Source organism: Clostridium senegalense, from assembly GCF_018916625.1.
Lineage (GTDB): Bacteria > Bacillota > Clostridia > Clostridiales > Clostridiaceae > Clostridium_J > Clostridium_J senegalense.
Genome location: NZ_JAHLNC010000008.1, coordinates 1 through 190119, shown reverse-complemented (window position 1 = coordinate 190119; position 190119 = coordinate 1). Strand labels below are relative to the sequence as shown.

170 protein-coding genes, 1 tRNA gene, 2 rRNA genes, 1 pseudogene and 4 riboswitches are annotated in these 190119 nt (G+C 26.4%); of the genes and pseudogenes, 125 read left to right on the top strand and 49 right to left on the bottom strand.

The features are described 5' to 3' along the window. From KQI36_RS13945 to KQI36_RS13920, 6 genes are all read left to right on the top strand, one after another. A 23S ribosomal RNA gene (locus tag KQI36_RS13945) occupies positions 1-88 on the top strand; the annotation flags it as partial. Positions 89-193: 105 nt separating this feature from the next. Further along, positions 194-311 (top strand): 5S ribosomal RNA (rrf, locus tag KQI36_RS13940). 5 nt (positions 312-316) lie between these two features. Beyond that, positions 317-392, top strand: a tRNA-Lys gene (locus tag KQI36_RS13935). A 128-nt stretch (positions 393-520) separates the two neighbouring features. Continuing rightward, positions 521-952, top strand: a complete 432-nt coding sequence (locus KQI36_RS13930) for a hypothetical protein (protein WP_216451385.1) — start codon at positions 521-523, stop codon at positions 950-952. Between the two features lie 22 nt (positions 953-974). Continuing rightward, entirely contained in the window at positions 975-1322 is a 348-nt protein-coding gene (locus KQI36_RS13925) for a PH domain-containing protein (protein WP_216451384.1), read from the top strand. 828 nt (positions 1323-2150) lie between these two features. Then, the gene (locus tag KQI36_RS13920; RefSeq protein WP_216451382.1) at positions 2151-4163 is read left to right on the top strand and encodes a methyl-accepting chemotaxis protein; all 2013 of its coding nucleotides are present in this window, start codon (positions 2151-2153) and stop codon (positions 4161-4163) included. Positions 4164-4838: 675 nt separating this feature from the next. Here the strand turns inward: KQI36_RS13920 and KQI36_RS13915 are convergent. Continuing rightward, a complete protein-coding gene (locus KQI36_RS13915; protein WP_216451381.1) occupies positions 4839-5006 on the bottom strand; it encodes a hypothetical protein in 168 nt (55 codons plus the stop codon). A gap of 291 nt (positions 5007-5297) precedes the next feature. Here KQI36_RS13915 and KQI36_RS13910 point away from each other — a divergent pair, with 291 nt between their 5' ends. The 6 genes and pseudogenes from KQI36_RS13910 (at position 5298) to pepF (ending at position 16297) form a co-directional block, all read left to right on the top strand. Then, positions 5298-7499: a cell wall-binding repeat-containing protein gene (locus tag KQI36_RS13910; RefSeq protein WP_216451380.1), complete on the top strand. Its 2202-nt coding sequence runs from the start codon at positions 5298-5300 to the stop codon at positions 7497-7499. 197 nt (positions 7500-7696) lie between these two features. Continuing rightward, positions 7697-9901, top strand: coding sequence for a cell wall-binding repeat-containing protein (locus tag KQI36_RS13905; RefSeq protein ID WP_216451378.1), 2205 nt, complete (start codon positions 7697-7699; stop codon positions 9899-9901). Between the two features lie 457 nt (positions 9902-10358). Next, positions 10359-11732, top strand: coding sequence for a PdaC/SigV domain-containing protein (locus tag KQI36_RS13900; RefSeq protein ID WP_216451377.1), 1374 nt, complete (start codon positions 10359-10361; stop codon positions 11730-11732). 157 nt (positions 11733-11889) lie between these two features. Beyond that, positions 11890-12318: a hypothetical protein gene (locus tag KQI36_RS13895; protein WP_216451375.1), complete on the top strand. Its 429-nt coding sequence runs from the start codon at positions 11890-11892 to the stop codon at positions 12316-12318. Positions 12319-12446: 128 nt separating this feature from the next. Then, a pseudogene (locus KQI36_RS17770) lies at positions 12447-13382 on the top strand (glycoside hydrolase family 25 protein); the annotation flags it as partial. A 1115-nt stretch (positions 13383-14497) separates the two neighbouring features. After that, a complete protein-coding gene (pepF, locus tag KQI36_RS13885) occupies positions 14498-16297 on the top strand; it encodes an oligoendopeptidase F (protein ID WP_216451373.1) in 1800 nt (599 codons plus the stop codon). Positions 16298-16348: 51 nt separating this feature from the next. Here pepF and KQI36_RS13880 read toward each other — a convergent pair whose 3' ends face one another. Then, positions 16349-17257 (bottom strand): DMT family transporter, encoded by a 909-nt coding sequence (locus KQI36_RS13880; protein ID WP_216451372.1) that lies wholly within the window; start codon positions 17255-17257, stop codon positions 16349-16351. A gap of 682 nt (positions 17258-17939) precedes the next feature. Between KQI36_RS13880 and KQI36_RS13875 the strand changes: the two genes are divergently transcribed. The 3 genes from KQI36_RS13875 to KQI36_RS13865 all read left to right on the top strand — a co-directional run bounded on the left by KQI36_RS13875 (position 17940) and on the right by KQI36_RS13865 (position 21250). Then, positions 17940-18386 (top strand): restriction endonuclease subunit S domain-containing protein, encoded by a 447-nt coding sequence (locus KQI36_RS13875; protein WP_010296511.1) that lies wholly within the window; start codon positions 17940-17942, stop codon positions 18384-18386. Positions 18387-18716: 330 nt separating this feature from the next. Then, the gene (locus KQI36_RS13870) at positions 18717-19073 is read left to right on the top strand and encodes an ArsR/SmtB family transcription factor (protein ID WP_010296506.1); all 357 of its coding nucleotides are present in this window, start codon (positions 18717-18719) and stop codon (positions 19071-19073) included. A gap of 149 nt (positions 19074-19222) precedes the next feature. Next, complete coding sequence (locus tag KQI36_RS13865; protein ID WP_216451371.1) at positions 19223-21250, top strand: methyl-accepting chemotaxis protein; 2028 nt, start codon at positions 19223-19225, stop codon at positions 21248-21250. Between the two features lie 106 nt (positions 21251-21356). Here the strand turns inward: KQI36_RS13865 and KQI36_RS13860 are convergent, their stop codons facing one another. Next, positions 21357-22067: a FadR/GntR family transcriptional regulator gene (locus tag KQI36_RS13860; protein WP_216451370.1), complete on the bottom strand. Its 711-nt coding sequence runs from the start codon at positions 22065-22067 to the stop codon at positions 21357-21359. A 377-nt stretch (positions 22068-22444) separates the two neighbouring features. Here KQI36_RS13860 and KQI36_RS13855 point away from each other — a divergent pair, with 377 nt between their 5' ends. Then, entirely contained in the window at positions 22445-23401 is a 957-nt protein-coding gene (locus KQI36_RS13855; RefSeq protein ID WP_216451369.1) for an L-lactate dehydrogenase, read from the top strand. Positions 23402-23630: 229 nt separating this feature from the next. Here the strand turns inward: KQI36_RS13855 and KQI36_RS13850 are convergent, their stop codons facing one another. The 7 genes from KQI36_RS13850 to hemA all read right to left on the bottom strand — a co-directional run bounded on the left by KQI36_RS13850 (position 23631) and on the right by hemA (position 29628). Beyond that, positions 23631-24092, bottom strand: a complete 462-nt coding sequence (locus KQI36_RS13850) for a CBS domain-containing protein (protein ID WP_010296496.1) — start codon at positions 24090-24092, stop codon at positions 23631-23633. 344 nt (positions 24093-24436) lie between these two features. Next, entirely contained in the window at positions 24437-24895 is a 459-nt protein-coding gene (locus KQI36_RS13845; protein WP_216451368.1) for a DUF2383 domain-containing protein, read from the bottom strand. Positions 24896-25118: 223 nt separating this feature from the next. Then, positions 25119-25814, bottom strand: a complete 696-nt coding sequence (locus KQI36_RS13840; protein ID WP_216451367.1) for a CbiQ family ECF transporter T component — start codon at positions 25812-25814, stop codon at positions 25119-25121. Further along, positions 25796-26077 carry an energy-coupling factor ABC transporter substrate-binding protein gene (locus KQI36_RS13835; protein ID WP_010296487.1) on the bottom strand — a complete coding sequence of 94 codons (282 nt, stop codon included), beginning with the start codon at positions 26075-26077 and terminating at the stop codon, positions 25796-25798. The genes KQI36_RS13840 and KQI36_RS13835 overlap by 19 nt, the downstream gene beginning before the upstream one ends. Before the next feature lies 1 nt (position 26078). Continuing rightward, complete coding sequence (locus tag KQI36_RS13830; protein WP_010296485.1) at positions 26079-26798, bottom strand: energy-coupling factor ABC transporter permease; 720 nt, start codon at positions 26796-26798, stop codon at positions 26079-26081. A 288-nt stretch (positions 26799-27086) separates the two neighbouring features. Further along, positions 27087-28370, bottom strand: a complete 1284-nt coding sequence (gene hemL, locus KQI36_RS13825; RefSeq protein WP_010296484.1) for a glutamate-1-semialdehyde 2,1-aminomutase — start codon at positions 28368-28370, stop codon at positions 27087-27089. A 34-nt stretch (positions 28371-28404) separates the two neighbouring features. After that, complete coding sequence (gene hemA / locus KQI36_RS13820) at positions 28405-29628, bottom strand: glutamyl-tRNA reductase (protein ID WP_216451366.1); 1224 nt, start codon at positions 29626-29628, stop codon at positions 28405-28407. 260 nt (positions 29629-29888) lie between these two features. Further along, positions 29889-30064, bottom strand: a riboswitch (cobalamin riboswitch). Positions 30065-30306: 242 nt separating this feature from the next. Between hemA and KQI36_RS13815 the strand changes: the two genes are divergently transcribed. The 22 genes from KQI36_RS13815 to KQI36_RS13710 all read left to right on the top strand — a co-directional run bounded on the left by KQI36_RS13815 (position 30307) and on the right by KQI36_RS13710 (position 51263). Further along, complete coding sequence (locus KQI36_RS13815) at positions 30307-31308, top strand: hypothetical protein (RefSeq protein ID WP_216451365.1); 1002 nt, start codon at positions 30307-30309, stop codon at positions 31306-31308. Positions 31309-31574: 266 nt separating this feature from the next. Then, a complete protein-coding gene (locus tag KQI36_RS13810) occupies positions 31575-32087 on the top strand; it encodes a GNAT family N-acetyltransferase (protein ID WP_010296479.1) in 513 nt (170 codons plus the stop codon). Positions 32088-32192: 105 nt separating this feature from the next. After that, a complete protein-coding gene (gene yfcE / locus KQI36_RS13805) occupies positions 32193-32738 on the top strand; it encodes a phosphodiesterase (RefSeq protein WP_216451364.1) in 546 nt (181 codons plus the stop codon). Positions 32739-33142: 404 nt separating this feature from the next. Then, positions 33143-33327: riboswitch (cobalamin riboswitch) on the top strand. 213 nt (positions 33328-33540) lie between these two features. Further along, positions 33541-35043 carry a cobyric acid synthase gene (locus KQI36_RS13800; RefSeq protein ID WP_216451363.1) on the top strand — a complete coding sequence of 501 codons (1503 nt, stop codon included), beginning with the start codon at positions 33541-33543 and terminating at the stop codon, positions 35041-35043. A gap of 248 nt (positions 35044-35291) precedes the next feature. After that, positions 35292-36263, top strand: coding sequence for an adenosylcobinamide-phosphate synthase CbiB (gene cbiB, locus KQI36_RS13795; protein WP_216451362.1), 972 nt, complete (start codon positions 35292-35294; stop codon positions 36261-36263). 43 nt (positions 36264-36306) lie between these two features. Beyond that, positions 36307-37392: a pyridoxal phosphate-dependent aminotransferase gene (locus KQI36_RS13790; protein WP_216451361.1), complete on the top strand. Its 1086-nt coding sequence runs from the start codon at positions 36307-36309 to the stop codon at positions 37390-37392. A 24-nt stretch (positions 37393-37416) separates the two neighbouring features. Then, positions 37417-38058, top strand: a complete 642-nt coding sequence (locus KQI36_RS13785; protein WP_216451360.1) for an NAD(P)-dependent oxidoreductase — start codon at positions 37417-37419, stop codon at positions 38056-38058. Further along, entirely contained in the window at positions 38027-38902 is an 876-nt protein-coding gene (hemC, locus tag KQI36_RS13780; RefSeq protein WP_425321730.1) for a hydroxymethylbilane synthase, read from the top strand. Before KQI36_RS13785 ends, hemC begins: the two co-directional genes overlap by 32 nt. A 32-nt stretch (positions 38903-38934) precedes the next feature. Then, complete coding sequence (cobA, locus tag KQI36_RS13775; protein WP_216451358.1) at positions 38935-40401, top strand: uroporphyrinogen-III C-methyltransferase; 1467 nt, start codon at positions 38935-38937, stop codon at positions 40399-40401. Between the two features lie 67 nt (positions 40402-40468). Continuing rightward, positions 40469-41437 carry a porphobilinogen synthase gene (gene hemB / locus KQI36_RS13770; RefSeq protein ID WP_216451357.1) on the top strand — a complete coding sequence of 323 codons (969 nt, stop codon included), beginning with the start codon at positions 40469-40471 and terminating at the stop codon, positions 41435-41437. A 14-nt stretch (positions 41438-41451) separates the two neighbouring features. Next, positions 41452-42777, top strand: a complete 1326-nt coding sequence (locus KQI36_RS13765; protein WP_216451356.1) for a cobyrinic acid a,c-diamide synthase CobB — start codon at positions 41452-41454, stop codon at positions 42775-42777. A gap of 64 nt (positions 42778-42841) precedes the next feature. Continuing rightward, entirely contained in the window at positions 42842-43468 is a 627-nt protein-coding gene (locus KQI36_RS13760) for a precorrin-8X methylmutase (protein ID WP_010296461.1), read from the top strand. 10 nt (positions 43469-43478) lie between these two features. Continuing rightward, the gene (gene cbiD, locus KQI36_RS13755) at positions 43479-44576 is read left to right on the top strand and encodes a cobalt-precorrin-5B (C(1))-methyltransferase CbiD (RefSeq protein ID WP_216451355.1); all 1098 of its coding nucleotides are present in this window, start codon (positions 43479-43481) and stop codon (positions 44574-44576) included. A gap of 3 nt (positions 44577-44579) precedes the next feature. Continuing rightward, positions 44580-45182 carry a precorrin-6y C5,15-methyltransferase (decarboxylating) subunit CbiE gene (cbiE, locus tag KQI36_RS13750; RefSeq protein WP_216451354.1) on the top strand — a complete coding sequence of 201 codons (603 nt, stop codon included), beginning with the start codon at positions 44580-44582 and terminating at the stop codon, positions 45180-45182. A gap of 33 nt (positions 45183-45215) precedes the next feature. Beyond that, positions 45216-45779, top strand: a complete 564-nt coding sequence (cbiT, locus tag KQI36_RS13745) for a precorrin-6Y C5,15-methyltransferase (decarboxylating) subunit CbiT (protein ID WP_216451353.1) — start codon at positions 45216-45218, stop codon at positions 45777-45779. 97 nt (positions 45780-45876) lie between these two features. Continuing rightward, positions 45877-46560, top strand: coding sequence for a cobalt-factor II C(20)-methyltransferase (locus tag KQI36_RS13740; RefSeq protein WP_216451352.1), 684 nt, complete (start codon positions 45877-45879; stop codon positions 46558-46560). Positions 46561-46600: 40 nt separating this feature from the next. Then, positions 46601-47377, top strand: coding sequence for a precorrin-4 C(11)-methyltransferase (cobM, locus tag KQI36_RS13735; RefSeq protein WP_216451351.1), 777 nt, complete (start codon positions 46601-46603; stop codon positions 47375-47377). Then, positions 47358-48359, top strand: a complete 1002-nt coding sequence (gene cbiG, locus KQI36_RS13730) for a cobalt-precorrin 5A hydrolase (RefSeq protein WP_244991595.1) — start codon at positions 47358-47360, stop codon at positions 48357-48359. Before cobM ends, cbiG begins: the two co-directional genes overlap by 20 nt. Then, positions 48359-49075, top strand: a complete 717-nt coding sequence (cobJ, locus tag KQI36_RS13725) for a precorrin-3B C(17)-methyltransferase (RefSeq protein ID WP_216451349.1) — start codon at positions 48359-48361, stop codon at positions 49073-49075. Before cbiG ends, cobJ begins: the two co-directional genes overlap by 1 nt. A 133-nt stretch (positions 49076-49208) precedes the next feature. Next, positions 49209-49991, top strand: a complete 783-nt coding sequence (locus tag KQI36_RS13720; protein ID WP_216451348.1) for a cobalt-precorrin-6A reductase — start codon at positions 49209-49211, stop codon at positions 49989-49991. After that, entirely contained in the window at positions 49981-50469 is a 489-nt protein-coding gene (locus KQI36_RS13715; RefSeq protein WP_010296448.1) for an ECF transporter S component, read from the top strand. The genes KQI36_RS13720 and KQI36_RS13715 overlap by 11 nt, the downstream gene beginning before the upstream one ends. A gap of 23 nt (positions 50470-50492) precedes the next feature. Then, the gene (locus KQI36_RS13710) at positions 50493-51263 is read left to right on the top strand and encodes a sirohydrochlorin cobaltochelatase (protein ID WP_216451347.1); all 771 of its coding nucleotides are present in this window, start codon (positions 50493-50495) and stop codon (positions 51261-51263) included. A gap of 91 nt (positions 51264-51354) precedes the next feature. On the opposite strand, the gene brnQ (KQI36_RS13705) is transcribed toward KQI36_RS13710, so the two are convergent. From brnQ (KQI36_RS13705) to KQI36_RS13690, 4 genes are all read right to left on the bottom strand, one after another. Then, on the bottom strand, positions 51355-52659 hold the full coding sequence (gene brnQ, locus KQI36_RS13705; RefSeq protein ID WP_216451346.1) for a branched-chain amino acid transport system II carrier protein: 1305 nt from the start codon (positions 52657-52659) through the stop codon (positions 51355-51357). Between the two features lie 447 nt (positions 52660-53106). After that, entirely contained in the window at positions 53107-54426 is a 1320-nt protein-coding gene (gene brnQ, locus KQI36_RS13700; RefSeq protein WP_216451345.1) for a branched-chain amino acid transport system II carrier protein, read from the bottom strand. A 554-nt stretch (positions 54427-54980) separates the two neighbouring features. Further along, on the bottom strand, positions 54981-55271 hold the full coding sequence (locus tag KQI36_RS13695) for a hypothetical protein (protein WP_216451344.1): 291 nt from the start codon (positions 55269-55271) through the stop codon (positions 54981-54983). A 37-nt stretch (positions 55272-55308) separates the two neighbouring features. Continuing rightward, entirely contained in the window at positions 55309-55641 is a 333-nt protein-coding gene (locus tag KQI36_RS13690) for a hypothetical protein (RefSeq protein ID WP_216451343.1), read from the bottom strand. Between the two features lie 343 nt (positions 55642-55984). On the opposite strand from KQI36_RS13690, the gene KQI36_RS17765 reads away from it, so the two are divergent. The 11 genes from KQI36_RS17765 to ptsP all read left to right on the top strand — a co-directional run bounded on the left by KQI36_RS17765 (position 55985) and on the right by ptsP (position 67505). Next, positions 55985-57223: a sigma 54-interacting transcriptional regulator gene (locus KQI36_RS17765; RefSeq protein WP_244991594.1), complete on the top strand. Its 1239-nt coding sequence runs from the start codon at positions 55985-55987 to the stop codon at positions 57221-57223. Continuing rightward, positions 57220-58620, top strand: a complete 1401-nt coding sequence (locus KQI36_RS17755; RefSeq protein WP_342357392.1) for a PRD domain-containing protein — start codon at positions 57220-57222, stop codon at positions 58618-58620. Before KQI36_RS17765 ends, KQI36_RS17755 begins: the two co-directional genes overlap by 4 nt. A gap of 276 nt (positions 58621-58896) precedes the next feature. After that, a complete protein-coding gene (locus KQI36_RS13680) occupies positions 58897-59148 on the top strand; it encodes an HPr family phosphocarrier protein (protein WP_216451342.1) in 252 nt (83 codons plus the stop codon). 121 nt (positions 59149-59269) lie between these two features. Next, the gene (locus KQI36_RS13675; protein WP_216451341.1) at positions 59270-60178 is read left to right on the top strand and encodes an N-acetylglucosamine kinase; all 909 of its coding nucleotides are present in this window, start codon (positions 59270-59272) and stop codon (positions 60176-60178) included. 17 nt (positions 60179-60195) lie between these two features. Then, positions 60196-60507, top strand: a complete 312-nt coding sequence (locus KQI36_RS13670; protein WP_010296423.1) for a PTS sugar transporter subunit IIB — start codon at positions 60196-60198, stop codon at positions 60505-60507. A gap of 20 nt (positions 60508-60527) precedes the next feature. Beyond that, on the top strand, positions 60528-61859 hold the full coding sequence (locus KQI36_RS13665; protein WP_010296422.1) for a PTS sugar transporter subunit IIC: 1332 nt from the start codon (positions 60528-60530) through the stop codon (positions 61857-61859). Positions 61860-62237: 378 nt separating this feature from the next. Next, positions 62238-63548: a 6-phospho-beta-glucosidase gene (locus KQI36_RS13660; protein WP_216451340.1), complete on the top strand. Its 1311-nt coding sequence runs from the start codon at positions 62238-62240 to the stop codon at positions 63546-63548. Positions 63549-63572: 24 nt separating this feature from the next. Continuing rightward, positions 63573-63878 carry a PTS lactose/cellobiose transporter subunit IIA gene (locus tag KQI36_RS13655; RefSeq protein WP_216451339.1) on the top strand — a complete coding sequence of 102 codons (306 nt, stop codon included), beginning with the start codon at positions 63573-63575 and terminating at the stop codon, positions 63876-63878. A 16-nt stretch (positions 63879-63894) separates the two neighbouring features. Next, positions 63895-64971 carry a DUF871 domain-containing protein gene (locus KQI36_RS13650; RefSeq protein ID WP_216451338.1) on the top strand — a complete coding sequence of 359 codons (1077 nt, stop codon included), beginning with the start codon at positions 63895-63897 and terminating at the stop codon, positions 64969-64971. 78 nt (positions 64972-65049) lie between these two features. After that, positions 65050-65775: a glucosamine-6-phosphate deaminase gene (gene nagB / locus KQI36_RS13645; RefSeq protein WP_216451337.1), complete on the top strand. Its 726-nt coding sequence runs from the start codon at positions 65050-65052 to the stop codon at positions 65773-65775. Positions 65776-65804: 29 nt separating this feature from the next. Further along, a complete protein-coding gene (ptsP, locus tag KQI36_RS13640; protein WP_216451336.1) occupies positions 65805-67505 on the top strand; it encodes a phosphoenolpyruvate--protein phosphotransferase in 1701 nt (566 codons plus the stop codon). A 77-nt stretch (positions 67506-67582) separates the two neighbouring features. Here ptsP and KQI36_RS13635 read toward each other — a convergent pair whose 3' ends face one another. Beyond that, positions 67583-69472 (bottom strand): type I glutamate--ammonia ligase, encoded by a 1890-nt coding sequence (locus KQI36_RS13635; RefSeq protein WP_010296405.1) that lies wholly within the window; start codon positions 69470-69472, stop codon positions 67583-67585. Between the two features lie 718 nt (positions 69473-70190). Between KQI36_RS13635 and KQI36_RS13630 the strand changes: the two genes are divergently transcribed. The 3 genes from KQI36_RS13630 to KQI36_RS13620 all read left to right on the top strand — a co-directional run bounded on the left by KQI36_RS13630 (position 70191) and on the right by KQI36_RS13620 (position 74747). Continuing rightward, positions 70191-71642 (top strand): alanine/glycine:cation symporter family protein, encoded by a 1452-nt coding sequence (locus tag KQI36_RS13630; RefSeq protein WP_216451335.1) that lies wholly within the window; start codon positions 70191-70193, stop codon positions 71640-71642. Positions 71643-71814: 172 nt separating this feature from the next. Next, positions 71815-73092 carry a 2-hydroxyacyl-CoA dehydratase subunit D gene (locus KQI36_RS13625; RefSeq protein WP_216451334.1) on the top strand — a complete coding sequence of 426 codons (1278 nt, stop codon included), beginning with the start codon at positions 71815-71817 and terminating at the stop codon, positions 73090-73092. Next, positions 73089-74747: an acyl-CoA dehydratase activase gene (locus KQI36_RS13620; protein WP_216451333.1), complete on the top strand. Its 1659-nt coding sequence runs from the start codon at positions 73089-73091 to the stop codon at positions 74745-74747. Before KQI36_RS13625 ends, KQI36_RS13620 begins: the two co-directional genes overlap by 4 nt. A 22-nt stretch (positions 74748-74769) precedes the next feature. On the opposite strand, the gene KQI36_RS13615 is transcribed toward KQI36_RS13620, so the two are convergent. After that, positions 74770-74937, bottom strand: coding sequence for a hypothetical protein (locus KQI36_RS13615; protein ID WP_216451332.1), 168 nt, complete (start codon positions 74935-74937; stop codon positions 74770-74772). A gap of 265 nt (positions 74938-75202) precedes the next feature. Here KQI36_RS13615 and KQI36_RS13610 point away from each other — a divergent pair, with 265 nt between their 5' ends. Then, positions 75203-75571: a hypothetical protein gene (locus KQI36_RS13610; protein ID WP_216451331.1), complete on the top strand. Its 369-nt coding sequence runs from the start codon at positions 75203-75205 to the stop codon at positions 75569-75571. A gap of 107 nt (positions 75572-75678) precedes the next feature. On the opposite strand, the gene KQI36_RS13605 is transcribed toward KQI36_RS13610, so the two are convergent. After that, complete coding sequence (locus KQI36_RS13605) at positions 75679-76227, bottom strand: pyruvate kinase alpha/beta domain-containing protein (RefSeq protein ID WP_216451330.1); 549 nt, start codon at positions 76225-76227, stop codon at positions 75679-75681. Positions 76228-76461: 234 nt separating this feature from the next. On the opposite strand from KQI36_RS13605, the gene KQI36_RS13600 reads away from it, so the two are divergent. From KQI36_RS13600 to KQI36_RS13590, 3 genes are all read left to right on the top strand, one after another. Further along, a complete protein-coding gene (locus KQI36_RS13600; protein ID WP_216451329.1) occupies positions 76462-78156 on the top strand; it encodes a M3 family oligoendopeptidase in 1695 nt (564 codons plus the stop codon). 126 nt (positions 78157-78282) lie between these two features. Continuing rightward, a complete protein-coding gene (locus tag KQI36_RS13595) occupies positions 78283-78867 on the top strand; it encodes a HutD family protein (protein WP_216451328.1) in 585 nt (194 codons plus the stop codon). 197 nt (positions 78868-79064) lie between these two features. Next, positions 79065-79421: a NifB/NifX family molybdenum-iron cluster-binding protein gene (locus tag KQI36_RS13590; protein ID WP_216451327.1), complete on the top strand. Its 357-nt coding sequence runs from the start codon at positions 79065-79067 to the stop codon at positions 79419-79421. Positions 79422-79466: 45 nt separating this feature from the next. Here the strand turns inward: KQI36_RS13590 and KQI36_RS13585 are convergent, their stop codons facing one another. After that, positions 79467-80333 (bottom strand): DMT family transporter, encoded by an 867-nt coding sequence (locus tag KQI36_RS13585; RefSeq protein ID WP_216451326.1) that lies wholly within the window; start codon positions 80331-80333, stop codon positions 79467-79469. 231 nt (positions 80334-80564) lie between these two features. Then, the gene (locus KQI36_RS17865) at positions 80565-80687 is read right to left on the bottom strand and encodes a hypothetical protein (protein WP_280527038.1); all 123 of its coding nucleotides are present in this window, start codon (positions 80685-80687) and stop codon (positions 80565-80567) included. An 889-nt stretch (positions 80688-81576) separates the two neighbouring features. On the opposite strand from KQI36_RS17865, the gene KQI36_RS13580 reads away from it, so the two are divergent. Then, the gene (locus tag KQI36_RS13580; protein ID WP_216451325.1) at positions 81577-82908 is read left to right on the top strand and encodes an APC family permease; all 1332 of its coding nucleotides are present in this window, start codon (positions 81577-81579) and stop codon (positions 82906-82908) included. Positions 82909-83386: 478 nt separating this feature from the next. Here the strand turns inward: KQI36_RS13580 and KQI36_RS13575 are convergent, their stop codons facing one another. From KQI36_RS13575 to KQI36_RS13565, 3 genes are all read right to left on the bottom strand, one after another. Then, positions 83387-85732: a transglycosylase domain-containing protein gene (locus KQI36_RS13575; protein ID WP_216451324.1), complete on the bottom strand. Its 2346-nt coding sequence runs from the start codon at positions 85730-85732 to the stop codon at positions 83387-83389. An 857-nt stretch (positions 85733-86589) separates the two neighbouring features. Continuing rightward, a complete protein-coding gene (locus KQI36_RS13570) occupies positions 86590-87753 on the bottom strand; it encodes an amidohydrolase (RefSeq protein WP_216451323.1) in 1164 nt (387 codons plus the stop codon). A 27-nt stretch (positions 87754-87780) separates the two neighbouring features. Then, positions 87781-88395 (bottom strand): 3'-5' exonuclease, encoded by a 615-nt coding sequence (locus tag KQI36_RS13565; protein WP_216451322.1) that lies wholly within the window; start codon positions 88393-88395, stop codon positions 87781-87783. Positions 88396-88739: 344 nt separating this feature from the next. Between KQI36_RS13565 and KQI36_RS13560 the strand changes: the two genes are divergently transcribed. The 3 genes from KQI36_RS13560 (at position 88740) to KQI36_RS13550 (ending at position 91272) form a co-directional block, all read left to right on the top strand. Beyond that, positions 88740-89165, top strand: a complete 426-nt coding sequence (locus KQI36_RS13560) for an NfeD family protein (protein WP_216451321.1) — start codon at positions 88740-88742, stop codon at positions 89163-89165. Between the two features lie 3 nt (positions 89166-89168). Further along, complete coding sequence (locus tag KQI36_RS13555) at positions 89169-90122, top strand: SPFH domain-containing protein (protein WP_244991593.1); 954 nt, start codon at positions 89169-89171, stop codon at positions 90120-90122. A 169-nt stretch (positions 90123-90291) separates the two neighbouring features. Next, on the top strand, positions 90292-91272 hold the full coding sequence (locus KQI36_RS13550) for a P1 family peptidase (protein WP_216451320.1): 981 nt from the start codon (positions 90292-90294) through the stop codon (positions 91270-91272). Between the two features lie 48 nt (positions 91273-91320). On the opposite strand, the gene KQI36_RS13545 is transcribed toward KQI36_RS13550, so the two are convergent. Together KQI36_RS13545 and asnB are read right to left on the bottom strand one after the other, a co-directional pair. Continuing rightward, positions 91321-91929 carry an ECF transporter S component gene (locus tag KQI36_RS13545; RefSeq protein WP_026022359.1) on the bottom strand — a complete coding sequence of 203 codons (609 nt, stop codon included), beginning with the start codon at positions 91927-91929 and terminating at the stop codon, positions 91321-91323. A 351-nt stretch (positions 91930-92280) separates the two neighbouring features. Then, on the bottom strand, positions 92281-94179 hold the full coding sequence (gene asnB, locus KQI36_RS13540) for an asparagine synthase (glutamine-hydrolyzing) (RefSeq protein WP_216451319.1): 1899 nt from the start codon (positions 94177-94179) through the stop codon (positions 92281-92283). 758 nt (positions 94180-94937) lie between these two features. On the opposite strand from asnB, the gene KQI36_RS13535 reads away from it, so the two are divergent. The 13 genes from KQI36_RS13535 (at position 94938) to KQI36_RS13480 (ending at position 109494) form a co-directional block, all read left to right on the top strand. After that, positions 94938-95495 carry a hypothetical protein gene (locus KQI36_RS13535; protein ID WP_216451318.1) on the top strand — a complete coding sequence of 186 codons (558 nt, stop codon included), beginning with the start codon at positions 94938-94940 and terminating at the stop codon, positions 95493-95495. Between the two features lie 377 nt (positions 95496-95872). Continuing rightward, positions 95873-95983: an iron-sulfur cluster assembly accessory protein gene (locus tag KQI36_RS17995; RefSeq protein ID WP_460280396.1), complete on the top strand. Its 111-nt coding sequence runs from the start codon at positions 95873-95875 to the stop codon at positions 95981-95983. 60 nt (positions 95984-96043) lie between these two features. After that, positions 96044-96202: an iron-sulfur cluster assembly accessory protein gene (locus KQI36_RS17750; protein WP_010296335.1), complete on the top strand. Its 159-nt coding sequence runs from the start codon at positions 96044-96046 to the stop codon at positions 96200-96202. 260 nt (positions 96203-96462) lie between these two features. Then, the gene (locus tag KQI36_RS13525; protein WP_216451316.1) at positions 96463-97158 is read left to right on the top strand and encodes an MgtC/SapB family protein; all 696 of its coding nucleotides are present in this window, start codon (positions 96463-96465) and stop codon (positions 97156-97158) included. 64 nt (positions 97159-97222) lie between these two features. Continuing rightward, on the top strand, positions 97223-97540 hold the full coding sequence (locus KQI36_RS13520) for a hypothetical protein (RefSeq protein WP_010296330.1): 318 nt from the start codon (positions 97223-97225) through the stop codon (positions 97538-97540). Between the two features lie 264 nt (positions 97541-97804). Then, positions 97805-99082 (top strand): uracil-xanthine permease family protein, encoded by a 1278-nt coding sequence (locus KQI36_RS13515; protein WP_010296327.1) that lies wholly within the window; start codon positions 97805-97807, stop codon positions 99080-99082. A 415-nt stretch (positions 99083-99497) separates the two neighbouring features. Continuing rightward, positions 99498-101012 carry a YfcC family protein gene (locus KQI36_RS13510; RefSeq protein ID WP_216451315.1) on the top strand — a complete coding sequence of 505 codons (1515 nt, stop codon included), beginning with the start codon at positions 99498-99500 and terminating at the stop codon, positions 101010-101012. A gap of 338 nt (positions 101013-101350) precedes the next feature. Further along, complete coding sequence (locus KQI36_RS13505) at positions 101351-102871, top strand: YfcC family protein (RefSeq protein ID WP_216451314.1); 1521 nt, start codon at positions 101351-101353, stop codon at positions 102869-102871. A 1154-nt stretch (positions 102872-104025) separates the two neighbouring features. After that, complete coding sequence (locus tag KQI36_RS13500; RefSeq protein WP_216451313.1) at positions 104026-105756, top strand: ABC transporter ATP-binding protein; 1731 nt, start codon at positions 104026-104028, stop codon at positions 105754-105756. Between the two features lies 1 nt (position 105757). Beyond that, a complete protein-coding gene (locus tag KQI36_RS13495) occupies positions 105758-107518 on the top strand; it encodes an ABC transporter ATP-binding protein (protein WP_216451312.1) in 1761 nt (586 codons plus the stop codon). Positions 107519-108024: 506 nt separating this feature from the next. Further along, positions 108025-108414 carry a hypothetical protein gene (locus KQI36_RS13490; protein ID WP_216451311.1) on the top strand — a complete coding sequence of 130 codons (390 nt, stop codon included), beginning with the start codon at positions 108025-108027 and terminating at the stop codon, positions 108412-108414. Positions 108415-108428: 14 nt separating this feature from the next. Beyond that, positions 108429-108665 (top strand): TIGR04540 family protein, encoded by a 237-nt coding sequence (locus tag KQI36_RS13485; protein ID WP_216451310.1) that lies wholly within the window; start codon positions 108429-108431, stop codon positions 108663-108665. 148 nt (positions 108666-108813) lie between these two features. Beyond that, positions 108814-109494, top strand: a complete 681-nt coding sequence (locus tag KQI36_RS13480; RefSeq protein WP_010296310.1) for a pseudouridine synthase — start codon at positions 108814-108816, stop codon at positions 109492-109494. Positions 109495-109570: 76 nt separating this feature from the next. On the opposite strand, the gene KQI36_RS13475 is transcribed toward KQI36_RS13480, so the two are convergent. Beyond that, positions 109571-110362 (bottom strand): SDR family NAD(P)-dependent oxidoreductase, encoded by a 792-nt coding sequence (locus KQI36_RS13475; RefSeq protein ID WP_010296309.1) that lies wholly within the window; start codon positions 110360-110362, stop codon positions 109571-109573. 168 nt (positions 110363-110530) lie between these two features. On the opposite strand from KQI36_RS13475, the gene KQI36_RS13470 reads away from it, so the two are divergent. From KQI36_RS13470 to msrB, 8 genes are all read left to right on the top strand, one after another. Then, positions 110531-111874 carry an FAD-dependent oxidoreductase gene (locus KQI36_RS13470; RefSeq protein ID WP_216451309.1) on the top strand — a complete coding sequence of 448 codons (1344 nt, stop codon included), beginning with the start codon at positions 110531-110533 and terminating at the stop codon, positions 111872-111874. 110 nt (positions 111875-111984) lie between these two features. Further along, positions 111985-112161: a (2Fe-2S)-binding protein gene (locus KQI36_RS13465; RefSeq protein ID WP_061996636.1), complete on the top strand. Its 177-nt coding sequence runs from the start codon at positions 111985-111987 to the stop codon at positions 112159-112161. A gap of 233 nt (positions 112162-112394) precedes the next feature. Continuing rightward, positions 112395-113393 carry a DUF4003 family protein gene (locus KQI36_RS13460; protein ID WP_216451308.1) on the top strand — a complete coding sequence of 333 codons (999 nt, stop codon included), beginning with the start codon at positions 112395-112397 and terminating at the stop codon, positions 113391-113393. Between the two features lie 154 nt (positions 113394-113547). After that, positions 113548-114759 (top strand): ABC transporter substrate-binding protein, encoded by a 1212-nt coding sequence (locus tag KQI36_RS13455; protein ID WP_216451307.1) that lies wholly within the window; start codon positions 113548-113550, stop codon positions 114757-114759. After that, the gene (locus tag KQI36_RS13450) at positions 114749-115609 is read left to right on the top strand and encodes an ABC transporter permease (RefSeq protein WP_216451306.1); all 861 of its coding nucleotides are present in this window, start codon (positions 114749-114751) and stop codon (positions 115607-115609) included. Before KQI36_RS13455 ends, KQI36_RS13450 begins: the two co-directional genes overlap by 11 nt. A 14-nt stretch (positions 115610-115623) precedes the next feature. Beyond that, on the top strand, positions 115624-116409 hold the full coding sequence (locus KQI36_RS13445; protein WP_216451305.1) for an ABC transporter permease: 786 nt from the start codon (positions 115624-115626) through the stop codon (positions 116407-116409). A gap of 37 nt (positions 116410-116446) precedes the next feature. Further along, positions 116447-117469, top strand: coding sequence for an ABC transporter ATP-binding protein (locus KQI36_RS13440; protein WP_216451304.1), 1023 nt, complete (start codon positions 116447-116449; stop codon positions 117467-117469). Between the two features lie 328 nt (positions 117470-117797). Continuing rightward, positions 117798-118754: a peptide-methionine (R)-S-oxide reductase MsrB gene (msrB, locus tag KQI36_RS13435; RefSeq protein ID WP_216451303.1), complete on the top strand. Its 957-nt coding sequence runs from the start codon at positions 117798-117800 to the stop codon at positions 118752-118754. 28 nt (positions 118755-118782) lie between these two features. Here the strand turns inward: msrB and KQI36_RS13430 are convergent, their stop codons facing one another. From KQI36_RS13430 to KQI36_RS13420, 3 genes are all read right to left on the bottom strand, one after another. Then, positions 118783-119316: a permease gene (locus tag KQI36_RS13430; protein WP_216451302.1), complete on the bottom strand. Its 534-nt coding sequence runs from the start codon at positions 119314-119316 to the stop codon at positions 118783-118785. Continuing rightward, the gene (locus KQI36_RS13425) at positions 119313-119798 is read right to left on the bottom strand and encodes a permease (protein ID WP_216451301.1); all 486 of its coding nucleotides are present in this window, start codon (positions 119796-119798) and stop codon (positions 119313-119315) included. Before KQI36_RS13425 ends, KQI36_RS13430 begins: the two co-directional genes overlap by 4 nt. An 83-nt stretch (positions 119799-119881) precedes the next feature. Then, complete coding sequence (locus KQI36_RS13420) at positions 119882-120229, bottom strand: winged helix-turn-helix transcriptional regulator (protein WP_216451300.1); 348 nt, start codon at positions 120227-120229, stop codon at positions 119882-119884. A gap of 332 nt (positions 120230-120561) precedes the next feature. Between KQI36_RS13420 and KQI36_RS13415 the strand changes: the two genes are divergently transcribed. Next, on the top strand, positions 120562-121281 hold the full coding sequence (locus KQI36_RS13415; RefSeq protein WP_216451299.1) for an SDR family oxidoreductase: 720 nt from the start codon (positions 120562-120564) through the stop codon (positions 121279-121281). Between the two features lie 89 nt (positions 121282-121370). Here the strand turns inward: KQI36_RS13415 and KQI36_RS13410 are convergent, their stop codons facing one another. Continuing rightward, complete coding sequence (locus KQI36_RS13410) at positions 121371-121808, bottom strand: GNAT family N-acetyltransferase (protein ID WP_061996178.1); 438 nt, start codon at positions 121806-121808, stop codon at positions 121371-121373. A 335-nt stretch (positions 121809-122143) separates the two neighbouring features. On the opposite strand from KQI36_RS13410, the gene KQI36_RS13405 reads away from it, so the two are divergent. The 14 genes from KQI36_RS13405 to KQI36_RS13345 all read left to right on the top strand — a co-directional run bounded on the left by KQI36_RS13405 (position 122144) and on the right by KQI36_RS13345 (position 135166). Then, positions 122144-122716 (top strand): hypothetical protein, encoded by a 573-nt coding sequence (locus KQI36_RS13405; protein WP_216451298.1) that lies wholly within the window; start codon positions 122144-122146, stop codon positions 122714-122716. Positions 122717-123067: 351 nt separating this feature from the next. Beyond that, positions 123068-123814: a hypothetical protein gene (locus KQI36_RS13400; protein ID WP_216451297.1), complete on the top strand. Its 747-nt coding sequence runs from the start codon at positions 123068-123070 to the stop codon at positions 123812-123814. Between the two features lie 49 nt (positions 123815-123863). After that, on the top strand, positions 123864-124490 hold the full coding sequence (locus tag KQI36_RS13395) for a histidine phosphatase family protein (RefSeq protein WP_216451296.1): 627 nt from the start codon (positions 123864-123866) through the stop codon (positions 124488-124490). A 525-nt stretch (positions 124491-125015) separates the two neighbouring features. Beyond that, the gene (locus KQI36_RS13390) at positions 125016-125306 is read left to right on the top strand and encodes a hypothetical protein (RefSeq protein ID WP_216451295.1); all 291 of its coding nucleotides are present in this window, start codon (positions 125016-125018) and stop codon (positions 125304-125306) included. Between the two features lie 114 nt (positions 125307-125420). Then, a complete protein-coding gene (locus tag KQI36_RS13385) occupies positions 125421-126326 on the top strand; it encodes an alpha/beta fold hydrolase (RefSeq protein WP_216451294.1) in 906 nt (301 codons plus the stop codon). 112 nt (positions 126327-126438) lie between these two features. Continuing rightward, complete coding sequence (locus KQI36_RS13380) at positions 126439-126669, top strand: hypothetical protein (protein ID WP_216451293.1); 231 nt, start codon at positions 126439-126441, stop codon at positions 126667-126669. Between the two features lie 58 nt (positions 126670-126727). Then, on the top strand, positions 126728-129865 hold the full coding sequence (locus KQI36_RS13375) for a GNAT family N-acetyltransferase (RefSeq protein ID WP_216451292.1): 3138 nt from the start codon (positions 126728-126730) through the stop codon (positions 129863-129865). Positions 129866-130011: 146 nt separating this feature from the next. Next, on the top strand, positions 130012-130143 hold the full coding sequence (locus KQI36_RS17860; RefSeq protein WP_280527036.1) for a hypothetical protein: 132 nt from the start codon (positions 130012-130014) through the stop codon (positions 130141-130143). A gap of 362 nt (positions 130144-130505) precedes the next feature. After that, a complete protein-coding gene (locus tag KQI36_RS13370) occupies positions 130506-130961 on the top strand; it encodes a GNAT family N-acetyltransferase (protein ID WP_216451291.1) in 456 nt (151 codons plus the stop codon). A gap of 24 nt (positions 130962-130985) precedes the next feature. Beyond that, positions 130986-131450, top strand: coding sequence for an NUDIX domain-containing protein (locus tag KQI36_RS13365; protein WP_216451290.1), 465 nt, complete (start codon positions 130986-130988; stop codon positions 131448-131450). 129 nt (positions 131451-131579) lie between these two features. Further along, positions 131580-132353 carry a class I SAM-dependent methyltransferase gene (locus KQI36_RS13360; RefSeq protein ID WP_216451289.1) on the top strand — a complete coding sequence of 258 codons (774 nt, stop codon included), beginning with the start codon at positions 131580-131582 and terminating at the stop codon, positions 132351-132353. Positions 132354-132985: 632 nt separating this feature from the next. Beyond that, positions 132986-133579 (top strand): YdcF family protein, encoded by a 594-nt coding sequence (locus KQI36_RS13355; RefSeq protein WP_216451288.1) that lies wholly within the window; start codon positions 132986-132988, stop codon positions 133577-133579. Between the two features lie 81 nt (positions 133580-133660). Next, positions 133661-134329, top strand: coding sequence for a Type 1 glutamine amidotransferase-like domain-containing protein (locus KQI36_RS13350; protein ID WP_216451287.1), 669 nt, complete (start codon positions 133661-133663; stop codon positions 134327-134329). 276 nt (positions 134330-134605) lie between these two features. Further along, positions 134606-135166 carry a histidine phosphatase family protein gene (locus tag KQI36_RS13345; protein WP_216451286.1) on the top strand — a complete coding sequence of 187 codons (561 nt, stop codon included), beginning with the start codon at positions 134606-134608 and terminating at the stop codon, positions 135164-135166. A gap of 50 nt (positions 135167-135216) precedes the next feature. On the opposite strand, the gene KQI36_RS13340 is transcribed toward KQI36_RS13345, so the two are convergent. After that, complete coding sequence (locus KQI36_RS13340) at positions 135217-135906, bottom strand: cyclic nucleotide-binding domain-containing protein (RefSeq protein ID WP_216451285.1); 690 nt, start codon at positions 135904-135906, stop codon at positions 135217-135219. Between the two features lie 565 nt (positions 135907-136471). On the opposite strand from KQI36_RS13340, the gene KQI36_RS13335 reads away from it, so the two are divergent. After that, entirely contained in the window at positions 136472-136894 is a 423-nt protein-coding gene (locus KQI36_RS13335) for a DMT family transporter (protein WP_216451284.1), read from the top strand. 11 nt (positions 136895-136905) lie between these two features. Continuing rightward, positions 136906-137346 (top strand): DMT family transporter, encoded by a 441-nt coding sequence (locus tag KQI36_RS13330; RefSeq protein WP_216451283.1) that lies wholly within the window; start codon positions 136906-136908, stop codon positions 137344-137346. A gap of 27 nt (positions 137347-137373) precedes the next feature. Here the strand turns inward: KQI36_RS13330 and KQI36_RS13325 are convergent, their stop codons facing one another. Next, a complete protein-coding gene (locus tag KQI36_RS13325) occupies positions 137374-138195 on the bottom strand; it encodes a phosphotransferase (protein WP_216451282.1) in 822 nt (273 codons plus the stop codon). A gap of 196 nt (positions 138196-138391) precedes the next feature. Continuing rightward, positions 138392-138565: riboswitch (cobalamin riboswitch) on the top strand. A 154-nt stretch (positions 138566-138719) separates the two neighbouring features. Here KQI36_RS13325 and KQI36_RS13320 point away from each other — a divergent pair. Genes KQI36_RS13320 through KQI36_RS13305 form a run of 4 tightly spaced genes read left to right on the top strand, consistent with a single transcriptional unit; the run spans position 138720 to position 142064 of the window. After that, positions 138720-139634, top strand: coding sequence for an ABC transporter substrate-binding protein (locus KQI36_RS13320; protein ID WP_216451281.1), 915 nt, complete (start codon positions 138720-138722; stop codon positions 139632-139634). Continuing rightward, positions 139624-140646: a FecCD family ABC transporter permease gene (locus KQI36_RS13315; RefSeq protein WP_216451280.1), complete on the top strand. Its 1023-nt coding sequence runs from the start codon at positions 139624-139626 to the stop codon at positions 140644-140646. The genes KQI36_RS13320 and KQI36_RS13315 overlap by 11 nt, the downstream gene beginning before the upstream one ends. Positions 140647-140650: 4 nt before the next feature. After that, a complete protein-coding gene (locus KQI36_RS13310; RefSeq protein ID WP_061996189.1) occupies positions 140651-141406 on the top strand; it encodes an ABC transporter ATP-binding protein in 756 nt (251 codons plus the stop codon). 10 nt (positions 141407-141416) lie between these two features. Beyond that, entirely contained in the window at positions 141417-142064 is a 648-nt protein-coding gene (locus KQI36_RS13305; protein ID WP_216451279.1) for a Dph6-related ATP pyrophosphatase, read from the top strand. 128 nt (positions 142065-142192) lie between these two features. Here the strand turns inward: KQI36_RS13305 and KQI36_RS13300 are convergent, their stop codons facing one another. Continuing rightward, positions 142193-142648: a MarR family winged helix-turn-helix transcriptional regulator gene (locus tag KQI36_RS13300; RefSeq protein WP_216451278.1), complete on the bottom strand. Its 456-nt coding sequence runs from the start codon at positions 142646-142648 to the stop codon at positions 142193-142195. A gap of 361 nt (positions 142649-143009) precedes the next feature. Between KQI36_RS13300 and KQI36_RS13295 the strand changes: the two genes are divergently transcribed. From KQI36_RS13295 to carB, 13 genes are all read left to right on the top strand, one after another. Beyond that, positions 143010-145226, top strand: coding sequence for an ABC transporter ATP-binding protein (locus KQI36_RS13295; protein ID WP_216451277.1), 2217 nt, complete (start codon positions 143010-143012; stop codon positions 145224-145226). After that, the gene (locus KQI36_RS13290; RefSeq protein WP_010296206.1) at positions 145219-147081 is read left to right on the top strand and encodes an ABC transporter transmembrane domain-containing protein; all 1863 of its coding nucleotides are present in this window, start codon (positions 145219-145221) and stop codon (positions 147079-147081) included. Before KQI36_RS13295 ends, KQI36_RS13290 begins: the two co-directional genes overlap by 8 nt. Before the next feature lie 267 nt (positions 147082-147348). Then, the gene (locus KQI36_RS13285; protein ID WP_216451276.1) at positions 147349-148335 is read left to right on the top strand and encodes a sodium:calcium antiporter; all 987 of its coding nucleotides are present in this window, start codon (positions 147349-147351) and stop codon (positions 148333-148335) included. 566 nt (positions 148336-148901) lie between these two features. Then, positions 148902-150404, top strand: coding sequence for a S41 family peptidase (locus KQI36_RS13280; RefSeq protein ID WP_216451275.1), 1503 nt, complete (start codon positions 148902-148904; stop codon positions 150402-150404). Between the two features lie 621 nt (positions 150405-151025). Continuing rightward, positions 151026-152984 carry a GTP-binding protein gene (locus KQI36_RS13275; RefSeq protein WP_216451274.1) on the top strand — a complete coding sequence of 653 codons (1959 nt, stop codon included), beginning with the start codon at positions 151026-151028 and terminating at the stop codon, positions 152982-152984. Positions 152985-153329: 345 nt separating this feature from the next. Next, positions 153330-153860, top strand: coding sequence for a GNAT family N-acetyltransferase (locus KQI36_RS13270; protein ID WP_216451273.1), 531 nt, complete (start codon positions 153330-153332; stop codon positions 153858-153860). Between the two features lie 499 nt (positions 153861-154359). Next, positions 154360-155694, top strand: coding sequence for a phenylacetate--CoA ligase family protein (locus KQI36_RS13265; RefSeq protein WP_216451272.1), 1335 nt, complete (start codon positions 154360-154362; stop codon positions 155692-155694). 152 nt (positions 155695-155846) lie between these two features. Continuing rightward, entirely contained in the window at positions 155847-156305 is a 459-nt protein-coding gene (locus KQI36_RS13260; protein ID WP_216451271.1) for a DUF2975 domain-containing protein, read from the top strand. 25 nt (positions 156306-156330) lie between these two features. Beyond that, positions 156331-156795, top strand: coding sequence for a DUF2975 domain-containing protein (locus KQI36_RS13255; protein ID WP_216451270.1), 465 nt, complete (start codon positions 156331-156333; stop codon positions 156793-156795). A gap of 24 nt (positions 156796-156819) precedes the next feature. Continuing rightward, positions 156820-157272: a DUF2975 domain-containing protein gene (locus KQI36_RS13250; protein WP_216451269.1), complete on the top strand. Its 453-nt coding sequence runs from the start codon at positions 156820-156822 to the stop codon at positions 157270-157272. Positions 157273-157282: 10 nt separating this feature from the next. After that, on the top strand, positions 157283-157504 hold the full coding sequence (locus tag KQI36_RS13245; RefSeq protein WP_010296182.1) for a helix-turn-helix domain-containing protein: 222 nt from the start codon (positions 157283-157285) through the stop codon (positions 157502-157504). A gap of 459 nt (positions 157505-157963) precedes the next feature. Further along, positions 157964-159010 carry a carbamoyl phosphate synthase small subunit gene (locus tag KQI36_RS13240; RefSeq protein ID WP_216451268.1) on the top strand — a complete coding sequence of 349 codons (1047 nt, stop codon included), beginning with the start codon at positions 157964-157966 and terminating at the stop codon, positions 159008-159010. Between the two features lie 50 nt (positions 159011-159060). Next, on the top strand, positions 159061-162273 hold the full coding sequence (carB, locus tag KQI36_RS13235; RefSeq protein ID WP_216451267.1) for a carbamoyl-phosphate synthase large subunit: 3213 nt from the start codon (positions 159061-159063) through the stop codon (positions 162271-162273). A gap of 212 nt (positions 162274-162485) precedes the next feature. On the opposite strand, the gene KQI36_RS13230 is transcribed toward carB, so the two are convergent. The 3 genes from KQI36_RS13230 to KQI36_RS13220 all read right to left on the bottom strand — a co-directional run bounded on the left by KQI36_RS13230 (position 162486) and on the right by KQI36_RS13220 (position 165760). Next, positions 162486-162680 (bottom strand): hypothetical protein, encoded by a 195-nt coding sequence (locus KQI36_RS13230; RefSeq protein WP_216451266.1) that lies wholly within the window; start codon positions 162678-162680, stop codon positions 162486-162488. Positions 162681-162915: 235 nt separating this feature from the next. Further along, positions 162916-163113, bottom strand: a complete 198-nt coding sequence (locus KQI36_RS13225) for a hypothetical protein (RefSeq protein WP_216451265.1) — start codon at positions 163111-163113, stop codon at positions 162916-162918. 295 nt (positions 163114-163408) lie between these two features. Further along, positions 163409-165760: a helicase C-terminal domain-containing protein gene (locus KQI36_RS13220; RefSeq protein ID WP_216451264.1), complete on the bottom strand. Its 2352-nt coding sequence runs from the start codon at positions 165758-165760 to the stop codon at positions 163409-163411. 127 nt (positions 165761-165887) lie between these two features. Further along, a riboswitch (TPP riboswitch) is annotated at positions 165888-165997 on the top strand. A gap of 55 nt (positions 165998-166052) precedes the next feature. Between KQI36_RS13220 and thiD the strand changes: the two genes are divergently transcribed. From thiD to thiE, 3 genes are read left to right on the top strand one after another with little or no spacing between them, the layout of a single operon-like run. After that, positions 166053-166838 (top strand): bifunctional hydroxymethylpyrimidine kinase/phosphomethylpyrimidine kinase, encoded by a 786-nt coding sequence (gene thiD, locus KQI36_RS13215; RefSeq protein WP_216451263.1) that lies wholly within the window; start codon positions 166053-166055, stop codon positions 166836-166838. Between the two features lie 10 nt (positions 166839-166848). Further along, the gene (thiM, locus tag KQI36_RS13210) at positions 166849-167649 is read left to right on the top strand and encodes a hydroxyethylthiazole kinase (protein ID WP_216451262.1); all 801 of its coding nucleotides are present in this window, start codon (positions 166849-166851) and stop codon (positions 167647-167649) included. Further along, positions 167642-168277: a thiamine phosphate synthase gene (gene thiE, locus KQI36_RS13205; RefSeq protein ID WP_216451261.1), complete on the top strand. Its 636-nt coding sequence runs from the start codon at positions 167642-167644 to the stop codon at positions 168275-168277. Before thiM ends, thiE begins: the two co-directional genes overlap by 8 nt. 48 nt (positions 168278-168325) lie before the next feature. Here the strand turns inward: thiE and KQI36_RS13200 are convergent, their stop codons facing one another. The 3 genes from KQI36_RS13200 to KQI36_RS13190 all read right to left on the bottom strand — a co-directional run bounded on the left by KQI36_RS13200 (position 168326) and on the right by KQI36_RS13190 (position 169956). Then, the gene (locus KQI36_RS13200) at positions 168326-168472 is read right to left on the bottom strand and encodes a hypothetical protein (protein ID WP_155844767.1); all 147 of its coding nucleotides are present in this window, start codon (positions 168470-168472) and stop codon (positions 168326-168328) included. A gap of 190 nt (positions 168473-168662) precedes the next feature. After that, entirely contained in the window at positions 168663-168905 is a 243-nt protein-coding gene (locus KQI36_RS13195) for an AbrB/MazE/SpoVT family DNA-binding domain-containing protein (protein ID WP_010296157.1), read from the bottom strand. 559 nt (positions 168906-169464) lie between these two features. Then, positions 169465-169956, bottom strand: a complete 492-nt coding sequence (locus tag KQI36_RS13190) for a YajQ family cyclic di-GMP-binding protein (protein ID WP_216451260.1) — start codon at positions 169954-169956, stop codon at positions 169465-169467. A 237-nt stretch (positions 169957-170193) separates the two neighbouring features. Here KQI36_RS13190 and KQI36_RS13185 point away from each other — a divergent pair, with 237 nt between their 5' ends. From KQI36_RS13185 to KQI36_RS13155, 7 genes are all read left to right on the top strand, one after another. Beyond that, the gene (locus KQI36_RS13185; protein WP_216451259.1) at positions 170194-172698 is read left to right on the top strand and encodes an ABC transporter permease; all 2505 of its coding nucleotides are present in this window, start codon (positions 170194-170196) and stop codon (positions 172696-172698) included. 14 nt (positions 172699-172712) lie between these two features. After that, a complete protein-coding gene (locus tag KQI36_RS13180; protein ID WP_216451258.1) occupies positions 172713-173408 on the top strand; it encodes an ABC transporter ATP-binding protein in 696 nt (231 codons plus the stop codon). Between the two features lie 149 nt (positions 173409-173557). Beyond that, a complete protein-coding gene (locus KQI36_RS13175; RefSeq protein ID WP_216451257.1) occupies positions 173558-174493 on the top strand; it encodes a dipeptidase in 936 nt (311 codons plus the stop codon). Between the two features lie 139 nt (positions 174494-174632). Beyond that, a complete protein-coding gene (locus tag KQI36_RS13170) occupies positions 174633-175088 on the top strand; it encodes a DUF1499 domain-containing protein (RefSeq protein ID WP_216451256.1) in 456 nt (151 codons plus the stop codon). 153 nt (positions 175089-175241) lie between these two features. Continuing rightward, a complete protein-coding gene (locus KQI36_RS13165; protein ID WP_216451255.1) occupies positions 175242-176123 on the top strand; it encodes a polysaccharide deacetylase family protein in 882 nt (293 codons plus the stop codon). A 51-nt stretch (positions 176124-176174) separates the two neighbouring features. Next, positions 176175-177518, top strand: a complete 1344-nt coding sequence (locus tag KQI36_RS13160; RefSeq protein ID WP_216451254.1) for a CCA tRNA nucleotidyltransferase — start codon at positions 176175-176177, stop codon at positions 177516-177518. Between the two features lie 195 nt (positions 177519-177713). Further along, entirely contained in the window at positions 177714-177974 is a 261-nt protein-coding gene (locus tag KQI36_RS13155; protein ID WP_010296135.1) for a DUF1292 domain-containing protein, read from the top strand. Between the two features lie 49 nt (positions 177975-178023). Here the strand turns inward: KQI36_RS13155 and pdaA are convergent, their stop codons facing one another. From pdaA to rsxC, 11 genes are all read right to left on the bottom strand, one after another. Further along, positions 178024-178803: a delta-lactam-biosynthetic de-N-acetylase gene (gene pdaA, locus KQI36_RS13150; RefSeq protein WP_425321729.1), complete on the bottom strand. Its 780-nt coding sequence runs from the start codon at positions 178801-178803 to the stop codon at positions 178024-178026. Positions 178804-179102: 299 nt separating this feature from the next. After that, the gene (locus KQI36_RS13145; RefSeq protein WP_216451252.1) at positions 179103-180590 is read right to left on the bottom strand and encodes a Na+/H+ antiporter NhaC family protein; all 1488 of its coding nucleotides are present in this window, start codon (positions 180588-180590) and stop codon (positions 179103-179105) included. Positions 180591-180957: 367 nt separating this feature from the next. After that, a complete protein-coding gene (locus tag KQI36_RS13140; RefSeq protein WP_216451251.1) occupies positions 180958-182460 on the bottom strand; it encodes a Na+/H+ antiporter NhaC family protein in 1503 nt (500 codons plus the stop codon). Positions 182461-183166: 706 nt separating this feature from the next. Further along, on the bottom strand, positions 183167-183835 hold the full coding sequence (gene deoC, locus KQI36_RS13135; RefSeq protein WP_216451250.1) for a deoxyribose-phosphate aldolase: 669 nt from the start codon (positions 183833-183835) through the stop codon (positions 183167-183169). A 173-nt stretch (positions 183836-184008) separates the two neighbouring features. After that, positions 184009-184428 (bottom strand): SoxR reducing system RseC family protein, encoded by a 420-nt coding sequence (locus tag KQI36_RS13130; RefSeq protein WP_216451249.1) that lies wholly within the window; start codon positions 184426-184428, stop codon positions 184009-184011. Positions 184429-184635: 207 nt separating this feature from the next. Next, entirely contained in the window at positions 184636-185484 is an 849-nt protein-coding gene (locus KQI36_RS13125) for an RnfABCDGE type electron transport complex subunit B (protein WP_026022348.1), read from the bottom strand. A gap of 24 nt (positions 185485-185508) precedes the next feature. Further along, positions 185509-186084 (bottom strand): electron transport complex subunit RsxA, encoded by a 576-nt coding sequence (rsxA, locus tag KQI36_RS13120; protein ID WP_010296117.1) that lies wholly within the window; start codon positions 186082-186084, stop codon positions 185509-185511. A 19-nt stretch (positions 186085-186103) separates the two neighbouring features. Then, positions 186104-186721 (bottom strand): electron transport complex subunit RsxE, encoded by a 618-nt coding sequence (gene rsxE / locus KQI36_RS13115; protein WP_010296115.1) that lies wholly within the window; start codon positions 186719-186721, stop codon positions 186104-186106. Positions 186722-186723: 2 nt separating this feature from the next. Next, a complete protein-coding gene (locus tag KQI36_RS13110; RefSeq protein WP_010296114.1) occupies positions 186724-187284 on the bottom strand; it encodes an RnfABCDGE type electron transport complex subunit G in 561 nt (186 codons plus the stop codon). Continuing rightward, positions 187285-188226, bottom strand: a complete 942-nt coding sequence (locus KQI36_RS13105; protein WP_216451248.1) for an RnfABCDGE type electron transport complex subunit D — start codon at positions 188224-188226, stop codon at positions 187285-187287. 15 nt (positions 188227-188241) lie between these two features. Next, positions 188242-189558 carry an electron transport complex subunit RsxC gene (gene rsxC, locus KQI36_RS13100; RefSeq protein WP_216451247.1) on the bottom strand — a complete coding sequence of 439 codons (1317 nt, stop codon included), beginning with the start codon at positions 189556-189558 and terminating at the stop codon, positions 188242-188244. Positions 189559-190119: the final 561 nt, after the last annotated feature.

Genomic DNA, 190119 nt, shown 5'->3' with positions numbered 1-190119 from the left:
CTGAAAGAACATCAGGTTGATAGGTGAGGGGTGTAAGCATGGTAACATGTTCAGCTGACTCATACTAATAAGTCGAGGGCTTGACCTAATATAATCACTGTGCAATTTTCAGAGAACAATATTAAATTTTAAATTAAATAATATCCGTTAATGTCAACAGTGGATTTTTAATATTGTTTGATGTATATATTTATCTGGTAATTATAGTTGTAAGGGTAACACTCCTTTCCATTCCGAACAGGTCGGTTAAGCCTTATAACGCTGAGAGTACTGCATGGGAGACTGTGTGGGAGGGTAAGTTGTTGCCAGGTAACATGGTTCACTAGCTCAGTTGGTAGAGCACATGACTTTTAATCATGGTGTCCGGGGTTCGATTCCCCGGTGAGCCACCAAGTCGTAGTAATTATACTACGACTTTTTTTATATTAAAAAATAAAAATTTCATAAATTTTAATATGTAGAGAATAATTATATTTATTTAGTTAAAAATACAATATAAAAATAACTTAAGGGTGATAAAATGAGTTATGATAAATTTTTAAGAACAAATGACAGTATAAAGGGGTATAAGTATATAAAAAGAAAAATAGATAATATTAATGAGGATTTCATAATTAATGGATTTCAATATTGGTGTGTATTTAGAGAAATAGATGCAATTGCTTGTGCAGTTTACATTTTAGAAGTTTTGGATAATGTAGAAAATTTAAAGGAGATTCCATACTTAGAGAAATCATACAACTATTTATATCATATAGTTGATAGAGAGGAAATATTTAATGCAGAAGAAGAAGGGATTTATAACAAAATTTTAGATATAGCTTCTATATTAAAATATGCTAATGTATATGGGAAAAGTGGTTGTGATTTAAATAAAAAAAGCTTACAATATACATTAAAAGGAATAATAGATGAAATAAAATATTTCATAACTAGTTTTAAAAAGAAATAAGATTTATTATAGGGGTGGGAATATGGCATCAAAAGATATTTTAATAAACTTAGCAAAAGATGATTTTGAAAAAGATGAAGAAATAATTTCTATAGTAAGTGGAGCTTTTGAAAAACACATTAATGGGAAAAATACTGTTAGAGCAGGCTTAGTAATTGCAACAAATAAAAAAATTAGATTTATAAGTAAAAGATTTTTGAAAATATATAAGGATATTATTGAATATAATATTATAGATGATGTAGAAGTGTCAGAAGAAAAGCTAGGTTATAGAATATTTTTAAAGGGTAAAATACAATCCTTTGTAATTGAATTTGGGGAGTGTGAAGATATTAATAAATTTATTTCATATATAAATAATAAAAAATAATTGTAATAAAATAGTCAGTGAAAACATATATTATAATCATAATAAAACATCGATGTTATATTATTTTTAGAATAGGTGTTAAAAAGTTTAACTAAATTCCTATAATTTAATAGGGTTGCATATTTTGCATTTAATTATTATATAAATATCTAATTTTGTATAATGTATCAAGCTGAAGTTTAAAGTTATTTATTCAAAAGCTTGATTAAATTATATTACTGCAATCTGCAGTTAAAAATATATAGATTTATATTAAAAATAAGCTAAAAATTTAGTGAAAGTTAGATATTTATTAAAGAATGAAATTAATAAATTATAAAACAATTCATATTTAACATTAAGTTAGATTATTATAATTAAAATCTTAAGGTTTATGATGATGTAGAAGACAAATTTTAATATTTTTAATTTTAAGCGAATTGGTTAATATGGATTTATTAATTTATAGTAGTTAACTATTAATCCTATGTAAAGGAGATAGATCTATTTGAAAAAAATGGGCAATAGGGGAGTTTCAGAAATACATAGTGCTCCCTTATTTCAATTTTTTTCATATATTAAAAATTAATATGTAATAATTTAATATTTTGCACATAAATTATAATACATGTAACTTATATAAATGAAAAAGTTAAAAAAGCATCAAAAGGTGCTTTTTATTTTTTTAAAATTAAAATTAATTTAAATTAAAAAAAGAATTATTTAACATAAAAATATTATATTTTTATGTATAATGTGTAAAGTATATATCAAATTTACACGAAATGTAGTATATGCAAGTTATTTCTGTAAAAATTAAATTGTATATATTAAGGAGAAGAAGTTTATATGAGATTAAAGAAAATTAGTTTAAAAAGTATAAGAACTAAATTATTAATTATAACTTTAGTTATGGTAGTAGCAATAGGAATATCTTTAGGGTGTTTTTCCTTTTTATCATCAAAAAATACGCTAATATCTAGTACAACTAACCTTATGAAAGAAATGAGCAGAATAGCATCAAGTGATGTAGGTAATCAAGCTTTATCTTTAAGTTCATCACTAGATAGTACTGCTAATAGTAATGCATTAAGCAGTAGCTTAAAAATAGATGAAAGATTAAAATTTTTAGATTATATAGCTAAAAAAGAAAATTTTTTGAGAATAGGAATTGCGGATAAATCCGGTAATATTATTTATAATGATGGTAAAAAAGAAAATATTAGTAATGAAGAGTTTTTTAAAAGGAGTATGGCAGGAGAAAAAGTTTTATCTAAGCCTTATAAAAGTGAAGTAAATGGTGGATTAATAGCTTCTATAGCATCACCAAGAAAAGAAAATAATAAAATAGAGGAAATTGTAGTTGGCATAAAATCAGCTACTTATTTAAGTGATATAATAAATGAAATAACATTTTTAAATACCGGTGAGAGTTTTATAATTCATAAAGATGGTACAATAATAGCATCAAAATTTCAAGAAATAGTTGATAGGCAAGAAAATTTAATTGTAGATGGAAGTGATGATCCAAATACAAAAGAATTAATAGAATTGGAAAAAAAAATGATTCAAAATGAAACTGGTATAGGAGAATATACATATGAAGGTAATAGAAAATATATGGCTTATTGTCCTATAGAAGGAACAGAATGGTCCTTAGGTGTAGCTATACATAAAGATGATTTATTAGATGGTTTAAACAGCCTTAAAAATAATATAATAGGAATAGTTTTAATAATAATAATTTTATTCTCAATATTTGTAGTAATATTTAGTAATAGAATAACAGAAGGACTCATAAAAATAAAAAATCACATGTTAGGGCTTTCAAAAGGTGATTTTACTAGAGAAATTGAAAAAAAATATCTAAATAATAATGATGAAGTTGGAGATATATGTAAAACTATGATATATACTCAAAATTCAATATCATCAATGGTAAAGGAAATAAAAAATTCAGGGGAAGAAATAGACTCTAGTGCATCAAATTTAGCATCTATATCTGAAGAGGTTGCGGCACTAACTACTAACATATCGGAAGCTATAATAGAAGTTACAAGAGGAACAACTAAACAATCTAATGATTTAACAGGTATAGTTAATAAGTTAGAGGATTTTAGTTTAGATATAAATGAAATAACTAAACATATTAATAGTATAAATGATATGGCATTAAACATAAAAGAAAGTTCTGGAAAAAGTACAAAGGATATGAATTTTGTTGTTTCATCTATGAAAAAATTTAATGAAGAATTTAAAAATTTTAGTATAAATATATCATCAATGGATAGCGATATAAAAACAGTTAATGAAATTATTGATTTAATAAATAGTATAGCAGAACAAACAAATTTATTAGCCTTAAATGCAGCAATTGAAGCAGCTAGAGCCGGTGAATCAGGAAAAGGATTTGCGGTTGTAGCAGATGAAATAAGAAAACTTGCTGAAAAAAGCAAAGAATCTTCTACGAATATATATAGAATAATAAATAAATTGCTATTAAATACTAAAGAAATAGTTAATAAGACTGTATTAATAAATAATGATTTGGAAAAACAACAAGATAATGTTGAGGTATCAATGGAATCATTTAAGGAAATTTCAACATTGGTTGAATACATAGTTCCAAAGATAAATGATATAAATACTTCTTTTGATGGGATAAATGAAAACAAAAACAATATAATTAATACAATTGAGGAAATATCCGCTATATCACAAGAGGTATCAGCTTCTTCAGAGGAGATTTCTGCTTCTGTAGAAGAACTAAATAATTCAAGTACAGAAGTGGCAGGAAGTGCCCAAATGTTAACGACTAAATCATTAGATATGATGGGAGAAGTAAATAAGTTTAAATTCTAATTATTGTATATAGGAAAGCAAGCTTAGATTTTAAGCTAGACACCAAATTTTTTTATCAGTTAAGAAAAAATAACTATGAACTATTAACTATTAGTATAATGTTAATCTTAAATTTTCTCACTTGATAAATGCATAAGTTTAGAATATTATAGAGGGTTCCAAGTTGATAGCTAAAATTATGTAAGGAATTTATTGTTAGAAAAAATGGTAAATATAACTTTAAACCGTCATTCAGTTAGTTATTTTGAGAAACTCTAATAATCTTTTTTAAAATTTTTAGGACTAAACGGCTGAATCGACGTCCTGTCTAGGCAGTCACGAAACTCGTCCTTGGGTTTCGGTCCTAAAAATGTAAAAAAATTTTATAAGAATTTCTAAGTCACAACTAAAAATCATAACTAACTTAAAGTTAAATGTACCATAAAAAATATCTTAGGTAAGCGACTAAATGAAAAATTCAGTTTGGAACTTTATATAGGGAAACAAGCTCCAATTTAAATTTATTCAATAACTTTAAAATATTTTCATACAAGATGAAGTGTTAAATTCTAAGTTATTTTGCGCATGTCTCACTATTTTAGATATCCAGGTTTTAAAATGGATACTTTTAAAAGTCAACTTGTAACCCCATATCAGTCTCAAAATAAAAGTATGATTTTATTTTGAGACTGTTTTTTAATTTATAAAGAAAAGTAGAAATAGATATATTAAAAGTATAACTGAAGCAGATATTATAGTAGTTTTTATTGGTAAAGAATTAAATTTTTTATCTAATTTATTTTCATTATGCTTATTTTTTTCCTCCTGATATCTTGTATAATTATTTGGGTCAAGATTTGGCATGAAATCACCTCTATATAGTATTATATATACATAATATGAATTTATATATATATAATAAACCAATTAATGTAAAATTTAAATAATTGGTTGAATTTAAAATAATTATTTAATATATCATATTTAATCAGTAATAGAAAAAATATGTAAAATAATTTGGATTTTTTACGATATATGTTATATAATTAATTTAATTTGAAAATACTTATGAAAATTATTTTGTTTTTAAAATGATAATGAGTTTAATTTTCAATTTTTTTATTTAACTATTAAAATTAAAAGGAGGAGATATTTGTGGAGAATAAAAAACTTTTAAAATATTTAAAAGTAAAAAGATTTTCATCATTAATACTTGTATTAACATTTATTGTTGCAGCTATTATTCCATCTATGGCTTTAGCAATAGATGATAATTCCTATGATTTTGAAAAAGAAATTAGCAAGTATAGTGAAAATTATAAGGTTAGTACAGAACCATTAGGCTTAGAGGTTGGAGAAAGTACAAGCCTTATGAAATATGTTGTGTCATTAGGTGGAGATGAAAATGATCAATTTATTTGGTTAAGTTCAGATAGTGATATGGCAGTTGTAGATGCCGTTGGAAATGTTACAGCAAAACAAAACGGTACAGTAAAAATTTATGGAATATCAAATGGGGTTAATTTTGTTTTTACTATAATAATAAAAGATTATAGCAAAGGCAATATAATTACTAATTTTCCTAAATTAAATGATAATCCAAAGTTGAGAGCTGCAAGTGGTAAGTTAAAAGTTTTTGTAGATCCAGGACATGGGGGAGTAGACCCTGGTGCAACAGGTCCAACTGGATATCAAGAAAAACAAATGGCTTTAGATGTTGGATTAAGATTAAAGTCAAAATTAGAAGCTGAAGGTATAATTGTAGAAATGAGTAGAACTACTGATGTTGCTTTAGGTGCAAATGAAACAGAGGATTTAATGGCAAGAGCTAATATGGGAAATTCATTTGGCGCAGACATATTTGTTTCAATACATAATAACTCAGCAACTCCTGCAGCATTAGGAACAGAGACTTTTATACATGATAGTTTTGGACCTGGAATTGATGAAGCAAGAGATTTAGCGACAAAAGTTCAAAAGAATTTAATAAGTAAACTTAATTCTGTAGATAGAGGAGTTAAAACTGCAGATTTTGCTGTTTTAAGAGAAACATCTATGCCTGCTATTTTAGCAGAATTAGATTTTATAAGTAATCCTACAATTGAAGCTAAAATGAAAACTCCTGAATATAGAGAAATGTGTGCACAAGCTTTATATGATGGTATGATTAATTACTTTAACTTAACTCCTGGAAATCCAATACCAGTTCAAGGTATAACTTTAAGTGATAAGGATATATATTTAACTGAAGGTTATAATAAACTAGTAACTGCTAATGTTCAGCCTGCTAATGCAAGTAATAAGAACGTTACATGGACAAGCAGTAATAATAATATAGCAACTGTTGATAGTAATGGAAATATTAAAGCTATATCAGAAGGCGAAGCAGTAATAACAGCTACAACAGAAAACGGTGGATTTAAAGCTTCTACAAATGTAAGAGTAGTTAAAGAAATAAATGGACAAAGATTATTTGGTAGTGATAGATATGAAACATCTTTTGAAATTTCTAAACAAGGATGGAAAGATGGACAAGGAGCTAATGTTGTTTTAGCAAGTGGAGAAGATTACCCAGATGCACTTTGTGCAGTACCTCTTGCAAGGAAATATTCAGCACCTATATTGTTAACAAGAAAAAATAGTTTGGAAAAAGGACTTAAAGATGAAATTACAAGATTAGATACTAAAAAAGTATTTATAATTGGAGGAGAAACTGTAATATCTAAAAGTGTTGAGCAGAGCATAAAAGATATAGGTATAGATGTAGAAAGATTAGGTGGAGCTACTAGATATGAAACATCTGTTTTAGTAGGTAATAAAATAGATAGTAATGGAGAGGTAACAGTAGCTAATGGTCTAAATTACCCAGATGCATTGTCAATAGCAGCAATAGCAGCAAATAAAAATATGCCTATATTATTAACAGATAAGTCTTCACTAAATGATAGTGTGAAATCTTTTATAGAAAGTAAAGGATTTACCAAATCATATGTAGTTGGAGGAACTACTGTTATTTCAGATGAACTTGTAAAGCAATTACCAAATGCAACAAGAATTAGTGGAAATGATAGATATGAAACTAATAAAAATGTAATTTCAACATTTTCAAATAGTATAGATTTCTCAAAAGTGTATATTGCAGTTGGAAATAATTATCCAGATGCATTATCAGTAGCGCCGTTAGCTGCTAAAGAAGGAAATATAGTTATATTAAGTGATACAAGTAATACAACAAATAACACAATTATAAACGCTTTGGGAAGTAATTATAATAAAGTAAATAATGCTTATATATTAGGTTCTTCATCTATGATTTCTGATGGTTATTTAAATAATAATGGAATAGCTGTTAAATAATTTAAAGTTATTTTCATATAAAAAGGTATATCCTATAATTTTAAAGGGTATGCCTTTTTTATTTATTCTAATTAGGGTAAAATACTATATTTTGTAATAAAATGGTTTTAAATAAAGGATTTTATATGAATATGACGAATACAAATATTATTAACTATCTTAAAATTTAAGGGTATTTAGTTAAAGGGGGATATAAATTGAAGATTAGAGAAAAATTAAACTATAAAAGGTTTAAAAAAGCTTCAGTATTATCAGTAGTTTTAACTTTAATTATTGGTTCTATATTTTCAACAGTAGCAATTGCAAAAGAGAATCATTGTTATGAATTTGAAACTGAAATCAGCAAATATAATGATAATTATGAGGTAACAACAGAGCCGTTAGGATTGGAAATTGGGGAAACTATAAGACTTAGAGATCATGTTATATCATTAGGTGGAGACGAAAAAGATGAATTTATTTGGTTAAGTTCAGATAGTAATATGGTAGTTGTAGATGCTGTTGGAAATGTTACAGCAAAACAAAATGGTACGGCAAAGATTTACTGCATAGTAGGAGATGCTAAGGTTGTTTTTACAATAATAATAAAGGATTATAATAAAAATAATTTAATTACTAATTTTCCTAGGTTAAATGATAATCCAAAACTGAGAGCTGCAAGTGGTAAGTTAAAAGTTTTTGTAGATCCAGGACATGGTGGAACAGATTCAGGAGCAATAGGACCAACTGGATATAAGGAAAAAGAAATGACTTTAGATGTCGGATTAAGGCTAAAATCAAAATTAGAAGCTAAAGGCATAATTGTAGAAATGAGTAGAACAACTGATGTTGAGTTAGGACCAACTGAAAGAGAAGATTTAATGGCAAGAGCTAATATGGGAAATAAGTTTGGTGGGGATATATTTGTTTCAATACACAATAATTCTGCAATAACTTCAAATGTAAAGGGAAGTGAGACTTATATACATGATAGTTTTGGACCGGGAATTGATGATGCAAGAGATTTAGCAACAAAAATTCAAAATAGTTTAGTAAATAACCTTGGTTCTGTAGATAGAGGAGTTAAATCTTTTGATTATTGTGTACTAAGGGAAACTTATATGCCTGCAATTTTAGCAGAAATAGATTTCATAAATAATCCTATAATTGAAGCTAAAATGAAAACTCCTGAATATAGAGAAATGTGTTCACAGGCTTTATACGATGGTATAATTAATTACTTTAACTTAACTCCTGGAAATCCAATACCAGTTCAAGGTATAACTTTAAGTGATAAGGATATATATTTAACTGAAGGTTATAATAAACTAGTAACTGCTAATGTTCAGCCTGCTAATGCAAGTAATAAGAACGTTACATGGACAAGCAGTAATAATAATATAGCAACTGTTGATAATGATGGAAATATTAAAGCTATATCAGAAGGCGAAGCAGTAATAACAGCTACAACAGAAAACGGTGAATTTAAAGCTTATTCAAATGTAAAAGTAGTTAAAGGAATAAATGGGTATAGGTTATTTGGTAGTGATAGATATGAAACATCTTTTGAAATTTCTAAACAAGGATGGAAAAATGGACAAGGAGCTAATGTTGTTTTAGCAAGTGGAGAAGATTACCCAGATGCACTTTGTGCAGTACCTCTTGCAAGAAAATATTCAGCACCTATATTATTAACAAGAAAAAATAGTTTGGAAAAAGGACTTAAAGATGAAATTACAAGATTAGATACTAAAAAAGTATTTATAATTGGAGGAGAAACTGTAATATCTAAAAGTGTTGAGCAGAGCATAAAAGATATAGGTATAGATGTAGAAAGATTAGGTGGAGCTACTAGATATGAAACATCTGTTTTAGTAGGTAATAAAATAGATAGTAATGGAGAGGTAACAGTAGCTAATGGTCTAAATTACCCAGATGCATTGTCAATAGCGGCAATAGCAGCAAATAAAAATATGCCTATATTATTAACAGATAAGTCTTCATTAAATGATAGTGTGAAATCTTTTATAAAAAATAAGGGATTTACCAAATCATATGTAGTTGGAGGAACTACTGTTATTTCAGATGAACTTGTAAAGCAATTGCCAAATGCAATAAGAATTAGTGGAAATAATAGATATGAAACTAATAAAAATGTAATTTCAACATTTTCAAATAGTATAGATTTCTCAAAAGTATATGTTGCAGTCGGAAATAATTATCCAGATGCATTATCAGCAGCACCGTTAGCAGCTAAAGAAGGAAATATAATTATATTAGGTGATACAAGTAATACAACAAATTATACAATTATAGATGCTATAGGAAATAATTATAAAAGAGTAAATGATACTTATATATTAGGATCTTCAAAAATAATTTCTGATGGCTATTTAAATAATAATGGAATAGTTGTAAAATAGTTAAATTATTTTATATAAAAAGCATATTTTATAATCCTTTGGGATTAGAGAATATGCTTTTTATGTTTTAAAATATACGGTTCTGAATTGACTTTTAAAATTATCTATTTAAAAGTAGTGAAACATGCTCTGAATCATCTACAATTTAATACTATACTTTGTATAAAAATAATTTAAAGTTATTGAATAAGTTTAAATTAGAGTTTGTTTCCTTAGAGTAATTTAAAAAATATAGTTTTAATTTAACTAATTATTTATAAAATACTATAAATTTCATTTAATTAATTGTGAAGCTTTAGAGTATTGAAAGTATTATTGGAAATAATAAAATTAAGGATTTATAAAAAAATTAAAAATTAATTGCAAAAATTTAATTTTAAGATTGATTAAAAATTATAAAGGCATAAGTATAAACAAATTAAAGTTAATTTACACTAAAATATTAAGGGGTGATTCTATGAAAAGCATAACAATAGGAATTATAATATGTATTTTATTAAATTTTAATGCAACAGCTTTGGCTACAAATAAACCTTCAAATGTTGAAGTTAATCCTCCTAGATTAGTAAATGCCAATAAATATAATAGTATAGTAGAAAGTGAAAATATAAAATATAGTAATGAATTTATTGATGTAAATATAAAGTTGCCAAAAATAACAACTAATAATAAAATTACTGATAAGATTATGAATAATATGATTTCTAAGGATATACTTGAATTAAAAGATGAAATAGAAAAAGATGCTGCAAAAACTTACAAGGAATTCCCTGAAAATGGAGATTTTAGGAAGTATTCTTTTGATTCAGAATTTGAAGTAACTTATGATAAAAATAATATATTAAGTATTGTAAATACAATATATTATTATACTGGTGGAGCACATGGAATGACAATAAAAAAACCATATGTATTTGATACAAATACAGGTAAAATAGCTTATTTAAAAAATTTTTTTGATAAAAATGAAGATTATAGGAATATAATACTCGGTGAAATAAAAAAAGAAATAAGCACTCATCCAGAAATGTATTATGATAATATAATATCATCTTTAAATGGTATACCAATTGATCAAAATTTTTATTTAACAAATGAAGGAGTAGTTGTATTTTATGATTTATATGATATAGCTCCATATGTAGCAGGGATAAGAGAATTTAAAGTACCATATAATATATTTAAATATGGATTTAACCCAAATCTTAGTGTAAAGGCAGATAATATAATGATAAAAAAAGATAAAATTGTAAAAGAAAATGGAAACTATAGTGAATATATATATTATCCAGAAGTAATAAATTTGCCTAATCCTATAGTAGAAAAAAAGATTAATACTATAATAGAAAGAGATATAGATGATTTTAAAAATGAATCTATAAAATTAGGGGGGAAAGATAAAAAGATAGGTCTAGCTGTATCTAGTATAGATTATTTTTTAAATGACAATATTATAAGTTTAGATATAACTTATTCAGCAAATGATGGAACAACACTTAATAGTATACTTTATGATAAGGGATACAATTTTAATTTGAATTCTGGAGAGAATTATAAATTAGAAAGTGTTTTTAAAAAAAATTTTAATTATGTAGAACAAATAAATTCAATCATAGATTCGCAAATTAAAAATATGAAATCTACATCAGATTACAAATATGATTATAAATTTACAACTATAAATAAAAATCAACAATATTTTATTTATAGAGGAAATTTAGTGATAATGTTTAATGCTGGCGATATATTAGATAAAGATTTTGGAAATGTAAAATTTTATATTCCTTTGAACAAATTTGGAGATAATATTAATGGAATTTTTAAAGATTAAATAAAAAGTGAATTCTTTTGAATTCACTTTTTATATTTGCAAAAAATATAATTTTAATAAATAAATATATATCTTATTACCAAAAAAAGTAATTTATGATATAATAATGAAAAAGTTTAATCTATTCAAAATAAATTAAAATTGAGGGGATGAACAAATGTACAAGTTTTATAATTCTATACTTATAAATAAAAGTGTTGATGAGGTTTTTAACATTTTTTCAAATTTAAAGTTTTTAAGTGTAATTTGGGATTATATTTTAGATGAAAAAAAAGATTATACAAATCTTAAAGAAGGATTAAGAGTTAAATTTGCATTATTAAATAATAAAAATAAAATAGATTTAGAATTAATGGTGATGGATATTGAGAAAAATCAATATTTCTCAATAATAAATAAAAAAAATGGAGCAAAAGTAAGTTATAGATATAATTTCATAAAAAAAGAAAATGCTACTGAAATAAAATACGTTGAAAATGTTCATTTAGAAAATTTTCATGAAGAATTAGCAGAGCAAATATTTGAAATTATAAAAGATGAAGATTATAATCATTTAGTAAAAGTAAAAGCATACTTAGAGGCATAAATTTATACAAAGATTTAGATTTAAATTTCATTTTGCAAATTAATTAGGCTTTTATTTTAACTCATATGTAACAAAATATACCATATAATAATAATATATAAGAGAATTACTATTTTATGGAGGAATCTATGCAAAATAAAAGTCCAGAAAATATAATAGGTCCAGATATAAATGAATATAGAGGAAATATTGATTATAAACTTTTAGCAACACAAACACCATATGTATATGCTAGGGCTTCTGGTTCTGGTACAGGTAGATTTAGAGTTGACAAAAAGTTTATAGAGTATGTTAATGGTCTCAAATCAGTTGGGATTTTAAGTGGAGGATATCATTATGCTGTACCATCCTATGATTTAACTACTGCAGATTCTCAATGTGATGATTTCATTAAATTGTTACAACAAGCTTATGGTGAGGGAAAGTACGGAGATTTATTTCCTGTAATTGATATTGAAACACCAATAGATAAATCTATATCTACAGATGCTCTGTTAGATTGGGTAGATAGATTTAGAAAGCGTTTTGAAAAAAAGACTCGAAGGGTGCTTATGTTATATACAGGAGCTTTCTTTATAGATCTTTATAATAATTTTAACCATTCTAAGAAAGGTTATATATTAGCAGATATGCCTCTTTGGATAGCTATGTATCCAGAAATACCTGGTAATCCACCATATCCTAAAGATCAAGGCGGATGGACTAGATGGACGATATGGCAGTTTACGGAAAATGGAAATATGAAAGGTATAAATCCACCAGTGGATTTAAATTATGGACCTAAACATTTAGACTATTTAACTCAACCGAGGGTTGTAAAAAACTTAAAAGCGTATGCAGGGAAAAATAATATATATGTTACATGGAGTAGAAATACAGATAAAGATTTAAATGGTTATAATTTATTTTTAAATTCTGAATATGTGGCTACAGTTGGAAGAGATGCTATAGAATATAATATAAAATTAGATAAGCCATTTAATCCAAATGCTAAATATGAGGTTGCTATAGAGGCATTTGATTTAGCTGGAGACTTTTCGCCAAGTAGAGCTAAAGTTATAGTATCAAATACAAGAGAAGATTTAGATGATTTAAATAGCTTCAATCATAACATATTACAAAATAAAGATTATAGTATAGGAAAATATAGTAGTAGTCAAAAACCAGGATACTTTAGTCCTAGAATAAAGGAAAATACTATGGTGTATTATGATGAAGATGATGATTTGTATTATTATCCAGTAAAAATAAGTCATCCATATGAGTATGAAAGTACAATGAGTCGCGGTGACGAAGATGAAGTGCTTTTTAAGTATAATTTGGATGAAAATAACATGTTAGATGATTTGAATATAGAAAAAGGTAATATGAATGATTTAAGTGAGTATGAGAGTTATGATAATTCAACATCAGATTATAGTCAAATTCAACGAAATTTAGATAATGAATATAGCTATAAAAATCATATTTATAATGAGGATATTGAAAATAAGCATAATCTTAGTGAATATTGTCCTGAAAGAGACCTTAACAATTTAACTACAGATTATAATAAATTACAATGGGAACTAGATGAAGAATATGCAAATAAATATGATTACAACGATGATAAAGAGTTTTATAGTAATTATAAAGAAAATTATAAATCAGATTATAATAATGTTCATCAGGAATTAGATGAGGAGTATGCAAAAGAATGCAGTTATAAAATTAAAAATGAATTTGATGATCTGCCAAGAAGAAAAAATGTCTATGAAGAATATGATGATTTATATGATTATAAATGGTTAAGTAACAAAGAGAAAAATAGAACTATGAAGAAAAATATTAATGAAATTGAGGATTCACAATATAAATATTGGTATGAAGATACTAGTAGTGATAAGAATAGAGTAAAAACTAAAAATAAGAATAAGAGTAAAGGCAAACATAATAAAAAGAAGCATAAACACCACAGATAAATATAGAAAATTAATATATTAAATATTATAATAAAAAAGTAGCTCTAATAAATTATTATTAGGACTACTTTTTTTAGCAGTTAAAAAGCTTTTATTATAAAGGATTCTAAATATTTATATAGAATAAAGATTTATGGAAGACATATAAATATTAAAAAAATTACACAATATATGTGTAGCTGTATTAAAATATAAAAGCATAAAAATGGAGGAGAAGTATGGATAATATAAACAAAGTGAAAACAAGAGAAGAAATACCTGAAAAATATAAGTGGAATGTATCAAAAATGTATTCAAATGATGAATTGTGGGAAATGGATTTTAAAAAAGCAAAGGAAATTTGTCCTAAACTTTTAAAGTATAAAGGGAAATTAAAAAATAGTAAAGATTTACTAAATTATTTAAAAAGCTATATAGATGCATCAATGCTTATGGAAGATTTATATGTATATGCTCATTTAAGAAATGATGAAAATCAAGCAAATCCTAAATATCAAGTTATCTTAGATAAAATAAAAACGTATTATTCTGAGTTTGCTAGTATGAATTCTTTTTTTATACCAGAAATATTAAGTTTTTCAGAAGATGAAATAGATGAAATTATATCAAATGAAAGTGGATTAAAATTATATGAAAAATATCTAAAGGACATATTACAAGAAAAGCCACATATTTTAAGTGAAGAGGAAGAAAAAATATTAGCTTCTGTAAGCAATTGTTTAGATGCACCATATAATACATTTAGTATGTTAAGTAATGCAGATATGACTTTCCCTAAGATAATAGATGAAGATGGTAAAGAGGTAGAACTTACAGAAGGTAATTATTCAGTATTTATAAGAAGTAAGAACAGAAAAGTTAGAGAGAATGCATTTAAAACATTATTTCAAACTTATGAAAATTTTAAAAATACATTTGCATCTACTTATACAGCATCACACAAAAATTTCATATTTAATTCAAAGATAAGAAAATATAATTCAGCATTAGAAAGTTCTTTAAAGCCAAACAAAATTCCATTAGAGGTATATCATAATGTAGTTAATACTGTAAATGAAAATTTATCAGCACTGCATAGATATGTCAATATAAAGAAAAAATTATTGAAATTAGAAGATATCCATATGTACGATTTATATGTTCCTAATATAGAAGCACCTAAATTTGATATACCATATGAAAGTGCAGTAGATTTATGTTTAAAAGCATTAAAACCATTAGGAAATGAATATTTGGAAATTTTTAAAAGTGGTATAAATGATGGATGGGTAGATGTTTATGAGAATAAAGGAAAAAGAGGAGGAGCTTACTCAAGTGGAAGTTATACAAGTATGCCATATGTACTTTTAAATTACACCAATCAAGTAAACGATGCATCAACACTTGCACATGAAATGGGGCACTCAATTCATTCTTACTATTCAAGGAAAAATCAACCATATATATATGCCGATTATGTTTTGTTTTGTGCAGAGGTAGCATCCATAACTAATGAATGCTTATTTATGGATTATTTAATTAAAAATGAAACTGATAAAAATAAACGTTTATATTTAATAAATGAACAATTAGAGAGTATAAGAACTACTGTGTTTAGACAAACAATGTTTGCAGAATTTGAACTTACAACTCATGAAAAAATGGAAAAAGGTGAAAGTTTATCTACAGAAGATTTATGTGGAATTTACCATAATTTAAATAAAAAGTATTTTGGAGAAGATATGATTATTGATAAAGAAATAGACATGGAATGGGCTAGAATTCCTCATTTCTATAGTGATTTCTATGTATATCAATATGTTACAGGCTTTGCAGCAGCTAACTCATTTTATAATATAATATTAAGTGGAGAAGATAGTGATATAGAAAAATATAAGAATTTCTTAAAGTCAGGTTGCAGTGATTATCCTATAAATATATTGAAAAAAGCAGGTGTTGATATGACAACACCAAAACCATTACAAGATACTATAGATAGATTTAATGAATTATTAGATATGTTAGAAAAAGAGATTTAGCAAAAGTTAATCCATTAGGAAAATACCTAATGGATTAACTTTTTTATAATACTAGTCTTCTGATAAACTACATTTATTAGTGCTACTTTTTTTAATAAAACTTAATTTGGTTTCAGTAGTTAATATTGACATAAATATAAATATGCATCCTAAAAACATAGTAATAGTGAAATTATCTTTAAATATTATTATAGATAATAATGAGCCAAATACACTTTCCAAAGACAAAATTATTGCTGCATGGGTTGAGCTTGTATATTTTTGAGCAATATTTTGAATAATAAAACATAACATAGTACTAAAAAATACTAAATATAATATAGATGGTAATAAAGCTTTGTTTAAAATATTAGGAGGTGTTTCTAAAAAAAATGCAGCTAGAAAAGATAATATTGCTGCAGTAGCAAATTGTATTATAGTAAGAATAATAGGATCGCTCTTTTTAGTATAAACACCTGTAGTTATTATTTGGCCCGCAAAACCTATACCACAAAGTAAGGTTAGTAAATCACCCATATTAATAGAAGTAGAACTTTGAAGAGTTAAAAGTGCAATTCCTATTAAACATAAAATAGCTCCAATTATAGAATATTTATCAGGTTTATCTTTAAATATAAACCAATTAAAAAATGGGACTAATACAACATAGGTTGCAGTTAAAAATGCACTTTTACTAGCGGTTGTATAAACAATACCTACAGTTTGAAATGCAAAACCTACAAACAAAAAGAACCCAATTATAAATCCCATTTTGATGTCTGATTTTTTTATATTTTTAATATATTTAAAAAATATTATTGCCATCAATATTGTTGATAAAGAAAATCTTATAGCCATTTGATAAAAAGGTGGAATTAAGGTTACTGAATCTTTAACGGCTATGAAGCCACCACCCCAAATTATTGCAACTAGAAAAAGTGATAAATCAGAAATTAAGCTTTTGTTTTTAATATTTTTCATTTGGTCACATCCTTTTAAAATAGTAATTAGTGTAATGTCTTAAGTTATATAAAATTTAATTAATAATTATATATAGGGATACAAGTATATATTTAAGTTTATTCATTAAATTTTTATTATAAGTTAGCAGAATTAGTTTTTAAAAGTAAAAAATACGTTTATTATATAGAAATATAATGACTAATAATCAGTACAATTTTTAACTAAAATTAGTTGTTAACTATAGCAATCCAAGTTGACTTTTAAAATTATCCATTCCAAAACTTTAATACATAAAATAGTGTAATGTGATACGAATCACTTAAAATTCAACACTGCATCTTGTATGAAAATATTTTAAAGTTACTGAATAAATTTAATTTGGAGCCTGTTTTCCTATAGCAATACAATATTAATCTTAAATGTTTTTACTAGGTAAATGAATAAACTTAAAATTTAACTTAGAATCCTATAGAATTAATATGTAAAACATATATAATATAATTATTATATGAAAGTTCAAATTATCCTTTAAAAATTCATTATCTTAAAAAAATATTTACAAATGTAATTGAAAAGTAATTAAATGTAAAAAAATAACTATTAAAAATTTATAAGGAATTTTGAAAAACATATTAAATATTTAAGAATACTCTTATATAATATATAGTATAATACAAAATTTTACCTTAGGGGGATTGTAATGGAGATTAATAGTGAAACATGTTATCTTTATCAAATAGCAGAAGTAAGTCCATATAAAAAAAGCTTAATAAACAAAAATATTAAAAAGTATAAACTTGTTAATCCAGATTGTGTGGATTGTAAAATGCAAAAGATAGTTAATAATGGAGAAGTTACTAGTGAAGACATTGATGATTTAATTATTGCAAATAAAGGCGATATAATAATTTCATTAAAACAAAATTTTAAAGAAAACGAACTTTGTGTTGCATTAGTAGAAGAAGAAAATATGTTAGTATCACAGGATTTTTTTATAATTACTCCAAAAGAAAAAGAAAATAGTGAAAAAATATTAACATTATTTAGAGATGAATATGTAGTATCTCAAATAAAGCCACTATATACAGGCGATGAATATTTTCATATAAATATTCAAGAAATCAAGAACATACAATTACCTAGATAAGTTATAATTTAATAAATTATATATCAATATATAAGTTTTATGCTTTGTATATATTTGTTTTATTAAGCAAATATAATACAAAGCTTTTTTTGTTTGATAATGAAGGATATTGGAAATAATATTAAATGAATTTTGAAATGTAATCTTTATGGTATAATAGATAAAAGGTTAGTTTATATAATAAATTTATTTTAAAAGTTCATTTTGTGATTTAATAGAATAAATACTATAATAAATGAAGATGATTCATGAAAGAATATAGGATTAATATAAATTCATCAAGTATATTATGTGTCTAGAGTAAAGTATAGGCAAATAGGGAGTGACGATATGGAGAAAAATTTGGAGTTTTGTAAGTGTACGCAAGTACATGAAGATATAGTTAAAGATGTAAAAGAAAATATACCATCAGAAGAAATATTAAACAGTTTATCTGAACTTTTTAAAGCTTTTGGGGATATTACACGTATAAAAATAATTTATGTACTATTCCAAAAGGAAATGTGCGTATGTGATATTGCAGAAACACTGCAAATGTCACAATCGGCAATATCACACCAACTAAGGGTTCTTAAATCTGCTAGACTTGTAAAATTTAGAAAAGATGGAAAAGTAGTTTATTATTCCTTAGATGATGATCATGTCAAATATATATTTGATAAAGCATTACTACATGTTAATGAATAGAAATATTAATTAGATATAAATAAGGTATTTTCAAATGAATTTAATTCATTTGAAGATACCTTATTTTAATATATATGTAATAAAAAGTATTAAAGAAACCTTTGTTAATCTCGATAACTAATAGAAAGGGTTATTAAGGGGTTGATTTTATGAGAATATCTAAAAAACAAAAGAATAGTATAAATAAATCTAAAAAAACAAGGCGACTAAGTTTAAAAACAGGACTAATTACAATGGTTGTATTAACATCTATAATTCCTATTATAATTTTAGGATGTAATAGCATAATAAACACTTATAAAGATACAAAAAGTATTTATATGGAGAGTGCAGATAATACAACTATGCAAATATCTAAGGAAATAGAAAATTTGAATTTAAAAAATATTGAACTTATAAATATTTTTTCTGGAGATAGAAACTTAATTGAAACTATAGAGAATAATGAGTTAAATAAAATAAATGATTGTTTTAAAAATATATTGGGAAATAATGAGGATATGTTAACAGTATTTTTTGGTGGTGAAGATGGAAAATATGTAGCCTATCCAAAACCACCAAGTGGAAATTTCAATCATAAAGAAAGACCATGGTATATGGAAGCTGCAAAAGCTACATCAGTTATAGTTTCTAAGCCATATGATGATGCGGCTACTAAGAGTAAGATAATAACTTTATCTAAAAAGGTTATAGATGAAAAAGGAAAATTTTTAGGGGTTTTAGCTTGTGATATAGAATTGAAAACTCTGTCTGAATTAGTATCTAAATCTAAGATTGGTAATGAGGGATTTACCTTAGTAGTTCATGATAGCAATGATGTTATAGCAAGTAGCAAAGAAGAATTTTTAGGAAAGTCTTTAAATGAAGAGCAATGGGCAAAAAAATTAAATGCTGGGGAAAAGGATTTACAACTTTTAGTTAATAACAAGAAATATATGTTAAAAACTCATATAATGCCTGAACTTGGTTATTCAACTTATGGATTTGTATCTATTGATGAAATAAATAATAATTTAATTAAGGCAAGTATAGCTTCCATATTAATTATTATAATAAACTTTATAGTAGCAATAGTAATAATTACTTTATTTGCTAGGTCATTTGAAAAAACTATAAAAAAGGTAAAATCAGTAGTTTTAAAATGTAAAGAAGGTGACTTTAGTAAACGTATAGAGGTGGAAACTATAAAGACAGAAGAATTTTTCCAAATTGGAGATTCTGTGAATCTAATGATAGAAGATATTACAGCTATATTAAAAAAGACTTCAGACATAACAACATATTTATCTAGTACTGCCTTAAAACTTAATGAGGTTGTGGATACAGCGGATATATCTAACGATGATATTACTACGGCAATTAGACAGGTATCAGAAGGTGCTATTAATCAATCATCTATGCTAGAAGAAGGAGTTAATATATCTTTAGAACTAGGGGAATCTGTAGATTATATATCTAAATGCACAAATGATATATTTTTACAATGTGATGATGCTGAACGTTCTACTAGTGATGGTAAGAATGCAGTACAAGAACTTAAGGATATGTATGAAGAAAATAATAGATCAATAATGAATGTAGTTAAAACTTCAAAAACTTTAGAAGCGAATTCGAAGAAGATAACTATGATTTTAGATACTATAAAAGCAATAACTAGTCAAACTAATTTATTAGCATTAAATGCTAGCATAGAGGCAGCTAGAGCTGGTGAAGCGGGTAAAGGATTTGCAGTAGTTGCAGATGAAGTAAGAAAACTTGCAGAACAGTCAAGTTTATCTGCTGATGAAATAGAAGAAGTTATAAAATCTAATATAAATGATATAAATTTAGTAAGTGAAGAAATTAGTTTTTCAAAGGAAATTATATTAAAGACATCTGAAAAGGTTGAAAACACATTTGAAAACTTTGAAAAAATTAATAAATCTATAGATATGTTAAAGGATAAAATTGAAACAAGTAGTAATACAATGGTAAAAGTGAATGATGCAAAGGATTCATTTATTGATAAACTTCAAGATATATCTGCTGTTTCACAAGAATCAGCAGCATCTACAGAAGAGGTAAATGCATCTAGTGAAGAACAAAAAAATAGATTAAAAGATGTATTAAAAGCGTCTAATAAACTAAAAGAGATATCATGTGAATTGGAAGAAATATTAAATAGATTTAAAATATAATATTTAAAATATATAAATAAAACAAAGAAATAGCCGCAATTGAGGCTATTTCTTTGTTTTAAATTTTACAGTTTAAAATATAAAAAGTACTATAATACATAGTACTTTAAGGAATAATTTCTATTTCTTTTTTCATTTGAGTGTTAACATATTGTAAATGATCTAACATGGCTTTTTCAGCAGCTACTGGATCATGACTTTTTAATGCTGATAAAATATCTCTATGTTGTTGAATAAGCATATTAATATTTTCTTCTTTTGTTATTACATTTCTTCGTATGTCTTTGATAAAAGCTTCAATTAAAAATGATATAGCATTTAATATACTTAGTATAAGAAAGTTTTTAGAAGCTTGAGCTATCTTATAATGAAAGTCTATATCCACATCTACCAATGTATCTTTCAAATCAGATTTTAGAGATTCATCAAAAAGAAGTTCCATTTCTGCCAATTCTTCATCAGTTATTCTTTCAGCAGCTAATACAACAGAGCCTCTTTCAATAATGTTCCTAAGCTCTAATATTTCATCAGAATTACTTTCTTTTAATAAAAATATAGTAGATAAAGGTTTTAATAAAGTATTTTCAAAACTACTTTTTATAAAATTTCCTTCTCCTTGTCTTGACTCTATAAGTCCCATAATTTCTAACTCTCTAAGAGCTTCTCTTATAGAAGTTCTACTAACTTGTAGACTTTCTGCCATTTCTCTTTCAGAAGGAAGTTTATCTCCTTTTTTAAAAGTACCTGTAATAATCATTTCTTTAATTTGTTCTATAACTTTTTCATAAACTCTTGTGTTTTTTATAGGACTAAACATAATTATTCATCCCTTCAAATATAAAAGAAAAACTTACAGATAAGTTTTTCTTTTTTAATCAAAATTATTATTTTGACAAAAATACAAAATATTTATACTATTGTAAAAATAATAATTACTTTCACTAAAATTATACACTAAGCTCTAAAATTATGTCAAGTATAGGGAATATACAAGAAATATGTAGTTAAATAAAAATTAGATGTTTTTAAAAACTGTTAATTAATTAACTATTATTGAGATTAATGAAATTATATGGTAATATAATTATAAACTTACTGGTAATACCAATAAACCAATAAACCATTAAGCCGCATTTTGATTGTTTACTAGAATTAATTTATATTAATTTAAAATCTTTAGGAGGTAGTTTGAAAATGATAAAAAAAAGAAATTCTACTAAAATATCAATTATAGGGTCAGGTGCAGTGGGTGCAACTACTGCATATTCATTAATGTTATTAGGAGTTGCTACAGAATTAGTATTAGTAGATGTCAACAAAGCAAAAACAGAAGGCGAAGCTATGGATTTATCACATGGAGCAGATTTTGTAAAACCTGTAAATATAATAAGCGGAGAGTATAAAGATACAAAAGACTCCGATATTGTTGTAATTACAGCTGGAGCAGCACAAAAGCCAGGTGAAACAAGACTACAATTGGTAAATAAAAATATTAATATATTTAAATCAATAATTCCAGAGGTTGTAAAATATAATAAGGATGCTATCCTATTAGTAGTTTCAAATCCAGTAGATATATTAAGTTATTTAACTTATAAGTTATCTGGATTTCCTAAAGAAAGAGTTATAGGATCAGGTACAGTTTTAGATACATCAAGACTTAAGTATGAAATAGGTAAAAGGTATAATATAGATCCAAGAAATGTGAACACTTATATCATAGGCGAACATGGTGACTCAGAAATAGCTACTTGGAATATAACTAATATTCAAAATATCAAAATTGATGAATATGCTGATAAAGAAAATTTTGAATATAATGATAAATTTAAAGAAGAAGTCTATGAGAATGTTAAAAATGCAGCTTATGAAGTTATTAATAGAAAAGGTGCTACTTTCTATGCTGTGGCTTTAGCAGTAACACGTATTGTAAATGCTATATTAGGAGATGAAAAAACTATACTACCAGTTTCAACTTTGGTAGAAAATTACTATGGAATTAGAGATGTTTATTTGGGATTACCATGTGTAGTAGGTGGGACAGGTGTTGAAAAAGTGTTAAATATGGATTTAAGTGAATTAGAAGCAGATAATCTAGTTAAGTCTGCAGAAACTTTAAAAGAAACTTTAAATAATGCTTCAGGATTATAGAAATAGATATTAATTGAGAATTTTGTTAAAAGGTCTAATTATAATTAAAGATTTGATTAATTATAAAGTTTTCTATTATTATTTTTAATTTAGATTTTATTAAATTAAATTATTAATTTATAACAATAATTAGAGGTAGTCAAATTTTAGATTACCTCTTAACTTATATGGTTCCAAGTTTAAAATTACTGAAAAATAGAGAAAATAGCTAGGCTAAAGCCATAGCTATTTAATTATTTGCTACATTTTCTAAAATTTGATAATGTGGTGAAGTTTTATATTTATTTTCGTTAAAAATACGTTCATAACAATAAGATATTATATCACTTCTTTTTATTATACCTATAAAAATGTTTGAATCATCAACTACAGGCACAAAGTTCTGAGACTTTGCTGTTAAAATTAAATTTTCTATATTAGAGTTTATTGAAACAGCTTTATTTTGAACATGTCTAGGAATTTCTTTTATTAAAACCTTTTCGCTATTTTTCAAATTAATATCAGTATCATTTTTTAATTTCCAAAGAATATCCCCTTCAGTCAAGGTGCCAACATATCTGCCTTTTTCATCAACTAAAGGAATTGCAGTATATCTATGATATTCCATTCGCTCCATGGCTCTTCTCATCGAAGCAGTAACTTTTTCATGTACTACTTGACTTTTCGGAGTAAGGAAAAAAGCAATATTCATGTAATCATCCTCCAATTAAGGCATTAAAAATAAATTTATAGTTTTATTTATGCCTAATTTAAATAATTATTTATAAATAAAGATTTGTACTATATTTATAAATAATCATTTAAGTATTAAACTTGTCCTTAAAATAAGTTATGTATTAAAAAATACAATTTTAAAATCTTCCCTATATAATATATTATACCAATTTAAATGGCATTTTTGTTACAAAATAGTTAATTTAAATGGTTAACATGAAATATAGGAACATATGAATAACATATGAAGGAATATTGTATGATTTTTATACAATATTCCTTCATATGTTTTGATTGTATTTATGTAGATGTATAATTAAATTAATAGTTTCCAGTAGATAATGATTTTATAATGTCAAGATGGTTTTTATAGTCTATTAACATGGAATTAATTTTATTTATAGTATCTTTATCAAGAGAATTACATTCATTAAAATGTTTTTCAGTCATTGTATATCCAAGATTACAAGCATTATATACTTCTTCTAACAGATCTTGTGTTGAATGAATTGTAATTTCATTTTTAAATTCATTAAATAGTTCAGAAGCTTTACCGATAATACCAACAGAGTATGAGGGTGTTCCACCAATACTTTGTATTTTATTACTAAACCATTGGGCTTGGGTTTTATAATCATCTTGTATGTTTAAAAAAGCATGTTTTACATCTAAATTTTCTGCCTTTTTAATATAACTATCAAAGGAATCTATGCCCATATATAATCCTTTTAAAAAATCATTTAATTCATTGACAAAATCATTATTATTTCTAGTGTTCATGAAATCACTCCTTAGTATAACATATGTAATAAAATTTTTATTATATATGTATATCATTTGCAAAAAATAAAAATCTATGACAATGATAGATAAAAAATTATAATTAGATTCAAAGTGATAGCTAGAAAATTTAATGTTATTATGAAAGAACATAAGTAAAAAAGCAAAACTTAAGTAAAGTGAAAATAATTTATTTAAGTTTTACTTTTTTATTTATATTAAATTAGATAAAACATAAAGCCAATAATATGATATTATACATAAACATCATAAGCATAAACTTATAAGATAATTTAGATGTACATTGAGCATAATAATGACGTCCTGCATAACAACGATTGTATAATCCATCCTGAATTTCTGGCCAGCGTTTAAGTGTATTTAAAAATAAAAGCCCTGCTAGTTTAGACATATTTTTAATTTTACTTTTAAAGCTATGAAATCCATGTCTACAACTCATTGCATTATAGATACTTGAAGCTTCATCGTTAATTAATAATATGTAAAGCTCCATTGATTTAGCTATATCGCAAATATCTTGTAATGGAGTTATTTTGGATACTAAAGAAAGTATATGATCAAGTGGTGTTGTAAGTGTTAAATAAGATATGCACATACCACCTGAAACACCTTTTAAAATAATTACAAGTATGTAATTAAAATTATAAACAAATAACAATGTTATTGAAGATAATAGTGAAAAGGATAATATACCTATATTGAATTTTAATACTATGTCTTTAGGATTATTAGCTTTTATGTGAAGAATTAAAAAAATAAATATGTTTAATATAAGTGGAAGAGGTTTATGTACAAATCCTAGAATAATCATAGGAAAAATGCATAGGCATAACTTTTCCAAGGGATGCCTATGACTTTCTTTGCTTATTTTTGAATAAGCTATGATTGTTTTGAGCATTGAGTCTTTCTACCTACATAATAGCCAATAAAACCTGCTCCTATAGCTGCTTGTAAACAGAATAATAGCGTTTCTATTTCTCCAGATGGTGGTTCCCAGATATGGCTAAACCAAGGTTCATAATCACCATCAATTTCAGCTATAACTTCTTCCATTTGATCATCTCCACCTACAAATTCACTTGTAGAACCATAATAAGCTAGTGGTGCAATTATAAGAAATGCACTTAAAATTATTAAGATAATAATATTTTTCTTTTTCATCTTATATCATTTCCTCCAATGTATGTAATTCCTCTTTTGAGTGTTTTTCAATAAACTCAAATATTATAACAGTAAATATTCCTTCAACAATAGCAAGTGGAACTTGAGTCACTGCAAATATTGCAAAGAATTTTCCAAATGCAGCTATTACACTTCCGCTGCCAGAATGAGCAAGAGCCATTTGTATAGATGTTATTAAATAAGTTGATAAATCACCTAAAAATGCGGCTAAAAATATAGCAACTTTTTTATTTGAATTCTTAAAAATCTTGTATATAAAGAATGAAACAAATGGTCCTACTATACCCATTGAAAAAACATTAGCTCCTAGAGTTGTTAGTCCACCATGAGCAAGTAAAAGTGCTTGAAATAAAAGAACTAGAGATCCAACAACACTCATAGCAAATGGTCCAAAAATAAGTGCACCTAAAGCTGTTCCTGTAGCATGTGAACTACTACCTGAAACAGATGGTAATTTTAATGCTGATATAACAAAGCAAAAAGCCGCAACTAAAGCTAAAAGCATTTTTAAATCTTTGTTAGTGCTTGTCTTAGTTTTAATTTGTTTTATACCTATAATAATAAAAGGTATACAAAGTACAAAATAAGTAATGCACCAACCAGGACTTAAAAATCCTTCAGCTATATGCATTGCAGAAGCTGTATATGGTATAAATAAGCATAAAAATAGTGCTAAAAGTAAAGTATGTTTTTTTCTCATAAAAAATCCCTCCATATTTTAATAATAAATTTTATAATATTTTTAATAATAAACCTTTATAATTGATTTTGTTGATTGGAAAAATTAAAAAAATTAATTATAGTTTAAATTTTCATCAATAAAGAACAAATTTTACTTTAAGATATGATAATTAAAATCATTCTCAAATTATTTCGAGTACAAATATATGTATATAAAAAAAGTAGGGGAACTACGAGGGAATGGACTTTAAGTTAAAAATAACCTAATAGTTCCCTACTAAAAATAAACATTAGTTAAATATTACTTTTAAAATTCAAAATTTTTAAATACATCTAAGAATTTATCAATATGCTCATCCGTATGTTTTACAGATAAGAATAAAGCTTCAAATTGAGATGGAGCAATGTATATTCCGTTTTTTAATAAGTAAAGATAAAATTTTGAAAATAATTTAGTATCACAAGTTTTGGCATCATCATAATTAGTTACCTGAGCTATATCAGTAAAGAATATAGTCATCATTGCACCACATCTATTTATTGTCATAGGTATACCTTTTTCTTTTGCAATTTTAAGCATACCATTTTCTAATTTTGAGCCTAGTCTTTCAAGATGTGTATAGTATTCAGGGTGATTATAAAGTTTTGTTACTGCTGAAAGACCTGCTGCCATAACTACTGGATTTCCAGACATAGTTCCAGCTTGATAAACAGGACCTACTGGTGATAGTTTTTCCATTATCTCTCTTTTTCCACCATAAGCACCACATGGAAGTCCACCACCCATTATTTTTGCATAGCAAACTATATCAGGAGTTACATCAAATAATGTTTGCGCACCTTTATATGCAACTCTGAATCCACACATAACTTCATCAAAAATTAAAAGTGCTCCATATTCTTTACAAAGACTTTCAAGTTTTTTCATAAACTCATTAGATGCTTTTATAACACCCATATTTCCAGCAACAGGTTCTATAATAACCCCAGCTATATCGTGTCCATACTTTTTGAAAATTTCTGTTATACTTTCAATACTGTTGTAATTAGCTATTAATGTATTTTTTATACTTTCTTGAGGAACTCCTGCACTTCCAGGTATACCTTCAGTCATAACGCCAGAACCTGCACTTACAAGGAATCCATCAAAATGACCATGATAACATCCAGCAAATTTTATGATTTTATTTTTTCCAGTATAGCCACGTGCTAATTTAACAGCGCTCATAGTGGCTTCTGTTCCGGAATTAACCATTCTTATTAAATCTATATTGTCTAGTGTTTCACATAGATGTTTTGCAAGCTTTAATTCTAAGTTAGTTGGTGCACCAAAAGCTATAGATTCACTACAACATGTTTTTATAGAATTAACTATATCTTCATCGTTATGACCAAGAATCATAGGTCCCCAAGCACCAATAAAATCAATATATGTATTTCCATCTTCATCAGTTATTGTTGCGCCATTACCACTTTTAATTACTGGAGGGGTAATTCCCATATCTTTTAATGCTCTAACAGGACTATTTACACCGCCAGGTATGTACTTTTCTGATTCTTTAAAAATTTGATTACTTTTTTCTAAATTCATAAATAAAACCTCCTTAAGTTATATGCAATGTTTATTAAATATCGCAAAAAATCTTTTCAATAATTGATAATGCTTCTTTGCCTTTACCATTTAAAGTTTCTTCTTTTAAAACTTCAATAGCCCTATTAACGTATGCATTGCTAGTACTTTTGATAAGTGTTTCCACTAACTTATCATTATCCTTTGTAAATTTTTTTTGAGTGTATGTTTTAAATCTGGTGCTATATATTATGTTGCTTTTTTTTATCATTTTCATAATATGAGGAGATAGGGATCTAAGCTTAACCCATTCTAAATACTCATACATGTATTTTTTTACTATGTAATAATGTTCTTCCATTAAAGTTTTTCTTAATTTTTTATTTTCAGCATCTATAGTATGAATTTTATCTATGTCATAAACAGTTATATTAAGTAAATTATCTATAGAACTACAAACATCTCTAGGTACAGCTAAATCAAAAATTAAAAGATTTTCTATGTCCTCAACATCATTTTTTTCAATTATAAAATTCTTTGACGAAGTACAACTTATAAGTACGTCAATTTTATGTAAGTATTTATTTTTATCGTTTACATGAATTATCTCAACTTTATCATTAGAATTTTTAATTAAGTCATCATTTTTAACTTTTTCTATATCCCTACAAGCTATATATAACTTATCAAAATTATTATCATTGACAAGTAAGTTTTTAAAACATAATTTACCTACATCGCCAAAACCTATAATCATAAAAATACGTTTTTGCTTATTTATAGCTTCTTTTATTGCAATGGAAGAAGAAGAAACAGGAATTTTGTAAAGCATAGTTTCTGTTTTGAATTCTTTTCCACATCCAATGGCATTAATAAATAATCTTTCAAGTGGACCTTTTATAACATTAAGCTCTAAAGACTTAAAGTATCCATCTTTAACTTGACCTAATATTTGATCTTCCCCTAATATCTTAGAATGAAATCCACAACATAATTCCATGATATGCCTTACAGCATTTTCTCCTGTAGAAATAAAAGTATATTTCATATCATTAATATCCCAATTTAAAGTTAAAAAAATTTTTTTAACTAATAAATCATTATTATTTTCTTGAGAAGAAAAATATACTTCTGTTCTATTACAAGTAGAGATTATAATAACTTCATCAAGAAAACTTTTAAGTTTTAATAAGTTACTCTCTAAATCTGAAGAATTAATACTAAATCTACTACGAACATCTAAAGTTACATCTTTATTTAACCCTATTAACCTAACCATGTATAAACCATCTCCTAATTACAAGAACAAAATATTTAAGTTTTAAAATAACAATACTTTAGTATTATATACTTATAAATAAAGTAAATGTGTAAATATATTAATTATTATTTAATATTACTATATTAAATTTTATTATATTGTACTAAAGTTTTATATTTACCTAAATATAGGCAATAAAAAAACTCACAAAAGTGAGTTTATAATCAAAAAAATACATAAATATCTTATATAAACAACACTTTCCTTCCGCCCGAAGGTTTGTGATTAGATTTACGGCAGGTCTCCTGACTTACGGGTCAATCTCCTTTTACCTTCCCAAAGCACAAAGCTTCAGTGGTTAAAATTCGTCTCCGTTACAGTAGCGGGGGCTGTAGTGGGCTTACACCACTTTCCCTATTAAACTATTAAAAGTACCATAAAAAGTATTAAATTTAAAATTGTACAAGCAAATTATAACACAATAAAAACAATTTTGAAAGATTATAATTAAAAAAAATACAAAATTACGACAAATCAAGAAAAAAACATGTATAATTAAAAAATAAAGACTATTAAGATGAATTGTAAAATTAGCTAATTTTACAATTGAATAATATATCATTATAATAATATAGGATTAATTTGATAGTAAAAGAATATAAAATGTTAATATATGTATTAATTAGGAGGATATATATGGATTTTTTTAAGGAAAAGCTAAAGAAGCAATCAAAAACGTCTATTGCTTTAACAATATTATTAATTATTGCAATTATATTTATAGGACAAATCTACTATAATGAGAAGGAATTTATAAAGAACTTTAACGATTTCAAAAAATATTTTACAGAAAGAAATGAAGAAAGTGCACATGGTATTTATATTGATATAAAAAAACAATCTCATAAGGAGAAAGTTGATGTATACATATTAGACCAATTAGATGCATTCAAATATAATTTAGAAAACGATTCTATTGAAAATAGTCATATTGATGATGCTAGTAAAGAGTTAAGCTATTTTGAATTTTATTCTGAAAAGTCAGAAAAAGTCAAAGAAGAGTATACTAAAATGCAATCTTATGTGGAGGATTATAATCATTATAAAAATGGATTAGAAGCTTATGATAAGAAAGACTTTGTAAAAGCAAAAGAGGAGTTTGAAAAAGTAACTTCAAATTATAAACAGTATAATGAAGCTCAAACTATGGCTGAAAAAATGAGTGCTAAATCTAAAGAATGGTCATTAAAGAAATGTAATGAATTATTATCTTTAGGTGATATAGAAAATGCTTTAGTTGAACTAGAAAAAGGTTTTTTACTAAATAAAGATGATTCTGATTTATTAAAGGAAAAAGAAAATATTGAAAAAAATAAAATTGAGTATTTAAAAAATAGAAAAGAGATTAGTGGATCTTTAGAAAAAATAAATAAATTAAATTGGATTAAAGATGAAAAAAATATAGTCATAGAAGAAATTAAGTATAAGGAAAAAGATTTTTATAAAGTTACAGAAAAAGATGAAAAAAATCCTAATATATGGGAATATGAATTATATATAGAAAAATTACCAATTGATAATGAGAACACAGAAGAAGAGAAAGACAAAGTGATGAAGGAAACTATTGCTTTGCTTATAAAAGATAAAGAAGAAAAAAGTTTAGATGATTTTATAAAAGAAAATGAAACGAAACAGTAATTTTTTTAAAGGGCGAAAGCCCTTTAAATTTTTTTGTTTTATGTTTAAAATTAAAAATATTTAAAATATTAGCGTTAAAATGAAAAGTTTGATAATATATAAATAAGTTATAATATATAAAAGAATGATATTAGTTAATATCATAGGTTTTGGGTGATATATAGAAAATGCATTCATTTATAAGAAAAGCTATTTATATATAGTTCTTAAAATTATATATAGTATTAATATATCATCTTAAAAAAATAAATAAGGGGGACATTCTTATGGATAAATTTATAAAAAGAGGTAATTTAGTTTATATAAGAAAGCCTGACTTTGAAGAAATTGATTATATAAAAAAACTTTGGAGTGATGAAGATACAATGAGAGATGTAGGAGGCGCAATTCATTATAGTGAATATAAATGGGAAAATTGGTACAAAAGAATGGTTGACCCTGGAAATGGCAAGAATTTTTATTGTTTAATATATAATATGGAAAACACACCAGTTGGGGAAGTGAGTTTTCACGGATATGACAGAAACACTAAAACCGCTGATTTAAATGTTAAAGTTGAAAATAAATATAGAGGCAATAATTATGGGAATGAAGCAGTTATGCTATTATTAGAATATTATTTTAATAGCTATGGTGGTGAGGTTATTTTTGACACTGTTGCTAATGAAAATGGAATAGAAGCTCTTAAAACTTGGAAATTTGAAGTTCTTGAAGAAAAAGGTAAAGAAGTATTATTTAGAATGACAAAAGAAAATTTTAATAAAATGGTAGAGCAATAAAGTAATAACTATTATAATAAAGAAGTAATAAACTAAAGAAAGTGAGGTGTTTTGTTTAGTTGATATAGTTTTATAATTATAACTAGGGTGCTAAACAAAATATTTATGAAGTTATTTTTTATATCTGATATTCATGGATCTCTTAAATATTGTAAATTAGCAATTGATGCTTTTATAAAAGAAAATGCTGATTATATAATAATATTAGGAGATGTTTTATACCACGGACCAAGAAATCCATTGCCAGAGGAATACAATCCTAAAGAAGTTGCAAAGCTACTTAATAATTATAGCAACAGAATAATAGGTGTAAGAGGAAATTGTGATGCAGATGTGGATCAAATGTTGCTTGAATATCCATGCATGATGGATTATAGCACCATTTTATATGGTGATAAAAGGTTTTTTCTAACCCATGGACATATTTATGATGAAGAAAAACATCCTAATATATGTGATGGTGATGTGATGGTATATGGACATACCCATGTACCCGTAGCAAAAAAAGAAAATGGTATATATATATTGAATCCAGGTTCAATAACATATCCTAAAAAAGATAGTCCTAATAGTTATGGAATTTTAGATAAAGGTATTTTTTATATAAAAAAATTAGATGGAAATATAATAAAAGAACTAAAAATTATATAAATAATTATAATGATAAAGTTGTTTTTAAATGGATTACTTTCTTTTTAAAAACAACTTTTTAAATTAAATTATTTAATTAAATTATAACTTATTTGTAAACTATATAAAGATTTACTCCATAATATATTCTTAAATTAAAGTCAAATTTTAATATTATATAACTTTTTTTATATTTAAATTTTAAATGCATAAATTAAGAAGTTAATTTTATAGATTATATTTAAAATCGTTAATAATTTTATTGGTGATATATTGAATGTTGATATATTTCTAAAATTAATGAAATATACCAAAGTTCATTAATTTTTGATAAAACTTGACATAGAGTTTGTTTAATTTTATAATCATAATTGAAATAAGTCGAAAATAACTGATGAAAAATTTACAGGTAATTTAATTTAAAAAGAATATAGAACAAGTTAGGTGCTTAGAATAAGTGAAAAGGGAATGTGGTTAAATTCCACAGCAGCCCCCGCTACTGTAATTGATGACAACTCTTTAAAATTGCCACTTTTTTAAAAATAAGAGGGGAAGGCAAAGAGAAGGATGATTCATGAGCCAGGAGACCTGCCTAATTTTAAAAAGCTTTCGGAGGGAAAGGACTATTTATTTTGTTTAAATTTCAAATAGTTTATTTATAACAAATAGATGCACCCTTTCAGGTGCATCTATTTTTATTTTGTGATTTTTAAGAAAATTCAATATGAAATTTAAATTATAAATTATAGTTTTTTCAATTAATTGGAACTATATATTATATTTTGATTTTAGAAATAATTGTAGTTGGAAAGGGTGTTTTAAGATGGCAAAAATAATGGTACAAGGAACTGCGTCTTCTGTTGGAAAAAGTATTTTAGTTACAGCACTTTGTAGGATATTTACTCAAGATGGGTATAAGGTATGTCCTTACAAGGCACAGAATATGTCTTTAAACTCGTACATAACATTAGATGGAAAAGAAATGGGGAGAGCGCAAGTACTTCAAGCGTATGCATCAGGATTAGAACCAGAAGCATATATGAATCCTATTTTGTTAAAACCAACTAGTGATCAAAAATGTCAAATAATTGTTAATGGTGAAGTTTATGGAAATAGCTCTGCTATGGAATATCATAATCTTAAATTGAAATTTAGAGATATGTTAAAAGATAAATTTGATGAATTAGAAAAAAAGTTTGACATAATTGTTATGGAAGGTGCAGGAAGTCCAGCAGAGATTAACTTAAGAGACAGAGATATAGTTAATATGGGCATGGCAGAGCTTGTAGATGCTCCTGTAATCTTAGTTGGAGATATTGATAAAGGTGGAGTGTTTGCATCTTTAGTAGGAACATTAATGCTTTTAGAAGATAATGAAAAAGAAAGAGTTAAAGGAACTGTAATTAATAAATTTAGAGGTGACGTAGATATATTGAAACCAGGAATAGATATGCTTGAAGATATATCTAAAAAACAATGTTTGGGGGTTGTCCCACATTTTACATTAGCTTTAGAAGATGAAGATGGTGCAGTAGAATTAAATAAAAATATTACAGATAAAATAGATATAGCAGTTATAAAACTTCCAAGAGTATCTAATTTTACTGATTTAGATGCACTTAAAATTGAAGAAGATGTTTCCGTTAGATATATAACATCTTTAGAAGAATTTAAAAATCCTGATTTGTTAATTATACCAGGTACAAAAAATACCATAGAGGATTTAAATGTGCTAAAAGCAAGCGGATTATTTGACAAAATAAAAGAATATAGTAAAGAAGGAAATGTTATCGGTATATGTGGTGGATACCAAATGCTAGGCAAAAAAATAAAAGATCCATATAGAGTTGAAAGTAATAATTTAGAAACAGAAGGATTAGGTCTTTTAGATATTGAAACAGTTTTTGAAAATAAGAAAGTAACTACTAGGGTAGAAGGAACTGTAATCAATAAAGATTTATTTAATACAACAAAAGAAGATATAAATGTTTATGGATATGAAATTCATATGGGAGTATCAGAATTAGGTGAAAATGCAGATCCATTATTTAGAATAACAAAAGAAAATGGTAACAAGTGTGATCATATTGATGGGGTTATTAATAAAGAAAGAACTGTAATAGGAACTTATCTTCATGGAGTATTTGATAATATAGATTTTAGAGAAGTTATAATTAATGAATTAAGAAGTAAAAAAGGTATAGAATACAAGAAAGCACAACCATATGAAAATCTTAGAGAAAAAGAGCTTGACAGACTAGCTGATTTAGTAAGAAGTTCTTTAGATATGGATAAAGTATACGAAATAGTTGGTTTAAAAAAGTAGCAACTGATTACTCATTTTAAACTGCTTTTAAAGAATATGCTATTTAAACGTATTCTTAAATTAAAATAACCAGTACTTAGGAATTAAGAATTAAGAAATTATTACTTGTATGTTATGAATTTTAAATATATTAATGGATATTAAACAAAACATTTAGAATCATCAAAAAATGAGTTGTAAGGGTTAATCTTAATTCTTAATTAACCTAAGAGAATTACATTAAATTATTTTTATAGGGAGGTGAAAATATGTTTAATTTTGATTTGAAACAAAATATTATATATATATTTATAGCTATGATTATAGATTTTATATTAGGAGATCCAAATTGGATTCCACACCCAATAATTTATATAGGAAAACTTATAAGCATTATTGAAAAGAAACTTAGAAATAAATTTGAAAATAATTATAAATTAAAAAGAGCAGGAGCGTTAATGGTAGTTATAGTTTGTATGTTGACTTACTGTATACCATACATATTATTAAGATTTGCACTTATAAATAAAGTTATTTTTCACATATTGAATGTAATAATAATCTGGACAACTATTGCAGCTAAAAGCTTAGATAATGCAGCAATGGAAGTATATAATTCATTAAAAAAAGAGGATATAGAAGATGCCAGGTTAAAACTTTCTTACATAGTTGGTAGAGATACAAAGGAACTATCTTCCCATGAGATAATAAGAGCAGATGTAGAAACTGTTGCTGAAAATGCATCTGATGGAATAATAGCACCTATATTTTATGCACTTATTGGAGGGGCGCCGCTTGCAATGATGTATAAAGGCGTAAATACAATGGATTCTATGGTAGGATATTTAAATGAAAAATATAAAAATATAGGTTTTTTCCCTGCTAATGTAGATGATATATTTAATTATATTCCGGCTAGAATAACAGGCATACTTATGTGTTTATCTGCTTTTGTAGTAAATGGAAGTATAACAGAAAGTTTCAAAATAATGATAAGAGATAGAAAAAATCATAAAAGTCCCAATTGTGCATATCCAGAAGCTGCTACAGCAGGGGCCTTAAAAATTCAATTAGGTGGAACAAATGTGTATTTTGGGCAAGTCACTTATAAACCGACTATCGGTGATGATATAACAAAATTAGATTATAAACATATAAAAAAATCAGTTAAACTTATGTATACAAGTGAGATTTTATTTGTTTTAATAATGATTTTAGCTTTAATAATTATGGAATTTTAATTTAACAAACTAATGATAAATTGGCAAAGGTGAGGTGTTACTTTTGAAACATGGAGGAGACATATATAGTGATGGAATATTAAAGGGAAAAAAATTAATAGATTTTAGTTCTAATATAAATCCTTTAGGGGTTCCAAATTCAATTGTAAACAATATTAATGAAGCAGTAGATATGCTTAATGTATATCCAGATATAAAATATAGAATTTTAAAAGACAACCTAATAGATTATGTGAATGAATCATATGAGTATTTTGGTATGGAAAAAAGAGAAATTAAAGTTACACATGATAATGTATTATTAGGAAATGGAGCATCAGAAATTTTAGATTTAGCTATAGGAGCTTTAAAATCTATAACAATAGTAGTTCCATCATTTGTTGAATATGAAGATAATGCAATAAAACACGGTTTAGATATAAAGTATTCATATTTAAAAGAAGATTTCACATATGATTATGATGATATATTAAATAAGGTAAAAGGTAGTGAGGGATTAATAATAGGTAATCCGAATAATCCTAATGGATGCATAATTGATAAAGAAAAATTTAAGACTATTTTAAATTACTGTGAATTAAATAATAAAATAATTTTAATAGATGAGGCATTTATTGAATTTACATTAAATTTAAATTTAAGTTTTGTAGATTTAATTAATAAGTATAAATGTTTAGTAATTATACGTGCTATAACAAAATTTTATGGTCTACCAGGAGTGAGATTTGGTTTTGCATTGACTACAAATGAAAGAATCATAGATTACTTTAACCTTATGCAAAATCCATGGAATATAAACTGTTTTGCTGAAGTAGCAGTTAAATATGGTTTAAAAGATGAAAAATATATATTAGAATCTATAAATTGGATAAAAGTAGAAAGACAGTTAATGTTAGAAGAACTAGATAAAGCAAAATTTGTAAATACGGTGTATAATACTTATGGAAACTACATATTGCTTAAATTAAAAGATATAAATTGTCATAAATTTTATGAAAAATTAAAGAAAAAAGGAATAATAATTAGAAAATGTGATAATTATAAAGGCTTAAATGAAGAATTTGTGAGAGTTGCAATAAAAGATAGAGAATTAAATTTAAGGCTATTGGAAGCTATGAATAGTTTATAAATTACAAAAAATAAGGTGATGTTGTTGAAAGGTAATGTAGCATATTTGTCACTTAAAACAAATAACTTAAAGGTATTAATAATAGGTGGAGGTAAGGCAGGTTTTATAAAACTGAAATCTTTTACAGAGAAAGGTGCTAGTGTAAAAGTAGTATCTAGAGAGTTTTGTCAAGATATTATAAATTACAATAGCAAAGAAAGATTTGAACTAAGTTATGAAGAATATAATGATGAGTTAATAAATAAGGCTCATATAGTAGTTATAGCTACTGGCGATAAAAAGTTAAATGACAAAATAAGAAATGATTGTGAAAATAACTTTAAGTTTTATATAGATACTACAGAAGTTAGTAAAAGTCTTTGTACGATGCCAGTTATAGGTGAAACAGAAAACATGACTTTTGCCCTTCAAACTAAAGGAAAAAGTCCTAAAACAACTTTATTTATGAAAAATGTATTAAAAGAAAATTTGACGGAGTATGACAATTATATAGAATTTACTGTAAAAGTGAGAAATTCTATAAAAAATATAGACAAGAAAAAGGAAGTTATGAATTTTATAGCTTCAAAGGACTTTTTATATTTTTTCAATAAAGGATATGGAGAAGAAATTTTAAATTTATTTTATGGAGGTAATAACCTTGAAATTAGCAACAAGAAAAAGTAAATTGGCACAGGTGCAAACAGAGTATGTAATGGAGCTTTTAGAAAAAAAACATGGGATAAAAAGTGAAAAAGTGCTAACTGATACTTTAGGTGACAGAAGATTAGATGTAACTTTAGATAAAATAGGGGGAAAGGGTTTATTTATAAAAGAATTAGAAGTTTTAATGATTGAAAGACTTGCAGATGCAGCAGTACATAGCATGAAGGACATGCCTTATGAATTACCAGAAGGGTTTGAAATAGCAGCTACACCATGTCGTGAAGATGTTAGAGATGCTTTTGTGTCTTTAAAAGGTGTTAAATTTAAAGATTTAAAAACAGGAGCTAGAGTTGGAACTAGTAGCAAAAGAAGGGCAACTCAATTAAAGATATTAAGACCAGATATTGATATAGTTCCTATAAGGGGAAATGTTCAAACAAGAATAGAAAAAATAGAAAAAGAGAATTTGGACGGTATTATATTAGCAGCTGCAGGACTTAAAAGATTAGGAATGGAAAGTATAATAACGGATTATTTTGATCCAAATGATATGGTACCAGCTGTAGCACAAGGAGCTTTAGCCATAGAGATAGCTAAGAATTTAGATAATAAAGAAGTATTTACTTCTTTAAATGATGAGAACGTAAGAATTTGTGTTGATGCAGAAAGAAGCTTTATGAAAGCACTAAAAGGAGATTGTCATTCAACAATAGGTGCATATGCAAAAATTTATGATCGTAAATTAAAAGTCATAGGTGTATATGAGGTTAATGAAAAATTAGTAAAAAAAGAAGTAGAAGGCAATATAGAAGATAATATAAAACTTGGTGAAGAACTAGCAAAATTAATTTTAGAAGACAGATAGAAAGTCCTATCTTAATAATAGGAGGAGAAACAATGAGTAAAGTATATTTAATTGGTGCAGGGCCTGGACATGAAGAACTTATAACATTAAGAGCTGTAAATGTTTTAAAAAATTGTAGTGCAATAATGTATGATAGACTTTGTGGGGAAAGCTTTTTGAAGTATGTAAATAGTGATGCAGAAATTTATTATTGTGGAAAAGAGCCTGGATGTCACTATAAAACACAAGAAGAGATAAATGATATGATAGTATCACTGGCTAAACAAGGTCATACAGTAGGAAGAGTAAAAGGTGGAGATCCATATATATTTGGCCGTGGTGGAGAAGAAGCACTTAGACTTTTAGAAGAAGATATAGAATTTGAGGTAGTTCCTGGTGTAACATCACCAATATCTGTTTTAAACTATGGTGGGATTCCTGTTACTCATAGGGGGGTTGCAAGAGGATTTCATATATTTACTGCAAAAAGTAAAGATAATATGGATTTAGATTTCCCTGTTATATCTAGGTTAAAAGGTACATTGATATTTATGATGGGATTTGAAAAATTAAGTTTAATTACTAATAACCTAATTGAAAATGGAATGGATAAAAACACTCCATGTGCTGTAGTTATGAGGGGGACAACATCAAAACAAAAGAAGGCAGTAGGAACATTAGAAAACATAAAAGAGAGGGCTTTAGAAAATGGTCTTGCAAATCCAAGTATAATTGTTGTTGGTGATGTTGTTAAATTTCATGATCAGCTTAATTGGTTTGAAAAAAAACCATTGTTTGGAAAGAATATTTGTATAACAAGAACTAAAGAGCAAAGTAGAGAAATAAGAGAGAGACTTGTTGATTTAGGTGGAGAAGTAACAGAAATAAATTCAATAAAAATTAAACCAACTAGTGAAAAATTAACTCCATACATAGAAAAATTAAGTCACTATGATTACATAGTAATAACAAGTGCAAATGCAGCGAATATTTTCTTTGAATATTTAATAGAAAAAGAATTAGATATAAGAAATATAAAAGCAAAATTTATAACTATTGGACCAGCTAGTGATAAAGCTATAAGAAAATTTGGAGTAGTTCCAATTTTGTGTGCTAAAGAATATGTTGCAGAAAATCTTTTTGAACATATGAAGGAGTTTATAAAAGAAAATGACAAAATACTTCTTCCAAGATCTAAAAAAGCAAGAACATTTTTAGTAGAAGCATTAGAAAGTAAAGGATGTATAGTAGATGAGTGTCATATATATGAACCAGAACTTGGAGATGCTGTTGGACTAAATAGATTTAAAGACTGTGATGTTGTAGTATTTACAAGTCCTAGTACCGTAATTAATATGATAGAACTTGTAAGTATTGAGGAAATAAAAAATAAGACTGTATTATCTATAGGACCTATAACTTCAATAGAACTTAATAAAAACAATATAGAACATATTGTTTGTGACAAGAGTAGTAATGATGGAATGATAGATAAACTTATAGAAATATATAAGAAATAAGATTTTAAAATATTATAAGTTTAACAAGAAGAAAGTATATTATATAAAAGCATAAGGAGTGGTTTAAATGTTAACAGGGTTAAGAAGATTAAGAGAAAATGATGCAATAAGATCAATGGTTAGAGAAACTATCTTAAATACAAATGATTTTATATTCCCTATATTTGCAGTTGAAGGTGAAAATATAAAAGAAGAGATTTCATCATTAAAAGGAAATTATCATTGGTCTTTAGATAGATTACCAGAAATAATTGAAGAAGTAAAAAAAGCTAAAATAAGAGGTGTTATAGTTTTTGGAATTCCAAATCATAAAGATGAGGTTGGAACTTCTGCTTTTGAGGAGAATGGAATTGTTCAAAGAGCAGTTAGAAAAATAAAAGAACTAGATAAAAATTTATTTGTAATTACTGATGTATGTATGTGCCAATATACAAGCCATGGACATTGTGGAATTGTAGAAGGTGAAAGAGTAGTTAATGACAAATCAGTAGAAATTATTTCTAAAATAGCTTTATCTCATGCAAAAGCAGGAGCAGATATGGTAGCGCCTTCTGATATGATGGATGGAAGAATTGGTTCTATAAGAGATATTTTAGATGCTAATGGATTTGATTACGTTTCAATAATGGCATATAGTGCTAAATATTGTTCAGCAATGTATGGACCATTTAGAGCAGCAGCTAATTCATCACCTCAATTTGGTGATAGAAAAACTTATCAAATGGATCCAGCAAATGGTCGTGAAGCGTTAAGAGAAATAGAAGCAGATATAATAGAAGGTGCTGATATTATAATGGTTAAACCAGCGATGATTTATTTAGATGTAGTAAAGGCAGCATACGATACTTTTAATATTCCAATAGCTGCATACAATGTAAGTGGTGAATATGCAATGATAAAATGTGCAAGTGAAAATGGACTATTAGATGAAAGAGCAGCAGCCCTTGAAATGTTAACTTCTATAAAGAGAGCAGGTGCAAAACTGATAATAACATATTATGCAATTCAAGCTTCTCAATGGCTAAATGAAAATTAGTGAGTGTGAGTCTTATGAAAGGTATAGTAGTAGCTTCTAATTGTAGTGGTGGTGGAAAAACTACCACTACACTTGGAATAATGAAAGCACTAATGAAAAAAGGTTATGATGTTCAAGGATATAAAGTAGGACCAGATTATATTGATTCGGCTTTTCACAAGCACATAACGAAAAAACCAAGTAGAAATTTGGATTTGTTTTTAATGGGTGAAGAAGGTGTAAAAGCTTCTTTTTCTAGAGGTACTGGAGATGTTGCTATAGTTGAAGGCGTTATGGGGCTTTATGATGGTAAAGGAATAAATAGTGAATTTTCCACAGCGCATGTAGCTAAAGTTTTAGACTTACCGATAATTTTAATTTTAAGTCCAAAAGCTCAAAGTGCTACCTTAGCAGCAGAAATACAAGGTATTTTAAATTATAAAGATGAGTTTATTAAAAACACTAACATAAAAGGTGTAATTTTAAATAATATAGCGCCAGGGTATTATAATCTTTTAAAAACAATAATAGAAAATCATTGTAAAATAAAAGTTTATGGATATATTCCAAAAGATAAAGAGTTAACTTTAGAATCTAGACATTTAGGTTTAGTACAATGTAGCGAAACTGATGATATAGATTATAAAATTGATAAATGTAGTAACCATATATTAGAAAATGTAAATATAAATAGCCTTATAGCTGATTTAAAGCAGTGTAATATATATGATGATAAATATCATGTAAAAAATAGGAACTTTAACATAGCAGTAGCAAAAGATGAAGCCTTTAGTTTTTATTATAGAGAAAATTTGGAGCTATTACAGGAGTGTGGAAACATAATATATTTTAGTCCATTGAAGGATAAGAGGTTACCACAAAATATAGATTTTTTATATATAGGTGGAGGGTATCCTGAAGTTTTTGGAAAAGAACTTTGTGACAATATCACTATGAGAAATTCTATAAAAGATGCATTAGAAAAAGGTTTAAAATGTTATGCAGAATGTGGCGGACTTATGTATCTTACTGAAGGAATAGAAGATTTAAATGGGAATTACTATGAAATGGTTGGTTTCTTTAAAGGAAAAACTGAAATGACAACAAGACTTCAAAATTTTGGATATTGCACTAATGAAATAGATGGCTTGAAAAAATCTATAAACGGACATGAGTTTCATAAATCAAAAGTTAGTTTAAATGAAAAAACAGTTTATAATGTTACCAAAAGTGGATTTGATGGAAAAATAAAAAAATGGACTTGTGGATATTTAAAAAAGAATACTTTAGCAGGTTACTGTCATACACATTTCTTTTCTAATATGGATTTTTTGAATTTTTTAATGGAAAATGATAATTAACAAATAAATTATATTAAAAATATAAAGTTTATTAAAAAATTAGGTGAAGTGAGGAATATAGATTATGAGAGATTACGTGAAAAGTCCTATGGGAATAGAAGAAAAAAGTTTTGAGATAATTGGAGAGGAAATGGCTCCACATAATTTTACAGAAGAACAATTAAAAGTAGTAAAAAGAGTTATACATACGACAGCAGATTTTGATTATCAAAATATAATACATTTTAGTGAGGATGCTATAAATAAAGCTAAATCAATATTAAAAGAAGGAAAGATGATTTATACAGATACTAATATGGCATTATCAGGAATAAGTAAGCCTGCATTAAAAAAATTGAATTGTAACGTAGAATGTTTTGTAGCTAGAGAAGATGTTAAATTAGAGGCAAAAGAAAAAGGAATAACACGTTCAATGGCAGGTGTAGAGAAAGCTGTAGAAGAAGGTGTAGAATTCTTTGTATTTGGAAATGCACCAACAGCTATATTTAAACTTTTAGAACTTGTTGATGCAGGAAAAGTAAAACCAAAGTTTGTTGTAGGTGCACCAGTTGGATTTGTAGGAGCTAAAGAAAGTAAGGAACTTTTAGAAAAATATGATATACCTTATATAACTATTAGAGGAAGAAAAGGTGGAAGTGCAGTAGCCGCTTCAATTATGAATGCAATAATGTATATGATGGTTGAAAGATAGAAGGAATATTATGTTAGATTTATACGTAGAAGCAAATGGTAAAAAGTTAAGGTGTGGATATACTACCGGATCTTGTGCTACAGCGGCAGCTAAAGCAGCAACTAAGATGCTTTATGATATAGAAAGACAAATTGTTAATAATATAGAGATAATAACTCCAAAGGGAATTAAGCTTTCATTAGATATTCATGATGTAAAATTTGGAAACGATTTTGTTGAGTGTTCTGTAATCAAAGATGGTGGAGATGATATAGATGTTACCAATGGAATTAAAATTTTTGCAAGAGCAACTAAAAAAGAACATGGATATAAACTAAAAGGTGGAAAAGGTGTAGGAAAGGTAATGGGAGAAGGGCTTTATATAAAAAAAGGAGAACCGGCAATAAATCCTGTACCAAGAACTATGATAGAAAAAGAAGTAAAAGCGGTACTTCCAGAAAATGTTGGAGTTGAGATAACCATATTTATACCTAAAGGAGAAGAAATAGCAAAGAAAACTTTTAATCCAAGATTGAATATAGTTGGGGGAATATCTGTTCTAGGGACTACAGGAATAGTAATGCCTATGTCGGAAGATGCCCTTATTGAATCAGTAAAGTTAGAGATAAATCAAAAGGTTGAAAGTGGAAGCAGTGAACTTATATTATTATTTGGTAATATGGGGGAAGATTTTGCTAAAAAGTTTAATTTAAGTACTAAGGATATGGTTATTATGTCTAACTATGTTGGAAAGGCTTTAGAAACTGTTGTAGCTAAAAAAATTAAGAAAGTAACAATAGTAGGTCATATAGGCAAATTATGCAAAATTGCTAGTGGTGCATTTAATACACATAGTAGAGTATGTGATGTAAGGCTAGAGACTTTAGCTTTAGAGCTAGCTCTTATGGGATATGATAAAGAATTAGTAACTAATGTATATAATGAAAAAACCACAGAAGGTGCTGTTGAATTTTTAGGTGATGGTTTTGAAAGTTTATATGAAAATATAGTGAATAAAGTTATAAAACGAATGGAAATGTATACATATGGTGATGTTAAAGTAGATGCAATAATGTATTCTATGAAAAGAGGAGTATTATTTAGTTCCTTAAAAGAAAGTAGGGAGTAGAGTATGGTTTATATAGTTGGTCTTGGACCAGGAAATAAAAATTATATATTGCCAATAGCAACCCAAACTATGGAAAAATGTGATGTTATATTAGGGTTTAGTAGAGCTATTGAAAGTATTAATCATATAAAAAAAGAAAAAATGCCATTAAATAGTTTAAATTCCATACTAGAATATATTGATAAAAATAAAGAAAAAGAAATATCAATAATTGCATCAGGAGATCCTTGCTTTTATGGAATAACAAACTATATAAAGAAAAATTTTAATGGAGAAATACGAGTAATACCAGGAATAAGTTCATTTCAGTATTTTATGTCCAAACTTTGTAAATGTTGGAATGGGGTTCATTTAGGAAGCCTACATGGCAGAGAAGAAGAATTTTTAGCAACTATAGAAGAAAAAGGATCAGGAATATTTCTTACAGATAAAAATAATTCACCTAAAAAGTTATGTAGATTACTATATGAAAATAATTTTAAAAGTAAAGTATATATAGGGAAAAATTTATCATATGAAGATGAACAAATTTTTCAAGGTGAACCAAAAGAATTCATAAATGTAGAATTTAATGGAATTTCCATAATATATGTAGAGAAAATTTAAAATTATTATAGAGATATATGGTGGTGAATAATAATGAAATTTATAAAAGATGAAGAGTTCATTCGTGGAAATTGTCCAATGACAAAAGAGGAAGTAAGGGTTTTAAGTGTGACTAAACTGGAACTCGAAGAAAATTATAGAGTTTTAGATATAGGAGCAGGTACAGGCTCAGTTTCTATACAAATGAGTAAAATTTGCAATAAAGGACAAGTTATTTCCGTGGAAATGAATAAAGATGCCATAGAAACAACTAAAGAGAATATTAGGAAATTTAATGTTGAAAATATGATGTTAATAGAGAAAGAAGCATTAGAGGCTTTAGATTATATAGAGGGAACTTTCGATGGTATTTTTATAGGTGGAAGTGGTGGAAATATAGATAAAATTATAGAACTTTATGGCAATATGCTTAAACCAAATAAGAAAATAGTATTAAATTTTATAACAGTAGCTAATTTATATAAGGCTGTTGAAACTTTAAAAAATTTAAATTATAAAGTTGATGTATCTCAAATAACTGTAGCAAAAGCTAAAGGAAAATCTATGATGCTTATGGCAAACAACCCAATATTTATAGTTGTAGGGGAAAAACAGTAAAAAATAAATGAAGCATATGAAATAAATAAGTGATTTGATGTATTACTTACTGAATGAAATTAAATTATTAAAAAATGTAATTAAAGGAGAATGGGAAATGAGTAAATTAGGAACTTTATATGGGATAGGTGTTGGACCAGGTGGAGAAGAACTTTTAACATTAAAAGCAATAAGAACTATAGAAAAATGTGATGTGATAATAGCTCCAAGTGCTATGAATGGTGGGGTAAGCATAGCATATGAGACTTGTAAAAATTTTATAAAAGAAAATCAAGAAGTTGTTATAAGTCATTTCCCAATGGGAAAACCAGATAAGGAAAAAAAGGTTTTTGATGCATTTAAAACTATAGAAAAATATTTACAAGATGGAAAAGATGTTGCGTTTTTGACTATAGGGGATGCTTTTGTATATAGTACGTACATATATTTATTAAAATACATAAAAGAGCAAAATTATAAAACAGAAACAATACCTGGAATAACATCATTTTGTGCTAGTGCAACAGTTGCAGATAAAATACTTGTAATAGGTGATGAACCACTATTAATAGTTCCAGGATGCAGAATAGAGTGCATAAAAGATGAAAAATATGTTGTTATAATGAAATTCTATAATCAAGAAGAAAATGTATTGAATTATTTAGATGAAAAAGGCTTTAATTATGTTTGTGTTCAAAGAGCATATAGAGAAGGAGAAAAGATTTTAAATACAAGAGAAGAAATCTTAAATAATAAAGATTATATGTCACTTATAATAGCACATAGAGATAGTGAATTTTAGAAATAGGAAAAGGATTAATAGTAATTTTGGAGGTAAGAAAATGGAAAATAAACTTTACTTTATAGGAGCAGGTCCTGGGGATGCAGATTTAATAACAGTTAAAGGTAGAAAGATAATAGAAGAGGCAGATGTAATAATATTTGCTGGTTCGTTAGTTAGTAAAGATCATTTTAAATATTGTAAAGAAACTGTTGAAATACATAATTCCGCATCTATGACATTAGAAGAGGTTATAGATGTAGTGAAAAAGTCACATAGTGAAGGTAAAAAAGTTGTAAGACTTCATACTGGAGATCCTGCAATATATGGAGCGATAAAAGAGCAAATGGATGAACTTGATAAATTAAATATAAAATATGAAGTAGTTCCAGGGGTAAGTTCATTTACAGCAGCAGCTGCTGCAATAAAAAAAGAATTTACACTTCCAAGTGTTTCACAAACAGTAATACTTACAAGAATGGAAGGAAGAACACCTGTTCCAGAAAAAGAAGATTTAGAAAGGCTTGCTGGAATTGGAGCATCAATGGCATTATTTTTATCTGTAGGAATGATTGAAAAAGTTGTTGAAAAATTAAGAAAAGGTTATGGAAGAAATGTACCAGTAGCTGTTATTCAAAGAGCAACTTGGGGTGATGAAAAGTATGTTACAGGAACATTAGATGATATAGCGGAGAAGGTAAAAGAAGCTCAAATAACAAAAACAGCACAAATTTTAGTTGGAGATTTCATAGATTGTGACTATGATAAGAGTCTTCTTTATGATAAAACTTTTTCACATGAATATAGAGTTGCAAAAGATGAAAACACTAATAATTAGTGTAACTAAAAATGGAGATGCAACATCAACATTATTAAAAGAAAAGCTAGAAATTTTAAATTATAAAGTAGACATATGTTTAAAAGAAAAATTAAAGAAAAGTGGACTTCAAAACACATGTAAAGAAGCTATGGGGAAATATAATAATATAATATTTATAAGTTCTACTGGAATTGCAGTAAGAGGAATAGCTCCATTTATAAAGTCAAAGGATATAGATCCAGCGGTAGTTGTAGTTGATAATTCTTGTAAATATGCAATAAGTCTTTTAAGTGGACATTTAGGTGGTGCTAATAATCTTACAGAAAAAGTTGCTAATATATTAAAATGTGAAGCAGTAATAACAACAGCAACAGATAATTTAAATATAATAGCACCAGATGTATTTGCGATGGAAAATAATTTAGTAATAGATAGTTTGAAAAAATGTAAAGATATAGCCGCATCTTTAGTTGAGGGAAAAAAAGTTGGATTTTATGATGATAAGAATTTTTTACATGCTCCAAAAGGGTATTATGATAATTTAAACGAAGTTTCAGCTATGGTATATGTAACGAATAAAATGAGAATAAATGAAAATATAAAAACTTTAAAACTTATAAGAAAGGATATAGTTTTAGGAATTGGCTGTAGAAAAGATTATGATGTAAAAAACATGGAAGAGAATGTTTTGAAAGAATTAGAAAAGCTTAATATTGATATAAGAAGTATAAAAGAAATAAGTACGGTAGAAATTAAAGCAAATGAAAAGGCTATACTTTCTTTGAAAGAAAGGTTAAGTTGTAAGTTAAATATATTCTCAATAGAAGATGTGAAAAAAATAGAAAATAAATATGAAACAAGTGAATTTGTGAGGAAAACTATAGGAGTAGGTGCGGTATCTGCACCTGTTGTAGAATTAAGTAATGCAAGAGTTTTAATAGAAAAATTAAAATTAGAAGGAATGACACTTTCTATAGGAGAAAAATTGGAGGAAAAGTAATGGGAAAATTATATGTAGTAGGAATTGGGCCAGGTGGTCTTGAATATATGACTTTAAAAGCAAAACAAGTAATTGAAGATGTAGATATAGTTGTAGGGTATACTAAATACTTAGAAATGATAAAGCCACTTTTGAAAGATAAAGAAGTTTTTACAACTGGAATGCGTGGAGAAGAGGATAGATGCAAAAAAGCATTAGAGCTTGCAAAAAATAAAACTGTTGCAGTTATAAGTACTGGAGATTCAGGAATATATGGAATGGCAGGACTTATACTACAACTTCAAGAAAATCAAGAAGTTGAGGTAATCCCAGGAGTTACAGCATCAAGTTCAGCAGCATCTATAATTGGAGCTCCACTTATGCACGATAATTGTAATATAAGTTTAAGTGATTTACTAACACCATATGATTTAATTAAAAAAAGAATAAAACTTGCAGCAGAAGGAGACTTTATAATATCTCTTTATAATCCTAAAAGTAACGGAAGACCACATTATTTAAAAGAAGCTATAGAAATAATAAAAGAATTTAGAGGAGAAAATACTCCAATAGCTGTTGTAAAACATGCACTAAGAGAAGGACAAGAGGTTAATCTATATACATTAGGTAACTTTACCGATGAAAAGGTTGATATGATGTCAATTGTAATAATAGGAAACACAAAAAGTTTCTATAAAGGAGATAAATTTATAACTCCTAGAGGATATAACGTTTAATAGGATTCTAAAATGACATTTCAATTTATGCATTGAATCTTTGCTAAAAGATATATTTAATACTACTATTAAAAGAATCGGTAGTAAGTATGACAATTATGAATTTAATAATTTAGAAAGAGTGGTGTTGTAAATGATAGGTCTTATTTTAGGTACTAGTGAAGGAAAAGTTATAGTAGAAAAACTTAATAAATATACTGATGATTTATTTATATCAGTTGCAAGCAGCTATGGTGCAACCATACTTTCAAGTGGAAAATTTAAGATTTTAAATGATAAACCATTAAAAAAGGAAGAATTAAAAGAAATATTATTAAAAAACAATGTAACAAAGCTTGTAGATGCATCTCATCCTTATGCTTTAGAGATAACAAAAAACGCAATGGAAGTTTGTGATGAGTTGAAAATTAATTATATACGATTTGAAAGAAAGTCAATTATAAAAAGCTATGGAGATGTAGAAAATATAATTGAAGTTGAAAGTTACGAGGAATTATATAGTATTTTAAAGGATATAAAAGGTACAATATTAAATACAACAGGTAGTAGAAATATTGAGAAAATATTAAATTTACATTTAGAAAATAGAATAATTCATAGGGTACTTCCTACTTTAAAAGTTCTTCAAGAATGTGAAGGTTTAAAAGTTAAAGTAGAGGATATAATAGCTATGAAAGGACCTTTTTCTAAAGAATTAAATTTAAGCTTTATAGATGAATTTAATATAAAGGTTATGCTTTTAAAGGACAGTGGTATAAAAGGTGGAACAATGGAAAAGCTAGAGGCTATTAAAGAAAGAGGTATACTTGGAGTAGTTATTGGTCGAAAAAATATAAAGTATGATGTAGTATTTGACAATGAGGAGAAACTTGTTCAATACTTAACAAAAGAAAGAGGAAATTATAATGAACAATAAAACAAGAAAATTAGTTACAATGGCATTATTTATAGCCTTAAGTTTTATAGGGGCTAATATAAAATTGCCAGGAACAACAATAGCTTTTGATTCTATGCCAGCTTTTTTAGCATCTATGATATTAGGACCTATATATGGTGCAGTGATAGGTTTTATAGGACATTTAATAACTGCAGCTACTAGTGGATTTCCACTAACAATTATAGTGCATTTAATTGTTGCTATAAATATGGCAATAACAATGATAGGTGTTGGTTATACTTACAAATGGTTTTCAAAAGGAAATTTAAAGCTTAGAGATATTGTGGTTATTCTAGTTGGAGTTGTATTAAATGCACCAATATCAACAGTTATGTTAATTCCTGTAGCGGGAAAAGGAATTTTAGGAATGATACCACCTTTAGCAGTAGCGGCATTAGGAAATATATTATTAGCTTTAATATTAGAAAAAGTACTACCTAAAAAATATTTTATATAAATAAAAAAGAGAGGTTAAGCTTTATGAATAAAAAGGCAATTTTAGTAGTAAGTTTTGGTACAAGCTTTCAATGTCAATTAAAAAGTTGTATAGAAGAAACAGAGAATAAAATAAAAGATACTTTTAAAGAATTTGAAGTAAGACGAGCATTCACTTCAAATATGATAATAAAAAAATTAAAAGATAGAGATAATATTGAAATAGATACAGTAAAGGAAGCATTAGACAAATTAAAAGAAGATAATTTTAAAGAAGTCTATGTACAACCATTACATATAATATATGGTGAAGAGTATGATAAAATAAAAAGTGGTATGAATAATTATAAAGAATGCTTTGAAAAGTTAGAATTGGGAACACCACTTTTATATAATAATGAAGATTACTTTGAAGCAGTAAAAGCACTAAAAGCTCAAATTCCAGAGAATCAATTAGTATTATTAATGGCTCATGGAACTGCACATAAAGCAAATTCTGCATACTTTCAATTTGAATATGTAGCAAAAAAAATGGGGCTTGATAGACTTTTATTTGCTACAGTAGAAGGATATCCATTAATAGAAGATGTGCTTGATGATTTAAAAGCAAAAGAATTGAAAGAAGTTACATTAATGCCATTAATGCTTGTAGCAGGAGATCATGCAAAAAATGACATGGCATCTGATGATGAAGACTCATGGAAATCAGTATTAGAAAAGGAAGGATTTAAAGTAAATACCTATTTAAAGGGATTAGGGGAAAATAAAAATTTTCAAAAAATATATATAAAAAAAATAAAAGATTTAATAAAATAAAAATAAGGCTATTTAAATATAAATTGTAAATATTTAAATAGCCTTTTCTTATGAATAAAAATAATTTTCAGTGTAGAGTTATTTTTATGGATTATATATTAATTTTATTTGATAAATCTTTTTTAAATAAAAACATACTTATAACAAAAGCAATTAGCGATGGAACTATCCAAGAAAAACCTATATTAGAAAGTGGTATTATTTTTATAAAGTTATTTATAAAAATAATGTTATGGTTTGTTAATTTATTTACAGTGTCTAATATGCTCATTATTAAGCAAGTATACACAGTAATTTTAACAGTTTTATTATTTGTAACATATTTTCCAGCTAAAGTTATTAATATAAGTATTATAACTATTGGATAGAGTATTTGAAGTATAGGTACGGCAAAATTAACTATTTTTTCCACACCGCCACTTCCAAGAAAAACACTGGTAATACTTATTAGAATTGAAAATGTATTATAGGAAATTTTATCCTTAGATAGTTTATTAAAATATTGTGCTGCAGTAGATGTAAGTCCAATTGATGTAGTAAGGCAAGCAAGGGCAACAGCTAATGCAAGAAATATAGATCCTAAAGAACCTAAATCTTTATTAACTATTTCAATAATTAATGCAGAACGACCTAAATCTTTAGAAATTATTGTAGAGGATTGACTTCCTAAAATCATAAGACCGCCATAGACTAAGCCTAAACCTATTATTGCAATTAAGGCGGATTTTATTGTAACTTTCATTATATCTTCTTTTTTAGTGTATCCTTTTAATCTTACTCCAGTTAGAACAATAGAGGCCATTATTACTGAACCCATTCCATCCATTGTTTGATAACCTTCAAGTAAAGAATAAGAAAATGTATTTTCAAAATTAGTATTAACAATTGGGCCTATTGGAAATATTAAACCTTTAATAATTATTGTAGCTAAAATAAGCAAAAGTAAAGGTGTTAAAAATTTACCTATATTATCTACTATTTTAGAAGGTTTCAATACAAAGGCTAGAGAAATAGCAAAATAAACTATAAGAACTACATATGGATTTATAGATGGAAATATAGGTTTAATTGCTAACTCATAAGTAGTAGCTCCCGTTCTTGGAATTGCAAGCATTGGGCCTATAGATAGAACTAATGCAGTAGTAGATATTATGGAAAATATTTTACCACATCTACTTGAAATATCACTAAAGGAACCATTAATTTTAGCGCAAGCTATAATACCACTTAAAGGAAGTCCTACCCCTGTAATTAAAAATCCAATAATAGCTAAAGGAACTTTATTACCGACTAAGTTTCCAATATAAGGGGGGAATATTAAATTTCCTGCGCCAAAAAACATTGCGAAAAGAGCAAAGCCAATAACTATAAAGTCTTGTTTAAATATTTTTTTCATGAAAACTCACCTCTAAAGAATACTACATATAATAAGTTATTGTAGAAATTTAAAAGTACTTTTTAACCTATAACTAGAATATCCTGATTCATAAAAGAGTAAGTATATGCTCAAGAGTAGAGTAAAATTTATTAAAAATTTGAGCCTGTTTCACTATAATTATTTACAATTTTGTATATACAGGTATTTTATAAACTTAAAATATGCCTTTAACATAGTATATATAAACGAAATAATAAAGTGTGGCATTTAATAAAAAATTTACAACAATTGTAAAAATGTTTATAATGGAAAGATTAATTCATAATTTCCTTTTATATTAAAGAAAAGAGATACAGTAAAAATTAAAATAAGTATGTTTTTATATGGTAAATTTTTTTGCAAAAAGAGATATCCACCATTAAATTTTATAAGTTAATGGTGGATATCTCTTTTTATTTTAAACTGTTAATTAATTTCTAAAGTTTCAGATTGGTTGTTTAAAGATTTATTTTTAAATAGTATAATACCTATTATAAAAGCTATAAATGTTGGGATTACCCAAGCAAATCCTAAGCTAGCAAGTGGTATAGCTGATACTAATTTATCCAATAAGGCTATACTTCCATTTGTTAATCCGTTTACTGTATCTAATATACTTATTAGAAGTGTAGTATAAATAGTAATTTTTACAGTATTATTATTTGAAACAAATTTTCCAGCTAAAGTAATTATTATTAATACTATTACTATTGGGTATAATATTTGTAATACGGGACCAGCAAATTGTACTATTTTTTCAACTCCACCAGTTCCAAGTAAAGCACTAACTGTACTTATTATAATAGCAAAAATATTATAAGATATTTTACCATTAGTTAAACCACTGAAGTATTCTGCCCCAGTAGATATAAGACCTATTGCAGTAGTCAGACATGCTAGTCCAACTGAAAGACCTAATACAACAGTACCTAAAGAACCTAGATGTCTTCCTACTATTTCAACAACTAAAGCTGATCTTCCAATATCCTCAGTTATTATTGTAGATACTTGACTACCTAAAATCATAAGGCCACCATAAACAAAAGTTAAACCAACAACTGCTACAAGACCAGATTTAATGGTAGCGTTTATTATATCTTTTTTATCTGTATAGCCTTTTGCTTTTACAGAAGTTAAAACTATAGAAGCAAATATTACTGAAGCCATAGCATCCATTGTTTGATATCCTTCTAGTAATGAATTTGAAAAAGCACCTTGATAGTTAGTTTCAACTACTGGTCCTAGTGGTACAAGTACACCTTTTACTATTATTATTCCTAACATCACCAAAAGTATTGGAGTTAAAATTTTACCAATATTATCAATTATTCCTGATGGTCTTAGTACAAAAGCTAAACAAATGCCAAAGTAAACTATAACGCCTATAACAGGACTTACAGATGGGAAAATAGGATGTATCGCTAATTCATAAGTAGTAGCTGCAGTTCTTGGTATAGCAAGCATTGGGCCTATAGCTAAAACTAATGCTGTTGTAGCTATAATAGAAAATATTTTTCCAACTCTTCTAGACATATCTGTAAAAGATCCATTTATTTTAGCACAAGCTATAATACCACTTAAAGGAAGTCCTACTCCTGTAATTAAAAAACCAATAATTGCAAGTGGGGTTTGGTCTCCTGCTAATTTACCTATGTATGGTGGAAATATTAAATTTCCTGCACCAAAGAACATTGCAAAGAGTGCAAAACCTATAACTATGAAATCTTTTGGGGATATTTTTTTCATATTAACTCTCACCTCATAAAATTTATATTACAGTATAGCAAGGCTATCCGTATTTGTTTTTGCTTATTATATCATGAATTTTAACAATTAAAAATTGTCATACAACTGTAATATGAAGATGAAAAAAAAAGAAAACGTTGTATTAATACAATATTCATAAGTCAAAAAAATAACTACAAATTTGTAAGATAGATTAAAAATTTAACATAAAGTAACAAAAAATAAATTTTATATAAAAAATTTGTAATACAATAATTATTTATATAATTCTACATAAAGCTGTAGAACTAAGAATAACATAAGAACTTGAAAGAAAAATTGAATTTGTTTTCTAATACAGTTAAAAACAAAATTTCACAATTAAAAAAATAACAATATAAATAATCTTAAAAATAAATAGAATAAATAAACAATTTATTGGTATTAAAAGGCTATTTGTTAAAAAAATTGTTAACTTTTAAATCCTATACTTAAAAAACTATGATTATTTAAGTGGTATATGTAAAGATTATGAAATTAAATTAAAAACAAATAGGGTATAATCCCTATTTGTTTTACAATTTAGATATATACTTTTTTAAAGAAATTATAAAAAATAGTATAGACATACCAATTAATGTTAATTCATAAATAAAAAAGTATGGATTTCTGTAAAAATAAAAAAACAATCCAACTAATCCTAAAAATAAGGATAGATAGATTAGATGTTTTCCACAATATCTTTGAATTTCTTCATAAACATGATTTTTATTAGACTTTATATAGTTAGGTTCTTTTTTAGGGCTTTGTATAATAAAAGTTATGCCAAGAAAAAAACAGATAATAGAAAGAACTATGGAAAGCATAAAAACCTCCTAACATAGTATTAAAAATTGAATACTATTATTTTTGATTATTGTTATTTAAATTTTTTATAAGCATTTTTAAATATTTATCCCAAAATAAAATAGCTGATATTATTCCAAGTATGAAAATCACAAATTCTATATATATGACAAATTTATTATCTATAAAATAGAATAAAAAACCTCCCAAAATTATAAGAAGTAATCCTAAATATATTAAAAACTTACCATAGGTTTTTTCTTTTACATATGGAAAGCTATTTTCAGTAAATTTAGAAATATTTAATTTAGAAATCTCTTCTTTTGAAGGATACAGGCAAAATACAATTCCTATAAAAATAAAAAGTAAACCACCCAAAATACAAAGCATACCCTTAACCTCCATAATAAACTATTCTCATAATTAGTTTATTATTAAATACCATATTTGGTTAATAAAACTTTTATAACTAGTATTTCAAAATAAAAAATTAATTATAAAATATATTAGATAATTAATTTTATGGTAAATATTTGAAAAAAACTGCTGAAAAATGTTAAACTAGAATTAGACTATATAGAATAATTAATTAAATAGTATTTTTATATTTGATATTAAAGTAGATAGGGGGAGTTATTTTGGGGTAAAGGAGCTTGTACTAAACGCAGTAGTTAATAATCATAAGAAAAATAATGTAGGAGTATCGGCAATAGATATAAGTAATAGTTTAAAAATGAATAGGGCTAATGTTAGTAGATACTTGAATGAATTAGTAGAAGAAGATAAGCTTGAAAAAATTCATGGAAGACCTGTTTTGTTTAAGTTTAAAGATGAATTAAACAAAACTTATAATTATAATGTGGAAAATAAAAATTCTTCTATTGATGAAATAATAGGAGCAACTGGCAGTTTGAATTTATCGTTGCAACAGGCTAAAGCAGCAATTATATATCCACCTAATGGACTGCATACTTTAATATTAGGAGAAACTGGTGTAGGAAAATCTTATTTTGCAGAACTTATGTATACTTATGGGATTGAAAGTAAGAGATTTAATAATAAGTCACCATTTATAACATTTAATTGTGCTGATTACGCAGATAATCCTCAGTTACTTATAAGTAACGTTTTTGGAGTAAAAAAAGGAGCATATACTGGAGCTAATAATGATAGAGAAGGATTACTTAAAAAAGCTGATGGAGGAATAATTTTCTTAGATGAAGTTCATAGATTACCACCACAAGGTCAAGAATTACTTTTTACATTTATGGATAAAGGTTATTTTAGACCTTTAGGAGAAACAGAAAAAGTTATTAAAGCATCAGTTCAAATTATAGCAGCTACCACAGAAGACCCAAGCTCTAATCTACTTAAAACGTTTGTGCGAAGAATACCTATGACTATTACTTTACCAACATTAAAAAATAGAGGTGTCAATGAGAGATATAGGCTTATAGAGTTATTTATAAAAGAGGAATCAAAACGGATTAGTAAAAATATTTATATAACTCATAAAGCTTTAGCTGCATTTTTAAGTTATCAGTGTTTAAGTAACATAGGCCAATTAAAAAGCGATATACAATTAGCATGTGCAAAAGGTTTTTTAAATTATAAACTAAATAAAAAAAAATATGTATTAATAACTCAAGAAGATATTTCAAGTGAAGTAAAAAAAGAATTATTAGACACTAATAATTATATAAAAAAAGTATATGATGTTTTGAAAATTAAAGGGGATGTAATTAGTTTTTATTATAAAGAAAATGATGAAGAAACTATTGAAAATTATATAAAAATAGAAGATGATATAGATTTTTATGACGGAATAGAAAGAAAGTTTATTGAATTAAAAAATAAAGGGCTTGATGAAGATGAAATAAATGAAATAATAAATATAGGTATAGAAAGTCACTTTAAAAGTTATGTTGGACAAGTTCCTAAAGAGGCAGAGAAAAGCAGCGTAAAAAAATAGTAGGCGAAGAAATATTAAATTTAGTAGATTACATCTTAAATTTTGCAGAAAAAAAGTTAAAAAGAAATTATGGTGAAAATATATATGTTGCCTTTGCATTGCATATTAATGAAACAATAAAAAGAATAAATAAAGGCAAAAAAATCTATAATCCTAAATTAGATTTTATAAGGGCTAATTATAATAATGAATTTTTAGTTGCTATGGAAATTACTAAAGAAATAGAACGTAATTTTAAAATTCAATTACCATTAGATGAAATAGGATATATTACATTATTTTTAGTTAAAAATTATTTATATTTAGAGCAAGCTGCAGATGAAAAGGTAAATATAGTTTTAGTATTACATGGAGAAAGTACTGCTACAAGTATGGCAAATGTTGTAAATGAATTAATAGGAGTGAATCACATAATACCTATAGATATGCCATTAAATATGGAAGGTGAGAGAATATATAGTATTGTAAAGGGAATTGTGGAAAAAGTAGCAAATGACAAAGGGACATTATTGTTAGTTGATATGGGGCCTTTAGTAAATTTTGCAGATATGATATATGAGGAAACAGGCATAATTGTAAAATCTATAGACAATGTTACTACATCAACAGTTATAGAAGCATGCAGAAAAGCTATATTTTGTGAATCTTTAGATAGCATTTATAAATCCATTGTAAATAAAACAATTTATGATAATACCATGGATACTAAAATAAATTTAAATAAAGAAAATATTATAATAACAGCATGTTTTACTGGGGATGGTGCAGCAGAAAGACTAAAAAGAATTATTAAAGATAAGATTCATATAGATAAGAATGTAGATATAATTTCAATGAATATAATAAATAGAATAGAGTTTTTAACTGCTATAGATTATTATAAAGAAAATTACAATATAATTGCTATTGTAGGAACAATACCTATTTATATTAAGGATGTAATGTTTATATCTGCTATTGAAATATTGCAAAAAGAGGGTATTAAAAAGCTAGAGAATCGCTTAAAAGAAGAAAATATTTATAACAATATTAGTGAAACATTAAAAGAACATTTAGGAGTTAAAGATTGTTATCAACTTTTAAATATTGTAAAAAATGTTATTGATAAAATAAAATATAATTTATCAATAGAAATCATGAAAGAAGTAGAGTTAGGTATAGTTCTTCATATATGTTTTTTAGTTGATAAATTGATAAAAGGTTATGATGAAACTAAATTTGAATTAATTGATGAGTTTAAAAAACAATATAGTAGAGAATTAGTACTTATAGAAGAAACTATAAAACCATTAGAAAAAATTTATAAAATAAAAATTGGAACAAATGAATTAGCATATATTTGTAAAATGTTTTTGTGCAATAGCAAAGAAAGGTCAATTTCATTATTAACAACTTAATTAATATATTAAAATTGTAGAATACAGAATAATTAATATGATAAATTTAGTGAAGAAAATTAACTTTAAGTGTAATGTTTTTTGAAAATATTACACAATAAAAACTGTGTAATATAGTGTGCAGGTAAAAATACACACTAATTACACAGTTTTTATTTAGTTATTAGCACCATGAAAGGGGTGTGGATAATATTTCTAATTTAAAAGTTGGCATGCATATTGCTTTATATATAAGTGTAAATAAAAGTTTGTTTTGATAAATGAAAGGAGAAAATAATGAAAAAATTAGATATTGTTGTAAAAGATAAAGTTGGGCTTCATGCTAGACCGGCAACTAATTTAGTAAAAGTGGCTCAAAACTTTAAATCTAATATAGATATAGAAAAAGATGGAGTGAGAGCTAATTGTAAAAGTATAATTGGAATATTAAGTATAGGTGCATCTATGGGAGAAACCATTTCATTTATTATAGAAGGTGAAGATGAATTAGAAGCATATGATTCTTTAAAAGAACTATTTTATAATTAAAAAGTTTTATTTTAAATTGGGTAAACTAGGCTTTGAATATTTTGAAAATTTAAAATATTTTAAAATAATTCAAAGTTTATTTGCTATAAAATATTAAAATTTAAAATAAAGGGAGGGTGGTATGAGTTATTATCTAGGAATCGATGGTGGAGGAACAAAAACTGTTGCAATACTTAGTAAAGATGATGGAACAATTATTGATACAGCGAGGATAGGACCTACTAATTATAAGGGAGTAGGAATTGAAAAAACAAAGGATGAGTTTTGGAGTATGTTTAAATACTTTTTTTCAAGGGATAAAGTGTCACTAAAAGATATTAAATCACTATGTCTAGGTGGTGCAGGAGTAGACTTTGAAGAAGATAAAGAAATTTTAAAAAACATGTTCTATTCCTTAGGATATAAAAATAAAATTTTAATTTATAATGATTCAGTTACAACTTTAGTTGGTGCAAATGGTGAAAAAAAGGGTGCAATTTTAATTAGCGGAACAGGGTCAGTAGCTTATGGAATAGATTTAGATAACAATCCTATTAGAGTAGGCGGATGGGGGCATTTTATAGACGATTTAGGAAGTGGATTTGCAATTGGAAAAGATGCATTATCTAAAATAATGGAGAGTTATGATGGAAGGTGTAAACAAACTATACTTTGGGAAAAGGTCAGTACAAAATTACAGATAAAGTCCCATGATGAACTTATTTCTTTTATATATAATCCTAAAACTAATAAAAATAACATAGCAGAAATTGCAGTTATTGTAATTGATTCTTACCTAGAAGATGATGTGGCAAAAGAAATAATAGATAAAGCTGTAGAAGATTTATTTATTATGGTTAAAACTCTTTCTGAAAAAATGAATTGTAATGACTTTCCTTTAAGTTTTAGTGGTAGTGTGTTAGTAAAATCACCTTTAATAAGAAAATTATTAGAAAAAAGAATAAAAAAAGAGTTGCCTCAAATAGTAATTCATGATTCTTATAATGATGGGGCATATGGAGCTTTAATATTAGCACTTGAAAATAGTTAAAATTTGGGGGGAGAAATATGAAAAAAATCATGCTAGTATGTTGTGCTGGAATGTCTACTAGTCTATTAGTAGAAAAAATGGAAAAGGCTGCGGCGAAAGACAATATTAATGTTAAGATAATTGCTGTAGGGGAAATAGACCTTAAAAATCATATGGATGTAGATGTTGTTTTATTAGGACCACAGGTAAGATATCTTTTAAATAAAATTAGAAAAACTATGGAGCCAAAAGGAATACCAGTAGATGTAATCGATAGTATGATGTATGGCACCATGAATGGTGAAAAAGTATTAAAAAAAGCTATGGAATTAATAAATAATAGTAAATAGGTTGAAATAGGAGGTTCACTATGAACAATTTTTTAAATAAAATGGAAAAATATTTTGTACCTATTGCAGGTAAGTTAGGCTCGCAAAGACACTTAGTAGCAATAAGGGATGGATTTGTATCTATAATGCCGTTAGTAATTGCTGGAGCTTTTGCAGTTCTGATAAATGGATTACCTATACCAGTATATCAAAAATTTATGGCTAGTATATTTGGTGAAACATGGACTGTATTTGGAGGAAATATATGGACTGCATCTTTTGCAATAATGTCTTTATTAGTAGTAATAACAATAAGTTATCATTTAGCTAAATCTTATGATGCAGATGGAGTAATTGCTGCAGTAATGGCATTAGGTTCTTTAATAATGTTAACTAATCCAACAGAAGATGGTTCCGGTATACCATTTAAATGGGCTGGTGGAACTGGTTTATTTGTAGCAATTATAGTAGCTTTAGTAGTTACAGAAATATTTGTTAAATTTTCTAAATCTGAAAAATTAATAATAAAAATGCCGGAGGGTGTACCACCAGCAGTTTCTAAATCATTTGCGGCTTTATTTCCAGTTATGATTACAGTTGCAGTTATATCAATGATAAAAGTATTACTAGGTTTAGTTGGTGTTACTGATATTCAAGCATTAATTTATGATGTGCTTCAAAAACCTCTTGCAGGAGTAGCAAATACTTTAGGGTCAGCAATAGCTATTGTATTATTTAATCATATTGCATGGTTCTTTGGACTTCATGGTTCCAATATATTAGAGCCAGTTATGCAAGCTGTATACCTTCCAGCACTTGATGCAAATATAAAAGCTTTCCAAGCAGGTGCAGCTATACCTAATATAGTTACAAAACCTTTCTTTGATTGTTTTGTATACATGGGTGGATCAGGTGTAACTATTTGCTTAATAGGTGCAATTTTCATAGCTTCTTATAGAAGAAAAAGTAAAAATAAAGCTTACCAAAGTATGGCTAATATATCAGCAGCGCCCGGTATATTTAATATAAATGAACCTATAATTTATGGATTACCTATAGTTTTAAATCCTATATTTTTAGTACCATTTATATTAGCACCGTTAGTTTTAACTATTATTAGTTATTTAGCTATAGCAAGTGGAATAGTACCACCAACAGTGGCCATGGTTCCTTGGATAACACCACCAATTATTAGTGGATGGCTTGTTACTGGTGGGTCTTTAATGGGTGTATTACTTCAAATAATTAATTTAACAATCGGTTTGTTAATATATTATCCGTTTATAATAATGGCAGAAAGAATAGATGCAAAAAAATCTTTAACAAATACTACAAAAATTGAAAATTCTAAAGATAAGAAATTAGAAATTTAAATATTATTAATTTGGAGTATAAGGTTATTATTTCTTTATACTCCAAATTTAAAAAATAAATTTTAGTATTATATGAGATAATATAGTTTTTTGTTTTCATGAAAATTTTCTCTTGATAAGGATAAAAAAATAAGTACAACTATAGTTAATTAAAAGTTAAGGATTATGAGTTGAGAATAATTTGTAAAACTGAAAATCAGTTTACTAAAATAAAAAATACCAGTAGTATTAGGAACATAGTGATTAATAGTAACAATAACCTTTAATTAGTCATTTGAAAAATGAATAACCTTAGAACTCTATATAGTAAGATGTAGAAATATTGAAAAAGGGATTAAATATTTGTTAATACAATAAGAATTAGATGGAAGTGAGAAAATGAAGGGCATAAAAATGTCAATAATAGGGGCAGGTAGTAGTTATACACCAGAACTTATAGAAGGAATTATTAATAATATAGATGAATTACCAATAACAGAAATAGTTTTAATTGACATAGAAACAGGTAGAAAAAAATTAGATATAATATTTAACCTTACAAAAAGAATGTTAAAAAAGAGCAATATAAATATAAAAGTTTGGACAACCTGTAATAGGAAGGAAGGAATAAAAAATTCAGATTTTATAATTAGTCAAATAAGAGTTGGAGGACTAAAGGCTAGAGAAAAAGATGAATTGATATCATTAAAAAATAATTTAATAGGTCAAGAAACAACAGGTGCAGGTGGATTTGCCAATGCACTGAGAACGATACCAGTTATGCTAGATATATGTAAGGATATTGAACAGGTAGCTCCAAATAGTTGGTTGATTAACTTTACAAATCCTGCTGGAATTATAACTGAAGCAATTATGCAATATACAAAGGTAAAAGTTATTGGACTTTGTAATGTTCCATATAATATGAAAATGAACATTAGCAAAATACTTGAAGTTAAAAATGAAAGATTAAGTATAGATTTTGTAGGACTTAATCACTTGATTTTTGGAAAGAAAGTATATTTAGACAATAAGGATATAACAAAAAAAGTAGTTGAAATTTTATGTAGCGGTAAAAGTATAAATATAAGCAATATACCAGATTTAAAATGGGATGAAAGTTTTTTAAGAGCAATGGGGATGGTGCCGTGTCCTTATCATAGATATTTTTATATGAAAGATAGAATGCTAGAAGAAGAATTAAGTAGTCTGAATAAAAATAAAAGTACTAGAGCTGTACAGGTTATGGAGATTGAAAATAATTTATTTAATATATATATGATGGAAAATACAGAGGAAAAACCTAAAGAATTAGAAAATAGAGGAGGTGCATATTATTCTACTGTAGCTATTTCACTTATAAATGCTATATATAATGATAAGAATGAAATTCATACAGTTAATGTTAAAAATAATGGAATTATTAAAGAACTACCAAAAGACTCTGTTATAGAAGTAAATTCAATAATAAATAAAGATGGTGCAATGCCTTTAGATGTTGGAGAATTAGATGAAAAAATAAAGGGCTTAATAATATCTATAAAAAATTATGAAAGGTTTACTATAAAAGCTGCAGTGGAAAAAGACTATAATTATGCACTACTTGCACTTATAAATAATCCGTTGGTAGGTTCTATAGAGAAGTCTAAAGCTGTATTAGAAGACATATTTTTAGAAAATAAAAAATATTTACAAGGATTTAATATATAATTATTCAAAATTAGGAGGACTGTTATGGAAAAAATTATAATAAATTTAATATCCTGTGGTGGAGAAGCAAAAAGTTTTTCCATGGAAGCTATAAGCTATGCTAAGGAAGGCGAATTTGAAAAAGCTAAAGAAGCATTGAAAAGTGCAGAAGGAAGTCTAACAAAAGCTCATGTTCAGCAAACAAAACTTATACAAAGTGAAGCTCAAAATAATAAAATAGAAGTATCATTACTTATGGTACATGCTCAAGATCATTTGATGAATGCAATAACTGTTAAAGATATGGCTGAAGAATTTATTGATTTATATGAAAAAATTTACTTGAAATAATGGAAGGGTGGATTAAATGAAATGTTTGGGAATATCTGTATATCCCGGAAATGCAACAACAGATAGATATATAGAGTACTTAGAATTAGCATCTAGTTATGGATTTTCAAGGGTTTTTACATGTCTTATTTCTACAGATGATAGCCATATACTTCAATTTAAAGAAATAACTACGGCGGCAACAAAACTTGGTATGGAAGTTATTGCAGATGTAAATAAGGATGCATTAAAAAAGATAGGTATAAACTATAAAAATCTGGAACAACTACATGAATTGAATTTAACTGGTATAAGACTAGATGAAGGGTTTGGTGGTGTTGAGGAATCCTTAATGAGTTTTAATAAAGAAAATTTTAAAATAGAAATTAATATTAGTAATGGAACAAAGCAGATAGAAAATATATTAGCTTTTCAACCTAATAAAGAAAATATAATAGGATGTCATAATTTTTATCCTCACAGATATACAGGGCTTTCAAGAAAACATTTTATCAATTGTTCAAAGGTTTTTAAAGAAAATGGAGTAAGAACAGCAGCTTTTGTAACTTCCCAAAATGGAGAATTTGGACCATGGCCCGTAAATGAGGGACTTTGTACGTTAGAAGAACATAGATTTTTACCAATAGAAGTTCAAGCAAAAGATTTATTTAACACTGAATTTATAGATGATGTAATAATAGGAAATTGTTTTGCAACAGATGAAGAACTTAAAAAGTTATCTAACCTAAATAGAAATTTGCTAAGTTTAAAAGTAAATTTATATGAAAATATATCTTATATTCAAAGGAAAATCTTATTAGATGAAGAACATTTTAATAGAGGAGATGTTTCAGAATATATGATAAGATCTACTCAAAGTAGAGTTAAATATAGAAATGAATACTTTGAGCCCCTAAATATTAGAGAAATAAAAAAAGGAGATGTATTAATAGAAAGTTCTCTTTATAAAAGATATAGTGGTGAACTTCAAATTGCACTGAAGGATATGAAAAACAGTGGCAAAACTAGTGTAGTTGGCAGAATATCAGAAGAGGAAATATACCTTTTAGATTATATAAGGCCATGGCAAAAATTTAAGTTTGAAGAAAGCTAATTATATTCTATATAGGCGAATTTTCAGTGGGCATTAATTTAGAAAAGGTAAAACAAAATGACAGAAAGGTTGGAAAATATGAAAATTATTACAACAGAAGATTATAATGAGTTAAGTGAAAAGGCAGCTAAGATAATAGCTAACAAATTGATTTTAAACCCTAAAACAATTCTTGGGTTGGCTACAGGGTCAACTCCTATAGGAACATATAAAGAGCTTATTAGATTATATAGTGAAAAATTTATTAGTTTTGATAAAGTTATAACTTTTAACTTAGATGAGTATTATGGTTTAGATTATGACAATGCTAATAGCTATCATTATTTTATGAACAAAAATCTTTTTAATAGTGTTGATATAAAAAAAGAAAATATCAATATTCCAGATGGATTAGCAGAAAGTTTAGAAAAAGAATGTGAGAGTTATGAAAGTAAAATTAAAAGTTGTGGAGGAGTAGATATTCAGATTTTAGGTATAGGAAGAAATGGACATATTGGATTTAATGAACCTCATTGTAAATTTGGATCTACAACTCATGTTGTATCACTAGATGAAGATACAAGAAAAGCTAATGCTAGATTTTTTAGAAATATAGAAGAAGTGCCTAAAAAAGCTATTACTATGGGAATAAAAACTATAATGAATGCTAAAGAGATATTATTATTAGTTTCAGGTGAAGATAAAAGTAAAGCTATATATGAGACTGTATATGGAAATGTAACAGAGAGTGTTCCTTCATCTGTACTTCAATTACACCCAAATGTTACTATTATAGTGGATAGAAAAGGTGCAAAACTTTTATAAAATGCTCATAATTATTAGGTGGTGATATTATGGAGGGTATAGGAGTATCTAACGGTATTGAAATTAGCAAAGTTTTAATAAAAGATGTAAAAGAATCAATACCTAAATATAGTATAGAAGATATAAGTGCTGAATTATTAAGATTTAAGTCTGCTGTGGAAGATAGTATAAAAGATATAGAAAATCTAATATTAAATAAAAAATTAGCTAAAGAAGAAATAGAAATTTTTGATGCACATATATGCATGCTTAAGGATGAAGAATTTTTAAAATTTGTTGAAGAAAAAATAAAGACAGATAAAATAAATAGCGAATGGGCATTAGAAAAAGGAAAACAGTTTTTTGTTGAGCTTTTTAATTCATTTGATAATGAATACTTTAAAGAACGAAGCATTGATCTTATAGATATAATTAATAGAGCTACAAATAAGTTGTTAAAAAAAGAAGAATTAAACTATGAAAAAGTTGAAGGGAAATTTGTTCTTGTAGCTCATGATTTAACACCATCTGAAACAGTAAAAATTGATAAAAATAAAATAATAGGATTTATAACAGAGACTGGAGGGAAAACTTCTCACGTTGCTATAGTAGCAAGAATGTTAGGTATACCTGCTATTGTAGGTGCAAAAAATATTTTAAGTATGGTAGATAGTAAGTCTATTATAGCTATGGATGGAAGTAATGGTCAATTTATAATAAATCCAACTCAATATGATATAGAAACTTTTAATAAAAAGAAAAAAACAATGCAGGTTGAGGAAAGTTTAGATAAGGAGTTTTTAGAAAAAATACCTCTATCTAAAGATATGAAAAGATTTCAAGTGGCCTGTAATCTTCAAGTCCCTACTCAGTTAGATGAAATAATAAAGAATAATGGGGAAGGAATAGGACTTTTACGAAGTGAGTTTATATATATGGATAGAAAAAATGCTCCTACAGAAGATATTCAATTTGAAATATATAAAGATATAGCGGTACAAATGAAAGAAAAGCCTGTTATTATAAGAACATTAGATGTAGGAGGAGATAAAGAAATTTCATATCTTAATATACCTAAAGAGGAGAATCCTTTTTTAGGGCTTAGAGCTACGAGGTATTGTTTAAAAGAAAAAAAAATATTTAAAATTCAATTAAGAGCAATTTTAAGGGCTAGTAATTTTGGTAAAGTAAAGATAATGTTTCCTATGATTTCATCTTTAAAAGAAATAAGGGAGGCTAAAAATTTACTTAAGGAATGCAAAAAAGAGTTAGATTACGAAAAAATAAAATATGATGAAAATATAGAAATAGGAATTATGATAGAAGTACCATCAGCAGCAATAATTTCTGATGTTTTGGCAAAAGAGGTTGATTTCTTTAGTATAGGTACTAATGATTTAATTCAATATACTGTTGCGGTAGATAGGTTAAATAACAATGTTTCAGACTTGTATAGTAACTACAATTTAGCAGTTTTAAGACTAATAAAAATTGTTATAGAAAATGGACATAAGAATGGAATATATGTTGGTATGTGTGGTGAAGCAGCTAGAGATATTAATTTAATACCAATATTTATGGCAATGGGATTAGATGAATTTAGTGTAAATCCATCATATGTATGTAGAGTTAAAAGATATATGTCTCAATATGATATATATCAATGTGAAAAGCTTTGTAAAAGGGTATTATCACTAGAAACAGATGAGGAAATAGAAAAAACTTTAGAAGAATTTAGAAATGAAAATTAAAATAGGAAATAACTATAGTGAAGCAAAAATAGCATGCTATTTTTGCTTCACTATTATTTTATTAAAAATAAATTTTTTTATAGTTCAATTAAATTTTGTTTGTATTTATTATATAAATTTTTTAAAAGTGAAATTTTTTCATCTAATTCTATTTGTAAATTAGAAACCTCATTTAAATCATACTCATTGATTGCAGTTTTAATTTTAGTAAATAATGAGAAATTTTCATCATTATCTTTCATAATGTAATTTCTTAAACTTTGAATGTTTTCCCAATTAGCAACATCAATTTTAGAATTTTCATCGTGATTTAGTTTTTGACAATTACGTACTACCTTTACATATTGAGGAATTAGTCGTCCAGTAAGCTCATTTAAGTATCTTTCTGTAACACCCATTCTATAACTATTAATAATTTTATCATTTAGTATAGTACCACAATTAATTTTTGAAACTTTACTTTTATTATCAAAAGATTTTAAGTTTTCCAATACTGTTTTTGGTGCTTTACCAAAGTATTTTTCAAGTTCTTCTTTTGAGTAATCTGTAAAGATATTATTTTCACTTCTATATTTACGGTTATTTTCTAAGTAAGATGCCTCTTCACCATATTCTTTTGAAATTTCCATTAATAAATCTTCAGTAGTTTTGTTATTTTTAATAACATATGTTAATCCATCTAACATAGATAAAATTGATGCACTTGTAGCTAAATAACTATTAGTGTGAGGGCATGGAGATCTTAATTCAAATCTTGTGCTATAAGGATTGTCTTCTTCTCGAATAAGAGCTAAAAGAACCGTTCTATTTCTAGATGGCATATCTTTGTTTAAACCTAATGAAGTACATGTACAAACAGGGGCTTCAAATCCAGGTTGTAATCTTTTTATAGAATCAATAGAGTTAGATACAAATGGATTTATTATATCATAATTCTTTAAAATTCCCATTAAAGCTCCATAACCAAGAACACTCATAAAATCCTTATTACTATGGAATAAGTTTATTTTTTCTCCATTTTTTAAATGTAATAGTACACCAATGTGAAGATGCTTACCACTACCAGCAATATTGTCAATTGGTTTTGCCATAAATGTAACATCTAATCCATTTTTTCTGAAAGTTTCTTTTACTAAGTTTCTAACTAAAAGATCATTATCACAACAACTTATAGCATCACTATAGGTCCAATCAATCTCTAATTGTTCCATTATGTGAGTTAAAGATCCTGTGGTTGTAAGTTGAGCTTTTACACCGCCAACTTCTTTATGGCCCATTTCAGGGTTAAGTCCATATTTCTCAAGAAGTAAAAGAGATTTTTCAAGTGATGTTCTTACAGAACCTTTAGTTCTTTTCCAATATTGTTCTTTTAGAACTTCAGAAGTACAAAGTTCTTCAACATCTGCAAGTTCATTTGGTGTTTTAACCCAAAACTCTAATTCTGTAGCTAATGTAATGTTTACATCTGCTATATCATAAAATTTTATTCCAAAACAATCAAGAACATTAGAAGTTTCAAATAAACTTATTAAAGAGTTTTTAAAATGTTTTAAAGTACTTTTCAAGACGCTTCTTGAGTCAACTGCAACACCTTCGTGGAATAGAAAAGATGGTATTGTTAGTGTTCCCACAGGAAGATTTGTAATTTCATCGATATGTTCATAATTATAGTCTATGTACCAGCTACAATTTAAATCAACTTTTATATCTACTTGTGCATTGTTAAGGGTAGCTATACCCGGTAGATTAACTGAAGAGCCATCAGTTTTTACAGCGATTCCATCTAGAAATTTGTCTAAATCATTCAAAAATAAATTTACAGGTATTTTTTCATCTATATCATTAAAAAGTAAATCAATTCCACATAAAGAAACAAATTTTATTTCTGGGTGAGCCAAAAGAATATTTTTGATGTTTTGTTTGCTATGCATTTCCTTTGGTATTGTATAAATTAAATTATTTTTCATAAAAAAACCTCCATATTAAAATTAATAAAATTGTTAATTGCTAATAAAAAATAAATTAAATTATTTACTCAAAATTTAATTTTAAAAAAGAGAACATGAAAAATGTTCTGATAATTAAATATTATTTTAATATATATAATATTTAAAATTTAAACTGTGTAATTAATATTTAATTTAAGTGCTTGGACTATATTCTTAAAAATAAAATTTGAAATAAATAGAAATTTAGCCTTTACAATATTTTTAATAATTATAAAACACGAAATATAAAAAGTAAATACAAAAAGGGAAAAATATTTATTTTAATTAAAAAAATATATAAAATGAATGAAAAAAAAGCAAAATTTCTCCTTTGTCTATTTATTTTAATTTAAAACTTTTTCATCTTGTATAAATGAGTGAAAAATGAAATATTTTAAATTAAAACAATCATATAAAATTCCATTGAAATCAAAGAAAAAATCGAAGAAAAACAATTAAATCTATAAAAATATTCGCCATTTAAAATTATTAATATATTTTAATAAAGTTTTATAAAATGTAAAAAATGTTTTAAATAAAATCACAATTTTCCGAATATAGATTTATTAAGCTGTAAAATTAATATAACGTAATAATAATAATTTAGTTACTAGGATTATTATTATAAAATTTGAAGATGCTAATTAATTTAATGACTAATAATTTTATGGTTGAGTAGTGCAAAGGTGGGGATTAAATGGAGGAATTTATTCAAAAGGCTGTAAGCTTATTGTGGGGAACTCCTTTAATAGTAACAATTCTAGGTACAGGACTATTTTTTACTGTAGCTTCAGGTTTTTTTCAATTTAAGTTTTTTAAACATATAATGAAAGAAACTTTTGGAAAATTAATCAAGAAAGACAAAACAAGTAAAGGTGAGAAAGGAATTCTATCACCATTTGAAGCAATAAGTATAGCTATAGGAGGAAGTGTAGGAGTAGGTAATATTGGTGGTGTAGCTACAGCAATAGCTGTAGGTGGACCAGGCGCTGTGTTTTGGCTATGGGTAGCTGCACTTTTAGGTGCCATAATAAAAATGGTAGAGGTTACATTAGCTGTTCATTACAGAACGATTGATGAAGAAGGAAACCCTTATGGAGGTCCATCCTTTTATATGGAAAAAGGGTTAGGAGAAGAAAAGAAATTTAAGTTATGGATTATTCCAGCAATATTATTTGGTGGAGGGATATTATCAACATTTTTCATAACTCTTCAAAATTATACAGTATCTGAAGCTATATCAAGTACCTTTAATGTTAGTATGATACTGGTGGCATTTGTTTATGCAATTTTAGTTTATATAATGATTAATGGTGGCATACCTGGTCTTGGAAAAATAGCTAGCAAAACAATTCCTTTTATGTGTTTATTTTATATAGTTTCAGGATTGTTTATAATTTTAAAAAATATAACGTTTTTACCAGAAACAATATCATTGATTTTTAAAGGTGCATTTACCGGTACTGCAGCTGTAGGTGGATTTACAGGTGCTACATTTATGCAGGTGTTAAAAATAGGTATGTCAAGATCAGTTTACAGCAATGAAGCTGGATGGGGAACATCTCCTATGATACATTCAACAGCAAAGACAGATCATCCTATAAGACAAGGGTTTTGGGGTGCTTTTGAAGTTTTTATTGATACTGGTGTAGTATGTACAATAACAGCTTTGATAATAATAATAACTGGAAATTGGTGTTCTGGTGCAACAAGTGCTACATTAACACTTTCAGCTTTTGAATCTGGAATGGGATACTTAGGTAGGGTAATCTTAAGTATAGGAGTTTTTTTATTTGGAATAACAACTACAACTGGATGGTACACATATTATGAAATCCTTTTAAGACATGCAAGTAAGGATAATATAAAAGCAAAAAAGGTTATATTAAAGTTTTATAAATACTGTTATCCAATACCAGGATTTTTAATGGTTGTAATGGCGGTAATGAAAGGTTTACCGGGACAAATAGTATGGCTATTTGGTGATTTTACATCGGCTGTACCTACATTTATAAATGTTATAGTAATATTAATTTTAAGTAAAAGGTTTTTTGAATTATTAAAGGATTATAAGGCTAGATATTTAGGTATAGGAAAAGTAAATCCAGAGTTTAAGCCATTTTATGAAGATAGAAAAAAAGAAAAATAAAATTAAAAGAGTAAAAGGCAATTTTAAAATTGCCTTTTTTATAAAAACTACATTAAAAGTAGTATAAAAATTAGAATTCGTTAAGTGTGAAAATTTTATATATTAAGAAGGGTAAAGGTTAAATTTAAAGAATATAGTATATATATTATTATTTTATTTATGAGGGGATATTATGAATTTATTTGAAACTTACAGCAATTTGGTTTGCAATAATATAGAAAATAACCCGCAAAAAAGCTTTGATATTCTTAAATTAGGATATTGGATAGAAGGAAATATTTTAAGCAAATTTAAAGAGAAAAATTTTTTGCCATCTCAAAAATATCTAACGAAAATTTCGATGGATTTTATCTTACAAGCTATGAATGATAGCGATAATTCTGCCATAGTTAATATCTTTACTCCATGTGAATTTCTTCATGCTATGAATATAACACCTATGTTTATAGAAGGGGTTTCATCATATATTTCAGGTGCAGATTGTGAAAAGGGATTTATTGAATTTATAGAAAATACAGGATTGAGCGAAAGTTATTGTTCATATCACAAGACTTTTTTAGGGGCTAGTGAGTCAAAGGTTTTAAAAGCACCAAAATGTGCTATAACTACAACTATTGCTTGTGATGCTAATATAAACACTTTTAGGAGAATATCTAAAAGTTATGATATTCCTAAATATATTATAGATGTACCTTATAATTATTCAAATGAAAGTATAGAATATGTAATACTTCAATTGAAAGAGTTAGTTACTTTTTTGGAAGATAATTTTAAATGTAAATTAAGTGAGGAAAAACTTAAAGAAGTTATTGCAAGAGAAAATAAATGTTTAGAATATTATGATGAGTTTTTAAAAGAACTTAAAGTTAAGTATTATCCCAATACATTAACATTAGAAATGTATAGAATATTTGTAACATATGTTTTTTTAGGACATTCAAAATCACTAAAATATTATAAAATGCTTTTAGACGATATAAAATTTAGATGTGATAAATGTAATGGGAATAGAATTCTTTGGACGCATTTAATTCCTATTTACTCAAAACCATTAAAAGATATATTTAATTTTAATTTAAATAACCAACTTGTAATATGTGATTTTAATTTTAATAATATTACAAAATTGGATATTAATAAACCTTACGAGTCAATAGCAAAAAAATTAATTTTAAATAAGTTTAATGGTGCCTATGAAAGACGGGCTGATAATATATTGGATTTTTGTAACAAATTAAATATAGATGGAGTTGTGAATTTTTGTCATATGGGATGTAAGCAATCTTTAGGTGGAGCTAATTTATTAAAGTCTAAACTTGAAGAAAATAATATTAAAACTCTAATTTTAGATGGAGATGGCATAGACAAACGTAATTCTCAAGAAGAACAGATAAGAACTAGAGTAGAGGCTTTTTTAGATATAGTAAAGGCGGTGAAAAAAACAAAATGATAGGATATGTTTGTAAATATACACCTAAAGAAATATTTGAAGGTTTTGATATAAAGTGTGTGGAATTGAATTCTTCTGTAAATGATTTTGAAACAGCACATACAGTAGGACATAATAATTTATGTAGTTATTCTAAAGCGATAATAGAAAATATAAAATTATTGAATATAAAAGAAGTAGTTTTTATGAATTGCTGTGATTCATTAAGAAGAACAAAAGATATATTAGATAAGGATAAGAAAGTAGAGTTTTGTTATATTATAGATTTACCTAAAAAAATAAATAAATATTCTATAAATTTATTTAAAAATGAAATTTTAAAATTTATAAAAGCATATGAGAATTTTTCTAAAAGGGATTTTAATATAGAAAAATTTAAAAATCAGTTTAAAAAAAATGAAAAGAAAAATGAGAATGATTCTTATATAGCTATATTAGGAAATAGATTGAGCAAAGAAGATGAAGATTATATAAAAAAAATTTCTTATTTAAATATAAAAAATTGGACATGCTCACAAATAGAAAATTTTTATTTAAAAATTGAAAATATAAGTAATTTAGATGAAATAATTTATTTATATAGTAAAGAAATTTTGAATAAAAATCCCTGTATGAGAATGGAGAATGTAGAAAAAAGAAAAAAGATTTTGAAATCACCTAATATTAAAGGAGTTATATATAATACAGTTAAATTTTGTGACTATTATAATTTTGAATATGTTGATATTAAAGAAAAAGCTAATTTCCCTATAGTTAAAATAGAAACAGATTATACTAAAAGTTGTCATGGACAAATATCAACAAGGATTGAGGGATTGATGGAAGGTATAAATATTAAAAAAGAAAAAATTAGTAAGAAAAAAGTGAAAAATAATATTTATGTATGTGGAATAGATAGTGGATCAACATCTACAAATGCAGTTATATTAAATGAAAAGAAAGAAATTTTAGGACAAACTATCTTAAAAACAGGAGCAAAGTCTTTAAGTAGTATCAATATGGCACTAGAAGATGTTTTGAAAAATGCAAATTTAAAAAAAGAGCAATTAAATTTTATTGTAGCTACTGGATATGGGCGAATTTCTGTTCCGTTTGCAGACGAAAAAGTAACTGAGATAACTTGTCATGGAAAGGGTGCAAATTTTTTAAATAAAAATGTAAGGACTGTAATTGATATAGGTGGACAAGATAGCAAGGCTATAAGAATAAATGGTAATGGAGATGTTGAAGAATTTGTAATGAATGATAAATGTGCTGCAGGAACAGGACGATTTTTGGAACTAATGGCAAGGACCTTAGATTTGGATTTAAGTTATATGAGTAAAGTAGGAGTTAAATGGAATAAAGAACTTACAATTTCTAGTATGTGTAGTGTGTTTGCTGAATCAGAGGTTATAGCGCTAATAGCTCAAAATGAAAATATAGAGGATATAGTGCATAGTATAAATAAATCAGTGGCTTGTAAAATATTATCACTTGTAAAAAGGATTGGATTAAATGATTTATTTATGATAACTGGAGGAGTTTCTAAAAATTATGGTGTAGTTCTAGCTATAGAAGAAAAATTGAACAGTAAATTAATAGTATCAAAAGAAGCACAAGTATGTGGAGCTATAGGTGCTGCTTTAATTGGATTAGAAAGAGTATTAAGTTAAAATGCAATAAAAGAGGGTGGATTTACCCTCTTTTATTCTTTATGGTCTCCAAATCTTTTTTAGCAATTTCTATTTTTTTAGATATTTTATTTTTATCTTCTTCGGTTTTAGCACACATTTTTTCGTATAATAAATCTGTAATTTCACTTGCTTTTCTACTTATTAATAATATATTTTTTGGTATTGACATTTACAGTTCACCCCTTTTTTTTCTTGAAGTATAGACATAGGAATAAGGCAATTTATAAATAAATTTCAAGGTTTTTATTCAATTTCGTTGATTTTATGAATGAAAAAAATTATTTTCTTTCACTTTCTATACTTTAATTTATGTATTTACTATAGAATTGTTACTTTAGAAATAATAGTTAAAAGAAAGTTTGCTTTAAATAAATATATATATATTGTAAAATTATAATATAAGATATTAAGAAAGATGGATAGGGGGGAGTTCTTTGAAGAATTTTTTTCTTTCTTTATGCATTATTTTAAGTGTTTTTTTAGTAGGATGTTTTTCAGATGAAGGGATGGAAACTTTAAATAAGGGGAAAAAATATTTAAAAGAGGATAACTATGTTGAGGCATTGGAATCTTTTGCTATAGCATCAAATAGATTAAAAAAACAAGATGATAAAGATGTAGCAAAAGGATTATGGCATGTAACTAATGGATATATTAGAGCAAAAAAATTTTGTGTTAGTGGAGAATATGATAAAGCTGAAAAAATCATATTGGAAACAGAAAAATCTGAATTTTACAAATATGCAAAAGATGATTTGGAAATTTTAAAAGAAGAAATAGTGAAAAATAATAAAAAAGATTAAAAGTTACAAATATCTTTTAATCTAGAGTAGACATATGGAAAAATAATGATCAAGCAATTTGATCATTATTTTCTTTCATGTATATTGCAATTTTATATTTTATTATTTTATATAGAATTAGGCTTGCAAATTATTTCTTCTATTTTAGTATCTAATATATTATTAGCATGATTTGGTTTGAGAATGATTGCAGTATCTGCACCATAATGAGTACCACCTATAGAAATAATTGGCTCCATATAAGGAATTAAACCACTATCTGCAGCCATGATAGCAACTTCTACAGCAACTTTTGTTCCTTGGCCAAACATTCTTAAAGTGGCTGCTATTAGCTCAACTGGAGATACGCCACCAAATTTTTTAGAAATTCCTCTTTCAGCTCCACTTAAAACATGGGTAGTAGAAAGAACTTTTACACCTTTTTTTATTAAGTTTTTTCTAACATCATCAGACATATCATTTTCTCCACCATTTTTAAAACCATAAGCATGGGTTACACAAATTATGTTTATGTCTTTTACATCTGAAAGAAGAGAAGCAGTCTCACCACTACTTGATGCTAAAACTATATGTTTTATATTCCTGTTTCTAGCAGTTTCAAGAGCTAATTCCAGTGTTTTTATTGTGTTTTCTTTTCCTGCTTTTTCAAAATACATTAATACCCCTCCTTAAAACACTATAAATAATAAGTTAATATTATTTTAACATGAATCTTAAAAATATGTTATGTGGTATATGTTTTAGAATAAAATATATTTAATAGGTTTAAAATTAATTAAATATTTTTAATATTTAAAATATAATTTGAATTATATAAAATTTAGAGTATTATATAATAAAAGAAGTTTATTTAGTAGGTTATATCAAAAGTAAAGTTTGGAGGCAAGTTTATGAAATTTGAACAATACAAATATGAACGACCTAATTATGAGATATACAAAAATGAAATTTTAAACTTAATAAAAAAATTTAAAGTTGAAAAAAGTAGTGCTAATCAGTTAAGTATAGTAAGAAAAATAAATAAAATGAGAAATAGTTTGGAAAGTATGAGTACTATCGCATCTATAAGACATGATGTTAATACTGATGACAAGTTTTATAATGAAGAGAGGGATTATTGGGATACCTATGGTCCATTATATGAAGAAATAAACACAAACTTTTATGAAGCTATAATTAACTCCAAGTTTATAGTAGAGTTAGAAGAGGAATTTGGAACTCAATTCTTAAATTTAGCAGAGCTTTCATTAAAAGCTTTTTCAAATGAAATTATAGAAGATTTACAGCTTGAAAATAAATTAAGCTCAAAATATGCTAAACTTATTGCATCTTGTAAAATAAATTTTGAGGGTGAAGAAAGAAACTTGTCATCTATGGGGCCATTCTTAATTTCAAAAGATAGAAATGTTAGAGAAAGAGCTGGAAAAGCAAAATATAATTTTTTTGTAGAACATGAGGAAGAATTTGATGCAATATATGATAAGTTAGTTAAAGTTAGAGATAAGATTGCAAAGAAATTGGGATTTGAAAATTTTGTAGAACTTGCATATGTTAGAATGATGAGAAGTGATTATAATCCAGAGATGGTTAAAGTTTTTAGAAAACAAGTATTGGATTATATAGTTCCTGTTGCAAATAAGCTTTATGAAAGACAAAGAAAGAGATTGAACATTAATAAACTTGAGTATTTTGATGAAAAATTTGAGTTTTTAAGTGGAAATGCTACACCAAAAGGAGACCCTCAATGGATAATCCATAATGGCATAAAAATGTACTCAGAACTTTCAGTTGAAACAAAAGAATTCTTTAATTTTATGGTAGACGGCAACCTTTTAGATCTTGTTACCAAAAAACATAAAAAAAGTGGTGGTTACTGTACTTATATACCAGATTATAAAGCACCATTTATTTTTTCAAATTTTAATGGTACTTCTGGTGATGTTGATGTTTTAACACATGAAGCAGGTCATGCTTTCCAAGTATATCAATCAAGATGGATTGATATGCCAGAATGTACTTTTCCGACTTATGAAAGTTGTGAAATACATTCTATGAGCATGGAGTTTTTTACTTGGCCTTGGATGGATTTGTTTTTTAAAGAGGATACAAAAAAATATAAATTTATTCATTTAGGTGGAGCTATTAAATTTATACCATATGGAATAACAGTAGATGAATTTCAACATTATGTATATGAAAATCCAAATGCCACACCAAAGGAAAGAAAAGAAGCTTGGAGAAATATAGAGAAAAAATACTTGCCACACAAAAACTATGAAAAATGTGATTTTTTAGAGAGAGGTGGTTGGTGGATGCAACAAGGTCATATATTCCAAACACCATTTTATTATATAGATTATACTTTAGCACAGATATGTGCTCTTCAATTTTGGAAAAAAATGATAGAAGATAGAGAAAGTGCATGGAAAGATTATGTGAAACTATGCAGTATAGGTGGAACTAAATCATTTTTAAATCTTGTAAAGTATGCTAATTTGAAATCCCCATTTGAAGAAGGATGCGTAAGTTCCATAATAAAGGAAATAGAACGTTGGTTAGAAAAAGTAGATGATATTAATTTATAGAAAGTGAAAATAACTTTTTAACTTATAAAGATAAAAAACATAAGAATTTATTTAAAAAAAAGATAGAACTAATTATATGATTAGTTCTATCACAAATATAATTTAGTTAAAAGGCGAGGTATAGAAGTGGATATTAAAATTATAGAACCACATAAACAAAATATATCTAAATGGAGTGGTGGTAAAACTAAAGAAATATATATTTACCCTGAAAATGGAAATTATAAAGAAAGAAATTTTAAATTTAGGGTAAGCTCAGCTACTATTGACGTAGAAACATCTACATTTACAAAATTAGAAAATGTGAAAAGATTAATAACAACATTAGATAATGATTTAAAATTACTTCATGAGGATGGAGTTACTGTAAATTTAACACCATATGAAATTTATAGGTTTTCAGGAGAATTGGAAATTAAAAGTTTTGGTAAAGTTACAGATTTTAATTTAATGTTAATGGGCGATACAAGTGGAGATATAAGTGTTTTAAAAGGGGATGAGCAGAATATTCTAATAAGTAAAACTAATATGACACAAGTATTTGTACTTTATACCATAGATGATAACGTTGTTATAAAAATTAATGACAAATCTATAGTACTAAAAAAGTACAATGCAATAGTAATAAGAAATGATAAATTTGAACAATTGACAATTGCACTAGAGAATAAGAACAATGTTAAAGTTTTAGCTTGTAGTATAGAAGTCTAGATAGATGTATATATAAGAATTTGTTAGAAAAGTTTAGAAAATATATGGTTAATATGTAAAATCGATAGGATATATTAAAATACAATCTTAAAAAGTATGTAATTAAGTTGGAGTTATAGTAAAGTAACATGATATTATATAAATTGTGTGTATTATAAATTAGATTATGTATACGATTTTAGTTAGGGGGAAAATTTATGAAAATTGCTATGCCTAAAAACGGAGAATATATAAATCAGCATTTTGGTAAAAGCGAATGTTTTTTTATAGCAGATTTAGATGGTTCTAATATTAAAGAGTGCAAAGAAATATCTTCAAAAGACTTGCAACATAATCATGGTGGTTTATCTCAATTACTTGTAAATGAAGGGGTTTCAGTCGTTATAACAGGTGGAATTGGACAAGGTGCATATAATGCTTTAAAAGAAAAGGGATTAGATGTTATAAGAGGAGTTAATGGAAATGTTAATGATGTAATATCATCTTTTATATCAGGAAAGCTTAAAGATAAAAAAGTTTTATGCAATCATCATGGGGAACATCATAATCATTAAAATAACTATTTTAAAATAAAAAAACAGAGGTACACCTCTGTTTTTTTATTTAATATTTAATTTATCTAACTTTTTATTATATATAAACATATAAAATGAAGATATAAATATTATTATGTAACCAAAGAAACTGAACTTATCAGGAGTTTGATTAAATACAATCATGCTAATTATAGCTGAAAAAATTATATTTGAATAATCAAATATAGAAATTTCTTTGGCAGGTGCATATTTATAAGCAAGAGTTATTCCGAATTGACCTATAGTTGCAAAAGTACCAGCCATTAATAAATAAAAAAGTTGCATTATTGTCATAGGTTTATAACTTAAGACTAAAAAGGGGAAAAGTACTATTAAAGAAAAGAAGGAAAAATAAAATACTACAGTATAGTATTTTTCTTTTCCACCAAGGAATCTTACACAAGTATAGGCAGCTGCAGCAGATATAGCTGAAAATATACCTATAATATATGGAATCAAATCTAGACTTAATGCAGGTCTTATGATAAATAATGCACCTAAAAATGCAATAACCACTGCTAGGATTTGATTAGTTTTAATAGTTTCTTTTAAAAATATGGCGGAAAAAATTATAACAAAAAATGGACTAAGTTTGTTAAGCATGTTTGCATCTGAAAGTATAAGGTGATCAATTGCATAAAAATTTAAAACTATTCCAAGGGTTCCAAATGCAGATCTTAATAAGAGAGTTTTCTGGTTTTCCTTTTTTCCAAAAAAACTTTCTTTATTTTTTATGATTATAAAAAATGATATTATACAAGAAATTAAATTTCTAAAAAAGGTTTTTTGAAAAGATGGCAAGTCTCCAGATAATTTAACAAAAGCTGACATCATTGCAAAACCAAATGCAGATAAAATTATAAATAGTATTCCTTTAGTTCTATTACACATATTAAAGTATCCTTTCTTTGTAAATGAAAATAATAATCAATAATATTATGTACAATTTATAATTAAATTTCAAGTGTAAATGTATAAAACTATATAACAATCATAAAAACTTAATTCGAGATTTAGTTACTATTAAAATTTAAGCATATTATTTAAGTATAATATATTAATGTAGGAATTAGATAAAAAAAGAATATCTTAATTAAAAAGATATTCTTTTTTTATCTAATTTTATTGATTTGTTTTTTTGCCTTTAGGATTTGAAACTTTATTACCATTTATTATACCAACATCAGCACCATCTTTAGGATACATTTTTCTAAGCTCAGCTTGAGTTTTCCAATTCTCTTTCATTCTATTTTTATTATTATCCATAATAAAATATATGTTAATACTTTAAGCTAAAATTAAATTTTTTATATTCAAGTATTAACAATCTCCTTTCTGTAATATATTTTAATAATTTTTATACAGCAATTTTAGTTAAGTTTTAAAATACATAGCTTAATTTTGTACTATTATTATTTACAAAAACAATAAAATTATTATATTAGAAAAATAAAAATTTTAAATTTAAAATTTGAAAAGAAATATTCAGAAAAATAATATGAAAAATCAGTATCATTGCAATTGTATGTTGTAGATATTTTAAAGTTATTTTAAAAGTATAAAAATACTATTTGAATAAACTTTTAATGGTACTTTTGTTAAAAGAATAATAGATAATAATGGTGTAATAATTTCAAAAAACGCCAAAAATATGTATGTTAAAAATTTATTTACTTTAATGGAGTAAATACCTTGTTATATTTTTTATATAAACAATATAAAATAATAATAATTAATAAAAAACAAAAAAAATAGAGTGAAGTTCTAAGAGGTTAAAGTTTAATTTTAGAAAAAGTTATTTTAAAATTTTAAAATAATAAAAAAAAACAACAAAAGTATAATAAACATTTAAATTTAACTTAAAATTTTCATTATTAAGAAATTTGTTACTAAAGAAGGATGCTATTTAGAAAAAAGAATATTGAGTTGGTAACGTTGCATATAAAGAATAAATATTTTGATAATTTAATTAAAAAGTTAGATAAAAAAATAACAAAAACCACTGTTTTTTTAAAAAAATGTGTTGCATCATCGACAATTTTCGAGTACAATAACATTGCAATTCAAAATAACTAATTAATCAAATTAGTCAAAAAATTATTCAAAAATCTTTTACAGAAATGGAGAGAAATTAATGTCACAAGAAAACAAAAGAAGTATGGGCTTAAAAGAAGCTATCTCAGTTGTTGTAGGGGTAGTTATCGGTTCAGGTGTGTTCTTTAAAGCATCTGTAGTTTTTAAAGAGGCTGGATCACCATTATTAGGTATATTAGCATGGCTAATCGCTGGTCTTATAACTATTTGTGCAGGATTAACTGTTGCAGAAATAGCATCAGCAATACCAAAAGAAGGTGGACTTTACGCTTATTTAACAGAATTATATGGCGACGTTGTTGGATTCTTGTATGGGTGGGTTCAAGTTGTTATATATTTCCCAGCAGTAATTGCAGCTAGTGCAATTGTTTTATCAGAAACTGCATCACCACTATTAGGTGGATTAAGCGCAACACAACAAAAATTATTAGCGGTTGGTTTAATAATTTTTATGGCATTAGTACATATGGTGTCAACTAAGTTAGTAGGTAAAGTTCAAGTTATAGCAACAGTTGGAAAACTTTTACCATTAGCAGCTATTATAATATTTGGTATTATCAACGGTAAAAGTGGAGAACTTTCTACAATTTCATTTAACGGATTTACAGCTGGTGGATTTGGAGCTGCGTTAATAGGATGTTTATGGGCCTATGATGGTTGGATAAGTGTTGGTACTTTAGCTGGTGAAATAAAAGAACCAGAAAAGAACTTACCAAAGGCTATAATTGGTGGTTTAACAATTGTTATGTCTGTTTACGTGTTATTTAGTATTGGTATAATCAAAACATTACCAATGGATCAAGTTATAGGTTCAAGTGCAGTTGCAGCTGATACAGCATCAGTGTTATTTGGTTCAATTGGTGGAGTTATTATTTCACTTGGTATGTTGATTTCTGTTTTTGGAGCTTTAAATGGAAACATGATGGCTGGATCAAGAATGCCAGTAGCTATGGCTAAAGAAAAAAAATTACCAGCTAGTGCTGTTTTAGAGCAAATTAATCCTAAATTTGGTACTCCAATAAATTCAATAATACTACTAAGTGTAATAGCATTAGTATATGTTGCAAGTGGATCATTCCAAGCATTAACTGATATGATAGTATTCGTATTATGGGTATTCTTCGTAATGGGAGTATTTGGAGTATTCTTAGTAAGAAAGAAAAAAATGAATGCAAGCTATAAAGTACCTTTATTCCCAATAATACCATTAATAGGTATAATTGGAGGTATATATATAGTAATAAGCTGTTTAACTTCAAGCTTTACTAATGCTGTTGTAGGAACAGTATTAACATTAGTAGGTTTACCAGTGTTCTTATACTTAAAGAAAAAGAATACAAAAGAAACAGGTTCTGGAAAGAACGTTGCTTAATTATGAATTGTAAATAATAAGGTTGTTTTCAACTTGAAAAAGTTGAGACAACCTTTTTTTATTAAATAATTTTAAGTGGAAAATATAAAGTTTTTATTTATATTTAAAAGAAATATTGTTATAGAAGAATCATAGCAATAGTAAGCTATTAATTTTTTTAGTTAGTATTAGATTTAGTATAAAATTTTAACAAAATATATTTAAATAAAAAGTTTTATAAAAATAAACTATATATTTACTTTAGTTGAATAAAATTTCGTGAAGTGAAAAATAAGTACATAATAAAAAGGCTATATATATGCATATACAAGCCCAAACTAGTTAATGGTATAAAAGGTGCTTTAAAAGACATTTTCCTTTTTAGAAATGTATATGGAGACTTATTGTATATAATAAAATATAATATGCTTTAAAATAAAAAGTGCTTAAATTTATTAAAATTTAAGCACTTTTTATTTTATTATACTATATTGTACTACTAAGTAGGATTTTTAGGTGGATCCACCGGTGGATTTACTGGTGGATCAACTGGATCTACAGGTGGGTCAACTGGATCTACAGGTGGATCAACTGGATCCACTGGAGGTTTTGTTTCCCCACCGCCATCGCCAGGGTTAGTGTTTCCATCACCGTTATTATTTCCATTATTATTTCCGTTGTTATTTCCAGGATTATTTGTTTCAGGTTTATTATCTTTATCGGTGTCCTTATTTTTATCCTTATCTTTATCCTTATCTTTATCCTTAGTTTTATCAGTTTCTTTTTCTGTATCAGGTTTAGGTGTATCATCTGGTATAATGTTTAAATCTGGACCAGAAAGTGTACTTCCATCAAAATCTTTTAAAGGTAAGCCAGAATGTATCTCATCCATATAATCTTTCCAAATGGATTTCGATACTTGTCCACCTTTATATATAGTTTGAGGAATATCAGCTCCAACATAAACAACAGTAGTGTAGTAAGGAGTATAACCACAAAACCAAGCATCTTTATCATCATCTGTAGTCCCTGTTTTACCAGCTGATGGCATACCGCTTTTTAGAGCTGCTCCATAACCTGTACCGTGAGGTTTAGATATAACACCTTTCAATATACTAGTCATTTCTTTGGTAGCATCTTCTGAATATATCTCTATTTTTCCATGAGAATTTTTATATAAAACTTCATTTTCATAGTTTTCTATTTTTTCAAGACATGTAGTTTCTATATATTGGCCGTTTCTAGCTAGTGTTGAATATGCTCCTGCCATTTCTACAGCAGTTGTACCTTTAGTAAAACCTCCTATAGAAACTATAGGTGTTGTATCTGAAGGCATTATATACTTAAATTTCATATTATGAAGATAAGATAATGCTGTATCTACGCCTATTTCATTAACTAGATTAAAAGGTATAGTATTTATGGAAATTTCAGTTGCATATCTGAGATTTACATATCCTTTATAGCCACTGTAAGCATTAGCAGGACCATTTGATATTGCTTTATCTTCTAAAGTACTATTAGCGGTATATCCACGTTCAAAAGCAGGGGTGTAAGCCACAAGAGGCTTAATTGTTGAACCGGGCTGTCTAGGAGCTAAGTAAGCTCTATTAAATGTATTATCAACGCCATCCTGACTTCTACCACCTACAATTGCAACTACATTTCCAGTTGTATTATCTATTGTAACAGCAGATCCTTGCATTGAATAAAGTCCTGTATCTGGATCAATGCCATAATAACCAGATAAATTATTATCTAAACTATTTTGTAATAGTTCTTGTTTTCCAGGGTCTAATGAAGTGTAAATTTTATATCCACCTTTTCTTATTGAAGCATTAAGCTCCATATATAACTTATCATAATTATCAAAATAAGATGTTCTGTCATTATCATCTTTAAAACTTGTCCTAAATTTAAAACCTGATTTAGCCATAAGTTGTTCGATAGTACAATTTAATGCATAAGTTATCATATAACCTTCTGGTTCATAATTTTCATGTTCTTTAACATTAAGATTAATCTCTTCAGATTTAGCACTATCATGTTCATCTTGAGTAATTGTTTTTGCCTTTAACATTTTATCAAGTATAAGATTTCTTCTCTCAAGAGTGTTTTCTATATTTGATAAAGGATCAAACATAGTAGGATTATTAGGTATAGCTGCTAAAAAGCAAAGTTCACTTAAGTCTAAATCCTTAGATGGTTTGTTAAAATAATAATTAGATGCGGATTCAATACCATAATTTCCATTACCAAAATATATATTATTGATATAAAACTCAATAATTTGTTCTTTGCTATATTTTTCTTCAAGTTTACGAGAAATTATTATTTCTTGAAACTTCCTTTTAAAAGTTTGTTCATGAGAAAGAACTGTAGTTTTAACAAGTTGTTGAGTTATAGTAGATCCACCTTGTGTTATTTCTCCTCTGTTTTTTACAAGTTCTAATCCAGCACGAAATAATGCTTTAAAATCAACACCATTATGTTTCCAAAATCTAGGATCTTCTATGGAAACAAAAGCATTAACAATATTTGGCTGTATGTTTTTGTAATCTAAATATGAATAATCATATTGAGCTAATTCTCGAATTACTTGTCCATCTTTATCATAAATTACAGTGGGCATTTTGCTTAAAAATGTTTGATATGATACAGAGTTAGCTTTTTCTACAGAATCGTTATAAAAGTTTTTTAGGTTTTTATAATTAAAAGCTAAAACAAGCATTCCTATAAGGGTAATAACTAATAAAAATATAAAAAACCCCTTTAAAATCCCTTTGCTTTTGGATTTTTTACGACGAGTTTTCTTTTTTTGTTTATCTGTTGTTTTTTCTTTCATATTGGGCTCCTTTCATAAAGAAGTTTTAATATTATCTTAATATAACAATTAATTAAGATAATATAATAATAATAAATATTATTAAAAAATATTACTAAAATTTAACAAAAGTTTTATCTATAAATGATAAAATTAAGATAAGTTATATTTTAATAAATTTTTTAATTAATTTAAAAGTGTATAGTGGAAAACCCTTAAATGGATTATACTTCAATTTTTATTAATATGCAAAGTAGTTATTAACATATTATTTAATTGTATAGTTTCAAGTTTATAAATTATAAGGTTAATCCATATAAAATTGTAAATTAGACACTTTTACTTAATTATTACTATAAAATTTCATATGTTAATAATTATATTGATTTAGCACTCAAAGCTACAAAAAACGTACAATAACTTCAAAATTTATTTATTGTAACAGAATTATCAACATATGTTCTAGGTTTAAATTTAACTTAAAAATGTTATTTCTAAAACTTAGATAACCAAACAATGATGTAAGCTCGCAAACATCTAAACCTAAGACTGAATTTAGAGTAAAAATATTTTTAAGTTTTTAAATAAATTTAAATTCGAGCTTATTTCCCTATATTATTGTAAAGAAAGTAATTAAATAATAAAAATATAATAAGCCTTTTTATTATTTAAATTAAAATTTATACAAATAATAACATATACAACAAACCTTTAATATTATACAATGGATATTGAAAAAAATACAACAATATTTTGATTAATATAAAGTAGATAATTATATATAGGGTTAATAAAAAGTTATGAAATATAGAAATAATATTCTAAATTCATAACTTTAACATGAAAATTATAGTTATATTAATATTAAGAAATATATATTAAAGTTCGTTTTTAATAATTTCACCATTTATCATTACAAATTTAACTTTATTTCTTAAATCAAAAGGATGACCATTATAAATAATTATATCTGCATCTTTATTTTTTTCTATAGAACCAACTCTGTGACAAATATCTAAAGTTTTTGCTGGATTTATAGTTATAGAACGTAAAGCTTCTTCATCGTCCATACCTTCTCTAGCAGCTAAAGCGGCACAAATAGGCAAATATTGAAGTGGTATAACTGGGTGGTCTGTCATAAGTGATACCTTTATTCCAGCACGGTTTAGTAAATATGGAGTTTTAAATGTTAAATTTTGAAGTTCTACCTTAGATCTATCAGATAAAGTTGGTCCAACTATTATGCCTTTTAAATTTTGATTTTTTAAATAATCTACAATCAAATGACCCTCAGTGCAATGTTCTAAAGATAAGTCTAAATTAAATTCTTTTGCTATTCTAATTGCTGATAAAATATCATCTGCTCTATGAGCATGAGCTTTAACAGGAAGTTCGCCTCTTATTACCTTACCTAATGAGTCCATTTTCATATCAAATTCAGGCGCTTTTTCCATACCTTCCATAAATTTTTTTTGCTTTTCAACGTAAATTTCAGCTTTTTTAAAATTTTCTCTAAGAATTGATGCAGTACCCATTCTCGTAGAAGGTGACTTTTTTTGATTTCCATAGACTCTTTTTGGATTTTCTCCAAAAGCAATTTTCATAGCAGAACACTCTTTAATAACCATATCATCTATTGTTTTTCCATAGGTTTTCATTATTGTAAATTGACCCCCTATAACATTTGCACTACCTGGTCCAGTTGAAACGGTAGTAATACCTGAGCATAAAGCTTCCTCAAAACATTTATCTAAAGGATTTATAGCATCTATTGCTCTAAGTTGAGGTGTTACTGGATCAGTAGCTTCATTACCGTCAGCACCTTCAAATCCAATCCCATTTTCCCACATACCTACATGACAATGTGCATCAATTAACCCAGGCATTAAAAAACCACCTTTAGCATCAATTACCAATGAATTTTCAGGAATTGGTAAATTATGGCCAAGGTCTTCTATTTTACTATCTTTAATAATAACCATTCCGTTTTCTAAAATTAAGTCAGTCATAGTATGAATACTAGCATTTGTAATAACTATCATAATAACAATACCCCCAATAAAATTATATTAATTATTTTTAACCATTTTTGTGAAATAACCTTTAGGGATTAAACCTTTTCTTATTCCTTCAGTTACAACTAAATATGTTGCAGCTGTGTCAAATCTAGCATCATGGTAATTTCCGCTACCATCAAATAATTCATTAGCTTTATTTTTAATTATTGTAGAATTAAGGCCTAAAAAATTAACAACTTCCTCAAGTTTGGGATTCTTAATTCCACCTTTGCCATTAGAACATTTACATATGTTTTTATAATAGTTCATAGTACAAAATGTGTTTCTAGGTTTATAATTTATTTCACAAAACTCCAATTCGTGAGTTATAAACTTAATATCAAAATTTACATTGTGACCTATTAATATATCTGCATTTAAAAAATCATATGAAATTTCTTCAAATTGATCTTCAAAATATAATCCATTACTTAATTTATATAAATCTTCTTCAGAAAATCCATGTATTTCTTTAGCTGATGGTTCCACATATTCTACAGCAAAGAAAAAATTTTTACCATAAGTCTTTTGTGGTTTTACATCAGTATCTACAATTATATAAGAAAGTTCACATATGTTTCCAGGTGATATACCTGTAGTTTCTGTATCAAAAAAAATCATTTTCATTAGAAAAAATTCCTCCTAAAATAAGATTTGTTTAATTGTAATCATTAGTTAAATTTATATTTCATAAGTAAAGTTTAAACTAAAGATACTATACTATATAATAATGTATATTAGAAAAAATGACTAGTAATTATATTAAGATTTTTAAATATATATTTAATAAGGGCTTATATTAAATATTTTTAAATGAAAAGGTTATGTTAAAATTTATACAATAACATATATTTATACAGTTATTTATATTGCAAATTGTAGAAAATAGTGTATTATATAGTATAAATAATACTATTGTTAAATTATGCAATTAATTTAATTGTATTATTTTAGGGGGGAGTGTAAAAAATATGAGTTTGAATTGGATTTGGATTGGATTAACAATCGTTGTAATAGCTGCTGATTATTTAAGTAGCGATTTTACTTATTCATGGTTAATTTTAGGTTTTATACCAGCATTTTTAATTGGATTTTTAGTAGATTTTGAAATTCAACTTTTAATTGCAATAATATTAGGTGGAATTTCAATAGTAATAGGCCTTAAAATTTCTAGGAAATATATTAAAAGAACATTTAAAAAAGAGTCTTTAACGATGGGTAAATATATTGGAAAAGTTTTTGTATCTGAAGAGGATATATTTAAAGAAAAGCAAATCAAGGTTAATGGAATATATTGGAATGTTAAAAACGTAGGAGATACTATATTAAAAGGAGAAAGTTTTAAGGTTGTATCTGTAGATGGAAATAAATTAATTATAAAAAAGGGAGATGAATAAATTATGGCTATTATAGGAGTAATAGTTGTACTTTTATTAGTTGTAGGTATAATACTTTCAACAGTAAAAGTAGTAAACACAGGTTATGTTTATGTTTTAGAAAGGTTTGGACAGTTTTACAAAATTTTAGAACCAGGATGGCATATTACTATACCATTTGCTGATTTTGTAAGAAAGAAAATTTCGATGAAGCAACAAATATTAGACATACCACCTCAAAATGTTATAACAAAGGATAATGTAAAAATTTCTGTTGACAATGTTATATTTTACCATGTTTTGAATGCTAAGGATGCTGTTTATAATATTGAAGATTTCACATCAGGAATTATGTATTCAACAATTACTAATATGAGAAATATCATAGGTGATATGAGTTTAGATGAAGTTTTAGCAGGAAGAGATACTATAAATTCAAAACTTTTAACAATAGTTGATACTATAACAGATGCATATGGTATAAAAGTACTTTCTGTAGAAATAAAAAACATAGTTCCACCACAGGAAATACAAAATGCAATGGAAAAACAAATGAAGGCAGAAAGAGATAAAAGAGCAGCTATACTTACTGCAGAAGGTCAAAAAGAAAGTTCTATAGCTAAGGCAGAAGGAGATAAACGTTCAAAAATACTTCAAGCAGAGGCAGAGAAAGAAGCAAATATAAGACATGCAGAAGGACTTAGAGAATCACAATTATTAGAAGCAGAAGGTAAATCCAGTGCAATAGAGATTATAGCTAAAGCTGAAGCGGAGGCTATTCAAAGAGTAAATAAAGCTATAATTGAATCTGGTACAAATGAAGCGGTTATAGCTTTAAAACAAGTAGAGGCTCTTAAAGAATTGTCAAAGAATCCAGCAAATAAAATGATATTACCAGTTGATTCTTTAAATTCTTTAGGAAGTATTGCTGCAATAGCAGAAACACTAAAGATGTCAAAAGATATGAAAAATCATTAAAGTCTAAAATATAAAGAGGTGTGTGATTGAATTCACATACCTTTTTTATATAAATATAATATTATTTAGAATTTAGCAAAAAGATTATTAAGTAAAATTATAAAAAAATTGATGATAAAATATATTTTAAATTATACTATAATTATAATATTTTATAAGAGGTGTTTTTATGAAGGAAATTAAATTTTTAGATATAGAAAAAATTAAAGTAGGTCATTGCGAAAATCATGAAGGTGGAACTGGATGCACTGTAGTTTTATGTGAAGAAGGAGCTACTGGTGGTGTTTCTGTAAGAGGAGGGGCTCCAGGTACTAGGGAAACAGATCTTTTGAATCCTACAGAAATGATTGAAAAGATACATGCAGTAGTGCTATCTGGAGGAAGTGCTTTTGGGTTAGATGCATCCTGTGGAGTTATGGAATATTTAGAAAGAAAAAATATAGGATTTGATGTTGGTGTTACTAAAGTACCAATAGTGTGTAGTGCTGTTCTTTTTGATTTAACAATAGGTGATAGTAAAATTAGACCAGATAAAAAAATGGGGTATGAAGCATGTGTATTTAGTGAAACTAATAGAAAAGATTTAAATGGGAATGTAGGAGCTGGATGTGGAGCTACAATAGGGAAAGCACTAGGTCCAAAATCTTCAATGAAAAGTGGTCTTGGTTCTTATGCCATACAAATTGGAGATTTGAAAATAGGTGCAATGGTTGCTGTAAATGCTTTTGGGGATGTTATAGATCCATTAACAGGAAAAATATTAGCAGGGGTATTAGATTATAACAAATTAAGCTTTTTAAATACAGAAAATATATTAGTAAGGGAATATGAAAATAAAAATAATAGATTTAATGGCAATACAACTATAGGTTTAATTGTAACCAATGCTAAATTAAGTAAAAATGAAACTAATAAAATTGCATCAATTGCACATAATGGTTTTGCAAAAACTATATATCCTGTTCATACAATGTATGATGGAGATACAATATTTACAATGGCTACTAATATAGTAGAAGCTGATGTAAGCACCGTTGGAATGTTAGCATCTAAGGTAATGGAAAAGGCAGTGATTAATGCCATAGAAAGTGCAGAGAGTAGTTATGGCTTACTAAGTAGAAATGAACTTTTAAAAAAAAGAAATTTGTAAATATATTATATTAATAAAGAGCACTAAAGTTTTAGTGCTCTTTTATATTTATCTTGATTTTTTAATTTTCTTCATTGATATTATTATAGGTGTTACAATTACTGCTGCTACAATAGCTTCAGGTATACCATTAGTTGCACCTATTGTTAAGCAAGCAAGCCCTACAGCTTTATTGCTTGTAAGTCCCCAAATGCTAGATAGTTTATCTGCATAAATTAAGTATCCAAGACCTAAGACACCAATAGTATTAATCATAGAAGCTAAAAAAGCAGTTATTGTAAGTTTAAAAGTATCTTTTTTAGTTTTAAATACTTTATAGATGTAATAACTTCCAACGCCAATCAATACTCTTGGAATTAATGCTATTATAGGGTTTAAAAACATAAAAGAAGTTAATGTTGGTGCTGTTATTGCTTGGAACATACTAAAAAGTCCAAAAATTAACCCTATAAGTCCACCAACTAAAGGTCCCTCTAAAATTCCACCAATTATTACTGGTAAATGTAGTATTGTAGCATTCATAGCTGGAAGTGGTATAAATCCTAGTTTTGTTACTCCTAAGAATATAGAAACCCCAGACAGCATTCCTACAATAGCCATTTGTCTAACTGTAAGTTTAGACTTCTTTGACTTTGTGTTTTTAAAAGTTGACTCCATTACAAATCCTCCCATTCTTATTCCTTTTAGGATATAATTTGGTATTATGCACATATATGTGCCACAATGAAAGTAAATATTACTACATTGTTCAGTTTCTATTCGAATACTGACAATTGTATTTTATAACATTTAACAATAAAAAATCAATATAAAATGGAGAATTAAGAATTTTCTTTAGATATTTTGTTAAATTTAAACATATTTGAAATAATATTTTCTATAGTATATCTATAGTATATAGGTATAGAGTAATCTTATGTTTATTACTTAAATTCATATTAAGTTCTATAAATATAAAAAAGACATTAAAGTAGAATCACTTTAATGTCTTAAAAAATTTAGTATATATTATTTATTTATTTTATCCAAAGCTATTTCTTTTGCAAAGTCATATGAAGCTGTGTTTTCTATGTAAATTCTGTGCCATATTAAGAATACAAGAATAGTCCATATTTTTCTGCTTCTATCGAAAGGTCCTTTTCTATGTTCTTCGATTAAGTCAAGTACAGCTTTTTTGTTTATAAATTCAGCATTACTTTGTTTTACTATATTTACAGCCCAATCATAAAGCTCTTTTTTAAGCCATACACGAATTGGTACTGGATATCCAAGTTTTTTTCTATCTATAGCTCCAAGCATTGGAAGTTGTGACTTATATGCTTCTCTTAGCATATATTTAGTTACATTTCCATTAATTTTTTCTTCAAGATTTAATTTAGAAGCAACTTTTAAAACTTCTGTATCTAAGAATGGAACTCTTAATTCTAAAGAGTGAGCCATACTCATTCTATCAGCTTTGACTAATATATCACCTGTAAGCCAAGTATTGAAATCAACATATTGCATTTGTGTAACTTCGTCATAATTCTTTATTTTATCATATATTGGTTTCATAGTTTTAGCATAAGTAAAATCACTATTGTAATTTTTTAAAATTGAAGCTTTTTCTTCATCTAAAAAGATTTTAGCATTTCCAACATAACGCTCAGAAAGTGGAGTACAACCTCTATCTAAGAAGCTTTTTCCTTTCATTCCTTCAGGCATTTTGTTTGAAATAGCTTTTAACATAGATTTTACTGGTTTTGGAACATTTTTAAAACCTTGAAGTGATAATGGCTCATGATATATAGTATATCCACCAAACACCTCGTCTGCGCCTTCTCCAGATAAAACAACAGTTACATGTTTACGAGCTTCTTGTGAAATAAAATAAAGAGGAATTGCTGCAGGGTCAGCTACAGGTTCATCCATATGCCAAATGATTTTAGGAATTTCATTTGCAAATTCTTCAGCAGAAATAATTCTACTTATATTTTCTACTCCTAATTTATCAGCAGTTTCTTTAGCTAAATCTATTTCTGTGTATCCTTCTCTATCAAATCCAATAGTGAAAGATTTAATGTTTGGATCTATTTTACTAGCAAGTGCAGTAACAACTGTAGAGTCTATACCACCAGATAAAAATGTAGCAACAGGAACATCTGCATTCATATGAAGTTCTACTGATTTTTCCACAACATTTCGTATTTCTTTCATTCTCTCATCTTTAGGCATAGAAATAGGATTAAATTGTAAGCTATAATATTGATTTATTTCACATTTTTTTCCTAACTCTTTTCTTATTGTATGACCTGGTTTTAATAGTTTGACATCTTTAAGCATAGTATTTGGTTCTGGTACAAATTGAAATGTTAAATAGTCATGAATTGCCTTAGTATCTAGATCTTTATAAGTTGTTTCAGGGTTGGCAAAGAAACTTTTTAGCTCAGATGCAACATATAGTCCATTTTCATTTTCGATATAGTAAAAAGGTTTTATACCAAATGGATCCCTGATTCCAAAAAACACCTGTTTTACTTTATCCCAAATTATTATAGAAAACATACCTCTAAGTTTTTTTACAAAGCTTTCGCCTTCATGTTTATATAAAGTAGCTATTACTTCGATTTCTGAATCAGTTGTAAAGTTATAGCCTTCTTTTATTAAATCTTCTCTTAGTTCTCTATAGTTATAAACCTCACCATTAAAAATTAATTCATACTCATTATTTCCATAGCTATAAGGTTGTTTTCCGTTTTCTAAGTCTAGTATACTAAGTCTTCTAAATCCTAAGTATACATGTTCATCAAAATATTCTCCATCTTGAGTTGGTCCCCTATGAATAATTGCTTCAGACATTGGGCTAAGTTTAGCCTTACTGTCAAGAGTCATAGGATTATTACTAAAAAATGTTACAAATCCACACATGTTAAGTCCTCCTTAGTGGAAAATTTTATAAAAATTCTTAATTCCTATTTTTACATTTTATATTAAGAAAAAAAGTTGGTCAATATAAAGGCCATTAAAATATTAACAACATACTAAAAGTCACATTGTAAAATATAATCTTAATGTACAAAATGTAAATTAGTTAAAGATTAGCTTATGTAATCTTATAAAGCGTAAGTTAATAATTACCTTCATAAATAATGACAAGCTTTATAAGCTATAATTTTTAACTTTAATAAATAGAAAATGTTATATTAACAAATAGTTTTAAATTTAGCTTGCCCATTTCATTATTAAATTTATGTAAATAAAAATTAATTAGGTAAATAGGTCAATTGCTATAAAAACATAGCAATATTCTTATAATTATTAAATACAAATTTTATTTTATATATTTTATCCTATTAAAGTATACCATAAAATCTCAAATAACAATAAGATTTATTTTATAAATCTAATAATTCATATAAACATAAGTTATAAATTAATATTAGTACATAAAATATATTATAAATTTAAATTTTAAATTATTACATTATGTATAAGTTGGTTGAAATGTGTTTAAAAATGTAAAAAAAATTTATGTTTTACACATAAATTTTATAAAATTGTTGTTATTATTATTATAATGTCTAAAAAATAAGAAAAATAAAGGAATAAAATATTGGAAAAACAAGGAAAAATATGAGAATATATATATTGTAGAGAATATAAAATACATTTAGGAGGAATATAATATGGATATATCAAAAGGTATAGGAAAAAGCATAACCTTCTATTATTGTGGAATTGATCACATGCTTATAAATATGTATAAATACATAAAAAGTAATATGGAACAAAATGTATTTATATATTTAAATGTTGAAAATAAGGCATTTAAACTTTTAAATGAATTTCTAAATGACACAGAAAAAACTATGATTAAAAATGATAATATGAAAAATATAGTTTTTGAAGGAGAAAAAAATGTTTTAGAAGATTTTTTGAAAAGATATAAAGATGAAAAAATGAACTGTGGATTCTCTGACGTTATATTAATAATAGATGCAAAATATATAATAGAAAATAGTAGTAAAAATTTATTTATTAAATTTATAGAAAATTTGTATGATGTGATACAACATATGCCAATTACAGTTTTAGTATTATATGATTTTGAAGATTATATACAAGAAAGGAAAATCATAGATAAAGAGATTATAAAAGTATCCTATGAAAAACATTCCCATAGGATGTTTGTAAATGATATAATACCTATGAAAGAATTTATAACTAAAAAAAGTTTGGCTTAACTTAATATATAGAGAAATAATCTCAAAGCTTAATTTATGTAAAAATCATAAGAAGCTTTAAGATTTATTACTTAGATATAAGTGGACTTTTAGTATATATAATTTTTAAGGTATGGTAAAATTAAAATCTATAAAATGAAATATTAAAATTATAAATATTAAAAGTTTTCAGCTGAAGAGTTAAGAATTATTCTTCAGTTTTTTTATTTTAAAAAATATAGAAAAATATAGTTAGAGTAGTAATTATATTTTTGAATATAATAAAAATATATTGCAATGAGTTTAAATATGTATTATTATTGATTTGCGACTAAATAATAATTATTATCAATAACTTTGTCTTATTATTTAAAAAAAAGGAAGAAAGAGGGATAAAAATGAGTATTGTTAAAATAAGTGAAAATGCATTTAAAGAATTTAAACAATTCTTAAATGATAATGAAGTTACAGCTGATGTAATAAGAATACATTTTGCAGGTATGGGCTGAGGAGGTCCAGCATTTAGTCTTGTTCTGGATGAACAAAAAGAATCAGATAACACTGAAAAAATGCAAGATTTGACATTCTTAGTAGATAAAGATGTCACTGCACAATTTGGTGAATTAACAATATTATCCGGTGAAGAAAATGGAATGGGTGGATTTTCTATAGAGCCTGAAACTAAACCAGAAGGTGGCGGATGCTCATCTTGTTCAAGTTGTAGTTAGTTTTTAAAATATATTAATTATAAATAAATTAAAAATGGTGCCAAATAGGTACCATTTTTAGTTTTGAAATAAAAAAGTTGAAGTGAAAAATAATCACAAAACAATAGATAATTGCATACTATATTAATATAAGTAAATATTCGCAGTATACTTTAATAAGGGCTTAATAAAATTTGAAAAGTTAAAAATTTAACAAACAAAAATATAATCATTTGTGTTAAAGGTTAATTATATAGTACATAAATTTTGGGGGTGTAGCTATGGAGTGGACAGATATAGTTATTAGATTATTATTAGCTTTTGTTATTGGAGGGGTTATTGGACAGGATAGAGAGAATAATCGTAGACCAGCAGGGCTTAGAACTCATATGTTGGTTTGTGTAGGTGCTACAGTTACATCTATGGTACAACTTTGTACAATGGAATATGCAATTAACTTAATAAGTACTAATCCAGAACTTTCTCAAGTTTTAAAAGTGGATTTATGTAGGCTTGGAGCACAAGTGATAACAGGAGTTGGATTTTTAGGTGCAGGAACAATAATACATGAAAAAGGGTTAGTGAAAGGTCTTACAACAGCAGCATCTATATGGGCAGTTGCATGTATAGGACTTGGTGTTGGAATGGGCTTTTACGTTTTGTCAATAGTTTCAACTATAGCAGTGTATTTTGTTTTGGTGTTTTTTAAAAAAGCAGAGAATAAGTATGCAGACGGTAAAAAAATGAAAATATATTTAGAATATGAAGATAAATATGAAGCTACAAAAGTTTTCTATGAAATTTTAAAAGAAGAAAATATAAAAATATGTGGAATGGAGTGCAGTGTAAAAGAAGAAAGTAATAAAAAAATTGAAAGTTGCACATACTATATGATGATTCCAATAAGTGTTGATATCTTAGAACTTTTAGATAATATTATTTTAACTCAAAAATTTATACAAGTTAAGTTTATTTAAATATAAAATTAAATTTAAACAATTAATTAAGCAAATAGAAAATAACAACAAGGAGAGTAATATAATGGGTACAATTATAGAAAATGTTTCTCTTATAATACTTATAGTGTCTTTATATGTTATGGTAATAACTTTAAAGAGATTTGAAGATAAAGAGAGAAAAGTATTAACATTAGAAGAGTGTCGACATATTGTTGTTTGGCATAATGATCTTAATAGAAAAATAGATCCACCAGAAAAGTTAGATAAAATTGTTGAGCGGGTCACAAATGGCGAAATTGTCCAGGTGGATAGTAAAAAAGTTTATAATGATATTATAAAAATAACCACTAAAGCTATAAAATTCAATAATTTAATACTTGTAAAACCTAAAAGAAAGTGATATACTTAATAAAAAATAATCTTTAAAATAGTCCAGAGAGGCTGCAAGATTTAATAAGTTAAGTTGAAATATTACTATTATAACTAGGAATATTATAACTTCTTGCAGCCATGCAAGAAGTTTTTTTATTATAGAATATTTTATAATAAAAAACTTATAATAAAGATTATTAAATTAAAGACAATGTTGCCTTTAAATCAGTCCAGAGAGGCTGAAAAGGAGAAAGTTAATTTCTCCTTGAAAAAATTTTCAGGAGGTTTTTTTATGACAGAAAAAGCGATATCTATATCCAAGTCAAATGAAGGAGGTTGTTTACTAGCTAAATTAAAAAGAATAGTTTTAGCAAGTCAACACCTAATAGCAATGTTTGGAGCTACAGTGTTAGTTCCAATATTAACAGGTTTTAATCCATCAATAGCACTTATAGCAGCTGGAGGTGGAACTTTAATATTTCATTTTTGCACTAAAGGAAAAGTTCCAGTATTTTTAGGGTCATCTTTTGCATTCATATCTGTAATAATATCAGTTAGTGAAATGCATGGTGGTGACTTAAGTTATGCTCAAGGTGGGATTATGGTAGCAGGATTTTTGTATGTATTGTTATCCTTTGCCGTAAAAAAAGTAGGTGTAAAAAATATAAAAAGATATTTACCAGCACAGGTTGTAGGGCCTATGATTATAGTAATAGGTTTAAACTTAATACCTACAGCATTTAACATGGCATCAGAAAATTTATTAATAGCGGCAATAACACTTACAACAGCCATAGTAATTAAAAACTTTGGTAAAGGTTTTTTAAAACAATTATCAATATTAATAGCAGTTGTAATAGGGTATAGTATATCATTGGCATTACAAATTGTTGATACATCTATAATATCAAATGCACCATTAGTGGCAATGCCAGCTTTTAATTTGCCTAAGTTTGATTTAGCATCAGTAGTGGTTATAGCGCCAGTAATACTAGCTGTATTAATGGAACATGTAGGAGATATAACAACTAATGGGCAAGTTGTAGGAAAAAACTTCATAGAAGATCCAGGATTAAATAAAACATTACTTGGAGATGGTCTTGCAACAATGTTTTCTGCATTAATAGGTGGACCAGCTAATACTACTTATGGAGAAAATACAGGTGTTCTAGCTCTAACAAAGAATTATGATCCATCTATATTAAGGTTAACAGCTGTAATAGCCATATTACTCGGAGTTGTAGCTAAAGTAGGAGGGTTTTTACAATCAATACCATCTTGTGTTATGGGAGGAATAAGTTTAATATTATTCTCTATGATTTCTATGGTAGGAGTGAAAAGCATAAAAAATGATGGAGTGAAATTTAATTTCAATAACATAGCAGTTATGGCAACTATATTAATAGTAGGTTTAGGAACTGGTATAGTAGAAAGAAATTTTGGCATAGTTTTAGGAATTCCGGTTACAGAAACAGTAAAGATTTCAGGACTGAGCTTAGCAGCTATATTAGGAGTAATTTTAAATAGTATTATAAATAGAAAAACTATAAAAGAAAATAAAAATATATAGAATAACATTAGAATAAAAAATGCTTTAAGATGTTGTATCATCTTAAAGCATTTTTAAATTAATAAATGTTTTTAAGAGGTAAGTTTTTAATTCTAATAGTGGATTGTGCTAAAAAATATATAATATCAAAGAATTAACTACTAAAAATATTAACAAATGGTTAATAAGAAATGAATAGAAAAATGAAATATGTATATATAGTAATGAAATAAATAATAAGCAGTTACTAAAAATAGTATACTATAGCTAAAAAAAGTATTTTATTATATATATGATTTGTTCAATTTAAAAGAAAATACAAAATTGACAGAAAAATTATAAAAGTATGTCGAAAATACTTGAAAAAAGACAAAGAGAAATATATAATTAAATTGTAACAATTTTAACAAAAATTTAACAACAAGGAGGAAAAATGATGAGTAACAAAAAAAAGAAAAAATCATTCCCAACGGCCTTTACAGTATTATTTATAGTATTAATACTTGTAGCGTTATTAACTTACTTAGTTCCTGCAGGAAGCTATGCTAAACTTAAATACAATACAGAAGCAGATAAGTTTGTTATAACAATGCCAAAGGGTGACACTAAAGAGTTGCCAGCAACACAAGAAACTTTGGAAAGCTTAGGCGTTAAAGTTAATGTTGAGAAGTTCACAGAAGGAAGCATTAGCAAGCCAATAGCAATTCCAGATACATATGAGGAACTTCCAAGTAATCCACAAGGTTTAGTAAAAATTTTATCAGCACCGATACAAGGTGTTTATGATTCAATAGATATTATAATGTTTGTATTTATTTTAGGTGGGATTATAGGAGTAATAAATCATTCTGGAGCTTTTGATGCAGGTATTGCTAGTTTATCAAGAGCTACAAAAGGAAGAGAAATGCTACTTATAGTTATAGTTACTGTATTAGTGGCAGCAGGAGGAACAAGTTTTGGATTGGCAGAAGAAACTATAGCATTCTATCCTATACTTATGCCAATATATTTAGTGTCAGGCTATGATGCATTAGTATGTATAGCTGCAATATACTTAGGCTCAACAATAGGAACAATGTTTGCAACAACTAATCCATTTTCAGTTGTTACAGGTTCAAATGCTGCTGGAGTAAACTTTACAGATGGTATTATGTTCAGAGGAATAGGGCTTGTATTAGCGATAGGATTAGCATTGATATACATAATTCGTTATGCAAAAAAAGTACAAAAGGATGCAAAAAATTCTTACATATTTGAAGATAAAGAACATATAGATAAAAAATTCTTAAGTGGATATGATGCTGATAATCTTCCAAATTTCAATATAAGAAGAAAACTTATGTTAATAATATTTGCACTTGCTTTCGTAGTTATGGTTTGGGGAGTTTCAACTCAAGGTTGGGGATTCCAAGATATGACAGCACTATTCTTAATAGTAGGAATAGTTATCGGAGTTATCTCTGGTATGGGAGAAAAAATGTTTGTTGAGAAATTTATAACAGGAGCAGGAGATTTAATAGGTGTTGCGCTTATTATAGGTGTTGCTAGAGGCGTTAACATAATAATGGAAAATGGCTTGATAAGTGATACTATACTTTACGGATCATCTAATTTAGTAACTGGTATGAATTCAATATTATTTATACTTGTTATGGTAGTAATATTCTGTGTGTTAGGATTTTTTATACCATCATCATCAGGACTTGCAACACTTGCAATGCCAATTATGGCACCACTTGCAGATTCAGTTGGAATATCAAGAGATGGTATTGTTAGTGCATATATGTATGGTCAAGGTCTAATGTCATTTATAACTCCAACAGGGCTTATACTTGCGTCATTAGAAATGGTAGATGTAACTTATAACAAATGGCTAAAATTTGTATTACCATTAATGGGTATGATAGGTGGAATCGGAATAGTAATGTTAATACTTCAAGTATTAATATAATAAAAAATGAAAGTAGGGGATTACGCTTATCTCCTACTTTCATTTTTTATAGTTAATGCAATATATATACATTAGTAACATGATTTTAATAATTTAGTGGTAAAATAAAAACAAAGCATTTAGAATACATATTATTTTGTAGAATAATAGTAAAAAAAGCAATAAAAAGGATTAAAATGGATATTTTATAGTTATTTAAAAAATACCTTTAAATAACTATAAATAAGGAAAAAATCTAGGATCAAACTTAGTTTTCTAAATATAAAAACTATTGAAAAAAATAACTCTATAGTACTATAATAGGATATGTAAAAGATTACAAGAATTGGGGGATTGAAATGTCAAAGGAAAAGAAGAAAAAGTCTTTCCCTACGGCTTTTACTGTTTTATTTATAGTGCTTATTTTAGCAGCAATACTTACATACATAGTTCCAGCTGGAAATTATGCAAAGCTTAAGTATGATAGCGAAAGTGAAGCATTAGTAGTAACTAAGCCAAAGGGAGACATAGAAAATTTAGAAGCAACTCAGGAATCTTTAGATAAACTTAATATTAAAGTAGATATACAAAAATTTAAGGATGGAAGTATAAGTAAACCTATAGCAATACCTGATACTTATGAAGTGGTTGAAAGTAATCCACAGGGATTATATGATATAATTTCTGCTCCTATAGTGGGAGTTTATGATACTATAGGTATAATAATGTTTGTATTTATTTTAGGTGGTATTATTGGAGTAATAAATCATTCTGGAGCCTTTGATGCAGGTATAGCTAGTCTTTCAAAAGCAACAAAGGGTAGAGAAGTATTACTTATAATAATAGTTTCTGCTGCGGTATCTTTAGGTGGAACAACTTTTGGTCTTGCAGAAGAAACCATAGCCTTTTATCCTATACTTATGCCAATTTTTCTGGTTGCAGGATATGATGCAATTGTATGTATAGCAGCAATATATTTAGGTTCGTCATTGGGAACGATGTTTTCAACAGTAAATCCATTTTGTGTTGTTATAGGATCAAATGCTGCAGGAATAAATTTCACAGAGGGACTTACTTGGAGAATTATAGGTCTTGTACTATCTATGATAGTATGTATTATATATATAGTTTACTATGCTAAAAAAGTTCAAAAGAATGCTAAAGCATCAGTTGTATATGAAGATAAAAAGCATATAGAAGAAAAATTCTTAAGTGGATATAATCCTGAAAATATACCTAATTTCAATTTTAAAAGGAAATTAATGTTAATTTTATTATTATTAGGATTCATTATTATGATTTGGGGAGTAGCAACCAAAGGTTGGTGGTTTGAAGAAATGACAGCACTATTCCTATTTATAGGAATACTAATAGGTGTAGTATCTGGAATGGGAGAAAAAACCTTTGTTGACAAATTTGTAGCTGGAGCTGCAGATTTAATAGGTGTAGCACTTATTATAGGTGTTGCTAGAGGCGTTAACATGATAATGGATAATGGCTTAATAAGTGATAGTATATTATTTTATTCATCTAACTTAGTAAATGGAATGAACTCAGTACTATTTATAATAGTTATGATGATTATATTCTGTGTATTAGGATTCTTTATACCATCAGCATCTGGACTTGCAACTTTAGCTATGCCAATAATGGCACCACTTGCAGATACTGTTGGACTATCAAGGGATGTTATAGTTAGTACCTATGCTTATGGTCAAGGTCTTATGGCATTTATAACTCCAACAGGACTTATATTGGCTACATTAGAAATGGTAGATGTAACTTATAATAAATGGTTGAAGTTTGTATTACCATTAATGGGATTAATAGCTGGATTGTCCATTGTATTATTAATTTTAGAAGCATATGTTCCGTTATAAAATATTAAAATTGATTTAAAAATTCTGTTTCATATTTAACAGAAATATTTATAGATATAACTATAAAAGCCATATAAAAATAAAACAGGAATTGTTCCTGTTTTATTTTTATATACTTTTTCAACAACTAACAGATTATTTAAGTTAACAGTTATGGTTATTACTACTCACTTTACTCCTAGTAATTCTTAACTAACTATATTTGTACTTATTATTATCAACTTATAACAAAAATTTGATGTATAAATTTTTGTTATAGATTACATCCCTATATTAGTTAATAATTATAAATAAAAAATATAAACTAATTAAATATTTAAAATAGAAAAATACTAGTTTAGTATAATAGATCATTATAGTGGGAGGAATTTATTTGAATATTATAATAAAAGCCATTATATTTTTCTTGTTTTTATACTGGTGGTATATTAATAAAAAAAATATGAAATTATTATTTATGGCAATCTTTTTCTTTATAGATTTTTGTAGAGTAGTATTTTTAGATAAACTATTAAACAATACTTTTATACTGGCTATAAGCATAATACAATTATTAATAATTATATGTGTTTTTATATTTTATATAAAATCAATTATACAAACACATACAAATAGAACTTAAATACATTTGTTTTTTAGTGTTAGACTTTTATAATTATTTTTTATGCATAACCAAAAACTTTTTATTATGTATATTTAATTTTAAGTAATTTTTATAAAATAAATATTTTTTGTAAAAAATGTTTCAAAATTAAGAAAATTGCTTTAATTGTATTGACCATTTAAAAAAAACAATGTAATATTTAAATGTAATATAAAATAATGAAAATTTGAAAAAAGGAGGTAAGATCATGAAAACTAATTTAAATATAATAAATGCTTTAATTAATTTAAAATTTAATAAATTATTGTTCTTACCTCTAGGTGAAAGTATAGCTGGGTTTTATGTCTTTAGTTAATAAAATATTTTTAAAGGTACTTTTAGAAAAAAAGTATTATTGACATAGTTGCGTTAAATTAAAAATATTTTTAATAATTTTTAGCTAAAAAAGACTTTCTATTAATCTTAGAGTGGTTAATAGAAAGTCTTTTTATTTTTATATTACAAAGTGAAATAACTTATAAATGTTACAGTGAAAAAGGGGTGAATCTTAATGAAATTATTTAAAAATTATATCTTAAAACACATGAAAGCATTAATAATACCAATTGCAACTATGATTATAGCACTTACTATTGATAGTACTTTTCCATATCTCCAAAAAATATTTGTAGATGATATCATGTTAAATAGTAAATGGGAGTATATTGGAAAATTCTTTTTTATATTTATATGCCTTACATTAGCTCGTTCTATAATTGGGTATATTAAGGAATATCTTTTTGACAAATTTGCTCTTAATGTAGCAAAGGAAATGAGAAATGATTTATTTAACAAAATACAATGTTTTGAGTTCTCATTTTTTGATAATACAAATACAGGGGAATTAATGTCTAGAATAGCAGAAGATGTAGATACTGTATGGGAAACTTTAGGTTTTGGAATGAGGCTTTTAATTGAAGGAATAATACTTTTTATTATATCTACAGTTATAATGTTTAGATTGAGTCCATTTTTAACAGTCATATCACTTTTTGTGTTACTACCAGTAGGATTTTTAGGTGTAGTATTTGATAAGAAATTTTGTGATATATATTCTAAAATAAGTGATCAAACAGCACAAATTAATTCAATGGCTCAACAGGATATATCAGGTATAAGACTTGTTAAAGCATTTGCAAGAGAAAAACATGAAATCTCTAAATTCTTAAATGTAAATAAAGAATATTATAATTTAAATATTGCTCAAGCTACATTGTTAAGTAAATTTATACCAGCTGTTGATTTCTTAACTAATTTAGCTCCTATAACTATAATAATATTTGGAGGCTTGTTAACTATAGATGGAAGTATATCCTTTGGTACAATACTTGCATTTAGTAGTTATATATTGAATATATCATTTTGTGTTAGAAACTTTGGGTGGCTTGTAAACTTGCTATCTCAAAACAAAGCTTCTCTTGATAAAATATTTAAAATATTAGAAAGACAACCGGAAATAAAATCGAAAGAAAATCCATATAAACCTGAAACTGTTTTAGGAAATATTGAGTTTAAAAATGTAAATTTTAAATATAAAGATGAAGAAATTCTAAAAAATATAAATCTTAATATTCCTAAAGGAAGTACTGTTGCAATAATGGGTGCAACCGGTTGTGGAAAAAGTTCATTAATATCTTTAATAGGAAGATACTATGATGTTGTTGAAGGTGAAGTTAAAGTAGATGATGTGAATGTAAAAGAATGGGACTTAGAAAAGTTGAGAGAAAGTATGTCAGTTGTTTTTCAAGATACATTTCTTTTTTCAGATACAATAAGAAATAATATTGATTTTGGTGGAAATTGTAGTGAAGAAAAAGTTACTAAAGCATCAAAAGATAGTTGTGCTTATGAATTTATATCAGAACTTTCAGAGGGATATAATACTGAAGTAGGAGAAAGAGGAGTAGGATTATCCGGTGGACAAAAACAAAGGCTTGCAATTGCAAGAGGTATTATAAGAAAAAGTTCAATATTAATTTTAGATGATGCAACATCTGCACTAGACATGGAGACAGAGCTTAATGTTCTTAAAAATCTTTCTAAAATGGAGAATAGGCCAACAACATTTATAATAGCTCATAGAATTTCAGGAGTTAAAGATGCAGATATTATAATATTTATGAAAGATGGAGAAATTGCAGAAATAGGAAATCATGAAAGCTTGTTAAAGAAACAGGGATATTATTACAATATTTATCGTCATCAATTTAAGGACTTTGAGCTAATACAGGAGGTGAGCTAATATGGAAAATAAGGTTCATAAGTGGAAAACTGTAAAAAGGTTAGGTGGTTATATAAAACCATACAAGTGGAAAACTCTAGGCGTTATATTTCTATTACTTATTGTAATGAGTTGTAACACATTAAATCCATATCTAATGAAAGTTTCCATAGATAGATTTGTTAGTGTAAAAGATGTAAAAGGTTTATTTAGTATTGGATTAGTACTTGTAGCTATAAATATTTTAGCTATGTTACTTTCCAAAATAAGAATTTTATCTATGAGTAAAATAACAAATAAAGTTTTAATAGATATAAGACATGAATTATATACTCATATTCAAACTTTAAGCTTTTCATTTTTTGATAATAGACCAGTAGGTAAAATACTTTCAAGAGTTGTTGGGGATGTTAATGCCCTACAGAATCTTTTAAATAATAGTATTGTAAATTTAATACCTAACATATTTACAGTATCATTGGTAGTTATAATGATGTTTATATTAAATCCAATTTTAGCTATGATATGTGTTATAGTATTACCTATACTTTTAGGGGCAATGTTTTTTATTGAAATAAAATCCAATAAACTTTGGAGTAATTATAGGGAAAAAAGATCCACGTTGCTTGGATATACCCATGAGGCATTTTCAGGTATGAGAGTTATCCAGGGGTTCAGTAGAGAAAAGTATGCTAAAGAAAAATTTCAAGAAAATTTAAATGCCCATGGAAATGGATTTTTAACTGCTGTAAAGGTGCAGGATTATTTTTGGCCAATAGTTGATTTATGTAGAGGCATTGGAGTATCTATAGTATTATTTTCAGGATATAGGCTAATTTTAAAGGATAGCTTATCTATGGGAACATTGATGGCATTTATTATGTATATAGAGATGTTATGGAGACCTATAATGAATTTAGCGTCATTTTATAACGCATTTATAACAAATCTTTCAGCGGCAGAAAGAATATTTGATATATTAGATACTACTAATGATATGATAGTAAATGCAGCTACAAAAAAATTACCAAAAATAAAAGGTAATATAAAGTTTGAAAATGTAACATTTTCTTATGAAAATAATGGTATTAATGCACTGAAAAATACTAGTTTCATGCTAAAAGCAGGAGAAAAAGTAGCACTTGTTGGAGAAACAGGAGCAGGAAAAACAACTATAACTAATCTTTTAAGTAGGTTTTATGACCCTACATTAGGTAAAGTTTTCATAGATGGTATAGATATAAAAACTGTTGAATTAGAAAGTTTGCGTAGCCAAATGGGAATAATGCTTCAAGATTCATTCTTATTTTCTACAACTATAAAGGAGAATATTAAATATGGAAAACTAGGAGCAACAGATGAAGAAGTTATAGCAGCTGCAAAGGCAGTAAATGCTCATTCTTTTATTGAAAAATTAGAGAATGGATATGATACAGAAGTAAATGAGAGAGGTTCTAGATTGTCTTTAGGACAGAGACAGCTTATAGCATTTGCAAGAGCATTAATTGCTGATCCTAGAATATTAATTTTAGATGAGGCAACTGCAAATATTGATACAGAAACAGAAAGATTGGTTCAAGAAGGATTAAAGAAGCTTATGGAAGGTAGAACATCTATTGTAATAGCTCATAGACTATCAACTATAAGAGATTGTGACAAAATATTTGTCCTATCACATGGTGAAATAGTTGAACAAGGTACTCATGAAGAGCTGTTAAGGTCAAAAGGATATTATTATAATTTATATTGTGCTCAATATAGTTTTTTAAGTGAAGGAGCATAATTTTAGTTAATAAATAGCTAGCTATCTTGGAATAGAGGTCAAATTCTATTTTAAGATAGTTTTTAGTTTTATATACTGAATTTTTAGAGTATTCTTTATTAAATGCTTATAAATTTGAAATACAAATATTAAAATTGTATTATAAAAAATATATATTTATGAATAAATATATATGATTAAGAAAAACTATTTTTAAAGACAGAATAGATTATAGGGTTTGATGTAAATAAATTTATAAATTTACTTTACTATACAAAAAAAATATATATAATATTAAATGTACAATAAATTAATATTGTAATTAAATAAAGTATTTAGTTTTTAAGCTAGTGTAATAAATAATTTAATCTAAGCTTAATATAATACAATTTGAAGGGAGTAAAATATAGATAATATATGTTGAGTTTTATGTTATGAAATGAATACATTAATATAAAATTTTATTATATATTTTACAAGGCATATTAAAATGCTAAAATAAATTACCATGGAAAGAGGTTTTATAAATGTCAACTTTAAATATATTTAGTAAAAAAATTTCATGGCAAGGATTAAATCTAACTTGTACAATGGAAAGATATTTAGAAACAAATAATATAGCATTAGAGTTATATGATGAATTTGGAGAGTTTTATGATGGTATTACATTAGATTACAAAACATCTCTTCCAAAATCCAACAATGCTATTATTTCAAGAGAAAAGAGTGCAGAAGGAATATTAAGTGCTTTAACTAAAGTTGATATGGTTAAAGTTGTTGGTAAGATAGACGTTAAGTTGGTTATGCAAGAATTAGTTTTAGTAAATACTAGACAGTTTAAAGAAGTAGAAGAAGAAGTTTTCTTAGAATTTGCTAAAAGCGAAGAATATGATTTAAATGAATTTTTAAGTAAATAAATGAGGGGTATTATATGAGAAAGGTTTATAAAAATCCAAAAGAATTAGCAACATGTTTAAAAGATTTAGTAGATTTATATTTAGATGACCTTATGGAATATGAAACTTTAGAAGAAAAAGTGATGATACTAGTTGAACATAACGGTGAAAGAATTTATAAAGATGATAAAATGTCTTCAAAAATACATACTGTAATAGAAACATCGAGAGCAGATATTATAAATAAAATAGTAAAAGATAATAAAAAGTAAGTTTCATATTAGAAAATTATAAAAGGCGTGTATTATACACGTTTTTTTATATTTATTCAGAATAATGACTGTTATTATGTAAAATTAATTTATTATATGAGATTTGTTCAATTTAAACTAAATACTTGTAAAGTGAAAGGAAAGATATATGAGAATAAATAAGTTGTTAAGTAATTTTGGTATTTGTTCTAGAAAGGATGGGAATAGACTTATTGAAGAAAATAGGATAGTTGTCAATGGTGAATTTTGCAGTAAAGGACAATGGGTTGAATTAGAAGATGAAATATTTTTAGATGGAAAACCTTTAAAAGCAAAAGAAAAAATATATATAGCATTAAATAAACCTGTTGGAGTTGTATGTACTGCAGCAAAAGATGTTAAAAGTAATATAATTGAATTTATGGACTATAAAGAATACATATTTCCAGTAGGAAGATTAGATAAAGAATCACAAGGGTTAATTATAATGACCAATGATGGCGAACTTGCTAATAAAATTTTAGAATCTAAAAATTTTCATGAGAAAGAATATATAGTAACTGTTGATAGGCCTTTTGATGATAATTTTCTTCAAAATATGGCTAAAGGAGTTGAAATATTAGGGGTTAGAACAAGGCCATGTATTGTAAAAAAAATTAATGAAAATACTTTTAATATAGTTTTAACTCAAGGTATAAACAAACAAATAAGACGTATGACTAAAACTTGTGGGTATACAGTAAATAGGTTGGAGCGCATAAGAATTATTAATATAAAAATGAATGGACTAGATATAGGGCAGTGGAGGCATCTTACAAAAGCAGAACTTAGTGAGTTAGAAAAGTGTTAATAGAATATATTAAAAAAAGATTTTTAGGAGGTAGTTAAAAACAATATGTTTTTTAACTACCTCTTTTTAAAAGCAACTAAAGTCCCATAATTTGTTTGATTTTAACATATACTCCTTGTGATTTAGGAGCAATATATCTACGTTTTACTTTTTTTGTTTCTACAGCTTTAATATATTCATCTACTATAGATGAAGTTGATTTTACTTCTATTGTACTAAAATAATTAAAATGTTTTCTTTTTAAATAATCAATTTTATTTTTGAAGTATGATTTGTCTTTCATCCAAGTAAATTGCTTATAAATATTTTTTTGATTAAATCCTGTATTATAAGCACCTGGTTCTATTATCGTTACTTGAATATTGTTGTTATTTAGTTCATTAAGTTCTTCACGTAATGATAAGGCTATACATTCTAGGGCAAATTTAGATGAGGCATATGGAGATAGAAATGGATATATAGTCTTACCCAAAAGGGATGAAATAAAAATTATTTTACCACTATTATTTTTTATCATTTGTTTAAGAACTAATTGGGTAAGTTCAATAGTGGAGAAAACATTAGTTTCAAAAACTTTTTTGAAATTTTTAATATTAATTTCCGCAATAGAACCAGAGTCTCCAATAGCCGCATTATTTATTAAAACATCTAAATTTAAGTTGGTTACTATATTTCTATCTATAGGATTTGTTATATCAAGTTTAAAACTTTTTATTGGCAAATTTAATTTCTTACCAATATTATTTAATATAATAGCCTCATTATCCGTATGGGTTGTGGCATAAACTAAATGGCCACGAAGAGATAATGCTATAGCAGCAGATTTACCTATCCCAGTTCCAGCTCCAGTTATTAAAATATTTTTCATAAAAATCACCTTAACTTTTTAAAAGTATTATTAACATTAATATAAAAAAATATTAAAAAAATATATAAAAAGCTATTTACTTATAATGTAAAATCATATACAATATAAGTAATAAATATTATTAACTAATAATTATTATTTTTAAAAGGTATTTTAGGAGGAGATTTTATGAAAGTTATTGTTATAGGATGTACTCATGCAGGAACTGCAGCTATAGTTAATTTAAAGGCAGATTATCCAAATAGTGAAGTGGTTGTTTATGAAAAAAATAATAATATATCATTTTTATCTTGTGGGATAGCATTGTCTATAGGAGGAGTAGTTACAGAAACAGAAAAGTTATTTTATAACTCACCAGAAAACTTAAAATCTATTGGTGTTAAAACTAATATGGAGCATGAGGTTTTAGATGTAGATTTGGAAAACAAAATAGTTAAAGTTAAAAATTTGAATACAAAGGAAATATTTGAGGATAATTATGATAAATTAATTCTTACATTAGGATCTTGGCCGATAGTACCTAATTTTGAAGGCAAGGACTTAGAAAATATATTATTATGTAAAAACTACAATCATGCAAAAGTAATTGAGAAAGAATGTAATTATGCTAAGAACGTAGTGATAATTGGAGCAGGGTACATTGGTGTAGAACTTGCAGAAGCTTTTAAAATGAAAAATAAAAATGTAACATTAATAGATGCTGAGAATAGAATAATGTCTAAATATCTAGATAAAGAGTTTACAGATATAGCAGAATCAGAGTTTGAAAAGAATGGAATAAATTTAGTGTTAGGTGAAAAAGTTAAGTGTTTTGAAGGTGAAGATAAAAAAGTATCAAAAGTAATAACAGATAAAGGATGTTATAATGCAGATTTAGTAATTCTTTGCATAGGATTTGCACCAAATACAAATATTATAAAAGGTAAATTAGATACACTTAAAAATGGGGCAATAATAATTGATGAGTATATGAGAACAAGTAAAGAGGATGTTTTTGCAGCGGGAGATTGTTGCGTAGTAAGATATAATCCAGCTAAAGATACAAGATATATTCCATTGGCAACCAATGCTGTAAGAATGGGAACTTTAGTTGCAAAAAATATAAAAAATCCAACTTTGAAGTATATGGGGACTCAAGGTACTTCAGGAATTAAAATTTATAATAAATCTATAGCATCTACAGGTTTAACAGAGGAAGTTGGTAAAACAAGTACATCATTAAATATAGAGTCTGTAATTATAAAGGATAATTATAGACCGGAATTTATGCCAACTTTTAAGGAAGCTACTTTAAAATTAGTTTTTGATAGGGATACAAAAAGGATTTTAGGTGGTCAAATTATATCTGATGTAGATTTAACACAATTTATGAATACATTATCTGTTGCAATACAAAATAATATGACAATAGAAGAGTTGTCAATGACAGATTTCTTTTTCCAACCGCATTTTAATAAGCCATGGAGTTTATTAAATATAGCAGCTTTAGAAGCATTAAAAAAATATCAATAATAATTATTTACAAATAATAATTATCATTGTATAATATGAAGTATAATAATTAAAACATATATATTGCACAATTATAAAGTTAAATATTATTATACAAAAGGAGAAATATTATGGAGAAAGTGTGTCTTTGTAGAGGCGTCACAAAAGAACAAATAATAGAATCTATAAAAAATGGAGCAAAAACATTTGAAGATGTAAAAGAAAAAACTGGTGCTGGAACTGGTGGATGTCGTGGCGGAAGATGTGAAGGAACAATAGAAACTTTAATAAAAGTATATGAAGAATAAAAGACTATGCTATATCTAAAATAAGATATAGCATAGTCTTTTATTTTTAATTTTAAATATATAAGTATAATCTTAAAGCAATAAATGTTTGAAAGTTATATACAAATATAAAATTATGTTTATTCCATTATGACAACAATTGTAAATTTGACAAAAATAGTTAAAATGTTACAATATAATAAATTTATAATTGAATTATTAAATATAGATTAGTAGAAATATTGGGGGATAATATGGAGCAATGTTTAAAAAATAAAATATTAAAAATGATAAGCAATTATGAAGAATTAGGAAAAACTAAGAGACACAATAGCAACTTAATAAAAGCATGTAATGCACTATCACTTGCTATAGAAAATAGGGTTATAGATGCAAAAAGTACAAATGAGGCAATTAAAGTGATAAATAAAAATACATCTTTTTTTTCAGTTTTTAAAAATGATAACGTTTTACTTAGTTTAGCTACCACGATTTCTTTAACACATAATCCTAAGTTAGTTTTTTTAGAAATTAAAGGAGTATATGAAAAGTTACAGAAATATTTTAGTAGTAGTGAATATTTAGTTATGGCGGCTAACATCATATATAAACACGGTAAAAAATATGGTATATATGAAACAGTAGAAAGAACAAAAATATCCTATGAGTTAATGAGAAAAAATCATAAATTTTTAACATCAAAAGAAGATTATTGTGCAGCTGCAATGATAGCAATGACTTGTGAAAATTTAGATGAAACATTTAATGGCATTGAAAAAAATTATAAGTATTTAAGTGAAAATGGATTTAATAAGAGTAACGAACTTCAAACACTTACACACATGTTAAGTTTTGCTAATGGGACTGTAGAAGAAAAGGCATTAAAGGTTGTAAAACTATATAAATTTTTAAAGGAAAATGATTTCCCTTTGAAAGGGCAGTTATTACCGTTAGTTGGAATAGTTACATCTATTGTTAATGATAATGATAAATTTTTAGATGATGTAAAAAGTGTAGATGATGAGCTAGAAAAAAATGGATTTGGAAATTTTGTCTTTGGAAAAGATAATAGAGCAGTAGTGTCAGTAGCACTTACATTGTCATCATATACTGATTCCATGAAAAATAAAGTTGTGAATGGATTGATAGAAAGCATAGCCACAAATACAATAACTAATGTATTAATAGAAACACAAATAATAAATATAGCTGCAATATCATCACTTATATATGTATCAACAAAATCAAATTAAAAATAATAATTATAAAATTTAAATCTTATTTTTAAATAGTTATAAGTTTCATATAGAATTTATAAATAAATAGTGATTTTTTTATACAAAATGTAGAAAAAGTATATATTATTGCTATAATTTTATTAGAGAATAATAAAAGGAGCTAAGTTTAATGAAGAAGAAATTTTTATTTACAATATGCATAATTTTTGTTTTGGGATTAATTGGATGTTCTAATAAAACTAAGAATATTGAAAATGTAGATGTATCAAATATGAGTTATGAAGAAATAGAAAGTCATTCTAAAGAGAGTGCTGTAAACTTTTATGGGTATGGGGGAAATGAAGTGATGAATAAATGGTTTGATACTTATGTCATACCACAAATGAAGGAAAAACATAATATTACAGTAAAAAGAGTTGGAATGGATATAGAGAATATCATGAATAAATTAATTTCTGAAAAACAAGCAGGTAATGCAAGTGGAAATATTGATGTAGTTTGGTTAAATGGAGAAAACTTTAAATCTGCAAAGGACAATAGTCTATTATTTGGACCTTTTGTGGATAAATTACCTAACTATGAAAAATACATAGATAAAGATTCTGAAGATGTAAAAATAGATTTTGGAACAAGTGTAGAAGGATTAGAAGCACCTTTTGGAAAAGCTCAATTTGTAATAGCTGTTGATGATTCTAAAATAACTGATACTATAACAAATTCAACAGATCTAGAAAAAATTATAAAAGCAAATCCAGGAAAATTTACTTATCCAGCGTTGCCAGATTTTACAGGAAGTGCATTTGTAAGAAATATAATATATGATATTGTAGGTTACGATAATGTGAAAGATCTTCCAGAAGATAAGGAAATAGTAAGAACGGCTATAAAACCAGCAATGGAGTATTTAAATTCTATAAAACCTTACTTGTGGAATAATGGTAGAACTTATCCTGCAACTTCTGCTCAACTTGAAAATATGTATTCTGATGGAGAACTGTATTTTACTATGACGTATTCGCCAAATGCGTTATTAGGTATGATAGAGACAGGAGAATTTAGTAAGAATACAAAAATTATTGAATTTGATAAGGGAAATATAAGCAATACACATTTCTTAGCTATACCTGAAAATAGTAAAAATAAAGCTGGTGCTATAATGCTTATAAATTTTTTGACAAGTATAGATGCTCAAGCTTCTAAAAATGATATTAAAAATTGGGGAGATGTATCAGTATTAGACAAAAATAAAATTAATGAAGAGGATATGAAAAAGTTTAGTGAAAGTATTAATATAGAAAAATCATTACCTGAATTAAAGGCAGGATTGGTACCAATAATAGAAGAAATATGGATGGAAGAGGTTCTAGAAGGTGAAAAGTAGACTAAAACCATATATTCTTCTTATTCCAGTGTCATTAATATTATTAGGGATAATGGGAGTTGGAATAATAAATTGTATTTTTCAGAGTTTAGGATATTTTGAAGGCATAGGTCTTTACAATATAAGTTTTGCTTATTATAAGGAAGTGTTATCAAATCCTAAATTTATAAGTTCATTCTTTTTTACGCTAAACATAGCGTTAATATCATCAATGTTAGCTACAATATTAGGAGTTATTTTTGCTTATTTCTTATCAAAAGATAAATTTTCAACGTTTAGGTATGGATTAGTTAACCTTCCTATAATAATTCCTCATATAATAGTTGTATTGTTGATGATTATGTTGTTTTCAAAGACAGGATTTATTGCAAGGTTATTGTATAATATAGGAATAATAAATGATCCATCACAATTTTTTTCTTTAGTATCTGACAAAAATGGTATTGGGATAATTTTAGTTTATCTATGGAAGGGAATCCCATTTACTGCTGTTACAACCTATAATATCCTAAAAAATACAAGTGATAAATTGGAAAGTGTTGCTATGAATTTAGGTGCAAATAAATTGCAAAGTTTTATACATGTGATATTACCGTTATCCCTTCCAGCTATACTTTCGTCTTTTATTTTACTATTTGCTTTTTCATTTGGGGCTTTTGAGGTTCCATTTTTAATAGGACCATCCACACCTAAAACTCTTGCAGTTGAGGCTTATTTAAATTATATAAGTTCAGACTTGACTAAAAGACCTATAGCAATGTGTATAAATGTTATATTATCATTATTAAGTTTTCTATTATTAATGATTTATAATAAAATTTTCAAAAAAATTTACAATTATAAAATATAAGTGAGAATAAAAACATGAATAAAAAAAATATTATAGATTTTACAATTATAATTTTAATAGCACCACTTTTAATGTTATGCATATGGTCATTTACTAATTCCTGGCCATTTCCGTATATGTTTCCTAAAAAAATTTCTTTAAGAGGATTTGAATATCTTTTGATAGGGGAAAATTTGCACGTTCTTCTAGTAAGTGTAACTATATCCATAGTGACTACTTTTATAACAATTATTATAAGTATACCAGCAGCGAAGGCAATAACATTATATGAATTTAAAGGTAAAAAATTCTTTGAACTACTTATAATATCTCCTATAATAGTGCCATTAATTTCTATAGTCATGGGGGTACATATAATTTTTATAAAATTAGGTTTAGCAAATACAATGGCAGGTGTTATTATAATAAATATATTGCCGTGTATTCCTTATGCTGTGAGAATAATAGGAGATGTCTACAAGATAGTAGGAGATAAGTTTGAAATGCAGGCAAAAATGTTAGGTGCTGATAGATATAATACTTTTAAATATGTAACTTTTCCACTAATATTACCAGGAATTATAGGAGCAGCAAGTATGTCTTTTATAATTTCTTTTAGTCAATATTTTTTAGTACTTATTATAGGTGGTGGAAATATTGTAACTTATCCCATAGTGATGTTTCCATATATTCAAAGTGGTGATAGAACAATATCCGCTTTATATAGCATGGTATTTTTGATAGTAAGCATAATTGTACTAATTTTAATAGAGTGGGGTGTAAAGCATCGCTATAACAGAGAAAAGAGTTTTTTTGATTAGTATATATAAAAATATAAATAGGGAGTAGATAATTTAAATGTCCAGTGTTGAGCTAATTAATATATATAAAAAATTTCAAAATGTAGATGTTTTAAACAATATAAATTTACATATAAATCATGGAGAGATGATAACACTTTTAGGTCCTTCAGGTTGTGGTAAAAGTACTACTTTAAAGGTAATAGCAGGCCTTTTAAAACCAGATGATGGAGATGTAATTTTTAATAATAAATCAGTAATTGAAAAAAAAGCAGACAAAAGGGATGCTGTTATAGTATTTCAAGATTATTCACTTTTTCCACATATGACGGCTTATGAAAATGTAGAGTTTGGTCTTAAAATGAGAAAAGTAAAAAAAACAGAAAGAAAGGTAAAAGTGAATAGGCTTTTGGATTTGGTAAAATTAAAAGGATATGAAAATAAATATCCATCACAATTATCAGGAGGACAAAAGCAAAGAGTAGCTATAGCAAGAACTTTAGCAGTTAATCCTAAAGTTTTACTTTTAGATGAACCATTTTCAAGCTTAGATATAAATTTAAGAAATGAAATGAGAGAATTTGTATTAACTTTGCAAAAAGACTTAAATATAACGACTATACTAGTAACTCATGATAAAGAAGAGGCATTAATGATGAGTGATAAAATAGCTGTTATGTTAAATGGTACTATAATGCAATTTGATACTCCTATTAATTTATATAAAAATCCTAAAACTAAAGAAGTTGCTAATATATTTGGAGAAAGAAATTATATAGGTGGAAATATAAAAAAATGGTTTTTTAAAAGCGAATTTTTAAACTTCAAAACCAATTACATAGAAAATTTAGATTATGTTGAAGTTATGATACCAAAAGAGAATATACAAATACATAAAAGTGATAAAACAGAAGGTATAGATGGAATAATACATAAAAAGAAATACGTTGGTGAATTTACATATTATGATATAAAAGTAAAAGAAACTATAATTAAGACTTTTTCTAAAGATCACTCATATAATAAAATGGAAAAAGTAAAAGTGAAAATAAGTTTAGATAATATAGTTTATTTTAAATAAAAACATCATAGAATAAAGGATTATTCAAACATAGAATTTATATTTTATGTTTGAATAATCCTTTTATTTTAATCCTTAAAATTATGATTCTGAATTTAATGGTAAAAGTAATAAGATTATTGTTATAAGTCTAGGAAAGAATAAGCAGAAATATAGTTAGTTAAAGTTTAGAATGATAAAAGCTGTAAAATTTATCTATACTGATTCAAAAGTAAACATAAATCTATATAGAAATAAATTTATAAGAAAAGGGAATATTATAAAAAGATAAGTTATAAATGAAAAATATAATTTTCATTCATAAAAAATAAAAAATAAAGGTGATAGTATGAAAAATATAAAAAAGGCTATTTTTGCTGGCGGATGTTTTTGGTGTATGGTTAAACCGTTCTTTAAATATGATGGAGTATTAGATGTGATTGTAGGGTATACTGGAGGAGAGTTAAAAAATCCTAGTTATGAACAAGTTTGTAATGGTGGTACAGGACATTATGAAGCAGTGGAAATTACATATGATGAAGATATAATAACTTATGAAGAACTAGTTGATACATTTTTTAAATCTATAGACCCTACAGATAATGAAGGACAATTTTTTGATAAAGGAGAAAGCTATAAAACTGTAATATTTTACAGTGATGAAGCGCAAAAAGATATAGCTATTAAATATAAGGAAAATCTCGAAAAAAGCAATAGATTTGATAAACCTATAGCTACTGCAATAAAACCGGCAAAAGTTTTTTATAAAGCTGAGGATTATCATCAAGGGTACTACATAAAAAATCCATTAAGATATAAGGCATATTATAAAGGATCAGGAAGGGAGCATTTTTTAGAAAGTGTGTGGAGAACATCAAAAAATGAAAAAGAAAAATTAAAAAACTCTTTAAATAGACTTCAATATATAGTAACACAGGAAAATGGAACAGAACCTCCTTTCGATAATGAATATGATAATCATTTTGAAGATGGAATATATGTAGATATAATATCTAAAAAGCCATTATTTTCATCTAAAGATAAGTTTAAATGTTCCTGTGGATGGCCAGCATTTTCAAAACCTATAAATAGAGGGTATGTAAAGGAAAAAGAAGACTTAAGTCATGGAATGATGAGAATTGAAGTAAGAAGTGCGTCAAGTAATGCTCATTTAGGACATGTGTTTGATGATGGACCTAAGGAACTTGGTGGGCTTAGATATTGTATAAATTCAGCTGCACTGGAGTTTATACCAAAGGAAAAAATAGATGAGTTAGGTTATAGTAGATATAAAAAATATGTTTAATAAAAATCCACAAAATTTTTGTGGATTTTTATTTTTCATTATAAAGTTTTTTTAGGGAATAATCATCCATAAAATAATTAACTATATAACCCATTAGGATTACACCAGGGATGTCTATAATTAATCTAATTAATGTAAACTCATATCCTAAAGAGGATATTTCAAAGAGTAATGTTGAGATTTTTGTTACACACCAAGCATTCATAAAGATTATAATATTTGAAAATTTCACCCCTTTTTTTATTAAAACAGCTGTAAAGGGAAAGGCAGCATACATTGGTCCTGCTGCTAATGAACCAATAAGCATGGCAAAAAAAATTCCTAATGCACCGGAGTTATCACCCATATATTTCATAAGAGTTTTACGTGGAACCCAAACATCCATAAGGCCAAGCAAAATCATAATAGGTGGCAACACCATTAGCATTTGTAGAAAGTTTGATTTAGCACTTTCAAAAGTAGTAAATGCTATATATGGATTAATAAAAAATATTATTATCAATAGAAGCAAAGCGGTTAAAAAGAAAGAATAACGTTTTAAAATTTTATACAAATTATTCATAAAATCATCATAACCTTTCCAAATAAAAAAGCTACTAAAAAAGAAAATAGGAAAGCTATAAAGTTTCTAAGAAAAGCGGCTTTTTTACCGATATACTTGGCTTCCAAAGAAAAAGTCATAATTCCAACTAAAGTTAAAGTAGAAACTAATGCAGCCACTTGACTATAACCAGCACCATTTTTAAGCAATGTGTTCCCCGTTGAAAAAGCAACAAAGGTTGGCATCATCGTAATAGAACCAATCATTGATGAAATTAAGACTCCTAAAAATCCGGAATTTTCACCTATTAACTTAGAAATACTTTCCGGATTTAAGATAGCAAGAATCAGTCCTATGGTTATAATTATACCTAGAAATTGAGGCATAATAGCTTCAAAGGAGTTGATAGAAGACCTAAGTGCTATTTTAGTCTTTTCTTTACTTTTAAAAAAAGAAAAACAAAGAAGAATAGTAGCTAAAAAATACAAAATAAATCCGGTCATAATAAAACCTCATAAATACTATCATTATATAATATGATAAATTATTTATAATGTTATGTTATTTCTTATATAAAATCTTGAAATTATTCACATAATGGATTAATAAGTTCGTATTTTTCAGTAAGATTTTCTTCACCCCATTTACACATTTCTTCTAAAATGTTAGATAAGCTATTTCCCTTTTCTGTAATACTATATTCAACTTTAGGTGGAACTGTTGGATAAACAGTTCTTGTAATAAGTCCATCCGTTTCTAATTCTCTTAATTGGTTTGTTAATGTTTTATGTGAAATATTTCCTATGAAGTTTTTAATTTCTCCAAATCTTTTTGTACCCTCATATATTAACAAATGTAATATTAATGGTTTCCATTTACCACCAATTACATTTAAGGTTATCTCCATTTCACAAACAACTTTAATTTTATTCATATAAGCCTCCGTTAAAAAATTTATTTATATTATATTATTAGTTGACAGCTTATTTAAGTTTTCTCACTTGATAAATGAATAACTTAATTGTTATATAGTAACCTTTAGGTTACTATATAACAATTAAGTGCGTACTTTAAAGATTAAATTAACATAGGTATAATTAATTTGCAACTATATGATTTTAAGTGGATTTTTAAGATTATTCATTCAAAAAGGTGGATACCCAAAATAATGATTGATGCTTTAAGGCAATTAGAATTTAAAACTATAGTTTTATACAAACTATATAAACAATAAAAAATTATAATTTTAGTCTATGGAGGTAAAATATGAAGAAATTAATTGTAGTAACAGGTGCAAGTTCAGGTATTGGAATGGAAACAGCAAAAATGTTTTCTAAAAACGGTCATCCAGTCTTATTAATATCAAGAAGACTAGAGATTATGGAGGGTTTAAATCTAAAAAACTCTATATGTAAATCTGTTGATGTTACAAATAGAGAGGAAATGGAAAAAGCAATAAAAGAAGCTGAAAGTAAATACGGCAAAGTTGATTGTTTAGTAAACTGTGCTGGAATTATGTTATTAGGGAATCCAGAAAAACAAGATTATACTGAATGGGATAATATGATAGATGTAAATATAAAAGGAATATTAACAGGTACAAGTATAGTATTAAAAGATATGGTTGAAAGAAATGAAGGTACTGTTATTAATATAAGTTCAATAGCAGGTCGAAAAACTTTTGATAATCATGCAGTGTATTGTGGAACAAAGTTTGCAGTTCATGCAATTTCAGAAAATATAAGAAAAGAGGTTGCAAGTAGTAATGTAAGGGTTATAACAATAGCGCCAGGCGTTGTTGAAACGTCACTTTTATCACATACAACTGATGAGAATATAAAGCATGATTATAATCAGTGGAAAGAAACTATAGAAAGTGGTTTAGAAGCAAGGCAAGTAGTAAATTGCATAGATTTTGCATATAATCAGCCACAAGATGTTTGTATAAGAGAAATTGTTATTGCTAAAACAAAACAAGAAGATTAAATAATTTTACAAGCTAAATTTCAAATATAGATAAATTTAGAGGGTGATTTTAAGTACCCTCTAAATTATTTTTTATAATACATAGGATTCTATAATTCTTTACCCATCATAACAAGTTTGTCAAAGGTATGAAATCCTCTTTTTTTATAAAACTTTTCATTACTATCATCTTTTGAAGTAAATAATACAATCTCTGTTATCCCTTTATTTTTCAAACGTTTTTCAAATTCTTCCAAAATCATCTTCCCAAAACCCTTATTACGAATATCATTTCTAACACAAAATTCTTTAATATTAAATATAATTCCGTTATAAAATTGTTCTTCATTTCCTAAAATCATACCACAAATTAACTCATCTTCATATGCAATAAGACCATATGCACCGTCACAATTCATCATTTGACATAGTCGTTTTGAAGCAGTTTTAACTGTCCACTCATCATTCCAAGGTGGAGAATTGAAAGTAGTAACATACATATCTACAATGAGTTCTATGTTTGAAATATTCATCTCTTTAAAATACATTATTTTTCCCCTTTTATGTTTAAAAAAATTATTATTAATTTATATACTAATTATAACATGATTTCTATAAAGTTACATGAATTCAAATTAAAAGGTATAGAATTTAAAGCTAATTTTTCAATTTAAGTTTGAAATTTTAGTTATAAAATCTTTATAAGTTTAAAAGTTTTTTATTGAATAATTTTAAAATTATAATAAGTATTTTAGAACTTTAGGTTATTTTAAAATGTATATAATAGTAAATTTATATATAGAATGATGGCAAGAATTTAGTGATGAAAAATAATAATCAATATGATATAATAATTATTATTAATTATTTGGAGCGTGTTATTATGGAAAAGAAAATAAGTTTAGTATATGAGAATGGTGAATATACAATTTTAGTAAATGGTACTATAGTAAATAAAGAAAAGGATTTTGAAAAGTCAGTTGATAAATTTAATAAAGTCATAAATGATAATAAATCATTAAATACAAGAAGTTGGGAAAGCATATTAGATGGATTAAAAGACTTATACGATGAAAAAGTAGAAATTAATAATGAATATAAGGCTTTAAGTTTTGAATCTATGAAATACTTTTATAACACAGGAAAAGCATTTTATATGAGAAATGGACAAATGACTGAATTAAGTGGTTCTTATAATTTATTTTATTATAGTTTGAAAATGATTTTAAAAGGAAAAGTTAAATCTTGTGAAGAGTTATTAGAATTTCTAACTAAAGTTTTAGAAAATAAAGCTGTATACACAATCAATGATACCAAAGTTAGAGTATCTAGTCCTAAATTTAATTATGGTTTTGCAGAATATGATTATGTAAATGATAAAATAGATAAAGGTACATCAGTAGAAAGTGGTAACTTTGAAAAATTTAAGGAATATGTTTTAGAGAGGCTTATGTAAAATGTAAATAGACATCTATATAATAATAGAGATATTGCCATGAAAGTTTTGAAATTTGTGGTGATGTCTCTATTTTTATTTAATATATAAATAAAATTTAATATAAAAAATAAAAGAAATAAATAAGTTAACTTCTTATGAACAATGTAAATAATGCGTATATATAAGTTACAATATATGCTACATATTTCTACAAAAATAGCAATGAAATAGAAATATAATATATAGATAAAGAGATTAAAGAAGAAATAAAATTGTAGAAATACTAGATGGAATAAAACATATGATAAATAAATGTGAAAAATAGATAATTAATACTTAATAAATTAGAAGGGGAATATAATGAAATAAATGTTTATAAGAAAAATAGATGGAAATGTTGAAATTATATATGATAAGGAATATATAATGCCAGGTTATGTAACCGAAAAAGTAGAGGCACATTGGGAAGAATTATTAAAATCTGGAAGAAATTTTACTAGGGGAACTGTATTTACTATAAGTAATATAGAAAGTATAGGAAAAGATTTAAAGGTATGTATACAATCTACGGATTATGCCCATTATTTGTACACAATTCATAACAATATAGAAAAGTACGGGTGTAGGGTCATTTATGTATCTATATTAGTTGAAACTATAGACTCAAGTTTTGTTATAGGAGAAATGGCTTGTAATACAGCATTGCCTAATAGATTGCAGTGCTGTGGAGGAGGATTTGATGATGAGGATTTAATTGAAGGCAAAATTGATATTTATAATAATATACAAAGGGAACTATATGAGGAATTAGGAATTAATCTATATGATACCGATACAATATGTAAAGTTCAGCCTAAGTATATACAAAGCGGAGGAGAACATAATTTTATAGGATTAGTATTTAAAGTTGAATTAAAAATTAGTGAGAAGGAGTACATTGAATTATACAAAAAGTATATAAAAAGATTGAAAATGAGCAATGTAGTTCCAGAATTTAAATCATTAGTCTTTATTAAATCAGATTCAAGTTCTGTAAAGGATTTCTTCAACAAAGATAAGAGGCCAAAGGCAGATTATTTAGAAGAATTACTTATGACAGAAGTAGAATCATATTGATTGTTAATAAATTGAAAAAGTATTAAAACTATTGCAGAGGTGGTTTAAAATGAATATTTATTTAGTTAGACATGCTAAAGATGATGAGAGATATAGAGGTGGATGGAGTCAGTTAGATTTGATATCGGAAGGCAAAGAACAAGCTAAAAAACTTGCCGAATTTCTTTATTTCAAGCAAAAAGAGTTTAAAATAACAAAAATTATTTCAAGTGATTTACCAAGAGCGTTATCTACAGCAAATGAAGTAGTAAAAAAAATAGATGTAAGAGTTGAACTTGATAAAGAGTTAAGAGAGATGAACAATGGCGATTTAGCAGGAATGTTGAATAAAGAAGCATTAGTGAAATATCCTGGATTGTTTTTTAATACTTTAAGAATGGATGAGAAATATCCTAATGGTGAAAGTCCAGATGATTTTTATAAGAGAGTAAAAAGATGGTTTGATGATGTGATATGTAAATATAAACATTCTAACGAAAATATTTTAATTGTAACTCACGGTGGTGTAATAAATATAATATGTCACATTGTAAAAGATATTGAATGGACCAATAAAAATAAACTATTTAAAACTTCAGATGTTGCAATCTACAAATTAAATTGTGAAGGAAAGTTGGAATTTGAGATAGAAAATTATAATGATTTTTTGAAAGAAGGTTATTATGAATTATTATAAAGATAAAGCTGTAGTAATTGCAGGAGGAGAGAAGGAATTGATAATGAAATAGCAAAATTACTAAATTCACATTAAACTAGTAAGTAATTGCTATTTTATTAAGGCAACGTTATTTATATATTGAAAGGTTTTAATGAGAAAGGAAGAGGGATATGAATGAATTTGATTTGAAATAAAAGATAAATTTATTTTAATGGGACATTCTTTTGGAAGATTATGTATATATAGCTATGCAAAAATCTACTCTTATAAATTAAAAGGTATAATACTAATTGACTCTATTTCTTTCAATTTTAAAAAACTGTACATGCTTAATACCCCAGTGATAAACTCTCTCATTGAAATATATAAAATAATAGAGGAAAATATTAATTCTTGAAAAAAATCAAAAGAAGAATGAAAGCAGAAGAATAGAAATATAATTTCATCTTATGAAAATCGTATAAGGGATATAGATATGGAATCTGTAGAAGGATTTTTCACAAGTGCAACACTACATAAAACTATTGTGGAGAAATTTGAAAATTGGGATATAGTTGGGATATAGATAGTAATGAAATTAAGAGCAGTTGTAAGTTTCCTAATATTCAACTTATAGTAATAACAAGAGATAATAATGTAGCTGAAAGAGGATGGGGGAAAGATAATATTTCAGAAAAGGAAGCAATTTTATATGAAAATGAGTGGCATAAGCTACAAGTTGAGTTGTCGAAATTGTCAAGCAAAGGGAAATCAATAATTGCTAAAAATAGCGACCATGAAGTTTATTTGGATAGGCCAGATATAATAATTCATAACTTAAAGACATTAATATAGGTTTTTATGGGGCAAATAAATTTTAGTTTCTATAAAAACGGCAATGAAATAGAAATATAATATATAAAGAGTGGAAATGCAAGGTAAATATACATTTTGTAAGGGGGCTTTAGGATGAATAAAATTGTAGAAATAGATGGTAATAAGACGTATGAAATTAAAAGAATAGGAAATGGAGAGATAATAGTAGTAATTGAGCTAGGTATAGGTACTCATTTTGATGATTGGAGTATTATAACAAAAGAACTTTCTAAAAAGATGACTGTATTTACTTATCATAGATCAGGATATGGTAAAAGTTCTTTAGAGCAGGGCAAACGTACTACTGGACAAATTGCAAAAGAGTTAAATAAGTTATTAGAAAAAGAAGGTATTAATAAAAATATTATATTGGTCGGGCATTCTTTTGGAGGATTATGTGTTCAGCATTTTGCTCAATTGTACCCAGAAAAAATTATAGGGATGCTACTAATAGATCCTAATACAATTAAGCAAAATGAAATGGAAGAATTGCCATTAGTTAAGGAAAGGTTTTCCAAAGATAAAATGATTGAAATTTGGAATAGATTATCACATAAAACTAAGGAAGAAATTGAACAGGAAGTTAATCCTAAAATTATGGACGAGCAGATGAAATTGTCTAAGACAGCAAAAGATAATATTTTAGAATTCTTATTACAGCCTAAAATGTATAGAACTATGGCTTTAGAATATGAAGGTTTTGATGAAAGTATTAGTGAGATAAAATCTTTTGATAATATACTTGAAATTCCGTTAAGAATAATGGTAAGGGATAGGGAAGTGATGATTTCAAACCTTATAAAAATTGGTGTTGAAAGAGAAAAAGCTATAATAATGGAAGATACATGGCAAAGAATTGTTAAAGAGGTTGTGGATTTATCTACAAATGGGAAAGTGATAGAAGTTAAAAATACGACTCATTGTATTTATCGTTTTAATCCAGAATTAATAATAAATGAAGTAGAAAATTTAGCAGGAAGTAAAAATATATGTAATTAAAATTTTATAGGTATAAATTGAAAAGGTATAATTTTTAAACTTCTAAATTTTATAAGAAATAATTTAAAACTCTGTAGATAACCATTTAAATACTAAAAGGAGACCAAAAAATATGTATAGAAAAATGGAAAAAAGAGATTTAAATTTTGTAAATAATATGCTTGGAAAAATAAATTATTCAGCAAAATTTATTTTTAATGAAGCATATAAAAATAAAGAGGTAAGTAGCTGTTTAATATATACTGATGATAATAATCATGGAGTTTTTAGAATCATAAATGGTGAAACTTATTATTCTTTACAAATGTATTTTGATGAAGATGTTAGTAATTATAATAAGTAATCTATAAAAAGTTAAATGGATATATTTTTATAACTATATGACATAAGGGGGCAAGATTATGGATGGTTTGAAAATTGTAGAATATACTCCAACCTACGCAAAGGCTATTGCAAAGATGTGGACAATGAGTACTGAAGGATGGAATGGAAGTTATGCAAATGTAACTGAGGAAAGTATTTTAGAGTCACATAAATCTAATTCAAACTTAAATACTTTTCTTGCTGTTAATAATAAAGAGGTTTTAGGCTACTGTGCTTTATTATCTCAAAAAGAAGCACTTAAGATAAAGTTATTAAATACGAGATATGACTGTCATGGTAATGGAATTGGAAAAGAAATTATTAAAGCTGTAGTTAATAGAGCTTTAGAACTCGATTATTCAATGATAGATCTTCATACATGGTCTTCAAATAAGAAATCTATACCATTTTATAAGCGTTGCGGATTTTTCTTGGAAAAGAACAAATGTTCTCATTGCATAAGCTTTATACCATATATTTTAAAAATAGAAGCTCTTAAAGGATACTTCGAAAATGAGGATTGGTATAGTGGTTTGAAGCAAAATATGGACATGGAGCCTAGTGGAATTGAAGAGAATGGTTCTGAATTTTATGAATATAATTGGGAAAGAAATAATAAAAAACTAAGGTTACAATTTGAAAGTCGTAGTAGAGGATTACGACTTATTGAGACGGATGATTATTTAATATCTGTAATAATTAATGATGAAACTTTTATGTTTGGAAAAAAATACAAAGTGTTCTATGAAATAATTAATAAGACAGGAAAAGCAATAAAAATAAAAATAAAAGGTGAAGATGATAAGAATATAAAATTTCAATTAAACAAGGAAGTAGATGTTCATGAAAAAGAAATAGTGGAGGGTGAGTTTTATATTGAGTCTTCAGATGATGAAATCTATGATGAAAAAATATATCCAGCAGTTGTATCACAAATTTTCATAAATAATAAAATAGCTTTGTTTAAGGTCGGAATATTGACAAGGCTACCAGCAAAAATAAATATTTTATCAGAAAGTATCGAGAGAGTTTCTGGACAATGTTCAAAATTTTATATAAACATTAAAAATAACTTATGTGAAGAAGCTACTTTTGAATTTAAACTTAATAAAAATGAAAATATAGAATTAAAGAATAGAGATTTTAAAGTTAAGCTTAATGATAATGAAAAAAATTCAGTAGAAGTACCTTACTATCTCAAAAAACCAACAGTTTATTCAGAGTGGATTAATGTTACTGCTATTTTAAAAAGTGGAGAAAAAATTGAATTTAAAGCTAATGTAATAGAGTTTTTTAAAGGAAGAGGAGGAAAATTTGGAGGAGAGACAAATACTGATTATATTATTGTAAATGGTGCATACTCAGTTATTTTAGCTAAGGATGACAACTGCATATGCTTTAGAAAATTTAAGAATCAATTTAGAGAAATAGTTTTATTTACTCCTGAATTTGAAATGTCTAATCATAATGAACTTATAAGTAAGAAAATAGAAAATATTTGTTGGTATGAAGAAAATGAGCATATGATTCTCAAAGGAGATTATTTTTTTAATAATTATAGTGAAATGAAGGTAACTTTAATAGTAAAGCTTCACATAACTGGCATTGCTCAGAGTTATTTTGAAGTATACAATTTAAGTGATAACAAAACAGATGAGGAAATATTAATAAAGCAACAAATATATCATGATGAACTAAGTAGAGGAGTAATACCTTATAATAACAAATTTATTAAGTTATCAGATATGGCTTTAGAGGATACAACTCCATTTAAAAGTGAATTGCTAAGTGAAAATTGGATCTTTTCAGGAGATGATAATAATACACGTAGCCTTTGGTGGGATAAAGACAAACTTCTTCATTTTGGAGAGTGGCCTTACATATACCTTGAAGAGAATGTTGGCATAGTTAATGGAAAAAGTAAAAAAACTACTAAAGCAATTTATGTAGCATTAACAACTTTCGAAACTTGGCAAGATTTGAGAAGTTTCGCTTTGAAGACATTTCAGAAGGGGTTAATATGCAACGCTGAAGGTGATAATTTAAAAGATAACAAAACTCTTAATTTATACACAACTAATGATTGTGAAGTATCTATAAATAAAGGAAATCCGTTTATTAAAGATGGTGTTTCAGTAGAACTAAGAAAATATAACGAAATTCCCATTAAAGGCAAAATAAAAGTTGACTCAAAAAAGGGATTAGTATGTTGTATAGAAAAAAGCTTTGAAAATATGACATTGGCCATGGAAGTTTTTACATCAATGGCGGATGAGTATGATTCTGATATTATTTCTGTTAAAGCAGACTTAGGTTTATTACTTTTTGAAAAGAATTCTGCCTTATTTAAAATTAAAGATGTAGACTTTAAAACGCAGATAAAAAAATATGAAGGATTTAACATTTATTCAATAAATAATGGGGTGATGACCATTAAGTCCTCTCCAGATTTTACAAGTGGAATATATTCATTAACCTATAAAAATGAGGAATATCTCCATAGTAAGTTTCCAAATTCAGAAATGCGAACATGGTATAATCCATGGTTTGGTGGAATGCAGACTGTACCTAGAAATTGGTACGTTCAATCTACAAGTTTATTAAATGAAAAAGTTATAACAAACTTTGTTAAAATGACAGATACATGTGGAAATCAATGGCAGGGCATAAAAACATCCTTGAATATAACTGAAAATGAGCAATATAAAGGCTTGAAAATTAATGAATATTATTTGATGCTGCCAGGAGTTCCTGTATTATGTCATACTTCTGAAATTATTAATAGTACAGGAGAGTTTATGAAGAATATGCTTTTAGCTCATAGAAATTTCTTTAATATTGGAAATGATATGATGAAGAACTTTGTCACGTTTAAAGATTCTAATAATGAAATAAAAACTTATAGGGTTGGAATTGAATTTTGTGATATTTTCCCAAGTTCATCATTGTTTTATGGAAATTATGATATAGAAGATAAAATTCAAATATATGCAAATAAAGAGGATACTATGGAAAGGTCTACTATAAGTGTAGATGATAATGTGTATTTGGTTACAAAAAATTTAGATATTGCGAATCATGATAATATATTTATGAATCCAATGTTCTATATTTTTACAAATAAAAGTATAGATGATGAAATGCTTAATAATTTAAAAAATATTCAATTTAAATAAGAGAAATAAAAATGAAAATGTGTGGATTAAAATTATAAAAATAAAGTTTAATTACTGATCGAATAAATATTAACAAGAGGAAAATTGTATGAATATTTTTAAAATATAGTATATTTTATGCTATAAGTTTATAGGAGTGATTAACAATGAAGGATTTTAAAATAAATAGTCCAAGAACAAGAAGATTATATGAAGATATAAGAATTAATTATGCATATTTTAACATGAAATTAGCAAACGGATTTAAAAATCTTTTAGGTATGAAGGACAATATTTAATGAAATAAAAGAATAAAAATAAAAGCCTCTTGAATATAAGCTTGAGAGGCTTTTCTAATCTAAATTTAGAAAGATTTCGGTGAAGTTATAATATAAATGAAAAATATTTAAAGTTTAAGCTTATAAGAAAATGAAAATTATATTTTATTTTTACAGTAGAAAATAAAATATAATAGAAAAGGAACTATTAAATTAATAGAATGTAAACAATATGAACAATGTATATATATAAGTTACAATGCGTGCTACAAGTTTTTACAAAAATAACAACTATATAGAATTATAATATAAAAAGGAAGCAAAATAGGAAATATGGCAACAGTATATAAATAAAGGTAATGATAAATAAGAGGGGATTAGATATGAACTATGAATTAAGAAGGGTAACTAATGAAGATGTAGAAGATTTTTTAACATGGAAATATGGTGGAATATATTCATTTTTTGATAATGATTTTTCACAGGGGAAAATTGATTATGTCAAAAGTTTTCCAAATGATAATAATGTTTTTTCTGTTTATAGTGATAAAAATGAACTTGTAGGGAATTGTGCAATTTATTTAAGTGATAAGGTAACTTTTTCAGTGCAGTTAAGACCTAGTTTAACAAGCAAAGGTCTAGGAAAAGAATTTTTAACTTCAATTTTAAATTTTATAAAAGAAAAATATAATTTAAAAACTATAGGGTTATCAGTGCTTAAGTTTAATGAAAGGGCAATTAGGCTTTATAAAAGTTTAGATTTTAAAGTAACTAATGAGTTCATTGGAAAAACTGTTAAGGGCGAAATGGAGTTCTTAACTATGGAAAAAGAACTTTAATTATTAAGAGAAATGGAGAAAGATATGGGACAAGCAAAATTTTACTATAAGAATAATAAGGCCCCAAAACCTAATAAGCCAAATAATGTAGGAATTAGTGCAATAATTGAATATAACGGGGAAATATTATTAGAAAGAAGAACAGATAGCAATAGATGGGCTTTGATAGGTGGAGGTTTAGAGATTGATGAAAGTTTGGAACAAGGCATAATTAGAGAAATTAAGGAAGAAACATCACTTAATATTGAAGAAAATCAATTATGTTTTTGGAGAATTTATTCAGATCCATCACGTATAGTTGAATATCCTGATGGAAATATATTGAGGATAATAACAGCTGTTTATTTAGTGAAATTAGAGAATAGGCATAAGTTAATATGTAGTAAGGAATCATTAGAATTAAGATATTTTAGTTATAATGAATTGAAAAAATTGAATATAGCTGAAACACACAAACATATAATTGATGATTATTTAATGTGTTATTAGGAAAGTAGTATATATTACATTAAAAATGAATCTATTAAATAAGGAAGGGAGAAAGTAGTAGATAGTTTTAAATATAGTATTTTGATTACTTAGTATTATTAGTTACAAAATCTACTACTAAAAATAGAAATGGATTTTATTAATTATAATAGAGAATCTTGGAATAAAGAAGTTGATAAAGGAAATATGTGGACAAAGGTAGTAAGCAAAGAAGCAGTTGAAAAAGCTAGAAATGGAGAATGGAGTATTGTATTAACTCCAACCAAAGCCGTGCCTAAATCATGGTTTCCAAAAGAACTTATAGGTAAGAAGATTTTATGCCTTGCATCAGGTGGGGGACAACAAGGGCCTATTTTAGCCGCTACAGGAGCAAAAGTTACTGTTTTTGATAATTCGCCTAATCAGTTAAATCAAGATAAGTTTGTAGCAGAGAGAGATGGATTAACTATAAATACAGTTCAAGGTGATATGAGGGATTTATCTGTCTTTGAAGATAATTATTTTGATTTTATAATTCATCCAGTATCAAACTGTTTTATAGATAATATTTTACCACTATGGAGAGAGGCTTATCGTGTTTTAAAGAAGGGTGGAACATTGATAGCTGGTTTCGATAATCCAATTCAATATATATTTGACTTAAAAGAACTAGAACAAGGCAACTTAGTAGTTAGACATAAGGTGCCATATTCAGATCTAAAAGATTTATCAGAAGAAGAATTTAAAGAGTTAGTTTTAGATCAAAATGAACCTATGTGTTTTGGGCATACTTTAGAAGATCAAATACATGGACAAATAGAAGCAGGTTTTGTTATTTCAGGCTTCTATGAAGATAAGGCAATGAATGATTTATTGGATACTTATATTCCTACTTGGATAGCAACAAAGGCTGACAAACTATAGGCGTGGCAACAATATATAATGTAATAAAGATTAAAAAGTAAGAAGATACTTTAATATAGGGATACAAGCTCAAATTTAGATTTATTTAATAACTTAAAAATATTTTTATACAGAATTAAGTATTGAGTTTAGGTGCTTATGAGCTAGTATCACTATTTCGGGTATCCAAGTTTTGGAATGAGTAATTTTAAAAGTCAACTTGGAATCCTATATAAGAAAACAAAATAAATTTATTATTAAACCGAAATAGGATATTTAAAAAAGGAAGCCGATATGTATTAGCAAATCCTTTAGTCTGTAAATTAGTTTGTGTAAAGCTCAGAAATAATATTAGATTGATATACATTGGGGTGAAACCCCAGCAAATGGATTGATTTCTCTTGTTGAAACAAAGTGGTAGAATGAGCAATTAGGCTTTATAAAAGTTTAGACTTTAAAGTAACTAATGAGTTCATTGAAAAAACTGTTAAGGGTGAAATGGAGTTTTTAGCTATGGAAAAAGAACTTTAAGTTTAAGGGAAATGGAGAAAGATATGGGACAAGTAAAGTTCTATAATAAAAACAATAAGGCTCCAAAATCCAATATATATTAAATTAAAAATAAACTTATTAAATAGTTTATGGGGGGAAGAATGAAATCTATAAATGATATAACAAATTTTATATTTTTTGAAAATAACCTTAAAAAAGCAGATATTATTTTTATACCTGGAGGGTCCTATGCTGAATTAGGGGAAAAAGCAGCAGAACTTTGGGAGAATAAGTATGCACCACTTATTTTACCTTCTGGAAAATACAGTCCTAAGTATGGATATTTTCCAAGTCCATCATCAAAAACAGATGAATATAATAATGCATATAACACAGAATGGGACTTCTTTTATGATGTTTTAATTAAGAATGGTGTTGATAAAAACGCAATCTTAAAAGAAAACAATGCTGAAAATACATATGAAAACGCGTTCAAATCTCGTATGGTTACAGATAAGTTAGGGTTGAATATAAGAAGAGCAATAATTTGTTGTAAAAATTTTCATGCAAGGCGTTGCCTTATGTATTATAAGTGGGCATATCCAGATTCAGAATTAATAATTTGTCCATGTGAGGTACAAGGAATAAATAAGAGTAATTGGTTTAAGACAGATAAAGGAATAGAGAGAGTTATGGGTGAGTTAACAAGATGTGGCTCACAATTTAAGGAGTATATCAAGGAATTTGCCGAATAAATTTGATGAAATTTTGTTAATAATTAAATTGAAATCAATAAATAAGCTACCAAAAGATATTATAAAAAGGGGGACAATAATATGGTGAATATGTTATTAAGTCAATATAATTTTCATGAAGAATGGGCTAGAGATACCATAAAAAAATATATACATTCTTATAATAAAGTTGTAGTTGTTCCTTTTGCTTTTAGTAATAAGGCTATATGTAATTCTGTAGATTGGGAAAGAGCATATAACAAGGAAACAGGTAAATATTATAAGCAAATAGTTGAGCCTTTTATAGATTTAGGTATTAGTGAAGAAAATATTACTTTTATCAATTATTTTAAAGATACCAAAGATAATATGGAAAGGGTAATAAAGAGTAGTGATGTTGTATTTTTAACAGGTGGGCTCCCAGATATGGCAGTTGAGCACGTTTTAGAGAAAGATATACTCAGTAGTATAAATGAAAGCAAAATAGTTATAGGTGTAAGTGCAGGTGCTTTGATTCAATTAAATAATTATTATATATCGCCAGATAAAGACTATCCTGAATTTATATATTTAAAAGGGTTAGGTTTAATAAAGGAAAATTTTTATATTGAGGTTCATTATGCAGAAACTGATATGGAAAATAGCTGTATAAAAAAAGCATTAGAAGAAAAGGCAACTACAGTTTATGCTATTAAAGATACTGGAGGTATAATTTTAGATAGTGATAAAATTAGATTAATTGGGGATGTAACTAAATTTAATAGAGATTAACATGACACAAATAGATGAAAATTAAGTGGACTTATGATTGATAAAAAGTATCAAAATAGGATATGGAAGAATTGTTATCATGAAATTGTTGAAAAATTTAAGGTGTAAGTTAGGAAAAATTAAGTTTTTTACAAGTGTTGTACCTGAAAATATTGTTACAAAAAATTTTATAAAAGTGTGGGTTTTAAAGAAACAAGAGAGGTAATCTAGGATGAAGAGGTTATGGTAATATAATTATAATAGTAGTTAAAAAGCAATATAAAGGGGGAAATCATTATGACTAAAATATATTTTGTAAGACACGCAAAACCAGACTTTAAAATTTTGGATGATCTGACTAGACCATTGACCGATGAAGGTCTTAAAGATAGTGAAAGTTTATGTGAGCTTTTTAAGAATAAAGATATAAATAAAGTGTATTCAAGTCCGTATAAAAGAGCTATAGATACAGTTTTACCTGTGGCACAAATGTTAAATTTAAAGATTAATATTGTAGAAGATTTTAGAGAAAGAAGAATTTGTAATAAATGGCTAGATGATTTTGATAGCTTTGCAAAAAATCAGTGGAGGGATTTCAATTATAAAATTGAAGATGGTGAGTGTTTATTAGAAGTACAACAAAGAAATATAAATGCTTTAAAGAGTATATTAAGAAAAAATAATAATAAAAACATAATTATAGGAACTCATGGTACAGCATTAAGTACTATTATAAACTATTATGATGTAACTTTTAAATATGAGCATTTTGAAAGAATAAAAAATATAATGCCGTGGGTTGTTATGTTAGAATTTGAAGGTGAAAATTTTGTTAAGTTTAAATATATAAGTAATTAACGTAGTAAATAAGCTATAAACTATTTATTTTTAATAGTTTATAGCTTTTATTATTTTTCATTTATATATATATCTCTTGCTAACTTTTTTAGTTCATCCATATTTAAAATTGTTATTAAATTAGAATTTTTTATTATTAAGTTTTTTTCACAAAGATTTCTAATAACTCTATTTAAGTGCCTATAGCTAGAACCTAGAAGCTCGGATATATGGGTTAATTCATCTATTTCAACAGTATTGTTATTGTTAATAGGTAAGGATAATATATAGCTTACAAATCTATTTTCTAATGGATATAACATATTTATTGAGCTAAAAATAGAATTGTTTCTCAGCTTTTTTTCTAAAGAGGATATTATAAATCTTAAGAAAACAGAATCATCATATGCAAGTTTTTTAACTTTATCAATAGGAATTGCTATAAGGTGACATGATTCAATTGTTTTTACAGAACAATCAGCAGCTGAATTATCCAAAAATTCAATATCCCCCATTACCGAAAGAGGTGTTATAAAGCATATAAGTAATGACTTGCCTGTAGAGAGAAGAGTATAAACTTTTGCTTTACCTTTAACTAAGAAATATATATATTTCATATCTTCATTTAGAGTACAAATCATTTCATTTTTGTCAAATGTATGAAGTTCGCAACATAGAGACAAACTTTCATTTAGGTATTTATTTAATGCGTATTTTTCTAAATAAGCATTTATTAATTTTCTGTTTTTAGATTTTTTCAACTAAAACACTCCTTTATATAATTCAAAAATTAAAAAAATTCTATTTAAATCTATTATATAGGACATTTGTCCTATATAATAGATTATTATTTTGATATTATATATCTAATTTGATTAAGTTATAGGGTTCCAAACTGACTTTTAAATTTATGAACTTATCAAATGAGAAAATTTAAGATTAATATTATACTAATAGTTTACAGATTATTTTAGTTAAAAGTTAAGATTGAATGGTTAACAGTTGTGGCTATTACTATTCACTTTGCTCCTAGTAATTCTCAACGTATATTTTTATAAATTTGCAAAGGAAATTATATTATTAGATTAAAAGAAAGTGGTATTACTTTCCTTCTGAACTCTTAATTATTAATTATCTCTTTTTAATTGAAATACTTAATTATGCTTCTATTATCTTTAAACTTTATATGAGTTTAATGTGAGAAGATTTAAACTTCTAGGTTCTTAACTAACTATATTTGTACTTATTTTTCTCAACTGATAACAAAAATTTGATGAATAAGTTTAAATTGGAGCTTGTCTCTATATAGTATTGGGGTGATTAACAATGTATAATATTTTAGCACTTTTTATAGGAAGTTTAATTTCTGTTATGATTACGTTTAATAGTCAATTAGAAGGTAAAGTTGGATCAATGTATTCCCTTATAATAATTCATTTAGTTGGACTAATAGCAATAATTTTAATTATGATAATAAAAAGAGAAAGTGTAAGCATTAAAAGAGATGTTCCTAAATATTTATTTCTAGGTGGTGCTGTAGGAGTAGCTTTAACTTTAAGTAATATTATAACAATAGGGGGAATAGGTGTTACATTAACTACATCGTTGGCTGTATTTGGACAGTTAATATTTTCTTCATGTATAGACCATTATGGCTTGTTTGGAATGAAAAAGTATAAGTTTAATATTAAAAAGTTAATGGGATTTACTATTATAATAGTAGGGTTAATAGTAATGACAATAGGATAGGAGGAGAAAATTTGTATATACTTGCAATAATAGGTGGAGTTTTAACAACCTTATCTATGGTAATTAATTCATCGCTAGGAAAAAGAATAGGAGTATTACAAAGTACTTTAATAAATTATATTGTAGGACTGTTATGTTCTATGATAGTGCTTTTAATTGTAGGAAGTAATGTTGAATTATCTATGGTGGAATTTGAAAATATACCTATATTTGTATTTTGTGGTGGCATTATAGGTGTTGTTATAGTATATACTTCTAATATAATAATACCCAAAATACCTGTGGTTTATAGTATGTTATTACTATTTATAGGTCAGATAGTAGCTGGTATTATAATTGATTTTTTAATAAATAAAAAGATAGAAATTAATAAAATATTAGGTGCCATGGTAGTTACAATAGGAATTTTATACAACTCCAAGGTAGATAATAAGATATGCAGTGATAATTAAAAAACATATATAAAAGACGATAAGTATTTACAAATACTTATCGTCTTTTAAGTCATTATATAGATCTATAAGAACAAGATCGCCACCTTTTTTATAATCATAATCAGATGTTGAAGAGAATGATTTTACATAACTCCAACATATATTCCATAGTTTAACTACAAAAAGATATCTTTTAAATTTAAGATGTAATTCCTGTGAAAAATTATTAAAATAAGACATTAAAAATATTTTTCTAGAATTATCGTCTAGTAGCCAACAAAATGTTGCAATATCATAAAAAATATCCCACATTCCACTAAATTCAAAATCTATTAAAAATACTTCATCATTTTTATAAAGGATATTTGATGGGTTTAAGTCATTATGACATAAACCATAATTTATATCATTACACAAAATGTTTTCAATAGCGTCAAGTTTGCTAATTATAAATATAAATTCATTAGAAAATTTAAAATTGACTTTTTTTAGTATAGTTAGTTTTTTTCTTATTTCATTAAAGGGATTATATATATAATCACATTTTAGGTTGTGCATATTTTTTAATTTGTTAGATAAACTTAAAAGAAATTTTGGGTCTGTACAAGTAGATTCATCTATACGTGAATTTGAAATGAACTCACTTATTATAGTGTAGCTACAAGTATCTTTATAGATTACTTTAGGACATATGTGGTTAAGGTCTAATAAGGTTAAAAGGTTATATTCATAAGTAAAGTTTTTATTTTTATCTTTAAAATTACATTTCAAAAAATAGTTTTTATCATCATAGCTTAACAGATAATTTAAATTATTTAACCCATCAAGTCGGGTTAGTTTAACAGTATTTTTAGCGTTTTTTATCATTAAATCACCTACACAAAATTTAATAAACATATTATAACATATATAACTATTGTAAAAATAAGAAGAATATCAAATTTATATGTAAAATTATTGAATATTTATTATATAATTGTAACTAATACTTAAAAATACTTAACAAATAGACATTGACATAGATATATGTTCATAATATAATAATAATTGTTACAATTATAAAAATTATCATTATATTATAGGTGTTTTTCTTAATAGGGAATGAAGTGAGAATCTTCAACTGACCCAGTAACCGTGAAGCTGACGAAGTTTTATAAGCCACTGCAGTATAAACTGTGGGAAGGTAAAATGGAGGACGAAGCAAAGTCGGGAGACCTGCCTATTAATTGTACTATAGTTCTCTGTGGGTGGAATATTAGGGTACATGTTATGTTATTTTATTTAAAGAGTAAAATAATTTAGTGTATTACGGCATACCTACGGGTGTGTCTTTTTTATTTTGAATAATAAATATAAAATTATTAATAAATATATAATTTGGAGGAAAAATTATGAATAAATCAAAGAAAATTCTATTGGTATTATTATCAGCAATAATGAGTTTAGTCTTATTAGTTGGATGTTCAAGCAAAACTACAACTATGAAAGACAGAGAAGGAAACGAATTCACAGCGCCAGAAAAATTAGAAAAAATAATTTCTACAGCGCCATCAAATACTGAAATTTTAATGGGACTAGGTTTAGGTGATAAACTTGTAGCTGTTGATACATATTCAGCAGATGTTGAAGGAATTAAAAAAGATATAACTAAAATAGATTTTAGAAACCCTGATGCAGAGGCAATTATAGCACTACAACCAGATATTGTAATAGCTTCAGGTCATAATAAAGAAGGAAATGAAGATCCATTTAAAGTTATAAAAGAATCAGGAATTCCTGTTGTATATCTACCAAGCAGTGATAGCGTAGATGGAGTATATGAAGATATCAATTTCTTAGCAGAACTTACTGGAACTAAAGAAGAAGGAAAAAAAATTGTTGACGACATGAAAAGTGAAATAGATAAAATAAAAAAAGTAGGAGAATCAATTACAGATAAGAAAAAAGTTTATTTTGAAATAGGATCAGCATCAGGATTATACAGTTTTGGAAATAATACATTCTTAAATGAAATGATTCAAATAGTAGGTGGAGAAAATATTTTTGTTAAAGAAAATAGCTGGATTGCACCTAGTGAAGAAAATGTAATTTCAGCTAATCCAGATGTTATATTAACAAATGAAGAATATATTCCAAATGCAGTAGAGGGAATTTTAAAACGTCCAGGTTGGGAAAATGTTAATGCAGTTAAGAATAAACAAGTTTATTTAATAAATCAAAACGCATCATCACGTGGAAGCCAAAATATAGTAAAAGCTTTAAAAGAAATGGCTAAAGCTATATATCCAGACAAATATGAAAAATAAAAAATTATTACTAATATTGGCTGTTCCAATAGTATTTTTGGTAATCTGTATGGGAACTTCTATAGGAAGTTCCCATATTGGTATAAGTGATATTGTTTCAATAATTGGAAATAAATTATTTAATATACCACTACAACCAGGGATACAGCCTAAAGATGTATCAATAATTTGGGTTATTAGGCTTCCAAGAGTGATTTTAGCATTTTTAGTAGGTTCAGCATTGGCAGTAAGTGGTGCAGTAGTTCAATCAGTTTTAAAAAATCCATTAGCATCTCCTTATACTTTGGGGGTTTCATCAGGAGCTTCTTTAGGTGTAGGAATATACATAGTTTTACATATTTCAATACCGTTTATAGGCAATTTAGCATTACCGTTTATAGGATTTTTATCTGGTATAATAACAGTATTTTTAGTAATTGCCTTTGCAAGCAAGGTAGATAAAGGTTTATCAAATAGCACTATAATTTTAGCAGGTATAGTATTTTCATTATTTACAAATGCTCTTTTAACAACAATTTCATCATTTTTTAGTGAAGATATAAAAACAATAACGCTTTGGCAAATGGGTTCTTTTGCAATGAAAGGATGGTCATATGTTACAGCAGGCATTCCGTTTTTTATAATAGGAATGGCAATTGTTTTAAGATATTGTAGAGAAATGGATATTTTAAGTTTTGGAGAAGAACAGGCAAAATCAGTAGGTGTTGAAACTGAAAAAGTAAAAAAATTATTATTTGTAGCTACTGCAATATTAACAGGAACTGCAGTGGCGTTAAGTGGTGTAATTGGTTTTATTGATTTAATAACACCACATATGGTAAGAAAAATATTTGGATCTAATCACAAAATAGTAATTCCAATGTGTATAGTGGTTGGTGGTTCATTAATGGTAATTACAGATTTAATTGCAAGAACAGTAGTATCGCCATCAGAATTGCCAGTAGGTGCAATTACAGCACTTATAGGAGCGCCGTTTTTTGGATATTTATACTTTAATAAAAGAAATAGGTGATAATATGCTGAAAATAAAAAATTTATATTGTGGTTACAATGGTTTTGATATAGTTAAAGATATATCTATAGAAGTAAAAAGAGGGCAAAATTTATCGATAGTAGGGCCTAATGGATGCGGAAAAACTACTATGTTAAAGGCAATAGCAAATCTTATAGAGTATAAAGGTGAAATAAATATAGATGGAGAAGAATTAAAGACAATAAAACGAAAAGAACTTGCAAAAAAAATTGCTTTTATGACACAAACATCTGAAATTTATTTTCCTTATACAGTTTTTGAAACAGTAGCTTTAGGAAGATATGCACATTTTGATGGAATATTTTCTAAGCTTTCAAAAGATGATGAAGAATTAGTTTTAAGCTGTATAGAAAATGTAGGGTTATTAGATTTAAAGGATAAAATGATAACAGAGTTATCTGGTGGCCAACTTCAAAGAGTATATTTAGCAAGAGCTTTTGCTCAGGATCCAGATATAATTTTACTTGATGAACCAACAAATCACTTAGATTTAAAATCTCAAATAGAAATATTAGGACATATAAATAAATGGACTAAAGAAAAGAATAAAACGGTAATAGGTGTATTGCATGATTTAAATTTAGTTCAGATGTTTAGCGAAGAAGTAATAATGATTAAAGAAGGACATATTATAGCTAAAGGTAGTTGTAGTGATGTATTAGAAGAGGAAAGACTTAAAGAGGTTTATGGACTGAATATAAAAGAATTTATGGTTAAAGCTTTAGAGAAATGGAAGTAGGAGAAGCATTATGAAAAAGAAATTTATTATGTCATATAGTTGTGGAAAAGATAGTACATTAGCCCTTTATAAAATGGTTAATCAAGGCCATATTCCAAGTGGGTTATTAGTTACAGTTGATGAGAGTCTAAATAGAAGTTGGTTTCATGGAATTCCAGAACCAATGCTAGAAAAAGTTTCGGAATCAATGAATATTCCATTAATGTTAGTAAAGTGTAAAGGAAATCAGTACGAAGCAACTTTTGAGAATGCATTAAAAAAAGCAAAAGAACAAGGCGTAACTACTTGTGTTTTTGGGGATATAGATATTGAGCAACATAGACAGTGGTGTAGTGAAAGATGCGAAAAGGTTGGTATGGAAGCTGTTTTCCCATTATGGCAAGGTAACAGGGAAGAAATAACCTATGAATTTATAGAAACTGGGTTTAAAGCAGTTTTGAAGAATGTTAAATTAGAATATTTGGATGAGAATTATTTAGGAAAGATTTTAACTAAAGATTTAGTTGGGAAAATAAAAGGCACAGGTGCGGATCCTTGTGGAGAAAACGGAGAATATCACACTTTTGTTTTTGATGGACCACTTTTTAAATTTCCTATAGAATTTACTACAAACGGAAATATAACAAATAATGGATATGGTTACTTAGATATAAGATAACATGTTATTAAAAAGTTCGGAATTATATTGAATTAAAAAAATTGCAGAATTCATTTTATAAGATAAAAGATTATAAAATGAACTCTGCAATTTTTTATTATAATTTATTTAAGAAGTATAAGCTTAAATTAATCCTCAGAGCTTATTGCTGTAAGAACTTCCTTTAAATTATGTATAGATAATGCTAACTTGTCTATTTGATCTTCTGATAATGTAGAAAATTTACTTGTTAAAGTATCTAATACTTCATTATATTTTTCATCAAGATATTTTTCACCTTGTGGTGTTAATTCTATATTGATTATTCGTCTATCTTTATCATCAGGAAGTCTAACAACCATTTCTTTTTCAATAAGCTTATTTAGAAGTTTGGTCATATTAGGCATAGATATAAAAAGTCTTTTACTAACGTCAGAAATAGGCTGCTTACCATAGAATTTTAAAGTAGCCATTACTTGAAAATGAGAATGATTTAAATTATCTTGAGAAAAGTTACAATTTCTTTTTACAAGCTTTTTTTGAAATAATGGTACTATAGTTAAAAAATCCTTAGCAATTAATTTTAGATTTTTATTATTATTCATTAAAAATTCCTCCCTTTAACATTATACCCTATTTTAATTAATCTTACATATTTATACAATCGAAAAAATATAAAAATTTTATTGACTTTCTTTTTTATGAGATATATACTTAGAAAATAATAGTTAAAAAATATAACTATTAAAAAACATAACTATTTAAAACTATAATTATTATATACCAAAATTAAAAAAAATCATAGATATAAATAATAATTATAAAATAATCAATACTATAAAGGTGGTGACAAATAATAAAATTTTGTTAGTTATAGTTAAGCTGTTATTTGAAAATGAACTTATATTTATAATTAGTAAGTTTTAAATTACATATAAGAACGATTTAAAAGAAAGGGGAAGATTTATGTTTAAAATTGTAAAGTACTTAAAGCCATTTTTTATGTCAATAGTGGCAGTTATTTTATTATTGACACTTCAAGCAGTTTGTGATCTTTCGTTACCAGATTATACATCAAAGATCGTAAATGTAGGAATTCAACAAGGAGGAATTGAAAATGCTATTCCAAAATCAATTCGTGAAAGTCAATTAAATAATTTAACATTATTTATGAATGATGCAGATAAAAAAATAGTATTAGACAATTATGAATTGTTAAGTAAAGAGAATCTTGATAAAAATGAATATGATAAATATATAAATAAATATCCAATTTTAAAAGATGAATCAGTATATGAATTAAAAGATATAAAAGATGAGGATACAATAGATTCATTAAATACAATAATGTCAAAATCTATTATGAGCATTTCTGCTTTAGAAATGGCTATTAAAAATGAAAGCATTCCTAATGTACCAAAAGATATGGATGTAGATACATTAATTAATAGTATACCTAAAGAACAATTTTCTAATTTAAAAACTCAAATGGATGAGAAAATTGCAGAGATAGACGAAAATATGTATACTCAGGCATCTATTTATTTTATAAAGGATGAATATAATAAAATAGGAATAGATACAGATAAAATGCAAACTAATTATGTGTTTTCTTCTGGAGCTAAAATGCTTTCAATAGCATTATTAAGCATGGTAGCTACAGTTGCAGTAGGATTTATAGCAGCCAAAATAGCTGCAGGTATGGGTCGTAATCTGCGTGGACAAGTATTTGAAAAAGTGGTAGGTTTTTCAAATGCAGAATTTGATAAATTCTCCACAGCATCACTTATAACTCGTAGTACTAATGATATACAACAGATACAAACAGTTACAGTAATGCTTATAAGAATGGTATTTTATGCACCTATACTTGCAATTGGTGGAGTTATAAAAGTTTTAAATACTGATACATCCATGGCTTGGATTATTGGTGTTGCAGTATTAGCTATTATATCAGTAGTGCTTGTATTATTTGGTTTAGCAGTACCTAGATTTAAGAAGGTTCAAAAACTTGTTGATAAATTAAATCTTGTAACTCGTGAAATGCTTACAGGAATGTTAGTTATTCGTGCGTTCAGTAATCAAAAGACAGAAGAAAAAAGATTTGATGAAACCAATACAGAGTTAAGAAAAACTAATACTTTTGTAAATCGTATAATGACTATGATGATGCCGCTTATGATGCTTATAATGAATCTTATAACTATACTTATAGTTTGGGTTGCAGCAAATAAAATTAATGCAGCTGAAATACAAGTTGGAGATATGATGGCATTTATACAATATACAATGCAAATAATAATGGCATTCTTAATGATTTCAATGTTATCAGTAATACTTCCTCGTGCATCTGTATCAGCACAACGTATAGATGAAGTATTAACTACAGAGTTTTCAATAAAAGATCCTGATGTAAGTAAGGAAACTAAAAATAAAGGAAATATAGAATTTAAAAATGTATCTTTCAAATATCCAAATGCTGAAGATAATGTTTTAAGCAACATAAATTTTGTTGCAGAACCAGGTAAAACTACTGCTATTATAGGAAGTACAGGAAGTGGTAAGTCAACACTTATAAATTTAATTCCTCGTTTTTATGATATCACAGGTGGAGAGATTTTACTTGATGGCGTAGATATAAGAGACATCAAACAAGGAGAGCTTAGAAAAAAAATAGGATATGTTCCTCAAAAAGGAATATTATTTTCTGGAACTATTGAAAGTAATATAAAGTATGGAGCTGAAAATGCAACAAAAGAAGAAGTAGAAAAGGCGTGTAAGATTGCACAGGCTACGGAATTTATAAGTAAAAAAGAAGAAGGTTTTGAATCTCATATAGCACAAGGTGGAAGTAACGTTTCTGGTGGACAAAAACAAAGATTATCAATAGCCCGTGCCATTGCTAAAAAACCTCAAGTATACATATTTGATGATAGTTTTTCAGCATTAGATTTAAAAACAGATGCTATACTTCGTAAAGAATTAAAATCTGAAACAAAAGAAAGTACAGTTATTATAGTTGCTCAAAGAATAAGTACAATTATTAATGCTGAACAAATAATAGTTTTAGATGAAGGAAAAATGGTAGGAATAGGTACACATGATGAATTGTTAGAAAACTGTGAGGTGTACAAACAAATAGCTGCATCCCAACTTACAAAGGAGGAATTAACTCATGAGTAATGGAAAGCAAAATAAAGGCAAAGCATCCATGGGCGGTGGTCCTATGGGAGGAATGGCTGCTGGTGGAGAAAAAGCCAAAGATTTTAAAGGAACAATGAAAAAGCTGCTTAGTTATTTAAAGCCTTTTAGATTAGCTATGGTAGTTGTAATAATTTTTGCAATAGGAAGTTCTGCATTTTCAATAATTGGACCTAAAGTTTTAGGTACAGCAACTACAGAAATATTTGAAGGTTTAGTAAGAAAAATTAGTAGCAACGGTGTAAATGGTATAGATTTTGATAAAATTCAAAGAATACTATTAATCTTAGTAGGGTTATATATTATAAGTGCATTGTTTTCATTTATACAAACATTTATTACATCAGACATATCTCAAAAGGTTTCTTATAATTTAAGAAAAAAAATATCAGAGAAAATAAATAAAATGCCACTTAAATATTATGATAAAAATACTAATGGTGAAGTATTATCTAGGGTTACAAATGATGTTGATGCAATAAGTCAAAACTTAAATCAAATTCTATCACAAATGATAACAGCAGTTACCACAATGATAGGTGTATTGATAATGATGCTTTCTATAAGCGTTAAAATGACTATTGCAAGTTTAATAATAATACCATTATCTATGGGTTTTATAGGGTTAATAGTTAAAAAATCACAAAAATATTTTAAATCTCAACAAAGATATTTAGGAAACACTAATGGACAGGTAGAAGAAATATATAGTGGACACAACATAGTTAAAGCTTTTAATGGCGAAAAAAAGGCAATAGATGAATTTAATGGTTTAAACGAAAAATTATATAATTCAGCTTGGAAGTCTCAATTTTTATCTGGTATTATGATGCCGGTAATGACTTTTATAGGTAATTTAGGTTATGTTATGGTTACTATACTTGGAGGTTATCTAACTATAAAGAAAACTATTCAAGTTGGAGATATTTTATCATTTACACAATATGTAAGATCATTTATGCAACCTATAGCTCAAACAGCACAAATTGCAAATGTAATGCAATCAACTGCAGCTGCAGCTGAGAGAGTTTTTGAGTTTTTAGAGGAAGAAGAAGAGACAGAAGATGTAAAGGTATCTTGTAATACTAAAGATATAGAAGGAGCTGTTTCATTTAGAAATGTTAACTTTGGATATAGTGAAGACAAAACTATAATTAATAATTTTTCTGTTGATATAAAACCAGGTCAAAAGGTTGCTATAGTAGGACCAACTGGTGCAGGGAAAACTACAATAGTTAAACTTCTTATGCGTTTTTATGATATTAATAGTGGTAATATATTAATAGATGGTCATGATGTAAAAGAATTTAAGCGTAATGATTTACGTAAAATATTTGGTATGGTACTTCAAGACACTTGGTTATTTAGTGGATCATTAATGGAAAATATACGTTATGGTAATTTAGATGCTAGTGATGATAAAGTTATAGAAGCAGCTAAACTAGCACATGCAAATCACTTTATAAAAACATTACCTGACGGATATGATATGGTTATAAATGAGGAAGCAAATAATATTTCTCAAGGTCAAAAACAATTATTAACAATTGCAAGAGCAATAATTGCAGACCCTAAAATATTAATACTAGACGAGGCCACAAGTTCAGTAGATACTCGTACAGAAGTATTAATTCAAAAGGCTATGGAAAACCTTATGGAAGGAAGAACTAGCTTTATAATCGCACATAGATTATCAACAATACGTGATGCAGATTTAATTCTTGTAATGAAAGATGGAGATATAGTAGAACAAGGAAATCATGAGGAATTATTAAAAGCAAACGGATTCTATGCAGGATTATATAACAGCCAATTTGAAGAAGTAGAAGCTTCATAATAATTTAAAAATAAAATTAAAAGCTATGAATTAAATTATAAAATTTAATTCATAGCTTTATTTTTATGTTTATATAAAATAAAACAGTATGTTATAATTATTTGTTAGATAAAAAGAAGTTTAATATAGGATTTTGATATGAAGTTTGAATTTAAAATGATTTAGACCATGTATCACTTTTTGGGTATCCAAGTTTTAAAGGGAGCAATTTTAAAAGTCAACTTGGAACTCTATATTATAAAAAGTTTTTAAGGGGATGAAATATTCATGATTTATTTAATTTATTTTGTTGTAGCTACATTGGTAGTTTTATTATCTATTAAAGCAGCATATTATGTAGATTTAATAGATAAAACTACTAATCTTTCTGGTGCATTTATAGGTGGAGTATTATTATCTGCAGTTACTTCTTTGCCAGAATTATTAACAAGTATATCAGCTACAATGTTTTTTGATAACTCTGGACTTGCGTTAGGAAATATACTTGGAAGTAATATATTTAATCTTACAACTCTCTCAATACTAATACTGTTTTCATTCAGCACTTTTAAAAAATCAAAGGTATCTATTAGTCATAAACATACTGCAGTATATACTCTAATTATTTACATAATAATTATTTTAAATATGTATAAGATATTAGATTTGAACATCTTAACTGTAAGTTGTACTTCAATATTTATATTAATTATATATGTATTAGGTGTAAAATCTATGATTAATGATAATAGTGAAAAAGATATGGCTTTTGAAGAAATAGCTAATGATACTGTTACTGAAGAAGAATGTAGTTTAACATTAAAACAAATAATAATAAGATTTATATTTACAAGTATAGGGCTTGTTATAGCTAGTATATCAATAACATATGTAACAGATATAATATCAGTAAGACTTAATATGTCAGCTAGTTTAGTAGGTGCATTATTACTAGGAATTGCTACATCTCTACCAGAGGTAAGTTCAAGTATATCATTAGTTAGAATGGGTAATTTCAATGTAACAGTTGGTAATATAGTTGGAAGTAACTTGTTTAATTTCTTAATATTATTTGTAGTAGACGTTTTATATATAAAAGGTTCTATTTATAACTTTGGTGATAAGCAAAGTAAAAATTTACTGTTTTTTGGAATGATAAGTACCATATTAATGATTGTTATACTTAAAAGTAAAAAAGAAAAAACAAATAAATATATTATAATTGGAAGTGCTTTAGGTGTTATTATAAGCTATATAATGTTTTTATCAATATAGGGAAACAAGCGACCATTTAAATTTATTCATCAAATTTTTGTTATCAGTTGAGAAAAATAAGTGCAAATATAGTTAGTTAAGAATTATGAATTATGAATTTAGTATGAAAGTGACAACCACTTTCTGAAAATGATTTTAAAAAATCTATCAATATAATTTACTTTACAAATTTATAAAAAGATACGTTGAGAATTACTAGGAACGAAGTGAATAGTAATAACCACAACTGTTCACTATTAACTCTTAACTTTTAACTAAAATAATTTGTAAAATTTTAAAAAAAATATTTTATTGAAATAGATTGGGTTAAATCTATGCAGATACTTGTAACCATATAGAATAAGGGTCTCTAATAAATTTTTATTTATTAGAGATTTTTGTTTTTTATAAGATTAAAAAAATTAAATACATAAATTTGGAAGGGGTTTAATTTTGTATATTGAATTATGAAAGTAAGCTTAGATGAATATATACATATAGAAAAATTATAAGTTTTATATTAATTAGAATTTTTCAGATTGTTTTTCATAAAATGTAATAATATTCTTTTAGAAAGGATTAGTGTGATGAAAAAAAAGTTAATTAAGACATTAACTCCAATTTTAATATTGTCAATTATATTTTCAGTATACTTAATTAAAAAGAATTCAGAAGTTAATAAAAAAGAGAATTTTAACAAATTTGTAGAAGGTATTAATTTATCTAGGGATGAATTATTTAAAAATGCATCTTCTATAAAGGATGAGTATATAAATTGGCATTTAGGTGATGAATATAAATTTACCCCTGAAGAAACTAGAGAATTTGTAGAGTATCAAAAACTTTTTTTTGATAAAAATTTAATTCTAAATCCTGATATAATTTATAATGAAAAAAAGGTAATAACTTATGATGAAGCTAAAGAAGATGTAGATAGTTTATTTAAGTTTTTTAGATATGGTTATGGAGCTTATGGATATTTTGGTGGTGATACTGTATTTAATGAAGCTAAAGAAAATATAATGGATGTTTTAAATGGACAACAATCAATTAAAGCTGATGATTTTTCAAATTTATTATTAAATAATTTGAATTTCATAAAAGATTGCCATTTTGCATTAGCTAATAAAAATCCATTTTTCACTAGACATCAAATATATTATATATATAACAAAGATGAGTTTTTTAAAGATGCTAATGGATATTATAAAATTGTAGATAAAAAACATTATTATATAAAAGCGATAAATAAAGATAGCAATATAGATAAATATATGAAGTATACAATTAATAATGATGGAAAATTGGTATATAGCATAGCTATTTTACAAGAAGAAGTTTCATCAACTATTAATACAGATGTTGTTTATTTAAATAATAAAGAAGATTTTAGTGAAAGTATAGTTTTAAATATGTTACCCTTTGATTTTCAAAAAGAGAATATTCCTTTTGAATATTCAATAGAAGACAATGTTCCTATTGCTAAATTAGGATCTATGTATGCATCTAGTGAAGAAGATGACAGCCAATTTGATTTCCCAGGTACAGGCTTTGAAATGAAAAAATATCCAGTGTCAATATTAGATCTTCGTGGAAATAAAGGTGGATTTGTAACTGCTGGTACTAGTTGGATTCAAAGTTATTCTGATGGGTTTGTAGAGATTAGAGGGGCTTGCACAGGTGTATCTAACAATATGATAAAAGAATTCGAAAAATACAATGGTAACTATATTTCAAATGCATATTCAGCAACCCCTACATCATTATCTAGAATACCAAATGATAAATTAGTATTTGTATTAATTGATAAAGCAATTGCTTCTTCAGGAGAGTATTTCATTGAATGTCTTATGAATATGGATAATGTAATATTAGTTGGAACAAATACACTTGGTGCTAATATAACTCGTAATGCATATTATTATAAACTTAAAAACTCATCAATAACAGTTAGATTAGGAAGTGGCTTATACCTTCAACCATGTAGTAATGATTTTGAATTTAATGGATTTCATCCAGATATATTAGTAGATTCTAATGAGGCATTAGAAAAGGTTCAAAAGTTAATAAAATATTATAATCTTAAATAAGGAATAGAAACAGTTAATATACTTTATTTATTAATTTTGGTGATATTATATTGTAATAATTTTATTATAAAAGCTTAAATTAATAGTGTGTTCATCATGTTATCAATAGATAGTTTGAATTATTTTATCCCTAAGACATAATTAATATACCACAACAAGTACCAAAGTTAGCAGTAGCTAACAATATATCAAAAAGCGGTAGTGTTAGTTTTAGTAATAAAATTTATAATGAAGCAGAAACATTAATTAGTAAAGGTATTAGTACTGAGGCTAGCGCAAGTAGCAAGTTCATTAATAATGCTAGCAAAGCTGATTTTGGAGTTTGCTTTATAGCTGGAACTAAAATAGCAGTAGAAGATGGAAATAAGCCTATAGAAAAAATAAAATGAATCACCTGAAATTTAAGTAGGCTGGTTCATTATTTTTTTATAGTAATAATAGTAATAAAATATACTGTAGCTAATAAATACTAATATCTTTAGTGGCAAGTGATACAAAGAGAAAAATATATATAGCATCAATAAATAAGTAATTTGTTGTATTGTATGAAGTATAAATATAAAATAAAGGATTATGATATAATAAATTGGCAATAAAAAAAGTTTATTAGGGGTAAAAATTATGTATAAGACAATTGGAATATTAGCGCATGTTGATGCAGGAAAGACAACTTTTTGTGAGCAATTATTATATAATACAAAAGTAATTAAAGAAAGAGGAAGAGTTGATCATAAAAATTCTTTTTTAGATAATAATAACATTGAGAAAAAAAGAGGAATAACAGTATTCTCAAATGAAGCTACATTTTATTATAATGATTCTACTTATTATTTAGTAGACACTCCAGGGCATGTAGATTTTTCTACAGAAATGGAAAGGGCAGTTCAAGTTATGGATTATGCTGTGGTAATAGTAAGTGCAGTAGAAGGTGTTCAAGGTCATACAGAAACGGTATGTGAACTACTTAAACAGTATAAAGTTCCCACTTTCTTTTTTATTAATAAAGAAGATAGAGATGGTGCAAATGTTTTAAAAGTAATAAATAAAATTAGGGAAGTTTGTGGTGGAGAAGTTATTTACCTTAATAATTCATTAAAAGAACCGTTGGACTGTGAACTTATTGAAGAGATAGGAGCAAAGGATGAGAATTTATTAGAATTATACTTAGAAGATAATTATGAAAAAAATTTATGGGTTAATTTTATAAAAGATGAAACAAAAAAATGTAATATTCATCCCTGTATGTCTGGTTCAGCACTTTATAATAAGGGGATTAAAGAATTTATGGAAAACATAGATATTCTAACATATAGTGAGTTTTTAGTGGATAAAGATTTTGCTGGTAGAGTATACAAAGTTAGGCATGATGATGATGGAACCAAAATAACCTATATAAAAGCATTACAAGGAAGTTTAAAAATAAAAGATGAACTTAAATATATAAATGCAGATAATGATAAAATTTATGAAAAGGTAAATCAAATAAGAATTTACAACGGTGAAAAATTTAAAACCGTAGATAAGGTTGTAGCTGGTGAAATCTTTGCAGTTGTAGGTCCAAAAGGGTTACTGCCTGGTGATGGAGTAGGGGAAGTTTTAAAGAAAACAAATTTTAAAATGATTCCTACTTTAACTTCTAAAGTAATATATGATAAAAGTTTGGATGAAAGAGAAGTTTTAAAATATTTTAGGATTTTAGAATGTGAAGACCCTAATTTAATGATAGTGTATAATGAAAAGTTAAAAGAAATACAAACTCATATTATGGGATATATACAACTAGAAATATTAAAAGACGTTTTAAAAGAACGATTTAATATAGAAGTTGAATTTGGTGATTGTGAAATTTTATATAAGGAAACCATAGAATCAACAGCTATAGGATATGGTCACTTTGAACCTTTAGGTCATTATGCAGAAATACATTTAAAGATAGAAAAAGGTGAAAGGGGTAGTGGAATAGAATTTGAAAATGCTTGCCATGCAGATGATTTAACTATGGGAAATCAGAATTTAGTAAAGACACATATATATGAAAAAAAGCATAAAGGAATATTAACAGGATCGGAAATAACAGATTTAAAAGTTACTTTATTAACAGGGCGAGCACACAATAAACATACTTCTGGTGGAGATTTTAGAGAAGCTACACTTAGAGCATTAAGATATGCATTAGAAGATGCTCGTTGCATATTGTTAGAACCATATTATAGATTTAAAATAGAAATAAGTTTAGAGCATACTGGAAGAGTTATATCAGATGTTCAAAAGTTAAATGGTAATTTTCAATTAAAAAGTACTTCTATAGAAAGTAACATAATAACAGGAAGAATACCAGTAGCTACTTTTATGAACTATCCAAAAGAATTTATTTCCTATACAAAGGGAAGAGGTAGAATAAGTCTTGCATTTGATGGATATGATGTTTGCCATAATAGTGAAGAAGTAATTAAAAAAATTAATTATAATAAAAATAGTGATGGTGAATATACATCATCATCTATATTTTGTTCAAAAGGCCAAGGCTTTACAGTGAGAGGTGAAGAGATTAAACAATATATCCACTGCTCAATTAATTAATTGAGCAGTGGATATATTTTGTTTATAAATTAATGTTTTAAATTATTTAAGAAATTCAAAATGGTAATTTAAAACTATTATTTAGTTAATTAATTTGAGAAATTCTAATACAAGTATATTATCTGTTTAAGTTTGAATACACAAACCATTTTTATATAAATTAAAATATATTTTAAAGTAATTATAGAAACAATATACATATGAAAAAAATATGAATGAATATGGAAAAGTTCACTTTTTTGTTACAGGTTATAGAGCAAATTTCAACAAAAAATATGAAAATAAAGGAATAAGATAAAAGTAGAGAAGAATTTTACATAATATATAAAGGATAAGGTGAACATCATGGAAATTAATTTAATTTTAGTAGACAATAATAATGGCAATATTATAAGAAATTTATATCCACTATATTTATATGATTTATCAGAAATTTATGGAAATGTTCCAAATGAGTATGGAATTTATGAAGAAGAACCTGTAAAAACTTTGGAAGAACAATATCATATTCAAGATTTATGGTTTAAAGAACCAGAATTATTATTTCCATTTATAATTTATGCAGATGGTAAACCAGCAGGATTTGTTTTAGTAGGTAGAGGAAAATATATACCTAAAGAATTAGACTATTATGTTTATGAATTTTTTGTGTTAAGACCATATCGTAATAAAAAAGTAGGAGAAAAAGCAGCAAAACAAGTTTTTGATAAGTTTCATGGAAAATGGGGACTTTTTACAAATCCTACAGAATCAAATAAAAAAGGACAAGCATTTTGGCGAAAAACACTTAATAACTATACATTAGGAAATTTTCAGGAGAGTTTTGAAAATACTCTAAAAAATGATAAGTTAGTATTTAGATTTGAAAATTATTAAAAAATAATAATTTAGAATTCAAAATTTTATAATATATACTTAAAATTTTAAAAAAAAGCTCATGTTTATTTTATATTGCTAATGAAATAAATTTAACAGATTATTACAAGATTTATATAATAATAATATAATTAAAAATTTAATTAATATAGGGAAACAAGCTCCAATTTAAATTTATTCATCAAATTTTTGTTATCAGTTGAGAAAAATAAGTGCAAATATATTTAGTTAAGAATTATTCACTCTTAACTTTTAACTAAAATAATCTGTTAGTTATTGATAAAATATTAATTTGAGTTTTCTCATTTGATAAATGAATAATTTTAGAACTTAACTTGGAATCCTATAGTAAAAAAAGCTTGAATTTAATTTTAGATATTTTAATGTAATTTGAATTATATTCAAGTTTGTATACGCTTTTGTATCTGAAAAATTTATATCAATGAGTTAAAGCAGACTTATAAGTTAACGTTTTATTACATTAGTGGGAGTGAATTTTATGCTAGTAGATTTAGCTAAACATGGAAGAGAACTATATAAGCATAATAGTTTATCTAGAGAAGAAATTTTAAGATATAGTGAAGAAAATTTTAGAAAAATATTAAAATATGCTTATAAAAATAGTGATTTTTATAAAAAATTATATTTATCAAAAGGAATAATGTATAAGGATCTTGATGATATTTTAATAAAAGATATACCAATAATTACAAAACAACAAATTAGGGAAAATTTTTATGATATATCTGTAAAAAAGATTGATAAGAAAGAAATTGATAAAATTTTAGCTAGTGAAAAATTATTATTAAGAATTAAAGATAGATACATTGTGCATACTTCTGGTACCACAGGTATTCCTACAAATTTTATATATGATAAAAGAGCACTTATAATGTTGTCGGCTAACTTTATAAGATTGACTATGAGAGGTGGAAATGTAAAGTTAGGGTTATCTGATATACCTTTAAAAAACTTGTATATAGCTCCTGTTGGAGGAGGGTATGCATGTACTGCTCTTGCTTTGTTTGGTATGGAGGAATATAAATGTAAAAGTCGTATAATAAATGCTCAAAAACCTTTAAATCAATGGATAGATTTAATAAGAAACTATAATCCTAATTATTTATCAGGTTATCCATCCTGTTTAAATCTTGTAGCAGAATTAAAAGAACAAGGAAAAATAAATATAACACCTAAAAAGATAATTACAGGAGGGGAGCCACTAACAAGAGAATGTATTGAAATATATAAAAAGGTTTTTGGAGCAGATATAATAGATTACTATGGATGTACTGAGTCTATTTTTATAGGTGCTAGAAGTAATAATGAAAAAAGAATGTATCTTTATGATGATTTAAATTATGTAGAGATAGATGATGAGAATCACCTTATTATAACTCCACTTTATAATAAAGCTTTTCCACTTATTAGATATAGATTAAGTGATGTAGTTTATGGATTTAATAAGGAGGGAGATGGGGATCTTCCTTATACTTATATAAGAAAGATAATGGGGAGAAATGAAGAAATTATGTGGTTTGTTAATGAAAGAGGGAAAAGGGATTTTCTTCATCCCTTATTTTTAGATGATTTAAATGTAAGAGGTATAAGTAAATATCAATTTGTACAAAAAAGTTTAAATTATTTTGAATTAAGGTGCATTTATGAAAGTATAGGTAATAGACAATTAAAGAAGGAAGAATTAGAATATCAACTACATGCTTTTTTAAAAGAAAAAAACTTAGAAAATGTCAAATATAATATACGATTTGTAGAACATTTGCAAGTGAGTCAAAATACAGGAAAATCAAAATTAGTAATTAAAGAGATATAAAATCTTATAAAAGAGTTATCTAAAATTTTATTTTAGATAACTCTTTTATTTCTTTTTCAATAATAAATTATTGTTTTTCAATAATTTATTATTGAAAAAGAAATAATATGTGGTAAAATAAAGTTAAAGGGAATTCATGGAGGGGAAAAGTTATGAAAGAAATAAAAATTCGAGGATGCATTGTAGCATTATTATCTTTAGTTTGTTTTAGTATGGCAATAATGACAATAATGATGATAGTAGAGTTTATAAGGATGATAGGTGATCCTATCCTTATAAGTGAAAAAATGGACATATTATTTTTTATTATAATTTTATTTAATTATACTTTTTTATCTTATATATTAATAAAGATAGTAAATTGTAATTTAAATGGAATTTTTTCGGTGAATAATGTAAAGAATTTTAAAAAATTAGGTTATGGTATGATAGTGTTAGCTTTAGCTGAAGAAATAACAAATATTTCAGCACAAACATACATTGAATTTAATGGAATAGCAATAAAACCAGCAGCAATTGTTTTTTTTATAATAGGTTTAACAAATATATATTTAGCACATGTTTTTAAAGAAGGAAAAAGAATTAAGGAAGAAAATGATTCAATAATATAAAATTGAGGTTTATGAGGTGGATATAATGAAGAAAAAAATAAAAAGTCAAAAATGTGTATTATTTATTTTATATATTGCATTTTTTACTATAAGTTGTTTAACAATAGTGTTTACAGTTAAAAATTTTAAGTACTTATCTGCTCATGATAATGATGCTATTAAAATTATTTTACGAATTTTAATGATGGTAAATTATGCTTTTTTATCTTATGCTTTGATAAAGATAGTAAAATGTGATATTTATACAATATTTTCAGTGGAAAATGGTAATAATTTTAAAAAATTAGGATATGGTATGATATTTTTATCAATAATAGAAGGAATACTTAATTTTTCTACAGGGGGTCATTTTCATATTTTATCATATGGAAACAGGTCATTAAAAGCACCATCAATTATATTTTTTATAATAGGTTTAACCAATATATATTTATCATATGTTTTTAAAGAAGGAAAGAGAATTAAGGAAGAAAATGATTTAACAATATAAAATTGAGGTTTGTGAGGGGTAGAAATGAAGGAAATAAAGAGTCAAAAATATGTTTTATTTATTTTACGCAGTGCATTTTATTTTATGACTATATTTACATTATTTTGGACAGTAGGTATTCTTGTTAATTTAGGAACTATTAAATATACAGGTGAAATGGGATGTCTTGTTTTATATGTTTTACAAGCTGGTGATTATGCTTTTTTAGCCTACAATTTAGCTGAAATAGTAGAATGTAATATTTATACAATATTTTCAATAAAAAATAGTAATAATTTTAAAAAATTAGGATATGGTATGATATTTTTATCTATGATAGAAGAAATAAGTAATCTTTTTAATGAAAGCGGTTTTGATATTGTTGCTTTAAAAACAACATCAGTTATATTTCTTATAATAGGTTTAACAAATATATATTTATCACATGTATTTAAAGAAGGAAAGAGAATTAAGGAGGAAAATGATTTAACAATATAAGGAGAAGAATATGGCTATAATAGTTAATTTAGATGTTATGATGGCTAAAAGAAAAGTTTCATTAAAAGATTTAGCAGAAGAAATTAATATAACTAATGCTAATTTATCTATATTAAAAACTAACAAGGCAAAAGCTATCAGATTTTCAACATTAGAGGCAATATGCAAGGCTTTAGATTGCACTCCAGGAGATATACTAGAATATGTAGAAGATAAGGAAAGTGAAGAATAATTTAAAAAAGTTTTTGAAAATTATTGACAAATATTATATTTTAAACTAAAATCAATACAAATAGAATAATATTTTTAGGGTTTGAAATACACTTTAAATTGGTCCTGTGAGGCCAGTAAGGAGTATGTTAGTGCAATTTGCGGATATAGTATAGCTATGTCTAATTGTTGCATAGTTTAAGGCTAGATTAATATACTTTGGAATTACAGGATTAATAAAAGAAATTTCTTTTATTAATCCTTTTTTATTGGCAAAAATCCAAAGAGAGCATAAAGTGCTTAATATTTTCCAAAGAGTAACAATAAAATTTAGGTAGTTAAAAATAGGTGCACATATTAATAGTTACTTTTTAAAAAGTTACAAATGGTAAATTTAATTAATCCTAACCTTAGGTGTATTTCGCTACTACTTATATTTAAACAGTATAAAAATAGTTAAAGAAATACTAGGAGGGTTAACATGAAAGCTAAACTAATACTTGAAAATGGAATTACTTTTGAAGGAAAAGCTTTAGGATATTTAGAGGATACAGTTGGAGAGGTGGTTTTTAATACAGGAATGACTGGATATCAAGAAGTTTTAACAGATCCGTCTTATCATGGGCAGATAGTTACTATGACTTATCCTTTGATAGGAAATTATGGTGTAAATTTAGAAGATTTAGAATCTAAAACTCCAAAAGTTAAAGGGTTTATAGTTAGAGAACTTTGTAGTGAACCAAGTAATTTTAGATGTGAAATGAATTTAGAAAATTACTTAAAACAAAATAAAATAATAGCTTTAGAGGGAATAGATACAAGGGCATTAACAAAAATTTTAAGAGATAATGGAACAATGAAAGGCATAATAACACTTGAAAATTTAAAAGTTGAAGAAATAGAAGAAAGACTTAATAACTTTTCTAATAAAGATGCAGTAAGAAATGTAACAACAAAAGAGCCATATGTAATAGACGGAAATGGGAAACATATAGCTGTTTTAGATTTTGGAATCAAAGAAAACATTTTAAGAAGTTTTGAAAAAAGAGATTGTAAGTTAACGGTATTACCAGCTTTTACATCTTATAAAGAAATATTAAATATAAATCCAGATGGTATATTTTTATCCAATGGGCCTGGAGACCCAGAAGATTTAGTAGAGGTTATTGAAAATCTTAAGATGATAGTAGGCAAGAAACCGATAGTAGGTATATGTCTTGGACATCAATTATTAGCTTTAACTTTAGGTGGGAAAACTGGAAGATTGAAATTTGGACATAGAGGTTGTAATCATCCAGTTAAAGATTTAGAGGAGAATAAGATACACATAACATCACAAAATCATGGATATATGGTTGAAAAGTTACCAAAGGATATGGTTATGACTCATGTAAGTGTAAATGATGGAACCTGTGAAGGAATGAGACACAAGATTTTCCCAATATTTAGTGTTCAATATCATCCAGAAGCATCACCAGGACCACATGATGCAAGTTATATATTTGATAAATTCTTAAAAATGTTATAAATACAAAGTCGCATTCTAGTTAAAATGAAAGAAAGTTGGAGGTTGTTATTATGCCATTAAATAAAGATATAAAAAAAGTGTTAGTTATAGGTTCAGGTCCAATAATTATAGGACAAGCAGCTGAATTTGATTATTCTGGAACACAAGCTTGTGAAGCTTTAAAGGAAGAGGGAGTAGAAGTTGTACTAATAAACTCTAATCCAGCTACAATAATGACAGATAAAGAAGTGGCAGATAAAGTATATATAGAGCCATTAACTTTAGAGTTTGTAGAAAAGGTCATAGCAAAGGAAAGACCAGATTCATTAATTGCAGGTATGGGTGGACAAACTGGATTAAATTTAGCTGTAGACTTATATGAAGCTGGTATACTTGAAAAATATAATGTTAATATAATAGGAACTTCAATAGAATCAATTAAAAAAGGTGAAGATAGAGAGCTTTTTAGACAGGTTATGAATGATATAGATGAACCTGTTATAGAAAGTGAAATTATTACGGATATAGAAAGTGGGATGAAATTTGCAAATAAAATTGGATATCCAGTAATAGTAAGACCAGCATATACATTAGGTGGGTCTGGTGGGGGAATTGCTGATGATGAAGATATGTTAAAAGTAATTCTTACAAGCGGATTAGAGCAAAGTACTATAGGACAAGTACTCTTAGAAAAAAGTATTAAAGGGTGGAAAGAAATAGAGTATGAAGTTATAAGGGATAGTTATGGAAATTGTATAACAGTTTGTAACATGGAAAATATAGATCCAGTAGGAATACATACAGGGGATAGTATTGTTGTAGCACCAAGTCAAACATTAAGTGATAAAGAGTATCAGATGCTTAGAACATCGGCTATAAATATTATTAACAAAATAGAAATTGAAGGTGGCTGTAATGTTCAGTTTGCATTAAATCCAAAAAGTTTTGAGTATGCAGTAATAGAAATAAATCCAAGAGTTAGTAGAAGTTCAGCATTAGCATCAAAGGCTACTGGATATCCAATTGCTAAGGTAGCTGCTAAAATTTCTTTAGGATATGCATTAGATGAAATAAAAAATGCAGTTACAAAAAAGACATTTGCTTGCTTTGAACCATCCTTAGATTATGTGGTAGTAAAAATACCAAAATGGCCTTTTGATAAGTTCAAAAGTGCAAATAAAAAACTAGGTACAAAAATGATGGCAACAGGGGAAGTAATGGCTATAGGAAGCAATTTTGAATCGGCGCTATTAAAGGGAATACGCTCATCTGAAATAAAGAAATTTTCATTAGAAGATAAAGTACTTGAAGATTTAAGTTTAGATGAGTTAAAAGAAAAAGTAATAAGTGCTGATGATGAGAGAATATTTGTTTTAGCAGAAATGTTAAGAAGAAATTATATGGTAGATAAAGTTTGTGAGATAACAGGAATAGACAAGTTTTTTGTAGCCAAGATAAAAAATATAATAGATGAAGAAGAGAAACTTAAAAAATCAAAAATAGAAGATTTAAACAAAGAATGGCTTTTAAAGCTTAAGAAAAATGGTTTTTCAGATAAGGCAATAGCAAAAATGTTAGAATGCAGACCAAATGATATATATAGTTTAAGAAATCTTTGGAATATAAAGCCGGTTTATAAAATGGTAGATACTTGTAGTGGGGAGTTTGATGCAGTGTCACCATATTACTACTCAACTTATGATGAGTATGATGAGGTAGTAGTAAGTAATAGAAAAAAAATTATAGTTATAGGTTCAGGACCAATAAGAATTGGGCAAGGTATAGAGTTTGATTATTCTTCTTGTCATAGTGTTATAGCACTTAAAAAGTTAGGTGTGGAAACTATAATAATAAATAATAATCCAGAAACTGTTAGTACAGATTTTAATATATCAGATAAATTATACTTTGAGCCACTAACAGAAGAAGATGTATTAAGTATAATTGATAAAGAAAATCCATATGGAGTAATACTTCAGTTTGGAGGACAGACAGCTATTAAACTTGCAGGATTCTTAAAGGAAAAGAATATTAAGATATTAGGTACAACTGCAGAACAAATAGATATGGCAGAAGATAGAGAAAAATTTGAAGAACTTTTAGAAAAACTTAACATACAAAGACCAAAAGGAAAAGCAGTATGGTCTGTAAAAGAAGGTTTAAAAGAAGCTGAATTATTAGAATATCCAGTGCTTGTAAGACCATCATATGTTCTTGGTGGACAAGGTATGGAAATAACATATAATGAAAATGAATTAAAATATTATTTAGAAAATGCATTTATATCAGATAGCAAAAATCCTGTACTTATAGATAAATATATGTTAGGACGTGAAATTGAAGTAGATGCAATATGTGATGGTGAAGATGTGCTGATTCCAGGAGTTATGGAACATTTGGAAAGAGCTGGAGTTCACTCTGGAGATAGTATAACTATGTATCCAAGTCAAAATATAACCAAAGAAATTAAAGATAAGGTTTTAGAATATACTAAAAAACTTGCATTAGCAATTGGTGTACATGGTATGATAAATATCCAATTTATAGAGTTTAAAAACAATCTATATGTAATTGAAGTAAATCCTCGTGCAAGTAGAACTGTTCCATATATAAGCAAAGTAAGTAATGTTCCAATAGTGGAACTTGCCACCAAGGTTATGCTTGGGGAAAAATTGTCTAACTTAAAATATGGGGTAGACATATATAAAGAACCTAAAATTGTAACAGTTAAAGTGCCTGTATTTTCAACGCAAAAACTTCCGAATGTTGAAATAAGCTTAGGACCAGAAATGAAATCTACAGGAGAGGTTTTAGGAATAGGCAATAACATAAAAGAGGCGTTATACAAAGGTTTTATAGCAGCGAATATGTATATGAAAAAAGATAAGGGTATGATTTTAGCAACAGTAAATGATAATGATAAAGCGGAGTTTTTACAAATAGCTAAGGAGATGAATAATTTAGGATATAAGTTTTTATCCACTGATGGAACATATAATATATTAAAGGAAAATGGAATTAAAGCTTGTAAAGTCAATAAGATAAAAGAAGGGGAAAATAATATACTAGATACAATAAGAGAAGGAAAAGTAGATTTAGTAATTAATACACCTACAAAGGGAAATAAAGCTAGTAGAGATGGCTTTATAATAAGAAGAGAAGCTATAGAAAAGGGTATAGGAGTAATAACAGCACTTGATACACTAAGAGCAATGGTAGAAGTTGAAAAAGAAAATATTAAAAAAGAATTTTTACAGGTTTTTGATATAGTAAGCATAAATTAAAATAAAATTTAAAGCTAGAAGGGGCTGTTGCAAAATTAACTAAAGGTTAAAGGAGCGATAGCTTCCTTTTTATGTGTAATTTGCTTAATATATGATTAATGAATAGCTTATTTGAATTTTTTCACCATTTTTTGAACGTAGAAATATCCATAATGATTTTTAATCATTTTTCGACAACCCCTTATTTTAAGCTAAAATTATTATAGATATGATTATTTAATTTTAGATCTTTTGAAATCGCTAACAACTAAGCCAAAGAATGACATTATGAATAATAGTGTATATAATTCTATTTGATTTTTAGATAAAACAAATAAGTTACAGGCTTCAAAAGTAACTATTAAAAAGGTAATTATTACACCTAAAATTGAAAGAAAGCGAACTATTTTTGAAAAGTTTAAAATCATGGAAACATCCCCCTATATTTATGTAATTTTATAAATTAATATGTTAAGAATTATGTTGCAAAAAGAAATTTAAAATATTCCCTATACAATAATAACTTAATTTTTTACGTCTGTAAATGTTTTCTTTTATGTGAAAATTAATAACTAAATTTAAAGAAATAAAAAAACTGTATTAAGATAAAATTTTAGATTTATCCTAAGACAGTTTTTCTATATATAAAATTAAATTTATATATTAATTATCAGATAGAGTAGTATTAATATTATTAAAAACTAATCCACCAAAAGAAGCTATAAATAATAATGTAAATAATACTACTTGATTGTGAGATAATGTAAAACAATTAAATGATTCTAAAATAATTAATAAAAAACTTAATATTATACCTAAAAGTGAAGTAAAATGTATAATTTTAAAAAATGTAAAGTTCATAAAGGTTCCTCCAGTATATTAAAATAAAGTATAAATTTTTAATTAAGCCTAGTTGATTTGGGCGATTGCCTATATCATAATAACGTAAAAATTAATGCATGTAAACAAATTTTTGTGTCTGAAAATTTAAACTTTATGAGTACCTATAAACGTTGATTTTACTATATGAAATCGTATAAATAGAGAAATTATTATAAGGATTTTGAATTGAATGAAAAGTGAAAGTGTATGTGAGATATATTTAATAAAAAACAAGCTAAGTGTTAAGATTATAACTCTATAGCTTGTTAATTTATTAAATAAAAAATTTTTTTATTATGTTTTTTGCAGAAGAAGGATTATTTACTATTTTTTGAGGAAAGAAGTGCTTTGGAAAAAGGTTTTGATATAGTTCAGTGGAAAATCGTTCATCTATTAAAAATATAATTCCTTTGTCAGTATCATTTCGAATAACTCTTCCAGCCGCTTGGATTATTTTATTTATTCCAGGAAATGTATACGCATAATGAAATCCAACTCCTTTTGTATCATCAAAATGATTTTTTATTAAGTTTTGTCTTAAGGAGATTTTAGGGAGTCCTACACCGACTATAATAGAACCTATTAACTTATCACCTTTTAAATCAATACCTTCTGCAAATACTCCGCCAAGTACGCAAAAACCAACAACATTATTTTCATTAAATTTGCTTAAAAATTCTAATCTATCATTTTCAGTCATAGATGATTCTTGAAGTAGTATATTGGTGTAATTAAATTCTTCAGTCATTATTTTATATATATCTTTCATATATTGATATGATGGAAAAAACACCATGTAGTTTCCTTTTTTAGAGTTTAAAACATTATCTATATAAATACAAACTCTATTATAGTTTGATTGTCTTTTTGCATATTTAGTAGAAACATCATTAGCTATAATAACTTCTCTATTGTCTATATTAAAGGGAGAAGGTAAGGTTATATTGTAATCACCATCTTCAAAAGATAATAATTCTTTATAGTAGTTCATAGGTGATAATGTTGCTGAAAATAATATTGTAGATATTGCATTTTTAAAAGGTGTTTTTAATGCTGAACTTGGATTTATACAAAATAGGTTTATGTTAAGTTCAGAGCCAGCTCCTTCGCTGTAACAAATATAATTATCATCAAAAATGTCATATATCTTTAAAAAATCATTAATTTTAAAGTATAAATCTAATACATTATCTTTAAATTTGATATTATCCTTTGTAAGATAATTAGCCATACTGTCAAAAGCAATTCCTAAATACTTTATAAGTTCAGGTGGTACTTTTTCAAATATATAAAAATTAGTTTCCTCATTATATTTTCTAATTTCAATCATAAGATTATTTACCTTGTCTAATTTTTTGTAAAGAGAATAATCTTCATTTTTTATAAGTTTTTTTAAGTTTAAAAATTCACTTTTCAAAAGTGATGATGAATACATGTCTCTGGCTCGTTCAACTAAGTTATGTGCTTCATCCACAAGTATTATATTTTCATTTTTCTTTTCATTAAAATATGTTTTAAGAGAAACTTTCATATCAAAAACATAATTATAATCACATATTATTAAGTCACAATAACTTATTAAGTCAAGAGAAATTTCGAAAGGACATACATTATGTTTATTGGCATATTGACACACTATGTCTTTATTTATATTTTCTTCATTGGTTATAATGTCTAAAATAGCCTTGTTAGCTCTATCGTAGTGACCTTTAGCAAATTTACAAAGGTTAGGATCACAGTTTGCAGTTTCTTGAAAACATATTTTTTCTTTTGCAGTCAAAGTTAAAGTTTTAATTTTAAGATTTTGCTCTCTTAAAAGGGTTATAGTTTTTTCTGCTATATCTTTAGTACTGCCTTTAGCAGTTAAGTAAAAAATTCTATTGCCAAGCTTTTCACCTAGTGCTTTTATAGAAGGAAATAAAGTAGATATAGTTTTACCAATTCCAGTAGGTGCTTCTAAGAAAAGTTTTTTATTATGTTTTATAGTTTTATATACCGCTACAGACAATTCACGTTGGTGTGGTCTATATTCCTTAAAAGGAAATGTTAAATTTTTTATGGAAGAATCTCTTAGTTTTTTGAAATTATAGTCTAAAATTAAGAATTTATAATATTTTTCAATAGTAGAATAAAAAAAATCATGTAGACTATCTATAGAGATGTTTTCTACAAAATCTTTTGATTGAAGAGTATCTCTATTAACATAAATAATTTTAATTGATATATCTTTAAGATTATAGAGTTTACAATACATATAACCATATATTTTTGCTTGAGCTATATGTAGATTATTATAGGATTCAATTGAAAGTATATCTCTTGAAGTACTTTTTATTTCTAATATTTCTCCATAATTATCTTTAGATATAACACCATCTATTCTTCCTTCTAAATAAATATTTAAATTCTTATAATTAAAAGTATCCTTAATAGGGACTTCCTTAGAAAATACTTCATCTTTTTCTTTATGTTCTTGTTCATATTCTTTTTGAACTGTTTTATGAATTTTTGTGCCTTCAATAGCAGAGTTGGAAGAAGCAAATTCATTATTTAAATCACCATATCTATAAACAAATTCTACTAAACTTCTAACTGAAAGTTTAGCATCAATACAATCTTTATTCAAAATCAAACCTCATTCCTTATTTATAAATTTAAAATAATCTATTATATATATTTTAACAAAGTATATAAGCTTTACAATATGGAAAATATTTATTATAGTTATATATGAGAAAGATTTCAAAAAATAAGAATATTTTAAAGGGAGCTAATGCATTGGCTGAGAGGAAGTTGTTGCCACTTCGACCTATAACCTGATCTGGATAATGCCAGCGTAGGATACCTAAAGTAGATATTTATATGCTCTTTACCAGTGTTAGGTAAAGAGCATTATTTTTTTAAAAGGAGTGTTAAAAATGAAAAAAGTACTTACAATAGCAGGATCAGATAGTGGTGGAGGTGCAGGAATACAAGCAGACTTAAAAGCTTTTTCTGCTAATAGAACTTTTGGTATGAGTGTTATAACAGCAGTTACAGCCCAAAATACATTAGGTGTGAAAGCTATACATGATATACCAGCAGACATTGTAGAATCTCAGATTGAAGCTATATTTGATGATATAGAAGTATCTGCTACTAAGATAGGAATGGTTTCTAATGAAAAAATTATAAGAAAAATAGGAGAAAAGTTAAGATTTTATGATGCAAAAAATATAGTAGTTGATCCGGTTATGGTCTCTACAACTGGTTATGATCTTTTAAAAATGGAATCTAAAAGAGCACTTATAGAAGAACTTTTTCCAATTGCAAAAATAGTAACGCCTAATTTAAGAGAAGCAGAAGTTATATGCGATATGAAAATAAATAATTTAAATGAAATGGAGCAGGCTGCTTTAAAAATATTAGATATGGGACCAGAATACGTACTTGTAAAAGGTGGTCATCTAAAAGGAAAAGCTACTGATTTACTTATGAGCAAAGACTCTACAATAATTTTAGAAAAAGAAAGAATAGATAGTAAAAATACACATGGAACAGGATGTACTCTTTCTTCTGCAATAGCAAGTAATTTAGCTAATGGTTATGATGTTGAAGAGGCAGTAAAGTATGCAAAAGAGTACATAACAGAAGCGATAAAGAAAAGTTTTGATGTTGGGCATGGAAGTGGTCCAGTAAATCATTTTTATAAATTTTATAAATAGAGGAGATATTATGAATTCAATATATAACTATTTAGAAGAATTAAGAGAAAAAACCCCACTAGTGTATCATATAACTAATATGGTCACAATAAATGATTGCGCTAATATAACATTAGCAATAGGTGGATCACCACTTATGAGTTTTAACGAGGAGGAACTAGAAGATATTTTGAAGTTTTCCTCAGCATTAGTTTTAAATATAGGGACTATGGATAATTCTATGATGAATATAGCTATTAAAGCTGGACAAATAGCAAATAAATTAAAGGTACCAATAGTTTTAGATCCAGTAGGTGTAGGTGCTACAAAAGAAAGAGTAAAATTTGTTGAAAAGCTTATAGAAATGGTTAAGTTTTCTGTTATAAAGGGAAATATGGGAGAAATTAAAACATTAATAGGTGATAGTGCAAAAATAAAAGGTGTAGATTCTAATGAAGATATGAAGGATGGAAAATATATTGGGTGTAAACTTTCAAAAAAATTAGGATGTACAATTGTAATTACAGGAAAAGAAGATTTAGTTTGTTATAAAGATAATATATATACTATAAAAAATGGACATAAACTTATGAGTAAAGTAACAGGTACTGGATGTATGACAGCATCTTTAATTGGAGCTTACTTAGGGGTTACAAAGGATAGTTTCACTGCTGGATTCCTAGGAACATTATCTATGGGGATATGTGGTGAAAAAGCAGTAAAAAGTTTAAAAAATAATGAGGGAACTGGTACTTTAAAAGTAAAAATTATAGATAATATATATTTATTAAATAAAAATGATTTAGAGTTAGGGGATGTTGTTTTTGAATAGAAATATAGATTATAAATTATATTTAGTTACAGATAGAGATGTTTTAAAAGGTAGAGATTTAAAACAAGCAGTTGAAGATGCTATTTTAGGTGGAGTGACTTTAGTTCAAATTAGAGAAAAAAATTGTAGTGGAAAAGATTTTTTAAAATATGCATTAGAGGTTAAATCTGTTACAGATAAATATTCAATACCACTTATAGTAAATGATAGAGTTGATATAGCTTTAGCAATAAATGCACAAGGTGTTCATATAGGTCAAAATGATATAGATGCTAAGTCTGTAAGAAAGATAATCGGGAATGATATGATACTTGGAATATCTGCATCAAACAAGGAGGAAGCTATAAAGGCGGTTAAAGATGGTGCTGATTATTTAGGGATAGGTGCTATGTATCCTACAAATGTAAAGAAAGATGCTATTAGTGTAAATTTAAATAATTTAAAAGAAATAGTTGATAATGTATCAATTCCAATAGTAGCTATAGGGGGCATAAATTTTGAAAACTCTTCTGAAGTATTAAATATAGGAATTGATGGTATAGCAGTTGTATCATCTATATTGGCAAATGAAGATGTTAAAAAAGCAGCTAATATTCTTTTAAATGAATGTAATAAATATTTAAAGTAAAAAATTAAAGGGAAAGGATTTAAAAACCCTTTCCCAATATATTTTCTATTAACACCAGTCGCAATCCCAACAGTTATTGCAACCACAACAATCATCATCAAAGTCCCCGCATAAAAGAAGTAGTATGATTATGCCACAAGGACCTATAATTGGCCAGAATAATAATAATAATACTAATAAACAAAGTTCATCCATTTTATAACCCCCGATTGTTAATTTTAAATAATTAACATATTTTTGCTGTTAATACTTAAGCTAATATTTAAATTGTTAGCTATATTGTATATTATGAAAAAAATATATAAAGGGTTACTTTTCATAACAATAAAGAAAAAATATTCTAAAAGATAATTTAAATTTTATTAGTATATATTAAATATTATATCTATTTTGAGCCAAGATCTTTAAGACAGTCTTCGCATATATTTTTTCCTTTATAATTTGTAACGTCTCTAGCGTTTCCACAGAAAATACATGCTGGTTCATATTTCTTTAGAATAATTTGATCACCATCTACATAAATTTCTAATGCGTCTTTAATCTCAATATCTAAAGTTCTTCTTAGTTCTATAGGTATTACTATTCTACCTAATTCATCTACTCTTCTAACTATACCTGTTGACTTCATTTTTATCCTCCTAATTGCTTTTATAAATTTATAAACACCTTATAAAAAATGTTTATATTATATATTATCAAAACTAACATGATTAAGTGTTAGTATTTATATGAAAAATATAGAAAAATTTTATAACTTAAAACATATTATTAAATTATCCAATTAATCTAAAAATATACATAATGTATAATTAAATTAAAAAATTTTTCAAATATCTATAGTTATTTTAATAATCTCTTAGAATAATAGTATATGTAAAAAATTATTAAATGGCACTTAAGTTCTTAGGAAAAATATATATAAACAAAGTTACAGTTTAATGACATTTTGTCAAAAAATAAAAAATAACATAAAATATTGATATGAAAAGAGATAAAAACTTAACTTGTTTATAAGTTTTGCCATAGGTTTATATAGAGAGTGTGTAAGGGATAGGTTAATTTTTAGTAGATAATTATTTTAATAATATTTAAGATTATCAATATACAGGTAAAAAAGTGAGTTTTAAAATTTATATTAAAAAATAAAAAACTTAATTTTATGTAAAATTAAGTTTTTTAAAGTATTATTATCTATAATTTGTAAATTGAAGGTCAATATTAAAATCTTTTGATTTTAATAGTTGTATAGTTTGTTGAAGATCATCTTTGTCTTTTCCAGTTACCCTTAATTGATTATCTAGTATTTGAGTTTGAACTTTAATTTTACTAGATTTGATTTCGGATACTAATTCTTTTGCCTTTTCTTTTGAAATTCCATTAATTATTTTAGCACTAGCCTTAGCAGCACCTAAAGAACCATTTTCTATTTTACCAAGCTCTAAAGCTTTTGGTGAAACACCTCTTTTTATAAATTTGCCTTTCAAGATATCTATTACAGCATTTAACTTATATTCATCATCAGAAACTATTTTAATTTCATCTTTACCAAGTTCTATAGCTGTTTTACTACCTTTAAAATCATATCTTTGAGATATTTCTTTTAATGCTTGATTTATAGCATTATCTACCTCTTGCATATTAACTTCTGACACAACGTCAAATGAATAATTACTTGCCATTTTAAAAACCTCCTAAATTTAAAGTCTAAATTTAACACATTCTATATAATTATACACTAAGGGAAATATAAAACAATAATTTAATAGTTTTCTAAGCAATAGTAAATGAAATTATTTGAAAAAATTTAAAAAAACAATAATTATTTTAAATAAAAATTAAAAAATATACATAATTTTGATTTTAACTGCTTTAATATGATAAAATTAATGAAAAATATAACAATAAGGAGAAAAACAATGCATATTTTATTCAAATTTATGATGAAAAATATATTTGAAAAGAAATTAAGGTTTGTTTTAATTGTATTTTCTATTGCAGTGGCTACTGCTATGACTTTTGCATCTATAGGGGTATCTAATTCGTACAATGAAATGATACTTGAAAAAATGAAAGCAAAAGTTGGGGATGCAGATTTAATTATTTATAGTAATGATAAAAATAAAATTACATTCTTAGATAGGACAGAAATTGAAAATGAACTAAAAAATAATAAATCAGCCTATATTTTTGATGGTGAAGGGATTTATAAAAGTGATAATAACATTTTGAAATTAAATATTAAAGGATGTGAAATAGAAGATTTAAATAGAATAAATTCTATAAAATTAATTGGTAATAGTGATGAAGGTTTAAGTTTAAAAGATAATGAGGTTATAATCTCTAATAATATTAGTGAAAAGTTAAATTTAAGTATTGGAGATAATATAAATTTAAAAGTTGAAGGAAAAGACATAATTGTAAAGGTGAAAAACATTGCTCTAAATAAAGGTCTTTTTTTAGAGAGTGCAGGTGAAATGAATATAATTATAGATAATAAGGGACTCTCGGAGTTATTATCTAGAGAAAAATTAATAACATCTGTACTTGTTAATGTTGATGATAAGGAAAATATTGAAGAATATAAAAGTCAATATAAAAATAATTTATCTAATTATGATATTAAAGAAACAATTAATAAACAAGATTTACAAAATCGTGTGAAACAATTTACATTGCCATTTTACCTTATGTTAATAATTGTATTAATAATGGCAGGGTTTATAATATATTCTGCCTACAAAGTGATAATAATTGAAAGAATGGCAGTGATAGGAACATTTAGAAGTATAGGAGCTACTAAGGTTTCAACTAATATAATTTTAATAATTGAAAGTCTTATTTATGGAGTATTAGGAGGTGGTATAGGTCTAATACTAGGAATACCAATTTTGAATTATTTATGTGATTCCACTAATGTTTTAAAAAGCTATGGGGTAGAAACTATAGTTAAAATAAATAATATAAATTATATATATAGTTTTTTATTAGCTATAAGTATTTCTTTTATAAGTTCAATTATACCTATAATAAATTCATCTAAAATATCAGTTAAAGAAATTATACTTGGTACTTTTAGTGAGAATAAAAAATTTAAATTAGGAAATTTACTATTGGCACTAATATTTTTAATTATACCTACAATATATTTATGCAAATATAAATTTACAGGGATATTTTTAATATCAATTTTATGTCCATTTCTAATTTTTATAGGTGCAGCATTAATATGCCCATATTTTATGAAGATATTTTCTTATTTATTTAAAGAAGTATATAGAGTATTTTTAGGTAATTTAGGCGCTATAGCTTTAGACAATATATCAAGTTCTAAAGCACTTATAAATAATGTTGTATTACTTATGAGTACACTATCTGCTGTTATTGCAATATATGTTGCATCTAACAGTGTAAGTGGATTAATTATAAATCAGTATGAAGATATGAATTATGATTTTAAAATACAAGGAAATAAATTAAAATATGCAAAGGATGATATTTATAATTTAGATTATGTAGATAATTATATGGAAGAGATTATCTTAAGTGGTGTAGATGTTAAAGATAGAGATTTAGAAATAAAAAGGCTAGAAGGAATTGAGGAAGAAAAATTTTTGGATTTTTATTCTAATGTGGAAATCTATGATAATAAAGGCGGCTTACAAGATAAAATTTTAAAAAATTTACAGTCAGGAAACAACATAATAATAAATAATATTCTAGCTAAGAAGAAGAATATAAAAATTGATGATAAAATTCAATTAAAAATAGAGGATAAAGAAATAACTTATAATGTAATAGGTTTTATAAAAGGAGACTATATAAATAATTTAGGAATAGCTTTAACAGATAAAGAATTATTAAAAGAAAATATTAGTGGAGGTTATGAAAATAATACACTAATAAAAAATAATAATACTTATGATGTTACAAGTAATATGTTGAAGGAAGATTTGGAAAGTTATAATTTGACTATAAGTAGTAAAGAAGAAGAACTAAAAGTAGATTTACAAGAAAATGAAGGGCTTATGAATTCATTAGAAAGTTTTTCACTTATGTCACTATTAATAGGTAGTCTTGGTATTATGAATAATCTTATGGTTAGTTTTATGTATAGAAAAAAAGAATTTGCTGTATTATCATCAGTAGGCATGAGCAGATTTCAAAGAGGGTATCTTTTACTTATTGAAGGCGCAACCATTGGAATAATCGGTGGAACCTTAGGAGCTTTGGAAGGAATTTTTATATCTAACTTTATAGAAGACATAACGTATTCCCTTGATGCCTATTTAAAAGTGGAAATTTCTATTAAGCTAGTAGTTTTACTTGGTGCATTAGGTGCAATATTAATAATGGTGGCATCAATAGTTCCTATAATAAAATCATCCAAATTATCAATAGTTGAGGAAATAAAATATGAATAGAAGGTGTACATAAAATGGAAACAATAATAGAGATTAAGAATTTACATAAAAATTTTAAAGTTGGTAGTGAAGATATAAAAATATTAAACAATATAAATTTGAAAGTTGAAAAAGGTGAATTTTTGTCTATTATGGGTCCATCAGGCTGTGGTAAAAGTACATTGTTATACTTGTTAGGAGGACTTGATGCTCCAACATCTGGTGAAATATACATAAATAATAGAGAAATTTCAAAACTTAAGGATAAGAGTATAAGTAAAGTAAGAAGAAGAGAATTGGGATTTGTATTTCAATTTTATAATTTAGTTCAAAACTTATCAGTAGAAGATAATATATTACTTCCAATACTATTAGATGGTGGTAAGCCTAAAAAATATGAAAAAGAATTGAAAGATATATTAAATATAATTGAAATGCCAAGTAAAAGAAAAGCACTGCCAAGAGAACTTTCCGGTGGTCAACAACAAAGGATAGCTATAGCAAGAGCACTTATAAATAATCCTGAGTTAATACTTGCAGATGAACCAATAGGAAATTTAGACTCTAAAACTGGTACTGAAATTATGAAACTTTTTAAAAAAATAAATAAAGAGAAAAATGTAACAATTATAAATGTAACACATTCTAGGGAATCGGCTAATTATGGTACTAATTTAGTTAATTTAAAGGATGGAAAAATTTTAAGTTATGAAAAGATATTTAATCTTTAGCTATACAGCTTTTAGGAATAAGTGGTAAAATTATATAGATACAAGCTCAAATTTGGAGTCTGTATCACTCTTTAGAGTATACAAGTTTAAAAAGGGGTAAGTTGAAACCTTATAATTAAAATTATTTTAAAAGAAGGGGATGGGATTATATGGCATTTATTGATTTACATTGTGATACAGCAAGTAGAATGTTATATGAAGGTTTAGATTTAAGAGAAAGTGAATGTAAAGTAAGTATAGAAAAATTAATAAAAGGTGGAGGGTTAGCTCAGTTTTTTGCTTTTTTTGTGGAATTAGATAATAAAAAAGATCCATTTTTAGAATTTAAAAATCAGTATGATAATTTTATATATGAAGTAAGCAAAAATAAAGATAAAATCCAGATAGTTACTAATCTTAAGGAATTAGAAAAGTGTAATTTAGAAAGTAAGGTAGGGGCTTTCTTGACTATAGAAGAGGGAGAAGTTTTAAAAGGCAATGTTGATATGGTAGAAGAGATTTATAAGCTAGGAATAAGACTTATAACCCTTACATGGAACTATAAAAACTCCTTAGGATATCCTAATTGTGAATTTGTATATAAAGATAATGGATTAACAGATAAAGGAAAAGAAGTTGTTGAGGCCATGGAACACTTTGGTATTATACCAGACTGCTCTCATTTGTCAGATAAAGGGTTTTATGATTTAGTAGACATATGTAAAAAACCATTTATAGCGTCACATTCTAATGCAAGAACTATTACTAATCATCCAAGAAATTTAACTGATGATATGATAAAAAAACTTGCTTTAAAAGGTGGAGTTATGGGAATAAATTTTTGCAGTGTTTTTTTAGGTGAAAGTGAAGAAGCTAAAATATCTCAAATGATAAATCATATAAAACATATAGCAAATGTAGGGGGAATAGGTATAGTAGCACTTGGTTCTGATTTTGATGGTATAGAAAATGAAGTTGAAATAAAAAATACAAGTGAAATGAATAATTTAGCATATGCCCTTAAAAAAGAAGGATTAAAAGAAAGTGATATTGAAAAAATATTTTTTAAAAATGTAAAAAATGTTTTAAAAGAAACTTTAAAATAATATTATAAATAACTGAGTATAAATAACTGAGTATAAATAAAAATATATTTTTATCTATATTCAGTTATTTTTTATAATTTTTAAATAAATGAGCACATTAATAGATATATATATTTTTTTATTAAAGGTGTGATATTAATTGAAAAAAAGAAATTTAATTTTATTAGGATTAGGTATAGCATCAGTATCAACAATAATAAGTAGAAATATAGTAAAACCTAAAAACTTAGGTGTAGTTAAGGGAAGATTACAAGAGATACCTAATAGGCCAAGTGCAGTGTCAACAGAAACGATTTACCATAATAAAAGGGTTGAAACTTTGCCTTTTAAAGGGGACTTAGAAGAGTCAAAAGAAAAAATAGTAAAGGTATTAAACTGTATAGGAGGGATATTGGTATTAAGGGTTGAATATGACTACATTTATGCAGTATCAACAACACCATTATTAAGATATCATGATGATATAGAGTTTTATTTTGATGAAAAATTACAATGTATTCATTATAGATCCTGCTCTAGAGTTCCATATTATGATTTTGGAACAAATAAAAACAGATATTTAAAGATAAGGGATTATTATTTTCATTTAGTATAATATATAGAAAGTTATTTAAGAATACAAGTAAATTTATTCTTAGATAGCTTTTTATATTATTAAGCATATATGAAAAGAATAAATTAATATAAACTACGTAAACTAAAAAAGAATATTTAATAGAAAAAATAAAGTTTGAAAAGAAGGGATTATATGAGAAGAAAATATTATAATATTTTAATTATTGCCATAGCATTTGTAGTAACCTTATTTGGAATAATAAATTATAAAAATTTAGATGAGAAAAGGTTAAAAACCACTAAAGTTTTTAATAATAATTTATATAAATATAATAAAGATATATATAAACCTAAAAATAGCAAAGAATTTATACAAGCTGTAAAAGCAAAAGATGAGGACAGAGCTGTTTCATATTACATATGCAATGAAAAAGATGAAAAAATTGTATATTTAACTTTTGATGATGGCCCAAGTGATAATACATCTAAAATATTAGATATATTAGACAAATATGATGCTAAAGCTACATTTTTTGTTGTTGGTCACGAAGATGAACCCTCTATAAACACATATAATGATATAATAAGAAGAGGTCATGCTATAGGTAATCATACTTATAGCCATGATTATAAATATATTTATAACTCTGTTGAAAATTTTTCTCAAGATTTTGATAAAATGCAATGTTTTATTAAAGAAAAATGTAATTATGATATGGAAATAGCTAGGTTTCCAGGCGGAAGCAATAATACGGTTAGTAATAGATATCATAATGATATAATGATAGATCTTAGTAAATGCTTAATAGATAAAAATATAACATATTTTGATTGGAATGTTGATTCTGGTGATGCTAATGGAACTACAATGGATGTAGATTACATAATTAAAAGTACTTTAGAGGGAGCAAGAAAATTTGATTCACCAATAATATTAATGCATGATGCACCTACAAAAAAAACAACAGTATATGCATTGTCCTGTATAATAGAAACCCTTAAAAATGAAGGGTATGAGTTTAGAGCTTTAAATTGTGATGAATATGTAATACAATTTTTAAGAGCAAAATACTAGTAAATAATCAGTAATAAAATATATATTTATTGATTAATAGGGGGGATTTTTTTGTTTTTACCTAAAGATGTGGAATTTATAATAGACACTTTATACAAAAAAGGATATGAGGCTTTTGTTGTAGGTGGTTGTGTTAGAGATGATATTTTAGGGAAAAAGCCTAATGATTATGATATAACTACTAATGCTAAACCTAATAAAGTGAAAGAAATTTTTCAGAGCTTAAAATTAAAAATTATAGAAACTGGTATTCAACATGGAACAATTACCTTAGTTTTAAATAATATTAATTATGAAATTACAACTTATAGAATTGAAGGGGACTATTTAGATAATAGAAGACCTAGTAAAGTTTTTTTTACAGAAAATTTGAAAGAAGACTTAAAAAGAAGAGATTTCACTATAAATGCAATGGCTTATAATAATTATGTGGGATTAATGGATTTTTTTCATGGTAGAGAAGATTTGAATAAAGGTATAATAAGGTCTATTGGTAATGCAAATGATCGTTTTAATGAAGATGGACTTAGAATGCTAAGAGCAATTAGATTTAGTACACAGCTAAATTTTAAAATAGAAGATAAAACTAAGGATGCTATATTGAGTAGAAGCTCATTAATAAAAAATATAAGTGTAGAAAGAATTACAGAAGAATTAAAGAAAATTTTAATAAGTGATATACCATCTAAAGGGATAAATGAATTAGTTAACTTAAAACTAATGGAATATATTATCCCAGAGATAATAAATCTTGTAGGATTTAATCAACAAAGTAAATATCATGATAAAGATATTTATTATCACACTATGGAAGTGTTAGATAATGTGGAAAATAATATTTCTTTGAGATTAGCAGCATTACTTCACGATATAGGTAAGCCTAATACATTTACTTTAGATGAAAAAGGTGGACATTTCTATTTTCATGAGGCTGAAGGAGCAAAAATTTGTAGAAGTATATTAGAAAGATTAAAATTTGATAATAAAATTAAGAAAACAGTAGTAATTTTAGTGAAAAATCACATGAGAGTTATAAAAGGGAATAATAAATATAAGATTAAGAAATATATAAATGAAGTTGGACAAGAAAATCTGAATTTAATTTTTTCACTAATGATAGCAGATAGGTTAGCATCACATAAAGATTATAGAGGATATGATGACATCTTAAATATGAAAAGTATGTGTAATAAAATTATAACATCAAATGAACCTCTTAAAGTTAAGGATTTACAGATAACAGGAGACGATATTATAAGATGTGGTATAAAGCCAGGAAAAGAAATAGGAAATATTTTAAATAATCTTTTAGAAAAGGTTTTAAAGGACCCTTCATTAAATGAAAGAAACATATTAATTAATGAAATATTAATTTATATAAAAAATAATAAGTAGATAAATGATTTAACATAATTGTAATAAATTCGTTGTTAAATAAATACTAATAGTATATAATTGTTACTATGATTTAAAAAGGAAGTTAGGTATGAAAAAGTAATAGAAAGCTATAGAATTTATAAATGATTTAATCTATTATTTTATTGAAATTGTCTTATATTCAAATTATTTATACATAAAGGAGAAATAAAAATGGAATTAAAAAAGAGAATGAAATTCATAGACCCAGAGACAAAAGAAGTTGTGGAATTAGAAGAGGTAGATAGAATAGAATTAAATGGCAATACATATTTATTATTAGCGCCACTAGACAACTCAGATGATGCTTACATATATAAAATTGTAAATATGGAAGGCGAGAAATACGAGCTTACTGAAGTTGAAGATGAAAAAGAATTTGAAGCTGTAGTAGCTGAATATGATAGATTATTTGATGAAGAAATGAACGAATAATAAAAAAGATGCCTAAAAATGTTTATTCATTTTCATAGGCATCTTTTTTCTATTCTAAAAGTTCAAAAGTATAACCTTGTTGTTTTGCTTCTTTTATAACATCTCCTAAAATTTCATTATTTGTTTTAGAGACAGCATGTATAAGCATTATAGAACCATTATGTAAACCATCTAAAATTTTTTTCTTTGCTTTTTCAGGTTCAGGTTGATTATTAATATCCCAATCATGATAAGCAAAACTCCAAAATACAGTTTTATAACCTAAATTTTTGGTCATAGCTAAACTACGTTGTGAATATTTACCCATTGGTGGTCTAAAAAATTTAGGCATTTCAGTTCCTGTAATTTCAGTAAATAACTCTTCTACATCAGTAAACTCTTTATTGAATTTACTTTCATCAGTGGCTACTTCAGGCATAGAAGGGTGATGGTTAGAGTGGTTTCCAACAATATGACCTTCATCTACCATTCTTTTTATGATATCTTGATTATCTCTGATATAAGGTAAGGTAACAAAAAAGATTGCTTTTACATCATTTTCTTTTAAAGTATCAAGAATTTTATCAGTATAACCATTTTCATAACCTTCATCAAAGGTTAAATATAAAACTTTTTTAGAAGTATCTCCAAGACAGTGTGCATCATAATCTTCGAATTTGAAAGATAATTTATCATTCAGACGTGGAGCTTCATGATTTCCATTGGGAACAAACCACCAGTCAATACAGGTGTTATCTACATTAGTATCCATCTTTTCAGCTTTTTTTTCTTTTTTCTCAAGTGGTTTATTATTTTTATCCTTTTCTGCTTTTATTGTTTGCATTACCATTTCATATTTTTCATTATTCTCAGGTAAGTATTGTCTGCAGTATGAAAAATATGAAAAAGCACAAGAACCAATAACTGCAACTGAAAGGGTAAGTGGCAGTAATTTACTTATTTTTTTCATTTAAGTGCTCTCCTTTCTACACAATATAATATTAGTTTACACAGATTTAAAGAATTTTATTACAATGAGAAAATATTAGTTTTTTACAAGTAGAAAGTAGAGTATAGTTTATTTTTTATATAAAAAGGTACTTGAACTTTTAATTTCAAGTACCTTTTTAAAAATATTATATTAAAATTTTAATTTATTGAAATTGAATTATCATTATTCAATGATTTTTTTTTTAATTTAACTTCAGGTTCACGTGGTAATTTAAATAATGGTATAAATCTATCAAGGCCAGTAAGAGTAAGTAAAAGTATAGAGATTACTGCAACAAAGGCCATAATATTATATTTTATAAAATCAGTTGCTGCAAATTGACGAAGAGGATATACAGCAGATGCTATGCCGGCATAAAAAGTTAAATATACATGCCATGGCAGTAGTTGAGATCCAAAAACTCCTAATGCATCAGAAAAAGTTGCATTTCTTAAACGAAGCTTGTACATAGCTTCATCATCACCTTCAACATTTTCTTCAACTAATTCTTTAATAATAGGTCCAATAGTAACTATTTGTGCCATTTCATCTGCAAGAAGTGCATTACCAGCTATTGAAAGAACACCATTCCAGAACATAAGTTGACGTACATTTCTTGAAAATAAAACTACAAGCCTTGATAGAGGTTCAAAGGCTTTCATTCTCGCCATTATACCACCAAAAGCACCAACCCACATCATCATTACAATAACCCATTTACCAGCTTCCTCAAATCCACCTTGAACTAAAGCTAAGAAGTCTGTTAAATTTGTAGTTCCAGCAAATGTTCCTAATATTAAAGAGGATATAATACCTATAGATAAACAAGCAAGTGTTGGAATACCCTTAACAGCTGCAGCTATAACAAGAATTAGTGGTATTATCATATAATACGGAACTCCAGATTTAACTTGGTTTAGTAAATCTACAGCTTCTGGTTTTTGTTCTTGTAACACACCCCAAACTTCCTTAGGAATTGCATCTATAGCAGCACTTCCTGAAGATACAGTTGTAGGTAATTTTAATGAAATTATATAAAATAAGATTGCTGTTATAACTAAACAGCTTAAAGACCAAACCCCTTGATGCTTAATTCTATCAATAACTTCAACATTTTGTATACCGGAACTAACAACAGTAGTATCAGATATAAGACCAATATTATCACCAAAACAAGAACCACCAGCTATAGCTGCCACTGTTATAAGTATGTTGCCATCAACAATGTGAGAAAGCCATAAAAATATAGGAGCACAGGCTGCAAAAGTTCCCCAAGAAGTACCTGTAGCAATTGAAAGTATTGAAGTAACTAAAAATCCTGTAACAGCAACAGTTCTAGCAGTAAGACCAAGTTCTAATGCTAAGTTAACTATTGATGCACCAACACCAGTAGACATAAATGCAGATGCCATAGCGTAGGCAAACATTAGAATAAAGAAAACAAGTTGCATTGATTTTACATTATCTACAGCACAATCAACAAGTTCATTAAATTTAATTTTTTCTGTTATTGTGGCAATTATAGCTGCATAAAGAGTTGAAAGTGGTGCTGCCATTAAAGCATCCATTTTCATCATCATCAAACCAGCTAAAAGAAATACTGGAGATAATTTTAAAAAACCAATTATAATTTTTTTAAAAGTCAATATAAACTCCCCCTTTTTATAACGTCAAAGTTTGGTTAAAGCGTATGTTTGTTTTAGAATTAAAAGTAGAGTTAAAATATTTCATATATTTTATGTTAAATATATATGAATATTTATAAACTAGTCATTTAATGCTAAAACAAGGTTTGGTTATAAGTAGATTATAAGGCCATACAAAAAAAAATTCAATATCTTTAGAAAATTCTAACAATTTGTTAATAAAGTTATAAACCTATAATTAATAAAGGAGAATTATGTTGAAAGTGAATTTTTATATGTAATTTTATAATGAAATAAGAGAGAAAAGTTATATATTAAAATAATAAAAAAGCTAGCATTTATATAATGCTAGCTCTACATACATATATTATGAAGTTGCTTCTAACTCATCGTTATAATTGTCATCTGTAGAAGCAGATTTCTTTTTAAGTCTAACCTGAGGCTCGCTTGGTATACCGAAATAAGGTATAAATCTATCAAGGCCAGTAAAGGTAAGAAGTAATAATGAGATTATTGCAACGAATGCCATAATATTATATTTTATAAAGTCAACTGGTGTAAATGTATATAGTGGATATACAGCATTTGAAATTGCTACATAGAATCCTAAATAAACATGCCATGGTATTATTTGAGAACCAAAAACTCCTAATGCACTTGAAAAAGTAGCATTTCTTAAACGTAATTGATACATGTCTTCTTCACTAGCTTCAACATTTTCATCAACTATTTCTTTAATAATAGGTCCAATAGTAACTATTTGTGCCATTTCATCTGCAAGAAGTGCATTACCAGCTATTGAAAGAACACCATTCCAGAACATAAGCTGACGTACATTTCTTGAAATAGAAACAACTAATTTAGAAATAGGTTCAAAGGCTTTCATTTTACCCATTATACCACCAAAAGCACCAACCCACATCATCATTACAATTACAGTTTGTCCTGCCTCAGAGAATCCACCTTCAACTAATTTTAAAAATTCAGGTACAGAAGTAGTTCCTGCAAATAATCCTAAGATTAGTGAAGAAATAATTCCTAAGAATAAACAAGATAATGTAGATAAACCTTTTATAGCAGCACCTATAACAAGAATTAAAGGAATTACCATATATATAGGAACACCTAATTTAACTTGGTTTAATAAATCTACAGCAGCAGGACGTTGTTCTTGTAACACACCCCATACCTCTTTAGGAATAGCATCTATAGCTGAAGCTGCATTAGTAGAAGATGCGTTTGAAAGTCCAAGATATGTACTTAAGAAATAGAATGCTATAGCAGTTATAACTAGACATATAATAGACCAAACACCTTGGTTTTTAAGTCTGTCTATAACTTCTACCTTTTGAATACCTGAACTAACAACGGTACAATCAGATATAAGTCCAATATTGTCACCAAAGCAAGAACCACCTGCAGTGGCAGCAACTGTTAATAAAACATTTCCATCAACTATATGAGAAAGCCATAAGAATATAGGTGCACAAGCGGCAAAAGTACCCCATGACGTTCCAGTAGCAACAGATAAAATACAAGTAACTATAAAACTTGTAACAGCAACTGTTCTAGCTGTTAATCCTAATTTTAATGCAACGTTAACTATAGCAGCACCTACGCCAGTAGCCATAAATGCAGCTGCCATAGCATATGCAAACATAAGTATAAAGAAAACAAGTTGCATTGATTTTACGTTATCTACAGCACAATCAATAAGATCATTAAATTTAATTTTCTCTGTCAAGTATGCCATCAATGCTGCCCAACAAGTTGCAAGTGGTGCAGCGATTAAAACATCCATTCCAGATATCATTAAACCTACAAGAACTCCAACTGGTGAAAGTTTTAAAAGTCCAATTAAAAAAGTCAATATAAATTCCCCCTCTACGTTAACCATCTTTATAATGATGGTAACTAAAAAAATAAAATAATAAATAAAAATTAAAAAAAAGTAGATTTATAAGTTTTTTGAAATAATTTTGTATGTTTAAGTAAATTATAGAATGAAAAAATAAACAATTCAATGTTTTGAGAAAATTCTAATACTTTATTAATAATTTATATACATATATTAAAAAATCTACGTGTATATTCAAGAAAATTCTAATTGATTTTTAAATTTATTTAAATTTTAAATCTTATATGTCTATTATATCATATTTTTTTATATATATTTAAATTTAAAAGTTATAAAATATATACCGAATCTAACAATATAAGCCATTTAATTAAATATTTATAAGAAAAAATAGGGTTTAATTAAATGAAAATGTAAAAAAATTAACAAAATGAAGATAAGAAAAATATAAAATTAACATTTTATTAACATAATATTCATAAATAATGGTTATTTAGGAAAATCTTTTTTTATTATAAATAATAAAGAGTAAATTAACAAGTTATTTTTACAAAAAAATTAAATTACTTTTAACAATGTGTAAAATAAATGAATGACATACAATTATTTTACACATTGTTAAATGTATATATAATTACATATATTTAATATAAAATCTATTTATAAAATATAAAAATGGTATGTTATCTTTTAATAAAATAACATACCATTTAAGATATTAATAATCAGATTTTACAGATTTATCATCATTTAAAATTGCAACGGAAGCACTAGCTCCAATTCTATTAGCACCAGCTTCTATAGCGTTTAATACATCAGCTTTAGTTCTAACTCCACCAGATGCTTTAACTCCAATATTTGGACCTACAACTTTTCTCATAAGTTGTAAATCTTTAGCATTAGCACCACCTGTACTAAAACCAGTTGAAGTTTTAACAAAATCAGCACCAGCTTCTACAGAAAGCTCACAAGCTTTTACTTTTTCATCATCAGTTAAAAGGCAAGTTTCTATTATAACTTTAACAAGTGCTTTTCCTTTAGCAGTTTCAACAACTTCTTTAATATCATTTAGAACTAAATCGTAGTTTTTATCTTTTAATGCTCCTACATTTATAACCATATCAATTTCATTAGCTCCAAGTTCTATAGATCTTGCAGTTTCAAAGGCCTTTGCTTTAGAATCCATAGCACCTAGAGGAAAACCAACAACAGTACAAACTAGAACTCCAGAATCTTTTAATTGTTCTGCAACAAATTTTGTGTAACAAGAGTTAACACATACAGATTTAAATTTATATTCTTTTGCTTCATCACATATTTTTTTTACTTGATCTAATGTAGTATCAGCTTTTAATATAGTGTGATCGATCATTGATGCAATATTCATATTGGTAACCTCCAAAAATTATATATTTAATAATAATTAATATAACATATTAACTACATAAATATTTATATTATATTAAAAAACAAAAAATATACTTTATTTATACAGTATATTTAAAAATATATTATATACTGTAAAGAAAAATATGTCAATTAGTTATGTTTTTAAAGATATTAATTTTTCTTAATCATCTTAAAATCATAACTGCCATCTTTAGATTTTTTATTTAATTTAGATGAAAGTAAAAATGAAACTACTAAAAATATCAAACCAATTATAGCACCAAAAAGTTCATAGTTTGATATATTTAATGCTTTGAAAGTAAAAACTCCTCCAAATAAACCAATAAGAGTCATTATTGTTGGAAATACATAAGCCCAAAAAGTCATACTAGAAAATGCTTTATTGTTAACTGAAACAGTTATTGTATCTCCAATATTAGCATTTAATGTGTTTTCTACAGGGATTATAATAGTATCAGAAGGGCAAGGTGATTTACAACTGCCACAATTTCCTCCACATCCAGATTTTTTTATAAAAGCAATTTCAGCAATATCGCCGTTGATTCTTTTTACGACACCGTTTTGTTCCATAACTTTCGCCTCCTTAATTTAATATTAAATTAAATATATGTAAAATACAAATACAGTTGATTATAGGTTTCCAAGTTAATTTCTAAAAAATTGATTATTTACAAAAATAAAAAACTATAAATATACATAAAAATATTGTTTAAATTAAAACCATTAGAGAAGATATATTCTTCTCTAATGGTTTTATAAGTTTTACTATCTAAAATTTTAAGCTTTAATAGTTTCACTTTCTTTAGGTTCTACTTTGTTAGTGTTTGCTGGTTTACGTAAATTTTCTATACAATGTTTTGGACATTTAGTAGCACATATTCCACAGTTAACACACTTAGAATAATCAATTACAGGTAAGTTGTTTACCATAGTAATTGCTTCTTTAGGACAGTTTTTAGCACATAAGCCACAACCAATACATCCTACAGCACAAGCATCCATAACATCTTTTCCTTTGTTATTAGAATTACATTGTATACGTACTTTAGATTCTTTAGGTACAAGAGCAATTACACCTTTAGGACAAGCAGTAACACAAGCACCACAAGCCACGCAGTTTTCTTTATTAACCTTAGCAATTCCATCTACTATTTCTAAAGCATCAAATTTACAAGCTTTAACACAACTTCCTAAGCCTAAACATCCAAAATCACAAGATTTATTACCTGTACCAGGAGTGTTCATAGCCATATTACAATCTTTTACGCCGTAGTAAATAGATTTTGTTTTAGCTTTATCACAAGTTCCGTTACATTTAACATAAGCAACTTGTGGATCAGAAGTTTCAACAGATACACCTAAAATCTCAGATATACCAGCAGAAGCTGTAGCACCGCCAGGATTACAAAGATTTGGCTTAGCACCATCATTAACAACTGCTTCTGCATAGGCATCACAACCAGCAAATCCACAAGCACCACAGTTAGCACCAGGTAGACAGTTACGAACTTTAGGTATTCTATCATCTACTTCAACTTTAAATTTATCATTAGCATATCCAAGTAATAAACCAAATAAAAGACCGAGACCTCCAAGGCTTAATACAGGAAATAATATTTCTTTAATTCCAATGTCCATTAAAATGCCTCCTTATATAAGACCACTGAATCCAAAGAATGCTATAGCCATAATTCCTGCTGTAATTAATGCAAGAGGCAATCCTTTGAACGCTTCTGGTATATCGGTATTTTCTTCCATTCTTTCTCTAAGACCTGCAAGTAAAACTATTGCAAGCATATAACCAAGTGCCGCACCGGCAGAATTAACAATAGATTCTATTAAGTTATAGTTATTGTCCATGTTTAAAACAGCAATACCTAAAACAGCACAGTTAGTTGTTATAAGTGGTAAGAATATACCTAATGCTTTATAAAGACTAGGGTTAGTTTTCTTTACAACTATTTCAACAAATTGAACTAATGCAGCTATAACTAATACGAATGCTAGTGTAGATAAATACCCAATATCAAGAGGTATTAATATACACTTATTAACTATATAAGTAATTATTGAAGCAAGTATCATAACGAATACAACAGCAAGCCCCATACCTTTAGCAGTTTCAGTTTTTTTAGAAACTCCTAGGAAAGAACATATTCCTAAGAACTTTGATAAGATTACGTTATTAACAAGTAACGCACTTATAAATATTGCAAAAAGTCCCAAATTTATTCACCTCTTTATATTATTTTGAAAGTTTAGATTTTTTAGCACTAGAAATCTTGTATTGATTTAATATGGCTAGTAGTACTCCTAAAGTTATGAAAGCACCAGGTGCAAGAAGCATAATTCCTGCTGGTTCATAAGCTTTTGGTAGAACTTGTAATCCATAAAAAGTTCCAGCTCCTAATATTTCTCTTACAGAAGCTAATACAGTTAATGCTAAAGTAAATCCAAGACCCATACCAATAGCATCAAATATAGAATCAATAACTGTATTCTTAGAAGCATAAGCTTCAGCTCTTCCAAGAATTATACAGTTAACAACTATAAGCGGTATGAATAATCCTAACTCTTTATATAAATCAGGTAAATATCCTTGTACTAAAAATTGAATCAAAGTAACAAAGCTAGCAATAATAACTATAAATGCTGGTATTCTGATTTTATCAGGAATACATTTTCTAAGTAGTGCTATAACTGCATTTGATCCTATAAGAACTGCAGTTGCTGCAAGGCCCATACCAATGGCATTTTTTACGTTACTTGTAGTAGCCAGGGTAGGACACATAGCTAAAACTTGTATAAAAACAGGGTTTTCAACAATTATACCCGCTTTTAATCTTTCTGTAAGTTTACTCATGATTACTGCGCTCCTTTCAGATTTTCATTAAATAGTTTAACAGCATTATTAACTCCAGCTGTAACAGCTTTAGATGTTATAGTAGCACCAGAGATTGCTAAAATTTTATCATCAGAACCACTTTCTTTATCCACAGATAGTTCAGTAGCTTCTTTATCTTTAAATTGATCTATAAACTCAGGTTCTTTAGCTTTACTACCAAGGCCTGGAGTTTCGCTTAGTGATAAAATTTGTACACCTTCGATTTTACCATCTTCAGATATACCAATCATCATGTTAATAGGTCCGCCATATCCTTTGCTAGATACGTTTATACAGTAGCCAACATTTTTACCATCTTTAGTTCCAGCTTCAACGCCAAGAATTTCTTCTGTTATTTCAACATCTTTTACAGTGGTAAAATCTTCAGCTTCAGGTAATATAACCTTCATAGCTGCAACCTTTTCTTCTTTTTCTTTAGCTAAAATAGGTCCCATAGTAACTGAATGGGCAACAGATAATATAAGTCCAGCAATTGCTGTAATTATAAGAAGTATTCCACCTAATTTAAAATTTTCTTTCACTTATTTTACCTCCCCAAAAGCACGTGGCTTAACATATTTATCGATTATAGGTACAAACAAGTTCATGATTAATATTGAATAAGATACACCTTCAGCATATCCACCAAATATACGAATAACTGTAGTTAAAATACCACAACATACACCAAAGATTACTTGTCCTTTTTTAGTCATAGGAGATGTAGTGTAATCTGTAGCCATAAATATTGCACCAATCATTAATCCACCTGAGAACATTTCAATAATTGCTTGGTTAACAGTAAAACTATCTCTACCTATAAATCCTAATATTAATGTAAGAATTAATGTAGTTCCTATATAAGCTACAGGAATATGAAAAGTAATAACTTTTCTATATAATAGATAAGCAAAACCTATAAGTAACGCTAATGCAGAAATTTCACCAATACAACCGCCTACATTACCTAAAAATGCATCTGCAATTGAAGGCATTGAGCCACCACCATACTTAGCAATAGCAAGAGGTGTTGCTGTAGAAACTCCATTTAGTGTCCATTCTGTCATATGACCAGGATAAGCAGATAATAAGAAAGCTCTACCTAATAGTGCAGGGTTTACTATATTTTGTCCAATTCCTCCAAAGAAGCATTTAACAACTATGATAGAAACAGCACTTCCTACAACACAAATCCAAATAGGGGCAGTTGGTGGAAGATTATAAGCTAAAAGTATTCCTGTAACAACTGCACTTAAATCTTTTATAGTAATAGGGCGTTTTGTTATTTTTTGAAATAAATATTCAAAAACTACGCAAGAAACTACACAAGCAATTGTAACTACAAGTGCTCCAATTCCTAAATATATAACTCCTGCAATTAGAGCAGGCATTAAAGCAATAACAACATCTCTCATTATAGTGTTTACAGAGTCTTTAGACTTTATATGAGGAGATGATGATACTGTAAATAACTTTTCAGACATATTTTTTCACCTCAATTATTTACTTTTCTTTCTATTGTTCATTATTACTCGTTTTCCTTCACGACAAGATTGAGTTAAGTGTCTTTTAGCAGGACAAATATAAGAACAAGCACCACATTCTATACAAGATAGTCCGCTATTCTTTTCAAACTCTTCAAACTCTCCTCTTAAGACTAAACTATTTAATTTAGATGGTACAAGCCACATAGGGCATGCTGTTACACATCTACCACATCTTATACAATTAGATTCTTCAGAAAGATCTGCTTGATCTTTTAAAAGTGCTAATACTCCAGAGGTACCTTTAATTGAAGGAACTTCTAATGATATAAGTGACATTCCCATCATTGGTCCACCAGATAAAACCTTAACTGGATCTTCTTTGAATCCACCACAAGCATCTACAAGTTCAGTTAATGAAGTACCAAATTTAACTTGTAAATTTTTAGGTTCTTTAACTGCTTCACCAGTAATAGTAACAATTCTATCTGTTAAAGGTCTTCCTTTTATAACAACATCACGTATAGCGTAGATTGTTGCTAAATTTTGTACTATACAACCTACATCAGCTGGAAGTTTTCCAGTTGGAACAGCTCTTTTAGTAAGGGCGTAAATAAGTTGCTTTTCAGCACCTTGTGGATATTTAGTTTTTAAACTTTTTACTTCAATACCTTTATATTCTTCAAGTGCAGATTGAAGAATTGATATTGCATCACTTTTGTTATCTTCTATACCAATATAAATATTAGCTTTAGGGAACATATGTTTAATAATCTCTAAGCCTTCTATAATTTCTGCATGTTTTTCAAGCAATAATCTATAGTCACAAGTTAAATAAGGTTCACATTCAGCCCCATTTATAATAATTGTGTCTATTTCTTGCTTTGGTGAAAGCTTTACATGAGTTGGGAAACATGCTCCGCCAAGTCCCACAATCCCACCTTCGTTTATAATTTTTAGCAGTTCATCTTTTGAAAGTGATTTATAATCTTCATGTGGAGTAAATTCACATTCCTCATATAGACCATCATTTTCAATTACGATTGACATGATTTTTTTACCGCTAGGGTGAAGCATTGGTACAACATTTTTAACTGTACCTGATACACTTGAATGAATTGGAGCAGATACAAAACCTGTAGCCTGTCCAATTTTTTGACCAACTAGAACCCTATCACCTTTTTTTACTATTGGTTCACAAGGTGCACCGATATGTTGGCTCATTGGAAATACTAAGTCTTTTTTTGGTAGTAAAGGTTCAATTGCTTTGTCTTTACTTAGAGTTTTTCCATGTGGTGGATGAATACCACCTTTGAAACTAAAAAGTCCCATAAATAATCCTCCTTTTTGTATTCTGAAAGTTAAAAAAATTAACATTTATAAATTAAATGTATGTATACAATTAAAATTATAAGACAAATTATGCGATTTGTAAAATATTTAACCTAATATTAAAAATTTAACAAATTTATATAAATTATAAAAATTAATGTTTAATATTTTAAAAGAAATATTAAACATTAATTTTTATAAAAAATAGCTTTAAATTTAATACAATTAAAATAAATCTATTAAATTTAAAAGGAAAATACATAGTAAAGTAGAAAAAAAGTAATATTAAAATCCTTTAAAAGTCTGTATATTTCAACAAAATTGCTATGAAATATATGGTAAAAATATTAATATTATAAAAAGTAGATGAAAAATGTCGAAAAATACGAAAAGTCTTTAATTTGAATTATAACTATAATTTTATATCAAAATTTTAAAAATTATTTTAATATAAAATTAAAAAAATATTTTAATATTTAAAAAAATATGTAGTAAATTTAACAATCATAGAGAAAAATATATATTATTTGGTAAAAAAGTAGGATGATTTCTAAAAAAATA

Bases quoted from the DNA above. Each gene is read 5' to 3' on its own strand.
- KQI36_RS13930 (WP_216451385.1), top strand. From the start codon at position 521: ATGAGTTATGATAAATTTTTAAGAACAAATGACAGTATAAAGGGGTAT.
- KQI36_RS13925 (WP_216451384.1), top strand. From the start codon at position 975: ATGGCATCAAAAGATATTTTAATAAACTTAGCAAAAGATGATTTTGAA.
- KQI36_RS13920 (WP_216451382.1), top strand. From the start codon at position 2,151: ATGAGATTAAAGAAAATTAGTTTAAAAAGTATAAGAACTAAATTATTA.
- KQI36_RS13915 (WP_216451381.1), bottom strand. From the start codon at position 5,006: ATGCCAAATCTTGACCCAAATAATTATACAAGATATCAGGAGGAAAAA.
- KQI36_RS13900 (WP_216451377.1), top strand. From the start codon at position 10,359: ATGAAAAGCATAACAATAGGAATTATAATATGTATTTTATTAAATTTT.
- KQI36_RS13895 (WP_216451375.1), top strand. From the start codon at position 11,890: ATGTACAAGTTTTATAATTCTATACTTATAAATAAAAGTGTTGATGAG.
- pepF (WP_216451373.1), top strand. From the start codon at position 14,498: ATGGATAATATAAACAAAGTGAAAACAAGAGAAGAAATACCTGAAAAA.
- KQI36_RS13880 (WP_216451372.1), bottom strand. From the start codon at position 17,257: ATGAAAAATATTAAAAACAAAAGCTTAATTTCTGATTTATCACTTTTT.
- KQI36_RS13875 (WP_010296511.1), top strand. From the start codon at position 17,940: ATGGAGATTAATAGTGAAACATGTTATCTTTATCAAATAGCAGAAGTA.
- KQI36_RS13870 (WP_010296506.1), top strand. From the start codon at position 18,717: ATGGAGAAAAATTTGGAGTTTTGTAAGTGTACGCAAGTACATGAAGAT.
- KQI36_RS13865 (WP_216451371.1), top strand. From the start codon at position 19,223: ATGAGAATATCTAAAAAACAAAAGAATAGTATAAATAAATCTAAAAAA.
- KQI36_RS13860 (WP_216451370.1), bottom strand. From the start codon at position 22,067: ATGTTTAGTCCTATAAAAAACACAAGAGTTTATGAAAAAGTTATAGAA.
- KQI36_RS13855 (WP_216451369.1), top strand. From the start codon at position 22,445: ATGATAAAAAAAAGAAATTCTACTAAAATATCAATTATAGGGTCAGGT.
- KQI36_RS13850 (WP_010296496.1), bottom strand. From the start codon at position 24,092: ATGAATATTGCTTTTTTCCTTACTCCGAAAAGTCAAGTAGTACATGAA.
- KQI36_RS13845 (WP_216451368.1), bottom strand. From the start codon at position 24,895: ATGAACACTAGAAATAATAATGATTTTGTCAATGAATTAAATGATTTT.
- KQI36_RS13840 (WP_216451367.1), bottom strand. From the start codon at position 25,814: ATGCTCAAAACAATCATAGCTTATTCAAAAATAAGCAAAGAAAGTCAT.
- KQI36_RS13835 (WP_010296487.1), bottom strand. From the start codon at position 26,077: ATGAAAAAGAAAAATATTATTATCTTAATAATTTTAAGTGCATTTCTT.
- KQI36_RS13830 (WP_010296485.1), bottom strand. From the start codon at position 26,798: ATGAGAAAAAAACATACTTTACTTTTAGCACTATTTTTATGCTTATTT.
- hemL (WP_010296484.1), bottom strand. From the start codon at position 28,370: ATGAATTTAGAAAAAAGTAATCAAATTTTTAAAGAATCAGAAAAGTAC.
- hemA (WP_216451366.1), bottom strand. From the start codon at position 29,628: ATGGTTAGGTTAATAGGGTTAAATAAAGATGTAACTTTAGATGTTCGT.
- KQI36_RS13815 (WP_216451365.1), top strand. From the start codon at position 30,307: ATGGATTTTTTTAAGGAAAAGCTAAAGAAGCAATCAAAAACGTCTATT.
- KQI36_RS13810 (WP_010296479.1), top strand. From the start codon at position 31,575: ATGGATAAATTTATAAAAAGAGGTAATTTAGTTTATATAAGAAAGCCT.
- yfcE (WP_216451364.1), top strand. From the start codon at position 32,193: ATGAAGTTATTTTTTATATCTGATATTCATGGATCTCTTAAATATTGT.
- KQI36_RS13800 (WP_216451363.1), top strand. From the start codon at position 33,541: ATGGCAAAAATAATGGTACAAGGAACTGCGTCTTCTGTTGGAAAAAGT.
- cbiB (WP_216451362.1), top strand. From the start codon at position 35,292: ATGTTTAATTTTGATTTGAAACAAAATATTATATATATATTTATAGCT.
- cobA (WP_216451358.1), top strand. From the start codon at position 38,935: ATGAGTAAAGTATATTTAATTGGTGCAGGGCCTGGACATGAAGAACTT.
- hemB (WP_216451357.1), top strand. From the start codon at position 40,469: ATGTTAACAGGGTTAAGAAGATTAAGAGAAAATGATGCAATAAGATCA.
- KQI36_RS13765 (WP_216451356.1), top strand. From the start codon at position 41,452: ATGAAAGGTATAGTAGTAGCTTCTAATTGTAGTGGTGGTGGAAAAACT.
- KQI36_RS13760 (WP_010296461.1), top strand. From the start codon at position 42,842: ATGAGAGATTACGTGAAAAGTCCTATGGGAATAGAAGAAAAAAGTTTT.
- cbiD (WP_216451355.1), top strand. From the start codon at position 43,479: ATGTTAGATTTATACGTAGAAGCAAATGGTAAAAAGTTAAGGTGTGGA.
- cbiE (WP_216451354.1), top strand. From the start codon at position 44,580: ATGGTTTATATAGTTGGTCTTGGACCAGGAAATAAAAATTATATATTG.
- cbiT (WP_216451353.1), top strand. From the start codon at position 45,216: ATGAAATTTATAAAAGATGAAGAGTTCATTCGTGGAAATTGTCCAATG.
- KQI36_RS13740 (WP_216451352.1), top strand. From the start codon at position 45,877: ATGAGTAAATTAGGAACTTTATATGGGATAGGTGTTGGACCAGGTGGA.
- cobM (WP_216451351.1), top strand. From the start codon at position 46,601: ATGGAAAATAAACTTTACTTTATAGGAGCAGGTCCTGGGGATGCAGAT.
- cbiG (WP_244991595.1), top strand. From the start codon at position 47,358: ATGAAAACACTAATAATTAGTGTAACTAAAAATGGAGATGCAACATCA.
- cobJ (WP_216451349.1), top strand. From the start codon at position 48,359: ATGGGAAAATTATATGTAGTAGGAATTGGGCCAGGTGGTCTTGAATAT.
- KQI36_RS13720 (WP_216451348.1), top strand. From the start codon at position 49,209: ATGATAGGTCTTATTTTAGGTACTAGTGAAGGAAAAGTTATAGTAGAA.
- KQI36_RS13715 (WP_010296448.1), top strand. From the start codon at position 49,981: ATGAACAATAAAACAAGAAAATTAGTTACAATGGCATTATTTATAGCC.
- KQI36_RS13710 (WP_216451347.1), top strand. From the start codon at position 50,493: ATGAATAAAAAGGCAATTTTAGTAGTAAGTTTTGGTACAAGCTTTCAA.
- brnQ (WP_216451346.1), bottom strand. From the start codon at position 52,659: ATGAAAAAAATATTTAAACAAGACTTTATAGTTATTGGCTTTGCTCTT.
- brnQ (WP_216451345.1), bottom strand. From the start codon at position 54,426: ATGAAAAAAATATCCCCAAAAGATTTCATAGTTATAGGTTTTGCACTC.
- KQI36_RS13695 (WP_216451344.1), bottom strand. From the start codon at position 55,271: ATGCTTTCCATAGTTCTTTCTATTATCTGTTTTTTTCTTGGCATAACT.
- KQI36_RS13690 (WP_216451343.1), bottom strand. From the start codon at position 55,641: ATGCTTTGTATTTTGGGTGGTTTACTTTTTATTTTTATAGGAATTGTA.
- KQI36_RS17765 (WP_244991594.1), top strand. From the start codon at position 55,985: ATGAATAGGGCTAATGTTAGTAGATACTTGAATGAATTAGTAGAAGAA.
- KQI36_RS13680 (WP_216451342.1), top strand. From the start codon at position 58,897: ATGAAAAAATTAGATATTGTTGTAAAAGATAAAGTTGGGCTTCATGCT.
- KQI36_RS13675 (WP_216451341.1), top strand. From the start codon at position 59,270: ATGAGTTATTATCTAGGAATCGATGGTGGAGGAACAAAAACTGTTGCA.
- KQI36_RS13670 (WP_010296423.1), top strand. From the start codon at position 60,196: ATGAAAAAAATCATGCTAGTATGTTGTGCTGGAATGTCTACTAGTCTA.
- KQI36_RS13665 (WP_010296422.1), top strand. From the start codon at position 60,528: ATGAACAATTTTTTAAATAAAATGGAAAAATATTTTGTACCTATTGCA.
- KQI36_RS13660 (WP_216451340.1), top strand. From the start codon at position 62,238: ATGAAGGGCATAAAAATGTCAATAATAGGGGCAGGTAGTAGTTATACA.
- KQI36_RS13655 (WP_216451339.1), top strand. From the start codon at position 63,573: ATGGAAAAAATTATAATAAATTTAATATCCTGTGGTGGAGAAGCAAAA.
- KQI36_RS13650 (WP_216451338.1), top strand. From the start codon at position 63,895: ATGAAATGTTTGGGAATATCTGTATATCCCGGAAATGCAACAACAGAT.
- nagB (WP_216451337.1), top strand. From the start codon at position 65,050: ATGAAAATTATTACAACAGAAGATTATAATGAGTTAAGTGAAAAGGCA.
- ptsP (WP_216451336.1), top strand. From the start codon at position 65,805: ATGGAGGGTATAGGAGTATCTAACGGTATTGAAATTAGCAAAGTTTTA.
- KQI36_RS13635 (WP_010296405.1), bottom strand. From the start codon at position 69,472: ATGAAAAATAATTTAATTTATACAATACCAAAGGAAATGCATAGCAAA.
- KQI36_RS13630 (WP_216451335.1), top strand. From the start codon at position 70,191: ATGGAGGAATTTATTCAAAAGGCTGTAAGCTTATTGTGGGGAACTCCT.
- KQI36_RS13625 (WP_216451334.1), top strand. From the start codon at position 71,815: ATGAATTTATTTGAAACTTACAGCAATTTGGTTTGCAATAATATAGAA.
- KQI36_RS13620 (WP_216451333.1), top strand. From the start codon at position 73,089: ATGATAGGATATGTTTGTAAATATACACCTAAAGAAATATTTGAAGGT.
- KQI36_RS13615 (WP_216451332.1), bottom strand. From the start codon at position 74,937: ATGTCAATACCAAAAAATATATTATTAATAAGTAGAAAAGCAAGTGAA.
- KQI36_RS13605 (WP_216451330.1), bottom strand. From the start codon at position 76,227: ATGTATTTTGAAAAAGCAGGAAAAGAAAACACAATAAAAACACTGGAA.
- KQI36_RS13600 (WP_216451329.1), top strand. From the start codon at position 76,462: ATGAAATTTGAACAATACAAATATGAACGACCTAATTATGAGATATAC.
- KQI36_RS13590 (WP_216451327.1), top strand. From the start codon at position 79,065: ATGAAAATTGCTATGCCTAAAAACGGAGAATATATAAATCAGCATTTT.
- KQI36_RS13585 (WP_216451326.1), bottom strand. From the start codon at position 80,333: ATGTGTAATAGAACTAAAGGAATACTATTTATAATTTTATCTGCATTT.
- KQI36_RS17865 (WP_280527038.1), bottom strand. From the start codon at position 80,687: ATGAAAGAGAATTGGAAAACTCAAGCTGAGCTTAGAAAAATGTATCCT.
- KQI36_RS13580 (WP_216451325.1), top strand. From the start codon at position 81,577: ATGTCACAAGAAAACAAAAGAAGTATGGGCTTAAAAGAAGCTATCTCA.
- KQI36_RS13575 (WP_216451324.1), bottom strand. From the start codon at position 85,732: ATGAAAGAAAAAACAACAGATAAACAAAAAAAGAAAACTCGTCGTAAA.
- KQI36_RS13570 (WP_216451323.1), bottom strand. From the start codon at position 87,753: ATGATAGTTATTACAAATGCTAGTATTCATACTATGACTGACTTAATT.
- KQI36_RS13565 (WP_216451322.1), bottom strand. From the start codon at position 88,395: ATGAAAATGATTTTTTTTGATACAGAAACTACAGGTATATCACCTGGA.
- KQI36_RS13560 (WP_216451321.1), top strand. From the start codon at position 88,740: ATGAGTTTGAATTGGATTTGGATTGGATTAACAATCGTTGTAATAGCT.
- KQI36_RS13555 (WP_244991593.1), top strand. From the start codon at position 89,169: ATGGCTATTATAGGAGTAATAGTTGTACTTTTATTAGTTGTAGGTATA.
- KQI36_RS13550 (WP_216451320.1), top strand. From the start codon at position 90,292: ATGAAGGAAATTAAATTTTTAGATATAGAAAAAATTAAAGTAGGTCAT.
- KQI36_RS13545 (WP_026022359.1), bottom strand. From the start codon at position 91,929: ATGGAGTCAACTTTTAAAAACACAAAGTCAAAGAAGTCTAAACTTACA.
- asnB (WP_216451319.1), bottom strand. From the start codon at position 94,179: ATGTGTGGATTTGTAACATTTTTTAGTAATAATCCTATGACTCTTGAC.
- KQI36_RS13535 (WP_216451318.1), top strand. From the start codon at position 94,938: ATGGATATATCAAAAGGTATAGGAAAAAGCATAACCTTCTATTATTGT.
- KQI36_RS17995 (WP_460280396.1), top strand. From the start codon at position 95,873: ATGAGTATTGTTAAAATAAGTGAAAATGCATTTAAAGAATTTAAACAA.
- KQI36_RS17750 (WP_010296335.1), top strand. From the start codon at position 96,044: ATGCAAGATTTGACATTCTTAGTAGATAAAGATGTCACTGCACAATTT.
- KQI36_RS13525 (WP_216451316.1), top strand. From the start codon at position 96,463: ATGGAGTGGACAGATATAGTTATTAGATTATTATTAGCTTTTGTTATT.
- KQI36_RS13520 (WP_010296330.1), top strand. From the start codon at position 97,223: ATGGGTACAATTATAGAAAATGTTTCTCTTATAATACTTATAGTGTCT.
- KQI36_RS13515 (WP_010296327.1), top strand. From the start codon at position 97,805: ATGACAGAAAAAGCGATATCTATATCCAAGTCAAATGAAGGAGGTTGT.
- KQI36_RS13510 (WP_216451315.1), top strand. From the start codon at position 99,498: ATGAGTAACAAAAAAAAGAAAAAATCATTCCCAACGGCCTTTACAGTA.
- KQI36_RS13505 (WP_216451314.1), top strand. From the start codon at position 101,351: ATGTCAAAGGAAAAGAAGAAAAAGTCTTTCCCTACGGCTTTTACTGTT.
- KQI36_RS13500 (WP_216451313.1), top strand. From the start codon at position 104,026: ATGAAATTATTTAAAAATTATATCTTAAAACACATGAAAGCATTAATA.
- KQI36_RS13495 (WP_216451312.1), top strand. From the start codon at position 105,758: ATGGAAAATAAGGTTCATAAGTGGAAAACTGTAAAAAGGTTAGGTGGT.
- KQI36_RS13490 (WP_216451311.1), top strand. From the start codon at position 108,025: ATGTCAACTTTAAATATATTTAGTAAAAAAATTTCATGGCAAGGATTA.
- KQI36_RS13485 (WP_216451310.1), top strand. From the start codon at position 108,429: ATGAGAAAGGTTTATAAAAATCCAAAAGAATTAGCAACATGTTTAAAA.
- KQI36_RS13480 (WP_010296310.1), top strand. From the start codon at position 108,814: ATGAGAATAAATAAGTTGTTAAGTAATTTTGGTATTTGTTCTAGAAAG.
- KQI36_RS13475 (WP_010296309.1), bottom strand. From the start codon at position 110,362: ATGAAAAATATTTTAATAACTGGAGCTGGAACTGGGATAGGTAAATCT.
- KQI36_RS13470 (WP_216451309.1), top strand. From the start codon at position 110,531: ATGAAAGTTATTGTTATAGGATGTACTCATGCAGGAACTGCAGCTATA.
- KQI36_RS13465 (WP_061996636.1), top strand. From the start codon at position 111,985: ATGGAGAAAGTGTGTCTTTGTAGAGGCGTCACAAAAGAACAAATAATA.
- KQI36_RS13460 (WP_216451308.1), top strand. From the start codon at position 112,395: ATGGAGCAATGTTTAAAAAATAAAATATTAAAAATGATAAGCAATTAT.
- KQI36_RS13455 (WP_216451307.1), top strand. From the start codon at position 113,548: ATGAAGAAGAAATTTTTATTTACAATATGCATAATTTTTGTTTTGGGA.
- KQI36_RS13445 (WP_216451305.1), top strand. From the start codon at position 115,624: ATGAATAAAAAAAATATTATAGATTTTACAATTATAATTTTAATAGCA.
- KQI36_RS13440 (WP_216451304.1), top strand. From the start codon at position 116,447: ATGTCCAGTGTTGAGCTAATTAATATATATAAAAAATTTCAAAATGTA.
- msrB (WP_216451303.1), top strand. From the start codon at position 117,798: ATGAAAAATATAAAAAAGGCTATTTTTGCTGGCGGATGTTTTTGGTGT.
- KQI36_RS13430 (WP_216451302.1), bottom strand. From the start codon at position 119,316: ATGAATAATTTGTATAAAATTTTAAAACGTTATTCTTTCTTTTTAACC.
- KQI36_RS13425 (WP_216451301.1), bottom strand. From the start codon at position 119,798: ATGACCGGATTTATTTTGTATTTTTTAGCTACTATTCTTCTTTGTTTT.
- KQI36_RS13420 (WP_216451300.1), bottom strand. From the start codon at position 120,229: ATGAATAAAATTAAAGTTGTTTGTGAAATGGAGATAACCTTAAATGTA.
- KQI36_RS13415 (WP_216451299.1), top strand. From the start codon at position 120,562: ATGAAGAAATTAATTGTAGTAACAGGTGCAAGTTCAGGTATTGGAATG.
- KQI36_RS13410 (WP_061996178.1), bottom strand. From the start codon at position 121,808: ATGTATTTTAAAGAGATGAATATTTCAAACATAGAACTCATTGTAGAT.
- KQI36_RS13405 (WP_216451298.1), top strand. From the start codon at position 122,144: ATGGAAAAGAAAATAAGTTTAGTATATGAGAATGGTGAATATACAATT.
- KQI36_RS13400 (WP_216451297.1), top strand. From the start codon at position 123,068: ATGTTTATAAGAAAAATAGATGGAAATGTTGAAATTATATATGATAAG.
- KQI36_RS13395 (WP_216451296.1), top strand. From the start codon at position 123,864: ATGAATATTTATTTAGTTAGACATGCTAAAGATGATGAGAGATATAGA.
- KQI36_RS13385 (WP_216451294.1), top strand. From the start codon at position 125,421: ATGAATAAAATTGTAGAAATAGATGGTAATAAGACGTATGAAATTAAA.
- KQI36_RS13380 (WP_216451293.1), top strand. From the start codon at position 126,439: ATGTATAGAAAAATGGAAAAAAGAGATTTAAATTTTGTAAATAATATG.
- KQI36_RS13375 (WP_216451292.1), top strand. From the start codon at position 126,728: ATGGATGGTTTGAAAATTGTAGAATATACTCCAACCTACGCAAAGGCT.
- KQI36_RS17860 (WP_280527036.1), top strand. From the start codon at position 130,012: ATGAAGGATTTTAAAATAAATAGTCCAAGAACAAGAAGATTATATGAA.
- KQI36_RS13370 (WP_216451291.1), top strand. From the start codon at position 130,506: ATGAACTATGAATTAAGAAGGGTAACTAATGAAGATGTAGAAGATTTT.
- KQI36_RS13365 (WP_216451290.1), top strand. From the start codon at position 130,986: ATGGGACAAGCAAAATTTTACTATAAGAATAATAAGGCCCCAAAACCT.
- KQI36_RS13360 (WP_216451289.1), top strand. From the start codon at position 131,580: ATGGATTTTATTAATTATAATAGAGAATCTTGGAATAAAGAAGTTGAT.
- KQI36_RS13355 (WP_216451288.1), top strand. From the start codon at position 132,986: ATGAAATCTATAAATGATATAACAAATTTTATATTTTTTGAAAATAAC.
- KQI36_RS13350 (WP_216451287.1), top strand. From the start codon at position 133,661: ATGGTGAATATGTTATTAAGTCAATATAATTTTCATGAAGAATGGGCT.
- KQI36_RS13345 (WP_216451286.1), top strand. From the start codon at position 134,606: ATGACTAAAATATATTTTGTAAGACACGCAAAACCAGACTTTAAAATT.
- KQI36_RS13335 (WP_216451284.1), top strand. From the start codon at position 136,472: ATGTATAATATTTTAGCACTTTTTATAGGAAGTTTAATTTCTGTTATG.
- KQI36_RS13325 (WP_216451282.1), bottom strand. From the start codon at position 138,195: ATGATAAAAAACGCTAAAAATACTGTTAAACTAACCCGACTTGATGGG.
- KQI36_RS13320 (WP_216451281.1), top strand. From the start codon at position 138,720: ATGAATAAATCAAAGAAAATTCTATTGGTATTATTATCAGCAATAATG.
- KQI36_RS13315 (WP_216451280.1), top strand. From the start codon at position 139,624: ATGAAAAATAAAAAATTATTACTAATATTGGCTGTTCCAATAGTATTT.
- KQI36_RS13310 (WP_061996189.1), top strand. From the start codon at position 140,651: ATGCTGAAAATAAAAAATTTATATTGTGGTTACAATGGTTTTGATATA.
- KQI36_RS13305 (WP_216451279.1), top strand. From the start codon at position 141,417: ATGAAAAAGAAATTTATTATGTCATATAGTTGTGGAAAAGATAGTACA.
- KQI36_RS13300 (WP_216451278.1), bottom strand. From the start codon at position 142,648: ATGAATAATAATAAAAATCTAAAATTAATTGCTAAGGATTTTTTAACT.
- KQI36_RS13295 (WP_216451277.1), top strand. From the start codon at position 143,010: ATGTTTAAAATTGTAAAGTACTTAAAGCCATTTTTTATGTCAATAGTG.
- KQI36_RS13290 (WP_010296206.1), top strand. From the start codon at position 145,219: ATGAGTAATGGAAAGCAAAATAAAGGCAAAGCATCCATGGGCGGTGGT.
- KQI36_RS13285 (WP_216451276.1), top strand. From the start codon at position 147,349: ATGATTTATTTAATTTATTTTGTTGTAGCTACATTGGTAGTTTTATTA.
- KQI36_RS13280 (WP_216451275.1), top strand. From the start codon at position 148,902: ATGAAAAAAAAGTTAATTAAGACATTAACTCCAATTTTAATATTGTCA.
- KQI36_RS13275 (WP_216451274.1), top strand. From the start codon at position 151,026: ATGTATAAGACAATTGGAATATTAGCGCATGTTGATGCAGGAAAGACA.
- KQI36_RS13270 (WP_216451273.1), top strand. From the start codon at position 153,330: ATGGAAATTAATTTAATTTTAGTAGACAATAATAATGGCAATATTATA.
- KQI36_RS13265 (WP_216451272.1), top strand. From the start codon at position 154,360: ATGCTAGTAGATTTAGCTAAACATGGAAGAGAACTATATAAGCATAAT.
- KQI36_RS13260 (WP_216451271.1), top strand. From the start codon at position 155,847: ATGAAAGAAATAAAAATTCGAGGATGCATTGTAGCATTATTATCTTTA.
- KQI36_RS13255 (WP_216451270.1), top strand. From the start codon at position 156,331: ATGAAGAAAAAAATAAAAAGTCAAAAATGTGTATTATTTATTTTATAT.
- KQI36_RS13250 (WP_216451269.1), top strand. From the start codon at position 156,820: ATGAAGGAAATAAAGAGTCAAAAATATGTTTTATTTATTTTACGCAGT.
- KQI36_RS13245 (WP_010296182.1), top strand. From the start codon at position 157,283: ATGGCTATAATAGTTAATTTAGATGTTATGATGGCTAAAAGAAAAGTT.
- KQI36_RS13240 (WP_216451268.1), top strand. From the start codon at position 157,964: ATGAAAGCTAAACTAATACTTGAAAATGGAATTACTTTTGAAGGAAAA.
- carB (WP_216451267.1), top strand. From the start codon at position 159,061: ATGCCATTAAATAAAGATATAAAAAAAGTGTTAGTTATAGGTTCAGGT.
- KQI36_RS13230 (WP_216451266.1), bottom strand. From the start codon at position 162,680: ATGATTTTAAACTTTTCAAAAATAGTTCGCTTTCTTTCAATTTTAGGT.
- KQI36_RS13225 (WP_216451265.1), bottom strand. From the start codon at position 163,113: ATGAACTTTACATTTTTTAAAATTATACATTTTACTTCACTTTTAGGT.
- thiD (WP_216451263.1), top strand. From the start codon at position 166,053: ATGAAAAAAGTACTTACAATAGCAGGATCAGATAGTGGTGGAGGTGCA.
- thiM (WP_216451262.1), top strand. From the start codon at position 166,849: ATGAATTCAATATATAACTATTTAGAAGAATTAAGAGAAAAAACCCCA.
- KQI36_RS13200 (WP_155844767.1), bottom strand. From the start codon at position 168,472: ATGGATGAACTTTGTTTATTAGTATTATTATTATTATTCTGGCCAATT.
- KQI36_RS13195 (WP_010296157.1), bottom strand. From the start codon at position 168,905: ATGAAGTCAACAGGTATAGTTAGAAGAGTAGATGAATTAGGTAGAATA.
- KQI36_RS13190 (WP_216451260.1), bottom strand. From the start codon at position 169,956: ATGGCAAGTAATTATTCATTTGACGTTGTGTCAGAAGTTAATATGCAA.
- KQI36_RS13185 (WP_216451259.1), top strand. From the start codon at position 170,194: ATGCATATTTTATTCAAATTTATGATGAAAAATATATTTGAAAAGAAA.
- KQI36_RS13180 (WP_216451258.1), top strand. From the start codon at position 172,713: ATGGAAACAATAATAGAGATTAAGAATTTACATAAAAATTTTAAAGTT.
- KQI36_RS13175 (WP_216451257.1), top strand. From the start codon at position 173,558: ATGGCATTTATTGATTTACATTGTGATACAGCAAGTAGAATGTTATAT.
- KQI36_RS13165 (WP_216451255.1), top strand. From the start codon at position 175,242: ATGAGAAGAAAATATTATAATATTTTAATTATTGCCATAGCATTTGTA.
- KQI36_RS13155 (WP_010296135.1), top strand. From the start codon at position 177,714: ATGGAATTAAAAAAGAGAATGAAATTCATAGACCCAGAGACAAAAGAA.
- pdaA (WP_425321729.1), bottom strand. From the start codon at position 178,803: ATGGTAATGCAAACAATAAAAGCAGAAAAGGATAAAAATAATAAACCA.
- deoC (WP_216451250.1), bottom strand. From the start codon at position 183,835: ATGAATATTGCATCAATGATCGATCACACTATATTAAAAGCTGATACT.
- KQI36_RS13130 (WP_216451249.1), bottom strand. From the start codon at position 184,428: ATGGAACAAAACGGTGTCGTAAAAAGAATCAACGGCGATATTGCTGAA.
- rsxE (WP_010296115.1), bottom strand. From the start codon at position 186,721: ATGAGTAAACTTACAGAAAGATTAAAAGCGGGTATAATTGTTGAAAAC.
- KQI36_RS13105 (WP_216451248.1), bottom strand. From the start codon at position 188,226: ATGTCTGAAAAGTTATTTACAGTATCATCATCTCCTCATATAAAGTCT.
- rsxC (WP_216451247.1), bottom strand. From the start codon at position 189,558: ATGGGACTTTTTAGTTTCAAAGGTGGTATTCATCCACCACATGGAAAA.